Source organism: Massilia sp. Root351 (genome assembly GCF_001425045.1).
Lineage (GTDB): Bacteria > Pseudomonadota > Gammaproteobacteria > Burkholderiales > Burkholderiaceae_D > Rugamonas.
In genome coordinates, this window is the sequence record NZ_LMDJ01000001.1 from 790,584 (window position 1) to 1,021,269 (window position 230,686).

The window sequence follows — 230,686 nt, forward strand, 5'->3', positions numbered from 1 at the left end:
TGGGTGGACGACTACCGCAAGGTGGTGCGCCAGGACCCGGAAGGCATGCGCTCGGCTGAAAAATACTTCTGGCAGTCGCTGGTCGGTATCGGCGCCGCGCTGTACCTGGCGTTCTCGGTGTCTGCGCCCACGCCTGCCAAGGTGTTCGAGCTGTTCTTCGCCTGGGTGCAGTCCGGCTTTTCGATGGACCTGCCGCCCAAGGCCGACCTGATCGTGCCGTTCTTCAAGACCATCAGCTATCCGCTGGGCGTATGGGGCTTCATCGCGCTGACCTACTGCGTCATCGTCGGCACCAGCAACGCCGTCAACTTCACCGACGGCCTGGACGGCCTGGCCATCATGCCGACCGTGATGGTCGGTTCGGCGCTGGGCCTGTTCGCCTACCTGACCGGCAGCACCGTGTACTCGAAATACCTGTTCATTCCCTACATTCCCGGGGCCGGCGAGCTGATCATCTTCTGCGGCGCCATGGCCGGCGCCGGCCTGGCCTTCCTCTGGTATAACACCCATCCAGCGCAAGTGTTCATGGGCGACGTCGGCGCGCTGGCGCTGGGCGGCGCGCTTGGCACCATCGCCGTCATCGTGCGCCAGGAAATCGTGCTGTTCATTATGGGCGGCATCTTCGTGGCCGAAACCGTGTCCGTCATCATCCAGGTGGGCTGGTTCAAGTACACCAAGAAGCGCTACGGCACCGGCCGCCGCGTGTTCCTGATGGCGCCATTGCACCACCACTTCGAACAAAAGGGCTGGAAAGAGACCCAGGTCGTCGTCCGTTTCTGGATCGTGACGATGATGCTGGTATTGGTTGGCCTGTCCACGTTGAAGCTGCGCTGATGAGCTACCAAGGCAAACGGGCACTGGTACTCGGGCTGGGCGAATCCGGCCTGGCGATGGCGCTGTGGCTGGCGCGTGGCGGCGCGCGCGTGCGCGTGGCCGACACGCGCGACGAGCGCGCCGTGGCGGACCGCCTGGCCGCCCTGAAGGCCGCCGCGCCGGACGCCGAGTTCATTGGCGGCCGCCTGGACATCGCGCTGCTGTACGACACCGACTTTGTCGCCATCAGTCCCGGCCTGGCGCCGCAGGGCGATGTGGCCGACCTGATGCGCGCCGCCGCCGCCGTCAGCATTCCCGTGTGGGGCGAGATCGAACTGTTCGCCCAGGCGCTGGCATCGCTGAAGGAAGAACGCGGCTACGCGCCGAAAGTCATCGCCATCACCGGCACCAACGGCAAGACCACGGTCACCAGCCTGACCGGCCAGCTGTGCCAGCGCGCCGGCTTCAGCGTGCGCGTGGCGGGCAATATCAGCCCGGCCGCGCTGGACGTCATGCGCGAGGTGATCGAGGCCGACGCGCTGCCCCAGGTCTGGGTGCTGGAGCTGTCCAGCTTCCAGCTGCACACCACATTCAGCCTGCAGGCCGACGCCGCCACCGTATTGAACATCACCCAGGACCACCTGGACTGGCACGGCTCGATGGAGGCCTACGCCGCCGACAAGGCGCGCATCTTCGGCGCCAGCACCGTGCGCGTGCTGAACCGCGACGACGCCACCGTGATGCGCATGGCGAACCCGGTCGGCGAGAACGTCAGCTTCGGCACCGGCGAACCGCCGGAAGCGGGCAGCTTCGGCCTGCACAACGAGCGCGGCATCCATTGGCTGGCCACTTCCGTGCCGGATGAGGACGCCGAGCCGCCGAAGCGGCGCAAGAAGAACGACCCGGCGCCCGAGCCTGTGGCCACCACCGTCAAGAACCTGATGCCGTCGGACGCGCTGCAGATCCGCGGCCTGCATAACGCCTCCAACGCGCTGGCCGCGCTGGCCCTGTGCCGCGCCATCGGCCTGCCTTTCGCGCCGCTGCTGCACGGCCTGCGCGAATACCGCGGCGAGCCGCACCGCGTGGAACTGGTGGCGTCGATCAACGACGTGGAATACTACGACGACAGCAAGGGCACCAACGTGGGCGCCACCGTGGCTGCGCTGAATGGCCTGGGCAAGAGCTTCACCGGCGCCGGCCAGCGCCTGCTGCTGATCGCCGGCGGCGACGGCAAGGGCCAGCAATTCGATCCGCTGGCCGAGCCGGTGTCGCGCTACGTGCGCGCGGTGATGCTGATCGGCCGCGATGCGCCGGCGCTGCGCGCCGCGCTGGAGCAGGGCGGCGCGGCCGAGGCCGGCGTGGACCTGGCCGACTGCGGCACCGACCTGCCGTCCGCCGTGCGCCTGGCCGCCAAGCTGGCCAGGCCGGGCGACGCGGTGCTGCTGTCGCCGGCCTGCGCCAGCCTGGACATGTTCAAGAACTACGCGCACCGCGCCCAGGTGTTCATCGACACTGTGCGCGAGATCGCGCTCGACGCTGGACAGGAGCTCTGATCCATGGCCTTCCAGCTGCCATTCCGCTTCTCCTCTTCCTCGGGCTCCAAGGCTATCGACAGCCGCGCGCGTCCGTCGAAGATGATGGAATACGACCAGTTGCTGGTGTGGGTGGTGCTCATTCTCATGCTGCTGGGGATGGTGATGGTGTATTCGGCTTCGATCGCGCTGCCCGATTCGCCCAAGTACGCCGCCTACAAGAACAACTATTTCCTGATACGCCAGGCCATTTTCATCACCATCGCCGTGCTGGTGGGCCTGATGACGTTCCGCATTCCCATCGCGGTCTGGCAGCGCAGCGCGCCCTACCTGTTCATCGGCACGCTGGTGCTGCTGATGGCGGTGTTCCTGCCCGGCCTGGGCGTGACGGTAAACGGCGGCAAGCGCTGGATCTCGCTGAAGGTGTTCAACTTCCAGCCGTCCGAACTGATGAAGGTGGTGATCGTGCTGTACGCGGCCGACTACACCGTGCGCAAGCAGGAATACATGCACAAGCTGACCAAGGGTTTCATGCCAATGGCGCTGGCGGTGAGTTTCGTCGGCTTGCTGCTGCTGCTCGAGCCCGACCTGGGCGCTTTCGGCGTGATCGTCTGCATCGCCATGGGCATCCTGTTCCTGGGCGGGATCAACGCCATCTGGTTCGGCGGCATCGGCGCCATGCTGGTGACCATTTTTGTCTCCATTATCGCGCTGTCGAAATTCCGGCGCGACCGCTTCTTCGCTTACCTCAATCCGTGGGAAGAGGACAACGCGCTAAACAAGGCTTACCAGCTGACGCACTCGCTGATCGCTTTCGGGCGCGGCGAGTTTTTCGGCGTTGGTCTGGGCGGCAGCCTGGAGAAGCTGCACTACCTGCCGGAAGCGCATACCGACTTCCTGCTGGCAGTGATCGGCGAGGAACTGGGCCTGGCGGGCGTGCTGTGCGTGATCGCCATGTTCTACTGGCTGATCAAGCGCGCCTTCGACATCGGCCGCCAGGCCATTGCCATCGACCAGACCTTCGCCGGGCTCACCGCCAAGGGCATCGGCATCTGGCTCGGCGTGCAAACCTTCATCAACATGGGCGTAAACCTTGGCCTGCTGCCGACCAAGGGCCTGACCCTGCCGCTGATGAGCTACGGCGGCACTGGCATTGTGATTAACTGCGTCGGACTCGCGATCCTGCTTCGGATCGACTACGAGAACCGGGTCCTGATGCGCGGCGGCAGAATATGAAACGACTGATCATCATGGCGGCCGGTACCGGCGGCCACATCTTCCCCGGCCTGGCGATCGCGCAGACCATGCGCGCGCGCGGCTGGGAAGTAAGCTGGCTGGGCACCAGCCACGGCATGGAGCAGGAGCTGGTGCCCAAGCACGGCATCGCCATGGACACCATCAACTTCTCCGGCATGCGCGGCAAGGGCATCAAGCACAGCCTGGGCGGCGCGCTGAAGATGCTGGCTGCCTTCGCCGACTGCTTCCGCTTCCTCGGCCAGCGCAAGCCGGACGCGGTGCTGGGCATGGGCGGCTACGTCACCGTGCCGGGCGGCCTGATGGCGCGCCTGCGCGGCGTGCCCACCGTGCTGGTGAACGCCGACGCGGCCCTGCTGCTGTCGAACAAGACGCTGGCGCCTTTCGCCGAACGGGTGTGCTTCGGCTTCCCGGCCGATTTCGGCGCGGCGGCGGCCAAGGCTGTCGTCACCGGCAACCCGGTGCGCAAGGAGATCCTGGACCTGGCGGCGCCGGAAGCGCGCTTCGCGGGCCGCAGCGGCGCCTTGCGCGTGCTGGTGGTGGGCGGCAGCCTGGGCGCCAAGGCCCTGAACGACAGCCTGCCCGCCGCGCTGGCCCTGATACCGGACGCGCAGCGACCGGTGGTGACGCACCAGTCGGGCAAGAAGAATATCGACGCGCTGCGCGCCGCCTACGCCGAAGCGGGCGTGCAGGCCAACGTGGTCGACTTCATCGACGACATGGCGCGCGCCTACGCCGAGGCGGACCTTGTGATCTGCCGCGCCGGCGCCATCACCGTGTCCGAACTGACGGCGGCCGGCGTGGCCAGCGTGCTGGTGCCGCTGGTGGCATCGACCACCAGCCACCAGCGCGACAACGCGCAGTGGATGGCCAGGCAGAATGCCTCGATCCACATGCCGCAGACCGAAATGAACCCGCGCAGCCTGGCCACCCTGCTGGAGACGCTCACGCGCGGCGCCTGCCAGACCATGGCCATGGCGGCCCGCAAGGCGGGCAAACGCGACGCGAACGACGCGATCGCGCAAGTACTGGAACAGATAGTGGAACGCAAATCATGAAGCATAAAGTCAAAAACATTCATTTCGTCGGCATCGGCGGCAGCGGCATGAGCGGCATCGCCGAAGTGCTGCTCACGCTGGGCTACAACGTGTCCGGCTCGGACCTGGGCGCCAACGCCGTCACCCAGCGCCTGATCGACATGGGCGCCACGGTGCACCAGGGCCACGCCGAAACCCACATCGGCAACGCCGACGCGGTGGTGACCTCCACCGCCGTCAAGGCCGACAATCCGGAAGTGGTGGCGGCGCGCGCGCGCAAGATCCCCATCGTGCCGCGCGCGGTGATGCTGGGCGAGCTGATGCGCCTGAAGCGCGGCATTGCCATCGCCGGCACGCACGGCAAGACCACCACCACCAGCCTGGTGGCGTCGGTGCTGGCGCAGGGCGGCCTGGACCCGACCTTCGTGATCGGCGGCCGCCTGACCGCTGCCGGCGCGAACGCCAAGCTGGGCTCCGGCGACTACCTGGTGGCCGAGGCCGACGAATCGGACGCGTCCTTCCTGAACCTGACGCCGATGATCGAAGTGATCACCAATATCGACGCCGACCATATGGAAACGTATGAGCACGACTTCGAGAAGCTGAAGCAGGCCTTTGTCCACTTCACGCACCGCCTGCCGTTCTACGGCCGCGTCATGCTGTGCATCGACGACGAGCACGTGCGCAGCATCATTCCGCACGTGACCAAGCCGATCACCACCTACGGCTTCCGCGAGGACGCGGAAGTGCGCGCCGTGAATGCGCGCGCGGTGGGCGTGCAGATGCACTTCACCGTGCTGCAGGAAGGCTACCCGGACCTGGACGTGGTGCTGAACCAGCCCGGCATGCACAACGTGCTCAACGCCTGCTCGGCGGTCGCCATTGCGCGTGAAATCGGCATCGATGACAGCGCGACGCAGGCCGGCCTGGCGGGCTTCGCCGGCGTGGGCCGCCGCTTCACGCGCTACGGCGACGTGGCCGTCGGCGGCGACGCCGCCAAGGGCACCTTCGCGCTGGTGGACGATTTCGGCCACCACCCGGTGGAAACAGAAGTCACGCTGGCCGCCGCGCGCGCCGCCTACCCGGGCCGCCGCCTGGTGCTGGCCTTCCAGCCGCACCGCTACAGCCGCACGCGCGACCTGTTCGAGGACTTCGCCCGCGTGCTCAGCTCCGTGGACGTGCTGGTGCTGGCCGACGTGTACGCCGCCGGCGAGCAAGCGATCGTGGCGGCCGACGGCCGCTCCCTGGCGCACGCGATCCGTGCGCGCGGCAAGGTCGAGCCGGTGTTCGTGGAGAACATTGCGGACATGCCGGAAACCATCATGAACGTGGTGCGCGACGGCGACGTCGTGCTCACCATGGGCGCCGGCTCGATCAGCGGCGTTCCTGCAAAACTGACTACTTACGTTAAGGCTTAAAGAAGTGAACGCGACTCCATTCCTCTCCGCGCAAGAAGCGCAGGCCTTCGGCAAAGTGGGTGTGCTGTTCGGCGGCCGTTCCGCCGAACGCGACGTGTCCATCATGTCCGGCACGGGTGTGCTGGCGGCGCTGCAAAGCCAGGGCATCGACGCCCACGCCTTCGACCCGGGCCAAGGCAGCCTTGCTGAGTTGGCCGCAGAAAAATTCGACCGCGTGTTCATCGCGCTGCACGGCCGCTTCGGCGAGGACGGCAGCCTGCAGGGCGCGCTGGAGCTGCTCGGCATTCCCTACACCGGCAGCGGCGTGATGGCCAGCTCGGTGGGCATGGACAAGATCACCACCAAGATCCTGTGGCTGGCCGAAAACCTGCCGACCCCGAAATACGCGGTGCTGAACGCGCACTCGGACCTGGACCAGGTGGCCGCCGGCCTGGGCCTGCCGCTGATCGTCAAGCCGCCGCACGAGGGCTCGACCATCGGCATCACCAAGGTGGAGCAGGCCGGCGACTTCAAGGCCGCCTACGACATCGCCGCCGCGCTGGACGATTCGGTGCTGGCCGAGGAATTCGTCACCGGGCGGGAGTTCACCGTGGCCGTGCTGGGCACCGGCGCCGGCGCGCGCGCGCTGCCGGTGGTGGAGATCGTGGCGCCGGAAGGCAACTACGACTACCAGAACAAATACTTCACCGACGATACGAAGTATTTCTGCCCGGCGGTGCTGGATGCGGCAATCACTGATGAAATGCAGCGCATCGCGGTGCAGGCTTACCGCTCGCTGGGCTGCGAAGGCTGGGGCCGGGTCGACGTGCTGCTGCGCGTGGCCGACAACAAGTGCTTCCTGCTGGAGGTGAACACTTCGCCGGGCATGACCAGCCACTCGCTGGTGCCGATGGCCGCGCGCGCGGACGGCATCAGCTACGAGCAGCTGTGCGTGGAGATCCTGCGTTCGGCCCGACTGAAGATGAAGGGGTAAGCGATGTGGCAAGACGCGAAAGCCTTGAATGCGACCGCCAGCGGCATTTTTGCCGCGGTGGCGCTGGCTTGCGCGGCTTCCGTGGTGTGGTGGGTGTCGCAGCGGCCGATGTTCAACCTGCGCACCATCCGCGTTGAAACGATGGACCAGTCCGACCTGCGCCATGTGAACCACCTGACGCTGCAAGCCGGAACGGCTGGCCGCATCCGGGGCAACTTCTTCACCACCAACCTGGACGGGGTGCGGCAGGCGTTCGAATCGGTGCCATGGGTGCGGCGCGCCACGGTACGCCGCGAATGGCCGGACCAGCTGGTGGTGGCGCTGGAAGAGCACGAAGCGCTTGGCACCTGGGGCGAGGACGGCCGCCTGCTGTCGACCAAGGGCGACGTGTTTACCGCCAACCTGGCCGAGGCGGAAGAGGACCACGAACTGCCTGCTTTCTCCGGCCCGGAAGGCAGCGAAAAGGAAGTGCTGTCGCGCTTCGGCGAACTGAAAGCGTGGTTCGCGCCGGCGCAGCTGGAGCCGCAGGCGCTGGACCTGTCGGGCCGCTACGCGTGGAAGGTGAAGCTGAACAACGGCATGAGCGTGGAGCTGGGCCGCGAGCAGTCGCGCTCCATGCTGAAGGAGCGGGTGGACCGGCTGGTGGGCATCTGGCCGCAGCTGGCGAGCCGGGTGCAGAACATCGAAACGATAGACATGCGGTACCAGAATGGATTGGCGCTCAGCGCAACGGGCCTGAAGATTCCGCCCGAAGGCAAGAAGCCAAAGTAGGCAAGGTAAGCACCGGCAGTCAAAGAATACTTTAAAAGCATATTACAGCAGGCAAAACAGATGACAAAAGACGCGAAAAACCTGATCGTCGGCCTCGACATCGGCACCTCGAAAGTGGTGGCCGTGGTGGCCGAGGTGATGGGCGATGGACGCCACGAAGTGATCGGGCTGGGCCAGCACGAATCCAGGGGCTTGAAGAAGGGCGTGGTGGTCAACATCGAAGCGACCGTCGAGTCCATCCAGCGCGCGCTGGAGGAAGCCGAGCTGATGGCCGACTGCAAGATCCGCAACGTCTACGCCGGCATCGCGGGCAGCCATATCCGCTCCTTCAATTCGAGCGGCATGGTGGCCATCAAGGACAAGGAAGTGACGGCCACCGACGTGGCGCGCGTCATCGAAACGGCCAAGGCGGTTAACATCCCGACCGACCAGCAATTGCTGCACACGGTGCCGCAGGAATTCATCGTCGACAGCCAGGAAGACGTGCGCGAGCCGATCGGCATGAGCGGCATCCGCCTGGAAGTGAAGGTGCATATCGTTACCGGCGCGGTGAGCGCGGTGCAGAACATCGTCAAGTGCGTGCGCCGCTGCGGGCTGGAAGTGTCGGACCTGATCCTGCAGCCGATGGCCTCGGCCGACGCGGTGCTTACCCCGGACGAGAAGGAACTGGGCGTGGTGCTGATCGACATCGGCGGCGGCACCACCGACGTGGCGGTGTTCTCGGACGGCGCCATCCGCCACACCGCCGTGATTCCGATCGCCGGCGACCAGATCACCAACGACATCGCGATGGCGCTGCGCACGCCGACCTCGGAAGCGGAAGAAATCAAGATCCGCTATGGCGTGGCCAAGCAGGTGCTGGCCGATCCGGGCGAGCATCTGGAAGTGCCGGGCCTGGGCGACCGCGGCCCGCGCAACCTGTCGCGCCAGGCGCTGGCGGCGGTGATCGAACCGCGCGTGGAAGAGCTGTTCGCCATGGTGCACCAGGTGGTGCGCGAATCCGGTTACGAAGGCGTGCTGTCGTCGGGCATCGTGCTCACCGGCGGCACCTCCATCATGCCGGGCATGGTGGAAATGGCGGAAGACATATTCCTGAAGCCGGCGCGCATGGGCACGCCGGACTACCGCGGCCAGCTGGCAGACGTGGTGCGCAGTCCGCGCTACGCCACCGTGCTTGGCCTGTTGTTGGAAGCGAAAAAACAGTACCTGCGCGGCCATATCGTTACGCGCCAGGATGGGTCGGTGAAAGCAGTATGGCAGCGCATGAAGGAATGGTTCCTCGGTAATTTCTGAAGTAGTGGTTTGCGGCGTGAAGTCTGAAAAATATTTTTAATTGAAACCGCAGTTTTCAATCCCCAGCTCTCCTAACGATATGAGGACTGGCGATTGAAAACGGCATTCTGATAGGAGCACATCATGGAGTTTGATATGGTCGATAACGCAGCTTTGGGCACCGTCATCAAGGTCGTCGGCGTCGGCGGAGCAGGTGGCAATGCAGTTCAGCACATGATCAACAAGGGCATGAGCGGCGTGGAATTCATCGCCGCCAATACCGACGCGCAGGCGCTGTCGGCATCGAAGGCCGGCAACATCATCCAGATCGGCGAGACCGGCCTGGGCGCGGGCATGAAACCGGACGTTGGCCGCAAGCTGGCCGAAGAATCGCGCGCGCGCATTGAAGACGCGCTGCGCGGCGCGCACATGGTGTTCATCGCCGCCGGCATGGGCGGCGGCACCGGCACCGGCGCCGCACCGATCGTGGCCGAAGTGGCGAAAGCCATGGGCGCGCTGACCGTGGCCGTGGTGTCCAAGCCGTTCTCGCACGAAGGCCAGAAGTGCATGGATATCGCCGACGAAGGCCTGGAACAGCTGAGCCAGAACGTCGACTCGCTGATCGTGATCCTGAACGAGAAGCTGGAAGAGATCTACGAAGACGAATCGCTGATCGAGTGGCTGCAGCACGCCGACGATGTGCTGAACAACGCGGTGGCCGGCATTGCCGAGATCATCAACGTGCCGGGCCACATCAACGTCGACTTCAACGACGTGAAAACCATCATGGGCGAGCAGGGCAAAGCCATGATGGGCACGGCCACCGCCTCCGGCGTGGACCGCGCCCGCATCGCCGCCGAGCAGGCCGTGGCCTCGCCGCTGCTGGACGGCGTGGACCTGTCCGGCGCGCGCGGCGTGCTGGTCAACGTGACCGCTTCGCGCGGCCTGAAAGGTAAGGAAATCAAGGAAGTCATGGCCGCCGTGCGCGCCTTCGCCGCGCCGGACGCGTCGATCGCACAAGGCATCGCCTACGACGACGAGATGGGCGACGCGATCCGCGTGACCGTGGTGGCCACCGGCCTGGGCAAGAACAAGAAGCATGTGCAACTGGTCCAGCAGCCGATGCTGCGCACCGGCACCCACAACGCGCCGCAGTCGGCGCTGGGCGGCGGCGCGGTGACCTCGTCGGTGACGATGGGCGGCGTGGGCGGCGGCATTTCCGGCGGCGGCGCGCAGGCGTTCGACGGCATGAAAGCGCCAGCCGTATGGCGCCGCGAATCGGCCTCCGAGCAGGTCAACGCGCTGCAGAAGTCGGGCATGGAAACCTACGACATCCCGGCCTTCCTGCGCAAGCAAGCCGACTAAGCCTGCAGCCGACGCTTTCCCCCAACCTCTGGCATACTCCCAAGTTCGTGCCAGAGGCATGCCGCGCCTAGCGCGGCTTTTTTACAACCCTACAATTCCTATAAAGGAGTCCAGACCATGACCATCAAGATTGGCGACAAACTGCCGGAAGGCACCCTGTCCGAATTCATCGAAACCGAAACCGAAGGCTGCTCGCTCGGCCCGAACACCTTCAAAGTCGAAGACCTGGTCAAGGGCAAGAAGATCGCGATCTTCGGCCTGCCAGGCGCCTACACCCCAACCTGCTCGGCGCAGCACGTGCCGGGCTACGTGAAGCACGCGGCCGACCTGAAGGCCAAGGGCGTGGACGAGATCTGGTGCATCAGCGTGAACGACGCCTTCGTCATGGGCGCCTGGGGCCGCGACCAGAAAGCCACCGGCACCGTGCGCATGATGGCTGACGGCAACGCCGCTTACTCCAAGGCCCTGGGCCTGGACGCCGACTTCAGCAAGTTCGGCATGGGCACCCGCTCGCAGCGCTACTCGCTGCTGGTGGAAGATGGCGTGGTCACCCAGCTGAACGTGGAGCAGGGCGGCAAGTTCGAAGTGTCGAACGCCGAAACCCTGCTGGGCCAGCTGTAATCCAGCCTTCCCCGCAGCACAGCAAAACGGCGCCGATGGCGCCGTTTTCCGTTTTCCGTTTTCCGTTTACGCCGCGCTATGCGCGGTGGCGTTTGTGCGCTTGCGGCTGCGCCGCTTGGGGGCCAGCATGACGCCGGTGCACGACGGTGCGCCGCAGTAGCAGGCGAAGGCGCGTTTGACGGCCGGGGTGTGGCGCGCTTCGTAGATCAGCGCGTAGTTGTAGTTCAGCTCGTCGCCCGCTTCGATGAAATGCAGCGAGTAGATGAAGACCTTGCCGTCTTCCTCGTAGGCTTCGCAGTTGGGTTCGCAGGCGTGGTTGATGAAGCGCGCCTCGTTGCCGCCGCTGCCGCCGTCGATCAGCTTGCCGTCCTCCAGGCTGAAGAAGAAGGTGTGGTTGATGGGGCCGCCGCCCGCTTCGGCGCGGCGCGCCGACTCGTCGCTGGTGATGCGCTCGCCGGTGTACTCGATGATGCGCGTGCCCGGCGGAATGTCCACGCGCGCGAACACGCCGCGGCCGTGGATGGGCGATTCTTTGACGATGAACAGCGGGGTGTCGGTGGAGGTCAGCATGGCGGTAATATACCGCGCTTGCGGGCCGCGTGCCATCCCTCCCGCACGCGTGCCGCAAACACGCCCCGGCGCTTAGTCCGCCGCAGGGAAATCCAGCACCGTGTCGTTGACGCGGTTCACCAGGTTGGTGAAGGTGATGCTGGCAATGGCGAGCAGGGTGTCGACGATTTGCGCGTCGCTGTAGCCTGCCGCCTGCACGGCCGCCACCGCCTCGGCCGGCACGGTGCCGCTGCTGCGCGCCAGCGTGTGGGCAAAGGTGGCCAGCGCGTCGGCACGCTGGTCGCCGGATGCCTCGCCTTTGCGCACGGCCAGGATGGCCGGGCGGCTCAGGCCGGCTTTCGAACCCATCAGCGTATGCGCCGCCAGGCAGTAGTCACAGCCGGCGTCCTCGCTGATGGCCAGTTTGATGATCTCGATTTCCTTGGCGCCCAGGCTGGATTTTTTCAGTGCACCGTCCAGGTTGAGGGCGGCCTCCAGCGCCACCGGGCTGTTGCTGCCCACGGTGGCGTAGGCGTTCGGCACCATGCCGATGGCGCCTTTGATGGCGGTGAACAGCTGGGCGGCGTGGCCGGTGGCGTCAGGGAGGGCGATGGTGTGCAGACGGCTCATGATGGTTTCCTTTTCAGTGTGGGACCGACTGGTTTGTGTGTCGGCATGGAAAGAAGTTTAGGCCCGCTGAGTGAAACTTTTAATGCTTGAAATGCGCTAGAATTTGCTCAATCGTCTCAAATGGGGAATGTGATGGGGGCGCTAAGCCGTTTGCTGTCGCTGTATCCGGTCGATACCGCGCTGGATATCCGCTGCCATTTCGGCGCGCCTTGGGTGCTGGACCATCCGGCCGAGCCGGCCGGCGTGGCGCCCTACCACCTGGTGGTCAGCGGCGGCGGCTGGCTGGACGTGGGCGGGCAGCGCGGCATCGCGGTGCAGGCCGGCGACATCCTGCTGTTCCCGCACGGCACGCCGCACAGGCTGCACACGGGCGATGCGTCGGCGCGGCCGCCGATGCAGCGCGTTGCCGAGGGCGAGCAGCTGGTGCGCGTGTTTGAGAACGGCGGGCCGGGCGCCGCCACCGATATCCTGTGCGGGCGGCTGGAGTTCGGCGCCGGGCCGCACCATCCGCTGCTGGCCGCGCTGCCGGAGCTGGTGCATGTGCGCACGGCGGGACGCGACGACTTCGCCGGCTTGCAGGGACTGATGGCGATGCTGCGGGTGGAGACGGCGGCCGTGCGCCCGGGCGGACGCGCGGTGGTGTCGCAGCTGGCGTCGGCCCTGTTCGCGCTGCTGATGCGGGCGTGGCTGGAGCAGGCCTCCGCCATGCCGGGCCTGTTCGCGCTGCTGGCCGAGCCGCGCCTGCAGGCGGCGCTGCAAGCCATGCTGGCCGAGCCGGAGCGGCCCTGGACGCTGGAGGAGCTGGCCGGGCTGTGCCACATGTCGCGCGCCACGTTCGCGCGCGTGTTCGGGAAGGTGGCCGGCGACACGCCCGCCGCGGTGCTGACGCACACCCGCATGGCGAAGGCCGCGAGCCTGCTGGCGCAAGGGCGGCTGCCGGTGGGGCAGATCGCCGAGCAGGTCGGCTACCAGTCCGAGGCCGCGTTCAACCGCGTGTTCAAGCGCAGCTACGGCATCGGCCCCGGCGCCTACCGCCGCGGCGCGGCGCCAGCGCAGCCCTAGCCGGCGCAGCGCTCGTCCGCCGGCGCCGCAGCCGGCTAGTACCAGCCCTCGTCGTCCAGCACCATCTTCTTGAAGTAATCGATATTGGCGCGGGTGGCGAACAGGGCGGAGGGGATGAAGCACACCAGCGCCGACGCCATCAGGCTCTGCAGCCCGAGCGCGCCGAACAGCAGCCGCGCGGCGCACACCAGCAGCGCTGCCAGCAGGCACAGCGACAGCGCCTTGCGGCCCATGCCCTTGGCGGCATAGTAGAACGGGCCGAACAGGAAGGCCCACGGATTGAACAGCACCAGCGCGCGCTCGGCCAGGCTCAGCTCGATCGACTGCGGCAGTTCCACGCCGCCGCCCTTTTGCAGCGCCGCGAAAATGGTTTTCCAGCCGGACGACAGGCCCGGCAACGCGATTGCCGTGGCCGCGACGTCGGCGCCGCAGTTGAAGCAGAAGTGTGCGGTGGACGAAGCCTGGGATCCGCATTGCTGGCAGAACGGCATTTATTTCCTTGGTGGAGGGGATGCCTGCCATGATACCGTCCCGCGCCGCCCGGAAAATCCTCGCTTTGTCACACTGGCCGGGGGCGGGGGCGAAATAAAGTCCGTGCGGCGCGCCGGCGGCGCCGCATGTGCGTAAACACAACAGTTGCTATAATGGCGCGCTCCCCGAACACAACCCGCACACCGCGCACGCCGCGCGCAAGGAGCTCCTCTGACACCGCAAGCCGAAAACCTGCGCAGCATCTACGCCATGCTGATCGCCGTCGCCATGTTCGCCCTGATGGACACGGCGATGAAGCTGCTGGCCGCCCACTATCCCGCGATCCAGGTCACCGCGCTGCGCTCGCTGTCCTCGCTGCCGCTGGTGTGCGCCTACATCGCCTACCGCCGCAAGTTCAGCGGCGTGGCCAGGGTGCGCTGGCCGCTGCACCTGCTGCGCGGCGGGCTCGGCATCGCCATGTTGACGCTGTTCGCCTACGCGCTCAAAAGCCTGCCGCTGGCCGACGCCTATTCGATCTTCTTCATCGCGCCCGCGCTGATTACGGCGCTGTCGGTGTTCGTGCTGAAGGAAAGGGTGGACGCGCTGCAGTGGGGCGCCATCGTGGTCGGGCTGATCGGCGTGCTGGTGGTGCTGCGCCCGGACGGCGCCAGCTTCATCTCGCTGGCCGGCCTGGCGGTGCTGGGCGCGGCGGCGTGCTATGCGGTGTCGGCCATCGCCAGCCGCATCCTGAGCCGCACCGACGCCAGCGAGCACATCATGTTCTGGCTGCTGGTGACGATGGGCAGTGGCTCGGTGGCCATGGCCTGGCAGGGCTGGGTGGCGATCCGTGCCGAGGACTGGCTGATCATCTGCGGCCTGGCGCTGAGCGGCTTTCTCGGCCAGCTGGCCATCACCATCGCCTTCAGCATGGGCAAAGCCTCGGTGGTGGCGCCGTTCGAATATTCGGCGCTGGCCTGGGGCGTGGCGCTCGACTGGCTGCTGTGGAACACGCTGCCCGACGCCTACACCCTGCTGGGCGCGGCCATCATCATCGGCAGCGGCATCTACCTGGTGCGGCGCGAGGCGGTGCATGCCGAAGCCGAACACCCCTAGCAAGCTGAGCCGCATGTGCGCTACTTCGGGGTCTGACCCCGAAGTGGGCGTAATGCGGCTCAGGCTGCTTGGGCGGGAGGCGGGCAAGTCCGATATAATTTGCGGATGTTAAAACAACGTACCATCAAAGAAAAAGTCTGCACCACCGGCGTCGGGCTGCACTCGGGCACCAAGGTGGTGCTGACCTTGCGTCCGGCTGCGCCCGGCGTGGGCGTGGTGTTTCGCCGCGTCGACCAGGTGCCGCCGGTGGAGTTTCCGGCCAGCGCCATGGCGGTCACCGATACCCGCATGGCCACCGTGCTGAGCAAGGGCGACATCCGCATCTCCACCGTCGAGCATTTGATGTCGGCCTGCGCCGGCCTGGGCATCGACAATCTGTACGTGGACGTGAGCGCGGAAGAAATTCCCATCATGGACGGCTCGGCTTCGTCCTTTGTCTATCTGCTGCAGCAGGCCGGCGTGCAGGAGCAGAACGCGGCCAAGAAATTCATCCGCGTGCTGAAACCGGTGGAAGTGCGGGAAGGCAAGCCGGGCAACGAGAAGTGGGCGCGCCTGGTACCGCACGACGGCTTCAAGCTGGACTTTTTCATTGAATTCAACCACCCGGCGGTGGATGGCACGGCGCAGCGCGCCACCATCGATTTCGGCGACGTCACCTATGTGCAGGCAATTGCCCGCGCGCGCACCTTCGGCTTCATGCAGGACGTGGAAATGCTGCGCGGCATAGGCCTGGCGCGCGGGGGCTCGCTGGAAAACGCCATCGTGATGGACGAGTACCGCATCCTCAACGCGGACGGCTTGCGCTACGACGACGAGTTCGTGCGCCACAAGATCCTGGACGCGATCGGCGACTTGTTCCTGGTCGGCCATCCGCTGGTGGCCAGCTACGAGGCGCACAAATCCGGCCACGCGCTGAACAACCAGCTGCTGCGCGCGCTGCTGGCAGACCCGCAAGCGTATGAAATCGTGACCTACGACACGCTGGAATCGGCGCCGGAATCGTATGTGCGCCAGATGACGCACGAGTGGGACCTGAACCAGTAAGCTAGTAATCGGGCCGGTCGCGGCGGCGCTGCACCAGTAGCTGCAGCGCCTGGATCAGGCTGTCGTTCTGCTTGCTTTGCTCGAGCGACTTGCTCAATTCTTCGAAGGCGGTGACAGCGGTGGGCGGCAAGGTCAGCGCCCGCATCTGCTCCTTGATCTCGGCCGCCTTCATCATCTGCACGCGCAGCTTGATGTTGTTGATGTGCCAACCGCGCTTGAGCAGTGCATCCTGCAATTTCGGCAACTGTTGCTTGAGCTTGGCCGCCACGGCCGAGCTGGGCGTAGAGAGCAGCAAATTGCCCTCTTCGAAAGCCAGGATCTCGCACAGGCTGAACATGCTGGGCAGAGTGGCGGCGCAATCCTTCTGCAGCGCGGCCATGCGCTCGACGGCTGGCAGCAGGGCCGCCATCTTGTCATTTCTTTTCAGAAAGTCCGTGGCCACCTTGGGTGTCCGGCCTTGATTGAGGGAATTGAAGAAGCGCATGGCCGCAACATACCACAGCCCGCCTGCCAGCCCAAGCGAACTGAGCCGCATTCGCCCACATTCGGGGTCTGACCCCGATTGGGGGGGAATGCGGCTCAGTTCGCTTGTAGGAATGGGACGGAAGTGGCGGAAAAATCCGGATTAGTTACAATTGTGGCTATTGTTATAAAGGGCAATAACCCAACCTTGGCCGGACGGCATGATAAAATCATCGGTCTTTTGCCCCCGGCAAGCTGAGCACCTTACACCATAGCTTTTTTTAACGGCGTTAACCAATGTCCTTACTGACCCAGATTTTCGGCAGCCGCAACCAGCGTCTGCTCAAGCAATATCAAAAAACGGTACGCGAAATCAATGCGCTCGAGCCGGCCATGGAAAAGCTGTCGGATGCCGAGCTGCAGGCGAAAACCCCCGCTTTCAAAGAACGTATCGCCAACGGCGAGGCGCTCGACGCGCTGCTGCCGGAAGCCTTCGCGGTCTGCCGCGAAGCCTCCAAGCGCGTCTTCAAGATGCGCCACTTCGACGTCCAGCTGATCGGCGGCATGGTGTTGCACTTCGGTAAGATCGCCGAAATGGGTACCGGCGAGGGCAAGACCCTGACCGCGACCCTGCCGGCCTACCTGAATGCGCTGTCCGGCAAGGGCGTGCACATCGTCACCGTCAACGATTACCTGGCCCAGCGCGACGCCGACACCATGGGCAAGCTGTACGGCTGGCTGGGCCTGAGCACCGGCATCAACCTGTCGCAGATGGAGCACGCCGCCAAGCAGGCGGCCTACGCGTCCGACATCACTTACGGCACCAACAACGAATTCGGCTTCGATTACCTGCGCGACAACATGGTCTTCGAAGCGCGCGACCGCGTGCAGCGCGCCCTGAACTTCGGCATCGTCGATGAAGTCGACTCGATCCTGATCGACGAAGCCCGTACCCCGCTGATCATCTCCGGCCAGGCCGAGAACCACACCGATCTGTACTACAAGATCAACGAAGTGCCGAAGATGCTGACCCAGCAGGTCGGCGAGGAAACCTCGGACGGCAAGGGCAAGATCGAAGTGCCGGGCGACTACACCAAGGACGAGAAGGCGCACTCGGTGCTGCTGACCGAAGCCGGCCACGAGAAGGCCGAAGCCATCCTGGTGCAGATGGGCCTGCTGCCGGAAGGCGCCTCGCTGTACGATTCGGCCAACATCACGCTGGTGCACCACCTGTACGCGGCGCTGCGCGCGCACGCGCTGTACTTCAAGGACCAGCACTACGTGGTGCAGAACAATGAAGTGGTGATCGTCGATGAATTCACCGGCCGCCTGATGACGGGCCGGCGCTGGTCCGACGGCCTGCACCAGGCCGTGGAAGCGAAAGAAGGCGTGAAGATCCAGAACGAGAACCAGACCCTGGCCTCGATCACCTTCCAGAACTACTTCCGCATGTATGGCAAGCTGGCCGGCATGACCGGTACCGCCGACACCGAAGCGTATGAATTCCAGGAAATCTACGGCCTGGAAACCGTGGTGATCCCGCCCAACCGCCCTTCGGCGCGCAAGGACAAGCAGGACCAGGTCTACAAGACCAACCAGGAAAAGTACAACGCCATGATGCTGGAGATCCGCGAGTGCTACGACCGCGGCCAGCCGGTGCTGGTGGGTACCACTTCGATCGAGAACTCGGAACTGCTGTCGGCCATCCTGACCAAGGGCGGCCTGCCGCACAACGTGCTGAACGCCAAGCAGCATGCCCGCGAGGCGGAAATCATCGCCCAGGCGGGCAGCCCGAAAGCGATCACCATCGCCACCAACATGGCCGGCCGCGGTACCGACATCGTGCTGGGCGGTAACGTGGAAAACCAGATCAAGTTCATCGACGCCAACCCGGCCCTGAGCGACGCCGACAAGGCCGCCCAGGCCAAGGCGCTGCGCGACGGCTGGCAGGCGCTGCACGAACAGGTGGTGGCCGCCGGCGGCCTGCACATCGTGGGCACCGAGCGCCACGAATCGCGCCGCGTCGACAACCAGCTGCGCGGCCGCGCCGCCCGCCAGGGCGACCCCGGCATGTCGCGCTTCTTCCTGTCGCTGGACGATCCTTTGCTGCGCATCTTCGCCGGCGACCGCGTGCGCGCGGTGATGGACCGCCTGAAGATGCCGGAAGGCGAACCGATCGAGGCGGGCATCGTGTCGCGCTCCATCGAGTCGGCCCAGCGCAAGGTGGAGGCGCGCAACTTCGATATCCGCAAACAGCTGCTGGAGTACGACGACGTCGCCAACGACCAGCGCAAGGTGATCTACCAGCAGCGTAACGAGCTGCTGGAGGCGACCGATATCTCCGAGATGATCGCTTCGCTGCGCCACGGCATGTTCACCGACATCGTGCGCGAGTACGTGCCGGCGGAGTCGGTGGAAGAGCAGTGGAACATCAAGGGCCTGGAAGCGGTGCTGGCCGGCGAGTGGCAGGTGCAGGTGGACCTGCAGGGCGCGCTGGCGGCCGACTCCAGCCTGACCGACGAGGAAGTGCTGGAGAAGGTGCTGGCCGCGGCCGACGCGGTCTACCAGGCCAAGATCGACATCGTCGGCAAGGACGTGTTCGGCGGCTTCGAGCGCAACGTCATGCTGCAAAGCGTGGACAGCCACTGGCGCGAGCACCTGGCCGCGCTGGACCACCTGCGCCAGGGTATCCACCTGCGCGGCTATGCGCAGAAGAATCCGAAGCAGGAGTACAAGCGCGAGGCGTTCGAGCTGTTCGGCCAGATGCTGGACCTGATCAAGAACGAGGTGGTGCGCAACGTGATGACGGTGCGCATCCAGTCGCGCGAGGAAATCGACGCGGCCGAAGCGGCGATGCAGGCCAGCCACGTGGAGAACGTGCATTACCAGCACGCCGACTTCAACCCGAACGCGGCGCCGGAAGAGCTGCTGGCGCCGACCGCCGCGCCGGCCGCGTCCGACGACGGCATGCGCGTGGGCCGCAACGACCCTTGCCCTTGCGGCAGCGGCAAGAAGTACAAGGCTTGCCACGGCAAGCTGGCGTGATTTGCGCCGATTAAAAAGACCGGAGCCCAGCTCCGGTTTTTTTTTCGCCTAGGCCCGGGCCGGGGAACTGCGCGGGATCAGGATGCGCACCGCCGTGCCCTGTCCGGGCTGCGACTCCACCGTCACCCGTCCGCCCAGCACGCCGGTCACGATGTTGTACACGATGTTCATGCCGAGCCCGGTGCCGCCGCGTCCCATCTTGGTGGTGAAGAAGGGGTCGAACACGTGCCGCCTGACGTCGTCGGCCATGCCGGCGCCGTCGTCGCTGAAGACCACCTCGACCATGCCGCCGTCCAGTTCGCGCGCCACGATGGCGATGCTGCCGCCGCTGCGTCCTTCGAAGGCGTGCGCCAGCGCATTGTTGATCAGGTTGGTGAAGATCTGGTACCAGCTGCCCGGATAGGAATCGAGCGCCAGGCCCGGCGGCACCTCGACCGTGGTGCTGCAATGGGCGCGGCGCAGGCGCGGCACATAGGTGGCGGCCGTGTCCTGCACCACCGCCTGCAGCTTGAACACGCGGCGCTGGTCGTTGGTCTGGTCCACCGCGATCTGCTTGAATGAGGCGATCAGGTTGGCCGCCTTGTGCAGCGAGCCGGAAATCAGCGCCGAGGCCAGCTTCACTTCCTCGTTGTAGGTGGTCAGCGCCGAGCGGCGCAGGCTGCCGCCCACCAGCATGGCTTCGAATTCCTGCACCCGGTCGCCCAGCGCGGTCGAGGCCAGCAGGCTGTTGCCGATCGGCGTGTTCAGCTCGTGCGCGATGCCGGCCACCAGCGAGCCGAGCGAGGCCATCTTTTCCGCCGCGAGCAAGTCGTGCTGGGTGCGCTGCAGGGTTTGCAGCGCGTGCGACAGGTCGCCGTTGGCGCGCTCCAGCTCGGCCGAGCGCTGGCGCACCCGGCTCTCCAGCGACACGTTCAATTCTTCCAGTTCCTGCTTGGCCTTCAGCTCGGCCGTCATGTCCAGCAGCGCCCAGATGATGGCGTCCACCCCGTCCAGCGTCAGCGAGGACGACCAGATCGCCACCTGGCCGCTGCCGCCGTCGCGCAAGGCCATGCTGGCCACTTCGCCGTGCACGCTGCCGTTGCGCATGTACAGCTGCCAGATCCGTTCGCGTTCCTCCGGCGCGCCCCAGAAGGTGAACGAGTCCGAGCGCTGGCCGATCAGCTGTTCCGGGCCGTAGCCGAAGGCGCGCGTGAGGGCCTGGTTGGCGCCGATGATGTGGCCGTTGCGGTCGGTTACGCTGAGCGGCAGCGGCGCCATGTCGAACAGGGTCTTGAAGCGCGCTTCCGATTCGGACAGGCGCTGCTGCGACGCTTCCAGCTGCAGCACCCGCTCGCGCAGCGCCACGCTCATCGAATTGAGCGAGCGCGCATAGACTTCGATTTCGTCGCCTTCGCCTTCCGGCGGACGCTGGCCGAAGGCGTCTTTCATCATCTCGCCGGTCTGGCTGGTGAGGGCGCGCAGGCGCCGTCCGATGCCCTGGGTGAAGGCGTAGAACAGCAGCACGCCCAGCGCCAGGCCGAACAGCGAGATCAGGCCGGACTGCAGGAATACTTCTTCGCGTGCCTTGTCCAGTTCGCTGGTCGACAGGCCGAAGTTGAGCGAGCCGACCTGGTTGTCCTTGAGCAGCATCGGCGCGCGCGCGTGCAGCGTGCCCTCGCGCTGCCAGGTGCGCACGCCGTTCATGGCCGGCGCGGTGCCGTTGCGCAGCGCCACCGGCAGCTCGGCCGGACGCTCGCCCGCGCTGGCCACCGGCACGTCGTTGTGGTCCAGCACCACGATGTAGCGCACGAAGCTGTCCTGCGGGTCGGACAGCATCTCGTTCCAGTAGTCGTTCAGCTCGCTGAGCCGGCCGCGGATGGCGTAGGGGCTCAGCGTGAGGTTGAGCGTGACGGCGTATTCGTGCGCGACCCGTTCCGCGTTCTTGCCCACCGCGTTGTCCATCACGCGCTGGCTGTTGCCGATCAGCAGGGCCACCACCAGCGCCTGGACGATGGCACTCAACAACAGAAACTTCGCGCGCAGCGATAAACTCACACCCACTCCTAGCTGTCCAGGACGCCCCTCGTCCCCATCCAGCAATATACCGCATGCAACTAGGCCCAGGAGTGCCAAGATCGCCTGGACCGTGCCGTCCTGCTTGCCGCCGGCGCGCTGGCCGACATGAAAACGCCCGCCGGGTTGCCCGGGCGGGCGTTGGTCGTGCAGGCAGGCGTGTGGCTTACGGCAGGGTCAGGATGACCTTGACCGTGTCGTCCACCGCCGACTTGTCGATGTAGCCGATGGCTTTCGGATCGTCCGCCACGGCCTTCTTGACCTCGGCGTTGCCCTTGTATTCCTTGGGCGGGGTGGCCTTGCCGGTAAATACCAGCTTGGACCAGATCGCCTTGACCTGGGCCGCGTCCTTCTCCGCCACCTTCTGGTAGAAGTCGTTGCGGATGGCCGAGCCTTCAGCCTGGTCCACCGGCGTGAACATGTTCGATTTGCCGAGGAAGAACTGGGACGCCTGTTCCGAGAACATGCGCGTGGCCGGGTTGGCCTTGTTGACGATCACCACCGTTTCGGCGGCGGCCGGCACGCTGGCTGCGGCGAAGCCGGCCAGCATCAGGGAAGTCATTATTTTTTTCATGGGTTCACCTTAGAATACGAAATCCAGACCGGCCGCAACCACGGTCACGCTGTCTTTCTGGCCGGCGGCCGGCGTGAAGATCAGCTGGCCCGACTTGACCTTGGGCTTGACGCGGTCGACCTGCACCTTGAGCGCCATCGACTTGGCGAAGTCCCAGCGTACGCCGATCAGGTCGGTCGATTGCTCGGGCGAGATCAGCAGGTTGTTGACGGCGCCGTTCAGCGTCGGGATCTTGGCCAGCGCGGCCGGCACGGTGATCGAGCTGCCTGCGCCCTTGACGGCGGCGTGCGCGTAGTACGGCAGCACCTTGCCGACGCGGTAGCCGGCCATGGCGTACCAGGAATTGGTTTCCGGGATGTAGACCGGGTCGTGCGCGCGGCGCTGCGCGTACTCGGACTGGATCACGATGTTGTTCCAGTCCACCGTCACGCCCAGCTCGGTGAAGCTCATTTTCTTGCCGTCGACGATGCCCAGGTCGCGGCCCAGCTGGCCGAAGCCGACCTGGGTCAGCGTGGCGGCCAGGCTGTTGATCGGCAGCAGGTTGTCGCTGTGCAGCTCGGCGCGGGCGTGGCCCAGGCGCACGGTCACCGGACCGCGTTCGAGCGACAGGCTGACGCCCTGGGCCGGTGCGCGGTACTTGGCCACGGAGCCGCCGGCGGTCGGCACGAACAGCTTGCCGCGGCTGGAGCCGAAGAAGGCTTGCGCGGTGAAGTTGGTGTCGCCGAAGGCGTGCTGGTAGTTCACATCGACGCCGTCCACGTTTTCAATCGGGTCCTGGCCGTAGACTTCGATCGGCGGACGCATCATGGTGTTGGCGTAGCCCACGTTCTGGTAGTCGGAAATCAGGAAGGCGGGGATCACCACGCGGCCGACGCGCACATTGATTTCATCGTTGACCTTCATTTTCAGGAAGGCCCAGGTCAGGTCGGTGGTGAAGCTGGGGCTGGTGTTCTTGCGGGTCAGCACCTGCGCGGTGCCCGACAGCCAGTCGTTGATCTTGTAGGTGGCTTGCAGGCCGAGGTTGCTGTCCAGGCCCAGGCGCGGGCTGTCGCCGACGCCGGTCGCCTGGTTGTAGCGGGCAAACTTGGCGGTGTCTGTGTTGCTCTTGGCGGCGGCCAGCGTGCCGAAGCCGCTGATGCTCAGATTGCCGTCGTCCAGGGAGCCTGCCTGGGCTTGCATGACGCTGCAGGCCGCCAGCACGGATGCTACTAGAAGTTGCTTTTTCATCGTACGGATTCCAATCACTCTATTTTTCGGAGAAGCGGCAAGCACGGGGCACCGCATGCGTCGCTAACCTTAGTTGAAATTTCTCTGAGGCATGATTATGAAAACGTTGTACTGAACAAAAGCTCTAAAATTCTGTGGCTTTTTAGCGATGTTATGCTGCGTTTTCGGCATCATTGCTGCACGTTTAGCCGAATTTTTAACATTGGCGGGAAAACAGTGATGGTCTGGAAAGTAACCGAAAGTAGTGCGCCGCACCGTCCGGCTGTAGGCATTACAATAACGGCTTCCCTACACTAGCCCGAGAATCCAAATGGCCGTCAATTCCCCCATTCCTGTCGCTGCTGATCTGAAGCCGGTTGCCGGCATCGAGATCGGTTTTGCCGAAGCCGGCATCAAGAAGCCGAACCGCAAGGACTTGCTGGTGCTGCGCCTGGCGCCGGGCGCCACCGTGTCCGGCGTGTTCACCTTGAACCGCTTCTGCGCCGCGCCGGTGCAGATCTCGAAAGCCAACCTGGCTGCCGTAAACGCCGGCGGCCAGCCGATCCGCGCGCTGATGGTCAACACCGGCAACGCCAACGCCGGCACCGGCGAAGAGGGCCTGGCGCGTGCGCAGCAAAGCTGCGCGGCGCTGGCCGAACTGCTGGGTTGCGGCGCTGGCCAGATCCTGCCGTTCTCGACCGGCGTGATCCTGGAGCCGCTGCCGGTGGAGCGCATCGTGGCCGGCCTGCCGGCCGCCGTGGCCAACCTGACCGCCGACAACTGGTTCAACGCGGCCGAAGCCATCATGACCACCGACACCCAGCCGAAAGCCGGCTCGCGCACGGTGGACATCGCCGGCCACAAGGTGACCTTGACCGGCATCTCCAAGGGCGCCGGCATGATCAAGCCTAACATGGCCACCATGCTGGGCTTCCTGGCCTTCGACGCCAAGGTGGCGCAGCCGGTGCTGGACGTGCTGGTCAAGCAGGCGGCCGACCAGTCGTTCAATTGCATCACCATCGACGGCGACACCTCCACCAACGACTCCTTCATGCTGGTGGCCACCGGCGCCGGCACGCTGGAAGTGAACTCGGTCGACTCGCCTGAATTCAAGGCGCTGGCCGCGGCCGTTACGGAGCTGTCGGTATTCCTCGCGCAAGCCATCATCCGCGACGGCGAAGGCGCCACCAAATTCATGACGATCACGGTGGAAGACGGCAAGAACATGGAAGAATGCCGCAAGATCGCGTACTCCATCGCCCACTCGCCGCTGGTGAAAACCGCTTTCTTCGCCTCCGACCCCAACCTGGGCCGCATCCTGGCCGCGATCGGCTACGCCGGCGTGGACGACCTGGACGTGAGCAAGCTCAACCTGTACCTGGACGACGTGTGGGTGGCCAAGAACGGCGGCCGCAATCCCGACTACAAGGAAGAAGACGGCCAGCGCGTGATGAAGCAGAGCGAGATCGGCGTGCGCGTGAAGCTGGCGCGCGGCGAGGCCAAAGCCACGGTCTACACCTGCGACCTGTCGCATGACTACGTCAGCATCAACGCCGACTACCGTTCCTGATATGGCGACGCCCCTCGAGCAATTCCTGGTGCGCGCCGAAGCCCTGCTGCAAAGGGTGGAGGCGATCCTGCCGCACGGTCCGCGCGAGCCGGACTGGAAGCTGGGCTACGCCTACCGCTGGCGGCGCCGCAATGGCGGCGCCAGCCATTTGCAGGCGGTGACGCACGTCTCTAGCATCGCGCTGGACGATCTGCACAACATCGCCCCGCAAAAGGCCGCCATCGAACAGAATACGCGCCAGTTCGTTGCCGGCCGCCCGGCCAACAACGTGCTGCTGACGGGCGCGCGCGGCACCGGAAAATCGTCGCTGATCAAGGCCTGTTTGAACCAGTTCGCCAAGAATGGCTTGCGGCTGATCGAAGTCGACAAGGCCGACCTGGCCGAGCTGCCGGACATCGTCGAGCTGGTGGCGGGCCGCCCCGAGCGCTTCATCATCTTCTGCGACGACCTGTCGTTCGAAGAGGGCGAGAGCGGCTACAAGGCGCTGAAGGTGGCGCTGGACGGCTCGATCGCCGCGCAATCCAACAATGTGCTGATCTACGCCACTTCCAACCGGCGCCACCTGATGCCGGAGCGCATGGCCGACAACCTGAGCTACAAGCACGACGAGGACGGCGACCTGCATCCGGGCGAAACGGTGGAGGAGAAGATCTCGCTGTCGGAGCGCTTCGGCCTGTGGCTGTCGTTCTACGCCTTCAAGCAGGACGATTACCTCGACATCTGCGGCCACTGGCTGGCCAGCTTCGGCTGCACCCCGGCGCAGGTGGAGGCGGCGCGCGGCGAGGCCTTGCGCTGGGCGCTGCAGCGCGGCTCGCGTTCCGGCCGCGTGGCCTGGCAGTTCGCCAAGGACTATGCCGGCAAACTCCCCGATGAAAGCAATGTGAATGACTGATAAGAAAGTGGACGTCGCCGTCGGCATCCTGATCAAGCCGAACGGCGACGTGCTGCTGGGCCAGCGCCCGGCAGGCAAGCCCTATGACGGCTATTGGGAATTCCCCGGCGGCAAAGTCGATCCGGGCGAGACGGTGCTGCAAGCGCTCAAGCGCGAGTTTGTCGAAGAGCTGGGATTGACCGTGAACAGCGCGCAGGAATGGTGCGGCGTGGAGTATGCGTACCCGCACGCCCATGTGCGGCTGCACTTCTACATCAGCCGCGACTGGCACGGCGAGCCGCAAAGCCTGGAAGGCCAGGCTTTCGCATGGCAGGGCACGGTCGGCGTCGAGCCGCTATTGCCGGCCACCATACCGCTGCTCGAATGGCTGGAGCAGATCCGCCACGATCCGGCGGCGCTGCCCTGATTTATTCCTCGTCCAGCGGATCGCGCGGCGGCGCGGCCGGGATGGCGTACTTTTCCTCGGCCCAGGCGCCCAGGTCGATCTGCTTGCAGCGTTCGGAACAGAAGGGGCGGTATTTGTTTTTTTCGCTCCACTCCACTTTGGCGGAGCAGGTCGGGCATGCAACTACGGTCATGGCGATTCTTTAAAAATTACAGAGCGTGAGCTCGAATGGTACATCTTCTTCCAGCGGCTTGGGTTTCAAATCGCCGCCCTGGGTGGTGAAACGCACCCACAGCATGTATTTGTTGGCGGAGATCTCGGGGATGGCGCCCATCGATTCGTCCAGCGTCAGCCGCAGCATCTGGTAGACCTTGCCTTGCAGCATTTGCTGGTAGCTGCCCGCATTGGCGATCATCTTCACCGGGCCGCCCGAGTCGCGCAGCAGGCGCAGCACCAGGGCCAGGGCGTCGAACAGCGGCGCCAGCGGCGCGAACCAGCCGGCGATGTCGTTGAAGCGCTGCTCGGCGCTGCGCTTTTGCCAGGCGTAATAGGAGGGCAGGTCGAATTCGCAGGCGCCGCCGGGGATGATGGTGCGGCCGCGTATGCTCATCAGCCATTCATTGTCGCGCACGTTCTGGCCGGTCTTGCCCTGCGCGCCCACCAGCGCGCTGCTCACGCTGTCCAGTTCGGACAGGATGGCGTCCAGCGTTTCAGCCTGTACATTCGGGTTGGAGCGGTAGCTCAGCAAAGTCTGGCGCTGGCGCTCCAGTTCCTGCAGCAGGTCCGACTTCAGGTCGGCCCGGCCTGCCACTTCGAGCATGTCGAAGATGGTGGACAGCGCGACATGGTGCTGCATGGGGTGTTCTTGATGCACAAAGAACTTGAATTTCTCGTACAGGTCTTCCAGCCGCAACAACGTGCGTATGCGCTCGTTGAAAGGGTATTCGTAGACAATCAAAATGACTTCCCTCTATAGATGGGCCTGCAAAGAATTCCGTGATTCTGAACCAAGCGAAGCAAAATTACAAACGTTGCGATGGTATTGTTATCGTTCCTGCCGAAAATGCCAGGTATAAATCGTGTAATCGCGCGATTTGCGGCTCCAATGCTGCTAAATCCCCCTCATTATTAATGATATCGTCCGCCGCTGCCAACCGCGTTGAACGCGGCGCCTGGGCCGCCATGATGGCTTGCACCTGGGCCGCCGGCATCTTGTTGCGCGCCATCACGCGCGCCACCTGCACCGCCTCCGGGCAGTCCACCACCAGCACGCGCTGCACCCGGCTGCGCCATGTGCCGGACTCGACCAGCAGCGGCACGTCGTAGATCACGTAGGGGCCGGTGGCGGCGGCGCCCGCCGCTTCGGCGGCGCTGCGGATCAGCGGGTGCAGGATGGCTTCCAGCCTGGCCTTGGCGGTGGCGTCGCTGAACACCAGCGCGCGCATGCGGGCGCGGTCCATGGCGCCGCTGGCGTCGGCCAACCCGGGGCCGAACTCGGCCAGCAGGGCCGGCATGGCGGGGCCGCCCGGCACGGTCATGCCGTGGGCGATGCGGTCGGTGTCGACGATGGTGGCGCCCAGTTCGGCGAAGCGCGCCGCCACCACGCTCTTGCCGCTGCCGATGCCGCCGGTCAGGCCGACGCTGAACTTGCCGCTGGCGCCGGTGCCGGTGCGTGGGCCAGTGCTGGTGCCTGTACTCACTTTACTGGCCCAGTACGCTGGAAGTGAACGCCGCCAGCGGACCGCCGAACATCAGCGCGATCAGGCCGGCCGCCGCCAGGTAGGGACCGAAGGGGATGGGGTTGTTGCGGCCGCGCTTGGCGAACACCATCAGGCAGATGCCGACCACCGCGCCCACTACCGACGACAGCAGGATGATGGTGGGCAGCGTGGCCCAGCCCAGCCAGGCGCCCAGCGCCGCCAGCAGCTTGAAGTCGCCGTAGCCCATGCCTTCCTTGCCGGTGGCCAGCTTGAACAGCCAGTAGATCGACCACAGCGCCAGGTAGCCGGCCGCCGCGCCGATCACAGCGTCCTGCAGCGGCACGAAGGTGCCGTTGATGTTGATCAGCAGGCCGGCCCACAGCAGCGGCAAGGTCAGGTCGTCCGGCAGCAGCTGGGTGTCGGCGTCGATGAAGGTCATGGCGATCAGCAGGTAGGCGAACAGCAGCGTGGCCAGGCCCATCCAGCCGCTGCCGAACTGCCACACCAGCGCGGCCGACAGCAGGCCGGTGCACGCTTCGATGATGGGGTAGCGCGGCGAGATCTTCGCCTGGCAGTTGCTGCATTTGCCGCCCAGCACCAGGTAGCTGACCACGGGGATGTTTTCCAGCGCGGTGATCTGGTGCTGGCAGTGCGGGCAGGCCGAGCGCGGCGCCACCAGGCTGTAGCGTGTGGTGTGCGGCAAGTCCTTGCCCAGCTCCGAGGCCACGTAGTTGTCCGACTCGCGCTGCATCATGATGGGCAGGCGGTGGATGACGACGTTGAGGAAACTGCCGATCAGCAGGCCGAAGATGCCGGCCGCGATCGCGGCGATCAGGGTGGCGGGCGGGGCGAACAGCAAGATATCCTGCATCGGTTGGGTTCCGTTGGTTTTCTGTGCAGACAGTATAAGGCAGGGCGCGGCACAACTACAGTTGCAGCTGCGCCATTTTTTCATACAAGGTGGCGCGCGAAATGCCCAGCAGGCGCGCGGCCTCGGTTTTCTTGCCGCCCGCCGCCAGCAGCGCCGCTTCGATGGCGCCGCGCTCGGCCGCCGCCACCACCTGCGCCAGCGGCTGCACGATGGCGGCCGCGCCCGGCCGGGCCGGGCCGCCATGGGGGCGCGGCAGGATGGTGTCGAAGTCGTCCGCCACCAGGCGCCGGTTGTCGCTGTGCAGCACGGCCTTCTCCAGCACGTTGCGCAGTTCGCGCACATTGCCCGGCCAATCGTAGCCGGCCAGCCGCTGCAGCGCGCCGGGCGTCAGTTCGCGCCGGCCCATGCCGGTGCGCTCGACGATCTGCTCCAGCGCGCCTTCGCACAGCGCTTCCAGGTCGGCCAGCCGTTCGCGCAGCGGCGGCAGCGTGATGGACAGCACGTTCAGGCGGTAATACAGGTCGCGCCGCAGGCGGCCCTGCGCCAGTGCCTGCACCAGGTCGATGCTGGTGGCGGCGATGATGCGCACGTCCACCTTGATCACCTTGTTCGAGCCCAGCGGTTCCACTTCCTGCTCCTGCAGCACGCGCAGCAGCTTGGCCTGGATCTGCAGCGGCATGTCGCCCACTTCGTCCAGGAACAGCGTGCCGCCGTGGGCCAGCTTGAACTTGCCGTCGCGGCCGCGCTTGTCGGCGCCGGTGTAGGCGCCGGGCGCCGCGCCGAAGAATTCGGACTCCAGCAGCGCCTCGGGGATGGCGGCGGCGTTGACGGCGATGAAGGGCTGGCTGGCGCGCGCGGAACTGGCGTGGATGGCTTGCGCCAGCAGTTCCTTGCCGGTGCCGGTTTCACCCAGCAGCAGCACGGTGCTGCCCAGCTGCGCCGCGCGCCGCGCCTGGCGTTTCACTTCCAGGCTGGCCGGGCTGTTGCCGACGTAGCTGGCCAGCGTGTAGCGCGGGCGGCGGTCTTCCACCAGCAGGCGGCGGGTTTCCGCCAGTTCGTCCTGCAGCTGGGAGAACTTGCCCAGCAGCGGCTTCAGGTGGTGCAGCTTGTCGTACAGGCAGATGCCGACCGCGCCGATCACCTGGCCGTCCGGCCCGGTCAGCGGCAGGCGCGACACCACGAACGTGTCGCTGCCGAAGGCCATCAGGTCGAGCAGGATGGGCTCTCCCGTTTTGACGACCTGGCGCATCAGGCTGTTGGGAATGATCTCCTCCACGTCGCGCCCCAGCAGCGATTGCGGGTCGGTGTAGCCCAGCATGTGCAGGTATTTGTCGTTGCACCAAACGATGCGCGCGTCGGTGTCGACGGCGATGGTGCCTTCGCACAGCGCGTCCAGCCGTTCCAGCAGCTTGGGGATGGCCAGGTGGCGCAGGCCGCCCGCGCCCGGGTTTTCGGTAAACCAGTGCAGCAAGTCCATCGCGTCCATCCCCGCAAAAGGGCCGATTGTGACGGCTCTTGCCCAGCCTGTCCAGCATTCCCAACACATTGTCTGGATTTCCAGACGGGATTTCTCCGTAATTCTACGCAGGATGTCCGGCTATCCAGACAATATGCGTCGCAGCGGCACCCCCGCATCACCCCGGCTTATATCTAACTGCTTGAATACAAAGGACTTTGTTTTCCGGGCATGGATAGTGCTTTAGACAACGTTCTACCTTATTGGAGCGTGTATGAGCTTTCTGATTGTGTTGCTGGCGCTGGTGTTCCTGATGGTGGTCGCCTACCGCGGCTTCAGCGTCATCCTGTTTGCCCCGGTGGCGGCCATGCTGGCCGTGCTGCTGACCGATCCCGGCCTGGTGCCGCCCATGTTTACCAGCGTCTTCATGGACAAGATGGTGGGCTTCGTGAAGCTCTACTTCCCCGTGTTCCTGCTCGGCGCCGTGTTCGGCAAGGTGATCGAGCTGTCCGGCTTTTCCAAGTCCATCGTGGCGCTGGTGATCCGCCTGGTGCGGCGCGAGCGCGCCATGCTGGCCATTGTCATGGTGTGCGCGGTGCTGACCTACGGCGGCGTGTCGCTGTTCGTGGTGGTATTCGCGGTCTACCCCTTCGCCGCCGAGATGTTCAGGCAGAGCAACATCCCCAAGCGCCTGATTCCCGGCACCATCGCGCTGGGCGCGTTCACCTTCACCATGGACGCGCTGCCCGGCACTCCGCAGATCCAGAACATCATCCCGACCTCCTTCTTCCAGACCGACACCTGGGCCGCGCCCTGGCTGGGCCTGACCGGCTCCGTGTTCATCCTGGCGGTGGGCCTGGCCTATCTGGAGTGGCGCCGCCGCCAGGCGCTGGCCAAGGGCGAGGGCTATGGTAGCGGCCACAGCAACGAGCCGGAGGAATTCACCCAGCAGAGCCTGCCGCATCCGCTGGTGGCGCTGCTGCCGCTGGTGCTGGTGGGCGTGCTGAACAAGGTGTTTACCATGATGATTCCGCTCTACTACGGCAAGAGCCACAGCCTGGAGCTGGCCGGTTCGGCCAAGCCGGTGGTGACCGAAGTGTCGAAGGTGGCGGCCATCTGGGCCGTGGAGGCGGCGCTGCTGGTGGGCATCGCCACGGTGCTGGTGCTGGCCTTCGACACGGTGCGCCGGCGCTTCGCCGAAGGCAGCAAGCTGGCCATTTCAGGCGCGCTGCTGGCGTCCATGAACACGGCCTCCGAGTACGGTTTCGGCGCCGTGATCGCCGGCCTGCCGGGCTTCCTGGTGGTAGCCGACGCGCTGCGCGCCGTGCCCAACCCGCTGATCAACGAGGCGATCGCCGTCACTTCGCTGGCCGGCATCACCGGTTCCGCCTCGGGCGGCATGAGCATCGCGCTGGCCGCCATGTCGGACACCTTCATCCAGGCCGCCAACGCCGCCCACATCCCGATGGAAGTGCTGCACCGCGTCGCCTCCATGGCCAGCGGCGGCATGGACACGCTGCCGCACAACGGCGCCGTGATTACCTTGCTGGCGGTGACCGGACTGACGCACAAAGTGTCCTATGGCGACATCTTTGTCGTCACCTGCATCAAGACCATGGCCGTGTTCGTGGTCATCGGCGCCTACTACGCGTTCGGCATCTACTGAGCGATCTACCAAGGAGTTTTCCCATGTTGAAGAACAAATCCGCCATCGTCACCGGTTCCACCAGCGGCATCGGCCTGGGCATAGCGCGCGCGCTGGCCGCGCAGGGCGCCAATGTCATGCTGAACGGCTACGGCGACGCCGCCGCCATCGAGGCCATCGCCGCCGAGCTGCGCGCGCACGGCGTGCAAGTGCGCCACAGCGCGGCCGACATGGCGCAGCCGGACCAGATCGCCGCCATGGTGGCCGAGGCCACGGCCGCGTTCGGCGCGGTCGACATCCTGGTCAACAACGCCGGCATCCAGCACACCGCGCCGGTGCACGAGTTCCCGCTGGAGCAGTGGGACCGGATCATGGCCATCAACCTGTCGTCCAACTTCCACGCCATCCGCGCCGCGCTGCCGCAGATGCGGCAGCGCGGCTGGGGCCGCATCGTCAACGTGGCCTCGGTGCACGGGCTGGTGGCGTCGGTAAACAAGTCCGCCTACGTGGCGGCCAAGCACGGGGTGGTCGGGCTGACCAAGGCGGTGGCGCTGGAGAATGCGCGCAGCGGCGTCACGTGCAATGCGATCTGCCCGGGCTGGGTGCTGACGCCGCTGGTGCAGAAGCAGATCGACGAGCTGGCCGCGCGCGAGGGCCTGGGCGCGGACCAGGCGCGCGCCAGGCTGCTGGGCGAAAAGCAGCCCTCGCAGGCGTTCGCCACGCCGGAGCAGATCGGCGCGCTGGCTGTGTTCCTGTGCAGCGCCGCGGCCGACCAGATGCGCGGCGCGGCGCTCAATATGGACGGCGGCTGGGCCGCCCAGTAAGCCTTACACCACCGAACCGAGCTTGAAGATCGGCAGGTACATGGCAATCACCAGGCCGCCGATCAGCACGCCCAGGATCACCATGATCAGCGGTTCCATCAGGCTCGACAGCGAGGCCACGGCCTCGTCCACTTCATCTTCGAAGAAGTCGGCCACCTTGCCCAGCATGGCGTCCAGCGAGCCGGATTCTTCGCCGATCGACACCATCTGCGTCACCATGTTGGGGAACACGTCGGCGTTCTGCATGGCCACCGTCAGGCTGGTGCCGGTGCTCACTTCCTTCTGGATGCGGCGCGTCGCTTCCAGGTAGACGATATTGCCGGATGCGCCGCCCACCGAGTCGAGCGACTCCACCAGCGGCACGCCGGCGGCAAACATGGTCGACAGGGTGCGCGTCCAGCGGGCGATGGTGGCCTTGCGGATCACCTCGCCGAAAATGGGCAGCTTGAGCAGCGTCACGTCCATGAAGCGCTGTACTTGCGGCGAGCGCCGCCAGGCCTGGAAGAAGAAGTAGATCGAGCCGAACAGGCCGCCGAAAATGATGTACCAGTAGTTGACGAAGAACTCGGAAATCGCCATCACGGCCAGCGTGGGCGCCGGCAGGTCGGCGCCGAAGCTGGCGAACACCTGCTTGAACGCCGGCACCACCCAGATCATGATGACGGCCGTGACGATGAAGGCCACGCCCAGGATCGATACCGGGTAGGTCAGCGCGGACTTGATCTTGGCCTTCATGGCCAAGGTCTTTTCCTTGTAGATGGCCAGCCGTGTCAGCAGGTCTTCCAGGATGCCGGCCTGTTCGCCGGCGCCCACCAGGTTGCAGAACAGCGGGTCGAAATACAGCGGGAACTTGCGGAACGCCTGGTTCAGGCTGGTGCCGGTTTCGATATCGGCGCGCAAATCCATCACCAGCTTCGACACTGACGGATTGGAGTGGCCCTTGCCGACGATGTCGAACGACTGCAGCAGCGGCACGCCGGCCTTCATCATGGTGGCCAGCTGGCGCGTGAACAGCGAGATGTCCTTGTCGGTGACCTTCTTGCCGCTGCGGTAGACCTTTTTCTTGACCTTGGTGACCATGATGCCTTGCCGCCGCAAGGTCACGTTGACCACCGCTTCGCCGCCGGCGCGCAGCTCGCCGCGCACGGTCTTGCCGGTTTTGTCCTTGCCTTCCCAGGCGAAGACCGATTCCTTGACCGGGCTGCCCGGCGTGCTGGTAGTGGCCATGATGTCTGTCCTATTCATTGGTGCAGCCGAGGACTTCCTCGAGGCTGGTCAGCCCGTTTTTTACTTTGACCAGGCCGGATTGGCGCAGCGACTTCACGCCTTCGCTTTCCGACTGGGCCGCGATCTGCATCGAATTGCCGTGCGCCAGGATGAGGCTCTCGATGGCGGGGGTGATCGGCATGATCTGGTAGATGCCGACCCGGCCCTTGTAGCCGCCGCCGTTGCAGCGTTCGCAGCCGACCGGGCCGTACGGCTTCCAGCTGCCGTCCAGCTGTTCCGGCTTGTAGCCTGCTTTCAGCAGCAGTTCGTTGGAAATGTCCACCGGCTGCTTGCAGGTGCACAGGCGGCGCGCCAGGCGCTGCGCGGTAATCAAGATCACCGAGGAGGCAATGTTGAACGGCGCCACGCCCATGTTCATCAAACGCGTCAGCGTGGATGGCGCGTCGTTGGTGTGCAGCGTGGAGAACACCATGTGGCCGGTCTGCGCCGCCTTGATGGCGATGTCGGCCGTTTCCAGGTCGCGGATCTCGCCCACCATGATGATGTCCGGATCCTGGCGCAGGAAGGATTTCAGCGCCACCGGGAAGGTCAGGCCGGCGCGGTCGTTGACGTTGACCTGGTTCACGCCGGGCAGGTTGATCTCGGCCGGGTCTTCAGCGGTGGAAATGTTGATGCCCGGCTTGTTCAGGATGTTCAGGCAGGTGTACAGCGACACCGTCTTGCCGGAGCCGGTCGGGCCGGTCACCAGCACCATGCCGTAGGGGCGCTGGATGGCGTCCAGCAGCAGGTCTTTCTGGTCCGGGTCGTAGCCCAGCGAGTCGATGCCCATCTGGGCCTGGGTCGCGTCCAGGATACGCATCACGGTCTTTTCGCCGAACAGGGTCGGCAGGGTGGACACGCGCAGGTCGACCGTCTTGGTGGGCGAGACGATCAGGCGCATGCGGCCATCCTGCGGCACGCGTTTTTCCGAGATGTCCAGCTTGGCCAGCACCTTGATGCGCGACACCAGCTTGTCCTTGATCGACACCGGCGGCTGCGCGTGTTCCATCAGCACGCCGTCGACGCGGAAGCGGATGCGGTAGAACTTTTCGAATGGTTCAAAATGCAAGTCCGATGCACCCATGCCAACGGCGTCCATCAGCATCTTGTTCAGGAAGCGCACGATGGGCGCGTCTTCCACTTCGTTGGCGGCCTGCTCGGCGGCGGCCGAGGGCGCTTCGGTTTCGTCGGCGAACTGGATTTCCTGCTCGTCGCCGGCCAGTTCGTTCAGGTTTTGCTCGGCGCTGCGGCCCAGGCTGCCCAGCATGGCCAGCAGCGCATCGTGCGCCACGATCACCGGTTCCACCAGCGATTCGGTCTGGAACTTGATCTGGTCCAGCGCCTGGGTGTTGGTGGGGTCCGAGATCGCCACCGACATCTTGTTGCCGCGCTTGGACAGGGCGATCACGCGCTGGCCCTGCATCAGCTTGGCGTCGATGATCTTGGGCGGCAGCGCGTCGATGCTGAACGCGGCCAGGTCCATCAGCGGGTAGGCGAACGTTTCGGAACAGAAGGAGGCTAGCTCGCGGGCCTGGATGGCGTTGCTGGCCAACAAGGTGTCGATAAACGGCAGCTTGTCGGCCAAGGCCTTCTTTTGCAGCGCGTCCGCCTGCACCGGCGTCAGCCGGCCGGCTTGCATCAAGGCCCGCGCCAGTCCCGCCATGGGGGCGCTGGACGCCGTATTGGGTTGAACTGCTGCCATAGAAGCGCGCTGTCAGGAAAACTACATAAGGAGGCTGGCACCGGGGCCATCCACCGGATGATGCCCGGAGGCATCACTTTTGTAAAGCAAGATCCCTACCGTGCGCCGATCTATGACAACCTTATGCGCCGGCCCGTATCAATTTCACGACTTTGATGGCCTGGTTCTGCACCTGCACCACCTCGATGACGCAACCGCCGAGGCGCACGCTGATGGCCGCCTCCGGAATTTCCTGCAAGTATTCGAGCAGCATCCCGTTCAATGTTTTCGGTCCGTCCAGGGGGAAGTTTAATCCCAGCCGCTTATTGATGTCACGCAAGGCCGTGGCGCCTTCCAGCAGGCAGTCGCCGGACGCGGTCCAGTTGAAGCTGTCGGCGCGCGCGGCGCCCGGGGTTGATGTCGTAAATTCACCGATCATTTCCTCGATGATATCGTCCAGCGTCACCAGGCCCTGCACTTCGCCGTACTCGTCGACGATGATGCCGAGGCGTTCCTTGTTCTCCTGGAAGTACTGCAGCTGGGCAAATACGCCGGTGTCCTGCGGAATGAAGTAGGGCTCGGACAGCAGCGCGCGGAAGTGCTCGGCCGTCAGTTCGTCCTCCTGGGTCAGCAGCGCCATGGCCTTGCGCACGTGCAAGATACCGGCGATCTGGTTGATCTCGCCTTCGTAGACCGGCAGCTTGTTGTGGTAGCAGGTGGTCAGCTGCTGCACGATTTCCTCCACCGGCGCGGCCAGGTTGAGCGCTTCGATCTGGCTGCGCGGCGTCATCACGTCTTCGATGGAAATGGCTTCCAGGTCGAACAGGTTGAGCAGGATGCTCTTGTGCTTTTGCGGGATGAAGTTGCCGCCTTCCAGCACCAGCGAGCGCAGCTCCTCGGGCGACAGGCGGGTGTCGCGCAGCGGCGTGCCCATCTTGATGCGGAACAGCTTCAGCACCACGCCCACGAACAGGTTGGTGAACCAGATCACCGGCTTGGCGGCCGCCATCAGCGGCCGCAGGATGGTGGCGGTGGGCAGGGCGATCTGCTCGGGGTAGGTGGCGCCTATCATCTTCGGCGAGATCTCGGCGAACACCACCAGCAGAAAGGTCATGCAGGCGGTGGAGGCCACAATCAGCCACTCGTCGTAGCCGAAGGTGTGGATCACGATGGCCGTGACCAGCGCGATGGCGGTGGCGTTGATCAGCGTGTTGGCAATCAGCACCAGCGACAGCAGCTTGTCAGTGCGGTCCAGCAGCCACAGGGTGGCCAGCGCACGCCGGCTGCCGCGCTTGGCCTGGTGGCGCAAACGGTAGCGGTTGGCCGCCATCAGGGCGGTTTCGGCCATGGCGAAGAACGCCGAGCACAGGATCAGGAAAGCAAGCGCAAGAAATTGCGCCCATATGGGAACGGTATCCAATGGGTCACCGTGAAGAAACTGGCATGGGGAATAGCTGGTCAGGCGTGGCCGGCCCAGAGCGGGAAGCTGCACAATGCGGCTTCAGAGTGGTGGATTTTAAGTCAAGCCCAGCCGGGGTGCAAGCCGGACACTGTTTCCACGGCTATAATCCGGCCATGGACTGTCCATATCCCCCTGCCGGCGCGGCCCTGCGGCTGGCGTTGCCGCCGCCGCCGGCGCTGTCCGGGCTGCTGCATCATTTCCACATCGAGTACGCCAGCGCGGGCCGGGTGGTGGTGCCGGCGTCGCCGCTGGCCCAGCTGACCTTGTTCATCGAAGGCGGCTCGCTGCTTGCGCCAGAGCAAGGCCGGCAAGGCCAGCCGCGCTTGCTGAACCGGCCCTTCGTCTGCGGGCCCATGTCGCGCGCCATGCCGGCCGAGTGGCAGCCGGGCACCACCTTCGTCAGCGCGCTGATCGAGCCGTCCCGCTTCAGCGGCCTGTTCGGCCTGCCCTTGAACGCTTTGCTCAACCTGCCGGTACCGCTGGACGATGCTGTTCCCGGCCTGCCGTACCGGGAGCTGCAGCAGCGCCTGCTGGCCACGCGCGACGCGGCGCGCTGGGTGGCGCTGATGTCGGACTGGCTGCTGCGGCTGGCCGCGCGCCGCGAGCATGCGCTGCGCGCCGCGTTCCGCCTGCCCGCCGCACTGCTGTTCTGCCCGGCGGAGAGCATCGCCCTGCAGCATGGCATCAGCGTGCGCCAGTTCGAGCGGCGCTTCCTGGCCGCCTACGGCCAGAACCTGCGCGATAGCCGCCGCCTGGCGCGCTATGCGCGTGCGCTGGCGATGATGATGTCGTGCCCGCAGCCCTTGCCGCGCGGGCAGCTGACCCGCATCGCCATGGATGCCGGCTACCACGACCAGGCCCACATGGTGCGCGATTTCGGCGACCTGCTGGGCCAGGCCCCGGGCGCCCTGATGGCGGGACCGGACACCGGCGAGCTGCGCCTGCTGCGCTACGACGCGCATTCCCGGCCGGCGGTGGTGCAGGGCTGGTGACATTGCCCGGCTGTCGTGTCGGTACAATGAAGCGCATGCCGTTCCCGCTATCGTGTGCTGAAACGACAGGGGAGTGCTATGAATGAAACGACTGGCTTGCCGACGCTGGAAGGCGACGGCTTTATCTTGACGTCGGTGGACGGCCTGCTGCACGCGGCCAAGAGCGACAGCTTGTGGTACCTGAGCTTCGGCCTGGCCTGCTGCGCGGTGGAGATGATGCAAGCTGCCGCCGCGCGCTACGACATGGACCGCTTCGGCATGGTGCCGCGCCCGTCGCCGCGCCACGCGGACCTGATGATCATCTCCGGCACGCTGACCAACAAGATGGCGCGCGCCGTGCGCCGCTCCTACGACCAGATGCCGGAGCCGCGCTACGTGGTGTCGATGGGCTCGTGCGCCAACGGCGGCGGCTACTACCACTACAGCTACTCGGTGGTGCGCGGCTGCGACCGCATCGTGCCGGTCGATATCTATGTGCCGGGCTGCCCGCCCACGCCGGAAGCGTTGCTGTACGGTCTGCTCCAGCTGCAAAACAAGATACGCGGACCCAAGGCCGGGCGCTTGCCGAACGAAATCGCGCGCTGACACTTGCCGGACCGGTGTGCAGGCAGCGTAAAATTGCGATTCCGACTATCAGGAGAATTGCATGATGACGTTGCGCGCCCGCAGCCTGGCCCTCGCAGTATCGATGAGTTTCGCACCTTGCGCCGCTTGGGCCGCGACCCTGACCGTGGGACCGGGCATGGCGTATGCGCGGCCCTGCCTGGCGTTTGCCGCCGCCCGCAGCGGCGACACGGTGGAGATCGAGGCCGGCCTCTATCCCGGCGAGGTATGCCGCATCACGCCCAATTTCCTCACCATCCGCGGCATGCGCGGACGCGCGCGCATCGACGCGCAGGGGCGCGGCGCGGAGGGCAAGGGCGCGTGGATCATCGCCGGCAACGACGTGACGGTCGACAACGTGGAGATCTTCAACGCCAAGGTGTCCGACAAGAACGGCGCCGCGCTGCGCATCGAGGGCAACAACTTCACGCTGAAGAACAGCTTCCTGCACGACAACGAGAACGGCGTGCTGACCGGCGCCTCGCCCACCAGCCGCATCGTGATCGAGAACAGCGAGTTCGGGCGCAACGGCGACGGCAGCGGCCAGACCCACAACATCTATGTGGGGGATGTGGCCAGCCTGACGTTCCGCTTCAACTATTCGCACGACGCCAACATCGGCCACAACCTGAAGTCGCGCGCGCGCATCAACACCATCGCCTACAACCGCTTCTCCAGCCTGGCGCCGGGCGAGAAGGGCAGCACCGCCGCCGGCCGGCCCAGCTTCGAGATCGACCTGCCGAACGCGGGCGCGGCCTACGTGCTGGGCAACGTGATCCAGCAGCCGGCCGACAACGACAACAATACCCTGCTGGCCTACGGCAACGAGGCCAGCGGCCCGAACGACATGCTGTACGTGGTGAACAATACCTTCATCAACGACGACAAGCGCAACGGCGTGTTCGTGCGCGTGCATGAGCGCATCAAGACGCCGGCGCATATCCAGAACAATATCTTCGCCGGCAAGGGCATCGTGACCAACCAGGCTGCGGCGGTGCAGCGCCGCAACCACGCCGCCATGGAGGTTGAGTTCGTCGACCGCGCCAACTACGTGCTGGTGCCCACCGAGAACGCCAAGATCATCAACGCCGGCGCCGAGCCGCCCATGCTGCCGTCCGGCGTGGCGCTGCGGCCCACCATGCAGTACAGGCATCCGGCCGGCGGCATGCAGCGGCCGGTGCTGGGCGCGCTGGACATCGGCGCCTACCAGGCGGTGATCGTGGAGAAGAGCAAGAAGAGCTGGTATGAGGGCTTGCTGAAGTAAGCCGCTGCCGGCGCGGCGTCAGCCCAGCATGCGCAGGAAGGCGCTGATCACCGGCGCGTTGGTCAGGTCGATCAGGAAGCCGCCGGTGGGCGGCACGATGGTGGTGGCGCGCGGCGCCGGGCCGCGCTGGCGGGTGATGGCGTCCATCGCGGCGACGGCGGTGGCGGTCGAGCCGATGCCATAGCCCGCCAGCCCCGCCGTGGCCACGCCGGCTTCATGGTTGCGGCCCAGCAGCGGCCACGCGATGGCGGCGCAAAACAGCAAGGTCAGCGCAATATTGACGGCCAGGATGGCCAGCATGGGGCCGGCCACCGAGGCCAGGTCGGCCAGGTTCAGCGCGGCCAGTGTCACGGCCAGGAACAGCGGCAGCAGCACGGCGGCGATGCGGGCGATGGTCTCGCCGCGCAGCCAGGCGCCGCCCAGCGCATCATGGATGGCGCGCACCGCAAAGCCCAGCAGCAGGGCGCCCATGTAGGCGGGCAGGGCGGCGCCGGCGCGGTCCAGCCCGAAGCTCACCCAGGCGCCCGCCTTCACGCACGCGGCCACCACCAGCAGATGCAGCAGCGCGCCGCGCCCCAGCGCTGCAAGCGCGCGCGCGTCCGCGAAAAAATGGGCCACGGCAGGCGCCGCCCTGGCGCCTTGTGCCGTCATGCCGGTTGCCGCCCCGCCGGCGGCCGGGTGGGGCGCCGCGCGGCCCGGCTGATCGCTGGCAGCGTCCGTTGCCGTGCTGCCCTGCGCCGCGATGGGCGACACCTTGCGCAGCAGCCATGCGCCCAGCGGGCCGGACAGCAGCGCGCCCGCGACCAGGCCGAAGGTGGCGGCCGAGGCGCCGATGGCCGCCGCCGAGGCCAGCCCCGCCTGCTCGAAGCGCGACGCGAACCCGAGCGCGGTCCCATGCCCGCCCACCAGCGTCAGCGAGCCGCACGCCACGCCCAGCAAGGCCGGCGCGCCCAGCGCCACGGCCACCGCCGCGCCGGCGGCATTCTGCAGCGCCGCCAATGCCGTGGTTGCCAGCAGCAGCACCAGCAGCATGCGTCCGCCGCCCAGCAGCACGCGCAGCGGCGCGCCCAGCCCCACGCAAGTGAAGAAGGCGATCAGCAGCGGCAGATTGAGATTTTTGGCCGGCCGCGCCAGCCATTCGATATCCGGCGTCACCAGCCAGGTCCACCAGCCTGCGTCGACCTTGGTGCCGAAACCGACCGTGGCCAGCCCGGACAAATTGAGGCACAGGCAGGCCGCGCTGAACAGCAGCCCGCCCGCGACGGGAACAGGAATATTGATGCGCGCCAGCACCGGTATCCGCTTCAGCAGCCATTCGCCCAGCAACAGGATGGGGACGGCGAGCAGCAGCAGATACCAGGGAGAATATGCCGGCGTCATCGGCCGCTTACTTCTTGGCGCTCAGGCATTCCTTCATGAAGGCCTTGCGTTCATCGCCTTTCTTGCCGGCGGCGTCGGCGTTGCAGGTCTTCATTTTGGTCTGTTGGGTCACGGGCGCGGCCGGCTTGGCGCTCAGGCAATCCTTCATGAAAGCCTTGCGCTCATCGCCTTTTTTGCCGGCGGCGTCGGCGTTGCAGGTCGCCATCTTGGACTGCTGCGAATTCTTTGGCGCCGACGCCGCCGGCGCTGCCTCAGGCGCCGCGGATGCGGAAGCGGCGGAAGCGAAAGCGGCGACAGCAGCGATAACAGCAATAATTTTTTTCATGGACGTATTCCTGTAAAGTTGAGTGGCGAAACTGCAAGGCTAACTATACGACAGTATTTCTGAATTCATGTTACTTAAGTGTATTTGAAGCAACACAACGTAAAGGAGCGGGCGATGCAAACTTTGAACAAGCGGAAATTGACGATGGCGGCCACGGCCGCAGTGGTGCTGGCGTTCGCCAGCGGTTGCAGCACCACCCCGGCCGCGCCGCCGAGCGCCGCGCTGACTGGCACGTCGTGGCAGCTGGCCGATCTGGGCGGCCAGCCCGCCGGCAAGCAGTCCTTGCAGTTCGACTCGTCGAAAGGCATGGTGTCCGGCAGCGGCGGCTGCAACAGCTTCACCGGTGCCTATCAGTGGAGCGGCAAGTCCCTGAAGATGGGGCCGCTCGCGTCCACCCGCCGCGCCTGCACGGATGAATCCGCCAGCCGTCAGGAAAATGCCTACTTGCAGGCGCTGGACGCCACCCGCACCTGGCAAGTGGAAGGCAAGACCCTGATCCTCAGCGGCGACAGCGGCCAAGTAGCCCGTTTTACCGCACAGTAGCAGCGATTCCGGCGCAGCCCGGCAATGCGGCCCGTCGCAGGGCCCTATGGGCCTGGGAATGGACATTGTTTTGTGTATGAATTCGTCCAAGACTATGCCCGAACGGGCTGCATCACAAGCACACCACAGGACCGTACGTTATTATTCGCTCACCAATATTTCCTGCGGGAGCAGCGATGAGCAAACGGGCTGGCGGGTTGACGGTGGCGAGGGCAGCGGCGCGGGTCGCGTTGATGGCGCTGGCGGCGGGGGCGGTCGGGCACGCGGCGGCGGCCGCGGCGGGCAAGCCGGACCAGGCGCTGCTGGCCAAGGCTGAGCAGGCCAGGCCGGAGGCGCTCAAGCTGCTGGAGCGCCTCGTCAATATCGACTCGGGCACCTTCAACGGGCCTGGCCTGGACCGGGTCGGCGCCCTCGCGCAGGAGGAGCTCAAGCGGCTGGGCGCGCAAGTGGAAACCTTCGCCGCCACGCCTGCGCTGAGCCGCAACATCCAGGCCACGTTGACCGGCACCGGCAAGGGCCGCATCCTGCTGGTGGCGCACATGGATACGGTGTTCCCGGACGGCGCAGCCGCCGCGCGGCCGTTCCGCATCGAGGGCGCGCGGGCCTATGGTCCCGGCATCATGGACGACAAGGGCGGCATCGTGATCGCGCTGACGGCGCTGAAGATATTGAAGCAGTCCGGCGACACCGGCTACGGCAAGATCACCGTGCTGCTCAACACCAACGAGGAAACCGGTTCGCACGGCACGCGCGCGCTGATGGAGAAGCTGTCCAGGGAACACGACGTGGCGCTGAACCTGGAGCCGGGCCGCCCGGCCGACGGTCTGGTGGTGGTGCGCAAGGGCAGCGGCGAAATCGCGCTGGAAGTGACCGGCAAGGCTGCCCACGCGGGCGTGGCGCCGGATTCCGGCCGCAACGCGGCCATGGAGGCGGCGCACCAGATGCTGCAGCTGGCCAAGCTGGCGGACCCGGCCAAGCAGACCACCGTCAATTTCACCGTCATCAAGTCCGGCGAGCGCAGCAATGTGATCCCGGACCGGGCCACGGCGGAGGCGGACGTGCGGGTGGCGGTGCCGGAGGAATTCGACCGCGTGGAGCAGGACCTGGCGCGCATCTCGGCCCACCGCCTGATCCCGGACACCGAGGTCAGCGCCAGGCTGCGGCGCGGATTCCCGCCGATGCCGACAAGCCCGGTGACGGACGCGGTGGCCGCCAAGGCGCAGGCGGTATATGGGGAACTGGGCCGCAAGCTGACGCTGGAGAGCTCCGGCGGCGCGGCCGACGCCAGCCTCACCTACGCCGCCGGCGTGCCGACCGTCGACGGGCTGGGAATAGTCGGCGGCGCGATCCACACGCCGGAGGAATATGCGGAAGTGGAGTCCATCGCGCCGCGTGTCTACCTGCTGGCGCGGCTGATTCAGGAGTACGGGCGCTAGCGGCGGGCGCCTGGCGGGTTTGGGCGTGCCTGCCGCTAGCCGCCCTACGGCCTGGGCTTAGGGCGTAGGGCGGGCGGGTTCATGCCTTGGCCAGCAGCGCGATGGCGGCGCTGGCGGCGCCGGCGATGATGTCTTCGCGGTAGCCGGCGTCTTCCTTGTTGTGCGCGGTGTAGACCGCGATGACGATGGGTGCCTGGCCGGGCGGCCAGATCACCGCGACGTCGTTGCGCGCGCCGTAGGCGCCGCCGCCGGTCTTGTCGCCCACGGTCCAGCCGGCCGGCGTGCCTGCGCGGATCAGCTTGCCGCCCGTGGTGTTGCCCACCAGCCAGTCCTTCAGCTGTTGGCGCTGCGGCGCGGGCAGGGCGTCGCCCACCACCAGCGCCTGCAGGCTGCGCATCATCGCCAGCGGCGTGGTGGTGTCGCGCGGGTCGCCGGGAATGGCGCTGTTCAGTTCGGTTTCCCAGCGGTCCAGCCGGAACGCGGTGTCGCCGATGCTGCGCGCGAACGCCGTCACCGCTTCCGGGCCGCCCAGCACTTTCATCAGCAGGTTGGCGGCCGGGTTGTCGCTGTACTGCACGGTGGCCGCGCACAGTTCCGCCACCGTCATGCCCTGGGCGAGGTTCTTTTCAGTGATGGGCGCGTGCGGCACCAGGTCTTGCCTGGTGTAGCCAATGCGCCTGTTCAGCAGCGTCGCGTCGCTGGCGCTGCGTTGCAGGATGGCGCCGGCCAGCATGGCCTTGAAGGTGCTGCACACCGGAAAGCGTTCGCCCGTGCGGTGCCCGACTTGCCTGCCGTTGGCCAGGTTGATGGCGCAGACGCCCAGCCGTCCGCCCAGGTCTTTCTCCAGCGCCGCGAATGCGGTCAGGGGCTGGTCGGGCGCGTTGGGCGCATCGAGCGCCCATGCTTGATGGATGATGACAGGGGTAAGGACGGTGGCGCCCAGAAAATGACGACGTTGCATCAGCTGCCTCGGTAAGTGGAATAGGACCACGGCGTGACCACCAGTGGCACGTGATAATTCTGTGCTGGGTCGGCAATGCCGAACGCCAGCGTCACCAGATCGATGAATCGCGGGGATGGCAAGTCTACCCCCTGGCCGGCGAAATAGTCGCCCGCGTTGAACACCAGTTCGTACTGGCCGGCCTTCATGCTGTCGCCTTCCAGCAGCGGCGTGGCGCAGCGGCCGTCGGCATTGGTGATATCCATCTTCAGCAAGACCTTGCCCTCCGGCTTCACTTCAAACAGCGCCACTTTCACCCCTGCGCCGGGCTTGCCGGCGGCGGTGTCGAGCACGTGCGTACTGAGCTTTCCCATGGTGTTTCCTATATCCGTTGAGTGAATCACGCTATCGTACAAAACCTATACTGATGTCGGCAATGCCATATATTATTGGCGGATGAGCACTTACGACAACTACCCCCGCGACATGATCGGCTACGGCCGCACTCCACCCCATGCGCAATGGCCGGGCGGCGCCCGCGTGGCGCTGCAGTTCGTTCTCAACTACGAAGAGGGCGCCGAGAACAACGTGCTGCACGGCGACCCGGCGTCCGAAACGTTCCTGTCCGAGATCATAGGCGCTGCGGCGTTTCCGATGCGCCACCTTAGCATGGAGACGATCTACGAGTACGGCTCGCGCGCCGGCTTGTGGCGCCTGCTGCGCATGTTCGAGGAACGCAAGCTGCCGCTGACCATTTTCGGCGTCTCCATGGCGCTCAAGCGCAATCCGGAGGCGGTGGCCGCCTTCCAGGAACTGAACCACGAAATCGCCTGCCACGGCCTGCGCTGGATCTCCTACCAGAACATGGACGAGGCCACCGAGCGCGCGCATATGAAGGAGGCGGTCGAGATCATCAAGGACCTGACCGGCAGCGCCCCGCAAGGCTGGTACACCGGCCGCGACTCGCCCAACACCCACAAGCTGGTGATGGAGCACGGCGGTTTCCGCTACGACGCCGACCACTACGGCGACGACTTGCCGTTCTGGCTGCCGGTGGCGCACAAGAACGAGGCGGGGCTGGATGTGGTGAGCCCGCAACTGATCGTGCCCTACACGCTGGACACCAACGACATGCGTTTTGCCGCCATGCAGGGATTTAATTCCGGCACCCAGTTCTTCGACTACCTGAAGGATGCCTTTGACACGCTGTACGCCGAGGGCGACCCGGATGGCCTGAACCGGCCGAAAATGCTGTCCATCGGCCTGCATTGCCGCCTGATCGGGCGTCCCGGCCGCGCCGCCGCGCTGGCGCGCTTCCTGGATTACGTGCAGAGCGTGGACAAAGTGTGGATCACGCGCCGCATCGATATCGCCGAGCACTGGCACGCAACCCATCCTTATTTGGTTTGACGAATATCTGACATCATCAGAATAATATAAGTAACGGGGGCCGTGAACTGCTAACCTTGTAATCTGGGACAACGCCGAGGCTACAATGTCAGATCCGATTCGTTTTTACTACCGGGGCGCCGTGCACGAAGTGAGCACGGCCTCGCCGACGCAGACCGTGCTGCAGCATTTGCGCGAAGATCTGCATTGCACGGGCACCAAGGAAGGCTGCGCCGAAGGCGACTGCGGCGCCTGCACGGTGGTGGTCGGCTCGCTGGTCGACGGCCAGGTCGAGCTCAAGTCCGTCAATTCCTGCATCCAGTTCACCCCCACGCTGGACGGCAAGGCCCTGTTTACCGTGGAAGACCTGCAGCAGCCGGACGGCGCGCTGCACCCGGTGCAGCAGGCGCTGGTGGAATGCCACGGCTCCCAATGCGGTTTCTGCACCCCCGGTTTTGTCATGTCCCTGTGGGGCATGTACCTGAAAAACGACGCGCAGCCCTGCGCCCGCAAGGAAGTGGACGACGCGCTGTCCGGCAACCTGTGCCGCTGCACCGGCTACCGTCCCATCCTCGACGCCGCCCACCGCATGACCGAACTGCCCAAGGTGGAGTTCGACCGCGCCGCGCTGGCGCGGCAGCTGGAAGCGCTCAAGCGCGACAAGCTTGCCACCTACAGCGTGGGCGAGCGCCACTTCCACGCGCCGCGCACCCTGGACGAACTGACCGCGCTGCGCGCCGCGCGCCCGTCCGCACTGATCCTGGCCGGCTCCACCGACGTCGGCCTGTGGGTGACCAAGCAGATGCGCGAACTGGACGACATCATCTACCTCGGCCACGTCGACGCGCTGAAGACCATCGAGCGGGACGGCGCCATGCTGGAAATCGGCGCCGGCGTGCCGCTGAACGACGCCTACAACGCGCTGCGCCGGCACTACCCGGAGCAGCTGTCGGAAATGCAGCAGCGCTTTGCCTCGCTGCCGATCCGCAACGCCGGCACCCTGGGCGGCAACGTCGCCAACGGCTCGCCCATCGGCGACTCCATGCCGTGGATGATCGCACTGGGCAGCGAAGTGGTGCTGCGCGGCCCGGCCGGCACGCGCACGCTGGCGCTGGAAGCGTTTTATCTCGACTACCAGAAGAAGGATCTGCGTGCGGACGAATTCGTGCAGGCGGTGCGCGTGCCGCTGCCGCGCGCGGGCCTGCAGTTCCGCACTTACAAGCTGGCCAAGCGCTTCGACCAGGACATTTCCGCCGTGTGCGCCGCCTTCGCCTTCACGCTGGACGCGGGCGTGGTGCGCGACGCCCGCATCGCCTTCGGCGGCATGGCCGCCACGCCCAAGCGCGCCGCGCTGGCCGAAGCGGCGCTGAAGGGCAGGCCGTGGAGCGAGGACAACCTGGCCATCGCCATGGAGGCGCTGGCGCAGGACTACAAGCCGCTGAGCGACATGCGCGCCTCCAGCGAATACCGCATGAAGACTGCGCAGAACCTGCTGCGCCGCTTCTGGTTCGAAACCCGTGTTGACGCGCCGCTCGCGGCGAATGCCGTAAACGCGTTCGCCTGCCGCGCGTAACGGAAACAGAGGAAGAGGAGCCGCCATGAACCATCCCGGCGCAAGCGATATCAAAGCCATGGCGTGGACCGCCGTCGGCCTCGGAAAACCGCACGAATCGGCCGAACTGCACGTGCTCGGCCAGGCCACCTACACCGACGACATTCCCGAACTGCGCGGCACGCTGCACGCGGCGCTCGGCCTGTCGTCCAAGGCGCACGCCAACATCCGCGCGCTGGACCTGGACGCGGTGCGCGCTTCGCCCGGCGTGGCGGCCGTCTACACGGTAAAGGACATCCCCGGCACCAACGACTGCGGCCCCATCATCCACGACGATCCCATCCTCGCCGACGGCAAGGTGGAATACGTGGGCCAGCCCATCTTCATCGTGGTGGCGGACACGCATGACAACGCCCGCCGCGCCGCGCGCCGCGCCAATGTCACCTATGAAGAGCTGCCTGCCGTGCTGACGCCGCAAGCGGCCAAGGCCGCGCAGTCCTATGTGCTGCCGCCGATGCAGCTGAAACGCGGCGACTACCAGGCCGCGTTCGAGAAAGCGCCGCGCACCGTGAAAGGCACGCTGTACGTGGGCGGCCAGGAGCAGTTCTACCTGGAAGGCCAGATCGCGTACGCCATTCCGAAAGAGCAGAACGGCATGCAGATCCTGTGCTCCACCCAGCACCCGAGCGAAATGCAGCACGTGGTGGCGCATGCGCTGGGCCTGCATTCGCATAACGTGCAGGTGGAGTGCCGCCGCATGGGCGGCGGTTTCGGCGGCAAGGAATCGCAGTCCGCCCTGTGGTGCGCTGCTGCCGCCATCGCCGCGAGGAAGTCCGGCCGCCCTGTCAAGCTGCGCGCCGACCGCGACGACGACATGCTCGTTACCGGCAAGCGCCACTGCTTCTATTACGAATACGAAGTGGGCTACGGCGACGACGGCAAGATCATCGCCGCCAAGGTGGACATGGTGTCGCGCGCCGGCTATTCGGCCGACCTGTCCGGCCCGGTCGCCACGCGCGCGGTCTGCCACTTCGACAACACCTACTACCTGAGCGACGTGGACATCCGCGCCGCCTGCGGCAAGACCAACACCCAGTCGAACACCGCCTTCCGCGGTTTCGGCGGGCCGCAGGGCGCCATCGCCATCGAATACATCATCGACGAGATCGCGCGCGAGCTGGGGCAGGACGCCTACGACATCCGCCGCCTGAATTTCTACGGCAAGGACGAGCGCAACGTCACGCCCTACGGACAGGTCATCGTGGACAACGTGATCGCCGAGCTGACGGCGGAGCTGGAGCAGAGCAGCGAGTACCGCGCGCGCCGCGAAGCCGTGGCCGCCTACAACGCCACCAGTCCGCTGCTGAAGAAGGGCCTGGCGCTGACGCCGCTCAAGTTCGGCATCGCCTTCAACGTCACGCACCTGAACCAGGCCGGCGCGCTGGTGCACGTCTATGTGGACGGCTCCGTGCTGGTCAACCACGGCGGCACCGAGATGGGGCAGGGCATCAACACCAAGGTGCTGCAGGTGGTGGCGCATGAACTGGGCCTGGACCTGGAGCACGTGCGCATCACTGCCACCGACACCAGCAAGGTCGCCAACACTTCGGCCACCGCCGCCTCCACCGGCGCGGACCTGAACGGCAAGGCCGCGCAGGATGCCGCGCGCCAGATCCGCGAGCGCCTGTCGGCCTATGCCGTGAAGCTGTACGGCGGCGATGCGGGTGGCGTGCAGTTCTTCGACAACCGCATCCACGTCAACGGCCACGCCGTGCCGTTCGCTGAACTGGTGCAGAAGGCCTACCTGGCGCGGGTGCAGCTGTGGTCGGACGGCTACTACGCGACGCCGCACCTGCACTGGGACCCGAAGACCATGAACGGCCATCCGTTCTCCTACTACGCCTACGGCGCCGCCGTGTCCGAAGTGGTGGTGGACACGCTCACCGGCGAGTGGAAGCTGTTGCGCGCGGATGCGCTGTACGACGCGGGCCAGTCCCTCAATCCGGCGATCGATCTGGGCCAGGTGGAAGGCGCCTTCATCCAGGGCATGGGCTGGCTCACCACCGAGCAGCTGTGGTGGAACGCGGGCGGCAAGCTGATGACGCACGCGCCGTCCACCTACAAGATTCCCGGCGTGTCCGACTGCCCCGAGGACTTCCGTGTGCGCCTGTTCGAGAATCGCAACGTGGAGGACAGCATCCATCGCTCCAAGGCCGTGGGCGAGCCGCCGCTGCTGCTGCCGTTCTCGGTGTTTTTCGCCATCCGCGACGCCGTGTCGGCCGTGGGCGGCCACAAGGTCAATCCGCCGCTGAACGCACCGGCGACTTCCGAAGAAATCCTCAAGGCCATTGCCGCTGTCGAGGTGGCTGTAAAACGCGGCGGTGAAATAAAATGAGCGACTGGCTGACAGATCCTTCGGCACCGGCGGTGCTGATTACCGTGGCGCGGGTGGATGGCTCCGGCCCGCGCGAGGCCGGCACCAAGATGCTGGTGACGGCTGACCGCGAACTCGACACCATCGGCGGCGGCCACCTGGAAATGCGCGCCATCGACATTGCCCGCGAAATGCTGGCCGGGCAGGCCGTGCGCTATGAACGTTTCGCGCTCGGCCCCAGCCTGGGGCAGTGCTGCGGCGGCGTGGTCTACCTGCTGTTCGAGCGCGTCGACACCCGCCTGGGCGCCGTACTGGCAGCGTTGCGCGAGCGCCGCCGCGAAGACTGCTGGCGCCTCACCGCGGTAGACGGCCCGGCGTGCGTGGCCCTGTTCGACATGCGCGGCCAGCCACTGACGGCAGCCCCCGCTGCGCCATCGCTCGCCAGCATTCCGCTGGCCACGCCCGTCAGCGACCCGCTGTCCGTTCCCGTTTTTGCACGCGACCGTGGCGCCCACCTGATGCAAGACGCCGCCGGCCGCCGCTGGATGGTGGACCCCGTCCTGGCCCCGCGCGCGCATCTCACCCTGTTCGGCGCCGGCCACGTGGGCGCCGCCATCGTGCGCGCGCTGGCCGAGCTGCCGTGCACCGTCACCTGGGTGGACGAGCGCGAGGACATGTTCCCCGCCGATATCCCGGCCAACGTCACCGTGGAAGCGAGCGAGCTGCCGGAAGCCTGCGTGGCCCAAGCCCCGCCCAACAGCAGCTACCTGGTGCTGACCCACAACCACGCGCTGGACCAGCGCCTCACCGAAACCATCCTGCAGCGCCAGGACGTGTACTGGTTCGGCCTGATCGGCTCCAAGACCAAGCGCATGCAGTTCGAACACCGCCTGCAGGCCAAAGGCATAGACCAGGCCCGCATCGACGCCATGGTGTGCCCGATCGGCATCGCCGGCATCACCAACAAGGCGCCGGCCGTCATCGCCGCCTCCGTGTGCGCCCAGCTGCTGGGCGTGTGGGAGCAGCAGGACGCCGAACGCATGCCGAAACCCCTCAGCCAGACCGCGACCCTGCTGCGCGCAGCCGGTTCCACGCAATACAAAGTTTAGAAAGACCCTTATGCAAACGACCCAGGTGCAAGCCTACCGAGCAGGCTTGCTGCACTTTCACGCCGATCCGGCCTTCACGCCCGACGCCCACCACTGGCATGAGGACGGCCTGCTGGTGGTCGCCGATGGCAAGGTGCAGGCGGCGGGCGGCTACGCCGCGCTGCACGCCGCGCTGCCGCCCGGCGCGGTGGTGCACGACTATCGCGGCAAGCTGATCACGCCCGGGTTCATCGACACGCACGTGCACTATCCGCAGACCGACATGATCGCCTCGCCGGCGCCCGGCCTGCTGCCCTGGCTGAACACCTACACCTTCCCGACCGAGCGCCAGTTCGAAGACCCGGCGCACGCGGCCGCCACCGCCGAGTTCTTCCTCGACGAGCTGCTGCGCGTGGGCACCACCACGGCCATGGTGTATTGCACCGTGCACCCGCAATCGGTGGACGCATTCTTTGAAGCGAGCGAAAAGCGGAACCTGCGCATGGTGGCCGGCAAGGTGCTGATGGACCGCCATTGCCCGACCTTCCTGCAGGACTGCGCCGAAACCGGCGGCCGCGAAAGCGAGGATCTGATCAAGCGCTGGCACAACCGCGGCCGCGCGCAGTACGCCATCACGCCGCGCTTCGCGCCCACCTCCACCGAAGCGCAGCTGGGCGTGGCCGGCGAACTGGCGCGCGCTTATCCGGACACCTATATCCAGACCCATGTGTCCGAAAACGAGGACGAAGTGAAGTGGGTGCGCGAGCTGTTTCCGCAGGCGCGCAGCTACCTGGACGTGTACGACAGCTATGGCATGCTGCGCCCGCGCGCCATGTACGGCCACTGCATCTGGCTGGACCAGGGCGACCGCCGCCGCATGGCGGAGAGCCAGGCTGCCGCCGCCGTGTGCCCCACCTCCAACCTGTTCCTGGGCAGCGGCCTGTTCGACTTCGAGCGCGCCGACCAGGCGGGCATGCTCCTGTCGCTGGCGACGGACGTGGGCGCGGGCACCGCGTTCTCCATGTTGCAAACCATGAACGAAGCCTATAAAGTAGCGCGCTTGAAGGGCAGTTACCTGCCGGCGCTGCGCATGTTCTACCTGGCCACGCTGGGCGCGGCCCGCAGCATGCAGCTGGAAGGCACGATAGGCAGTTTTGCCGCAGGCGCGGAGGCCGATTTCGTGGTGCTGGACCCGCATGCGACGCCGCTGCTGGCGCGCCGCACGGGCCATACCGAAAGCCTGGAAGAGCTGCTGTTCGCGCTGGCTTTGCTGGGCGACGACCGCACCGTGGCCGCCACGTATTCGGCGGGGCGCATGGTGCACCGGCGTCCGTAGGGCGGGGCAGCGCAGCGCGCGTAACCCGCCGGCGCCGCCAAACTGCCCACATGGCGGGTTACAACCCGCCCTACATTTAACCGAGGGCAGCTGATGAACAAAATTTTCCCGAAACTGATGATGGCGCTGGCTGTGACGGCGGCCTGCAATGCGCAAGCCCAGAAAGCCGCTCCGAGCGCCAACGAGCAGGCAACCAGCCGCCACTTCGCCTCGCTGGTTTCGGGCAGCCAGCCCAAGTCGGCCGAACTGACTTTGTTCTTCACCATGATGCCCAAGGGCGGCGACCTGCACCACCACTATTCGGGCGCCATCTACGCCGAGCAGTTCCTGCAGTGGGTGGACAAGCAAGGCTACTGCGTCTACAAGAACAGCTACCAGATCGAAAGCGACGCCGGCAAGCTGGCGCTGGAACGCGCCGCGTCGCCGGCCACGCGCACCTGCATCAGCGGCGAAGCCGTCATGCTGGACAACACCATGCTGGCCGAGTTGCTGCAGCGCTGGGGCACCAAGGACTTCTACAACCACAGCGGCCAGCAAACCCCGCCCGACCGTACCTTCTTCGACACCTTCGGCTACTTCAACCCGGTCGCCTCGACCAACACCGCCGAAGGCCTGCGCACGCTGAAGCAGCGCGCCATCAACGAGAACGTCAGCTACATCGAAACCGTGTTCGAGCTGGCCCCGTTCACCGCCAACGCCGATTTCGACAAGGCGGTGCTGGCCAGCGGCCTGGACAGCGCCGCGCTGAACGCCAGGCTGGAAGCGCTGCTGCCGGTGCTGGACAAGGACGCCGCCTGGACCGGCTGGCTGGACGCTTATAAAAAGAACGTGGACACCGCCAGCGCCGGCATCGACGACGAGCAGTTCACCATGCGCTACCAGCCCTTTGTGCTGCGTTTCCTGTCGCCTTCGCAAGTGTTCTCGTCCATGGTGTCGGCCTTCAAGCTGGCGCGCGAGAACCCGAAAGTGGTGGGCGTGAACATTGTCGGCCAGGAAAGTACCTATGTTTCCATGCGCGACTACAAGCTGCATATGCAAATGTTCAAGTTCCTCAAATCCAAGTACCCGGACGTGAAGCTGGCGCTGCACGCGGGCGAGCTGGCGCTGGGCATGGTGCCGCCGGAAGGCCTGCAGTCGCACATCGCGGACGCCATCAACGTTGCCGGCGCCAGCCGCATCGGCCACGGCATGGACATCGCCCACGAATCGAACGCGCTGGCCACCATGAAAGCCATGCGCGAGCGCGGCATCGCAGTGGAGGTGAACCTGACCAGCAATGATTTCATTCTTGGCATCAAGGGCGACGCGCATCCTGTCACATTGTTCCGCAAGTATGGCGTACCGTTTGTCATCTCGACCGATGACGCCGGCGTTTCGCGTAACAATCTGGCCAACGAATACGTGCTGTTCGCCAGCCGCTACCCAACTTCCTACGCGGATGTAAAGAAACTGTCATATGACAGCATCCGCTACTCCTTCCTGTCCGCTGCTGAAAAACAACGCTTAAGCGCCCAGTTGGATGGCCGTTTCAAGAAGTTTGAGGCCGATGTGGCCGCCAGCACCGGCGCCGCCGGCGCCGCGCGCCAGCGCTGATGTAAGAAACGGTATCCGGCGGGGAACGCCCAAGTTTGCCGCCGGATATCGTATTTTCCCGACAAGTTTGTGGCCGTTATGCCACAGATAAGCATTCTTTCATGAAAGAAACCCATGAAAGAATTTCATCCGCTTGACGGAACCCTTATAATTCCGCCCATATAGGTCACGCGACCGGCACGTCCACGTCATCCAACTTCTGCTTTTCTCTCGCTTTTTTCCGTATTTATTTGGTTTTCGTATGAATCGCCAAACGAAAACGTATTTGTCATGCATTTTTTACTAATGCATAGTTGGCGATAGCGTTGCCGAAGTTGCAGTCCATTCGTGTCGCTGCATGTCATGAATCTGTCATAGAGATGACATCAGTAAGAAATATTGTCCAGTTAGACTGCTCCGTTTCTTGCAGCGTCTGACTGCAGTTTTGAGAAAAATTCACATAACCCCTGGGGAGTTTTACATGCAATACGTTAATCAGCCCAAGCTGCGTTTGAGTCTGATCGCTGTGGCGTGCCAAATGGCATGCGCTTCGGCCGCCTTCGCGCAAACCGCGTCCGAAGTAGCGCCGCAAGTGACCACCGGCACTGGTACCAACCAGGTCGTCATTACCAGCAAGAAGCTCGGCATGGGCCTGATGGTGACGGAAGACGCGCCAAAAGCACGTTCGACGATCACTGCCGAAGAGCTGGAAAAACAGCGTCCTACCGGCAATGCATATGAAGCGCTGGAAATGCTGCCTGCAGTAAACAGCTACAACTACGACGCAACCGGCCTGTTTGGCGGCGGCATGACCCTGCGCGGCTTCAACAGCGACCAGATCGGCGCCACCATCAACGGCGTGCCGGTCAACGACTCGGGTTCCTTCTCGGTCTACCCGCAAGAATACGTGGACCAGGAAAACACCTGCTCGCAGTTCGTCACCCAGGGCTCGACCGACGTCGACTCCCCGCAAGTGGGCGCAACCGGCGGTAACTTCGGCATTAACACCTGCAACCCCGAGAACAAGCAGCGCCTGCGCTTCATGCAGACCTTCGGTCAGCTGAACATGATGAAGACCTTCCTGCGCTACGACAGCGGTCTGTTCCCCGACGGCCGTTCCAAGCTGTTCATCTCCGCCTCGCACGCCGAGACCGACAAATGGAAAGGCAAGGGTACCGCCAAGCGCGACCACATCGACGCCGGCTTCAACTACGACTGGGATCGTTTCAACTACATCCACGCCACCGTGCTGTGGAATGATGCCGTCAACAACAACATCAACAACCTGACCCTGACCGAACTGCAAACCCAGGGCTACTATGGCGACTTCGCCGACACCTTCAAGGGCCACCTGACCCCGGTCAAGGGCACCCCGCAGACCGAAACCACCCAGTCGCCGGCGTACTACAAGCTGGGCATCAACCCGTTCAAGAACGCGATCGTGTCGGCCACCGCCAAGTTCCGCCTGAATGAAAACCTGGACATCAAAGTGCTGCCATACCTGTGGTACGGCTTCGGCAACGGCGGCATCCAGCAGCGCGCCCAGCGTGAGAACCAGTTCTACAACACCGCCAGCGGCACCCGCACCGGCGCCAAGGACCTGAACGGCGACGGCGACACCCTGGACACCATCCTGGTGGCCAACGCGTCCGTGACCAAGACCTACCGTCCTGGCGTGACCGCGTCCGCCATCTACACCCTGGGCAACCATGAAATCCTGGGCGGCTTCTGGTGGGAGCGCGCACGCCACGAGCAGACCGGCCCGATGCTGGCACTGAGCAACAGCGGCGAACGTGAAGACATCTACCTGCAAGACGGCAAGATCACCCGTCCTGACGGCACCTTCGCCAACAGCCGCGACCAGCTGACCATTTCGACCGCGCGCCAGATGTTCATCCAGGACACCATCAGCCTGATGGACGACAAGCTGAAGGTGAACCTGGGCGTGCGTACGCCGGACATCAAGCGCGACTTCACCAACTGGGGCGACGAAAACAACACCGTGCGCCAGTACAAGATGGTGCGCAAGTATGACGACGTGCTGCCGCAGCTGGGCGCCCGTTACCGCATCACCAACGACGACCAGGTCTTCATGTCGGTCGCCAAGAACATGAAAGCGCCGCCTAACTTCGTGTTCGGCAACGTTGGCACCAACGTGATCGTCACCAACGGCGTGGGCAACTTCGTCGGCGAAGTCAAGCCTGAAGTGTCGTGGAACACCGACGTCGGCTACCGCCACCAGGACTCGAAGTACATCGCGACCGTGACCTTCTTCGCAGTGGACTTCAAGGACCGCCAGGCAACCGCCTTCGATCCAGTGACCCAGGTCAGCAGCTACACCAACGTGGGCCGCGTGAAGAGCCATGGCGTGGAAGTGGAGCTGGGCAACATGCCGATCAACGGCTGGGCGTTCTACGGTTCGATCGGCTACAACAAGTCCGAGATCCAGGACAATATGCGCGTTGGCGCCAACGCCTTCCTGCCAACCGCAGGCAAGGAAATGATCAACGCGCCTAAGCTGAAGACCAGCATTTCGGCCGAGTACCAGGATGGTCCGTTCTGGGCCCGCCTGAAAGCGCGCCAGACCGGCAAGCAGCAGGCATCGTTCGTCAACGACGAAACTGCGCCAGGCTACACCACCTTCGGCCTGGACGGCGGCTACACCTTCGCCAACTTCGGTATCTTCAAGCGTCCTAAGCTGACCTTCAACGTGAGCAACATCACCAACAAGGAATACCGCAACCCATCGTCGGTATCGATCACCAACGTGAAGCCGGTGCCGGGCGTGACCACCACCACCGGTACCCAGCGTTACTACCTGGGCGCGCCGCGCTTCATCTCGGCCACCCTGTCGATCGACATCTAAGCTGATGCGCCGCGCCGCTGCAGTCGTAGCAGCGCGGAACAGCGGTAAAGCGGACCTGCGGGTCCGCTTTTTTTTTAGCCGGTTTTTTTGTATCAGCCTTGTTTCGGCGGCGCAGAGGCGGCGTCGTTTCAGGTATGCTGCAACTCTTTTCCGTAGCGTTTTTTCCCCCTCGCAATGATCAACATTTACAAGCTCCAGGCCTGTGCGCTGGCCATGGCCGCCGCGCTGCTGGCCGGCTGCGCCAGCCAGCGTCCTGCCACCGTGGTGGACATCAACATCGCCACCCTGAACGACTTCCACGGTTACATCGAAGCGAGCAAATTCTCCTACACCGACGCGCGCGGCAATGCGCGCAGTGAACTGGCCGGCGGCATCGACACCATCGCCGCCGCGCTGCAGGCCTGGCGCAAGGAAGACCCGCAGCTGCTGCTGGTGGGCGCCGGCGACCTGATCGGCGCCAGCCCGGCCATCTCCTCGATGTGGGCCGACGAGACCACGCTGGGCGCGCTCAACCTGCTGGGCATGAACGCCACCTCGGTAGGCAACCATGAATTCGACGCCGGCCGCGCCGAGCTGCTGCGCCAGCAGAAGGGCGGCTGCGTGTCGCCGCGTCCGGACAAGGCCTGCAAGTTCGAGCCGATTTACCCCGGCGCCAAGTTCCAGTACCTGGCCGCCAACGTGGTGGACATGGCGACCAGCAAGCCTTTCCTGCCAGCCTACCATGTGGAGGAAGTGCGCGGCGTGAAGGTCGGCTTCATCGGCGCGGTGCTGAAAGACACCGCGCAGGTGGTGCTGGCGTCCGGCATCGCGGGCCTGCAATTCGTCGACGAGGCGCAGGCCATCAACCGCGTGCTGCCGGAACTGCGCGCGCAGGGCGTGAACGTGTTCGTGGTACTGATCCACCAGGGCGGCCGCACCAAGGACGCATTGGACCGGCAGGACTGCCCCGATCTGCAGGGCGAAATCGTGGACGTGGTGAAGCGTCTCGACCCGGCCGTGCGCGTGGTCATCAGCGGCCATTCGCACAAGGGCTATCTGTGCCGCGTGGACGGGCGCCTGGTGACGCAGGCTGAAACGGCGGGCCACGTGATGTCCCGTATCAAGCTGAGCGTGGACACGGCCACCGGCACGGTGGTGGGCGAGAGCGCCCGCAACGTGGTAATGGAGCAGGACCGCTACCCGGCCGATCCGGCCATGGTGGCGTACATGGACAGCGTGCGCAAGCGCAGCGCCGAGGTGCTGGGCAGACCGGTGGCGCGCCTGGCCGTGGCCAGGGTGGCGCGCGCCAGCGGCGACGACACCAGCGAATCGGCCATCGGCAACCTGGTGGCGGACTCCATGCTGGCCGCCGCCAAGCCATACGGCGCGCAGATCGCCTTCATGAACCGCGGCGGCCTGCGCAACGACCTGCTGTCGGGCAGCGGCAACGTGGCCACGCTGGGGCACCTGCACGCCGTGCTGCCGTTCGGGAACACGCTGGACGTGATGAACCTGACCGGCGCGCAGCTGCGCGCGCTGCTGGAAGAGCAGTGGACCGATGGGCGCAATATCGTGCGCGGCCTGCTGCAGGTGTCCAACGGTTTCACCTACCAGTGGGATCACAAGCAGCCGGCAGGACAGCGCGTCGTGCCGGGCAGCGTGCTGCTGCACGGCGTGCCGGTGGAAGACGGCGCCAGCTACCGCGTGGTGACCAACCACTTCCTGGCCGAAGGCGGCGACTACTTCCCGACCTTCGCGCGCGGCAGCAACCGCGCTCCCACCACCATACGCGACATCGACGCCCTGGCCGCCTACCTGGCCCAGCGCGACCGCGACGGCAAGCCTGCCGGCTCCGCGCAGCACGCGGGCCGTGTCCAGCGCCTGCAATCACCATGACAACCAAGGAGCCCATCATGCGCAAACTCTTACTACCCGTACTGCTGGCAGCGAGCTTTGGCAGCGCCCATGCCGACTTCAGCATCCCCGGCTATGAACTGGTGCTGACCACGCCGGTGGAAACCGCGCTGGCCAATCCGGACCTGCGCGAGGCGGCCGCCGTGTGGACGGAGCTGTTCGACAATGCGAAGAAGGATATCGCCATCGGCCAGTTCTACGCCGTGGTGCGCGAAGGCAGCGCTTTCGAGAAAGTGTTCGAACGCCTGGAGGCGGCCGGCCGGCGCGGCGTGAAGATCCGCTTCCTGCTCGACAAGAAGGGTATCAACCTGTCCGAAGCGCCGACCATCGAGCGCCTGAAGGCCATCCCCAACCTGGAATTGCGCATCCTCGATTACAACCAGCTCACCGGCAACGGCATCATCCACGCCAAGTACCTGGTGGTGGACCACGCCGTGGCCTACGTGGGCAGCCAGAACTTCGACTGGCGCTCGTTCAGCCACATCCAGGAAACCGGCTTGCGCATCACGGACGGCAAGGTGGTGAAACAGGTCCAGGCGATTTTCGACCAGGACTGGAACGCCCAGGCGCGCCTGGCGCGCGGCCAGCGCGTGGCGGAAATCGGCACGGCGGTGGCCAGCGCGAACTACGCGCCGAGCGCCTTCCTGATGGCCAGCCCCTACGCCTACAACCCGGCCGGCGTGGCCGACTCCGAGCGCGGCCTGCCGGCGCTGCTGGAAGAGGCGCAAAGCGAAGTGCGGGTGCAGCTGCTGGATTACGCGCCGCTCAGCTACGGCCCGAAAGGCACGCGCCCTTACTACCCGGTGGTCGACAACGCGGTGCGCGCAGCCGCCCAGCGCGGCGTGAAGATCAAGCTGATGGTGTCCAACTGGAACACCGAAGCGCCGGCCATCGCCTACCTGAAAAGCCTGGCGCTGCTGCCCAACGTCGAAGTGCGCGTGGTGACCCTGCCGAAAGCGGCGGCAGGCTTCATTCCGTTCGCGCGCGTCATCCACAGCAAGACCATGAGCGTGGACGGCAAGGTGGCGTGGGTCGGCACCAGCAACTGGGCCGGCGGCTATTTCGACCTGTCGCGCAACCTGGAAGTGGTGATGCGCAACGAGCAGATGGCGCAGCGCATCGGCGCGCTGCACCAGCAGCTGTGGGACTCTCCGTATGCCGCGCCGCTGGACGTGAACAAGAATTATCCGAAACCAAGCAAAGGGAAAGAAGAGTAAATGAAGAAGCTCGCATGTGTGCTGGCGCTGGGCGCCGCCTTCGTATCGACCAACGTCATGGCATGGGGCAACGACGGCCACCGCATCGTCGGCTCCATCGCCGACCAGCTGATCAAGGGCAGCTACGCCGAGAAACAGGTACGCGCGCTGCTGCTGCCGGGCGAGAGCCTGGAAAAGGTCGCCACCTGGATGGACTGCGTGAAGGGCACCTACTGCGGCCCGCAGACGCCGGAAATGACCGACTACACGGCGGCCAATCCCAAGCATTCCGAGTACCACTACACCGACGTGCCGTTCCAGCTGGACGAGTACCACGACCACGGCGTGGGCACCGACGAGCACGATATCGTGCAATCGCTGCGCCAGGCCATCTGGGTCCTGCAGGGCAAGGACGGAGCGGCCGTCAACCCGCACAAGTTCACCAGGCGCCAGGCCTTGCTGCTGCTGGCCCACCTGGCGGGCGACGTGCACCAGCCGCTGCACGTGGGCTCGGCCTTCATCAGCAAGGACGGCGTGTTCGTGGTGCCGCTCAAGCAGGAGCAGATCGACGGCGTCAACATCTTCAACCCGCAGGGCGGCAACAACATGCTGCTGGACGACGCGCGCATCGCAGCGCTGGGCGGCGCGCTGATTCCGGCGCCGTTGCCGAAAGAGGGCGAAGCCGCCAAGGCTGCAGCCACCGCGCCTGCCGCCGCCGACGCCAAGCCTGCGCCGAAGACCAAGCCCTTCCACTCCTATTGGGACACCACCGTGGTGGACTACGCCATGCGCCGCGTGAGCGCGCGCACGCCGGAGCAGTTCGCGCAGATCGCCATTGCCGGCAAGCCCGCCGTGGCGGTCAACACGGGCGAGCCGGCCAGCTGGCCTTACCAGTGGGCCAACGACGCGCTGGCGGTCGCCAAGCTGGCGCATGCGGACGTGACCGTGGGCCCGGCCGGCAAGCAGACCAGCCGCAACGGCGCCGTCTACACCGTGTGGCAGCTGAACGTGCCGGACAACTACCCGGTGCCGTCGTCGGCCATCGCCAAGGAACAGCTGATCAAGGGCGGCTACCACCTGGCATCGCTGCTGCAGGCCATCTGGCCCGAGCCGGCGGCCAAATAACTACTTCGCGGCGGGCGGCCGGTACCACAGTTCGGGCCGGTTCAGCGGCGTTTCCGGCGAGATGCCGGGATGGCGCAGCGACAGCACGCGGCGCTTGTCCAGGCCGCAGCGCTCGATCACCGGGCCCTTGTGCTTGCGGAACAGGGCGTTCAGCGTGCCGTCCTGCACCATGTTTTCCAGGCCTGCCGTGATGCGCTTGGCCAGCCGCTCGCCCTCGGCGTCGCGCCGCACGAAGATGTAGCGCGGCAGCGGGTATTCCAGCAGCAGGCTCGGCTCCAGCGCCATGCCGGGATACTGGGTGCGCGCTTCCTGCAGCTCGCGCGGCGCTTCATCCACGCCGCGCGAATAGAAGTCGAAGCGGCCCGCCATCAGCATCGAGTACAGGCGCTCATAGGTGCCTTCGATCACCTCGATGCCGGCCGCGCGCAGGATGGCGACGTCAGCCCAGTCTTTGCCCTGGCCGGCGCGCATGGCGCGCAGGTCCGGCACGCTGCGCACGGCCGCGAAACGGGGCAGGTCGGTCGCGCGCACCAGGAACACGCGCAAGCCCAGCAGGCCTTTGTCGATGGGGATGCGGATCGGCAGGAACTGCTGCTCCACCGCCGGCGAGGTGGCGCGCGCCAGCACGTTGATGCGGCCCTGCGGCAGCGTCAGCTCCTGCGCCACGCGCGGCGGCGACATGGCTTCGCCCAGCTGCCGCATCTCGAACGGCCCGAATGCGGCGCTGGACTTCTCCAGCGCGGTGCGCAGGATCAGCCAGTCGTAGTCGTAGCGGTTGTCCAGCGTGTCGATATGGCGCGGATAGACGATCTGCTGCGGGGACGTCCGCGCGTCCGTGCTGCCGAGCACCGGCAGCAGGCAGCCGGACGCGGTGGCCTGGAGAAAACGCCTGCGGGTGGGGGAGGAGCTCGCCATGCGTCCAGTGTGCCACGTCCAGCGGCGCGGCAGCAAGCGGCGCACCGCGAAGCGTTGCTAACGGGACGAGACAGCCGGCGTTGCCACTATTTGGCGGCGGGATGCAGGAACAGCTGCTGGATATCGCCGTAGGCCATGGCCTTCTGCGCCAGCGGGCCTGCGTTGCCGGTCTGGAGGAAGCCCTGCGCCATTTCGCGCGCGGCGCCCCACAGCGCCTGTGCAATGCCGGAGCCAGCGCTGAAACGGCGCGCGCCCAGCGCGCTCAGCTCGGCCGCTGCCGGAATGCCCGGCCAGTCCATCACGTTGAGCGGCAGTTTGGCCGCGCCGGCCACCTGGCCGATCTCGTCGGGCAGGCAGATGCCCGGCACGAACAGCCCGTCCGCACCGGCCGCGCGGTAGGTCTCGGCGCGCGCCAGCACTTCCTGCGCACGCGCGCCCGCGGGCGCCAGGCCGCGCAGGTAGACGTCGGTGCGCACGTTGACGAAGATGTCGCCGCCGGCCTTGGCCACCGCTTCCTTGATGGCCTCCACCTTGCGTGCCAGCAGGGAGGGCGCGTCGCCGCCGTCCTCGATGTTGATGCCGGCCACGCCGCTGTCGACCAGCAGCATGATGTAGGCCGCCACCGTGGACGGCTTGTCCGAATAGCCGTTCTCCATGTCCACCGTGAGCGGTACGGACAGCACGCGCACGATGTTCTGCGCGGCGGCGATGGCGGCGCTGGCCGGCATGTTGTGGCCATCGGCATAGCCCAGTGACCAGGCCAGGCCGGCGCTGGTGGTGGCCACGGCGGGCGCGCCCAGGCTTTCTATCAGGCGGGCGCTGCCGGCGTCCCAGGCGTTGGCCAGGCGCAGCAGCTCGGGGCCCTGGTGTAGTTGGCGGAAGGCGTTCGCGGATCGGGTCATGTCGGGCTCCAGGTGGGCGGTGGAAGATGGCCTATTTTACATTGTTATCCAATTAAGTTGCCAATGTGATAGCGATTCCCATGCCGCGGTAGGGCGCCAGCAGCGCCTCGTCCACGCCGGCGTTGACGACGATGGCGCTGACCTGCGCCAGCGGCACGGTCTGGAACGGCGCGGCGGTGTCCAGCTTCTCGGGCGAGGCCAGCACCACGGTGCGCAGCGAGGCGGCACTGATGGCGCGCTTGACGCAGCCCTCCTCGTAGTCGCCGGTGGTGATGCCCGCTTGCGGGTGCAAGCTGCACACGCCCATGAAGAAGATGTCGGCGCGGATCTGGGCAATCGCTTCCATGGTGGCCGCGCCCACGCCGACGATGGAATGCTTGAACAGGCGCCCGCCTATCATGATCACCTCGACCGTCGGGTGCTCGGCCAGTTCGACCGCGACGGACGGACTGTGCGTGACCACCACGGCGCGCAGGTCGCGCGGCAGGTGGCGCGCCACCTGCACCGCCGTGGTGCCGCCGTCGATGAACACCACCTGGCCCGGGCGCACCATGGCGGCGGCGGCGCGGCCGATGGCCGGCTTGCAGTCAGCCGAGATCTGCTGGCGCTGGGCGAAATTGCCCATGGCCGGCGAGGCGGGCAGGGCGCCGCCGTGCACCCGCTCCAGCAGGCCTTCCTTGGCCAGCTCGCGCAAGTCGCGCCGGATGGTGTCCTCCGACAGGCCCAGTTTTTCGCTCAGCGTTTTGGCCACGATCTGGCCGTCCTCGCGCAGGATTTTGAGCAGCAGCTCTTTGCGTTGGCGTGTCAGCATTGCACGAATTTTCTTGATGTTGCATGAATTTGCATACTATCATGTAAACCCGCTTACACAACAAGGAGAGCAGCATGCCGGAAGACCGCGTCAGGATACGCGCCGTGGAGACCCTGTCGGACGACTGGTATCTGCTGCGCAAGACCACCTTCGACTACCGCCGCAGCGACGGCAGCTGGCAGGCCATGTCGCGCGAGACCTACGACCGGGGGCACGGCGCCGTCATCCTGCTGTACCACCGCGCGCAGCGCAGCGTGATCCTGGTGCGCCAGTTCCGCTTTCCCGCCTACGGGCAGGACGGGCACGACGGTTTCCTGATCGAAGCGCCGGCCGGGCTGCTGGACCAGGCCAGCCCGGAGGAACGCATCAAGGCGGAAGTGGAGGAGGAGACCGGCTACCGCGTGGCCGAGGTGCAGAAGATCTTCTCAGCCTTCATGAGCCCGGGTTCGGTCACCGAGCGCCTGCACTTTTTCGTGGCCGAGTACGACCCCGCCTCGCGCCCGGGCGGCGGGGGCGGCCTGGCTGCGGAAGGGGAAGACATCGAAGTGCTGGAATTGCCGCTGGAGCGCGCAGCCGACATGATGGCCAGCGGCGACATCTGCGACGCCAAGACCATCATGCTGCTGCAATACGCGCAGCTGCACCTGTTTCACAACGCCGTATAGACCACCGATTCGGCCGAGCGCTTGAACGGTCCATGGAATACCGCCTCGACGTTGTTGCCGTCCGGGTCGAAGGCGAAGGCGGCGTAGTAGCCGGGATGGTAGTCGCGCTCGCCGGGAGGACCGTTGTCGCGCCCGCCGGCCGCCAGCACGGCCTGGTGGAAGGCCTTGACCGTTTCCTGGTCCTTGGCAATGAAGGCGATATGCACATGGGACACGGGGCCGTCCGCCTTGTCCACATACAAGTCGTCGAGATAGAAGTTGCCTTCGCCCTCGACCACTTCCTGGTCCAGGCCCAGCGCGCCGAACGCCGCCCGGTAAAAACGCTTGCTCGCGTCCACATCGGCCACGCGCAGGTGCACGTGGTCAAACAGCCTGCCTCGATGGAATTCCATGGCTCGCTCCTTGAATATGGGTCGGGCCAGTATAGGTGTGCTAGCGCGGCAGGCGCGCCACTTTGACGGCAGTCAATTACCGAAGCCGTAGCGCAGCACCATGCCCACGATCACGCAGCCGGCGGCGGTAAACAGCAGCTTGTTGCGCAAGCCGTCGGAGCCGATAGCGGCCTGGCGTTGCTGCAGTGCCATGTCGGCCTTCTTCTTGCCAATGATGAGCGGGCTCAGGAACCACAGGATGCCCAGCAGCAGCCAGCCGATGCCGGTGACGGTCATGCCGGTGGAACTTTGCTTGATGCCGTCGACAATGCGGGTGGCCGCCATCACGCCGCCGAAGGTCAGCCAGCAGATGCGGGCCAGGAGGTGGGTTTTCAGTTTATCCATGGGCGCCATTATACGGGGCGGCCGGACTCAGTCGCCACCGCCGCCGCAGCCACCGCCGCCGCAGCCGCTGTCGCCGCCGCCGCTGTCGCCGCCGCCGCTGTCGCCGCCGCCCCCGTCACTGTCGCTGCTGGCGTCCGAGCCTGAACCGCTGCCGCCGTCGCCGCAGCCCAGGTCGGCGCCGCAGTAGACCGCGCCCGCGCCGCTGTCGTCCTGCCGCTTGAAGCCGCTGCAGTCGGCCGCGTACACAAAGCCGTTCGGAATGTTCAGTTTGCTGTCCAGCGCGAACAGCAGCGGCAGGCGGGTTGGCCTGGCCGGGTTGATGTTTTCCTCGTGGCAGGCGAAATGCCAGCAGCGACGGATGCCGGCGTTGCCCTGCTGGCCTTTGCCCAGCACCACCGCCGGCGTGTGGTGCAGAAAGCGGCCGAAGGCGTGCTGGCAGAACTGCTGGTAATTCTTGGTGTAGAGGATAAATTCATGCCACAGGTCGTCCGCCACCTGGGACGGCATCGACACATACTGGCGGCCGCTCTTCAAATGGGCCAGGAAGAACTGCCGCAAGCCTTGCGCCACCAGCTGGCAGTCCTTGGTGCTGAGTTGCGGATGCTTTTGCATCAGCTTCTCGAACAAGCCTTTGGGCAGCACGAAAGTGCGGATATAGGCTTCGCGCTTGAGCTTGACCTGGCGCCGCCACAGCATGGCCGACAGCCCGGCCAGCGAGGCGCAGGCGATGGAGATGAGGAGCGACATGGCTCAGGCCTTGACGCGGAAGGCGGACAGATGGTTGGCCAGGTGCATGGCGTGCGCCAGCTCGTAGTCCTGTTTGCCAAGCGCGCCGTAGGCAAAGTGCGGGCGCAGCGGGCCGGTCCAGGCACGGAACGCCGCGATGGCGGCGCCCAGGCGCTGCAGGGCCTGGGCGGGATCTGCCGCCGCATCCAGGGCCGGGGCGCCGGGGATGGGCTCGGACAGGTCGTGGCTCATGCGGCCGCGCCAGGCGAACACGCCCAGTGCGGCCGAGCCCACGGTGCGCTGGAACAGCGCGGACTTCGATTGTGGAAAACCGGACATGGAAAATTCAATGCTTTGCGCGCAGTGCGCCAGCGTCTGGGCCCAGCTCCACGCGGCGCTGGAGGCCAGTTCCCCGGCCTGCGCCAGCCGCGCCAGCTCTTGCCCGGCCGCCGCCAGGCTGGCGAACTGCAGCTGGCGGTCCTCCGTGGACGCGCCCCGGCAACCGGCCAGGCCCGCAGCGGCGGCGCCGGTGGCCGCGATCAGTATCGAGCGCCGCTTTGTATCGAGCTTGTTTTGCATACAGGACCCGGGGCTGTGATGGAATGCAGTCGATGATTGCATATGCGAAATATCGAGTCAATGATATGGACGGTCCTGCGCGCTGCGCCCAACTGTCGCATCCGCCTGCGTCGCCACCGCTGCCGCCCGGTGCGCCGGCGTTGCCCAGGCCGGGAATCTGGGCTTTGCAATCGCAAGTAATGGCCAAAGGCCTTGCGGCAGAGCGCGTGGTACTGGCGGCTGTGGAGGCGCACCAGTGAGTGCAGGACCTTATGGAGCAGGGGGTGTGGACTGCGAAGGACCTGCGGCCGGTTGTAGACAAGATCGAATTGTCGGGCCTGCTGGACGGCAGTCGGGCGTTTACCTAAAACGTGGCGGTTCGCCCTGGAAAGTTCTTCAATCTGAACCCGGCCCTGCGGATGGCGCGCGCGGCGCCATCCGCAGGAGGGCGCGTTAGCGCGATTTGACGAACGGTACGCCGATGGCTTTCGGGGCCACCGATTTGGCCATCAGGCCGGCCAGCACAATCACGGTGACCACGTACGGCACCATCTGGATCAGCGAGCCGGGGATGCGGCCCACCAGCGGCAGGTCCACGCCTTCGATCTGGATCTGCACCGCGCCGAAGAAGCCGAACATCAGGCAGCCGAAGAAGGTGTACAGCGGACGCCAGTTGCCGAACACCATGGCCGTCAGCGCCAGGTAGCCGGCGCCGGCCGACATGTCGCGCAGGAAGAAGCCGCTCTGCACGATGGCCAGGTAGGCGCCCGAGAACGAGCACAGCACGCCGGCGATGATCATCGCCTTGTAGCGCGTCCATTCCACCGACACGCCGGCCGCATCCGCAGCATGCGGATTTTCCCCGCAGGCGCGCAGGCGCAGGCCGAAGCGGGTGTGGTACAGCACCCAGTGCACCAGCGGCACCAGCGCAAACGCCAGGTAGACCAGCACCGAATGGCCGCCGATCAGCTTGGTGTACAGCCAGCCCAGGAAGGGCACGTCCGCCACCGCCGCGCTGCCCGGCAGCACCACGTCGAACAGGCGCGCCTGGCCCAGGTCCGGCGTGCGGCCGCCCTGCTGGAAGAAGAACTGGGCCACCACGAAGGTCAGCCCGCTCATGGCGATGTTGATGGCGATGCCGGCCACCAGCTGGTTGCCCTTTTGCGTGATGCTGACGTAGCCTTGCAGGGTGGCCAGCGCCACCGACACGGCCACGCCGGCGGCCACGCCATACCACGGGTTCTGGGTGGCGAAGGCCACCGCCGCCGAGACGAAGGCCGAGGCCAGGATCTTGCCTTCCAGGCCGATGTCGATCACGCCGGAGCGCTCCGCGAACAGGCCGGCCATGGCGGCGAAAATCAGCACCGGCGCGTTGCGCACGGTCGATACCAGGATGCTGCCGATATGCAGGTCTTCAAAAGTCATGTCATTACCCCTTGGCCTTGATCAGCTTGGCGATGGCCGGTGCGTAGAAGTTCTCCATGGCGCCGCAGAACAGGATGATCAGGCCCTGGATGAAGATAAACGTTTCGGTCGGGATGTTCGGCTTTTCCAGCGACAGGTCGAAGCCGCCCTGGATCAGCGCGCCGAACAGCACGGCCGACAGGAAGATGCCGACCGGGTGCTGGCGGCCCATCAGCGCAATGGCGATGCCGACAAAGCCCGCGCCGCCGACGAAGTTGAGCGACAGGTAGTGGGTCGAGCCCATGATGGAGTTGACCGAGCCGAGGCCGGCCAGCGCGCCCGAGATCAGCATGACCACGATGATCATCTTGCTGATGCGGATGCCCGCGTAGTGCGCGGCGTGCTTGTTCAAGCCGGTGGCGCGCAGCTTGTAGCCCCAGGCCGAGCGCGACACCACCACGCCGTACACGGCCAGCGCGAAGATGGCCAGCAGGAAGCTCACGTTGAGCGGCGTGTCGCCCAGGATGGGGAACCAGCTGTTCAGGCGCGGCATTTCGGCGGCGGCCGAGAACACGCGGCTGGCGGTGTTCTGCTCGCCCGGCGGGATCAGGTATTTGACGATGAAGAAATTCATCAGCGAGGCCGCGATGAAGTTGAACATGATGGTGGTGACCACAATGTGGCTGCCGCGCTTGGCCTGCAGGTAGCCCGGCAGGAAGCCCCACAGCGCGCCGAAGACGGCCGCGCCCAGAATGCCGCACGGGATCAGCAGCCACCACGGCAGCGTGGCGTCGAAGGCCAGCATGGCCAGCGTCAGGCCCAGGCCGCCGATATACATCTGGCCTTCCGAGCCGATGTTGAACAGGCCCGCCTGCATGGCAATCGACACCGACAGGCCGGTGAAGATGAAGGTGGAGGCGTAGAACAGCGTGTAGCTCAGGCCCTCCGGATTGACGATGGCGCTGTTGATCAGGATGCGCATGGAGTCGACCGGGTCTTCACCGAGCAGGTGGATCACCAGGGCCGCCACCAGCAGCGCCGAGAGCAGGTTCAGTACGGGCAGGACAAAGGCTGTCGCCCAGCGTGGCATATCGTTAGTGTTCATGATTTGTGCATCCCGCCCATCAGCAAGCCGATGCGGGTGGTGTCGAATTCGTCGATTTTCAGTTCGCCGGTGATGCTGCCGCCGCACATGACCAGGATGCGGTCGGCCAGCGCGCGCACCTCCTCCAGCTCCACGGACACGAGCAGGATGGCCACGCCCGCGTCGCGCAGCGCGAGCAGCTGGGTGTGGATGGACTCGATGGTGCCGATGTCCACGCCGCGCGTGGGCTGGCCCACCAGCATCAGCTTGGGCTTGGCCAGCACCTCGCGCGCGATCACCACCTTCTGCTGGTTGCCGCCCGAGAGCAGGCCGATGCGCAGGTCCGGGTTGGCCGGGCGCACGTCGAACGCCTTCAGCAGGCCGGCGCAGCGCTCGGCCACGCCCTTGAAGTCGATCAGGCCCCAGGCGTTCTTCACGCGGTCCTGGTAGCCGAAGAAGGTGTTGTGCATGACCGAGAAGTTCTTGATCACGCCGTCGCGCAGGCGGTCTTCCGGCACGTGGCCGATGCCCAGGTGGCGGAATTCCAGCGGCAGGCCGTCGGCGTCGCCGCGCCCGGCGTAGGGCAGGGCCTTGCCTTCGAAGTCCACCTGGCCGGCGCTCGGCAGGCCCATGCCCGACAGGATTTCCATCAGCTCGCTCTGGCCGTTGCCCGACACGCCGGCAATGGCGACGATCTCGCCCGCGCGCAGCGTGAAGTTCAGCTTGTTCAGCAGCGTCACGCCCTGGTCGTCGGTCAGCTGCAGGTCGCGCACTTCCAGCACCGGCGCGCCGGGGTTGTAGGCGCCGCGCGGCAGGTTGTTCTCGATCGGGCGGCCCACCATCATGTTGGCCAGGTCCTCTTTCGAGGTCTGCGCGGTGTCCACCGCACCGACCACGCGGCCGCCGCGCATCACCGTCACGGTGTCGGTGATGTCGAGGATTTCCTGCAGCTTGTGGGTGATCAGGATGATGGTCTTGCCCTGTTCCTTGAACAGGCGCAGGATCTCGAACAGCGACGCGGTTTCCTGCGCGGTCAGCACGGCGGTCGGCTCGTCCAGGATCAGGATGTTGGCGCTGCGGTAGATCTGCTTGAGGATCTCGACGCGCTGCTGCGCGCCCACCGACAGGTCGTGGATGGTGGCCAGCGGATCGACGTCCAGCCGGTAGCGCGCGCAGATCTCGCGCAGCTGCGCTTCCACGGCGGCGCGCTTGCCGGCCAGCTTGAAGCCGCCCTCGGCGCCCAGCATCACGTTGTCGAGCACGGTCATGTTCTCGACCAGCATGAAGTGCTGGTGCACCATGCCGATGCCCAGGCGGATCGCCTCGTGGCTGCTGTGGATGTTGCGGGCCTGGCCGTCCAGCAGGATGCTGCCGCTGTCGGCGCGGTAGTATCCGTACAGGATGCTCATCAGGGTCGATTTGCCGGCGCCATTCTCGCCCACCAGGCCATGGATGGCGCCCTTGGCGATGCTGAAGCTGACGTCCGTGTTCGCCTTGACCGCCCCGAAGTGCTTGGAGATGCCGCGAAATTCTACTGCTGGGTGCATAGGATCACTGGATGATGGTTGCTATGACTAAAAAACGCGCCGGACGGGATCACCCGCCGGCGCGTTCTCTTTATTGAATCACGTGATTAGACCGGGCAGCTGTTGCCAGTGCGGTAGTCGATCACTTTGATCTTGCCGTCGATGATGTCTTTGCGGACGCCCAGGACTTTCTTTTCGATCTCCGGGGTGATCAGCTTGCGGTTATGCTCGTCCAGCGCCCAGTCCACGCCGCCTTCCTTCAAGCCCTTGGCCTGCACGCCGGCCTTCCAGGTGCCGTCCTTCATCTGCGTGAAGGAATCGTAGACGGCGTTGTCGATGCGCTTGACCATGGAGGTCAGCACGCTGCCCGGATACAGGCTGTTCTGGTTGGAATCGACGCCGATCGACAGCTTGCCTTTTTCCTTGGCGGTCTGCAGCGTGCCCATGCCCGAGCCGCCGGCCACGGCGAACACCACGTCCACGCCGCGCTCGAACTGCGAGCGCGCCAGTTCGCCGCCCTTGGCCGGGTCGTTCCATGCGGCCGAGGTGGTGCCCACCATGTTCTGGAACACTTCCGATTTCTTGTCGGCCGCCTTCGCGCCTTGCGCATAGCCGCAGGCGAAGGTGCGGATCAGCGGAATGTCGATGCCGCCGATGAAGCCCAGCTTCTTGGTCTTCGACGCCATGGCGCCGGCTACGCCCACCAGGTAGGAGCCTTCTTCTTCCTTGAAGGTGATCGAGTTCACATTGGCGCCTTGCGCCACGCCGTCGATCAGCACGAAGCGCACTTTCGGGAATTCCTTGGCCACCTTCTGCACCGCCTGGGTCTGGGCGAAGCCGATCGAGGCGATCAGGTCCATGTTCTTGCGCGCCAGGCCGCGCAGCACCTGCTCGGCCTGCGTGTCGCTGCTGGCCTGCACTTCGATGAAGTTGATGCCGGTGTCTTTCTTGAAGCGCGAGGCGCCTTCGAAAGCGGACTGGTTGAACGACTTGTCGAACTTACCGCCCGCGTCGTAGACGACGGCCAGTTTCGGGGCAGCGGCGGAGGCGCCGGCGGCCACGCACATGGCGGCTATCGTCATACTGAGTTGTTTGATTTTCATGAGTAGGCTCCTGGAAGTTCGATATTGTATATTTTTTGCGGCTGAAACATGTAATTTGGGCTCATTTTAGAGGCCCGCGTCTTGAATGGCCTGATTCCCGGCGGCGGTCCGGCCTGCTTCATTGTTACTATGGCATGCCATCAAAAACGTGAAACTTGGTCATATTGTGTCCGGGTCATGTCGTGCTGATGCAACATTGTCGAAACACCGAAATTTATTTTGCCTTGTTGCTTTTTCATGCTGTTGTCGATTGGTATTGCCAAATCGGCACCGCGCCCCATTCCCTCCACCGCACTCTGCCGCACTATGGCAGGAGCGCACTATATAAATGGCCTGCATCGCGGTTGGATAGTCGCTTACTATGCATGAGCCTGTATATGTATGGCAAATACGTTTTTTATTGCTTATTTATATGTCAAACATATAAATAGAAACTAATGTGTCGTAATTTCCAGTCAAAACTTTTCATGCTAGGATTCGCGCTTGTAACGTTTTTTCTTTGTTTTTTGTAAAGCTTGAACGAATGTTTTACGCCCATTTCGCACCCCGGTGCAATCCCAGCAAGGAGTTGGTTCATGATGACAAAAAGTAAGTACGCGTCCCGTACGCTGATCGCCCTGGCAATCGCCGCTGCCTTCCCGCTGCAAGGCGCGATGGCCCAGGAGGCCGCTCAAGCCGAAGCCAAGCCGCAAGCCGGCCAGCTCGAGACGGTGATCGTGACGGCAGCGCGCCGCTCGGAAAACATCAAGGATGTGCCGATGGCCATCTCCACCATGAAAGGCGAAAAGCTGGACGTGCTGACCGCCGGCGGCGACGACATCCGCTTCATGTCCGGCCGCACGCCGTCGCTGAACGTGGAATCGGACTTCGGCCGTTCCTTCCCGCGCTTCTACATCCGCGGCCTGGGCAACACCGACTTCGACCTGAACGCATCCCAGCCAGTGGGCCTGGTGTACGACGGCGTGGTGCAGGAGTCGCCGATGCTGAAAGGCTTCCCGGTCTTCGACGTGGAACAGATCGAAGTGCTGCGCGGCCCGCAAGGCACACTGTTCGGCCGCAACTCGCCAGCCGGCGTGATCAAGTTCGATTCGGTCAAGCCGTCGAACAAACAGGAAGGCTATGTGTCGGCCGGCTTCGGCAAGGACGGCGTGTTCAACGCCGAAGGCGCGTTCAACCTGCCGGTCAACGAAATGATCAACGCCCGCGTGTCGCTGCAGTCGCAGTCGCGCGACGACCGCGTGCACAATCCGCGCATCACCGGTACCCAGGACTTCGAAGGCTACAAGGACAACGCGGCCCGCGTGCAGGTGGCGTTCAAGCCTAACAAGGACTTCAGCGCGCTGTTCAACGTGCACCATCGCGACATGGACGGCAGCGCCACCCTGTTCCGCGCCGGCATCATCAAGAAGGGCACCAACGACATCGTCGACGGCTTCGACTACGGCAGCTATCCGACCGACGGCTTCAACACCCAGAAGCTGAAGGTCACCGGCTCCAGCCTGACCCTGCGCTACGACCTGCCGGCGATGACGCTGCACTCCATCACGGGCTACGAGAAGGCCAAGTTCTATAGCCGCGCCGATGTGGACGGCGGCTACGGTTCCGGCGCCACCTCCGGTCCGGCGCCGGCCTTCATCCCGTTCACTTCCGAAACCGCCGACGGGCTGCCGGACCACAAACAGATCTCGCAAGAGTTCCGCGTCGAGTCCAACACCAAGGACCGCCTGCAGTGGATCGCCGGCGTGTACTACTTCAAGGAAGACATCGTCGTCGACAGCTTCAACTTCGACACCCTGGGCGGCGGCGTGGTCAATGGCTATGCGCAGCAGACCCAGAACTCGCGTTCGTGGGCCGCCTTCGGCTCGGTGAACTACGCGCTGAGCGATGTATGGAAAGTGCGCGCCGGTATCCGCTACACCGACGACAAGAAGGACTTCGTGGCAGCCCGCACCCTGACGCCGTTCGGCGGCAAGAACGTCGGTCCGCTGTTTGCGCATCCGCAAGACACCAATGTCAGCTGGGACCTGAGCACCAACTACGAAATCGACAAGAACACCAACGTCTACGGCCGCATCGCGACCGGCTACCGCGCACCGTCGATCCAGGGCCGCGTGCTGTTCGGTGACACCATCTCGGTGGGCGACTCGGAAAAGAACCTGTCGGTGGAGGCCGGCATCAAGCAGGACTTCCTGAACAAGCGCGCGCGCCTGTCGGCATCGGTCTTCAAGTACCGCGTGAAAGACCTGCAGCTGACCGCAGGTTCGGGCGCAGTCAACCAGAATCGCCTGGTCAACGCGGACAAGGCTGAAGGCCAGGGCTTCGAGCTCGACCTGCAAGCGATCATCTCGGACGAATGGCGCGCCACCATCGGCGGCAGCTACAACGACACCGAGATCAAGGATGCAGGCCTGTTCGTGTCCCCATGCGGCAACGGCTGCACCGTGACCAACCCGACCCAGACCGTGGGCGGCAGCCGCGTCGCGCTGATCAACGGCAATCCGCTGCCGCGCGCGCCCAAGTGGGTAGGCAACTTCACGCTGCGCTACAGCACGCCTGTGGGCAACGGCGAGTTCTACGCCTACACCGACTGGGCCTACCGCGACAAATACAACATGTTCCTGTATGAAGCGAAGGAATACAAAGCCAAGTCCATGCTGGAAGGCGGCCTGCGCGCCGGCTACAAGTGGGCCGATGGCAAGTATGAAGTGGCCGCCTACGGCCGCAACATCACCGGCCGCGAGCAAGTCATCGCCGCGATCGACTTCAACAACCTGACCGGCATCGTCAACGAGCCGCGCACCTATGGTGTGCAGTTCAAAGCGAACTTCTGATAAGTTGCTTTATTAGCGAAGCCCGCGCATCGTAAGATGTGCGGGCTTTTTTACTTTCAGGGGAGACGCATGCAGACAGCGGTGAGTTTATGGCCCTTGCTGGGCGTAGGGGTGATCGTGGCGGGCTTCCTGCTGCGCGCGCACCCGGTACTGGTGGTGGTGGCGGCGTGCTTCACCACCGGGTTCGCGGCCATGATGCCGGTGGAGGCCTTGCTGGCGTCGCTGGGCAGGGCTTTCGTCAAGACGCGCAACCTGCCGCTGATCTATTTGCTGCCGCTGGCCGCCATCGGCCTGCTGGAGCGCTACGGCTTGCGCGAGCATGCGCAGGCGGCCATCGCGCGCGTGAAGTCGGCCACGGCGGGGCGTATCCTGATCGTCTACCTGACGGTGCGCGAACTGTCCGCCGCCGGCGGGCTGACCAGCCTGGGCGGGCATCCCAACATGGTGCGCCCGCTGGTGGCGCCGATGGCCGAAGCGGCGGCCGAGCTGCGCCACCCGGGCCTGAGCGAGCGTCTGCGCCAGCGCGTGCGCGCCATGGCCGCCGCCACCGACAACGTCGGCCTGTTCTTTGGCGAGGACATCTTCGTGGCCTTTGGCGCCATTGTGCTGATGCAGACCATCCTGCACGGCGAAGGCATCGACGTGAACCCGCTGCACATGGCAATGTGGGGCATTCCCACCGCCGTCACCGCCTACGTGATCCACGCCTGGCGCTTGCGCCGCCTGGACCGCGAGATCGAGCGCGAGCTGGCCGCCGCAGCTGCCAGGGCGGCAGCGGCCCCGGGAGCGCAGCCATGATCTTCAAGCTCGACTATTTCTACCTGCTGCTGGGCGCTGTATTGGGCCTGATCGCGCTGCTCACGCTGGCGGACCGCAGCAATCCCCGCCGCTACAGCACCGCGCTGTTCTGGGCGCTGTATGCCATCATCTACCTGGCCGGCGCAGCGCTGCCGGACGCCACGGCCGGCGCCATCATGATCGCCATGGCCCTGCTGGCCGGATTCGGCGGCGTGCGCATGGGGGCGCCGAAGAACCTGCCCGAAGCGGAGCGCCGCAGCAGCGCCCAGCGCCTCGGCAACAAGCTGTTCGTGCCCGCGCTCGTGATCCCGGCCGTCACCATGGCCTGCGCCACGCTGCTCAAGGACGTGCAGCTGGGCGGCCTGTTCCTGTTCGACCAGAAGCACATCACTTTGGCCGCGCTGGGCTGCGCCTCTGTCATCGCCGTGGCGGTGGCCTGCGTGATGCTGCGCGCCTCGCCGCTGCAAGCGGCGCGCGAGCAGCGCCGCCTGGTGGACGCCATGGGCTGGGCCATCGTGCTGCCGCACATGCTGGCCGTGCTGGGCCTGCTGTTCACCGAGGCGGGCGTGGGCAAGGCCGTGGCGCATGTCAGCACGTCCTACATCAATATGGACTGGAAGCTGGTGGCAGTGGCCGTGTATTGCGGCGGCATGGCACTGTTTACCATCGTCATGGGCAACGGCTTCGCGGCTTTCCCGGTGATGGCGGGCGGCGTCGGCGTGCCGGTGCTGGTCAACGTGTATGGCGCCAATCCGGCGGTCATGGCCGCCATCGGCATGTTCAGCGGCTATTGCGGCACCCTGATGACGCCGATGGCGGCCAACTTCAACATCGTGCCGGCCGCGCTGCTCGACCTGCACGACAAGCACGCCGTCATCAAGGCCCAGATTCCCACCGCGCTGCCGCTGCTGGGCGCGAATATGCTGCTGTTGTACTTCCTGATGGATTTTTAAGATGAGAACCGTACTGCTGACCGGCTTCGAGCCGTTTAACCAAGAGACCATCAACCCCGCCTGGGAAACCGTGCGCGCGCTGGACGGCTGGAGCGAGGACGGCTTCCGGGTCGTGGCGCGCCAGCTGCCCTGCGTGTTCGGCGCGGCCAACCAGGCGATGGCGCAGGCGCTGGCCGAACTTGAGCCCGCGGTGGTGATTGCGGTGGGGCAGGCCGGCGGGCGCTGCGACCTGTCGGTCGAGCGCATCGCCATCAACATCGACGATGCGCCCATCATGGACAACCGCCAGCAGCAGCTGGTGGACCAGGCCATCGTGGCGGACGGCCCGGCGGCCTATTTCGCCACGCTGCCGATCAAGGCCATCGTGCAGGCCCTGCGCGCCGCCGGTCTGCCGGCTTCGGTGTCGCAGACCGCCGGCACCTTCGTCTGCAACCATGTGTTCTATGGCCTGATGCACGCCGCCGCCTCGCGCACGGACGCCATGAGGGGCGGGTTCATCCACATTCCCTACCTGCCGCAGCAGGCGGCCGCCCATCCGGGTGCGGCCAGCATGTCGCTGGCGGACATGGTCGAGGGACTGCGCATCGCGGTGCGCACCACGCTTGCCACCGGGGCCGACCTGCGCATGCAGGGCGGGGCGACGCAGTAACCGCGTGCCGCCCGGGGAGCGTCAGGTGGCCGGTTTCAGTATGTTGAGGAAGGCGCGCACCACCGGCGCGTCATCCAGCGTGGTGTAAGTGATGTAGAGGTTGGCCGACGGCGGATTGGTGCGGATCGGCACGAACACCACGCCGGGCCAGCCGATGCGGCTGGTGGTCTCCGGCAGCAGCGCCACGCCCAACCCCGCGCCCACCATGGCCAGCAGGGTTTGCGGCTCGGAGGCCTCCTGGAAGATGGTGGGCTGGAAGCCGGCCTTGACGCAGCACTGGATCAGGTAGCGCGGGAAGGCGGACTTGTCGAGCGCCAGCGTCAGCATCGGTTCGCTGGCGATGTCGGTCAGCTCGATCGCGTCCTGCTTGGCCAGCGGGTGGTGCTCGTTGAGCGCCACGCACACGTTCTCCCGGAAGCACAGTTCCTGGCGCAGGTTGTCGTTCTTCAGGTCGTCATCGTTGAGCCGGGGTTCGCGCCAGAAGCCCACGTCGATCTGCTTGGCGCGCAGCGCCTCGTACTGCACCGTGGGGCCGAACTCGTGGATGGTCCAGGTCACGCGCGGATATTTGCTCTGGAATTCCTCCAGCAGCGAGGGAATCGGCCCCCACATCGCCGAACCGACGATGCCCACCCGCAGCCGGCCCACTTCGCCCCGGTCGATCTGGCGGATGGTGTCGATGGTCATGCGCATCTTGGCCAGCAGGTCGGACGCCTCGGACATCAGGGCTTTGCCCGCCACCGTCAGCTCGAAGGTGCGCGTGGTGCGCGCGAACAGGCGCACGCCCAACTCGCTTTCCAGCTTCATGATCTGCTGGCTCAGGGGCGGCTGCGATATGTGCAGGCGTTCGGCGGCGCGGCTGAAACTCTTTTCTTCTGCGACGGCGAGAAAGTACTTTAGCTGTTTCAGGTCGATGGACATGGCATGTCTCCAGGCGTCGCCGCGTTCAAGCGACAGGATGCTCCAGCAGGGCGCGGGCCAGTTCGGCGCCTACCCGCGCGTTGTTCTTGACCAGCGCGATATTGGTGGCCAGGCTGCGGCCCTCGGTCAGCTGCTTGATGCGCGCCAGCAGGAAGGGCGTGACCTTCTTGCCGGTGACGCCGCCGGCTGCCGCCTCGCCCAGCGCCTGCGCGGTGATGGCGTCGATTTCCGCCTTCGGCATGGCGTCGGCCTGCGGCACCGGCGCGCTCACCACCACGCCGCCCTTCAGGCCCAGCTTCCACTTGGTGTTGATGAAGGAGGCCTGTTCGGCCGGCGTGTCGAGCTGGAATTCGGCATTGAAGCCGCTCTCGCGCGTGAAGAAGGCCGGGAAGCCGGCCTGGCCCACGCTCACCACCGGCACGCCGTGCGTTTCGAGGTATTCCAGGGTCAAGCCGATGTCGAGGATGGACTTCACGCCCGCACACACCACGGCCACCGAGGTTTGCGCCAGTTCCTGCAGGTCGGCCGAGATGTCGAAGCTGGTTTCCGCGCCGCGGTGCACGCCGCCGATGCCGCCGGTGACGAACACATGGATGCCGGCCAATTCGGCGCAGATCATGGTGGCGGCCACGGTGGTGGCGCCCAGTTTGCCCTGCGAGAGCACGTACGGAAGGTCGCGCCGGCTCACCTTCATGGCATCCGGCGAATTGCCCAGCAATTCCAGCTGCTCGGGCGACAGGCCGATGCAGATCTTGCCGCCGATGATGGCGATGGTGGCCGGCACGGCGCCCGCGTCGCGGATGATCTGCTCGACTTCCCGGGCCGTCTGCACGTTCTGCGGGTAGGGCATGCCGTGCGAAATAATGGTCGATTCCAGCGCCACGACAGGTTTGCCCGCAGCGCGCGCGTTGGCCACTTCGGCCGAGTAGGAGAGGAATTGGTGCATGGTGGGGTTCCTTAAGGGGCCTGGTGTTGGAATTCGCTGATCTCGTCGAGGATGTCGGCGGCCAGCAGCGGGGAGACGGTATCGGGGCTTTCCAGCGTCATGGCGGCCACTTTCAGGCCGCGCCGGCAGGCCAGCGTGAGGTCGCTGCTGCCCTGGTAGATGGACCAGCACACGCCGGCGGCGAAGGCGTCGCCGGCGCCGGTCACATCGACCACGTCCACTTGCGGCGCGGGCAGCCAGTTCAGGCCACCGCCGGCGCCTGCGGTGTGGAACACGCCCGCGCCGCCGCAAGTGATGATGATGTCGCGCGCGCCTTGCTCCTGCACTTCGCGGCAGGCCGCCGCCAGCGCGGCTTCGTCGGGCAGGGCGCGGCCGACCCGGGTTTCCAGTTCGCCGCGGTTGAGCACCAGCAGGCGCAGGCCGTGCAGCTCGCGCGGCAGGCGCGCCATCTTGGGCTGCGATACCGCCACGATGATCAGCGCCACCGCGTCGCGGCGCGCGTCCTGCAGCAGCGTGGCCACGCTGTCCAGCGGCAGGTTCAGGTCGGCCACCACCATAGCCGCGCCGGCGCGCTGCGGCGCGCGGCTGGCCAGGAACTCCGGCGTCATCTGGTCGTACAGGGCCATGTCGGCCAAGGCCAGCACCATCTCGCCGCGCTCGTCCAGCACCGCCGTGTAGGTGCCGCTGTAGGTGTCGTTCAGGCGCAGGCTGCCGCGCGTGTCGATGCCGGCGCTTTCGGCGCGCGACTGCAGCGAGTTGCCGGCCGCGTCGTCGCCCACTGCCGTCAGCAGCGCGGACGGCAGGCCGAGGCGGGCCAGGTTTTCTGCGATGTTGCGCGCCACGCCGCCGTGCACTTCCTCGGCGTAGGCCGGATTGGAGGTGCCCATCTGCAGCGCGGACAGCGTGCGCAGCTTGCGGTCCAGGTTGGCAGCGCCTATACAGAGAACGGGACGCTTGTCCGGTAGCACGTAGGCACGGCCGAGCAGGCGGCGTTCGCGTATCAGGCTGGCGACATGGCCAGCCACGGCGGAGCGCGACAGGCGCAGCTCGACCGCGAGGTCTTGCTGCGAGACGAAGGGGTTGGCGCGGATCAGCTGGTACAGCTGTTCCTTTTTGGAGGTGTCCGTCACGGGCGGTAGCCTTGTAAACATTTGTCCTTAATCGTAAACATTTGTTTGCACAGTGTCAATCGGGCGCAAAACCGGGTGCCTTCCCTAATTTATATGAATTTGCTATAAATGAACAAGAAAAATGGTATTTGCCATACATATAGCCGCTCAGGCATAGTGTCGCCTGTATATTCATACGTCACATATCCGCCACACGCAGCAGCTCAATCTCATAGTTAAAAACATCTTAAAAACGAGGATAACCATGTCTAACAATTCTCCATTCCAGGCCGCCGCCATTGTCCGTTCGCGCATGCCTGCGAGCTTCCAGCCGCGCCTGGCGATGATCCTCGGCTCCGGCCTGGGCGTGCTGGCGGAACAGATGACGGACGCGGTGACCATCGGCTTCGACGAGCTGCCGGGCTTTCCCATCTCCACCGTGCACGGCCACGCCGGCGCCATGGTGCTGGGCACGCTGAACGGCGTGCAGGTGGTGATGCTGAAGGGGCGCGGCCACTTCTACGAAGGCTACGGCCTGGGCGTGATGACGTCCGCCGTGCGCACCCTGAAACTGCTGGGCGTGGACTTCCTGTTCGTCACCAACGCGGCCGGCTCGCTGCGTCCCGAAGTGGACGCCGGCTCGCTGGTGGCGCTGACCGACCATATCAATTTCCTGCCGGGCACGCCGATGATCGGCCCGAACGACGAACGCTTCGGCCCGCGCTTCTTCAGCATGGCCAACGCCTACGACGCCGACCTGCGCAGCCTGCTGAAGAGCACTGCCGCCGAGCAGTCCATCACGCTGCACGACGGCGTCTACATCGCCTACGCCGGCCCCAACTTCGAAACGCCGGCTGAAATCCGCGCCTTCAAGACGCTGGGCGCGGACGTGGTGGGCATGTCGGTGGTGCCGGAAGTGGTGCCTGCGCGGCATTGCGGCCTGAAGGTGGTGGGCGTGTCCGTTGTCACCAACCTGGCCGAAGGCCTGTCGCCGTTCCCGCTGTCGCACGAGCAGACCCTGAAGTACGCCGCCATCGGCGCCGAAAGCCTGATCAAACTGATCCTGGGCTTCGTGGAAAACGTGGCAAAAACGCCTAAGGCGTAATGTAAAAAGGGGCGGCTGGACCGCCCCTGTGCTTTATTCGGCATAAACTGACCTTTTGAGCGAGCCTATCATGTCACGCGCATTCATCCTCCTACTGGATTCCTTCGGCCTGGGTGCAACCCCGGACGCCGACAAATACGGCGACAGCGCCACCAACACCTTCGGCCATATCGCCGCCTGGGCCGCCAGGGAAGGCAAGCCGATGTCGCTGCCGAACATGGAAAAGCTGGGCCTGGCCGCGGCCGCCCACGCAGCCTGCGGCCAGTGGGCCGACGGTTTTGCCCTGCGCGACGGTTTCACCGCCGCCTACGGCGCGGCGCGCGAACAGTCCACCGGCAAGGACACGCAGAGCGGCCACTGGGAAATCGCCGGCGTGCCGGTGCTGTTCGACTGGGGCTACTTCCCCAAGACCGTGCCGTCCTTCCCCCAAGAGCTGACCGACAAGCTGCAGGAACTGACCGGCGTGCCCGGCTTCCTGGGCAACTGCCACGCGTCCGGCACCACCATCATCAACGAGCTGGGCGACGAACACGTCGCCAGCGGCAAGCCTATTCTCTATACCTCGGCCGATTCGGTGCTGCAGATCGCCTGCCACGAAGAGCACTTCGGCCTGGAACGCCTGTACGACATGTGCGAGAAGGCGTATGAGCTGGTCAAGCCGTACAACATCGGCCGCATCATCGCGCGCCCGTTTACGGGCGCCAACGGCAACTACAAGCGCACCTCGAACCGCCACGACTACGCCATTCCGCCGCACGCGCCGACGCTGCTGGACCACGTGCACGACGAAGGCGGCGAAGTGATCGCCCTGGGCAAGATCAGCGACATCTACGCCGCCAAGGGCGTGAGCCGCGTGGTCAAGGGCGTGGACAACATGGCCTTGTTCGATGCGCTGCTGAAGGTGCAGGACGAGGCGGGCGAGAAGTCGCTCACCTTCGTGAACTTCGTCGACTTCGACCAGGCCTTCGGCCACCGCCGCGACGTGGCCGGCTACGCCAACGCGCTGCACGAAATGGACGCCCGCCTGCCCGAGTTCTTCTCCAGGATGAAGGACGGCGACCTGTGCGTGATCACGGCCGACCATGGCTGCGATCCGACCTCGCCGGGCTCGGACCACACCCGCGAACACATCCCGATGATCTTCTTCGGTCCAGGCGTGCAAGGCCGCCCGCTTGGCATCTCGGAGACCTTCTCCGACATCGGCCAGACGCTGGCGCACCACCTGGGCGTGAAACCACTTTCCAACGGAACCAACCTCCTATGACCATCCCGCACGACTTCAAGCGCACCGAGGCCATGGCCCTCGACCTGAGCTGGCTGAACCATATCCACGTGAACAAGGCAGCGGCCGACCGCCGCGCCGCCTCGCTGGCAAACCGCCGCTCGGTGAAGAAAGAGTACCAGGCCGCCTGGCTGGTGAAGGCCATCGGCCTGATCGACCTGACCACGCTGTCGGGCGACGACACCCCGGGCCGTGTCGAGCGCCTGTGCATGAAGGCCATGCGTCCGCTGCGTTCGGATTTGGTGGAAGCGCTGGGCATCTCGAATGTGACCACCGGCGCGGTGTGCGTGTACCACGAGATGATCAAGCCGGCGGTGCAGGTGCTGCAGGGCCGCCTGCCGATCGCCGCCGTGTCGACCGGCTTCCCGGCCGGCCTGACCAGCATGGAAACCAAGGTGCGCGAGATTGAACTGAGCGTGGCCGCAGGCGCCACCGAGATCGACATCGTGATCACCCGCCAGCACGTCCTGACCGGCAACTGGCAGGCGCTGTACGACGAAATGCTGGCTTACCGCAAAGCCTGCGGCGAAGCGCACGTGAAGGCCATCCTGGCCACCGGCGACCTGGTGACGCTGGAAAACGTGGCCAAGGCATCGTGGGTGTGCATGATGGCCGGCGCGGACTTCATCAAGACCTCCACCGGCAAGGAAGGCGTGAACGCCACCATTCCGGTGTCGCTGGTGATGGTGCGCGCGATCCGCGAGTTCTACGAACAGACCGGCTTCAAGATCGGCTACAAGCCCGCCGGCGGCGTGGGCACGGCCAAGGGTGCCCTGCAGTACATGACCGTGATGAAAGAGGAACTGGGCAACGAGTGGCTGGAGCCGCACCTGTTCCGCATCGGCGCATCGAGCCTGCTGACCGACATCGAGCGCCAGCTCGAGCACTACGTCACCGGCAACTACTCCGCTGCCCACCGTCACGCGCAACCTTAAGAAGACACCGATATGCCAACTATCAACGAGATCCTCAACACCATGGAATACGGCCCGGCACCAGAAAGCCAGAAAGAAGCGCAAGCGTGGCTGGACCAGAAGGGCCGCCAGTTTGGCCTGTTCATCGACAACGCCTGGAGCGACGCCGGTGAACTGTTCGCATCGACCAACCCGGCCGACGGCAAAGAGCTGGCCAGGCTGACGCAGGCCACCGGCGACGACGTCGACCGTGCCGTGGCAGCCGCGCGCCGCGCGCAGCCGGCCTGGCAAGGCCTGGGCGGCCATGGCCGCGCCAGGATCCTGTATTCGGTCGCGCGCCTGATGCAAAAGCATTCGCGCCTGTTCGCCGTGCTGGAAACGCTGGACAACGGCAAGACCATCCGCGAAACCCGCGACGCCGACCTGCCGCTGGTGGCGCGCCACTTCTACTACCACGCAGGCTGGGCCCAGCTGCAGGACGAAGAATTCGCCAACCACCGTCCGGTGGGCGTGGTCGGCCAGATCGTCCCCTGGAATTTCCCGCTGCTGATGCTGGCGTGGAAAATCGCCCCGGCGCTGGCCGCCGGCAACACCGTGGTCTTCAAGCCGGCTGAATTCACCTCGCTGACCGCGATGCTGTTTGCCGACATCTGCGTGCAGGCAGGCGTGCCTGCCGGCGTGGTCAACATCGTCACCGGCGACGGCCGCGTGGGCGAAGCCATCGTCAACCATGCAGGCATCGACAAGCTGGCCTTCACCGGCTCCACCGAAGTGGGCCGCCTGATCCGCCAGGCCACCGCAGGCAGCGGCAAGAAGCTGTCGCTGGAACTGGGCGGCAAGTCGCCCTTCATCGTCTTCGAAGACGCCGACCTGGACGCCGCGGTCGAAGGCCTGGTCGACTCCATCTGGTTCAACCAGGGCCAGGTCTGCTGCGCCGGTTCGCGCCTGTTGGTGCAGGAATCGGTGGAAGCGCGCTTCCTGGACAAGCTGCGCGCGCGCATGGACAACCTGCGCCTTGGCTCGCCGCTCGACAAGTCGATGGATATCGGCGCCCTGGTCGATCCGGTGCAGCAGCAGCGCATCGCCGGCCTGGTCGAATCGGCGCGCAGCGAAGGCTGCACCGTGTACCAGCCTGCCGGCTGCGCAATCCCGGCCGACGGCTCGTGGTTCCCGCCGACGCTGATCACCGGCGCGTCGACCTCCGCCGCCGTGGCGCAGGCTGAAATCTTCGGCCCTGTGCTGGTGGCGATGAGCTTCCGCACCCCGCCTGAAGCGGTACAGCTGGCCAACAACACCGTGTACGGCCTGGCCTCCTGCGTGTGGACCGAGAACATCTCGCTGGCGCTGGACGTGGCGCCGCAGATCAAGGCCGGCGTGGTGTGGATCAACACCGCCAACCAGTTCGACGCCGCTTGCGGCTTCGGCGGCTACCGCGAATCCGGCTACGGCCGTGAAGGCGGCCGCGAAGGCATGTACGAATACCTGGTGCCGGTGTCGGAAGACGCGCGCCCTGCGGCGCCGCTGCTGGCCGCGCCGGCGAAAGCCAAGGCAGCACCGCTTGCCGCCGACGCATTCGCCATCGACCGCACCGCCAAGCTGTACATCGGCGGCAAGCAGGCCCGTCCGGACGGCGCCTACAGCCGCGCCATCCACGGCGCGGACGGCAAGTTCATCGGCGAAGTGGGCGAAGGCAACCGCAAGGACATCCGCAACGCCGTGGAAGCGGCGCACAAGGCCACCGGCTGGACCAAGGCCACCGCGCACAACCGCGCGCAGGTGCTGTTCTACATCGCCGAGAACCTGGCCGCGCGCGGCGAGGAATTCGCCGCCCGCATCGGCGCCATGACCGGCGCCAGGAATCCAGAGAAGGAAGTGCAAGCGGCCATCGAGCGCCTGTTCTACTGGGCGGCGTGGGCGGACAAGTACGACGGCCTGGCGCACCAGCCGCCGATGCACGGCATCACCGTGGCGCTGAACGAAGCGGTCGGCGTGATCGGCATCGTGGCGCCGAACGAGTCGCCGCTGCTGGGCTTCATTTCGCTGGTGGCGCCGGCCATCGCCGTGGGCAACCGCGTGGTGGTGGTGCCGTCCGAAGCGCATCCGCTGTCGGCCACCGACCTGTACCAGGTGTTCGACACTTCCGACCTGCCGGCCGGCGTGGTCAACATCGTCACCGGCTCGGCCGACGAACTGGCGCGCACGCTGGCCTCGCACGCCGACATCGACGCCGTGTGGCGCCATGACGGGTCGGCCGAAGGCTGCGCCGAAGTGGAGCGCCTGTCGGCGGCGTCGCTGAAGCGCACTTGGACCGGCGGCGCCAAAGGCCGCGACTGGTACAGCACCGCGCAGGCGGGCGGCCGCGCCGTGCTGGCGCACGCGTCGCAGGTGAAAAACATCTGGATTCCCTACGGCGTCTAAGCCGCCAGTGAATCGTGGGGCCGCCGCGCCATCGCAACAGCGATGGCGCTTGCGGCCCCAACTACCTTACAAAGAAGGAAAAGACCATGTTCCTCACTCAAGAGATCATCCGTAAAAAACGCGACAAGGGCGTGCTGAGCGCCGAAGAGATCCAGTTCTTCGTGCGCGGCATTACCGACGGCAGCGTCAGCGAAGGGCAGATCGCCGCGCTGGCCATGGCCGTGTTCTTCAACGACATGAACATGGACGAACGCGTGGCCTTCACCTTGGCCATGCGCGATTCCGGCCAGGTGCTGGAATGGCAATCGCTGAACCTGCCGGGACCGGTGATGGACAAGCATTCCACCGGCGGCGTGGGCGACGTGGTCTCGCTGATGCTGGGACCGATGATCGCCGCCTGCGGCGGTTTCGTGCCGATGATTTCCGGCCGCGGCCTGGGCCACACCGGCGGCACGCTGGACAAGTTCGACTCCATCCCCGGCTACTCCACCGTGCCGGACAACGACAAGTTTCGCCAGGTGGTGTGCGAAGCGGGCGTGGCCATCATCGGCCAGACCGCCTCGCTGGCGCCGTCCGACAAGCGCTTCTACTCGATCCGCGACGTCACCGCGACGGTGGAATCGGTGGCCATGATCACCGGCTCCATCCTGTCGAAGAAGCTGTCGGCCGGCCTGGACGTGCTGGCCATGGACGTCAAAGTGGGCTCGGGCGCCTTCATGCCGAGCTATGAAAAATCGGTGGAGCTGGCCGAGAGCATCGTCACCGTCGGCAACGGTGCCGGCACCCTGACTTCGGCGCTGCTGACCGACATGAACGAATCGCTGTCGCCGTGGGCCGGCAACGCGCTGGAAGTGCGCGGCGCGATTGACTACCTGAGCGGAAAGTGCCGTCCGGCGCGCCTGCACGAAGTGACCATGGCGCTGTGCGCAGAGATGCTGGTACTGGGCAAGCTGGCCGCCACCGAAACCGAAGCGCGCGCCAAGCTGCAGCACGCACTCGATTCCGGCGAAGCCGCCGAGCGTTTTGCGCGCATGGTGACCGCGCTGGGCGGTCCGTCCGACCTGATGTCGAACCTGGACAAGCACCTGGAGAAAGCGCCGGTGGTGGTGGACGTGCCGGCGCTGTCGTCCGGATTCGCCTCGAAGACCGTGTGCCGCGACATCGGCCTGGCCGTGGTGGCCCTGGGCGGCGGCCGCCGCCTGCCGACCGACAAGATCGACTTCGCCGTCGGCCTGACCGACCTGGTCGAGCTGGGCCAGCCGGTGCAAGCCGGCCAGCCGCTGGCCAGGGTGCACGCCCGCACCGCAGCGGCGGCGCAAGCCGCGGTGGCGCAGATCCAGGCCGCCTACACCATCACCGACGCCGCGCCCGCCGCCAACCCCGTCATCTACCGCACCATCCGCCCGTAACAAGCGGGCTGAGCCGCATTCGCGCCGAATCGGGGTCTGACCCCGAAGTGGTGAAAATGCGGCTCAGGTCGCTTCTGGAGAGAAATATGAACAACGAACAATTGATCGCCGAGGCCGCGCTGGCGCGCTTGAAGGCGTATACGCCGTACTCGAACTTCAAGGTTGGCGCGGCGCTGCTGACCAATGACGGCAAGGTGTTCCACGGCTGTAACGTGGAGAACGCATCCTACGGCCTGTGCAACTGCGCCGAGCGCACCGCTTTCTTCAGCGCCGTCGCGCACGGCTACCGGCCGGGCGACTTCGACAAGCTGGCCGTCATCGGCGAGACCGACGGCCCGATCGCGCCGTGCGGCGCGTGCCGGCAGGTGACCCTGGAACTGGGCGGCAACGAACTGCCGGTGGTGCTGGCCAACCTGAAGGGCGACGTCTTCGAGACCACCGCGGCGGCCCAGCTGCCGAACGCCTTCGGCGGCGCGGACCTGAAGAAGTAAGCATCTTGAAGAAGGTTATCGACGTTCAGGCCGCGGTCGCCGTTGCGGCGGCCGAGGCCATCGTGGCGAAAACGCAGGGCACTTTCGGTGTCGGCGGCGCCATGCTGGATCAGACCGGCAAGGTGCTCAAGTCGCTGCACAACAACGTCATCCGCCAGGGCATGGTGTACGACCCGACGGCGCACGGCGAGCGCCAGCTGATCGACTGGTATTACGCCGAGCGCGCCAAGGGCGTGCCGCTGCCCGAGCCGAAGGACATCACCATCGTCACCTCGCTCGACCCGTGCTGCATGTGCACCGGCGCCATCCTGGCCGGCGGCTTCAACGTGCTGGTGGCGGCCACCGACGCCAACGCCGGCATCAACTACGACAGCACCGCGCACTTCGACGCGCTGCCCGAGGGCCTGCGCGCGCAAGCGCAGGCCACCTTCGGCTATCCGGCCGTGCTGGGCGACTCGCAGTACGCGCGGCCGGCGCACGGCATGGCGCCCAAGTCCTTTTTCATCGGCAAGACCATCGCCGAGCCGACCCAGGCGCTGTGCTCGCTGGTGTTCGAAGCCACGGCCAAGGGCGCCATGGCGCTGTTCAACGTCGATCCGGCGCGCGCGCAGCTGAAGGACCCGGCCACGCTGTCGCCCAAGCACGCCATCGTGTGCGCGCTGAAGAAGGTGTTTCCGGAAGCGCTGTCGGTGCGCTGCGAAGCGCAGCGGCCGGACGCCCGGCTTGCGCCGGCCATGCGCAAGGCCATCGCGCGCGACAGGGTGATGGGCGGGAAGGGCGATGCGGTGGCTTTGCTGGATTCCTTCGGCAACCTGCTGCTGTGCATGCCGGGCCGGCGCAACCAGTCCGGCATCCGCACCGCGTTCATGGAATGCACCCGCGCCTACGCGCAGCTGCGCTACAAGCTGCTGGACGGTGCCGCCCCGGCGCAGCGCGAGGAAATCCGCCAGTACCTGGGCCATCCCAAGGACGGTACGTTTGTCTTTGCGAACGGGCCGGACGACGGCGCGCTCAGTTTCATGGAACTGGGCGCCTACGGGTCGACCATGGAGGGGGAACTGCCGGAGTCGAATCCGGCGCAGTTCCAGTACGTGCGTCCGGCCTTGCCGCAGCAGGCCCTTGAGCTGATCTGCCGTTCGATGCCGCCGCTGTACCGCCACCTGATCCGCATCCGCCCGGTGCAGGTGGCGGACGCGGACCTGGTGGCCGCGCTTAGCGCAGGTTGATCGCCACCACGCCGTTGACCGGGTGGGTGATGTAGAGGATGCCGTTTTCCGAGATGGCGATGCTGCCGCCCGCCGGGTACTCCCACACCACTTTGTGCGTCGCCAGGTCCACCGCCACGACCCGCGATTGCGAGGCGGCGAAGGCCAGGTTGTCGGTGGCCAGCACCTCGGTGTAAGGCTCGTCCTGGACCGCGCCAAGCGCCAGGCTGGTCCACAGCGGATCGCCGTTGGCGCTGTTGCGGGCCTCCAGCTTGCCGCCATTGACCGCGTACAGCGTGCTGCCCACCAGCGCCGGATAGCTGGTGAAGCTGGCTTGCACCTGCCAGTTCAGCTTGCCCGTTGCGGCGCTGAATGCGGCCAGCGCGCCGCCCCTGCTGTCGGACTCGGTCACGAACACCTGGGTGCCGTTCAGCACCGGCGCCATGGTGGCGGGGGCGCCGGAGTAGGGCAGCAGGCTGGGCGAGGCGTAGGCCAGCTTGCCGGTGGCCGCTTCGATGCCCAGCATGATGCCCTGGGTGAAGTTATAGATCAGCGTGCCGTCGGTGGAGACGGCCCAGCCGCCGCGCGTGGACTCGGTGAACTGCCACAGCGGCGTGGTGCTGGCGGAATCGAACTTGCTCAGCGCGCCGGCCGGCCCGTACTGCCCGTACACGGTGGTGCCCGACACCAGCGGCGGCGCATAGTCGGTGGTCTGCACGACGGTGCTGGGCAGGTGCGACATTTGCTGGCCGGTGCCCAGGTTGTAGGTACGGTAGGTGTTGCCGGTGGCGCCGGAGCTGAACAGGTGCAAGCGGTTGTCGCCCAGCACGGGCAGGCTGGTTTGCGCGCGCTTGCCCATGTCGGTGCGCCAGCGGTCCAGGCCGGTCAATTCTTCGACTGCCTGCAGGGTCCAGTCCGGCTCGGCGCCGTTGCCAGCCGGCATGCTGGAGACCAGGTAGACTTTTTTGTCGGCCACGACGACCGGCTTGAAGCGGCGCAGCTTGGCGCTGTCGGGGTCGACCGTCCAGCGGAAGCTGAAGGCCGACGGCGTGAACGTGGCCGGGATGTAGCTGGTGCGCGCGGCGTCGTACTGCGCTTGGTTCCAGGCGTGCAGGCCGGCCACCGGCGCCAGCGCGCTCAGGTTGCCCACCTTCTTGACCGTCAGCGTGACCGGCAGCAGCCAGGGGGAACCGGCCAGCGGCGTGCGGCAGGTGCTGGCCGCATCGGTGCACAGCTTCACTTCGATGGTGCTGTTGTAGGTGCCGGCCGCCAGCGTGGCGTTGGTCGTGATGCGCGCTTCGTACTCCTGCGCCGACACGGTGCTCAGGCTGGTGTTGCTGAACAGGTCGGCCTTGGCCGCCACGGCGGCGTTGACGCCGGCCGGGATCGCCGAACTGGCCTTGATGCTGACGGTGAAGGTGGTGCCGGTGCCGGCGTTCTGCGTGACGAGGGCCGGCGAGGGCGACAGCGTCAGCACCACGTTTTCAACCGGCGCCGGCGGCGTCACGGTGCCGGGGTTGGTAGCGCCGCCGCCGCCCCCGCCGCCGCCGCCGCACGCGGCCAGTGCCAGCAGCGCGGTAGTCGCTAGCATGTTGGAATAGGTCAAGCGCATGTCTTCCCTCTGGTGTTTCCCAAAAGCACAAGTATAGCGCAGCCCGGGTGGCGCGGCGTCAAGCGCGCATCAAAAGCCGCGTCAATTCTGCACAGGAACCAACAGATTCGCGTCGCGCGCCAACTGCCAGGCGCCGCCGCTGTTTTTGCGGAAGACGGACAGGGTGTGGCCGGCGCGCCGCACGGTGCGGCCGCCGTCGGCCAGCGGCACCACCCGCACCTCCAGCGTGGTGCGGCACCAGGCCAGGTCGCCGCACACCTCCACTTCGTCCACGGTGCTGTCCGATTCAATGCGGTGCGCGGCCAGCAGGGCGCGCAGGCCGGCGGCGAAGCCGTCGCGCCCGTGCATCGGCGGCTGGCCGGCCACCAGGAACACCACGTCCGGCGTCATCATGGCCAGCACTTTTTCCACCTGGCCCAGGCGCGTCGCCTCCACCCAGGCGGCGACCAGTTGCCGGATGGCCGATTCGTCATTCATCAATGGGCCCAGGGATCGTAAGTGCCCACGCTCCACAGCTGGCCCTCGGGGTCGCGGCAGGTGAAGCCGCGTCCGCCGTATTCCTCGTCCTTGAGCGGCATGATGATGGGGGCGCCGGCAGCGACCGCGCGCTGGTGCACCAGGTCGGCATCGTTCACCACCAGGTAGCAGCACTGGGTGACCTTCATATTGGTGTCGGACGGTTGCGCCATCAGCTCGCCGAATTCGGTGTTGAAGATGGAGCTGAGCATCACCATGCCGTTGCCGTAGGTGAGCTGGGCGTGCGCAATGGTGCCGTCGTCGTTGGGCACCACCAGCGCCCGCTCGAACCCCAGGGTGTGGCACAGCCAGTTGATGGCGGCCGGCGCGTCGCGGTAGCGCAGGCACGGGGTAACGGTGGCGCGTGTGTTCTTCGGTATGCTGGACATGTGCTCCCCCTGTAGTGTGAGTGTAGTCCAATCAATATAGACCAGCGCGCGGGGGGCAGCAAATAGTTGCAGTGCGCGAGTCGCGCGCTGCCTACATTGCCTACATTTGCTGGAACAGGTGCGTGTTGCCCCGGCTAACCTCGAGTTCTTCCGCGGAGTTGCGCACCCGCACCATCTGGCGCCCGCGCAGGTCGCGCTTGACTTCGGCGATCGCATCCACGCGCACCAGGGTGGAGCGGTGGATGCGCCAGAATTCTTTCGGGTCCAGCTCGTCTTCCAGCTCCTTCAGGGTCTTGCGGATCAGCACTTCGCCTTCCATGGTCTGGACCCGCGTGTACTTTTCGTCGGCGCGGAAAAACAGCACTTCGCGCGTGCTGATCATGCGCAGGCTGCTGCCCACCTGGGCCTGGATCCACTTCAGGAATTCCTGCGGTTTCTTGCGCTGCGCGGTGTGCGCCAGCAGCTGGGTCAGCTGGCGTTCAATGTTGTCGGGCGTCTTGCCCAGGCGCGCCTGCAGCCGCTCGCAGGTGGTCTTCAGGCGCTCGCCGCCGGCCGGCTTCAGCAGGTAGTCCAGCGCGCCCTGCTCGAACGCCTCGATGGCGTACTGGTCGTAGGCGGTGACGAACACGATGTGGCAGCGGTTGAACAGCATGCGCGCCGCTTCGATGCCCGACAGGCCGGGCATGCGGATGTCGAGGAACACGATGTCCGGCTGGTGCAGGCCGGTCAGCGCGATGGCTTCCACGCCGTTGGCGGCCTCGGCCACAATTTCCAGCTGCGGCCACGCTTCGTGCAGGCGCGCGCGCAGCAGCTGGCGCATCGGTTCTTCGTCGTCGGCGATGATGGCGGTCGGTGTCTTCATTACAGCTTGCTGCCAGCAAAAATATCGGGGGCGAAGGGCATGCGGATGATGGCGCGCGCGCCGCCGTCCAGCGGCGCTTCAATGATGAGCTGGGCGCGGCTGCCGTACAGCAGGCGCAGCCGCTCGCGGATATTGGTCAGGCCCAGGCCGTCGCCGGCGTGCACGTCGAAGCCCACGCCGTCGTCCTGCACTTCCAGCTGCAGCACGTTGCCGGCGGCGGTGCTGCTGGCGCTGGCGCGGATGTCGATGCGCCCGCCTTCCACCTTGGGCTCCAGGCCGTGCTTGATGGAATTTTCGATCAGGGTTTGCAGCATCATGGGCGGGAAGGACGCGCTCAGCAGGTCCGGCGCCACGTCGATCGACACCGCCAGGCGCTCGCGCATGCGGGCCTGCATGATGGCCAGGTAGGCGCGCGACATCTCGATCTGGCGGCCCAGCGTGCCGTTGCCCTTGGCGCGCATCTGCGGCAGCGTGGCGCGCAGGTAGTCGATCAGGTGGGCGTGGATTTTCGCCGCCTGCGGCGGATCGGTCTCGATCAGCTGGCCGATCAGGGCCAGCGTGTTGAACAGGAAATGCGGCTCGACCTGCGCCTGCAGCGCGGCCATCTGCGCTTCGACCAGGCGGCGTTCCAGCGTTTCGGTGCCGGCGTGCTGCTCGGCCTCGCGCGCCTGTCCCTCGGCGCGGCGCTTGCCGCCCGCCAGTACTTTCAGGCCGACTGAAAAGACGATGAACACCGAGACCGCTTCGCCGAGATTGAAGGGCGCGGCCACGATCAGCGCCACCAGGGCGATCACGGCCAGCTTGCGCCATTCGACCTGGGCCAGCCAGTCGAAGAAGTTCCACCACAGGGTGCGGGCGGTGTCGCCCACCTCGCCGATAAACGCGACCAGGCTGCGGGTGCCTTTTTTGGTGCGGCTGAATGCCATTTCCATATTCCTTGCTTAGTGTTCTTGGTTGTCGTGGATGTGCTTGCTGGCGTTGTGGCCGGCAATCAGCGCGATGGCGATCTTCAGCAGCAGGAAGACGGCGAACAGCGTGAGCGCCAGCGGCAGGATGGTCAGCAGCAGCGCCATCATGATGCAGCTGGCCAGCAGGGCCGGCCAGGACATGCGCGACAGGGCGCGGGTGAAGGCGCGGCCGATCTGCTGGGCTGCCTGGCCCACTTCGCGGAATACGCCGCCGACCGTGCGGTTGATGGTTTTCATAGGGACCTCCGTGGTTGATATGGTCTCAATGTATCAATCGGCGCGGCGCCCGGCAGCCGGTTTCCGACGAATTGGCATTTCTGCGGGATAAGCGGTGTCCAGGGGGCGGCGAACTGCGCCGCCACGCCGGCCATTATTTACCCTGGGCAGCTTCCCAGTCCGCGCGCAGCAGGCCGAAAAAGTCGGTGTCGCAGATCTCGCCGTCGACGATCCAGCGCTGGCGCAGATGTCCTTCGTGCACGAAATGCAAGCGCTTGAGCAGGGTGGCCGAAGCCGTGTTGCGCGGGTCGACGTCGGCCTCGATGCGGTGCAGGTCGAAGGCCTGGAAGCCGTGGCTGAGGGTGGCCGCGATGGCTTCCCGCATATAGCCCTTGCCCCAGTGCGCGCGCGACAGGATGTAGCCCATTTCGCAGCGGCGGTTCTGCCGGTTGAACTGGTGCAGGCGGCAGGCGCCGATCAGCGCGTCCGCGCCGCGCACCGTGATGCCCAGGGTGAAGATGGACCCGTCCTCGAAGCCGGCGCGCGTCATGGCCACGTGGGCCTGCGCCTGGGCCAGCTGGTCCCATGGCGGGCAGCTCCAGTAACGCATGGTTTCCGGATCGGAATAGATGTTGTACAGCGACACTGCGTCATTTTCTTCAATCGGACGCAACAGCAACCGCTCGGTATGGAGATTTATCATGCTAAAATTATACACACTGTTGCTTAAATGAAAAATTGTTAAAGTTGCGAAAGAGCCCACATATGCCGTTTCGTCCCGTTTTTACCACGCTCCTGCTCGCCATTGCCGGCATGGCGTCCACTTCCGCCCACGCGGTCTCGCTGTCGTCGTCGGACATCCTGAAGCAGTTTAATACTGTTGTGCTCGGCAGCGCCACGTCCAGCTCGCATACCGACGGCCGCACTTACATCGGCGGCGCGCTGTCGGGCGGCGACTACGTGCAGCACATCAACGACACGCCGGCTTCCAGCTACGCCGGCCTGACCGTGGCGGGCTCGGCCAGCAACGTCAAGGTCAACGGCCTGGGCGCGGTGATCGGCGGCGGCCTGAGCAACTCCACCGTCAACAAGGGCGGCAGCGTGGTGCTGGGCGGCGTCAGCAACAGCAACCTGAACGGCGCGGCCTACATCGAGGGCGCCAGCAGCGGCAATTTCAACGGCGGCAAGCTGGCCACGCCGGACGAAGCAATGGTGGCCAACCTGGTCGCCTCCACCTCCACCAACTTCGGCAGCGTGCTGGGCGGGCTGTCCAGCAGCCTGAAGACCCTGGGCAGCACCGGCAGCAGCGTCACCTTCGACGGCAACCTGGCCATTTTCAACGCCGTGGCCAACGCCAGCGGCGTGGCCGTGTTCGACCTGACCGCGATCGACACCGTGCTGTTCTCCAAGGGCGAGTTCCGCTTCAACCTGAACGGCGCCAGCAGCGTGGTCCTGAACACCGACGTCAAGAGCGCCAACATCAGCGCCAATTTCCTGGGCGGCGCGGCGCAGCAGTACGGCAGCAAGCTGCTGTGGAACTTCTACAACGCCACCGACCTGACCATCAACAACCAGTGGGGCGGTTCGCTGCTGGCCACCAGCGCCTATCTGACCAACAACCAGAACATCGAAGGCGGCGTGTTCGTCAACGGCCTGGACCAGCGCGGCGAAATCCACCTGCAAAGCTTCACCGGCAAGCTGGGCGGCGGTGACGGCGCAACGGGCAGCCCTGCGGCCAGCGTGCCGGAACCGGGCGGCATGGCGCTGTTCGCGGCCGGCCTGGGCATCATGGGCCTGCTGTCGCGCCGCGTGCGCCGCCAGCCGCTGGCAGGCTGATCGCCGCCAGCACCATGCGCACGATGGTGTCCTCGCCATCGTCGTAATCCTTGCGGGTGAGCTGCTTCTTGTCCAGCGCCAGCGCCATCTGCGCCGAGAAGTCGGCGTAAGACTGCGTCATTGCCCAGATCATGAAGATCAGGTGGGTGGCGTTCAGCGGCGCGATGCGTCCCGCCGCGATCCATTTTTCAAACACCGCGATATCCTTGCGCAGCAGCGGCACCACGCGGTTCTTGATCTGCTCCCCGTACAGCTGCGCGCCGCCGATGATCTCCATCGCATAGACCCGGGACGCCCATGGCTGCTCGCGCGAAAAGCGCAGCTTGGCCTGGATGTAGGCGCGCAGCACGTCGCGCGGGTCGTGCTGCTCGTCGGCCAGGCTCTCCATGCGTTGCAGCCAGTCGTCCAGCACATCGTCCAGCACGCGCTGGTAGAGCGCCTGCTTGGTGGGGTAGTAGTACATCAGGTTCTGCTTGGACATCTGCGCCGCATCGGCAATCGCGGCGATGGAAGTGCCCTCGTAGCCGCATTCCGCGAACATGCGCACCGCCACGGCGGCGATGTCCGCTTCCAGCCTGTCGCGGTTGATCACGCGGCGCTTGCTCTTGGGAGCGGCCGCGAGGCCGGGAAGCACATTCAGTTTGGCTGCTGGCATGGCTTTTTCTTTCAACTTGGTCGAACCGATTGCAGGAACTGGCGCAGCTGCGGGCTGTCGCTGTAGGCGGCGTTGAAACGGAACCAGATGCTGGTGCACGGGCGCAGCATGAAAAACTCGCCCGGCGAGAGCAGGATGCCGGACTTCAGCGCCAGGTCGGCAATGGTCCTGCCGTTCATGTCCGCCGTCGCTTCCCGCTCCCAGCCGGCGCTGACGAACATGCCGCCGCGCGGCTGCGCCAGCGGCCGCATGCCGGCCGCAGCCAGGTTCTCGACGCTGCGCCGGCGGCCTTCGTCCAGCTCGCCGGCCAGCTTCTCCACCATGCGCCGGTAGGGCCGCGCGGTGATCGCGTGGAACACGGCGCGTTCATTGATCTCGGAGGTGGTCAGCCCGGCCAGCATCTTCACGCGCAGCAGTTCCGGCAGCAGCGAGTTGGAGGCCGAGATGGAACCGACCCGCAGCACCGGCGACAATGTCTTGGAAAAGCTGCCCACGCGGATCACCCGGCGCAGCCCGTCCATGGCCGCCAGCGAAGCCTCGCCGCGCTGGGTCAGCTCGCGGTAGATGTCGTCCTCCACCAGCCAGAAGTCGAACTGCTCGGCCAGTGCCAGCAGGCGGTGCGCCTGCGCGTGCGTGAGCGAGGTGCCGAGCGGGTTTTGCAGCACCGTGTTGACGAACATCAGCTTGGGGCTGTGGGCCCTGGCCTGCTCGGCCAGCGCCGCCATGTCCAGGCCGTTGGCGTCGCGCGGAATGCCGACGGGGATGCAGCCGTGGTGGCGTATCAGCGACAGCAGGTTGCTGTAGCCGGGGTCTTCCACCAGCACCGTGTCGCCCGGCTTGGTCAGGCTGCGCAGCACCAGGTCGAAGGCGTGGGTGGCGCCGTGCGTGAGCAGGATCTGTTCCGGCTCCACCGGGTACAGCTCGTCGCTCAGCACCGCCGCCATGTGCTGGCGCAGCGTGGGGAAGCCGAGCGGGTGGCCATAGCCGCGCAGGCGGTTGGCGGGAATGCGCATGGCCTGGCGCACCGCGTCCAGGATGGTGTCCTCGCCGTACCACTCGGGCGGCAGCCAGCCGGCGCCCACCGGCAGCGCTTCGGACACGCCGGAATACAGTTCGGGCGTGAGCGCGTCGATGTGCACCGGGGCGGGGTGGTGGGGCTGCGGCAGCAAGGTGGCGGGCACGTCCTGGCGGGCCACGAAATAGCCGGAGCCGCGCCGCGAGGAGAGCAGGCCGAGCGTGACCAGGCGGTCGTAGGACTCGACAACTGTAAAGGTGGACACGCCATTACACTTTGCGAATTGTCTAACCGACGGCATTTTGGTGCCGATGCGCAACTCCCGCCGCGCTACCATGGCCGTGATGGCGGAAACGATCTGGTCCACCAGGCTGCCTTTGCGCGTCCGCTCTATGGACAGCACGGGCCAGCCGCCGCCCTCGCCGGGGCCGCAGCCTTGCGCCTTTGCCGATGCCGTGCTTGCCGCCTCATCCATTCATTGGTTTCCAAATAAAGTTATTACAAAACTGTATCGTTTTTGTGACCTGTACGGTTGGCTGGTTTTGCTGATTGTGTATCTGTGCCATAGTGAAGCTGCTGACTATTATTGCACCATGATTTTGCCAACTGGTAAAGATTTTTACGGTTTGTAAAAAATAAGGAGAAATGCATGAACGAGTCCCGCCCGGCATCCATGTCGTCTTTCTGGATGCCCTTTACGAACAACCGCGATTACAAGGCCAATCCGCGCCTGCTGGTGTCGGCCGAAGGCGTCTACTACAAGGACGTGGACGGCAACGCCATCCTGGACGGCACGGCCGGCCTGTGGTGCGTTCCCTGCGGCCACGCGCAGCCCAAGATCGTGGCGGCGGTGCGCGAGATGATAGGGCAGCTCGATTTCGCGCCCACCTTCCAGATGGGCCATCCCGCCGCCTTCGACCTGGCCGAGCAGCTGATGGAATACACCAGCCACAAGTTCGGCCACGTGTTCTACACCAACTCCGGTTCCGAGGCGGTGGACACGGCGCTCAAGATCGCGCTGGCGTACCACAAGGCGCGCGGCGAGGCGAGCCGCACCCGTTTGATCGGCCGCGAGCGCGGCTACCATGGCGTGGGCTTCGGCGGCATCTCGGTGGGCGGCATCGCCGGCAACCGCAAGCCTTACGGCGTGATGCTGCCCGGCGTGGACCACCTGCCGCACACGCACAACCTGGAGAAGAACGCCTACACGCGCGGCGAGCCGGAGCACGGCGCCAACCTGGCCGACGAACTGGAGCGCATCGTGGCGCTGCACGACGCGTCCACCATCGCGGCGGTGATCGTGGAGCCGGTGGCCGGTTCCACCGGCGTGCTGATACCGCCCAAGGGCTACCTGAAGCGCCTGCGCGAGCTGTGCACCAAGCACGGCATCCTGCTGATCTTCGATGAAGTGATCACCGGCTTCGGCCGCCTCACCACGCCGTTCGCGGCCGACTACTTCGGCGTCGAACCGGACATGATGACCACCGCCAAGGGCCTGACCAACGGCGTGATTCCGATGGGCGCGGTGTTCTCCAAGAAGTTCATCCACGACGCGTTCATGGAAGCGCCGGCCGGCATCGAGCTGTTCCACGGCTACACCTATTCGGGCCACCCGGTGGCCTGCGCCGCCTCGCTGGCGACGCTGCAGGTGTTCAAGGAACAGAACATCCTGGAGCACGCCAAGGGCATCCAGCAATACTGGGCCGACGCGGTGCATTCGCTGAAAGGCCTGCCGCACGTGATCGACATCCGCAGCATCGGCCTGATCGCCGGCATCGAGCTGGCGCCGATCGAAGGCAAGCCGGGCACGCGCGCCTTCAACGCGTTCAAGAAGGCTTTCGCGGACGGCATCCTGATCCGCACCACCGGCGACATCATCGCGCTGTCGCCACCGCTGGTGTTCGAGAAAAAACATATCGACGAGCTGTTCGAGAAGCTGGCGAAGGTGCTGAAAAACCTGGACTAAAACTGTACGGCTAAACCCACAAGGAGACAGTCATGCTAGTAGGCGTACCGAAAGAGATCAAAAATCAGGAATCCCGCGTTGGCCTTACCCCGGCCAGCGTCAAGGAGCTGGTCCTGCGCGGACACCAGGTGCTGGTGCAGAAGAACGCAGGCGCGGCCATCGGTCTGACCGACGCGATGTACGAGGGCTCGGGCGCTTCCATTCTCGATACGGCGGCGGAGATCTTCGCGCGCGCGGAGATGATCGTCAAGGTGAAGGAGCCGCAGCCGCAGGAATGCGCCATGCTGCGCGAAGGCCAGATCCTGTACACCTACCTGCACCTGGCTCCCGACCCGGAGCAGACCCGCGCGCTGGTGAAATCCGGCGCGGTCTGCCTGGCGTATGAAACCATCACCGGCCCCAACGGCGGCTTGCCGCTGCTGGCGCCGATGAGCGAAGTGGCGGGCCGCATGGCTATCCAGGCCGGCGCCGCGCACCTGGAGAAATCCAAGGGCGGCATGGGCCTGCTGCTGGGCGGCGTGCCGGGCGTGGCGCCGGGCCACGTGGCCATCATCGGCGCCGGCGTGGTGGGCACCAATGCGCTGCAGATCGCGGTAGGCATGGGGGCGCGCGTGACGGTGCTCGACAAAAGCGTGGACCGCCTGCGCCAGCTCGACCTGGTGTTCGGCAACCGCGTTTCCACCATGTACTCGAACGCGCACACCATCGAAGAAGCGGTGCTGGACGCGGACCTGGTGATCGGCGGCGTGCTGGTGCCCGGCGCGGCAGCACCCAAGCTGGTGACCAAGGACATGATTTCGCGCATGAAGAAGGGCGCGGTGGTGGTGGACGTGGCCATCGACCAGGGAGGCTGCTTCGAAACCTCGCACGCCACCACGCACGAGCAGCCCACCTTCATCGTGGACGGCGTGGTGCACTACTGCGTGGCGAACATGCCGGGCGCGGTGGCGCGCACCTCCACCTTCGCGCTGAACAACGCCACCATCGGGCATGCCGTGGCGCTGGCCGACAAGGGCTGGAAGCGCGCGCTGCAGGCGAACCCGCATTTGAAGAACGGATTGAACGTTTGCCAGGGCCATGTCACCTATGAAGCGGTGGCGCACGGCCTGGGCTATCCCTATATTTCGGCCGACTCGCTGTTGGCCTGACCGGAGCAAGCAGCATGAGTAATCTCGACACCATCACCCATTACATCAACGGCGCCAAGGCCGACACGCAAAGCGGCCGTTACGCGGACGTGTTCAATCCCGCGCTGGGCGAACCGGTTGCGCGCGTGGCGCTGGGTACGGCGGAGGAAGTGGACGCGGCGGTGCAAGCCGCAGCAGCAGCCTTCCCCTCCTGGTCCGCTACGCCGCCGCTGACGCGCGCGCGGGTGCTGTTCAAGTACCTGCAGCTGTGCCAGCAGCACACCGACGAATTCGCCGCCATGCTCACCCGCGAGCACGGCAAGACCTTCAGCGACGCGCAGGGCGAAGTGGCGCGCGGTATCGAGATGGTGGAGTTCGCAGTCGGCATCCCGCAACTGCTGAAGGGCGAATTCACCGACCAGATCTCGCGCGGCATCGACGCCTGGTCCATGCGCCAGCCGCTGGGCGTGGTGGCCGGCATCACGCCGTTCAACTTCCCCGTGATGGTGCCGATGTGGATGTTCCCGGTGGCCATCGCCTGCGGCAACACCTTCGTGCTCAAGCCGTCCGAGCGCGACCCGTCGCCGTCGCTGCTGCACGCCAGGCTGCTGAAGGAAGCCGGCCTGCCGGACGGCGTGTTCAACGTGGTCCAGGGCGACAAGGTGACGGTCGATGCGATCCTGGACCATCCGGTGGTGCAGGCGGTGAGCTTCGTCGGCTCCACGCCGATCGCCGAATACATCTACGCGCGCGGCAGCGCAAGCGGCAAGCGCGTGCAGGCCCTGGGCGGCGCCAAGAACCACATGGTGGTGATGCCGGACGCGGACATGGACATGGCGGTCGATGCGCTGATGGGCGCGGCCTACGGCTCGGCCGGAGAGCGCTGCATGGCGATCTCGGTGGTGGTGGCCGTTGGCGACGCGGGCGACAAGCTGGTGGGCGCACTGAAACAGCGCACCGCCGCACTGAAAGTACGCGACGGCATGGAGGCAGGCGCTGAAATGGGGCCCGTGGTCACCAGCGCGGCCAAGCAGCGCATCGAGCGCCTGATCGGCGAAGGCGTGGAGCAGGGCGCCACGCTGGTGGTGGACGGCCGCGACTTCAAGGTGCCGGGACGCGAGAACGGCTTCTTCGTCGGCGGCACCCTGTTCGATCACGTCACCTCCGACATGACCATCTACAAGGAAGAAATCTTCGGCCCCGTGCTGTGCGTGATGCGCTGTCCGGACGTGGTGCACGCGGTTGAACTCATCAACGCCAACGAGTATGGCAACGGCGTGGCCATCTTCACCCGCGACGGCGGCGTGGCGCGCGAATTCGTGCGCCAGATCCAGGTCGGCATGGTGGGCGTGAACGTCCCGCTGCCGGTGCCGATGGCCTTCAACAGTTTCGGCGGATGGAAGCGCAGCCTGTTCGGCGACCATCACGCCTACGGTCCGGAAGGCGTGCGTTTCTACACGCGCCACAAGGCCGTGATGCAGCGCTGGCCCAACACCGCCAGTGCTGGCGCGGAATTTGCATTTCCGCAGATGAAGTGACTTTTTCGGAGTCTGGATAAAAACACGGGATAACAACATGATCGCCACACTGACTCATTTACCGCAGCCGAAAGCCACGAACGCCGAGTTGGGCGAGCACTTCACCGACCTGGCGCCGCCGCTCAACGCGCGCCAGGCGGCGATTGAAAGCGCACGCTGCCTGTATTGCTACGACGCGCCGTGCACGCGCATCTGCCCGTCCGAGATCGACGTGGCCAGCTTCATCCGCAACATCCACGACCACAACGTGAATGGCGCGGCGGTCGGCATCCTGAAGCAGAACATCCTCGGCGGCAGCTGCTCGCGCGTCTGCCCCACCGAGATCCTGTGCGAGGACGCCTGCGTGCGCAACCACGACGCGGAAGGACAGCCGGTGAAGATCGGCCTGCTGCAGCGCTACGCGCTCGACAACATGACCATCACCGGCCATCCCTTCCAGCGCGCGCCGTCCACCGGCAAGACGATCGCCGTGGTGGGCGCCGGCCCCGCAGGCCTGTCCTGCGCGCACCGCCTGGCCATGCTGGGCAACGACGTGGTGATCTACGAGGCGCAGGAGAAGTCCGGCGGCCTGAATGAATACGGCATCGCCAAGTACAAGCTGACCAACGACTTCGCGCAGAAGGAAGTGGAGTTCCTGCTCGGCATAGGCGGCATCGAAGTGCGCCACGGCCAGACCCTGGGCGGCAACCTGCAACTGAAAGACCTGCACGCGCAGTACGACGCGGTGTTCCTGGGCCTGGGCCTGGGCGCGTCGCGCCGGCTGGGCCTGACCGGAGAGGATGCGCCTGGCCTGCTGGCGGCCGTGGACTATATCTCCGGGCTGCGCCAGGCCGCCGACCTGAGCAAGCTGCCGGTGCCCAAGCGCGCCATCGTGATCGGTGCGGGCAATACTGCCATCGACATGGCGGTGCAGATCCAGCGCCTGGGCGCGGAGGAAGTCACGCTGGTGTACCGGCGCGGCTTCGAGGACATGAGCGCCACGCCCCACGAGCAGGAAATCGCCAAGGCCAACCAGGTGCGCATGCGCACCTGGGCCGCGCCGCAGCAGGTGCTGCTGGACGGCGACGGCAAGGTGTGCGGCATGCGCTTCGAAAACACCGTGCTGGAGAACGGCCGCCTGATCGGTACCGGCGTCACCTTCGAGCTGCCGGCCGACGCGGTGTTCAAGGCCATCGGACAGAGCATGGACGACGCCAGCCTGGCCGACGCCATGGCCTCCACCATTGCCCGCGACGGCGACAAGATCCACGTGGACGGTCATTACCGCACCGTGGTGCCCGGCGTGTACGCCGGCGGCGACTGCGTGGCGCCGGGGCAGGACCTGACGGTGCAGGCGGTGCAGCACGGCAAGCTGGCCGCGCAAGCGATTCATCACGACATCCTTAACAAAGTGGAGGCTGCATAATGGCCGATCTGAGCGTCAACTTCTGCGGCATCAAATCGCCCAACCCGTTCTGGCTGGCCTCCGCGCCGCCGACCGACAAGGCGTACAACGTGGTGCGCGCATTCGAGGCAGGCTGGGGCGGCGTGGTGTGGAAAACACTGGGCGAGGATCCCGCCGCCGTCAACGTGTCGTCGCGCTACTCGGCCCACTACGGCAAGAACCGCGAGGTCCTGGGCTTCAACAACATCGAGCTGATCACCGACCGCTCGCTGGAGATCAACCTGCGCGAGATCACCGAGGTGAAGAAGGCCTGGCCGGACCGCGCCATCGTGGTCTCGCTGATGCTGCCGTGCGAGGAAAAGCTGTGGGCCGACATCCTGCCGCTGGTGGAAGCGACCGGCGCGGATGGCATCGAGCTGAACTTCGGCTGCCCGCACGGCATGCCCGAGCGCGGCATGGGCGCGGCCGTGGGCCAGGTGCCCGAATACGTGGAGATGGTGACGCGCTGGTGCAAGACGCACAGCAGGCTGCCGGTGATCGTCAAGCTCACGCCCAACATCACCGACGTGCGGGCGCCGGCGCGCGCCGCCAAGGCCGGCGGGGCGGACGCGGTGTCGCTGATTAACACCATCAACTCCATCACGCACCTGGACCTGGACCGCATGGTGGCTTTCCCGGCGGTGGGCAACGCCAGCACGCACGGCGGCTACTGCGGCTCGGCGGTCAAGCCGATTGCGCTGAACATGGTGGCCGAGATCGCGCGCGATCCGCAGACCCGGGGCTTGCCGATCTCGGGCATCGGCGGCATCGGCAACTGGCAGGACGCGGCCGAGTTCATCGCGCTGGGCGCAGGCTGCGTGCAGGTGTGCACGGCGGCCATGCTGCACGGCTTCCGCATCGTCGAGGAAATGAAGGACGGGCTGTCGCGCTGGATGGACGAGAAGGGCTACAAGAATGTCGGCGAATTCATGGGCAAGGCGGTGCCCAACACCACCGACTGGAAATACCTGGACATGAACTATCAGGTGATCGCGCAGATCAACCAGGACGAATGCATCAAGTGCGGGCGCTGCTACGTGGCCTGCGAGGACACCTCGCACCAGTCCATCGCGCAGCTGATCGACGCGGCGGGCGTGCGCACCTACGAGGTTATCAAGGAGGAATGCGTGGGCTGCAACCTGTGCGAGATCACCTGCCCGGTGCAAGGCTGTATTACCATGGTGCCGCAGGATACCGGCAAGCCGTACATGAACTGGACGCAGGATCCCCGCAACCCGCGCCGCGAAGTCAAAGCTGCGTAACCCGCCTTACAAATCCGCCAAAGAGCGCAACTTCCCGGGAGAGATGCAGTGAACAATGATTTGTCCGGCAGCACCCAACTCTGGAACGAAGACCTGGCCCCCACCAGCGCCGCCCAGCGCACCTGGCGCTGGTACCACTTCGCCGCGCTGTGGGTCGGCATGGTGATGTGCATCCCGGCCTACACGCTGTCGGCCAGCCTGATCGAAGGCGGCATGTCGGCTTACCAGGCCGTGTTTACCGTGTTCATCGCCAACGCCATCGTGCTGTTGCCGATGCTGGCCATCGGCCACGCCGGCACCAAGTACGGCATACCGTACGCGGTGCTGGCGCGCGCTTCCTTCGGCACCTCCGGAGCGCGGCTGCCGGCGCTGATGCGCGCCATCGTCGCCTGCGGCTGGTACGGCATCCAGACCTGGTTCGGCGGCCAGATGATCTACACGCTGATCGGCGTCATGCTGGGCGGCGAGATCGGCGGCCAGAAGATCGCCGGCCTGGGCATCAACGGCATGCAGCTGCTGTGCTTCCTGGCCTTCTGGGCCATCCAGTTCTGGTACATCGTGCACGGCATGGACGCCATCCGCAAGCTGGAAACCTACACCGCCCCGCTGAAGATCCTGATCTGCTTCGTGCTGCTCGGCTGGGTGTACCAGAAGGCCGGCGGCTTCGGCCCGCTGCTGGACCAGCCATCGCAGTTCGTCGAAGGCGGCAAGAAGGCCGGCCAGTTCTGGTCCACCTTCTGGCCCTCGCTGACGGCCATGGTGGGCTTCTGGGCCACGCTGGCGCTGAACATTCCCGACTTCACCCGTTTTGCCAAGACCCAGCGCGACCAGCTGTTGGGCCAGAGCGTGGGCCTGCCGGTGCCCATGGGATTGCTGGCCGCGCTGGCGGTGATCGTCACGTCGGCCACGGTGGTCCTGTACGGCAAGGCGATCTGGGATCCGGTGGACCTGGCCAGCCGCATGACCGGCGTGGCGGTGCTGGTGGCGCTGATCATCCTGCTGATCGATACCGTGAGCGTGAACCTGGCGGCCAACCTGGTTGGCCCGGCGTATGACTTCTCCGCGCTGGCGCCCAGGCAGATCAGCTACCGCGCCGGCGGCTACATTACCGCCTCCATCGCCATCGTCATGATGCCGTGGAAGCTGCTGGAGTCCACCCAGGGCTACATCTTCACCTGGCTGATCGGCTACTCGGCGCTGCTGGGGCCTATCGCGGGCATCCTCATCATCGACTACTACCTGATCCGCAAGACGGAGCTCAAGGTGGCGGACCTGTACCGCGAGGACGGCCAGTATTCCTATGGCACGGGGTGGAACACGGCCGCTATCGTCGCCTTCATCCTGGGCGTGGCGCCGAACATTCCCGGCTTCCTGAACGCGGCCTTCCCGGCCTCCTTCCCTGGCGTCGGCGAGGCGTTCAAGACCATCTACACCTATGCATGGTTCGTCGGCATCGCCATCTCGGCGCTGGTGTACGGCGTCCTGATGAAGGGCCGCGCGGCGGCCACGCTGCGGCCGGCCGCACAGCCTTAGACTTTTGGAGAACCACAACATGACCACCATCATTCGCGGCGGCACCGTCGTCAATGCCGACCGGGCGTTCAAGGCCGATGTGCTGTGCTACGGCGACAAAATCGTCGCCGTCGGCGAGAACCTGGATGCGCCGGCGTCGGCCACCGTCATCGACGCCAGCGGCCAGTACGTGATGCCGGGCGGGATAGACCCGCACACGCACATGAACCTGCCCTTCATGGGCACGGTGACGGCCGACGACTTTTTCACCGGCACGGCGGCCGGCCTGGCGGGCGGCACCACCACCATTATCGACTTCGTCATACCCAATCCCCAGCAATCGCTGATGGAGGCCTACCACCAGTGGCGCGGCTGGGCGCAGAAGGCGGCCGGCGACTACACCTTCCACGTCGCCATTACCTGGTGGGACGAGAGCGTGCACCGCGACATGGGAACGCTGGTGCGCGGCCACGGCGTGAACAGCTTCAAGCACTTCATGGCCTACAAGAACGCCATCATGGCGGACGATGAAACGCTGGTGAAGAGCTTCCGCCGCTGCCTGGAACTGGGCGCGATACCGACCGTGCACGCGGAAAACGGGGAACTGGTGTACCAGCTGCAGCAGGACCTGATCCGGCAGGGGCTGACGGGACCCAGTTCGCATCCCCTGTCGCGCCCGCCCGCCGTGGAAGCGGAGGCGGCCAACCGCGCCATCGCCATTGCGGACGTGCTGCACACGCCGGTGTACATCGTGCACGTGTCGTGCCAGGAATCGCTGGAGGCCATCACGCGGGCGCGCGCCAACGGGCAGCGCGTGTACGGCGAGGCGCTGGCTGGCCACCTGATCATCGACGACAGTGTCTACCAGAGCGAGGATTTCGCGTTCGCGGCGGCGCACGTGATGAGCCCTCCGTTCCGCAGCAAGCAGCACCAGGCCGCGCTGTGGCACGGCCTGCAAGGAGGCAACCTGCACACCACCGCTACCGACCACTGCACCTTCTGCGCCGGGCAGAAAGCCGCCGGCAAGGACGACTTCAGCAAGATCCCGAACGGTTGCGGCGGCGTGGAAGACCGCATGGCGGTGATCTGGGACGCGGGCGTGAACACCGGCCGCCTGACGCCGTCCGAGTTCGTCAAGGTGACCTCGGCCAATGCGGCGCAGATCTTCAACATCTACCCGCGCAAGGGCCTGGTCGCGGTCGGTTCGGACGCGGACATCGTGGTGTGGGACCCGCAGGCCACGCGCACCATCTCGGCCAAGACCCAGCACGCCAAGGGCGATTTCAACGTGTTCGAAGGGCGCACCGTGAAGGGCGTACCGACCACCACGCTGGCGGCCGGCAATATCGTCTGGCACCAGGGCGAGCTGCGCGCGAAAGAGGGTGCCGGCCGCCACATCGACCGCCCGGCGTTCAAGCCAGTTACCGCCGCATAAATGCCGGGGTCAGACCCAAGGGGCTGACCCCAGGTTTCTTCAGGAGATCGATATGAGTGAATTACGCGTAAACGGCGAGCGCCTGTGGGCCTCGCTGATGGAACTGGCCAAGATCGGCGCCACCGAAAAAGGCGGCGTCAAGCGCCTGACCCTGACGGACCTGGACAAGCAGGGCCGCGACCTGGTGGTCGGCTGGGCGAAAGAGGCCGGCATGAGCGTCACCATCGACCAGATCGGCAACGTCTTCATGCGCCGCGACGGCCGCAACAACGCGCTGCCGCCCATCATGACCGGCAGCCATATCGACACCCAGCCTACCGGCGGCAAGTTCGACGGCAACTACGGCGTGCTGGCCGGCATCGAAGTGGTGCGCACCCTGAACGACCACGGCGTACAGACCGAAGCGCCGGTCGAAGTGGCCTTCTGGACCAATGAGGAAGGTTCGCGCTTCGTGCCGGTGATGATGGGGTCCGGGGTGTTCTGCGGCGCCTTCACGCTGGAGCATGCCTACGCCGCCAGGGACACCGAGGGCAAGACCGTCGGCGAAGAGCTGGAACGCATCGGCTACAAGGGCGACCAGGTTCCCGGCCAGCACCCCATCGGCGCCTACTTCGAGACCCATATCGAGCAGGGCCCGGTGCTGGAGGACGAGGACAAGGTGATCGGCGTGGTGCCCGCCGTGATGGGGCTGTCGTGGTACGACTGCACCGTCACCGGCATGGAGGCGCACGCCGGGCCCACGCCGATGCACCTGCGCAAGGACGCGATGCAGGTGTCCACCCGCATCATCCAGGAAGTGGTGGCCATTGCAAACCGCTATCCGCCGTACGGACGCGGCACGGTCGGCATGTTGCAGGTTTTTCCCAACAGCCGCAATGTTATCCCCGGCGAGGTCAAATTCAGCATAGACTTGCGTAACGTGAACGACGAACTGCTGAATACCATGCACGAGGAAATGTTGGCCTTCATCGACAAAACCCGCAGCGAAACAGGCCTCGGCATCCAGATCGAGCGGGTTTCCTACTATCCGCCTTGTCCCTTCCACCCGGAATGCGTGGACGCGGTGCGCAGTGCGACGGCCAAGCTGGGCTACTCCACCATGGACGTGGTGTCGGGCGCGGGCCACGACGCCATTTATGCGGCGCGCGTGGCGCCGGCCGGCATGATCTTCGTGCCTTGCAAGGATGGCATCAGCCACAATGAAATCGAGGACGCGAAAGCCGAACACCTCGAAGCCGGCTGCAACGTGCTGCTGCACGCCATGCTGGAGCGGGCAAGAGCCATGCAATGACCAGCGATCCGCGCCCGCCGCCCAGGGATACCGAAGCTCAGCGGCTGGGCGCGCGTCTCGCATCCACGCTCGACAACATCTCGGACGCCTTCCTGATGCTGGACCGGGACTGGCGCCTCACTTTCATCAACCGCGAAGCCGAGCGCCTGCTGCAATGCAAGCGGCAGGAGGTGATCGGCATGAATATCTGGGAAAAATTCCCGGAGGCGGTGGGCGGGCCGTACTACCAGGCCTACCACCAGGCCATCGCCACCCGCAGTTCGGTGCTGTTTGAAGAGTATTACGAACCGCTGGACCTGTGGACCGAGGTGCGTGCCTACCCTTCCGACGAGGGCCTTGCGATCTACTTCCTCGACATCAGCACGCGCAAGGCGCAGGAAGCCGAATTCCACAAACTGGCCTTTTTCGACCGCCTGACCGGCCTGCCCAACCGCCAGCTGCTGGTCGACCGCATCGGCCGTGCGCTGGAACGCTTCAAGCGCAGCCACCAGTGCGGCGCGGTGCTGTTCATCGACCTGGACAACTTCAAGTCCGTCAACGACGCGCGCGGTCACGACAAGGGTGACATGCTGCTGCAGCAGGTGGGCGAACGGCTCAAGCAGTCGGTGCGCGCCAGCGACACCGTGGCGCGCTTCGGCGGCGACGAATTCGTGGTGCTGCTTGAAGAAGTGGGCCAGGGCGGCGAGGCTGCGGCGCAGCACGCGCGCGAGGTGGCCGACAAGATATTGCGCGCCTTCGATACGCCATTTGAGATTGACGGCGTGCAGCACTACAGCACGCCCAGCGTGGGCGTCACCATCATCGACCGCACCAGCGGCAGCACGGACGAGGTGCTGAAGCGGGCCGACCTGGCCATGTACCAGTCCAAGGCTGCGGGGCGCAATACCAGCACCTGGTTCGAGGCCGGCATGGAGCAGCGCGTGGCGGCGCGCGCGGCGCTGGAAGCGGACTTGCGCCAGGCGCTGGGCCAGGGCCAGTTCGAGCTGCACTACCAGCCGCAGTGCGACCTGCGCCTGCAAATGACGGGCGCCGAGGCGCTGCTGCGCTGGCGCCATCCGCAGCGCGGCATGGTGCCGCCGGGCGAATTCATCGCGCTGACCGAGGAAACCGGCATCATCATCCCGCTCGGCAGCTGGGTGCTGCGCACGGCCTGCGCGCAACTGGCGCGCTGGGCGGCCGAGCCGCGTACGGCGGGGCTGCGCATGGCGGTCAACGTCAGCGCGCAGCAGTTCCACCGGCCCGACTTCGTCGAGCAGGTGCTGGCCGCGCTGGCCGAGACCGGCGCTCCGGCGGACCGGCTCAAGCTGGAGTTGACCGAGAGCCTGCTGCTGAAGGACGTCGAGACCACCATCGCGCGCATGGAGCGCCTGCGCGCGGTGGGCGTGGGTTTTTCGCTGGACGATTTCGGCACCGGCTACTCGTCGCTGTCCTATCTGCACCGGCTGCCGCTCGAGCAGCTGAAAATAGACCGCTCCTTCATCTGGGACGCGGGCACCGGGCGCCACGGCAAGGCCATCGTGCACACCATCGCCGGGCTGGGCAAGGCGCTGCGCATCGAGGTGATGGCCGAAGGCGTGGAGACTGCGGCGCAGCTGGCGCTGGTCGAAGAGGGCGGCTGCCACCTGTTCCAGGGCTATTTGTACAGCAAGCCGCTGGCGCCGGAGGCGCTGCAAGCGTTCATCGCACAGGCGGCGCTGGGTGGTTTTCACGTATGATGCAGGCTGGCCCACGCGAGTAAGAATCTGTGCATGCACCGAAATGATCTGATCAGCTGCCATGACTGCGGCTTGCTGCATCGCAGGCATCCGCTCGGACGGCGCGAGAAGGCGCGCTGCGTGCGCTGCGGCTCGGTGCTGTACCGCGGTTCTCCGCCCAATCTGGACCGGATCGCCGCCATCACGCTGGGCGCCGTCATTGTGTTTCTGATCGCCCAGTTCTTCCCCATCGTGCAACTGGATGTCAACGGCTACACCACCAGCGCCACGCTGCTGGGCGCCATCCGCGTGCTGTGGCAGGAGCAGATGCAAGTGGTGGCGGTGAATGTGCTGCTGTTTACCATCGTCTTCCCCGCCATTGAACTGGGCGCGCTGCTGTACGTCACGCTGGCGCTGCGCGCCGGCTATCGGCCGCCGGGCTTCCACCGCCTGCTGCGCGCGGTGCGCAAGGCGCGCCAGTGGGGCATGACCGAGGTGCTGATGATAGGCATCCTGATCACCATCATCAAGATGACCAGCCTGGCGCAGGTAATTGCGCAGCCCGGCCTGTTCGCTTTCGGCGCGCTGACACTGCTGCTGACGGTGGTGGTGTCGTTCGATCCGCGCGCGCTGTGGATTATCGGCGACCGGGTCGATGCGCCCGCTGCGGAGGCGACGGCGCTGCCGGCGGATTCGCCGATGCGCTGCGCGGCCCTGGCCGGCGGCGCCCATCCGCTGGCATGCCACGCCTGCGGCCTGGTGGCCGCCGACAAGGGCGCGCATGGACCGGGCCAGCGGCAGCACTGCGCGCGCTGCGGCAGCACCTTGCACCGCCGGCTGCCGGACAGCATAGGCCGCACCTGGGCGCTGTTGCTGGGCGCGGCCATTCTCTATATTCCCGCCAACCTGCTGCCGGTGATGCACACGCGGTCCCTGTTCGGCAAGGAGGACGACACCATCATCAGCGGCGTGGTCTATTTCTGGAACAGCGGCTCGCCGGCGCTGGCGGCCATTATCTTCATCGCCAGCATCGTGGTGCCGGTGGCCAAGCTGGGCGCTCTGGCGCTGCTGGCGTACACTTCGCAGCGCGGCTCGCGCTGGCGGCCGCGCCAGCGTACTGTGCTGTACCGGATGGTGGAATTCGTCGGCCGCTGGTCGATGCTCGATATTTTCGTCATCACGCTCACGGTGGCGCTGGTGCGTTTCAGTTCGCTGGCCGTCATCACCGCCGGTCCGGGCGCGCTGGCGTTCTGCGCGGTGGTGGTGCTGACCATGCTGGCGTCCATGCAATTCGATCCCCGCCTGATCTGGGATCCTGTACAGAAATCTGGAGAGAACCATGCCTGAACACGAAGGCGAACTTCCCGTTCTACACGAGCCGCAGGTGGAGAAGGCCAGCCGCTGGCTGCCTTCCCTGGTATGGCTGGTGCCGCTGCTGGCGGCGTTGATCGGCCTGGGCCTGGTGGCCAAGTCGGTGCTGGACCAGGGACCGGTGGTGGAGGTGAGCTTCCGCAGCGGCGACGGCCTGGAGGCGGGCAAGACCAAGGTGAAATACAAGGATGTGGACATCGGCATTGTGCGCACCATCGCGCTGCAGGAGGACCTGTCCAAGGTGCTGGTGACGATAGAGATGAGCAAGGAAGCCAAGCGCTTCACGGCGGCCGACACCCGCTTCTGGGTGGTGCGTCCGCGGGTGGGCGCGTCCGGCGTGTCGGGCCTGGGCACCTTGCTGTCGGGCGCCTACATAGGCGTCGATGCCGGCAAGGGCGCGCTGGGCACCGGGAAATTCACGGGGCTGGAGCGCGCCCCGCCGGTGACGGTGGACCAGAAGGGCAGCCAGTTTACGCTGCACGCGGACAGCCTGGGCTCGATCGATATCGGTTCGCCGGTGTTCTACCGCCGCATCCAGGTGGGGCAGGTGATCGATTTCGCGCTGGAGCCCAAGGGCACCGGCGTGAGTATGCGGGTGTTCGTCAACGCGCCGTACGACCAGCACGTGGGCAAGAACACGCGCTGGTGGCACGCCAGCGGGGTGGACCTGCGGCTGGATTCGAGCGGCTTCAAGCTCAATACGCAATCGCTGGCGGCGCTGCTGGTGGGCGGCATCGCGTTCGAGTCGCTGAGCGGGCAGAAGCCGGATGCGGTGGCGCCGGCCGGTTCGGAGTTCCTGCTGGCCGACGACCAGGCCGGCGCCATGCGCGAGCCGGACGGGCAGCCGATATCGAGCGTGTTCTATTTCGACCAGTCGCTGCGCGGCCTGTCGCCTGGCGCCACGGTGGACTTCCGGGGCATCGTGCTGGGCGAGGTGCGCTCGGTGGGCGTGGAGTTCGATCCGAAGAAGAAGAGTTTCCGCATGCCGGTGACGGTGGACCTGTATCCGGCGCGGCTGGGCAAGCGCTTCCAGCAGGCGCTGGCGGCGGACCCCGAGGGCAAGGCCGGTTCAGAGGTGCTGGAGCGCATGGTGAGCCGCGGCTTGCGCGCGCAACTGCGCACCGGGAACCTGCTGACCGGCCAGCTGTATATCGCGCTCGATTTCTTCCCCAATTCGGCGCAGGTAAAGCTGGACGTGGACCAGTATCCGCTGGAGATACCGACGGTGCCGAACAGCCTGGAAGAACTGCAGACGCAAATTGCCAGTATCGCGCGCAAGCTGGACCAGGTGCCGTTCGCGGACATCGGCAACAACCTGAACGCCACGCTGAAGAACGCCAACGCGCTGTTCAGGCAGCTCGACGCGCAAGTGGTGCCGGAAATGAAGGAGACGCTGGGCGCTGCCCGGCAGACCTTCGGTACCGCCGAGCTGCTGCTGCAAAAGGATTCGCCGGTGCAGTCCGACCTGCGCGAAGCGCTGCAGCAGCTGACGCAGACCATGCAGTCGCTGAACGCGCTGTCCGATTACCTGGAACGCCATCCCGAGTCGCTGATCCGGGGCAAGCAAGGAGACAAGAAATGATGCAGTCCTTCCGCAATGCCGCCTGGGTGGCTGGCGCCGCGCTGCTGGCGGGGTGCGCCGGATCGCTGCCGGCCGAGCGTTTCTACAGCCTCTCCGCTGGCGCGGCGCAGGGCGCAGCGCCGGCCGCCGGGCCGGCGTCGGCTGCACCGTTGTACGTCGAACTGCAGGCGGTCACCGTGCCGCAGCAGGTCAGCCGCAACCAGCTGGTGGTGACCAGCGGCGCGGGCAGGGTGGCGTTGCTGGAGCAGGAGCGCTGGGCTGCACCGCTGGCGTCCGAAATCGGGCAGGCGCTGTCGCTGGGCGTGACCGCCGAACTGGGCGCCATCGACGTGTACCGCACGCCGACGCCGGAACAGGCCACGGTCTACCGCGTCAGCACCAATGTGCAGCGGTTTGAATCCGCGCCCGGCCAGTACGCGCTGGTGGATGCCGTATGGAGCGTGCGCAGAATCGGCAGCGGCAGCGGCAAGCTGCTGACTTGCCGCAGCGCCGCCGAGGAAAAGGTCGCGCCGGGCTACGACGCGCTGGTGGCGGGCCACCGCCGCGCGGTCGCGCGCATCGCGGCCGATATCTCGCAGGCTATCCGCGCGATGAACACCGGTGCCGCGCCGGGGTGCCCGGCGGCGGCGCCGGCCTCGCCTTAGGCGGCAGGGCTGGCGGCCGCCGGCCCAATAGGCGCTATTCGGCCAGGTCCGGCTCGGTGATGAAGCGCGATTCGGCCGCCCACACCGCGCAAGCCCGCGCCAGCAGCTTGGCTTCGCCGTCGGCCAGCACGCCGTCGGCATCGGCGATATTCCACATGCCGCGCAGCAGTTCGCGGCGCAGCTCCGAGTCCGTGATATCGGCCAGCAGCATGTCGATGTTGGCCGGGTCCAGTTCGACATAGTCCTGCTTCACACTGCTGCTCAGCAGGTCGTAGCACAGTTCCTGCACCAGGTCATGGAAGGTATCCAGGTCGATGTCGATATGTTCCAGCAGGCGCGAACGTTCCAGCGCGCGCAGCTCGGACGGTGCCATCTGGCCGTCGACCACCATGGCCAGCGCCAGGATACGGCCCGCCGCGCTGGCGCTGTTTGGCATGTAGTGTCGCATTGTGTTGCTCCTTCTTCGAGTGTATCGGGTGAAATCAGTTGTGCTTGCTATGCCGTGTCGCGTACAGGCTGGCTATCACGCTGCCTGCGATCAGCGTTGCCACCACGGCCAGGGAGATATGCACCGGCATGTGGAACCACGGCATGATCAGCATCTTCGCGCCGATGAACACCAGCACCATGGCCAGGCCATACTTCAGCAGGTGGAAGCGGCCCGCTATGTCGGCCAGCAGGAAGTACAGCGCCCGCAGGCCCAGGATGGCGAACATGTTCGACGTGAATACGATGAACGGGTCCGACGTGATGGCGAAGATGGCCGGGATCGAATCGACCGCGAACACCAGGTCCGTCGCCTCGATCAGGATCAGCACCAGGAACAGCGGCGTCACGTAGCGCAGGCCATCCTTGAAGACGAAGAACTTCTCGCCATGGTCGCCCTCGGCCACCCGCAGGTGGCGCCGCGCCAGGCGCAGCACGGGATTCTTTTGCAGGTCCGGCTCATGGTCGGCCGCCACCATCATGCGGATACCGGTAATCGCCAGGAATGCGCCGAATACGTACAGCATCCAGCTGAATTCACTCACCACCCAGGCGCCGGCCATGATCATCACGGCGCGCATCACAATGGCGCCCAGCACGCCGTAAATCAGCACGCGGCGCTGGTACTCGGGCTTCACGTGGAAGGACGAGAAGATCAGCAGGAAGATGAAGATGTTGTCGACCGACAGGGCCTTCTCGATCAGGTAGCCCGACAGGAATTCGAGCGCCTTGCGCTCGGCGATTTCCGGTCCGACGGCGCCCTGCAGATACCACCACAGGCCGGCATTGAACAGCAGTGCCAGCGAAAACCAGATCAGCGACCAGGTGCCCGCCTCGCGCACCGTGACCTTGTGCGCCTTGTCGCCGCCAAAGACGTACAAGTCCAGTGCCAGCATCGCCAGCACGAAGACGACGAAGCCGGCCCACATGGGCGCTGTCGCAAATTGCTCCAAACCGTTCATAGCCAACCTCCTTTGTCGAAAGACCATGGTAAGCACTCGGCTGGAATCGAACAATTCGAATATACTTGGTCGATACATCGAGAAAACTGAGGTATAGGAGCAGCCGATGACGACACTGAACTTCAAGCACCTGCGATATTTCTGGATGGTGGCGCGCACCGGCAGCATTGCCAAGGCGGCCGAGCAGCTGCACCTGACGCCGCAATCCATCTCCGGCCAACTGAGCGAGTTCGCCGACACGCTGGGCGTGGAACTGTTCCGCCGCGTGGGCCGCAGGCTGGAATTGACCGATACCGGCCAGCGCATGCTGCACCACGCGGAAGAGATATTCCGCTCCGGCGACGAGCTGCTGGAAGTGGTGCGCGACCAGGCCGCCACCGCCACTGCCAGCTTCCGCGTCGGCGTGTCCGACTCCGTCTCCAAGGCGATTGCCTGCGAGCTGGTGGCCCCGGCGCTGTCGCTGCCGTCCCCCACCCGGCTGATTTGCCGCGAAGGCCGCATGGAGGCCCTGCTGGCCGACCTGGCGGTGCACAAGCTGGACCTGATCATCGCGGACCGCGCCATGCCCGGCCACCTGCATGTGCGCGGCTACAGCCACCTGCTGGGCGAGAGCCAGTTGCAGGTGCTGGCCGCACCGGGACTGGCGGCGGGCTTGCGGGGACCATTCCCGGCGTGCCTGAACCACGCGCCGCTGCTGCTGCCGGGTGAGGACTTTGCCGTGCGCCCCAAGCTGATGCAATGGCTGCAGGAGCACGTGGCGCATTCCCGCGTGGTCGGCGAATTCGACGACAGCGCCATGATCAAGGCCTTCGGCCAGTCCGGCGCGGGGCTGTTCTTCGTGCCGGCCGCCATTGCGGGCCGCGTGTGCCAGCAGTACGGCGTGGTGGTGGTGGGCAGCGTTCCTGCGCTGCGTGAACGGGTCTATGCGATCACCACCGAGCGCCGCATCAGCCATCCGATTACGCAAGCCATCAGCCAGGCCGCCCAGCGGACGCTGTCGGTTTGAGCGCATCCACCAGTTCGCGCGCGTAGCCCGGCAGGTCGGCGTAGTGGCGCACGCAGATCAGCAGCTTGCGCACCGCCCACGGGTCGGTGAGGTGGACGTGGCGGATGTCCATCGCACCGCGCGAACGCAGCACCGCCGATTCCGGCAGCACCGCCAGGCCGGCGCCGCTGGCGGCCATGCGGCATACCGCATCCAGGCTGCGCAGGCGCACGCGGTAGATCAGCCGCTTGCCCAGCCGCGCGGCGTGGCCGGCGATGTATTTGTGCAGCGCGCTGTCGCCGGCCAGGCCGATGAAGTCGTAACCGAGCGCATCGGTGAAGGCCATGCTGCGCTTGCGCTTGAGCTGCGCCGCCAGCGGGTGCTGCGGCGACATGGCCAGCACCAGCCGGTCGTCGCGGAAGGGATAGATTTCCAGGCCGGTGCTGTCGACCGAGTCCGCGATCACGCCGATGTCGGCCAGTCCGCCTTTCATGGCCTGCACAATGTCGTAGCTGAGGCGCTCCTCCAGGTCGATGTTGACGTGTGGGTGGGCGGCCATGAAGCCGGCCAGCGCCTCGGGCAGGAATTCGGCCAGCGCCGAGGTATTGCACAGCACTCGCACATGGCCCTTCAGGCCGGAGGCGTACTCGCCCAGGTCGGCGCGCATCTTTTCCATCTGCTGGGTGATCATGCGCGCGTGGTGCAGCAGCGTGCGGCCCGCCTCGGTGGTTTCCACGCCGCGCCTGCCGCGCTCCAGCAGCGGCACGCCCAGCATGTCCTCCATGCCGCGTATGCGCGCGCTGGCCGACGCCAGCGCCAGGTGCGACTGTTCGGCGCCGCTTGTGATGCTGCCGCTCTCGGCCACGTGCAGGAACAGGCGCAGGTCGGTCAGGTCGAATCGCATGGTGTCTTCGGATTTTACGTAGGCAGGGTGAGTATATTCCACATTTTCCTTGCCGGCGCGGCGTGCCAGACTGCGGGCTATGGAAAATATCATCTACATTACCGTGGTGTTCCTGCTCGCAGGAATAGTGAAGGGCGTGACCGGCATGGGGCTGCCGACGGTGGCGCTGGCGCTGCTCAGCCTTGTCATGACGCCGGTGGAGGCGGCGGCGCTGCTGATCGTGCCTTCGCTTTTGACGAATGTATGGCAGTTGCTGTCGGGCGCGCCGGTGTATCCGCTGTGGCAGCGCCTGTGGCCGATGATGGCGGGGATCTGCGTCGGTACCGGCCTGGGCACGGTGGCGGGGACGCTGATGGGCGGCATGATGGGCGGTGCGGTGGCGGCCGATGCGAAGATGGCCAGCGGCGCGCTGGGCGTGGCGCTGGTGGCGTATGCGGCGATGGGGCTGCTGTCGCTGCGCTGGCGCCTGCGCGCCAGCGAGGCGATGATGTCGCCGGCGGTGGGAGCGGTGACCGGCGCCATCACGGTGGCCACCGGCGTGTTCGTGATCCCGGCCGTGCCCTACCTGCAGGCGCTGGAGCTGGAGAAGGACGATCTTGTACAGGCCATGGGGCTGGCGTTTACGGTGTCCACGGTGGCGCTGGCGGTGTCGCTGGCGGCGCGCGGCGCCTGGCAGCCGGCGGCGGCGGGGATGTCCTTCGTGGCGCAGCTGCCGGCGGTGGCGGGCATGCTGCTGGGGCAGCGGCTGCGCAGCCTGATGGCGCCCGCGCTATTCCGCAAGTGCTTCCTGTTCGCGCTCCTGTTGCTGGGCATGCACCTGGCGCTGGACGCGGCCTGGCACTAAGCGCCGCGCAATGCGCGGGTCACGGCAGCGTGCTGAGCACTTCGGCGATCTGCTCGCGCAGCCAGCGGTTGGCGGGATCGCTGTCGACGTTGGCGTGCCAGTACAGCTGGTTGTCGATATGGGCCAGCTCCAGCGGCAGCGCCAGCATCTGGTGGCCGAACTGCTGGTTCAGCACCTGGCCGTAGCGCTCGGGCATGGTCAGCAGCAAGTCGGTCTGGCTCACCACCGTGCAGGCGGTATAGTAGTGCTGGCAGCGCATGCGGATGCGGCGCTGCAGGCCGCGCCGGCTCAGCTCCACATCCTCCAGGCTGGGCCCGCTGCGCCGCGAGCTGACCTGGATATGCTCCTGGCGCAGATACATCTCCAGGTCCAGCGCATGCTGCACCTGCGGATGGGCTGCGCGCGCCAGCACCACGGTCTGGTCGGACGGCAGCCGCATCTGGCGGATGTCCTTGGACAGCGGCAGCAGCAGGTCGATCGCCGCGTCGATGCTGCCGGCGGCCAGCTCGCCTTCCAGTTCGCCGCGCGCCACCCGCAGCGCGTTCACGCCGACCGACGGCGCGGCCGATGCGATGCGCGCCATCAGCGGCGGCAGGATGGTGGGCTCGACCACGTCGCGCATGGCGAGCGTGAAGGTGCGTTCGCTGGTGGCCGGGTCGAAGCGCTCGGCGCCGCTCAGGGTGACTTCGAATCCGCGCAGCGCCTGCCGGACCGGCTCGATGATACTGCGCGCCAGCGGCGTCGGCACCATCACGTGGCCCTGGCGCTCGAACAGCGCGTCGTTCAGCAACTGCCGCAGGCGCGCCAGCGCGTGGCTGACGGCCGGCTGCGTCAGGTTCATCTTCAGGCTGGCGCGTGTCAGGCTGCCCTCCGTGTAGATGGCGTCGAACACGACAAACAGATTCAGGTCGACCTTGGATATATGCATGATGTTTATTGGGATGCATTAAAACTATTCATTTGATGAATTCTACATCGGGCGCTAAGCTGTGTTTTATTCTTTTTGTTACACGGAGGACGCGCGATGGGACAAATTTACCTGGTTCGCCACGGCCAAGCCTCGTTCGGATCCGCCAACTACGACCAGCTTTCCCCGCTGGGCTTCGAGCAGGCGCGCCTGCTGGGGCAATGGTTCGCCAACAGCCGCCAGGTTTTCCAGCGCGTGGTGTGCGGCGGCATGGTGCGCCACCGGCAGACGGCGGACAGCTGCCTGTCCGAACTGGCCCGCACGCTGCTGGCCGATACCGAATGGCTTACCGATCCGGGTTTCGCGGAGTTCAACCACGTCGAAGTACTGGTGAGGCACTGCCCGGAGTTTGCCTCGCCGGAAGCGTTCAGGGCGTACGCGGCGCGCCAGGCCGATCCCAAGCACGCCTTCGAGCATATCTTCGTGGCGGCCATGCAGCGCTGGATGGGTGGCAAACACGATGGCGACTACACCGAGACCTGGCAGGCCTTCCAGGCGCGCTGCGTGGCGGCGTTGGAGCGCCTGACCTCGCAGCGGGCGGAGTCGGAAACCACGGTGGTGTTCACCTCGGGCGGTACGATTTCGGCAATCTGCCAGCATTTGCTGGACCTGCCCGACCACAAGACGCTGGAGCTGAACTGGTCCATCGCCAACTGCTCGCTGACCAAGCTGCAGCACCGTCCGGGCAAGACCAGTGTGAATTACCTGAACAATTACGCGCACCTGGAGTGGCTGGGCGAGGCGAATAGCGTTACTTACCGGTAATTCTGATAAATTCAACAACAATGCAGACGGCGTTTCGCCGTCTTTTTTTGTGCTTGCCTGTCAGACGTCTGACGGGTGTGGGCGAAAAAAAGCCCGAGCGCGTGGCATCGGGCGTGCTCTCAGGGCTGCCTGCTTGCTTCGTATTGTTCGTGCGCGCGCCGCAGGCGCTCGCGGCTGTTGCTGAGGTGGGTGCGCATGGCCGCGCGGGCCGATTCGGGGTCCTGGCGGGCGATGGCGCTGTAGATATCCTCATGTTCGCGCCGCACCCGTTCCAGGTAGATCTCGGGCGCGTCGCGCGGGATGTGGGCGGAGGTCTGCCGCGCGCGCGGCAGCAGTTCCAGGTTGATGTGGCTGAGCACATCGCGCAGATAGGGGTTGTTGGCGGCCTGCGCTATGGACAGGTGGTACTGCGTGTCCGCCGTGGCCGTCTCGCCGCCGCTGTCGCAGCGTGCCAGGAAGGCGTCCAGCGCGGCGCGGATCCTTGCCAGCTGCGGCTCGCTGCGGCGGCTGGCGGCCAGGCCCGCAGCCTCGGTCTCCAGGCTGATGCGCAGTTCCAGGATGGACAGCACGTCCTCCTTGGTCATCGCGCTCTTGGCCGCCAGGCCCATATGCTGCGGCGTGCGGTCCAGTACGAAGGTGCCCACGCCCTGGCGGGTCTCGACCATGCCGGCCGCCTGCATATGCGAAATCGCTTCCCGCACCACCGAGCGGCTCACGCCCAGCGCGCGGATGATCTCCGCCTCGGATGGCACCTTCTCGCCGGGTGCGATGCGGCCGTCCTTGATCAGGTCTGCGACGTAACTGACAACGCCGTGCGCCAGCGAGCGCGGTTTGGGCGGGGCGGGGGTGGGGCGGCTTGATTCCATGGATGGGCTGGGTCTCAAAACACAAGTTGCGTTTTCTAAAAGTGATGATTATACTTGCTTCCAAGTTGTCAGACGACCGATGACTTGGGGCCGGCATTAGCAGCGTTACGGCGAGACAAAAAGGACAGCGCGGCAACGCATGATCCTCCGCCGACGTGAAGAAGAAAATTCTTACACCATGGAGGAGACCACCATGCACTACCGCACCCGCAGCACCCCCTACCGGCTAAGCCGCACAGCCATCGCCCTCGCCGTCCTGGCTTTGGCAGCCCAGGCCGCCGCGCAGCAGGCCGACGCCGCTTCCGCCGCGACACCGGCGGCAGCCCCCATGCAGAAAGTCGAAGTCACCGGCTCCACCATCAAGCGCGTGGCCAGCGAAATGGCATTGCCGGTCACCACGGTCAAGGCCGACGAATTCGCCAACGCCGCGCTGACCACGGTGGCCGACGTGGTGACGTCCATGCCGGTGGCCTCGACCAACGTGCCGTCCGCCGCCGGCGCCGGCACCAACATGAATATGCGCGGCATCGGCATCAACCGCACGCTGGTGTTGCTGAACGGCCGGCGCATGGTGAACGAGCCGCTCAGCAACGGCTTTGTCAACGTCGACATGATACCGATGAGCGCCCTGAACCGCGTGGAAGTGCTGCGCGACGGCGCCTCCTCCACCTACGGCACCGACGCCATCGGCGGCGTGGTCAACTTCATCACCAAGCGCAGCTACAAGGGCTTGAACGTGACGGGACAGGCGGTGGTGCCGCAGGCATCCGGCGGCGGCCGCGAACACCGGCTCAGCATCCTGGGCGGCATCGGCGACCTGGAAGCGGACGGCTGGAATATTTACGCCACGGTCGATACGCACAAGCGCAGCGCGCTCGACGCCTCCGACCGCCCTGAGCTGAGCAGCCCCGAACGGCTGGCTGAACTGGGCATCGCGCCGCGCGCCGCCACCGGCAATTACGCGCAGCCGGCCAATGTGTTCTCGCCCAGCACCGGTATCACCGGCAATCCCTACTACGCCAGCGGCTGCACGGCGCCGTATTCCACGCCGGCGCTGCGCAACACCTGCATCCAGAACGCCAATTATTATGTGCTGGCGCTGCCGGCCAACGCGCAAACCACCTTCTTCACCAAGGGCAGCCTGAAGCTGTCCGAGGACCACCTGGTAACGGCCGAACTGCTGTACGCCAAGGAGCACATCACCACGCAGCGCGCGCCCAGCACCACGGTGGGCTTCAACGGCGCGGTGGCGCAGATTACGCCGAGCAGCCCGTACTATCCGGGCGGCTCCGCCGGCGTGCCGGCCATGGCGGGCCTGAACGGCTCCACCCTGAACGTGTCCTGGAGCGTGGCCGAGCTGGGGCCGGCCATTGCGCGCGACCAGCAGCAGGCCACCCGCCTGGTGCTGGCCGACGAAGGCCGCGTCGGCAAGTGGGACTATCGGCTGGGCTTCATCTACGGCGCCGGCGAGCGCGATTCCTGGTTCCGCCAGGGTTATGTGAACGGACTCAAGCTGCAAGCCGGCGTACGCAACGGCATCCTCAATCCCTTCGGCACGCAGAGCGCGGCAGGCCTGGCCTACCTGAAGGAGATTTCGGCCGACGGCGGCCAGATCCGGCACACCACCAATCTGTACACCGGGATCGACCTGACCGTCACGCGCGAGCTGATGCAACTGGGCGGCGGCGCGCTGACGCTGGCCGCCGGCGCCGAGTTCCATCACGACGCCAACAAGGACCGGGCGCTGGACGGCGTGATCGACGTGCCTTACCAGAACCGCCTGCCCAGCTACGCTTCGGGCAGCCGCAACATCAGCGCCCTGTTCATCGAGACCGACCTGCCGGTGACCAAGGAGCTGGACTTCAACATCGCCGCGCGCGCCGACAGCTATTCCGACTTCGGCAACACCGTCAATCCCAAAGCCAGCTTCCGCTACCAGCCGGCCAGGAACCTGATGCTGCGCGGTTCGGCCAGCACCGGCTTCCGCGCGCCGACGCTGTTCGACCGCTACGGCTACCGCCTGCCCGGCGCCACCGCGCTCACCACCAGCCGCTGGGACGATCCGGTGCTGTGCCCCGGCACCCCCGGCCTGGCAGGCACCGGCAAGCCGGTGGCGGGCGCCAATCCGCTCATCGTCTGCAACGCACAGCTGCCGGTGCAGCAGGGCAGCAATCCGGACGTGCTGCCCGAGAAATCGCGCAGCCTGACCTTCGGCGTCGTGCTGGAGCCGATGCGCAACATGATGCTGTCGCTGGACTACTACAACATCCACTTCCGCAACAGCATCGGCCAGCTGCCGCAGAACGCCATCTTCACCAACCCCGCCAAGTACGCCGACCTGTTCGTGCGCAATGCGAACGGCTCGCTGGCCTACGTGAAGAACACCGTGATGAACCTGGGCGACCTGCGCACCAGCGGCGTGGACGTCGGCTTCAGCTATGGCTTCCCGAGGCAGCCTGTGGGCGACTTCAAGATCGCCATGGACGGCACTTATGTGCACCAGTTCGAAAACCAGAACGAGAAGGACGGCGCCTGGATTTCCAACCTGGGGCGCTTCGGTTCGGTCGGATCGGGCAACGTCAGCGCCAGTCCCACCTACACCTTCCGCTGGAAGCATTCGCTGCGCCTGTCGTGGGCCAAGGGCGACTGGTTCTCGCAGCTGACGCAGAACTTCAACACCGGCTACCACGATTTGAACAACGTGGCGCCTGAGTACTTCCGCGACATCAAGCCGTATTCGGTGTGGAACCTGACCGCCTCCTACAAGGGCTTCAAGCACATCAACCTGACGGCGGGCGTGAGCAATCTGTTCGACACCGAACCGCCCGTCACCAACTCGAATTCGACTGCGTACGCCAACAACATCGCCAGCCCGATCGGGCGGGCGTTCAATGCGCGCGTGAGCTATGAATTCTGAGCGCGACAAGTTTTAAGGCCGGCCCCGGCCCGTTTTGGCGGGCGCCCGTGCCAAAAGCGCGGCGCCCACCCTTTTTTACCCAAATCCGAGACAGCACATGAAAATCGAACGAGTACAAGGAACCGTGTTCCACTATCTGACCAGCCGCAGCGTGGACAGCGCGGGGCACTCGCATCCCGGCCCGGAGAAGCGCGCCAACATGGCCATGATCACCATCACTGCCGACGACGGCAGCAAGGGCTACGCCTTCGGGCCGCCGGAAGTGGTGCGGCCGCACATCCTGGAAGCGTTCGCGCGCAAGGTGCTGATCGGGCAGGACCCGTTCGACCGCGAACGCCTGTGGCAGGACCTGGTGCACTGGCAGCGCGGCAGCGCCGGCCAGCTGACCGACCGCGCGCTGGCCGTCATCGAACAGGCGCTGTGGGACCTGGCGGGCCGCGCGCTGAACACCCCCGTGTACAAGCTGCTGGGCGCCTTCCGCGACAAGGTGCCGGCCTACGGCAGCACCATGTGCGGCGACGAGCTGAAAGGCGGCTTGTCCACGCCGGACGAGTACGCGGCGTTCGCCGTCAAGCTGGTCGAGCGCGGCTACAAGGCCATCAAGCTGCACACCTGGATGCCGCCGGTGTCGTTCGCGCCCAGCGTGGCGATGGACATCAAGGCTTGCGCGGCAGTGCGCGAGGCGGTCGGCCCGGACGTGGCGCTGATGCTGGACGGGTATCATTGGTACAGCCGCAGCGACGCGCTCACCATCGGCCGCGCGCTGGAACGGCTCAACTTCGCGTGGTTCGAGGAAATGATGAACGAGCAGAGCATCGCGTCCTACGCCTGGCTGGCCAACCAGCTCGACATCCCCATCGTCGGGCCGGAGTCGATCTCGGGCAAGCACCACAGCCGCGCCGACTGGGTGCAGGCGGGCGCCTGCGACATCCTGCGCGCCGGCGTGCCGGGCGTGGGCGGCATCACGCCGACCATGAAGGTCGCCGCGCTGGCGGACGCCTTTGGCATGAACTGCGAAGTACATGGCAACGGTGCGGCCAACCTGGCCGTCACCGCCGCCATCAAGAACTGCGAATGGTACGAGCGCGGCCTGCTGCATCCCTTCCTGGATTACGACGTGCCGCCGGCCTACCTGCGCAGCCTGCCGGACGCGATGGACGCCGACGGCTTCGTGCACCTGTCGCAGCAGCCAGGGCTGGGCGAGGACATCGACTTCGACTACATCGCGGCCAGCACCGTGGAATCCTACTAAGGCGCGGACATGAAACGTGCAATCAAACGGGCTTGCGGCGGTGCGGCTGGTGCTGCGCTGGCCGCGGCGCTTGCCGCCGCACTGGCACTGCCTGCGCCGGCGCTGGCGGCCACGCCGCGCGACCAGCTGGTGATAGGCATGAACATGAACAACCTGCTGTCGCTGGACCCGGCCGGCGCCACCGGCAACGACGTGCTGGGCGTGGTGGCCAACCTGTACGACTACCTGGTGGAGCTCGACCCGCACGACTTGAGCCAGGTGCGGCCGGCACTGGCCGAGCGCTGGGAGATCGCTCCGGACGGCATGAGCATCACTCTGTCGCTGCGCGGCGACGCGCGCTTCCAGAGCGGCCGCGCGCTGACCGCCGCCGACGCGGCCTGGTCGCTGCAGCGCGTGCTCAAGCTGAACCTGGCCATGGCGTCGCCGTGGAAAAGCTACGGCTTCAGCGCCGGCAACGCCGAGCGGCTGATCCAGGCGGTGGACGCGCGCACCCTGCGCATCACGCTGCCGGAACCGACCGATCCGAAGATGGTGCTGTACACGCTGGGCACCTCGGTCAGCGCGGCCATCCTGGACCGCGACACCGTGCTGGCGCACCAGAAGAACGGCGACCTGGGGGCGGCCTGGCTGCTGACGCACGCCGCCGGGTCCGGCCCATACGCGCTGACCGAATGGCGCGCCAAGGACGCCATGCTGCTGGACCGCTACGACGGCTACTGGCGCGGCCTGGCCAAGCTGCGCCGGGTGGTGATGCGGCACGTGCCGGAATCGCTGTCGCTGCGCTTCATGATTTCGCGCGGCGACGTCGACCTGGCGGCCGGCATGGCCGGTCCGGACATCGAAGCGCTCAAGCATGACGCCAGCGCGGTGGTGCAGCCGGTGCTGCGCGGCACCTCCTACTACGTGGCTGTGAGCATGAAGGATGCCAAGTTCGCGGACAAGCGGGTGCGGCTGGCGCTGCGCAAGCTGATCGACTACGACGGCATCAACAAGGCCATCATGCCGCACTACGGCGTGGCGCACCAGCGCCCGGTGATGATAGGGCTGACCGCCACGCTGCCCGATCCCGGCTACAAGCTGGACGTGGCGGCCGCCAAGCAGCTGCTGGCCGAAGCCGGTTATCCTAACGGCTTCCGCACTACCATCAAGGTGCTGTCCGATCCGCCCATGATCAACATCGCCACCGCGCTGCAAGGTACGCTGGCGCAGGCCGGCATCCAGGCCAGCATCCAGTCCGGCACCGGCAACCAGGTGTACGGCGCCATGCGCGACCGCAAGTTCGAGATCGTGGTGGGGCGCGGCGGCGGCGGCGTGGAGCCGCACCCTCATGCCAACCTGCGCGCGCTGGTCTACAACCCGGACAACCGCGACGCCGCCAAGCTGACCAACTTCCAGGGCTGGCGCACGTCCTTCCACAGCCCGGAGATCAACCGCCTGATCGAGCAGGCGGTGCGCGAGCGCGATCCGGATGCGCAAAACGCCATGTACCGCGAAGTGCAGCGGCTGTACGACAGCGAGGTGGGGGCGATCCAGCCTATCTCGCAGATGCTGGAGACGGTGGTGCTGAGCAAGCGGGTGCACGGCTACGTGGGTCATCCGTCCGCCACCACCCACTTGCGGGACGTCTACAAAGATTAGGCGCCCGCCCAAAAATGCTGGTCCATAAAAATAACGGAGACAAGACATGAAAGCTTTTCTGGCACGCGCCGGCGCCATGCGGGCGCGCTTGCTGAGCACCTTGGCCACGCTTTTTGGCCTGCTGGTGCTGACCTTCTTCATCGGCCGCGTGATGCCGATCGATCCGGTGCTGTCCATTGTGGGCCCGGATGCCGACGCCTCGACCTACCGTGAAGCGGCGGCGCGCCTGGGCCTGGACCAGCCGCTGTGGGTGCAGTTCGGCCGCTACCTGGGCGAACTGGCGCACGGCAACCTGGGCACCTCGCTGCTGACCGGGAACGCCGTCAGTGCCGACATTGCGCGGGTGTTCCCGGCCACCGTGGAACTGGCCACGCTCGCGATCGTGCTGGGCGTGCTGGCCGGCGTGCCGCTGGGCGTATGGGCCGCCAGCCGGCGCGGCCGCCTGGTGGACCATGTGGTGCGCGTCATCAGCCTGGCCGGGCATTCCACGCCGGTGTTCTGGTTCGCGATGATGGGACTGCTGGTGTTCTATGCCTGGCTGGGCTGGGCCGGCGGCTCGGGCCGCATCGCGCTGGCTTACGACGGCGCCATTCCTTCCGTCACCGGGCTGCTGCTGATCGACACGCTGCTGGCCGGGCACTGGGATGCGTTTGCCAACAGCGTCAGGCATATCCTGCTGCCGGCCTGCATTCTCGGCCTGCATTCAATGGCCTACATCAGCCGCATGACGCGCAGCTTCATGCTGGCGCAGCTGTCGCAGGAGTACATCCTGACGGCGCGCGTGAAAGGGCTGTCGGAGGCGGCCGTGATCTGGCGCCACGCCTTTCGCAACATCCTGGTGCAGCTGCTCACCATCGTCGCGCTGGCCTACGGCGGCCTGCTGGAAGGCGCGGTGCTGATCGAGACCGTGTTCGCCTGGCCGGGCTTCGGCCAGTACCTGACCAATAGCCTGCTGCTGGGCGATATGAACTCGGTGATGGGATGTGTGCTGCTGGTCGGCGTCATCTTCGTCACGCTCAACCTCGTCTCGGACGCCCTGTACCAAGTCTTCGATCCACGGATGCACTGATGCTGACCAATACCATGCCTGCTATTCCCGACCCAAGCGCCCCCGATGCCGCGCCGCCGCCCGCCAGGGCTGTGGCAGCCCCGGCCTCCGCTGGCTCCGCGCTGCGCGAATCGCTGCGGCGCGCGCTGCACCACCTGCTGCGCAATCCCATGACGCTGGCGGGCCTGATCGTGATCCTGCTGCTGATCGCGGTTGCCTGCTGCGCGCCCTGGATCGCCACCCACGACCCGCTGCGCCAGGACCTGGCCGCCACCTTGCAGGCGCCCGGCGCCGCGCACTGGTTCGGCACCGACGAATACGGCCGCGACACCTTCAGCCGCCTGGTGTACGGCGCCCGCACCACGCTCTACATTGTCGGTCTGGTCACCATCGTGGTCGGCCCGGTCGGGCTGGCGGTGGGCGCCGCGTCCGGCTACTTCGGCGGCTGGGTGGACGCGCTGTTCATGCGCATTACCGACATCTTCATCTCCTTTCCCAGCCTGGTGCTGGCGCTGGCCTTCGTGGCCGCGCTCGGGCCGGGCCTGGAGCATGCAGTGATCGCCATCGCGCTCACCGCCTGGCCGCCCATCGCGCGCCTGGCGCGGGCCGAGACGCGCACCCTGCGCAAGGCCGACTTCGTGGCGGCCGTGCAGCTGCAGGGCGCCTCGCCGCTGCGCATCCTGGTGCGGCACATCGCGCCGCTGTGCCTGTCCTCGGTGCTGGTGCGGCTGACCATGAACATGGCCGGCATCATCCTCACCGCCGCTGGCCTCGGCTTCCTCGGCCTGGGCGCGCAGCCGCCGTCGGCCGAGTGGGGCGCCATGATCTCGGCCGGGCGCCGCTACATGATGGAGTGCTGGTGGCTGGTGGCCATGCCCGGCGCCGCCATCATGGTGGTCAGCCTGGCCTTCAACCTGCTGGGCGACGGCCTGCGCGACGTGTTCGATCCACGCAGCTGACAAGGAACGATGATGACGAAAACGGAAACCAAAACTGAAACCAAGCTGGAAGTGGAAGACCTGAGCGTGCGTTTTGCCACCCGCGACGGTCTGGTTGACGCGGTGCGCGGCGTGTCCTTCAAGCTGGGGCGCGAGAAGCTGGCAATCGTCGGCGAATCCGGTTCCGGCAAGTCGACCGTGGGCCGCACGCTGCTCAAGCTGCATCCGGCCAGCGCCCGCATCGACGCGCGCGTGCTGCGCTTCGGCGGCACCGACCTGCTGCAGGCCGGCGAGAAGCAGATGCGCGCCATACGCGGCCAGCGCATGTCCATGATCATGCAGGACCCGAAGTACTCGCTGAACCCGGTAATGAAGGTGGGCGACCAGATCGCCGAAGCCGTGCTGGCGCATGAGAAAGGGCGGCGGCTACCGCGCGCCCAGGTGCGCGAGCGCGTCATCGCCATGCTGGAACAGGTGCGCATCCGGGATCCGCACAAGGTCTACGAGCGCTACCCGCACGAGGTCTCCGGCGGCATGGGACAGCGCATCATGATCGCCATGATGCTGATCCCGAATCCCGAGGTGGTGATCGCCGACGAACCGACTTCGGCGCTGGACGTGTCGGTGCGCGCCCAGGTGCTGTCGGTGCTGGACGACCTGGTCGGACAGCGCGACCTGGGCCTGATCTTTATCAGCCACGACCTGAACCTGGTGCGCCATTTCTGCGACCGCGTGCTGGTGATGTACGCCGGCCGCGTGGTCGAATCCATCGCTGCGGCGGACCTGGACCATGCGCAGCATCCCTACACCCGTGGCCTGCTGGCCGCGCTGCCCAGCATCGACATGCGGCGCCCGGTGCTGCCGGTGCTGCAGCGCGATCCCGCCTGGCTGGCCAATTAGGAGTCCGATCCATGATTACGGTAAACGACCTGGCGCTGACTTTCGGCAGCGGCGCCCAGGGCAACAAGGTATTGAACGAAGTGGGCTTCTCGGTGCGTGAAGGGGAAGTGTTTGGCCTGGTGGGCGAGTCGGGATCCGGCAAGAGCACGGTGCTGCGCTGCCTGGCCGGGCTGTACTCGCACTGGCAAGGCGACATGCGCATCGCCGGCCAGCCGCTGGGCCGCACGATAGACCGCGAGCGCTGCCGGCTGATGCAGATGGTGTTCCAGGACCCTTACGGCTCGCTGCACCCGCGCCACACGGTAGACACGGCGCTGTCGGAGCCGCTGAAGATCCACAAGATGGACAACATCGGCGGGCGCGTGCGGCAGATGCTGCTGAAAGTGGGGCTGAACGATTCGTTCCGCTACCGCTATCCGCACCAGATGTCCGGCGGCCAGCGGCAGCGCGTGGCGATTGCCCGCGCGCTGATCCTGGAGCCGCGCATCCTGCTGCTGGACGAGCCCACCTCCGCGCTGGACGTGTCGGTGCAGGCCGAGATCCTGAACCTGCTGGCCGAGCTGCGCGCGCGCGACGGACTGACCTACATCCTCGTGACGCACGACCTGGGCGTGGTGGTGCACCTGTGCGACCGCGTGGCGGTGATGCAGCAGGGCCGCATCGTCGATACGCTCGACAGCGCCCTGCTCAGCAACGGCGGCGCCAGCCACCCCTACACCCGCAGCCTGGTTGAAGCGACGCGCAGCTACAGCAGGGAAATGGCGACTGCGTGAGGTGTCTCGTCCAACACGACGCGGCGCAGGGCGGGTTAGCCGGAACGGCGCCACCCGCCACGCTTAGCGCGCCTTTGGCTCAAAGCGGCGCAGGAAGTCCAGCAGCGCCTGGGCGGCGATCTCGGCGTCGTCGGCCGTCATGGTTTCCAGCGGGTTGTGGCTGATGCCGCCGTTGCCGCAGCGCGTGAACAGCATGGCCACGTCGGCGGTGGCGGCCATGGCCATGGCGTCGTGTCCTGCTCCCGACAGCAGGTCGAAGCGCTGCAAGCCGGTGCGCTCGACCGCCGCGCCCAGCTGGTCCATCAGCCACGGCGCGCACGGCGCGGCGGCCGCCTCCACCACTTTCTCCAGCTTGAACTCGATGTGGCGCCGCTCGCAGATCGCCGCGATGCCGTCCAGGACGTCCTTCACGGCCGCCTGGCGCACCGCGTCGTCCGCAGCGCGGATGTCGAGCGACAGCTTGCACGCGCCCGGAATCACGTTTACCGAACCGTTCGGCACTTGCAGCTGTCCCACGGTGCCCACCAGCGCCTCCGCCGTGCCGCAGCGCTGTTCCACCAGCAGCACGATCTCGGCGGCGGCGGCGGCGGCGTCCTTGCGCATGGTCATCGGCGTGGTGCCGGCATGGCTGGCCAGCCCGCGCAGTTCGACCAGGTAGCGCGAGCTGCCGGCAATTGCGGTGACCACGCCCAGCGGCAGGCCGCGCTGCAGCAGCACCGGCCCTTGCTCGATGTGCACTTCCACGAAAGCCAGCAGCCTGGCTGGATCGCGCGCGATCGCCGGAATGGCGGACACGTTGTGGCCGGCGCCGGCCAGTGCGGTGCGCATGCTCACGCCGTCCGCATCCAGCTGCTCCAGCAGGTTCATGTCGAAGCGGCCGGTGATGGCGTTACTGCCCAGGAAAGTGGAGCGGAAACGCACGCCTTCTTCCTCGGCAAAGCCGACGATCTCGAAATCGAAGGGCAGCTTTTCGCCGGTGGCGTGCAGGTGCTTGACGATGGCGATCGGCAGCAGGATGCCGAGGCGGCCGTCGTACTTGCCGCCGTTGCGCACGGTGTCGTAGTGCGAGCCGGTCATCAGCGTCTTGGCGTTGGCGGCGCCGGACAGGTAGCGGCCCACCACGTTGCCCACCTCGTCGATGTGCACTTCCATGCCGGCTTCGCGCATCCAGTTTGCCAGCTGCGCGGCCGATTTCAGGTGCGCTTCGGTCATGTAGGCGCAGGTCAGCCCGTCGGCGTCGTCGCTCCATTGCGCCAGCTCTTCGGACCACTGCATGATGGCCGGACCGAAGTCCATCTGCACGCCCAGCAGGTCGTTGATGCGCATTTCGGCGATGCGGTGGATCTGGCGCAGGCATTCCTGCTGTTCATCGCTGACCTGATTGCGGAAGCGGCGGGTGAAGGTGGCGATGATCTGCTGGCGCGTCAGGCCGTTGCCGGTCGGGCCTTTCACGGCCAGGATGAAGGGGAAGCCGAACTTGGCGTTGTAGTCGGCGTTCAGCGTGTGCAGCATCGCGAACTCTTCGGCGCTGCACAGGTTCAGGCCGGACTTGGCCTGCTCGCTGGTCGATTCGGCCGTCAGCTCGCCGGCGATGGCGGCCTTGCCAGCCAACTCCGGGTGGGCGCGGATCAGGCCCAGTTGTTCTTCCTGCGTGGCCTTGCCGACCTCCGCCTGCAAGGCCTGCTTCAGCGCCGTCACGCTGGCGAAAGGACGCAGCGCGGCGGCGCGCTGCGGAATCCATGGCGAGTGCTCGTAGATGCCGTGCAGGCGCTCGGCGAAAGTGGGGACGTCGCAGCTATTCAGTTCGGAGAGTGTAGTCATCGTTATATCCATCCTTGGAACGTCGATGATATATCTGCCTGTATAGGCGGGCTATACGCCGTCGCCTATGACCCTTATCATTTCAGCAGACCTTTCGCTGCCTCGCTCACCTGGTCGCGCAGCCATTTGTGCTCGGGCGCGGCGTGCACGCGCTCGTGCCACAGCTGGTAGAAGCGCATCGGCGGGAACTTGATCGGCACCGTATAGGTCTTCAGCGGCAGCGTCTTCTCGTGGAAGCGGATGAACTGGCGGCCGGTGGTCAGCACCAGGTCGGTCTGCGTCAGCATGTAGGGGATCAGGCCAAAGTAGGCCGATTCCACCATCACGTTGCGGCGCATGTTCTGGCGCTCGAGGAAGGAGTCGATCACGCCGTGGTAGCCGGGCAACAGTTGCGACGGCGCCACGTGCGGCAGCGACAGGTAGTCCTCGGCCGTCATGGCGTCGCTGGGGGTGCGCTTGGCGTACGGTGCGCCGGCGTGCATGGCGCAGATGATGGGGTCCTCGAACAGCTTGGACATGTGCAGGTGCTCGGGCGGCTCGTCCCAGTTGGCGATGACCAGATCGAGGTCGCCGTCGGACAGCAGGCGCACGTAGTCCACCCCCGGCCCCAGGCCGTGGATGATGATGCGGCTGAGCGGCGAGCCGCGCCGCAGCAGCGACACCACGTTGGGCAGGAACTGCGTGTCCAGGTAGTCCGGCGCGGCGATGTGGAAGGTGCGCGCTTCTTCCTGCGGCACGAAGGGCGTCTTCTTGATGAACAGGTTTTCCGTTTCATCGAGGATGCGCTTGGCCGGCTTGAGCAGGCTTTCGCCGTGCTGGGTCGGCACCATGCCGCGCGCGCCGCGCACCAGCAGCGGGTCGCCGGTCAGCTCGCGCAGCTTGCGCAGGGAGGCGGAGATCGATGGCTGCGGCTGATTCAACTTCAGCGCCACGCGCGACACGTTCTTCTCCACCAGCAGCAGGTAGAGGATGCGGATCAGGTGCAGATCGAGATTTTTGGGCAGGCTGGACATAGGCTGGCTTTATATCAGATCGAATATGTCGAATATACGATATATTTCATGGCGCTGGGCCGAAAACCGTTTATCTTCTGTAAATTGCCGCCACTTCATTCTTGAGGAATCCATGGAAGTTTTCGCCTATCTGATCCCGTATGGCCTCGAATGGCTGAACCTGATCGTGCGCTGGCTGCACATCATCACCGGCATCGCCTGGATAGGCGCCTCGTTCTACTTCGTCTGGCTGGACAATTCCATCCGCCCGCCCGCACCGGGCTCCGAACTGGCGCGCAAGGGCGTGTCGGGCGAACTGTGGGCGGTGCACGGCGGCGGTTTCTACCACCCGCAGAAGTACCTGGTGGCGCCGGCCGAACTGCCCAAGGAACTGCACTGGTTCAAATGGGAAGCTTACACCACTTGGCTGTCGGGCTTCGCGCTGCTGACCATCGCCTACTATTTCAATGCGCAGGCCATGATGATCGACCAGTCGGTGGCGGACCTGAGCAGCCTGCAGGCCATCGGTATCGGCCTCGCCTCGCTGGTGGTCGGCTGGACCGTGTACGACCTGCTGTGCCGCTCCGCGCTGGGCAAGTACGACTTCTGGTTCGGCGTGGTGGTGTTCGCGCTGCTGGTGGCGGCGTCCTGGGTGCTGACGCATTTCCTCAGCGGCCGCGCGGCCTATATCCACGTGGGCGCCATGATAGGCACCATCATGGTGGCCAATGTGCTGATGCTGATCATCCCCGGCCAGCGCAAGATGGTGGCGGCCATGGCGGCCGGCGGCCTGCCGGACCCGGTGCACGGCCAGCGCGCCAAGCAGCGCAGCGTGCATAACAACTACTTCACCTTGCCGGTGCTGTTCATCATGATCAGCAACCACTACGCAATGACCTACCGCCACGAGCACGCGTGGCTGGTGCTGGCCGTGATCATGGCGGCGGGCGTGTTCATCCGCCACTTCTTCAACCTGCGCCACAAAGGCCGCACGGAGTGGCGCTATCCGGCCATCGGCGTGGCGCTGCTGCTGGCGGTGGCGGTGGCGATAGCGCCCAAGCCTCCAGCGGCCCGTGCCGCCGCCGCCGCGGCAGCACAGGCGGCCGCGCCGGTATCGCAATTTGGCAAGGTGCAGGCCGTCATGGCGCAGCGTTGCGTGGCCTGCCACGCTGCGGCGCCCACACAGCCCGGCTTTGCGGCGGCGCCGGCCGGCGTCATGCTGGAGAACGAAGCGGAGATTCGCCAGAATGCGGAGAAGATTTACAAACAGACGGTGCAGCTGAAAGCCATGCCGCTCGCGAACCTGACCAATATGACCGACGACGAACGCGCCCTGGTGGCGGCCTGGTTCGAATCCGGCGCAAAATAAAGGAGCAACATGAGCAAGCAAGAACAACTGATCCAGTGGATCGACGCCCATTTCGACGAGCAGGTGGCCTTCCTGCAGCAAGTGCTGCGCGTGCCCACCGACACCCCGCCCGGCAACAACGCGCCGCACGCGGACATGATCGCCGAGGCGGTCAAGGCCTACGGCTGGGAAGCCGAGCAGCACGCCGTGCCGGAGCAGGTGGTGCGCGACTATGGCATGGAAACCATCACCAACCTGATCGTGCGACGCCCGTACGCGGACGGCGGCCCCACCGTGGCCCTGAATGCGCACGGCGACGTGGTGCCGCCCGGCGAAGGCTGGACCTATCCGCCCTACGGCGGCGTGGTCGACAACGGCTACATCTACGGCCGCGCCGCCGCCGTCTCGAAATGCGACTTCGCCACCTACATCTTCGCCGCGCGCGCGCTGGAAGCGCTGGGCGTTCCGCTGAAAGGCAAGCTGGAACTGCACTTCACCTACGACGAGGAGTTCGGCGGACTGCTGGGACCCGGCTGGCTGCTGGAGCAAAAGCTCACCAGGCCGGACTATGTCATCGCGGCGGGCTTCAGCTACAACATCGTCACCGCGCACAACGCTTGCCTGCAGTTCGAGATCACCGTGCACGGCAAGTCCGGCCACGGCGCCATGCCGGAAACCGGCCATGATGCGCTGCAGGCTGCAACGAAAATCCTGAACGCGCTCTACAGCCAGGTGGCGGAACTGAAGAAGGTCAAGTCCAAGGTGCCCGGCATCGACAGCCCCACCATGCTGGTGGGCCGCATCGATGGCGGCACCAACACCAACGTGGTGCCCGGCAAGGTGGTGATGAAGATGGACCGCCGCATGATCCCGGAAGAGGACCCGGTGGCGGTGGAGGCGCAGGTGCGCGCGCTGATCGAAGAGGCGGTGCACGGCGAACCCGGTATCCGCATCGAGATCAAGCGCCTGCTGCTGTCGCACGCGCTGCGCCCGCAGCCGGGTTCCGAACAGCTGGTGGCCAACATCCAGAAGAACGCCAAGGCCATCCTGGGTGAGGACATCCCGGCCGTCGGCACCCCGCTGTACGCCGACGCGCGCCTGTACGGCGAGCAGGGCATTCCGGCCGTGCTGTACGGCGCCGGCCCGCGCACCGTGCCCGAATCGAACGCCAAGAAGGCCGATGAGCGCCTGGCATTGGACGATTTGCGCAACGCGACTAAAATCGTGGCACTGACGTTGGCCGACTTCCTGGCCTGAACAAGGAGCTGCGATGTTTGAAAAGAAGATGATGGCAGGCTGGGGCGACATGGACTTCAACAGCCATATGCGCAACACGGCCTTCCTGGACAAGGCCGGCGACGTGCGCATGCTGTTCCTGTCGGAGCACGGTTTCAGCATGGGCGAGTTCAAGCGCCACAACATCGGCCCGGTGGTGATGAAGGACGACATCGCGTACTTCAAGGAAGTGATGCTGCTGGAGTCCATCACCGTGACGCTCGGCCTGGCCGGCATGTCGGAAGACGGTAGCCGCTGGCTGTTGCGCAGCGACGTGTATCGCGGCGACGGCAGGCTGGCTGCGCGCATCACCAGCGCCGGCGGCTGGCTGGACCTGGTGGCGCGCAAGCTGATCGTGCCGCCGCCGGCATTGCTGGCCACCTGGCAGATACTGGAGAAGACCGAGGACTTCACCGAGCTGCCCAGCAGCGTGGCGCGCTGAACGTTAGCGGAACACCGGGCGGAAGAACGAGCGCTCGTAGCTGATGAAGCACTTGGTCTTCTTATAGTAATTGACCGCCGCGATGCATTCTTCATCGGTGGCGGCGGCGATGCGGTACTGCTCGTAGGCCGCCAGCGATTCGAATGAGAACGAAGCCAGCGCCACGTCGCTGGCGCCTTCGCTGGGCATCAGGTAGCCGTGGTGTGTGCCGCCCAGTTTTTCGACCAGCGGTATCCACAAGCGGGCGTAGTGTTCAAATTCCGGCAGCTTGTCCGCATCGATGATGTAGCGCAGATGGCAGGTGATCATTGGGTGTCCTTGAAAATTCGAGAACCAGCAATGTATATCAATTACGCGCGGGGCGCTCCTCAACGTCTCGCGCTTTTGGCCATCCGCGCCTATCAGCGCTATCTTTCCCCACGCAAGGGCTTTGTCTGCGCGTTCCGCGTCCACACGGGACGCGACGGCTGCTCGGCCTACGGCTTGCGCGTGATCGGGCGCTACGGACTGCGGCGCGGGCTGGTGCTGCTGGACCGCCGCCTGAGCGATTGCGGCCACCAGCACCGCCTGCACGCGCCGCCATGCCCTGCCAGGCATCCGGCGCTGCAGCGCCAGGCCGGCTTCTGCGATCTGCCGTCCTGCGACGTCCCTGCCGGTGGTGGGGCAGCTTGCCGGGTGCTCGGTCCTGCGCTGGAAACCCTGGACGCGGCGTGCACCTGCGCCGATGTCTGCAGCGCTTGCGACTGGCGGCGCGATTCCTACCGGGTGAGCAAATCGGTCAAGGACAAATACAAGCGCAATCGCGTGGTTCCGCCGGCCGGCTAGGCGCAATCAGCAGACCACTTGCATTTCGTCAATGCAGCCAGGCAGGGCATGGCCGTAGACTGGCTGGATGCCGAACTCCGCGCCGCCTGCACGTTTCGATTTGCCCTGGAAACTGGCACTGACACACGCCTTCCGGGCCTTCATGGCCTTCTTTTTTGCCGATCTCTGCGCTCAAATAGACTGGTCCGGGCGGCCGCGCTTCCGCGACAAGGAACTGGCCGGCATCGGCTTCGGCGATGCGCCGGACGGCATGGTGGCCGGTTGGCGACCGCATGCGTTCCGAAACCAGATACTGGGCACGGTGATGGGCATCTCTTTCGCCACCGCAAAGCTGGTGGACTATGCTGACCGAAGCGATGCATTGCTGGCTTCGCACAAGCAGGCATTCATGGATAAGGGATGGAAGAAGGGGCTTGAAAAAGGGGCTTGAAAAGGGGCTGGAAAAGGCATGGAGAAGGGACTGGAAAAAGGCCTTCAGCAGGGGCGCAAAGAAGGTGCGGCAGCGCTGCTGGAACGGCAGCTTAGTCGGCGATTCGGACCGCTGCTGCCAACCGTCCGGACCAGGCTGGCCGAGGCCAGCGCAGAGCAGGTGGCAGCCTGGAGCGATGCACTGCCGGAGTCGCAATCGCTGCAGCAAGTGTTTGGATAAAAGAAAAAGGCCGGGAACTTGTCCCGGCCTTGTTGCTTACTTCTTCAGCGTGCGTTCGAACAGCTGGTAGATGCGGCGGTACTGGTCGTACCAGCTTTCCGGCTGCAGGTAGGCGTGGCGCTCCAGCGGATAGCTGGCCAGTTCCCAGTTGTCCTTCTTCAGTTCGATGAAGCGCTGCGCCATGCGCACCGAGTCCTGGTAGAACACGTTGTCGTCCACCATGCCGTGCGCGATCAGCAGGTTGCCTTTCAGCTTGTCCGCGTATTCGATCGGCGACGACACCTTATACGCTTCCGGGTCCAGCTCCGGCGTGTTCAGGATGTTGGCGGTGTATTCGTGGTTATAGGTGGTCCAGTCGGTGACGGGACGCAGCGCCGCGCCGGACTTGAATTTCTCCGGCTCGCGCAGCAGCGCCATGAAGGTCATGAAGCCGCCATAGCTGCCGCCGTAGATGCCCACGTTGTCCGCGTCGCCCTGGTGCTTGGCCACCATCCAGTTCAGGCCGTCCACGTAGTCGTCCAGCTCCGGGTGGCCCATCTGGCGGTAGATGGCAGTGCGCCAGTCGCGGCCGTAGCCCTTGGAGGCGCGGTAGTCCATGTCCAGCACGATGTAGCCCTTTTCAACCAGCAGGTTATGGAACATCTGCTCGCGGAAGTAGACCGGGAAGCGCTTGGTGGTGTTCTGCAGGTAGCCGGCGCCATGCACGAACAGCACCACCGGATACTTCTTGCCCGCTTCCAGCTTGGCCGGGCGGTACAGCTTGGACCAGATCGGGCCGGCGCCGTGCGTGGAGGGCACCGCCACCAGTTCCGGCTGCACCCAGCTGCGCGCCTTGTAGTCCGGCGTGCGGGTGTCGGTCAGCTTGACGGCGGCGCCGATGGCGCCGGAACCCACGGTCACGGTGGCAATCTGCGCCGGCATGTAGGCCGACGAGTGGTGCACCAGCAGCTTGCGCTGGTCGGGCGACACGGCGTACTGTTCCACGCCGCCTTCCAGCGCGGTCACTTCGCGTACCGACGCCTCTTTCGCGTTGACGGCGCATACTTCGTACGCGCCCGGCATGGCGCGGTTGCACAGCACGAAGGCGGTGCCGCCGTCGGCCGACCAGGTCACGCGCGTGGCTTCCCACTTGCCCTGCGTGAGCGCGCGCTGCTTGCCGTCGGCGCCCAGCGTGTACAGGTGCGAGTAGCCGCTTTCCTCGGACAGGAACCACAGCGTGGCGTTGTCCGGTAGCCAGCCGAACTCGTTGTAGCTGCCGTTCACCCAGGCTGTGTCGCTGACGCGGTGCAGCGGCCTGAGAGCCGCGCCGGGCAGGTCGATGGCGGCGATCCAGCGGTCCTTGTTGTCCACCGCGCGTAGCATCACGGCCACCTTGGCGCCATTGTCGGTCCAGGAAATGCCGCCATCGGTCTCGTCGTCCAGGCGCACCGCGCGGTTGCCTTTCTGCGCCGGCAGCTTCTGCGCCTCGCGCATGGCTGCCAGCGGGTCGGTGGCGATGCCGGGCAGGGCGTCGAATTTGATGTCCTGCACTTCGCGCGTTTTCAGGTCCACCAGTTTTAGCGACTGCGCCTTGGGCATGTCGCGGCCGACGCGGGTGCGCTGGTCGTCGGCTTCCTCGTATCCCGATTCGGTCACGTAGCGCGGCATTTTGCCGATGCGGCCCTTGTCGCCCTTGGGCGAGGTGGCGATCACCAGGTAGCGGCCGTCCGGCGACAGCGAGGTAGCGTCGATCACGACCTTCTCGCCCAGGTAGATTTGCTGCGGCGCGCGGGTGGCGTCGGCCGCGCGCTCGGCATCGGCGCGTTCGCGCAACGCGTCCTTGTCGTCCTTCTGGCGCTGCAGCGTGGTAATCAGGCGCAGCTGCAGGTCACGCAGCGAATCGGCGTCCGGCGCTGCGGCCGGGTCCTTTGCGGTGCGCGGCAGCGCCACCGGGGACACCAGGCGCTCGGCGCGGTTCCAGCTGTACCAGTCGTGGCCCACGCGGTACTGCACGCTGCGCCCGTCGGCCGAGTACTGCGCCGCCACCGGGGCCGGCGTGGCGCCCTTGCTGATCTGGGTCAGCGCGCCGGTCTTCAGGTCGCGCTCGAACAGGTCGCCGTTGCGCAGCATCAGCGCGCGGCTGCGCTCTCGGTTGTACTGCACGCTGGCGCTGTCCAGGCTGGCCAGTTCGCTGTCGGCCACCTTGCGCGGCGGCAGGCCGGCGCGCGCGGCGGCCTGGGAGCTGGTCTGGAAGGTGTCGCGCAGCGGCGACGCGCTGCGCTTCTGCTTGAAATACACCTGCTTGCCGTCCCAGCTCCACCACGCGGTTTCCACCGGGGTGCCCAGCCAGTCCGGGTGGGACATGGCCTGGTCGAGGCTGATCGGGGTGGGAGTCTGGCTTTGGGCTGCGGCCGGGATCGCCAGCGCGGCGCACAGTGCCGCGGCGAGCGCGGAAGGGGCAAAAATTCGCATCGTTTCTTGTGGGAATGGGCAAAGTTGAGCGGGCATTCTAGCGCAAGTGGCAGGCCTCTTATGTATAAGCATGTATCAGCATGCAAGCCGGGGGAGGCCTTATCTAAAGGCTAATGAGGAAAATGTTACATCCCGGCGGCAATTGTGTAAGCTGGTCCGGTCAGCTTCGTTTCCACGGAGATACACGATGACCAAGCAAACGGCGCAGCGCGCCGCCGCCCTGGTGCTGCTCGCGGGACTGGGCGCGGCTGCCTGGTGGTGGCACAGCCATGGCGGCGCCTTTGGCAGGGCTGCGCCGCTGGAACCGCTGATCCTGGCCACCAACACCAGCTATGTCGCCATGTGCCCCATCCTGGCGGCACAGCAGCAGGGCTATTTCAAGCGCTACGGCATTGCCGCCCAGATCCAGCCGCACACCAGCGGCAAGGCCTCGCTGCAAGCGGCGCTGGACGGCCATGCCGATCTTGGCACCGTGGCCGACATCCCCATCATGTTCGCGGTCATGGAGCAGGTACCGGTGGCGGTGGTGGCAACCTATTTCCGCGCCGAGCGCGATCACGGCATCGTCGGCCGCAAGGACCGCGGCGTGACCGCGCCGCCCAGCCTGAAAGGCAAGCGGGTCGGCGTCACCCTGGGCACCTCCAACCACTTCGTGCTGAACGCCTTCCTCAACCGCCAGCACCTGGCGGCCAGCGAAGTGACCATGGTCAATATGAAGCCGGAAGAATTCGGCGCGGCGCTGCTGCGCGGCGACGTGGACGCGGTGTCCGGCTGGGAGCCTTACCTGGACACGGTGCTCAAGCAGCTCGGCCCGAACGGCGTGATGTTCGACGCCGAAGACCTGTACGAGATCCCCTACAACATCGCCGGCACGCGCGACTATGTGCGCAGCCATCCGGAGACCATCAAAAAGCTGTTGCGCGCGCTGATCGACGGCAACCGCTATTGCGCCGAACAGCCGCAGGCGGCGCAAGCCATGACCGGGGCCCTGCTCAAGGGCGACAGCGACAAGTGGCGCGAACTGTGGCCGACCTACCACTTCGCCGTTAGCCTGGACCAGGCATTGCTGGTGGCGTTGGAGGACCAGACCCGCTGGGCCATGGCGAACCGCCTGGCGGCCCAGGGCACGGTCCCCAATTTCCTCACCGCCCTCGACTACCAGCCGCTGAAGACAGTGGCACCGGCGGCCGTGACGGTTATCCATTAGCGGCACATAAAGGGGGGCGGAGTGAAACTGGCAACGCGTTTTCAGCTGATGGGCTGGTTCTCGGCGGCCATCGTCGCCACCATCGTGGTGGTGCTGCTGGCCACCGCGCAGCGCGTGCAGCAGGAGCTGGACAAGAACGAGGCCGCCGGCGAAATGCTGCATGCGGTGACGGCGTTGCGCTACCTGACGCTGGAGTTCGTGCTGCGCCACGAGCAGCGCGCCGAGGCGCAGTGGCAGTTGCGCAGCGATTCGCTGGCCAAGCTGATGGCGCAGGCCGACGAGTTCGACGGGCGCGAGGAAACGGCGCTGCTGGCTGGCCTGCAGCGCACGCACGCCAGCCTGGAGCGCCTGTTCGGCACCCTGTCGACGCAGCCGAACAAGCCGCCGCTCGGCACCCCGGCGCGCGCCGTGGCCGACGAGTTCGAGTCGCGCCTGGCGGGACAGATCGGCAACAAGATGCAGACCATGATCGCCGACGTGCTGCGCCTGTCGGCGCTGAGCCGGCAAGCGCTGCTGGACGCTCAGCAGCGCGCCAATATCGCGGTGGCCGTGTTCGGCGGGCTGGCGCTGCTGGCGGTGGCGGGCACCACCTTCGTCGGCTACCGCAGCGTGGCGCGGCCGCTGGCGCGCCTGCGCGAGGGCACGGCCCAGGTGGGTGCGGGCGACTTGAATTTCAAGCTCAACGTGGCTACCCGCGACGAGATCGGCGACCTGGCGCGCGCCTTCGACGGCATGACCGAGCGGCTGCAGCAGACCACCGTGTCGCGCGATTCGCTGGCCGGGCTGAACGGCGCGCTGCAGGCGGAAATCGGCGTGCGCCAGCAGGCCGAGGCGCGCACCACGGCGCAGCTGCAGCGCCTGAACCTGCTGCACCAGATCACGCGCTCGATCGGCGAGCGCCAGGATTTGCGCAGCATCTTCCAGGTGGTGGTGCGTTCGCTGGAAGACCAGCTGCCGATCGATTTCGGCTGCATCTGCCTGGTGGACCACGGCAGCGACCGGCTGCTGGTGAGCTGTGTCGGCCTGCAGGGCGCGGCGCTGGCCATGGCCATGCCGGTGACGGAGCGCAGCCACATCGACATCGACGAGAACGGCCTGTCGCGCTGCGTGCGCGGCGCGCTGGTGTACGAGGCCGACATCGCCGACGTCGATTTCCCTTTCCCGCAGCGCCTGGCCGGCGGCGGCCTGCGCGCGCTGGTGCTGGCGCCGCTGCTGGTGGAGAGCCACGTGTTCGGCGTGCTGGTGGCGGCGCGCCGCACGCCGCACAGCTTTTCCAGCGGCGAGTGCGAATTCCTGCGCCAGCTCAGCGAGCACGTGGCGCTGGCGTCCAAGCAGAGCGAGCTGTACGCGGCGCTGCAGGCCGCCTACGATGAAATGCGCCTGACCCAGCAGGCCTCGCTGCAGCAGGAGCGCCTGCGCGCGCTGGGCCAGATGGCCAGCGGCATCGCGCACGACATCAACAACGCGATCTCGCCGGTGGTGCTGTACACCGAGTCGCTGCTGGAAACCGAGGCCGGGCTGAGCACGCACGCGCGCTCCTGCCTGGAAGTGATCAAGCGCGCCATCGACGACGTGGCGGCCACGGTGGCGCGCATGCGCGAGTTCTACCGGCTGCGCGAGCCGCAGGCCAGCCTGGCGCCGCTGGACCCGAACGTGCTGCTCAAGCAGGTGGCCGACCTGACGCGTGCGCGCTGGAACGACATGCCGCAGCAGCGCGGCATCACGATCCGGCTGGCGCTGGAGGCGGCGCCGGGGCTGCCGTCCATCATGGGCGTGGAGGGCGAGATCCGCGAAGCGCTGACCAACCTGGTGTTCAACGCGGTCGACGCGATGCCTGACGGCGGCCAGCTGACACTGCGCACCCGGCTGGACCAGACGGGTCCGGAGCCGCGCGTCTGCATCGAAGTGGGCGACAGCGGCGTGGGCATGGACGAGGACACGCGGCGGCGCTGCCTGGAACCCTTCTTTACCACCAAGGGCGAGCGCGGCACCGGCCTCGGGCTGGCCATGGTGTACGGCATGGTGGAGCGCCACGGTGCGCAGATCGAGATTCTGACCGCGCCGGGCCAGGGCAGCGTCATGCAGCTCAGCTTCCCGTTGCCGGAGGCGGCATCCAGGGCGGCGCCGGCGCAGCCGGCCGCGCCGCTGCGGCACAGCGTGCGCATCCTGGCGGTGGACGACGATCCGCTGGTGCTCAAGTCGATGCGCGACATCCTTGCGCGCGACGGCCACGTGGTGACGGCGGCCGACGGCGGCCAGGCCGGCATCGATTCGTTCCGTGCGGCGCAGGCGCGCGGCGAACCGTACGCGCTGGTGGTCACCGACCTGGGTATGCCCTATGTGGACGGGCGCAAGGTGGCGCAGGCAATCAAGGAGATGTCGCCCTCCACCCCGGTGATCCTGCTGACCGGCTGGGGCCAGCGCATCGTGGCCGAGGGCGACCTGCCGGTGCACGTGGACCGCGTGCTGGGCAAGCCGCCCAAGCTGAGCGAGTTGCGCGAGGCGCTGGTGGCTTGCTGCGGTGCGGAGGCTTGAGATGATGCAATCCAACATACGCATTCTGGTGGTTGACGACGAGCTGGCGCAGATGCGCGCGCTGTGCGATACGCTGGGCCAGCGCGGCTACCAGACCGTGGGCTGCGGCTCGGGCGAGGAGGCGCTGCGGCTGATGCAGGCGGCTGAACTGGAGGCGGCCGCACGCGGCGCGGCCGGCCAGCGCGGGCGCGCGGACGAGGAGGGGGATGGGGACGACAGCGGGCTACGCTTCCAGGTGCTGCTGTCGGACCTGATGATGCCGGGCCTGGACGGCATCGCGCTGGTGCAGGCGGCGCGCGCCATCGATCCCGACCTGGCTTGCATCATCATGACCGGCGAGGGCAGCATAGGCTCGGCGGTGCAAGCGATGCAGGTGGGCGCGCTGGACTACATCCTGAAACCGTTCCGGGTGTCGGCGGTGCTGCCGGTGATCGCGCGCGCGCTGGAAACGCGCAAGCTGCGCATCATGAACGCCGTCCTTGAGCGGCGCCTGCGCGAGCATGCGGTGCAGCTGGTGCGCATCAACGAAGAACTGCAGGTGGCGCGCCAGCAGGCCGACCGCGCCAACCAGGCCAAGTCGGCCTTCCTGTCGAATATGAGCCACGAGCTGCGCACGCCGCTCAACGCCATCCTGGGCTTCTCGCAGATACTCGCGTCCGACCAGCTGCCCTCGTCGGCGGCGCAAAAGAAGCAGTTCGCCGGCAACATCCTGCAGGCCTCGCGCCATCTGCTGCGGCTGATCAACGACATCCTCGACCTTGCCAAGGTGGAATCGGGCGCGTTGACGCTGGAGTCCGAGCCGGTGGCGCTGTCGCAGGTGCTGCAGGAGTGCCGTACGCTGGTCGATCCACTGGCGCGCCTGCGCGGCGTGGAACTGCGCCTGTCGGTGAGCGACAGCGCCAGCGTCACGGCCGACCGCGTGCGCCTCAAGCAGGTGCTGATCAACCTGCTGTCCAACGCCATCAAGTACAACCGCGACCATGGCACCGTCAGCGTGCACTGCACAGAGGTGGACCGGGAACGGCTGCGCGTGTCGGTGCAGGACACGGGCGCAGGCCTGAACGAGGCGCAGCTGGCGGCGATGTTCCAGCCGTTCAACCGCCTGGGCCAGGAGGCCGGCACGCAGGAAGGCACCGGACTGGGCCTGGTGATGACGCGCCACCTGGTCGAGAAGATGGGCGGCGAGCTGGGTGTGGTGAGCACGCCCGGCATGGGCAGCACCTTCTGGGTGGCGCTACCCGGCTGCCTGGTCTAGCGCAGTACGGTCGCCGCTGTCCAGGCCCAGCCACAGCGCAATCTCCTTGTTGCGGCGGTTGACCAGGCCCGCCACCACGCGGTTGTTGTCGCGGTTCCAGCGCGCCAGCTCGAACGGCACGTCCTCAAACCGGCCCGCGTTGACGCGCTTGAGCAGCGTGCTGTGCAGGAAGGCGCTGTTGCCGACGTTGAAGGCGAACGACACCAGCGCATCGAACTGGTTCTGCGTCAGCGGCACCGTCACGGCCTCGTTGACGCAGCGCTGTACCGGTTCCAGGTCCTGCTCCAGCAGCGCCTCGCACTCGGTGGCGCTGATGCCGTCGCGGTAGTGGAGCGGCTGGCCGCGCAGCCACAGCTTGCCGGAACTGCGCTCGGACGGCGTGAGCAGGTGGCCGATGCCGATGGTGGGCGCGCCGCCCGAGTCGAGATAGACATGGGGTACCACGCCTTCCCATTCCCTGAACAGGGCCTTGCCCTGGTCTCCGATTTGCATGATGGCCTCCTTTCTTTCTTGGACAAGGAATAGCCGCGTTGGTTCAATGGCATCGAGCTGGGTTTATATACAGTATAATTCCGGCATCGCATTGAGATACCGAACCGTGGCTCCGACTTCCCAGCAAGGCTTCATCCTGACCCGCCATTGGCGCGACACCCGCGACGGCACCGAGATCGAGTTCTGGCTGGCCACGGACGACGGGCCGCGCAAGGTGCGGCTGGACGCGCAAACCTCGGTCGCCTTCGCCGAGGCGGGCCAGCGTTCCGCCATCGAGGCGCAGCTGGCGCTGGAGGGCGGCGGCCGGGCCGGGCAGCAGCAGGCGGACGTGCGCGAGCTGTCCCTCAAGACCTTCGGCGGGCAGCCGGTGGTGGGCATCTACACCAGCCACTACAAGCAGCTCACCGCACTGGAGCGCACGCTGCGCGAGCGCGGCGTCAAGCTGTACGAAGCCGACATCCGCCCGCCCGAGCGCTACCTGATGGAGCGCTTCATCACCGCCACGGTGCAAATCGAGGGCGGCGAGCAGCACGGCCACACCATCACCGGCTGCAAGCTCAAGCCCGCGCCCGACTACCGGCCGGCGCTCAAGGTGGTGTCGCTCGACATTGAAACCAGCGCTTACGAGGATCTGTATTCGATTGCCCTGGAAGGCTGCGGCCAGCGCCAGGTCTACATGCTGGGCGACGCGCCCGAACACAGCCCGGCGCTCGACTTTGCGCTCGAATACTGCGCCACCCCGCGCCAGCTGATCGACAAGCTGAACGCCTGGTTCAAGCAGCACGACCCGGATGTGATCATCGGCTGGAGCGTAGTGCAGTTCGACCTGCGCGTGCTGCAAAAAAACGCCGACAAGCACAAGGTGCCGCTGCTGCTGGGCCGCGAAGGCAGGCAGATCGACTGGCGCAAGCACCAGGCCAAGCAGGAATACATGTTCGCCTCGCTGCCCGGCCGCATTGCGCTGGACGGCATCGAGGCGCTGCGCGCCGCCTCCTGGACCTTCCCGTCCTTCAGCCTGGAGAACGTGGCGCAGACCATGCTGGGCGAAGGCAAGGAGATCGGCGACGCCTACGACAAGATGGCCGAGATCGAGCGCCGCTTCCGGGACGACAAGCCGGCCCTGGCGCTGTACAACCTGAAGGACTGCGAACTGGTGACGCGCATCTTCGAGAAGGCGCGGCTGATGGCCTTCATCCTCGAGCGCTCGCACGTCACCGGGCTGCAGGCAGACCACTTCGGCGGCTCCATCGCCGCCTTCAGCCACCACTACCTGCCGCGCATGCACCGCGAAGGCTATGTGGCGCCCAGCGTGGGCGATATCGAAGCAGGACCGTCTCCTGGCGGCTTCGTGATGGACTCCAAGCCCGGCCTGTACGACTCGGTGGTGGTGCTCGACTACAAAAGCCTGTACCCATCCATCATCCGCACTTTCATGGTGGACCCGGTGGGCCTGATCGAAGGCGCGGCGGCGGGCGCGGAGCAAGGCATTCCCGGCTTTCGCGGCGCCGTCTTCTCGCGCGATAAGCACTGCCTGCCGGCCATCGTCAACACCTTGTCGGCCGGGCGCGACGAAGCCAAACGGCAGAAGAACGAGCCGCTGTCGCAGGCGCTCAAGCTGCTGATGAACTCCTTTTGCGGCGTGCTCGGTTCGCCGGACTGCCGCTTCTTCAATCCCAAGCTGGTATCCTCGGTTACGCTGCGCGGCCACGAGATGATGAAGCTCACGCGCGAACTGGTGGAGCAGGCCGGCTACGACGTGATCTACGGCGACACCGATTCCATCTTCATCTGGCTGAAACGGGAATATGCGAACGCTGAAGCGATCGCCATCGGCCAGGGGCTGGTGGACAGCATCAACGCGTGGTGGAAGGAAAAGCTCAAGCGCGAGCTGGGGCTGGACAGCCAGCTCGAGATCGAGTTCGACACGCACTACCGCAAGTTCTTCATGCCCACCATACGCGGCACCGAAATGGGCAGCAAGAAGCGCTACGCCGGACTGAGCGCGAACGGCAAGGGCGAGGAGGAAATGATCTACCGCGGCCTGGAAGTGGCGCGCAGCGACTGGACGCCGCTGGCGCACGAATTCCAGAAAGGCCTGTTCAACCGCATTTTCCGCAACCAGCCGTACCAGGAATACGTGCGCGAATACGCGCGCAAAACCGTCTCCGGCGAGTTCGATGAACTGCTGGTGTACCGCAAGCGGCTGCGGCACCGGCTGGACGAGTACCAGGTGAATGTGCCGCCGCAGGTGCGTGCGGCGCGCCTGGCGGACGACTACAACAAGTCGCTGCAGCGCCCGCTGCGCTACCAGAACGGCGGCTGGATCAGCTACCTGATGACCACCAGCGGCGCCGAACCGCTGGAGGTGATCAAGTCCCCCGTCGACTACGAGCACTACCTGAGCAAGCAGCTGCAGCCCATCGCCGACGCTATACTGGTGCCGATGAATGACAGCTTCACCGGCCTCACCACGTCGCAGGGCAATCTGTTCTAGCGGCCAACTCAAGGAGCTTTATGATCACGTTGTACCACTGCATGAGCGCGCGTTCCTTCCGGCCCCTGTGGATGCTGGAGGAGCTGGGGCTGCCGTACGAGCTGAAGATGCTGCCATTTCCGCCGCGCGTGTTCGACAAGGGCTACCTGGACATCAATCCCCTCGGCACCGTGCCGGCGCTGCTGGACGCCGGCGTGCGCATGACCGAATCGGCCGCCATCTGCCAGTACCTTGCCACGCTGCCCGGCGCAAAGGCAATCGATGGAACGCTGGACGTGGCGCCGGGCGACGCGGCCTACGCCGCCTACCTGAACTACCTGCACTTTGGGGAGGCCACGCTGACCTTCCCGCAGACGCTGCTGCTGCGCTATGCACATTTCGAGCCGCCCGAGCGGCGCAGCCCGCAAGTGGTGGAGGACTACACCAAATGGTTCCTGGCCCGCCTGCGCACGCTGGAGCCGCTGCTGGAGCAGCAGCACTACTTGGCTGCGCAGCGCTTCACGGCGGCCGACGTGTCGGTGGGCTACGCCTTGTTACTGGCGCAGCACCTCGGCCTGGCGCCACGTTTCACGCCGGCCGTGCAGGCCTACTGGGAGCGCTTGCAGGCGCGCGCTGGCTTTCGGCGCGCCATGGCGGCGCAGGAAGGGGCGGCGATCGCGCAGGGCGTATCGACGGTGGCCGCGCCGGACTTGCGCACCTGAGCCTTTCCCCGGCAGGCCGTCACTGTTCCTCGACGATGGCCACGCCCCATGGTTCCAGCTTGAGCGTGTCGCCCTGGCGCACTGCCGCCGGTGCCTGGCCAGCAGCCGGCGCCAGCAGCGATGCGCCGTCCTTCCGCGTGTAGATGACGTCGGCTGTGCTGGCCGAGTAGTTCAGGTAGTAGTGCACCCGCTTGCCCAGCCGGTTGACACCGCTCTTGCTGATCAGGGGGAACTTCAGCGCGCTGTCGTACGCCACGCCGGCTTTGCCGAGCCGGTCGGCCAGGATGGCTGAAATCATCGGGCCGGACGGCATGAAGCCGACATAGCTGACCATGCCCCTGCCGTAGTCGTTCTCGGTCAGGGCGGCGTACTTGCCCCAGGCCGCATGGTCGTAGCGCGCCAGCACGCGCGCGCTGGCCGGCGTCACCAGCTCCATCCAGCTGTGCGCTTCGTTGTCCTTGCCGCTCACCGCGTAGCCGTGCCCGGCCAGCGGCACGCCGTGCGGAATGGTGAACTGGTCGTAGCTGATGCCGGCCGCCTCGGCGATCCTTCCCGGCTGGCGGCCGTGGCGCACCTTCACGTTCTGGTCGGAGAAGCCGCTGCGGAAGGTGTACAGCACGTGGCCGCCGTTGCGGGCGTAGGCATTCAGCTTGTCGAGCAGGCTGTCGGCGGCCGCGTACAGCGCCGGCACGATGATCAACTTGTACTGATCGAAAGAGCCGCTGCCCGGGTCCAGCAAGTCCACGCCCACGTTCATGTGGTACAAGCCGTCGTAGAACGGGCGCAGGATGTCGTTGTATTTCAGGCCGTGCGGGAAGTGGTTCAGCGCGGTTTGCGCCTCGTTGCTGAACAGGATGGCGACCTGGTTTTCCTTGCGCAGGTTGACCAGGTGCTTGCCGACGCGCGCGAACTCGGCGCCGATCACCTTCGCTTCCAGGTAGGGCGCGTTGGGTGCGAAGTCGTGGCTCAGCAAGCCTTTCCAGTAAGTCTCGAAGGCGTTGTGGATCGAGTGCCAGTGCCAGTAGGAGACCATATTGGCGCCCGACGCCAGATGGCTATAGGCCTGCAGCCGCAGCTGGCCGGGGTAGGGCGTCCAGTCCGGGAAGCCCTGGGCCTGGGTCTCCATCACGTAGTAGTTCTTGCCGGCCTTCATGGAGCGCGCCAGGTCGCCGCCGAAGGATATTTCCAGGCCGGTCAGCTTGTCCTGGCTGGGGTGGTAGATGTCCACGCCGGCCACGTCCAGCGCGGCGGCCGCGGCGAAGTGGTCGACCTCGGTCTGGATGCCGTAGCTGTGGCCTTTCCAGTCCAGGTCGAAGTTGTGGGTGATGAACTGGCCCGGCCGCTTGTATTCGCGCACGATACGCGCCTGCCAGGCCAGGTAGCCGGTGACCAGCTGGCGCTGGAACTTCGCAAACTCGGCCGACAGGCTGGCGTTGATGCTGGCGTCGGTGGACGGGAAATCCTGCCAGCGGTTGATGCGGTTGCTCCAGTAGTTGAGCCCGAACGCGTCGTTCAGCGCCGCCAGTGTGCCGAATTTCGCCTTGCAGTATGCAACGAACAGCTTCTGCACATTGGGGCCGGACGTGTTGTAGTGCTTGGTCTCGTTGTCGACCTGGTAGCCGATCACGGCCGGGTGCTCCCTCACGTGCGCCAGCATCTTGCGGATCACGCGTTCGGCGGCTTGCTTGAAGTGGACGTTGGTGATGTCCATGTTCTGGCGCGGCCCGTACTTGGCGCGGCCGGCGGGCGTGGCGACCAGGATGTCCGGGTGCTGCCGGGCCAGCCAGGTCGGGATGGCGTAGGTGGGCGTGCCGATGATGACGCCGATGCCGGCCTCGTGCATCGCTGCCAGCACGCGGTCCAGGTGCGAAAAATCGAACACGCCCGGGCTGGTTTCCATGGTGCCCCAGGTGGACTCGCCGATGCGCACCACATTGATGCCGGCCGCCTTCATCATGGCCACGTCCTTGGCGAGGCGCTCGGCCGGCATGTATTCGTCGTAGTAGGCCACGCCGTAGAGCAGCTTCGGGTCCGGCGCGGTCTGCGCCTGCGCAGGCAAGATGGCGGCCAGGGTGAGCAGCAACGTAGTCAGCAAGGGCAGCTTCATGGTCTCTTCATTTTTTATAGTAGTGAAGACATTATCCAGAGCTTGCGCCGATCCGGCCAATAGCCTTTTACGCTGAAGTGATATCGATAACGGTATGGCGTTCCGGGGCGGGAAGGTCCGGCACTTTGGCGCCGTCGGTGCGCCGGCGCACCAATATGTTGCGCGGGAATGAAGTACTATGGGACATTCTTTCCGAGAGTACTGAGTCGAGGCCTGCCATGAACCCAGAGTATGACCGACGTGAGAAGTCCCAGGGCACTTCCGAAACTGCCGGATGGCATTCGCTGGAGTACGTGGTGCGGCAGGCGCTGGAAGTCCAGCGCGACATCGGCACCCCTGCGGCGGAAGATTTTTTGAAGAGCATAGGCATCAACCACAGCGTCATCGCCCGCGTGCTGGGACCGGACGGCAAGGTCCGCGCCTCCGACCAGCTGGGACTGGCGCCCACGCTGGACGTGGCCGACCTGCCGGTGTCCAAGCCCCGCTCTTATTTCCGCCGCGGGCTGATCTGAACTACAATCGGCGTGATGGTCAGCGCAGACCCAGTTCAGACGCCACGAGTTCCTATTGATCGAGCAAGCCGCCGCGAGAAAATCCAGCAAAGCACCCACTGCCGGCGCGCTGCTGGATGCCGCCTGCCGCATCGTACTTGGCGAAGGCCTGGCCGGCCTGACGCTGCGCCCGCTGGCTGAAATACTGGGCGTCTCGGTGACCGTGCTCACCACGCACTACGGCGCGCGCGCCGACATCATCGCCGCCATCTGCAGCGCCGCTAGTACGCAGGACGCGCTGCTGCTGGAGCGCTGGCGCGGCATGCTGGCGGCTCTGCCTCCGCTGCCGCCGGCCATGGCCGCCGACCTGGCTGAGGCCATCCTGGAAGAGCAGGCCATTGAGCAGCGCGCACTGTCCATGCTGTACCTGGAACTGTTGCACGGCTGCACCTGGGACCGGTCCCTGCAGCCTGCGTTCGCCGCCTGGCGCGCGCAGCGGCGTGCGTTCTGGGACGAATTCGGGCGCCGTGCCGGGCTATTTCCCGCCTTGCTGAGCTGTGGCTGGTGGCATGGCTACGCTGTCGCGGAACTGGCTTACAGCATGGTGTTGAACACGCTCCCGCCGTATCGCATGCTGCGCCGACTGTGCCTGCAACGCCTGTTTGACGGCGCAGCCGCGTCCGCCCCGGATGCCGCGGACGGCGCCCTGTTCGCCTTGCTGTTCGAGCAAATGCAATCCGGCGCTGCGGCAGCCGGACCGTCCGCAGGCCGCGCGCCCGGGTGGTGCGCGCTGGCTGCGCGCGCTTGCGGCATGCGGCTTGCAGCGCAGGGCGTCAGCGGGTTGACGCACCGCGCCATCGCGGCGGAGATCGGCGTGCCGCACACGACGCTGAGCTACCGCTTTCCCACCCAGCACGAGCTGGTGAGGGCGGGGCTGGAATTCATCGCCGCCCATATCCTGACGGCGGTGACAGCGGACAGCCTGACGGATCTGCAGCGCCTGCGCACCGAGGGCGACGGCCGGAAGCTCGACCTGGCGCGCGCGAATTTTGCCATGGCCATCGCGGCGGCGCGCATGCCCGGCTTGGCGGCGTACACGGCGGGCATGCGCAGCCGGCGCGGCAACAACCTGGTGAAGGTCTTAGAAAAATACATGCCTGCGGTGCGCGGGGTCGATGCGCTGTGCGCACAGGTGATTTCCATGGGACTGACCGGCTTGACCAACACCGAGCCGCCCGGCCAGGCGTCCGAGTCATCGGTCGCCTCGGCCTTCTCGGCAGCCGCGGACTGGCTGCGCGGGACGGGCTAGCCTTACTCCGGATAGGCCCACAGGTCGACCGGCGCGGTAGCGCCGGAAGCGAGCAGGCGGAATCCCGCTGGCGCGTAGTCGCTGTCGACCACCAGGAAGCCCTCCGACTGGGCGGGCAGGTCGCCGCAGCCAGACGCTGCCAACGACAGCGTCAGCGTATGCGGCAGCGTGCTTGCCGCCACCTTGCCGGATAGCTTGCAGCTGGTGCCGCCCGCGACGATATCGCCGCCGGCGTTCACCGAAAACGCCGCCACGCCGCCGCCGGCCAGGCGCACCGCGTAGTTCCTGGCGATGGCCGCCGCATTGATCGTGGTCGACGGGATGGGACTGCTGCCCAGCAGTTCCAGCGACACGTCCCTGGTGGCGGCCGGCATGGCCTGCCACGCGCCGCTGCCTTCGCGGCGGTACACGGCCGTGGCCTGCTGCGCGCTATTGTTGAGCACCAGCAGGCGGCTGCCGTCCGCCGCCGCGTAATACTTGCCGGCGCTCGGGTTGGCGGCGTCGCCGGTGCTGACCGCATAGGCGCCTGCTGCCAGCTCGGCCACCTTCACGCTTGGCGCCGGCAGCGCTTCGGGGGTATCGCTGCTGCAGCCGCTCAGCAGCATCGCCGGCAGCGGGGACAGCATCACCAGTGCCGCGCGGGCCTGGACTGGAATGAATGGCTTCATGGCGCGGCTCACTGGGCAAACAGGTCGCGCAGACGCAGGCGCAGCCACTGCTGGGCGGCGGGACGCTGTTCGTAGCCCACTTGCATGGCGGTCACGGCCACCTTGGTCTTGTACAGCAGCGCTTCATCCTCCGCCTGTTCGGCCGTCGCCGCGCCGGGCGCGGAGCCCGACAGCCCCCACGGCGCACCGCTGTTGAACTTCAGGTTGTAGGTGTCGTACGTGCCCTGGCGCGCAAAGGCCCAGCTGGCGTTGGCGGCGGGCGTATCGGGGAAATTGACATTCAGCGCCACGCCTGCGGGCAGCAGCGGCCCGGCGCCGGCTTTCGCCTGCAGCGTGGCGAGCAGCCTGGCGGTCAGCTGCGCGACGGTGCGCGACACCGGGCTGGCCAGCGTATTGTTGTCGGTGCTGTTGGCGCCGGCGCTCAGCGCGATGGCCGGCAGGCCGCGCCCGGCTGCGAACTGGGCATTGCCGATGGTGCCCGAGTTGATCACCAGCTTGCCCACGTTCTGGCCTTCGTTGGGGCCGGACAGCACCAGGTCCGGCGCCTTGCCCCAGCGCGCGGGCGCCAGCACGTCCAGGCCATACATCAGCGACATCACCGGTGTGCCGTGCACATAGTTGAAATCGCCGCCGGTGTAGCCGGTCTTGGTAAATGGGCCTACAGCGGGCGCGCCCACCGGCGCGGCGCCGTTGTGGCAGCCCTTCTCGGCGTCGATCTGGGTCTTGTCATTGTCGGGCACGATGATGGTGGTGCTGTACATGACGATGGCGGAACTGCGTCCGCTTTGCGGCGAGCAGGGCACCGACACGATGACCGAATGACCGGCGGCCTTCAGTTCGTCGTACAAGGCTTTCAGGTTGCTGGTGAGGCCGTCATCGTTGCTCAGCACGATGTTCAGCGCGAAGGCGGGACTGGCGCACAGGGCCAGTCCGGCGCTCATGATCAGGCGGTGGTTCATGGAGTTGTCTCAGCCGGGGAGTGATTGGAGGCTGTGATCTTATCGAGGCTTTGTGACGACAATATGACGTTGGTACGGAATATTTTTCCGATATTATCCATTAATACCGTTATTAAAATACGGCTGTACGAATCGAGCGCCGCCGGCCCTGGCCTGGGCTCGGCCGGGAAGGCCGTTCCCGCTACAGCGGGAAATGAACAGCTAGTTGCCGCGATAGGTGGAATAGCCGAACGGGCTGAGCAAAAGCGGAATATGGTAGTGCTGGGCGGCCGCGTCCATCTTGAACTCGACGGGTATGCGCGGGAAGAACGTGGGTTTGCCCTGGCGCGCAAAATGCTCGCCGGTCTCGAACACGATGCGGTAGTGGCCCGCCGCGACCGGCTGGCCTTCCGGATACAGCGCGGCAATGCGTCCCTGCGCATTGGTCACGCCGCCAGCCAGCGCGCGCCACTGTTCGCCGCTGCGCTGCTCCAGCGTGACGCGGATGCCCTCGGTTGCCAGCCCGCTTTGCAGGTCGAGCACATGCACGCTGAGCGGATTTGGCGCGGCGGCCGCCAGGGCGTGCGCCGCTGCCAGCGCAAGCGCCAGCGCGATGTGTTTGGCGTGCTTGCAGCGATTGATCTGATTGAACTGATGCATGGAAGGCTCCCAGTTGGTGGAAGAATCGGATGGGCCGCCTTGGCCTGGCCGGCCTGGTCCAGCGCGGGGATTGCGGCCTGCGCCGCCAGCGCGCAGGCATGGTCGTTGACGGCGCCGCCGCCGCCGGCCACGCCGATGGCCGGTTTCAGCATGATGTCCTCGTCAAATGGTCGGCAGCGGCAGTCTGGCATGCGGCCCCGGACGGCAAGCTGATCGCCAGATGACAATTTCGTCATGTTGCGGCGCTGCACGCAGGGGTAGAATGGCTTTTTTACCGCTGTTTCCCATGGCCATCCTGATCATCGAAGACGAGCCGAAAACCGGCGCCTACCTGTTGCGCGGCCTGGCCGAGTCCGGGTTCGCCGTGCGGCTGGCGCGCACCGGCCGCGACGGCCTGGCGCAGGCGCGCGAGGAGGAAACCGCGCTGATCGTGCTGGACGTGATGTTGCCCGGCATGGATGGGTGGCAAGTGCTGGCGGCCTTGCGGGCCGGCCGCGAGACCGCGCACATTCCCGTGCTGTTCCTGACCGCGCGCGACGAAGTGCAGGACCGCGTGCGCGGCCTGGAACTGGGCGCGGACGACTACCTGGTGAAACCGTTCGCCTTCGTGGAACTGGTGGCGCGCATCCGCACGCTGCTGCGGCGCGGCCCGGTCCGCGAGCAGGAGCTGCTGCGCATCGGCGACATGGAGATCGACGTGCTCAAGCGCCGTGTGCGCCGCAGCGGCAGCGTCGTCACGCTGACGGGCCAGGAGTTCGCGCTGCTGCACCTGCTGGCGCGGCGCGAGGGCCAGGTCTTGTCGCGCGCGCTCATCGCCTCTCAGGTGTGGGACATGAATTTCGACAGCGACACCAATGTGATCGACGCGGCCGTACGCCGGCTGCGGCGCAAGATCGACGACCCGTTCCCGCACAAGCTGATCCACACGCGGCGCGGCATGGGCTATGTGTGCGAGGCGGGCGATGGGGGCGAGCATGGCGGCGTGGCGGCGCCCGCTGCATGAAGGCGCTGCGCAATTCGCTGGCGCTGCGCGTCACTGCCGCCTTCGTGCTGATCGTGGGGCTGGCGGCGGCCGGTCTGGGCACGTATCTGTACCGCGCCTTTGTGGATGAGATCGAGCGGCGCGACGATATCCAGCTGCTGGGCAAGCTGCGCCAGGTGCAGATACTGCTTGGCCGTCCCGGTGCTGCGGAGTTGATACGCGCCCAGCCGGATTTTTTCCGCGACACCATGAGCGGCCAGGAAAATTCGCTGGTGCGCTTCGTGGGGCCGGACGGCGCGGTGCTGGCCGACATCAATGCCGGCGGCGAGCGCTATCCGGTGCCGCCGGCCGCCGGCGCCACGGCGGACCGCGCCGCGATTGCGCACTGGCGCAGCAGCCGGGGCGACCCTGGGCGGGTGGTCGCCGGCACGGCGCGGCTGGGCGCCGGCGAGGTGACGGTGATCGTGGCCCGGGTGTACGCCGAACGCGCGGCGCTGTTTGCGCGCTACCGGGGCCACATCGCCGCCGCCTCCGCCGTCAGCGCGCTGGCTGCCGCCCTGTGCGCCGCGCTGATGCTGCACCGGGGGCTGCGGCCCTTGCGCGTGGTGGCCAGCCACGCGGCGCTGGTGCGCCCCGGCACGCTGGCGCAGCGGCTGGAGGCCGGCCAGGCGCCGTCCGAGCTGCAGCCGCTGATCGATGCGCTGAACGCCATGCTGGAGCGGCTGCAGCAGGGCTACGCGCGCCTGTCGGGATTTTCCGCCGACCTGGCCCATGAGTTCCGCACGCCGGTGGCCAACCTGCTCGGGCAAAGCCAGGTCATGCTGGCGCAGCCGCGCAGCACGGCCGAGTACGAGCAGCTGATCGTCTCCAACATCGAGGAGCTGGAGCGGCTGGCGCGGATGATAGAAAGCATGCTGTTCCTGGCGCGCGCGGAGCAGGAAGCGCTGCTGCCGGCCCGCCAGGCATTGCAGGCGCAGGACGAGATGCGCAAAGTGGCCGGGCTGTTCGAAGGCATGGCCGAAGAGCATGGCTTGCGCATCGCATGCGTGGGACGGGCCGAGGTGCTGGCCGACGCGCCCTTGCTGCGGCGCGCGCTGGCCAACCTGGTGTCGAACGCAGTGCGCCACGCCGGCGAGGGCAGCACCATCGTCCTGCGGGCGGCGCAAGCCGGTGCGTCGGCCTGCATCAGCGTCGAGAACACCGGCTCGCCGATTGCGCCGGAGCACCTGCCGCACCTGTTCGAGCGCTTTTACCGTGCCGACCCGGCGCGCGGCAACGTGGACGGATCGACCGGCCTGGGGCTGGCCATCGTGCGCGCCGTCATGGACCTGCATGGCGGCGCCGCTGCCGTCCATGCGGACGGCGCCGGGACGCGCTTCACGCTGACGTTCCGGGCGGACAGGTAGGCCCGGCGCGTCGGCGCATGCCGCCTCATCCATGCGGCGCAGCTTGCGCGCCAATGGTATGCTCGGCTTGCACGACAGAGCCCGCGCCACGCGCGCAACCCAGCTGACACAGGCGCCATGGAGCCGCATTTGCACTTCTCTACCGTTGCCGTTCCCGACTATCGAGCGCTGTTCGAGGCGACGCCGTCGCCATACCTCATCCTGGCGACGGATTTCAAAATTGTTTCTGCGAATAACGCTTATCTGCGGGCGACCAGGACCACACATGACGAGATAGTCGGCCGCGACATTTTCGACGTGTTTCCGGACAATCCCGACGACCCGGCCGCCAGCGGCGTGACGGCCTTGCGCGCGTCGCTGCTGCGGGTGCTGCGCTCCGGGCGTCCCGACGCGATGGCGATCCAGAAATACGACATTCCCGTCGCCGGCCAGGCCGGCGTGCGGTTCGAAGAGCGCCACTGGAGTCCCATCAATACGCCCGTGTTCGACGCGGACGGTGAACTGAGCCACATCATCCATTGCGTGGAGGATGTGACTGATTTCGTCAAGACCAGGGAGCGCAGCGCCCGCATGGCGTCGGAAATCGACGAGCAGGCGCTGGAGATCGAAATCGCCAACCGGCGTTTGCGGCTGGCGAATGAAAAGCTGGAGGAGCGGATGGCTGTGCGGATCGAGGAGCGGCGCCGGACTGAACAGAAACTGCGCGCCAGCGAGCAGCGCTACCGATCGCTGTTCGAATCGATCGACGAGGGGTTTTGCGTTATCGAGATGCTGTACGATGGGAACGGCCATCCCAGCGACTACCGCTTTTGCGATCTCAACCCCAGTTTCCAGAACCAGACCGGCCTGGTCGACGCCGTCGGCAAGACCATGCGCGAACTGGCGCCGGACCACGAATCGCACTGGTTCGACATCTACGGGCAGGTTGCCGCCACCGGCGTGCCGGTGCGCTTCGAGAACGAGGCCAGGGCGCTGCACCGCTGGTACGACGTGTTCGCGTTCCGCCTCGAGGAGGAGGACGGCGCCAGGGTGGCGGTCCTGTTCAAGGACATCAGCGAGCAAAAGCGGATGACGGCAAGCCTGCGCCGTAGTGAGCAGTGCGCCAACGAAGCCGCTGCCCTGGCCGCTTCCGAGCGCAACAAGCTGAGCGCGCTGTTGCAGGCTGCCCCGGTGAGCATCGTCGTCAGCGATGCGGAGGGCCGGATGCTGCTGGCCAATGCCGCGCATCGGCAACTGTGGGGCGAGCCGCAGGGGGACGCCTGCGTTGTCGACACCGCAGGCGCGCGGAAAGGCTGGTGGGCCGATCACTCGCAGCGCCACGGCAGGCCGCTGTTGCCGGACGAATGGCCCACCGCGCGCATCCTGGCGGGCGAAGAGCATCCGCGCGACATCGTCACCATCGAGTCGTGCGATGTGCCGCCGGTGCAGCGCACCGTCCTGATCACCGGCGCGCCCGTCAAGGACAGCCAGGGCAAGATCGTGGGCGCGGTGGTGGCGCAGATGGACATCAGCGACCGCATCCGCGCGGAAGACGCGCTACGCCAGGCGGACCGCAGGAAGGACGAGTTCCTTGCCATGCTGGCGCACGAGCTGCGCAACCCGCTGGCGCCGATTTCGGCCGCCGCCGACCTGCTGGCGCTGGGACAAGCCGAGGAAGAGCGTATCCGCCAGACCAGCGGCATCATCGCGCGCCAGGTCAAGCACATGAGCGGGCTGGTGGACGACCTGCTGGACGTGTCGCGCGTGACGCGCGGCCTGGTCACGCTTGACAAGACGCGGCTTGACGCGCGGCGCATCCTGGCCGACGCTGTCGAGCAAGTTCGTCCGCTGATCGAGTCGCGCGGCCACCGCCTGGCCGTGCACACGCCGCCCGAGACGGCCTTTCTCGACGGTGATGCCAAGCGGCTGGTGCAAGTGGTCGCCAACCTGCTCAACAATGCGGCCAAGTACACGCCCGAAGGCGGCGACATCGTGCTGAACATGGCAGTGGAAGGCGGCCGGATCAGCATCAGCGTGGCCGACAACGGCATTGGCATGGCGCCGGAACTGCAGCCGACGGTGTTCGACCTGTTCACCCAGGCCACGCGCACGTCCGACCGGGCGCAGGGCGGGCTGGGCATCGGGCTGGCGCTGGTGAAACGGCTGGTGGAGCTGCATGGCGGCGGCGTCGCCGCGCACAGCGACGGCATCGGCAAGGGCAGCCGCTTTGCAGCCTGGCTGCCCCGGCTGGACGGCCAGGACGCGCCGGCGCCCACCCGGGCGCATGCGGTGGTGGCGGGCGCCGCCGGCAAGATGCTCAAAGTGCTGGTGGTGGACGACAACGCCGACGCGGCCAACATGCTGGGCATCCTGGTCGAGGAACTGGGGCACAGAGCCTTCATCGAACTGCACCCGCGCGCAGCCATCGAGCGCGCCCGCAGCGAGGCGCCGGACTTTTGCCTGCTCGACATCGGCCTGCCGGACATGGACGGCTTCGCGCTGGCGCGGCTGTTGAGAAGCCGGCCTGAAACGGCGAACGCGGTGCTGATCGCCGTGAGCGGCTACGGCCAGCCGGAGGACCGCGAGGCCGCCTTCAGCGCGGGCTTTGACCACTATTTCGCCAAGCCGATTGAATGCGCCAGGCTGGCCGGCCTGCTGCATCACTGAGGGCGGGCAGGCTTGATGCCCCGTTTCTCGAATACTTCGCGGGCGGCACTGATGCCGTTCAGCGCGCTCGGAAAGCCGGCATAGACCGCCATCTGGGTGATGATCTCGATGATCTCCTCCGGCTTGCAGCCCACGTTCAGGGCGCCCTCGATGTGGACCTTGAGTTGCGGCTGCGCGTTGCCCATGGCGGTGAGGGCGGAAATGGTGGCCAGTTCCCTGGTGCACAGCGCAACGCCGGGCCGGGAGAACACGTCGCCGTAGGCAAAATCCACGATCCAGTTGCCCAGTTCGGGGGCCATGTCGCGCAGGGATTCGACCACCTGCTTGCCTTCGCTGCCGGTGATCTTGGCCAGGGTCGCGTTGCCCTTGGCACGCCGGTCGGCGTTCTCGGACGGCGCGGCGGAGGCCGCTGAAATCATCCCGGCAGACAGCCATGCCGTCGAGAACAGTATGCGTTTAAGTGTCATCGTTTCACTCCTTTAGCGTTGTCGTTGGTGCGATGAAGCAGTCATCGCAAGGACAGGCTAAAACTTCGAGTGCGCTCTAAGTCAAGCGGAAACCGTGGAGGGAAGGGGATGGTCGGGGTGAGAGGATTCGAACCTCCGGCCTCTACGTCCCGAACGTAGCGCTCTACCGGGCTAAGCTACACCCCGACGGTGCAGGACTAAATTACATCAGAAAATGACGGAATTGGCAACTATGGCGCTTTCGCCACAGCACCATGCCGGGCAGCCACTTGCGTTCTGCAAGCGTGGTTTTTTCGTCCTGGCGCATCGTTATTGCAAATCACAAATATGTTTTTGATAGAATGATCCGGCAGTGTGCATGACATGGCTTGAGGTTCCGCAACCCTGAGAAGATACCCATTGAACTCACTCCTGGACAATACCGGCGGCCGTAACTATCCGGCCGCCATCGCTCTGGCCGGCGCCTTGCTGGCGCTGTTCTGGCCCAACGGCGGCTGGTACGGCATCCTCGGCGCGCTGGCCTTCCTCGCCGCCGGCGGCTACGCCTGGTTAAAGCTCAGCGGCGGCAGCGGCGGCGCCGATGCGCGCGGCGGCGTGCAGGACTACCTGGACGGCCGCCAGCAGTTCGCCGAAGAAGTCACCCCCGTGTGGTGCCGCCATATCGAATCGTCGCGCAGCCAGATGGAAGAGGCCGTGGCCGAACTGGCGACGCGCTTTTCCACCATCGTCGACAAGCTGGACGACACGCTGCGCCTGTCCAACGCCACGGCCGACAGCCAGGATGGCGCCTCGCTGGGCCAGGTGTTCGCGCACAGCGAGCGCCAGCTGGGCGAGGTGGTGGCCACGATGAAGTCGGCGCTGGCCTCCAAGCACGCGATGCTGACCCGCATCCGCGAGCTGGAACAGTTCACGCGCGAGCTGCGCGACATGGCCGAGGGCGTGGCCAGCATCGCCGCGCAAACCAATCTGCTGGCGCTGAACGCGGCCATCGAGGCGGCGCGCGCCGGGCCGGCCGGGCGCGGCTTCGCCGTGGTGGCGCAGGAAGTGCGCAACCTGTCGAACCGCTCGGCTGAAACGGGACGCAGCATCAGCGACCGCGTCGGCAAGATTTCCGCCGCCATCGTCACCGCCTGCAAGGCCGCCACCGAATCGAGCGCGGCCGAGGACCAGGCCATGCAGTCGTCGGAAGGCACCATCGACGCCGTGCTGCGCGAGTTCCGCAACCTGACCGACGCCATGGCGCAGTCGTCCGAACTGCTCAAGCAGGAGAGCGTCACTATCAAGGACGAAGTGGGCGAGGCGCTGGTGCAACTGCAGTTCCAGGACCGCGTCAGCCAGGTGCTGGGGCATGTGAGCCACAACATCGGCCTGTTGCCGGGCCTGCTGGACGAAAACCGCCAGCACTACCAGCAAGGGGCTACACTGGAAGCGCCGCACGCTTCCGCGCTGCTGGGCGAGCTGGAGAAAACCTATGCGATGGCGGAGGAGCACGCCGTGCACCGGGGCGAACAGAAGGTGATCGCCGCGCCATCCGACGAAGTGACATTTTTCTAGGAAAGCACTATGGCAAAAACCATCATGGTCATCGACGATTCGGCCTCTTTGCGGCAAGTGGTCGGCATCGCGCTCAAGAGCGCAGGCTACGACGTGATCGAGGCGCGCGACGGACTGGACGCGCTGTCCAAACTGACCGGGCAAAAGGTCAACCTCGTGGTGTGCGACGTCAACATGCCCAATATGGACGGCATCACCTTCGTCAAGGAAATCAAGCAGCTGCCCAACTACAAGTTCACCCCCGTCATCATGCTGACCACCGAGTCGCAGGAAGCCAAGAAGCGCGAAGGCCAGGCGGCCGGCGCCAAGGCCTGGGTAGTGAAGCCCTTCAAGCCGGAAGTGCTGCTGGGCGCGGTGCAGAAACTGGTGCTGCCGTGAGCGCGGGCCGGGTCGCCATCGACGGCGAACTGAACATCTACCGCGCGGCGGACCTGAAGACCCTGCTGCTGGGCGAGCTGCAGCGCAGCGCCAGCCTGGAAGTGGACCTGGCCGGCGTGACGGAAATGGACAGCGCCGGCCTGCAGGTGCTGATGCTGGCCAAGCAGGTGGCGCGCGCCGAGCAGCGCGAACTGCGCCTCACCGGCCACAGCCCGGCGGTGCTGGACGTGTTCGAACTGCTGGACCTGGGCGCCTGGTTCGGCGACGCCCTGCTGATCGCCCCGCGCAAAGACCACTAAGCGCACCCCCCGCATCTGCACTGGAGGCACGACGATGGATCTGGACCTGGCGCTACAAACCTTCATCCTGGAAAGCCGCGAACTGCTGGAAGACATGGAGAACGCGCTGCTGAACGCCGGCAACGGCAGCCAGTCCGGCGGCGACGAGGCGGTGCACGCGATCTTCCGCGCCGCGCACACCATCAAGGGCTCGGCCGGCCTGTTCAGCCTGGACCACATCGTGGCCTTCACCCATGTGGTGGAAAGCCTGCTCGACGAAGTACGCGATGGCAAGCTGTCGCTGACGGACGAGCTGATCGTGCTGCTGCTGGCGTGCTGCGACCACTTGTCCGGCATGATTACCGCGCTGGAAGCGGGCCAGACCGAGGCGGACGCGGCCATGCTGGCCGAAGGCAAGCCGCTGATCGCGCAACTGCGCGTGCAGATGGGCCAGCCCGCCGAAGGCGACGGCCACGGCAGCGCGGGCGGCGAGCTGGTGACCGACGAGCATCCCGGCGTGGAACGCATGGGCGAGCCGGGCGGCGCCAGCGACGCCTGGCACTTGTCGCTGCGCTTCGGCCCCGACGTGCTGCGCGACGGCATGGACCCGCTGTCCTTCATCCGCTACCTGGGGCAGATCGGCCGCATCGTCGGCATCGTCACCCTGGCCGACGGCATTCCCGCCGCCGAGCAGATGGACCCGGAAACCTGCTACCTCGGCTTTGAAATCGCGCTGGAGACGGAAGCCGACAAGACCGCCATCGAAGGCGTGTTCGAGTTCGTGCAGGACTCCTGCACGCTGCACATCCTGCCGCCGCGCAGCCGGGTGGAGGAGTATGTGCGGCTGATCCGCGAGCTGCCGGAGCAGAAGGCGCTGCTGGGCGAGATCCTGGTGCGCTGCGGCTGCATCACCCAGCGCGAGCTGGACGCGGCGCTGCAGGTGCAGGCCGCCGCCGGCCATTCGCCGGCCGCCGCGCCGCCGCTGGGCGCCATCCTGGTGGGACAGGGCACGGCCGAGCCGGCCATGGTGGAGGCGGCGCTGAGCAAGCAGAAGCAGTCCGCCGATCCCAAGCCGACGGAAAGCCGCTCGATCCGCGTCGATGCCGACAAGCTGGACCTGCTGATCAACCTGGTGGGCGAGCTCATCATCGTGGGCGCGTCGGCCAACCTGATCGCGCGCCAGGTGCGCAACAGCGAGCTGCTCGAATGCACCTCCATGCTGAGCGACCTGGTGGAACAGGTGCGCGACTCGGCGCTGCAGCTGCGCATGGTGAAGATCGGCGCCACCTTCAACCGCTTCCAGCGCGTGGTGCACGACGTGGCGCGCGAGATCGGCAAGGACATCGGCCTGGCCGTCAGCGGCGAGGACACCGAACTGGACAAGACGGTGGTGGAGAAAATCGGCGACCCGCTGACGCACCTGGTGCGCAACGCCATCGACCACGGCATCGAGCCGGCCGAGGTGCGCGCCGAGCGCGGCAAGCCGCTGCGCGGCACCGTGCGGCTGAACGCCTTCCACGACTCGGGCAGCATCGTCATTGAAGTGTCGGACGATGGCGGCGGGCTGGACCGCGAACGCATCCTGGCCAAGGCCATCGAACGGGGCTTGATCGAGCCGGACCGCAAAATGTCGGACCAGGAAATCTACGGCCTGATCTTCGAACCCGGCTTCTCCACGGCGGCGGCCATCACCAACCTGTCCGGGCGCGGCGTCGGCATGGACGTGGTCAAGAAGAACATCACCGCGCTGCGCGGCACGGTGACCGTGGACAGCGCGCCCGGCCTGGGCACCACGGTGACGGTGCGCCTGCCGCTGACGCTGGCCATCATCGACGGCTTCCTGGTCGGCCTCGGCACGGCCACCTTCGTGGTGCCGCTGGACATGATCGACGAGTGCATCGAATTTGCCGCCGAGCCGGGGCACGACTACACCAATCTGCGCGGCCAGGTGCTGCCGTTTATCCGGCTGCGTTCGCTGTTCGGCGTCAGCACGCCGCCGCCGCGGCGCGAGAGCATCGTGGTGGTCAAGCACGCCGGCCAGCGCATCGGCCTGGTGGTGGACGCGCTGCACGGCGAGTTCCAGACGGTGATCAAGCCGCTGGGCCGCATGTTCAGCCAGCTGCGCTGCATCAGCGGCTCGACCATCCTGGGCAGCGGCGAAGTGGCGCTGATCCTGGACGTGCCGGCCATTGTCGGCCGCAGCAGCGGTGGCGGCGGCAATGGCGCGGCCGAGACGCCGCAACTGGCGGCCTAGCGGCCGCCTGAACAATTGAAAAGGAGTCCCTCATGACAGCAATGGTGCAAGCCGGCCGCAGCGCGCCGCCGGCGGTGGTGCAAGAATCGGCCCAGTTCCTCACCTTCATGCTGGGCGGCGAAGTGTTCGCCATCGGCATCCTGGCGATCAAGGAAATCATCGAATACGACGGCCTGACCACGGTGCCGCTGATGCCCGAATGCGTGCGCGGCGTGATCAACCTGCGCGGCGCGGTGGTGCCGGTGATGGACCTGGCCGCGCGCTTCGGGCGGCCCGCCACGCAGATCGGCAAGCGCACCGCCATCGTCATCGTCGAGATCGACGCCGACGGCGAGCAGCAGGTGGTGGGGGTGATGGTGGACGCGGTCAACGCCGTGATCGACATCCCGCCGTCCGACATCGAACCGGCGCCACAGTTCGGCGCCCGCATCCGCCCCGAGTTCATTGCCGGCATGGGCAAGGTCAACGGCAAGTTCGTGATCCTGCTCAACACCGACCAGGTGCTGTCGGTCACGGAGCTGGAAGCGATGGCGCAGATCGGCGGCGCCACCGCGTAGGCCGCGCCGCAGCACCCCCACCGCACTACCGAGGACAGACCATGCTCAACAATATGACAGTGCGGGCCAAGCTGATCACCCTGATCAGCGTGAGCCTGCTGGCGCTGCTCATCGTGATGCTGATCGGCATACGCGGCATGCAGCATGGCGGCGAAATGCTGGACGACGTGGGCCGCAACAAGCTGCCCTCGGTGCTGAACCTGCAGGTGGTGAATGAAGGCCAGACTGCGCTGCGCTCGGCCAGCCGCGCGATCGACGCGCTGGCCGCCTATCCTGAGCAGTTCGCCGAAATCGAGCGCAACCTGCGCAGCAAGCATGAATTCTGGAGCCGCATCGACAAGGCCTGGAAGATCTACGAGCGGCTGCCGCAGGACAGCGACGAGGCGGCGCTGTGGCAGCAGTTCAGCAAGGAGTGGGAGCTGTGGAAGGCGGCCGACCAGCGCTTCGACCAGGTGGCCGGCGACCTGCTGCGCGCCAGCGGCGCCGAGCAGCGCAAGGCCGGCTTCGTGACGCTGCACCAGGACCTGATCGCGCTGCGGCCGCTGTACAGCAACGCGGAAAACGCGCTGACCAAGCTGATCGAGCTGAACGAACGTCGCGCCACGGAGGCGGTGGCGGCGGCCGAGGCCCAGTCCAGGAACGCGCTGCTGCTCATGTACGGCACCGCCGCCGTGGCGCTGCTGGCGCTGTCGGCCATGGGCTGGCTGGTCTTGCGCGGCATCCTGCGCCAGCTGGGGGGCGAACCGGCGTACGCGGCCAGCGTCGTGCACGAAGTGGCGCAAGGCAATTTCGCGGTGGACGTGCGGCTGGCGGCGGGCGACAACAGCAGCCTGCTGCATTCGATGAAACAGATGGTGGACAAGCTGTTGGCGCAGATCGGCGGCGAACCGGCCTACGCGGCGCGCATCGTCAGCGAGGTCGCGCGCGGCGACCTGACGGTGCAGGTCAAGCTGCGTCCCGGCGACCAGGCCAGCCTGCTGTACGCGATGAAAACCATGGTCGACAAACTGGCCGCGGTGCTGACCGAGGTGAGCAGCGGCGCGCAGGCGCTGGCCAGCGCATCGGAAGAAATCAGCGCCACCGCCCAGTCGCTGTCGCAGGCCGCCAGCGAGCAGGCCGCCGGGGTCGAGGAAACCAGCGCCTCGGTCGAGCAAATGACGGCCTCGATCGCGCAAAACACCGAGAACGCCAAAGTGACCGACAGCATGGCCGGCCAGGCCTCGCTGCAGGCGGCCGAGGGCGGCTCGGCCGTCAAGTCCACGGTGGAAGCGATGACGCAGATCGCCAAGAAGATCAGCATCATCGACGACATCGCCTACCAGACCAATTTGCTGGCGCTGAACGCGGCCATCGAAGCGGCGCGCGCGGGCGAGCACGGCAAGGGGTTCGCCGTGGTGGCGGCCGAAGTGCGCAAGCTGGCCGAGCGCTCGCAGGTGGCGGCGCAGGAAATCGGCGAAGTGGCCGGCAGCAGCGTGGAACTGGCGCAGAAGGCTGGCCGGCTGCTCGACGAGATGGTGCCCAGCATCAAGAAAACCTCCGACCTGGTGCAGGAAATCACGGCGGCTTCCGAAGAGCAGTCGAGCGGCGTGGCGCAGATCAACTCCGCGATCGGCCAGCTTAGCCAGACCACCCAGCAGAACGCGTCCAGTTCCGAGGAGCTGGCCGCCACCGCCGAAGAGATGAGCGGGCAGGCCGAGCAGCTGCAGCAGGCAGTGTCCTTCTTCCGGGTCGACGGCAGCGAGCGGCAGGCGGCGCGGCGCGCCCCGGCGGCGGCGCCGCGCGGCCGCGTCTTCGCCCCCGCCAAGCGGGCGCCGGCCATGGAGGCCGCGCCCGACGACAGCAATTTCGTCCGTTTCTAGCGGGGCAGGGCGGGCCGCCCTCCGCGCGCCGGCCCGCACTTGCGCGCCAGGGCGGTATCGCCTAGCATGGCCGCCTCACCGAACCGGAGGAAGCGGCCATGGCCATCACCATTTACCACAACAACGCCTGCAGCAATTCGCGCGGCGCGCTGGCGCTGATACGCGAAAGCGGCGTCGAACCCGAAATCATCGACTACCTGAGCGCGCCACCCACGCGCGCGCGCCTGCAGGAATTGATCGCGCAGGCCGGCCTGACGGTGCGCGGCGCCATGCGCGACAAAGGCGAGCTGTACGAACAGCTCAAGCTGGCCGACCCGGGCCTGAGCGACGACGTCCTGCTGGACGCCATGGCGGCCCATCCCAGCCTGATCAACCGCCCCTTCGTCGTCACTCCCCGAGGCGTGCGCCTGTGCCGTCCCCCGGCCCTGGTCCACGAAATTCTTTAATAGCAAAATGCTGTAAAGCAAAATGGGGTCAGGGTTAATTATTCAGGAAATATTTCCTGAATAATTAACCCTGACCCCATTTTGGGGTAGGGCAATATTTCTTGAGGTTTCTTAGTGGGTGCGGTCGACAGCGAAGCGCGCCAGTTGCAGCAGGGCGTCCTTGTAGACGCTCTCGGGCAGGCCGGACACCGCGTCGGCGGCGCGCTCGGCGGCGACTTCGGCGGCGCGGCGGGTGTAGTCCAGCGCGCCGCTGCCGGTGATGGCGGCCAGGATGGTGTCGAAGTGCTGCTCGTCGCCGTTCTCGATGCAGGAACGCACCAGCTGGCGCTGCTCGTCGCTGCCGTGGCTCATCAGCCAGATCAGCGGCAAGGTCGGCTTGCCTTCGCGCAGGTCGTCGCCGACGTTCTTGCCGATCTCGGCGGCGTCGCCGGCGTAGTCGAGCACGTCGTCGATCAGCTGGAAGGCAGTGCCCAGCGAACGGCCGTATTCGCCGGCGGCGGCGATCTGCTCGTCATTGGCGCCGGAAATCAAGGCGCCCAGCTCGGCCGCCGCTTCGAACAGCTTGGCGGTCTTGGAGCGGATCACTTGCAGGTAGCGCTCTTCGCTCACGTCCGGGTCGTGCATGTTGAGCAGCTGCAGCACTTCGCCTTCGGCGATCACGTTGGTGGCGTCCGACAGGATTTGCATCACGCGCATGCTGTTAAGCGACACCATCATCTGGAAGGCGCGCGAGTACAGGAAGTCGCCCACCAGTACCGAGGCGGCGTTGCCGAACAGGGCATTGGCGGTGGCGCGCCCGCGCCGCAGCGACGATTCGTCCACCACGTCGTCGTGCAGCAGGGTGGCGGTGTGGATGAATTCCACCACCGCCGCCAGTTCGTGGTGCGCCTCGCCCTTGTAGGAATAGGCGTTGGCCACCAGCAAGACGAGCACGGGACGGATGCGCTTGCCGCCGGCGCTGATGATATATTCCGCAATCTGGTTAACCAGCGGCACCTCGGAGTGCAGGCGCTGGCGGATCACCGTGTTCACCGCGTCCATGTCGGCGGCGATGGTTTGGGTGATGGAATTGGAGTTGGCGTGTTGGGTAGCGGCAGACAAGGCAAACCTGCAAGGGTGAGAGAAGTGCCGCGATTATACGACATGCCCCGGCTGTGGTGTCGATTGCCACAGGGGATGTCGCCTTGGCAATGCCGCTGGCGGCCTGCCCGCGCGTCCGCGCAGGCAATATTGCCGACATACCATGCTCGCCAAGAATTTGGAATAGTCTTTGACGCAAATTTTCGGTTTGTGTATAATCGCAGGTTCTCCCCGTTCCACACTGTTGTTCTGCGGTACGCAGCGGAGGATTCTTTTAACATTTGATGAGGTTTCAAATCATGTACGCGGTCATAAAAACCGGTGGCAAACAGTATAAAGTTGTCGCTGGCGAAAAACTCAAAGTAGAACAGATACCTGCTGACATTGGTTCCGAACTCACCATCGATCAAGTACTCGCGGTAGGCGAAGGCGAAGCCATCAAGTTCGGCACGCCACTCGTCGCGGGTGCAACGGTTCAGGTGAAAGTAGTTTCCCAAGGTCGTCACGACAAGGTCAAGATCTTCAAGATGCGTCGTCGTAAGCACTACCAGAAGCATCAGGGCCATCGCCAGAACTACACCGAAATCCAGATCGTCTCGATCAACGGCTAATCGTCGTCTTAATTTACAGCTAATTTAGGAGCTAATAAATGGCACACAAAAAAGGCGGCGGTACTACCCGCAACGGCCGTGACTCAGAATCAAAACGCCTGGGCGTTAAAGTGTACGGCGGCCAGTCGATCAATGCCGGCGGCATCATCATTCGTCAGCGCGGCACCCCAGTGCGCGCCGGCGAAGGCGTAGGCACCGGCAAGGACCACACCCTGTTCGCCCTGGTGGACGGCAAGGTGAAGTTCGTTGTCAAAGGCCCGAACTCGCACCAGTTCGTGACCGTAGTAGCAGCGTAATCTCGCGCTACCACGCAAAGTAAGGCGCAAGCCTTCAATCGAAAGGCTCTGCCAACGGTAGAGCCTTTTTAGTTTTATGGCGGCACATTATGAAGTTTATCGACGAAGCACGAATTGAAGTCATCGCCGGCAACGGCGGCAACGGCTGCGCCTCTTTCTGCCGGGAGAAGTTCCGCCCATTCGGCGGCCCTGACGGCGGCGACGGCGGCAAAGGCGGTTCCATCTGGGCCGTGGCCGACCGCAACGTCAACACCCTGGTCGACTACCGCTATTCGAAGATGCACCGCGCCAAGGACGGCGAATCGGGCCGCGGCTCGGACTGCTACGGCAAGGGCGCCGATGACATCTACCTGCGCATGCCGGTGGGCACCCTGATCATCGACGAAGTCAACGGCGACATCATCGCCGACATGACCGAACACGGCCAGACCGAATTGCTGGCGCTGGGCGGCGAGGGCGGCTGGGGCAATATCCACTTCAAGACGTCGACCAACCGTGCGCCGCGTCAAAAAACCGAAGGCAAGGAAGGTGCGCGCCGCGAGCTGCGCCTGGAATTGAAAGTGCTGGCCGACGTCGGCCTGCTGGGCATGCCGAACGCGGGCAAGTCCACCTTCATCACGGCCGTGTCCAACGCCAAGCCGAAAATCGCCGATTACCCGTTCACGACGCTGCACCCGAACCTGGGCGTGGTGCGCGTGTCGCATGAAAAATCCTTCGTCATCGCCGACATTCCCGGCCTGATCGAAGGCGCCGCCGAAGGCGCCGGCCTGGGCCACCAGTTCCTGCGCCACCTGTCGCGCACCGGCCTGCTGCTGCACATCGTCGACCTGGCCCCGTTCGAGGACACGGTCGATCCGGTCAAGGAAGCCAAGGCCCTGGTCAAGGAGCTCAAGAAGTACGACGAGGCGCTGGTGGACAAGCCGCGCTGGCTGGTGCTGAACAAGCTGGACGTGATCCCGGAAGCCGAGCGCGCCAAGAAGGTCAAGGACTTCATCAAGAAGTTCGGCTTCAAGGGGCCGGTGTTCGAGATCTCCGCGCTGAGCCACGAGGGCACGCAGGAACTGGTCAACGCCATCTACAAGCACCTGGAGCAAGTAAAGCACAGCGAGCAGCGTGCCGAAGAAACCCAGATGACGGAAGAGGCGCGCGGCATTTCCTCGATCGATCCGGACGATCCGCGCTTCAAGATCCTGGACTGAGATCCGGGGCTCAATTTCGCAACCGAAATTCAGTAACTCGCAATAACTCTGCAACAACGGCATAATCAGCTATTCGCTGATTTGCATTCCCATCAACAGTGCCAGCCCCTTACCATGGGCTGGCGCTGTCTGCGGCAAGGCAGGGCAACCCGCCCTTCGAAAATCAAGCACGCAAGGCACGGCTTGGCAGCGCAACGCGCGCCGGGACTATCGAGTTGATTGAAATGAGAACCGCCGCACCCATGAATTCCGTCATACAGAAATCCACCCGCATCATCATCAAGGTCGGCTCGTCGCTGGTCACCAACGACGGCCGTGGGCTGGACCACGCCGCCATTGCGCGCTGGGCCGCGCAAATCGCCGCCTTGCGCGCGCTGGGCAAAGAGGTGGTGCTGGTCAGCTCGGGCGCCATTGCCGAGGGCATGCTGCGCCTGGGCTTCGAGGGCCGCCCGACCGACATCCACGAACTGCAGGCTTGCGCCGCCGTGGGCCAGATGGGCCTGGCGCAGATCTACGAAACCAGTTTCCGCGCCCACCAGCTGGGCACGGCGCAGGTGCTGCTGACGCACGCCGACCTGGCCGACCGTGAACGCTACCTGAACGCGCGCTCCACCCTGACCACTCTGCTGCGCCTGGGCGTGGTGCCCATCATCAACGAGAACGACACCGTGGTCACCGACGAGATCAAGTTCGGCGACAACGACACCTTGGGCGCGCTGGTGGCCAACCTGATCGAGGCCGACGCGCTGATCATCCTGACCGACCAGCGCGGCCTGTTCAGCGCGGACCCGCGCAAGGACCCGGGGGCCTACCTGATCGAGCAGGGCCGCGCCGGCGACCCGGCGCTGGAGGCGATGGCGGGCGGCGCCGGCTCGTCGCTGGGACGCGGCGGCATGCTGACCAAGATCCTGGCGGCCAAGCGCGCGGCCAAGTCGGGTGCGCACACGGTGATCGCGTTCGGGCGCGAAGAGAACGTGCTGACGCGCCTGGCCGGCGGCGAATCCATCGGCACCGAGCTGGCGGCGCAGACCGGCCACCTGACGGCGCGCAAGCAGTGGATGGCCGACCACCTGCACACGGCGGGCCAGGTGGTGCTGGACGCGGGCGCGGTGCAGAAGCTGAGCAAGGAAGGCAAGTCGCTGCTGCCGATCGGCGTGATCGACGTCAAGGGCGAATTCGGGCGCGGCGCGGTGATCACCTGCGTGGCGGAAGACGGCAGCGCGGTGGCGCGCGGCCTATCGAACTACAGCAGCGCGGAAGCGCGCAAGATCAAGCGCAAACCCTCGGCCGAGATCGAATCGGTGCTCGGCTACCTGGAAGGCCACGAGCTGATCCACCGCGACAACATGGTTCTCCTATAAGCAGCCTGAGCCGCATTTGCCACAACTTCGGGGTCAGACCCCGGCGTGTAGAAATGCGGCTCAGTTCGCTCTTTCAGAGTGAGGGCGCCGCGCCGCGCCGGATGCGGCAAGTCGGACTGTTGGTATGGTGCATGATTTTTGCCAGGCAGCCTGAGCCGCATTTCCACCACTTCGGGGTCTGACCCCGGTGGTGGGGGAATGCGGCTCAGCTCGCTAGACGCCGGCGGGGATGGCGGTCTTGGCTTTGTATTCGCACAGGTCGGCGATGATGCAGTTCCAGCACTGGGGCTTGCGGGCGATGCAGGTGTAGCGCCCGTGCAGGATCAGCCAGTGGTGGGCGTCCAGCAGGAATTCCTTCGGCACGAACTTCATCAGCTTTTCTTCGACGACGTCGACGTTCTTGCCCGGCGCGATGCCGGTGCGGTTGGAGACGCGGAAGATGTGCGTGTCCACCGCCATGGCGATCTCGCCGAATGCGGTGTTGAGCACCACGTTGGCGGTCTTGCGCCCCACGCCCGGCAGCTCGACCAGCTCTTCGCGCGTGCGCGGCACTTCGCCGCCGTGCCTGTCCATCAGGATCCGGCAGGTGGCCAGCACATTCTTGGCCTTGGTCTTGTACAGGCCGATGGTCTTGATGTAGTCGGTCAGCTCGTCCAGGCCCAGGTCCAGCATGGCTTGCGGCGTGTTCGCCACCGGGTACAGCCGCCGCGTGGCCTTGTTCACGCCCACGTCGGTAGCCTGCGCCGACAACAGCACGGCAATCAGCAGCTCGAACGGCGTAGTGTATTCCAGCTCGGTCTTGGGGGAGGGATTTGCCGCCCGCAGGCGGCTGAAGATTGCGTGGCGCTTGGCTGCGTTCATTGGTGGTTGTTTATTCGGGTTTCTTTTTCAGGCGCTCCATGGCGGCGGCGATGATGGCGCGCTTGCGCTCCTTCTCCGCCTCGCCGGCCGCCGTGGCCGGGTCGAGCGCTTCGACCGCCTTCATTTTTTCCACCGCCTTGGCCGCCAGCCGCGCGTCGTTCTCCTGGATCTCGCGCCGCAGGCGCAGGGCGCGGAAGTCGTGCCGCTCGCGCGCGGCGTCGGCGTCGGCCTGCGACCAGGCTTGCCAGCCGGTGCTTTCCGTCACTGGGTACATCACGATGCAGTCCACCGGGCACGGGTGCACGCACAGGTCGCAGCCGGTGCACAGCTCGGGGACCACGGTGTGCATCTGCTTGGCCGCGCCGACAATGGCGTCCACCGGGCAGGCCTGGATGCACAGCGTGCAGCCGATGCACAGCGATTCGTCGATGTAGGCCACCGCGCGCGGCCGCTCCAGGCCGTTGACCGGGTTGAGCGGAATCACCGGGTAGCCGGTCACCGCCGACAGCCGGGCGATGCCTTCGGCGCCGCCCGGCGGGCACTGGTTGATGCCCGCGCCGCCGGCGGCGATCGCTTCGGCGTAGGGGCGGCAGCCGTTATAGCCGCATTTGGTGCACTGCGTTTGCGGCAGGACGTCTTCGATGCGGTCGGCAAGTGAGGGTGGGGCAGCGTTGGGCACGGCGTGTTCGGTGGCGATGAATACGCCATTATCCGATATCTGCGCGCGGCGGGCGTAAAAAAACCCCGGACCGGCCGGGGTTTTGCGAATTGCCTGCTGCTTAGCCGTGCTTGCGGATGAACTCGCTGATCTTGGGGCACACCACCTCGCGCCAGCGGCGGCCGGAGAAGATGCCGTAGTGGCCGGCGCCCGGCGCCACGAAATCCTGCTGCATGTCGGCCGGAATGTTGGAGCACAGGTCGTGCGCGGCCTGGGTCTGGCCGGCGCCGGAGATGTCGTCCAGCTCGCCTTCCACGGTAAACAGCGCCACATTGGTGATGTCCTGCGGACGCACCAGCTGGCCGCCCACTTTCCACGTGCCCTGCGGCAGCGAGAATTCCTGGAACACGGTCTTGATGGTGTCCAGGTAGTACTCGGCGGGCATGTCGAGCACGGCGTTGTACTCGTCGTAGAACTTGCGGTGGCTGTCCGCCGGTTCGTCGTCGCCCTTCACCAGGTGCATGTAGAACTCGCGGTGGCTCTGCGCGTGGCGCCCGGGGTTCATGGCGATGAAGCCGGCATGCTGCAGGAAGCCGGGGTAGACCTTGCGGCCGAAGCCGGGGTAGTTTGGCGGCACCGGGTAGATCACGGTGTTTTCAAACCACGAGAACTTCTTCTCGGTGGCCAGGTTGTTTACCGCCGTGGGCGACTTGCGCGGGTCGATCGGGCCGCCCATCATGGTCATGGTCTTCGGCAGTTTCGGGTCCTTGGCGGTGGCCATCAGCGAGATGGCGGCCAGCACCGGCACGGTCGGCTGGCAGACGGAAATCACGTGCAGATCCGGGCCCAGGTGGCGGATAAAGTCCTGCACGTAGAAGATGTAGTCGTCCAGGTGGAACGGGCCGGCCGACAGCGGCACCATGCGCGCGTCGGTCCAGTCGGTGATGTAGACATCCTGTTCCTGCAGCAGCGCCGAGACGGTATCGCGCAGCAGCGTCGAGTGGTGGCCGGACAGCGGCGCCACCAGCAGCACGGTGGGCTGCTTGAGGGCGCGGATGTCCTTGTCGCTCAGGTCTTTCTTGAAGTGGATCAGGCGGCAGAAGGGCTTGTTGATCACCACGTGCTCGACAATGCGGGTGTCTTTGCCGTTGACGGTAACGCTATCAATGCCGAACGCCGGTTTTTCGTATTCTTTGCCCAAGCGGTACATCAGCTCGTAACCTGCTGCGATCCTCTGTGAAAACGGCGTATGCGCCAGAGGAGAGACCGGGTTGCTGAACAGTTTTGAGGACGCATCGGCCCATTGCATCAAGGGCGTCAGGAACGTGCGTTGCATTTCGTGCAGTTGGTAAAGCATAAATATTCCTGTTAACGATGGGAAATCATGAACCCATTATAGGATATTTGACCATGACGTAAAGCATTTCGCCGTAACTGCAGGCAAGGCCATCATCGAACCAAGGTGACCATGGCATAACGATAGTACTTCAACGAAAACAAAAAAAGCAGCGTTTCCGCTGCTTTTGTGTAGGACGATTCTGAGGATCAGTGCATCCGCTCAGCGCACCAGCAGGTGCAATTTGTCCTGAACATCCTTGAACTGCTCCGCCTCCGGCAAGGCCGCCTTGGTCTTGGTGATGGAAGGCCAGTGCGTCAGTTCGGCGTTGATCTTGATGAACTGGACCTGGTTGGCCGGCACGTCTTCCTCGGCGAAGATGGCGTTCACTGGGCATTCGGCAACGCAGACTGCGCAATCGATGCACTCGTCCGGATCGATAACCAGGAAGTTCGGGCCTTCGCGGAAGCAATCTACCGGGCAAACATCGACGCAGTCGGTGTAACGGCAGCTGATGCAAGATTCGGTAACTACGTGGGTCATGACAGTCCTATCTATGTTGGTCGGCTACAGCAAAGCACTGTATTTTAAGGTAATTTGCGCGCCGCCACAATTCAAGGCAGGTTTTAAGCTTAGATACTATGCGCATAAGCAAATGCGTTCTTGTCATTGCGGCCCGCGCCGCAATGACAAAGCCGCCAGGCCTGCCGCCAGGCGTGCAGCTTGGCATGCAGCTAAGCGTGCAGCTGGCCGCCGTTGCGCGCGGCGTAGCCCTGGCACCAGCGCGCCAGTTCGGCGCGCTCCTGCTCCAGCGCGTCTTCCAATTCGAAATACTGGGCGTTGTTCATGGTGCCGCAGCAGGCGCGGCGGTCCTGCGGCACGCCGGGCAGGTCTTCCACGTCCGGCGCCAGTTCGGCTTCCGCAGCTTGCCCGGCCTCGGCCGCATGCCCGTTGCCGGCCTGGGCTTCGGGCGCGGTGCCGGCGGACACCCCCGGCGCGACGACCACCTCGCGCAGGCTGAAGCGGTTGCGGATGAAGTCGCGGTACTCGGCCGGTTTGCCGTCCTGCGCGGCCAGGCGCAGCATGTGGTTGACCACGTGGGCGTAGGTGGCGCCGTGGTCGGGCGCGGCCATCAGCGCGCGCAGCACCAGGCCGCACAGGTAGTCGCCCACGCGGTGCAGCACGGCGGCGTCGTCCTGCAGGCCGGGATGGCGCTCGTGGCTGAACATGTCGGCCAGGATGTCGTAGACGGCGCCGGTGAACACTTGCGAAATGGCGTGCACCTGGTTGCCGGTCTCGGACAGCTTCAGGTCGTTGTCGGCGTTGCGCAGGCCATTCGGGCGGCCCAGCGCCATGCCGAACTGCTCTGCCATGTCGGCCAGGAAGGTCTTGTCGTGCAGGTCGGCCTTGGTTTGCGCGATGACGGCCTCGGTCTGGTCCATTTGCGACAGGGTCAGGAAGATGGCGGTCAGGTCGCCGAACGATTCATGCAGGCCGCCGGTCTGCGGCGGGTTGTTGTTGAGCAGCCAGCGCGGCTTCAGGCCGTCCAGCACCGCGTGGCCGGTTTCGTGCGCCACGATGTCGAAGGAGCGGCAGGTGTACATGCGTTCGTCGGCGCCGCTGGGCACGAAGTCGCCGAACTTGAGCGCGCGCTCGTCGCGGCTGTAGTAGGCGTTCATCACGTCCGGCAGGCCGTGCGGGAAGATCTGCAGCGGGGCGGTGTCGTTGGCGCTGTTCCATTGCCAGGGCAGCGGCGCCGACTCGCCGCCGGTGGCCAGGGCGCGCTGGTACATGGTCAGTGTCTGGCGCACCACGGCAAAGGTGTGCACGGCGTCGAACTGGTCGGTGTTGGGCTGCATGATGAAGTCGCCGAACGCGTTCGGGCTGACCGGCTGGATGCCGGGCGCGCCGCTGGCGATGCGCGCGTCGCGCGGGCCTTCCAGGATCACGCCGGGCAGAAAGGCCTTGCGGGTGCCCATCTCGGTCACGGACGGGTCCTGCTTCCAGATCAGCACGCGCGAGCCGGCCGGGAAGGCCGCTGCGGCCTGGCCGTTGAGGACGCGGCAAGGGCGGCCCGGCTGCATGGTGGCCTGCACCGCCTTGCGGTGCACGCGGTAGGGTGCGGACGGGGTGGGTACGTAGCTGACCGGCAGCTTGTTGGGCGGGGTCAGCAGGGTTTCGATCACTTCGGATTCCATATCGCCTCCAGTTCGAAGCGGCGGCGGCTGGATGCCGCGCCGAATTCAGAGTGTGGCTCCGCGCGCGCCGCCGGCGTTTGCGTTTGCGCAAAGCCGCTGCGGGCAGGCGCCACCACCGCCGGGCTGTCGTACAATGCCCGCAGGCATCGGCATAGAGGAGGCAGCGTGGCACCCGGCATCATTGAAATCATCGGCGCGGTTTTGTTCGCGGTCGCCATCGTGCATACCTTTTCCACCAAGCTGTTCGAGCGGCTGGCGCACGCGCGCCCGGCCCACGCCGGCTTGTGGCACTTGCTGGGCGAGGTGGAAGTGGTGTTCGGTTTCTGGGCCCTGGTGCTGATGCTGTGCATGGCAGCGCTGCTGGGCAAGGACGGCGCCACCGCCTACCTGGACGGGCGCAACTTCACCGAGCCGCTGTTCGTGTTCGTCATCATGGTGATCGCGGCCACCCGCCCCATCCTGCAAAGCACGGCCGCCGCCGTGCGCCTGCTGGCGCGCGCGCTGCCGCTGCCCGGCAGCATGGGCCCCTATATCGTGATCCTGGCGGTGGTGCCGCTGCTGGGCTCCTTCATTACCGAACCGGCTGCCATGACCCTGGCCGCGCTGATACTGGCGCGCCGTATTTTCGCCGGCGGCATTTCGCCGCGCCTGCAGTACGCCACGCTGGGCGTGCTGTTCGTGAACGTCTCCATCGGCGGCACCCTGACCCCGTTCGCCGCGCCGCCGGTGCTGATGGTGGCGGCCAAGTGGCACTGGGACATGGCCTTCATGCTCAGCAACATAGGCTGGAAGGCCGCCGTGGCGGTGCTGTTCAACGCGGTGGCCGCGGCCACGCTGTTCGCGCGCGAGCTGGGCCGGCTGGACGATCCGAGCGACGGCATCGGTCCCGGCGAAGTCAAGGACACCCCGGTGCCGTTGCCGCTGGTGCTGGTCCATGTGCTGTTCCTGGCCGGCGTGGTGGTGTTTTCGCACCACAGCGCCGTGTTCATGGGCCTGTTCCTGTTCTTCCTCGGCGTGGTGCACGCTTACGAACGCCACCAGGACCGGCTGATGCTGCGCGAGGGCTTGATGGTGGCCTTCTTCCTGGCCGGGCTGGTGGTGCTGGGCGGGCAGCAGCAGTGGTGGCTGCAGCCGGCGCTGATGAGCATGAGCAGCGAGGCCGTGTACTACGGCGCCACGGCGCTGACGGCCATCACCGACAATGCCGCGCTGACCTACCTGGGCTCGCTGGTGGAGGGCTTGAGCGACCAGTTCAAATACGCGCTGGTGACCGGCGCCGTGACCGGCGGCGGCCTGACCGTGATTGCCAACGCGCCCAATCCGGCCGGCATGGCGCTGCTCAAGCGCTACTTCGGCGACGGCTCGGTCAGCCCGCTGGGCCTGTTCCTGGCCGCGATCCCGCCCACCATCAGCGCCATCCTGGCCTTCCGCCTGCTGTAAAATGGCGCCCGCCCCAGATCAAGGAGAGGACATTCGTGGCAGACATCAATATCGTTCAGGAACACAGCCTGACGCCAAAAAAGGCCCGCGACGCGGCGCAAAAGGTCGCTGAGAAGCTGGCCGAGGAATTCGACCTGGCATACGAGTGGGACGGCGACGTGCTGCGCTTCGAGCGCAGCGGCGTGAACGGCACGCTGACGCTGACCAAGCACAAGGCCGAAATGTTCATCAAGCTGGGCTTCCTGTTCGGCGCCTTCGCGCCGGTAATCCAGGCCAAGGCGACCGAGAAGATGGCCAAGATCTTCGGCAGCGCGAAGCCGGTGTGAACCGCCCGGCGTAAAAAAGCCCGCTTGCAAGCGGGCTTTTTATTTTGCGGAACGCCTTATGCGTCCTTCAGTTCTTCGATCAGGTCGATGTACTGCTGCTTGGCCTCGTCCTGCGAGGTGCCTTTCAGCGCGGCCCAGGCGTCGTACTTGGCGCGGCCCACCATGTCGGTGAAGCCCGGACGCGATCCTTCCACGTCGCCGGCCGAACCCTGCTTGAACAGCGCGTAGATCTTCAGCAGGGTCATGTTGTCCGGACGCTCCGGAAGGTTTTTGGAATCGGCCATCGCTTGGTCGAATTGTTCTTGCAGACTCATAAACTCTCCTAGAGTAATATCACTAAAGTAACTTTGCGCACGTCCGTGCCGAAGCCACATAATACAAAGATTATGCTGCGCCGGTGCGGTTTGCCCAAAACTATAGAGGAGAAACTCAAATATGCTGTCTCAAGCCTTGTCGGCGCTCGGCCGCAGAAAAATGTCCACGGTGGATACCGCCTGGCTGCGCATGGATTCCGAGGGAAACCAGATGATGATCGTCGGCGTGGCCATGATGGCCGAGCCGATCGCCGTGGCCGGCCTGAAGGAGGCGCTGCGGACGCGCTTCCTGGCCTACCGCCGCTTCCGCAGCCGCGTGGTGACCGACCTGGCCGGCGCCTGGTGGGAGGAGGACGAGGTGGACCTGGACGACCACGTGGTGCACACCCGCCTGGACGACGAGCAGGGGGCCTGCAACAAGGCCGCGCTGCAGCGCATGGTGGGGCTGCTGTCGCAGCAGCCGCTGGACCCGGCGCGCCCGCTGTGGCAGATGCACCTGGTGGAGAACTGCATCGGCGAGGACGGCAAAGTGCGGCAGGCGCTGATCGTGCGCATCCACCACTGCATCGCCGACGGCATCGCGCTGGTGGGCGTGTTCATGTCCATGTTCGGCCAGCTCCCGGACGAGCAGCCGGTGCAGCCGGCCGCCGCCGCCGTGGCCGAAGCCGAGGCCAATCCATGGGAGCAGATCCTCAACCCCATCACCGCTGCCGGCGTGAAGACCATCGACCTGTCCTCGTCGGTGCTGCTGAAGTCGATGAGCATGTGGGCTGACCTGGACAAGATCGCCGGCAAGATGGCAGCGGTCGGGCAGACCGCGGCCCAGCTGACCAACGACGCGGTCAAGCTGACCACGATGGCCGACGACAGCGCCACCCGCCTGAAGGGCAAGCCGAACGGCAAGAAGCACGTGTCCTGGAGCGAACCGCTGCCGCTGGGCGAGATCAAGGCGGTCAGCAAGGCCTACGGCTGCTCGGTAAACGACGTGCTGATGGCCAGCGTGGCCGGCGCCATCCGCGCCTACTTGAAGGACTGCGGCGACGCGGTGGCGGGCGATTGCGAAGTGCGCGTGATGGTGCCGGTCAACCTGCGCAAGGCCAGCCGCCAGCAGCGCCTGGGCAACGCCTTCGGCCTGGTGCCGCTGGTGCTGCCGGTGGGGCTGGCCGATCCGGTGGCGCGCCTGGAAGAGGTGCAGCGCCGCATGACAGAGCTCAAGGGCAGCTACACGGCGCTGGTGGCCATGTCGGTGCTGGGCGTGCTGGGGGCCTCGCCCAGGCAGGTGCAGAACGAGATCCAGAACTTCTTCGCCCGCAAGGCCACCGCCGTGATGAGCAATGTGCCGGGGCCGCAAACGCCGCTGTACCTGGCCGGCAGCCGGCTCGACCAGATCATGTTCTGGGTGCCGCAGTCGGGCGACATCGGGGTGGGGGTGTCGATTCTGTCCTACAACGGCGGGGTGCAGTTCGGCATCGTGACCGACGACGCGCTGGTGAAGGACCCGGACAACATCATCCGCCGCTTCGCGCCCGAGTTCGAAAAACTGGTGCTGCTGGCGCTGATGGACGGCTGCGCCTGAGCGCTCGGGGCAAAAAAATGGCCGGGCTGAACCCGGCCGGTACCCAATCACCGAAGTGATTACCGAAGCGCTTACTTCTTCTTGGTTGGGTTCACTGCCGCTTTCAGGGTGGCGCCAGCGGAGAATTTCGGGGTCTTGGACGCGGCGATCTTGATCGCTTCGCCGGTGGCAGGATTGCGGCCTTTGCGTGCTGCGCGCTTGGCGACGGAGAAGGTGCCGAAGCCGGTGATGCCGACCGTGTCGCCCTTTTTCAGACGCTCGGTAACGATGGCAATCAGAGTGTTCACTGCATCGTTGGCTGCTGCGCCCGACATTTCGGTACGCTTAGCAAATTCTGCAATCAGTTCGCCTTTTTTCATTACTACCTCCTTGGTTAATAGAGCGCGCAGATTAGCACATAATTATTGCCTGGGGTAAGAATCTGCCTATAGAATTTTTAAAGTAAGCCATACGGGCGTTGGCTTGCGTCGATTTTGCGCCACGCCAGCTACCCCTGCCGCGTCTCTGGGGGTATGATCGGAACTAACGAGGAACCGTATCATGAGCTTTTCCGACGACATCCTGATGGCGTACGCCGACGGCGAACTGGACCTGGCAACCCGGCGCGCCGTGGAGGCGGCCGTGCTGCGCGACGCTGTGCTGGCGCAGCGCCTGGCGCACTTCCAGGCGGCCCGGCAGCGCCTGGCCGGGCCGCACCGGGGCGCCACCGTGGTGCAGCTGGCGGCCGTGCGCGCCACCCGCGCCGCCACCCAGCAGGCCGCGCGCAAGGCGCGCAAGGGCTGGCGCTGGTCGTGGCTGGAATGGGGCGCGCTGGCCGGCGTGCTGGCGCTGGGCGTGGTGATCGGCAAATTCGGCCTGGCCGGCTGGCAGCCGGACCCGCAGGCGCCGCCCAGCGTGGCCTGGCGCGACGGCGCGCTGGTGGCGCAGGGCAGGCTGGCGCTGGCGCTGGACCAGGCGCCGTCCGGCGCCGGCGGCGTGTATGGCGGCAGCGTGCGCATCGCGGCCAGCTTCGTGGCGGCCGACGGCGCTTACTGCCGCAGCTTCACGGCCCAGGGCGGCGGGCAGGCGGCGCAGGAATTGGCAGGGCTGGCCTGCAAAGGCGGGGGAGGGTGGCGGCTGCCGGTGCTGGTGCAGACCCCGGCGGCGGGCACGCGGCAGGTGCGCGCCGAGCTGCCTGCGGCAGTGCAGGCGGTGGTGGAGCAGCGCAGCAGCGGCGCCCTGCTCGACGCGGCGGCCGAGCAGGAAGCCATGCAGCGCGCATGGCTGCGCTGATGCGGCAATGCGCGCCGGCTTAGACGCCCAGCAGTTCCACTTCGAAGATCAAGGTGGCGTTGGGCGGGATCACGCCGCCGGCGCCGCGCGAGCCGTAGCCCAGCTCGGACGGGATGGTCAGCACGCGGGTGCCGCCGATCTTCATGCCTTGCACGCCTTCGTCCCAGCCGCGGATCACCATGCCGGCGCCCAGCGCGAATTCGAATGGATCGTTGCGGTCCTTGCTCGAATCGAACTTGGAACCCTTGCTGCCGTCGTCGTTGCGCAGCCAGCCGGTGTAATGCACGGTCACGTTCTGGCCGGCTTTCGCTTCAGCGCCTTCGCCGACGACCACGTCGTCGTATTGCAGGCCGGATGGAGTGGTAATGGTGGACATAATCTTCCTTTTGTTTGTTAGGTTAGCCATTTATTGTAGTCTGTGCCGCGCATCGGCGCTATTCCCCAGCATTATTGTCGCCATTTGCCTTGCTACGGTCCGGTTTGCACTTAGAATAGTGTTTTGCTCTTCAGAAGCGATTCCACGTCATGTTCCGCAGTCTCCGCCGTATCGTCCTTTCCAGCGTCTGCCTGGTCGCCGCCCTCAGTTCGGCGCAAGCGAACGTGGTGGTCGTGCTCAATTCGCGCGACGCCACCGTCCAGCTGCTGGACCAGTCCAGCTACAAGACCCTGTCCACTTTCCCGGTCGGCAAAGAGCCGCACCACCTGATGGCCACGCCGGACAACAAGTCCCTGATCGTGGCCAGCTCGGTAGGCAACGAGCTGGTGTTCCTGGACCCGAAGACGGGCCAGGTGCAGCGCCACATCAAGGACATCCTCGATCCCTACCAGATCGGCTTCTCGCCGGACCAGAAGTGGTTCGTGGTGACTTCGCTGCGGCTCGACCGGATCGACATCTACAAGTTCGACGGCAAGAATTTCACGCTCTCCAAGCGCTTGCCGCTGGCCAAGCTGCCCAGCCACATCGCCTTCGACGCGGCCAGCAGCATGGCTTTCATCACCCAGCAGGGCAGCGACCAGATCAGCTGTATCGACCTGAAGACGCAGCAGATCAAGTGGACCATCCCGGTCGGCAAGCTGCCGGCGGGGATCGCCATGACGCCGGACGACAAGCACCTGCTGGTGGGCATCATGGGCAGCGACTACGTGGAAGTGATCGACTGGAAGACCCAGAAGACGGTCAAGAAGATCAAGGCCGGCAACGGCACCCACAACTTCCGCGCGCTGGGCGACGGCCGCTACACCTATGTGTCGAACCGGGTGTCGAACTCGATCAACATCATCGACCAGAAGACGCTGGAAAACGTCGGCATGATCAACGTGCCGGGCGGCCCGGACTGCATGGAGATCACCGAGGACAAGAAAACCATGTGGGTCACGCTGCGCTGGATCAAGAAAGTGGCGGTGGTGGACCTGGCCACGCGCAAGGTGGTCAAGATGATCCCGGTCGGCCGTTCGCCGCACGGCGTGTTCTTCGCCAACTCATCGCCGCGCGTTTGACGGCGCCATGAGCAGCCCGCTGCTATCGGGCGGCGCTGCCGCCGTCCTCGCCATCCTCGCCGCCGGCCCGGCTGCGGCTGCCCCGGCCTGCAGCGGCACCATCTACCTCACCTTCGACACCGGCAGCCAGTCGCAGGCCGAGCTGATCGCGCAGACCCTGAGCAAGCACCAGGTCAAGGCCACCTTCTTCCTGGCCAACGAGAAGACGGTGCGCGGCGATTATTCGCTGGACCCGTCCTGGGCGCCGTTCTGGAAAGCGCGCCTGGCCGAGGGCCACGCCTTCGGCTCGCACACCTTCGACCATGTGTACTGGCAAAAGGACGGCCCGGACGGGCGCCTGCAGGTCAAGCCGCAGTTCGGCGCGGCTGCCGGCAAGGTGCAGAGCTGGACCCCGGCCCAGTACTGCGAGGAGATCCGGCGCGTCGACAGCCGCTTCCACGAACTCACCGGCGCACGCCTGGACCCGATCTGGCGCGCTCCGGGCGGCAAGACGTCCCCGCGCTCGCTGGCCGCCGCCAAGGCCTGCGGCTACGCGCACGCGGGCTGGGCCAAGGCCGGCTTCTCGGGCGACGAGCTGTCCAGCAGCGCATGGCCGAATGCGGTATTGTTGGAGAAATCGCTGCGCGAGCTGCGCCCGGGCGACATCTTCATGGCCCACATGGGCATCTGGTCGCGCCGGGATCCGTGGGCGCCGGCCAACCTGGAACCGCTGATCGCGGGCCTGAAGCAGAAGGGCTTTTGCTTCGCCACGCTGCGCGAGCACCCGGACTATTCTTCCCACAGCAACAGACAAAAATAAGCATAGCGCATGATTCAACTGTTAAGCGACTGGCTCGGCGCCGCCCAGGGCTGGCTGTTCGAAACCGTGATCCAGCCCATCCTGTTCTACGGCGGCCTGGGCGACATCACCGAGGAAGCCTTCGAGGGCACTGAATGGCTGCTGATCGGCCTGGCCGAAATGGTGCTGCTGTTCCTGGTGCTGCGGCCGCTGGAAGCGATGATCCCGGTGCACAAGTTCACCGACCCGCGCGCGCGCTGGAACGATTTCATCTACACCGTGCTGCACCGCCTCGGCCTGTTTACGGTGCTGATCTTCTTCACGCTCGACCCGCTGCTGGACCACCTGAATGCCTTGCTGCGGCTGGAGGACGTGCGCCCCTTCAACCTGGAGAACCTGTTCCCGGACATGGGGCCGCTGTGCAGCTTCGTGCTGTACCTGCTGGTGCTGGACTTCGTCGATTACTGGTACCACCGCGCCTCGCACCAGGTCAACTGGTGGTGGGGCCTGCACAGCCTGCACCATAGCCAGATGAATATGAACTTGTGGAGCGACGACCGCAACCACGTGCTGGACGACCTGCTGCGCGACGTCGTCATGGGCCTGGTGGCGCTGGCCATCGGCGTGCCGCCGGCGCAATACGTGCTGCTGGTGTCGCTGTCGCGCATCGTGCAAAGCCTGCAGCACGCCAATGTGCGGCTGCACTTTGGCGCCATCGGCGAGCGCCTGCTGGTGTCGCCGCGTTACCACCGCATGCACCATGCCATCGGCGTCGGCCACGAATCGAAGGGCAGGGGCACGCTGGGCGGCTGCAACTTCGCGGTGCTGTTCCCGGTCTGGGACATGCTGTTTCGCACCGCCAACTTCACGCCGCAGTTCGTCCAGACCGGCATCCGCGACCAGCTGCCGCACACCGCGCCGGACGGCAGCGTGACCCCGGGCCGTGACTACGGGCGCGGCTTCTGGCAGCAGCAGTGGCTGGGCCTGAAGCGCATGGTGCACAATTTTGGCAAGGAACCGACGCAATGAAGAGTGTGCTGAACGCATACGGCCGCGCGCTGCTGTCGCAGCTGCACGGCAAGATGCTGGTGCTGAGCATCGTGCCCTTCCTGCTGTCGGTGGCGCTGTGGGCGGTGCTGCTGTATTTCTGCCTGCAGCCCATGGTGGACTACCTGCACCTGCAGTTCGTCGCGCACGACCTGTTCGGCAGCAGCACCAGCTGGCTCAACGCCCTCGGCCTGGGCGTGCTGAAGACCGTGGTGCCGCCGCTGATCGCCATGCTGACGCTGCTGCCGCTGATGATACTGACCGCGCTGATCTTCATCGGCGTGGCCGCCATGCCCTTCGTGGTGCGCCACGTGGGCGGGCGCCACTATCCGCAACTGGAAAAAAAGCGCGGCGGCAGCATCGCCGGCAGCGTGGCGGCTGCGCTGGGCGGCTTCGCCATTTTCGTGCTGGCGTGGTTCCTGGCGTTGCCGCTGTACCTGTTCCCGCCGGCCGCGCTGGTGGTGCAAGTGCTGCTGTGGGGCTGGCTGACGCAGCGCGTGATGACCTACGACGCGCTGGCCGACTACGCCAGCGAGGAAGAGCGCGCCGAGCTGCGGCGCGCGCACCGCTGGCAGCTGATGGCGATCGGCGTGGTGTCCGGCGTGGCCGGCGCCATTCCCGGCGTGGTGTGGGTGGGCGGCGCCACCATCGCGGTGGTGTTCTTCCCCTTCCTTGCGGCCGCGTCGATCTGGCTGTACGTGCTGATATTTATCTTCACCGGTTTGTGGTTTGAGTATTATTGTCTGGAGGCGCTGCAGCAGCTGCGGCGGCGGCATGAACACAGCACGCAGCGTGCGGTGGAATCCCAATCTGAATAGGGCAGGACTATGGCTATTGGACTGATCATCATCGGCGACGAAATCCTGTCGGGCAAACGCGTCGACCAGCATTTCCCCAAAGTGGTGCAGCTGCTGAGCGCGCGCGGCCTGCAGCTGGGCTGGGCCGAATACCTGGGCGACGACCCGGCCCGCATCACCGCCGCGCTCCGGCGCAGCTTTGCCAGCGGCGACATCGTGTTTTCCTGCGGCGGCATCGGCGCCACGCCGGACGACCACACGCGCCAGGCGGCGGCCGACGCGCTGGGCCTGCCGCTGGTGCTGCACGAGCAGGGCAAGCAGAATATCCAGCAGCGCATCCTGCAAATGGGGCGCGAAGCGGGCCAGCAGGTCGACTTGAACTCGGCGGAAAACCTGCACCGCCTGAAGATGGCCGAATTCCCGGACGGCGCCGCGCTGGTGCCCAACCCCTACAACAACGTGGCCGGCTTCGCCATCGGCAACCACTACTTCGTGCCGGGTTTCCCGGTGATGGCCTGGCCGATGATCGAATGGGTGCTCGACACCCATTACGCCGACCTGTTCAACCGCGAGCCGCGCGCCGAGCACGGCACCCTGGTGTACGAGGCGGCCGAGTCGGCGCTGACGCCGCTGATGGTGGCGCTGGAGGCGCAGTACCCGCGCATCAAGGTGTTCAGCCTGCCCAGCGTGGGCGACGCCAACACCCGCCGCCACATCGAGCTGGGCGTGAAGGGCGAGCCGGGTCAGGCGGCCGAGGCGTACGCGCAAATGTGCGCGGAGCTCGATCGCCTGCAGGTGGAATACGTGCGCTTGTAAGACGTGGGATGACAGCTGTGTGACCGGCGCATTACAGCTCAGCCGTATACGTTGTTTTTTTGCGAAAATGCCCGGCCGCAGATCAAATAATCAGCGTACCGGCCTGTGCGTCCGTTGCCGATGTGGTGCAATGGATAGCAAGAGCAGGTACCACTGAATCACCACGGCAAAGCAATATTAAGCAAGATCATGGCAAGCAACCCAGGCAATCGTCGTTTCCGCAGGCCCCTCATTGTTGCGCGCGCAGTGCGCAAGTTGCGCGCAGGCGCAACCGTATTCGGATTGAGCCGCCGCAGCCGCCTGCGCGTGGTGCCGCCGCCGCAGACCGCCGTGCTGCTGCACGCGCAGGCCGCCGGCCCCGATCCGGCCGAACCGGCCAAGCCGAAGGGCAAGCGCACCCGCAACGCCCTGGTCCTGTTGCTGCTGGTGCTGCTGTCGCTGGCGGTGTGGTGGCTGCTGCAGGAAATGCGCACCTCGTCGATGCAGGCCCGGTTCTTCTCGGACCTGGCGGGCAAGGTCAACTACAAGGTCGAACCCGGCCCCAGCAAGGCGATCCGCTTCCCGCACGACAGCCCGTATGACGAGCGCCTCGGCTACGCCAACCTGCCGGACTACCTGGGCAAGCTGAAAACGCGCGACTACGAAGTGGCCGCGCAGGCGCGCTTCTCGCCCAAGATGATCGAGCTGTCCGACATGGGCATCTTCGCCACCTACCGCGAGAAAACCCGCACCGGCCTGAATATCGTCGACTGCCGCGCCGAACCCCTGTTTAGCGCCAGCTACCCGGAGCGCATCTATCCCGGCTTCAAGGAAACCCCCACCGCGCTGGTGCAAAGCCTGCTGTTCATCGAGAACCGCGAGCTGCTGGACAATACCTATCCGAAGCGCAACCCGGCCGTCGAGTGGGACCGCCTGAGCAAGGCGGTGCTGGAGAAATCCGTCAGCGCCGTGGCCGGCGGCCAGCGCGCCGCCGGCGGCAGCACGCTGGCCACCCAGATCGAGAAGTACCGCCACTCGCCGGAAGGGCGTACCGGCTCGATGAAGGACAAGCTGCAGCAGATGATCTCGGCCACCCTGCGCGCCTACCAGTACGGCCCGGACACCACCGAGGTGCGGCGCCAGATCGTGGTGGACTACCTGAACACGGTGCCGCTGTCGGCCAAGCCGGGCTACGGCGAAGTGAACGGCATCGGCGACGGCATGTGGGTCTGGTACGGCCGCGACTTCAACGAGATCAACCGCCTGTTGGGCGGCAAGATGGACCAGCCGGGCAGCGCGCTGGCCTTCAAGGAAGCGCTCAGCCTGCTGATCGCGCAGCGCCGCCCCAGCTACTACCTGGGCGCCGGCGACGCCGACCTGGAAACGCTGGCCAACAGCCATCTGCGGGTGCTGGCGCAGGCCGGCATCATCACCCCCGCGCTGCGCGACGCGGCGCTGAAAGTGCGCCTGCATCCGGCTGCCGGCAACGGCCTGGCCGACACGCCCGACATGTCCTTCGTCGAACGCAAGGCCTCGAACTCGGTGCGCAACCACCTGGCCAACTTGCTGGGCGATAACCGCATGTACAACCTGGACCGGCTGGACCTGAACGTGGTCAGCACGCTGGACGCGCGCGCCCAGCGCGCCGTCACGCAAGTGCTGCGCGACCTGCGCGACCCCGAGATGGCCAAGGCCGCCGGCCTGACCGGCAAGGGCATGCTGGGCAACGGCGATCCGGCCAATGTGGTGTACAGCTTCACCCTGCTGGAAAAAGGCGAGGGCACCAACTACCTGCGCCTGCAGACCGACAATTTCGACCAGCCGCTGGACATCAACGAAGGCGCCAAGCTGGACCTGGGCTCGACCGCCAAGCTGCGCACCCTGGTGACCTACCTGGACATCATCGACCAGCTGCACAAGCGCTACAAGGACATGAGCCCCGAGCAGCTGGGCAAGCAGGTGCTGGCGCCGCAGGACCGCCTGAGCCAGTGGGCGGTAGCCTATTTCCAGGAGCACCCGTCCGACAAGCGCGGCCTGTCCGACATGCTGGCCGAAGCCATGGAACGCAAATACTCGGGCAACCCCGGCGAAGGCTTCTTCACCGGCGGCGGCGTGCACACCTTCGGCAACTTCTCGAAAGAGGACGACAGCCGCATCCTGACCGTGCGCGAAGCGCTGCGCCGCTCCACCAACCTGGTGTTCGTGCGCCTGATGCGCGACGTGGTGAAGTACTACATGTTCCAGGCGCCCGGCTCCTCGGCCTCGCTGCTGGCCGACGCCGACGATCCGCGCCGCGCCGAATACCTGGCGCGCTTCGCCGACAAGGAAGGCAAGGAATTCCTGTACCGCTTCTATTCCAAGTACCGCGGCAAGCCGAAGGCGGAACTGGACAAGATCCTGGTGGCCAGCATCCGACCGACCCCGGTGCGGCTGGCCAATATCCACCGCACCCTGTTCCCCAACGCCACGGTGGAGGAATTTGCCGCCTACCTGAACGCCAACCTGCCGTCGCAGAACGAAATCCAGGACGACCGTGCGGCCAAGATGTACGAGCAGTACGCGATGGACAAGTGGTCGCTGGCCGACCGCGGCTACCTGGCCAATGTGCACCCGCTGGAGCTGTGGCTGGTGGCCTACCTGCGCAACAACGACGGCGCCACCATGGCGCAGGCGGTGGCGGCCAGCGAGAAGGAACGCCAGGAGGTGTACCAGTGGCTGTTCAAGACCCACCGCAAGCACGCCCAGGACAAGCGCATCGCCGGCCTGGTGGAGATGGAGAGCTTCATGGCCATCCACCGCCAGTGGAAGAAAATGGGCTACCCCTTCGAATCGCTGGTGCCGTCCTACGCCACCACGCTGGGCGCCTCGGCCGACCGGCCGTCTTCGCTGGCCGAGATGATGGGCATTATCATCAACGGCGGCGTGCGCCAGAGCAGCCAGCGCATCACCTCGCTGCACTTCGCCTCCGGCACGCCGTATGAAACCCTGGTCAAGCGCGGCAAGCCGACCAGCAACGAGCAAGTGCTGTCGCCCGAAGTGGCGCGCGCGGCTGCGGACGCGATCCGCGAAGTGGTGTCGGACGGCACCGCCAAGCGCGTCAAGGCCGCCTTCGTCGGCGCCGACGGCGCCATCATTCCCGTCGGCGGCAAGACCGGCACCGGCGACCAGCGTTTCGAAGTGTATGGCGGCGGCGGGCGGCTGATCGAATCGCGCTTCGTGAACCGCTCGGCCACCTTCGTGTTCAACATCGGCGAGCGCTTCTTCGGCAGCATGACCGCTTATGTGCACGGGCCCGAATCGAAGAACTACGACTTCACCAGCGCGCTGCCGGTGCAGCTGCTGGTGGTGCTGGCGCCCAGCCTGATGCCGCTGATCGAACCGAACGCCGCGCCGAAAGCCGGCGTGGTGGCGGCGGTGCACAATCCGGCGGCGGCCGGCGGCGCCAAGCCCGTGCTGGCGCCTGCGGCGGGCGGCGCCACGCCGCCGCTGCGCGCCTGCGGCGGCTGATGCCCGTCCGGCGGGTTGCGGTGCTGCGCACCTGACCCGCCGCCGCCAAACCGCGCAGCGCTTGCATGTTCGGCCATTTGTTGGCATGGTGTCATCCCATGAAACCCATGCGCCACCACATGACCAAAGTGACCAAGATCCTCAAGTTCTCGCGCTTTTCCGTGCGCGACCTGATCGTCACCGCCGCCCCCACCATCCTCATCATTGCCGCCGCCTGCGCGCTGGCCTATGTGCTGGTCGATCCCGCGCCGCCGCGCGTGGTCACCCTGTCCACCGGCCAGGAGAACGGCGCCTACGAAGCCTTCGGCAAAAAGTACGCCGACCTGCTCGGCAAGCACGGCATCAAGGTGGTGCTGAAGCCGTCCATGGGCTCCTACGAAAACCTGCAGCGCCTGGGCGCCGGCGAAGCCGACATCGCCTTCCTGCAAAGCGGCACCACCAGCCAGGACGAGGCGGAGCGGCGCGGCCTGGTCTCGCTGGGCAGCCTGTTTACCGAACCGCTCTGGCTGTTCCTGCGCGAAGACGTCAAGATCAAGGACCTGACGCAGCTGAAAGGCCTGCGCATCAACCTGGGGCCGGAAGGCAGCGGCGCGCCGCGCCTGTTCAAGCAGGTGCTGGAGGCGAACGGCCTGGAGCCGTCCGAGCTCAAGGTGAGCTCGCTGGCCAACACCCCCGCCACCGTGGAGCTGCTGGAAAAGCGCATCGACGGCCTGGTGTTCAGTTCCGCGCCGGACGCGCCGCTGATCCAGATGCTGCTCATCACGCCCGGCATCAAGCTGTTCGACTTCACGCAAGCCGAAGCCTACACGCGCCGCCTGCCGTTCCTGACCCACGTGGTGCTCCCGCGCGGCATCGTCGACCTGGGGCGCGACCTGCCGTCCAAGGATTACCACCTGATCGCCCCCACCGCCACGCTGGTGGCGCGCGAGGACCTGCACCCGGCGCTGGTGGACCTGCTGGTGCAGGCGGCCAGCACCATCCACGGCGGCGCCGGCTGGTTCCAGCAGCAGGGCCAGTTCCCGTCGCCGAAATACAGCGAGATCCCGGTGGCGGAGGAAGCGGCCAAGTTCTACAAGGATGGCCCGCCCTTCCTGCAGCGCTACATGAGCTTCTGGCTGGCCACCTTCTTCGACCGCATGTGGGTGGTGGTGGTGGCGCTGGGCGCGCTGATCCTGCCGCTGTCGAAGGTGGTGCCGCCGCTGTATGTGTGGCGCATCCGCTCGCGCGTGTTCCGCTGGTACGGACAGCTGCGCACGGTGGAGCAGGCGCTGGCCGCCGCGCCGGAAGGCCGGCGCACCCAGGTCTACGCCGAGCAGCTCGAGCACCTGAACGACATCGAGGAAAAGGTCAACCAGATCTCGATCCCGCTGTCCTTCGCGGACGACCTGTACGGCCTGCGCAGCCACATCAACCTGGTGCGGCAGCGGATACTGGGCGCGCATGCGGAGTAGGGGCATGTATCTGATGCTCGCTAAGTAATATTACTTAATTGTTACAGCCGCGCGACACCCGGCTTGCAATTGCTTTGACTTTCCAATTTTGACGCGGTGATACTAAGGAGGCATAAGAAAAATTCAACCACACCAGGAGTAGCAATGCAGAGAAATCACGTCCTTGCTGTAGCCATCGCCTCGCTGTTCGCCTCCGGCCACGCCGCCGCGCAATCCACCCCAGCTCCTTCCGATAACGCCGCCACCGTGGTCGTCACCGGCACCCGCGTCGCCAACCGCACCGCGCTCGACACCGCCTCGCCGGTCGACATTATCGGCGCCGACGCCATCAAGAACACCGGCGTGCCCGAGATCGCGCAAGCGCTGTCGGTGGCGCTGCCGTCGCTGAACTTCCCGCGTCCCGGCCTGGCCGACGGCACCGACACCGTGCGCCCTGCCACGCTGCGCGGCCTGGCGCCGGACCAGACCCTGGTGCTGGTGAATTCCAAGCGCCGCCACACCTCCTCGCTGGTGAACCTGAACGGCACCATCGGCCGCGGCTCGTCCTCGGTGGACATGAACACCATCCCGGTGGCGATGCTGAAAAATATCGAAGTGCTGCGCGACGGCGCCTCGGCCCAATACGGCTCGGACGCCATCGCCGGCGTGGTCAACCTGCGCCTGCGCACCGACAAGACCGGCGGCGAATTTACTGCCACCTACGGCCAGCGCCGCACCGAATACGATTTCATCGCCGGCGCGCCGCCGGCCGGCGCCACCTGGGGCACCGAGACCTCGCGCAAGCGCAACGACGGCGGCACGGCCACCGTCAGCGGCTGGAAAGGCCTGACGCTGGGCGAGAGCGGCTACCTGACCATCGCCGCCGAATACAAGGACCAGGAGCACACCGAGCGCAGCGGCTACGACGTGCGCCAGCAGTACCCGCTGGTAAACGGCGCCTTCGACCCGCGCGAGAAGACCATCAACCGCTACAACGCCTGGTACGGCGAGCCGGAGCTGAAGCAGGCCACCCTCTTCGCCAACGCCGGCTACGCGCTGGAAGGCGGCGCCAAGCTGTATGGCTGGACCAGCTACCAGAAACGCGAAGCGCGTTCGGCCGGCTTCTTCCGCCGCGCGCTGCAGGACCAGAACATCATCGCGGTCTACCCGGACGGCTTCCTGCCCATCATCGCGCCGGACGTGGACGACTACAGCGCCACCGGCGGCGTGACCTGGCAAGCCGGCGCCTGGGACATGGACGCCTCCATCGGCTACGGCAAGAACAAGATGCAGTACACCATCGAGAACACGCTGAACCGCTCCATCGGCGCGTCCAGCAAGACCCAGTTCGACGCGGGCGGCTTCTGGTACGACCAGCTGACCCTGAACCTGTCGGGCGTGCGCCAGATCGAAGTCGGCCTGGCCTCGCCGCTGAACGTGGCGGTGGGCGCCGAAGCGCGCCGCGAAGGCTACAAGCTGTTTGCCGGCGAAGCCGATTCCTGGCGCTACGGCGGCCAGGTGCTGGCCAACGGCACCCCGGCCGCGCCCGGCGCGCAAGTGTTCCCCGGTTTCCGTCCCGCCGACGAATCGGACAACTCGCGCAAGGCCTACAGCGCCTACGTCGACCTGGAAGCCAATTTGACCAAGCAGTTCCTCGGTTCGGTGGCCATCCGCGGCGAGCACTTCTCCGACTTCGGCAACAGCGTGTCGGGCAAGCTGGCCGGCCGCTACGACTTCGTGCCCGAGTTCGCGCTGCGCGGCTCGGTGCAGAACGGCTTCCGCGCGCCGTCGCCGCAGCAGCAGTTCTTCACGTCGACCTCCACCAACTTCATCAACGGCGTGCCGTTCGAGATCACCACCTTCAAGCCCAGCCACCCGGCCGCCATCGCGCTGGGCGCCAAGCCGCTGGATGCCGAGAAATCGGTCAACTTCTCGCTCGGTTCGGTGATGCGCTTCGGCGCGGTGAGCGTGACGGCGGACGCCTTCCACATCAAGATCAAAGACCGCATCGTGCTGTCCGAGAACCTGACGGCGGCCAACGTGCGCGACTTCCTGACCAAGCAAGGCTTCATCGGCGTGGGCGGCGGGCGCTTCTTCATCAACGGCGTGGACACCACCACCAAGGGCATCGACATCGTCACCAGCTGGCCGGTGCAGACCAACGGCTACGGCAAGCTCGACTTCACGGTGGCCGGCAACTACACCAAGACCGACGTGACCAAGGTGCCGGTGACGGCGCAGCTGGCCGCGCTGTCGCCGGCGCCGGTGCTGTTCGACCGCGTCAACGTGCTGACCTTTACCGACGGCACGCCGAAGACCAAGTTCATCGGCAGCAGCACCTGGTCCTACGGCCCGTTCGGCGTCACGGCGCGCGCCACGCGCTACGGCAAGATCCTGGCGCCGGGCACCACGGCCAACCTGGACTTCTGGATGAGCGCCAAGACGCTGGTCGACCTCGAAGGCCGCTACGCCATCACCAGCAAGCTGTCGCTGGCGGTAGGCGCGGACAACCTGTTCGACCAATACCCTGACGCCTACCCGGCCGCCCTGAACACGACCGGCAACGCCCCGTACTCGAACTACTCCCCGTTCGGCCGCTCCGGCCGCTACGTGTACGCCCGCCTGAACTACTCCTTGTAATACGGCAAAATGGGGTCAGGGTTAATTAATTTGTCTTGGACAAATTAATTAACCCTGACCCCATTTTTCGTTAGGGAAAGTCCTTGCGGCAGGGCGGTGTCAGGCGCCGAGCCAGGGCAGGCCGGCCTGGCACCAGCCGCCGACCAGCTTGCGGTGGCCTGCGGCGTCTTTGTCGCCTTCGAAGCCTTCCAGGATGTCGTAGCATTGGGTGTAGCCGTGCTCGGTCGCCAGTTTGGCGGCGTGGCGCGAGCGCACGCCGGAGCGGCACAGGAACAGCAGCACCTGGTCTTTTTTCGCCACCGCTTCCAGCTGTTGCACGAATTGCGGGTTGGGCACGCCGCCGGGATAGGTGCTCCACTGCACTGCACCATGCTGGGCCTCGGCGATGGCTACCCGGCCCACCCAGTCGCGCTCGGCATTGGTGCGTACATCGATCAGTTTGACCCCGCTGTCCGCGCTCAGCAGCGCGTACGCTTCGGCCGGCGTCACGGCGCCGGCGTAGGGCAGGGCGGCATCGCGGCCGCGCGCCCGGGCAAGGATCTCGGTAATAGTGCTCATGGCGATTTTTCCCACTTCCGCTGTCAATATTGCGTTTATTATAGTGCCCGATCGTCCATGAAAACTTTTTTGCACCAAGTCGATGCATTTTTTTGAAATGCCAATATTTCGCACCGAATTTGTGCAAAATTTGGCAAATGCACCATCGCGGTGCGCGTTTGATTATGCGCAAAAGTAGTGCAAGAGGGGAAAACTTCTGGCACGCTTCCTGCTTAATGGATTGACGAGTTTCAAGCTGCACGCAACAGCGTGGGCTGCCCCACTTTTTCACTAGGAGAGACGCATGGCACTGACCGCCGCAGAAGTATTGAAAATGGTACAAGATAACGAAGTGAAATTCGTTGATTTCCGCTTTGCCGACACCCGCGGCAAAGAACAGCACGTCACTGTGCCTGTATCGCACTTCGATATCGACAAGTTCGAATCCGGTCACGCCTTCGATGGCTCCTCGATCGCCGGCTGGAAGGGCATCGAAGCATCCGATATGATCCTGCTGCCTGACCCAGCAACCGCGAACATTGACCCGTTCATGGAAGAGACCACCCTGTTCATGCAGTGCGACGTGATCGAACCGTCGGACGGCAAGGGCTACGACCGCGACCCGCGCTCCATCGCCAAGCGCGCTGAAGCCTATCTGAAATCGTCCGGCCTGGGCGACACGGCCTACTTCGGTCCCGAGCCAGAGTTCTTCATCTTCGATTCCGTCAAATGGAAAATCGACATGTCGGGCGCCAAGGTGCAGATCGACTCCGACGAAGCTTCCTGGTCGACCGACAAGGACATCGAAGGCGGCAACAGCGGCCACCGTCCTACCGTCAAGGGCGGCTACTTCCCAGTGCCGCCAGTCGATTCCTTCCAGGACATGCGCTCGGAAATGTGCCTGATCCTGGAATCGCTGGGCATCCCGGTTGAAGTGCACCACCACGAAGTGGCCGGCGCCGGCCAGAACGAAATCGGCACCAAGTTCTCGACCCTGGTCGAGCGCGCCGACTGGACCCAGAACCTGAAATACGTGGTCTGGAACGTGGCCCACAGCTATGGCAAAACCGCCACCTTCATGCCGAAACCTATCGTTGGCGACAACGGTTCGGGCATGCACGTGCACCAGTCGATCTGGAAAGACGGCAAAAACCTGTTCGCCGGCGACGGCTATGCCGGCCTGTCCGACTTCGCGCTGTACTACATCGGCGGCATCATCAAGCACGCCAAGGCGCTGAACGCGATCACCAATCCGGGCACCAACTCGTACAAGCGCCTGGTGCCAGGCTACGAGGCGCCAGTGAAGCTGGCGTACTCGGCCCGCAACCGTTCGGCTTCGATCCGTATTCCGCACGTGGCCAATCCTAAGGGCCGCCGCATCGAAACCCGCTTCCCGGATCCACTGGCAAACCCATACCTGTGCTTCGCAGCACTGATGATGGCCGGCCTGGACGGCGTGCAGAACAAGATCCATCCGGGCGAAGCCGCTTCGAAAGATCTGTACCATCTGCCACCGGAAGAAGACGCACTGATCCCGACCGTGTGCGCTTCGCTGGAAGAAGCCCTGGATCACCTGAACAAGGACCGCGAGTTCCTGACCCGCGGCGGCGTGTTCACCGATTCGATGATCGATGCCTACATCGAACTGAAGATGACCGAAGTGACCCGTATGCGCATGACCACGCACCCGGTCGAATTCGACATGTACTACTCGCTGTAATGAGCGACGCAGGGCCGGCCTGGTGCCGGCCTGCAACCAGACGCGAGGACAGCAGCTGCTCTCCTCGCGTTTTTTTTACCGGATGTTGTATAGTCGGGGCATGACTACCTGGAATTTCGCACCTTTCGTTTTGTTGTTCGCCGCCGGCCTGGCTGCCGGCGCCGCGTCGGCCCAGGGACAGATTTTCCTGTGCGTGGACGCCAGCGGCCACAAGGAGCTGACTGACACCCGCAAGCACGCCTCCTGCAAGGCGCTGGACATCCCGGGCGCGATCCCGGCGCCGGCGCGGCGCGCGGAGAGCGCCAGGCCGAAGGCGCCGTCGCCCAGTCCGGCCGCCACGCCGAGCGACTTCCCGCGCGTCGACACCAGCGAGCAGAAGGCGCGCGACGCCGACCGCCGCGCGATCCTGATGGAGGAGCTGAACGGCGAGCAGGCCAAGCTGAATGAACTGCGCAAGGAGTTCAACAACGGCGAGCCGGAGCGGCGCGGGGACGAGCGCAATTATGCGAAATACCAGGAGCGGGTGGCCAGCCTGAAGGACAGCATCAGCCGGTCCGAAAAGAACGTGGAAGCGCTCAAGCGCGAGATCCAGAATATCCGCTGATGCGGTCGGGATACGCGGCAGGGATACGCCGGCAGCCGCTTCCGCACCCACCCCAAGGGGAGGCACCATGAGCATTGTCACCAATATCGCCCGCGCGGCGGCCGCCATGGCGCGCCCGCAATCGCTGGCCGGGCTGGAGCTGCTGGCCTCGGCCGTGATCCTGCTGGACGCCGACGGCCTGATCACCTACGTCAACGCGGCCGCCGAGAACCTGCTGGAGAGTTCGGTGAAGGCGCTGTCGCATCAGCGCTTCTCGGCGCTGTTTACCAATCCCGACGAGCTGGTCAACATCATCGCGCAGGCGCGCGAGCACAAGTTTTCCGACCTGCGCCAGGACCTGACGCTGGAGCGCGCCGGCAAGGAACCGCTGCAGGTGCACAGCATCGTGTCGGCGCTGGACGATCCGCACGGCGCCATCCTGATCGAACTGCGCGAGAACGTGCAGCAGCTCAAGCTGGACCGCGAGGAGCGCATCCTGGACCAGAGCCAGGTCAACAAGGAGCTGATCCGCAACCTGGCGCACGAGATCAAGAATCCGCTGGGCGGCATCCGCGGCGCGGCGCAGCTGCTGGAAATGGAGCTGCCGCCGCTGCACCTGGCCGAACTGCGCGAATACACCCAGGTCATCATCAAGGAGGCGGACCGCCTGCAGACCCTGGTGGACCGCCTGCTGGCGCCGCACCGCCGTCCGCACATCGTGGGCGACGTCAACATCCACGAGGTGTGCGAGCGGGTGCGCAGCCTGATCCTGGCCGAGTTCCCGTCCGGGCTGGCGATCCGGCGCGACTACGACGCCTCCATCCCCGAGTTCCGGGGCGACAAGGAGCAGCTGATCCAGACCGTGCTCAACATCGCGCACAACGCCGCGCAGGCGCTGTCGCAGCGCATCGAGCAGGGCGACGCGGAGCTGGTGCTGAAGACGCGGGTGGCGCGCCAGGTGACCCTGGCCAAGGTGCGCTACAACCTGGCATTAGACTTGCATATCATTGACAATGGACCGGGTATCGCACCCCAGATCCGCGACCGCATTTTCTATCCGCTGGTGTCGGGCAGGGAAGGCGGCAGCGGTTTGGGGCTGACCTTGGCGCAGACTTTTGTGCAGCAGCACATGGGTGTGATCGAGTGCGAGAGCCGGCCTGGATATACGGACTTCAGGATCCTGCTGCCCCTGCCATAAGCGGGCGCGGCGCGATGCCGGGTCCGGGTCCCTTGATAGATCCATCCGCGGGATACAGAGAACACATGAAGCCAATCTGGATAGTTGACGACGACGAATCGATCCGCTGGGTACTGGAAAAAGCCTTGGCCAGGGAAAGCCTGGCCACCAAGAGTTTTGCCAACGCGCGCGACGCAATCGCCGCGCTGGAGCATGAAACGCCGCAGGTGCTGGTGTCCGACATCCGCATGCCGGGCGATTCCGGCCTGGACCTGCTGCAGCTGGTCAAATCGCGCCATCCCGGCCTGCCGGTCATCATCATCACCGCCTTCTCCGACCTGGACTCGGCCGTGGCGGCGTTCCAGGGCGGGGCTTTCGAGTACCTGGCCAAGCCCTTCGACATCGACAAGGCCGTCGAGCTGATCCGGCGCGCGCTGGACGAGAGCCTGCGCGAGACCAGCGTGGAGTCCGGCCCGGCCGAGACGCCCGAGATCCTGGGCCAGGCGCCGGCCATGCAGGAGGTGTTCCGCGCCATCGGCCGCCTGTCGCAGTCCAATGTGACCGTGCTCATCACCGGCGAGTCGGGTACCGGCAAGGAACTGGTGGCGCGCGCGCTGCACAAGCACAGTCCGCGCGCGGCGCAGCCCTTTATCGCGCTCAACACGGCCGCGATCCCCAAAGACCTGCTGGAATCGGAACTGTTCGGCCATGAGCGGGGCGCCTTCACCGGCGCGCAGACCACGCGCCGCGGACGCTTCGAGCAGGCCGAGAACGGCACGCTGTTCCTCGACGAGATCGGGGACATGCCCTTCGACTTGCAGACGCGCCTGCTGCGCGTGCTGTCGGACGGACACTTCTACCGCGTCGGCGGGCACCAGCCGATGAAGGCCAATGTGCGCGTCATTACTGCAACGCACCAGAACCTGGAACAGCGCGTGCGCGACGGCCTGTTCCGCGAAGACTTGTACCATCGCCTGAACGTGATCCGCCTGCGCCTGCCCAGTTTGAGGGAGCGGCGCGAGGATATCCCCATTTTGGTGCGGCACTTCCTGGTGCAGAGCGCCAAGCAGCTGGGCGTGGAAGCCAAGCGCATGAGCGATTCGGCACTGGTGTTCCTGTGCAGCCTGGACTTGCCGGGCAACGTGCGCCAGCTGGAAAACCTGTGCAACTGGATTACCGTGATGGCGCCGGGCCAGACGGTGGAAGTGAAGGACTTGCCGCTGGAGCTGACCCAGGAGCAGGGCGGGCGGCCGGCCGAAGGCGGCATGTCGGCGCCGTCCGGTCCGGCGCCGGCCAGCGCAGCGCACGAACACGGCGGCCTGCACCACCACGGCACGGTGCTGGCGGTGCCGGCCGAGGCGGGCGCAGGCTCGGGCGTGGGGACTGTGCCGGGCATGGCGGGTGCGCTGAACGGCGCCGGCCACGGCGCGGCCAGTGCTGATAGCTGGCTCAGCCTGCTGGAACTGCAGGCGGCCGGCATGCTGGCCAGCGGCCAGCAGGAGGTGATGGACGTGCTGGGCCGCCAGTTCGAATCGGCACTGATACGCACCGCGCTCAAGTACACGCACGGCCGCAAGAACGACGCGGCGGTGCGCCTGGGCATAGGCCGCAACACCATCACGCGCAAGATCGCCGAGCTTGGTATTGATGGTGCCAAGGACGATTAGCGGACCATACGCGCACGATTAGCGGCCCCACCTTTGCCATGCTAAGCTTCCGGCTTTATCGCGGAAGCTGACCTTATGCTGATCAATTGTGTTGCCTACCAGGACGGCCGCAAGCTGGCCGACGTCCCCGTGCCGGACATCAGCGACTACGTCGCGCGCGGCGACTGCTTCGTGTGGGTGGCGCTGCGCGACGGCGATGCGGCCGAGCTGGCGGTGATGCAGGAAGAGTTCGGCCTGCACGAGCTGGCCGTGGAAGACGCCAGCCGGGGCCACCAGCGCCCCAAGATCGAGGAGTACGGCGATTCCTTGTTCGTCGTGGTCAAGACCATCGAAGCCCGCCCGAACAGCGACGAGCTGCTGGTCGGCGAGGTGGACGTGTTCGTCGGCCCCAACTACGTGCTGTCGAACCGCCAGAACAGCAGCCAGGACTTGCTGGGCGTGCGCGCCCGCGCCGAGCGTGAGCCGCACTTGCTGCGGCAGGGGCCGGCCTTCGTGCTGTACGCCATCATGGACGCGGTGGTAGACCGGTATTTCCCCATTGCCGACGCGATGGAGACCGAACTTGAGCACATCGAGGAGCGCATCTTCGTGCAAAGCGCGCAACGCGCCAACATCGAGCGGCTGTATGCGCTGAAGCGCAAGGCTCTGGTGCTGCGCCACGCCATGGTGCCGCTGCTGGACGCGGTGGGCAAGCTGCACGGCGGCCGCGTGCCGGCCGTGTGCGCCGACACCCAGGAATATTTCCGCGACGTGCACGACCACTTGCTGCGCATCAGCGGCACCCTCGATTCCATCCGCGACACCATCAGCACGGCGATCCAGGTGCACCTGTCCATGGTGGCCATCGACGAGGGTGAAGTGAACAAGAAGCTGGCCGCCTATGCCGCCATCTTCGCCGTGATGACCGCCTTCGCCGGCATCTGGGGCATGAACTTCAAATACATGCCGGAACTCGATTCACCCTACGGCTACCCGGCCGCGCTGGTGCTGATGATCACTGTCTGTTGTTATTTGTACAGAAGATTCCGCAAAGCGGGCTGGTTGTAGCGAAACCATTTGTCATCCCGCAAGTTTGTCATTAGTATCTTTTCGATAGTAAACAAGCAGTCACAAAGTTCCCTGTGGAAATATGTGGCGAGACTGCCCACGCCCTGAAAAAGGGCGCGGCAGATAATGTTGCCCTACCTGATAGTTAATCTGAATATCCTTATTCGATCAATTGCGGTTCGCCGTACAAAATGCGGTTTTGCTCAAATTGAAGAAGTGACGGCGGATTTAAGTTTTAGCGGAATGATATTCGAATAAGCTCATTCGCCAAATGTTGCTTGTTGCATCGCAGCGCCTCTTTCCCGGTTTCACATTCCCCTCCAGCGCTTGCTCTCTTTTTACCGTCCTCCCTATGAGAAATGCGCCTTGCGGGTGCGGCGGCGCACCATACGGGTGCATTCTTCCGTGCAAGCGATTTGTATCGTTTAATAACAATGTCGTAAAAATACATCGATACAAAACGCAGGTTGACACTCCAAATCGCGCCGTGTTTTGATTGCTGCTTGCTAAAAACATCAAAACTGAATTTGGCATATTTTCGCATCAGCGAAAGATTGAGTGGTACCGAAGTAAACAGCCGACCGGGAATCGGCTGCAAATAATCGTACAGCCGTCCACCAGATGGCTTTTAATTGGGAAAAACCACATGTTAAGAAAAACCGTACTAGTCCGCTCCCTCATGGTAGCGTTCGGAGCCGCTGCATTCATCCAGCCGGCGATGGCGCAACAAGCGGCCGCAGAAGCAGCGCCGCAGCGCGTGGTCGTGACCGGCTCGTTGATCAGCCGCGCCGACAAGGAAACCGCAAGCCCTATACAAGTGCTGTCGGCCGACGACCTGATCAAGACCGGCTCGACCTCGATCGCAGAGGTGCTGAGTAACCTGACCTCGAACGGCCAAGGCGCCCTTGGCACCGGCTTCTCTGGTGCGTTCGCCAATGGTGCTGCCGGCGTGTCGCTGCGCGGCCTGTCCGTCGGCTTGACCCTGGTGCTGATCGACGGCCACCGCATGGCCCCGTATCCCTTGTCGGACGATGCCCAGCGCCAGTTCGTCGATGTGTCCTCGATCCCGTTCGACGCCGTCGAGCGGATTGAAGTGCTGAAGGACGGTGCTTCGTCGGTGTACGGTTCGGACGCGGTTTCCGGCGTGGTTAACATCATCCTGAAGAAGACTTTCAACGGCACAAATATCAAGCTGGACGCGGGTAACTCTCAGCACGGCGGCGGCAAAAACTACAAAGTGGCGCTGACCACGGGGTTCGGCAACCTGGATACCGACGGCTACAACGCCTTCATCTCGGGTGAATTCCGCCACGCCGACCCGATCATGCTGTCGCAGCGCGACAACCAGATCTGGGCCAATGGCGACTGGACTTCCCGTGGCGGCATGGACCTGCGTCGCGGCGTGCCAAATGCACAGAATGCCGGCCTGGTTGCCGCCAGCAGTCCGTTCTTCTACAAGCCGAACACCGTGCCCAACCCGGTCACGGGCAAAGTCGGCGCGCTGGACGAAGCCAACTTCCAGTTCCTGGATCCGAACTGCAATTTCCTCAAATACCGCGCTGGCGGTTGCTATGTGCGCGACACGGTTTCCTATCTGCAACCTGAATCGCAGAACGTGAACGTGCTGGCGGGCTTCACCAAGCAACTGAGCGAAGACTGGACCCTGGCGCTGAAAGCATCCATGTTCAAGCGTAATAGCGTGAACAACCGCGGCGTGCCAGCGACCTTCTCGCCAACCAGCTTCGCCGGCAACACTGCGCTGGTGCCGGGCCAGAATCCTGCCATCGTCAACGTATTCGGTGTCACCACCTTCCCGGCATCGCATCCGCTGAACAAGACCGGCGGAACCGCCCGTCTGTACGGCTACATCCCGGGCCTGGATCCAGCCAGCACCCAGGACAACACGGCGACTTCGACCCGCTTCGCCGCCGACTTGAAAGGCACGTTCAAGGGCTGGGACATCGCAGCATCCGTGGGCGCGTCGCAAGTCAAGACCGAGATCGACTACAGCGGTTACGTGAACCGTATCGAGCTGTACAAGGCACTGAACAACCTGGCCAACCCGTTCAATCCGCTGGGCGGCAATTCGACGGGGGTGATGGAACTGATCCAGCCGCATTTCTCGAACGAAGCCACCAACAAGCTGAGCTACTTCGACCTGACCGGTTCGCGCGAACTGGCGCAATTGCCGGGCGGCCCGTTGGTGCTGGCAACCGGCGTAAGCTGGAAGAAGAAAAAGCTGAACGCGCCTTCGCCTAGTCTGCTGCAGCAGGGTGTGGTTGGCAACGGTGCGGCCTACGCCTTCGGCGACGAGACCAACACGGCCGCCTTCGCCGAACTGGTGGCGCTGCCCGTCCGCAACGTGGAAGTGAGCGCTTCGGCCCGTTACGACCACTTCGACACCTACGGCAACTCGTTCACGCCAGGCGCCAAGGTCAAGTGGAAAGCCAGCCCGATGGCCACTGTGCGCGGCACCTTCGCCAAAGGCTTCCGCGCGCCGAACGCTGCTGAAAACGGCACCGCATCGTCGTTCTTCTCGTTCCACGCGATCAACGATCCGATTCTGTGCAAAGACGGCAATCCTAAGACCCCGGGCAATGTGCCGTCGGCATGTAACTTCGCGCCTGCCTTCGTCCAGGTCACCACCAAGGACCTGGCGCCGGAAAAATCGAAGTCCTATACCCTGGGCCTGGTACTGGATCCGATCAAGAACGTCAGCGCCACCTTCGACTACTACAACATCGAAGCGAAGAACCAGATCACCACCGCTTCGGGCCTGCCTGGCTTCGTGCCGACCTATGTACGCAACGCGGTGTTCCCGGTTGAGATTACCAACGCATCGGGCGGCACCTCGCAAGGCATTCCGTCGGTCGGCACCATCGCCTACGCTGCATCGGGCTACGTGAACGCCGGTTCGACCACGACCAGTGGCGTGGAAATGAACCTGAACGTGCGCCACAACCTGGGCGAGATCGGCATCGTCAAGGCAGGCCTGAACGTCAACCACATGATCAGCTACACGATCGAGTCGAACGGCGTCGAATACGAGCTGGCCGGCACCCACGGTCCATCGGCAGTGTCGGGCAACACTGGCAATCCGAAGAACCGCGCGCAGCTGACCCTGGGCTGGGAAAAAGGCCCGACCACTGTGACCACCACCTTCAACTGGGTGGGTTCGTACTCGGCACTTGACCCGTCGGTTGAAGTGACCGATTGCGCCGACGCGGCTGCCGTTTCCGGCCGTGCTTACTTCTTCGGCACCAGCACGCCAGCGAACTACTGCAAGATTCCGTCGTTCCTGACGACCGATCTGACCCTGCAGTACCGCATGAGCAAAAACCTGACGCTGCGCGCTTCGATCACGAATCTGTTCGACAAGGCTCCGCCGATCGACGTCGCCACCTACGGCAACTCGGGCAACCTGACGTCCTACAACGCCAGCCTGCACCAGGCAGGCGCAGTGGGCCGGTTCTTCAGCATCGGCGCGAACTACCAGTTCTAAGCTGAATCCGCTGCGGCGCAGCGTTGCGCCGTTGCTTCCAAAGGACGCTTCCGGGCGTCCTTTTTTTATGTCCTGGCGTGAAGAGCAGATGTACAATCAATAATATAATCAGAGCCCCTGCGAGGCCGCCATGACCGACGACGAGATGCTGTTTGACGACGATGCGCCCGCCGCCCGGGCCGCTGCCGCGCCGTGGCAGGTGCTGATTGTCGACGACGACGAATCGGTGCACCAGGTAACGCAGCTGGTCATGGGCGACTTCGAATTCGACGGCCGCGCACTGCAGTTTACCCACTGCTATTCGGCAGCCGAGGCGCGCGCGGTGCTGGCCGGCGACAGCCGGGGCGCCCCGCAGTTCGCCCTCATTCTGCTGGACGTGGTGATGGAAACCGACCACGCCGGGCTGGAGCTGGTGCACTACATCCGCGAAGAGCTGGGCAACAGCACGGTGCGCATCGTGCTGCGCACCGGGCAGCCGGGCCAGGCGCCGCAAGCCTATGTGCTGAAAACCTACGACATCAACGACTACCGCGAGAAAACCGACCTCACGCACGGCAAACTGAGCACGGTGTTCTATTCTGCCCTGCGCGGCTACCGCGACCTGATGCGTCTGGAGCGTGCGCGCAGCGGCCTGCGGCGCTCGATCGACGCCATCACCCACGTGGGCGATTCGGACAATCTGCGCACCTTCTGTTCTGCCGTGCTGGAGCAGGCCAGCGCGCTGCTGGGCCACGATGGCGAAGGCGTGTGCGCCAGCCGCCGCCACGACGGCGCCGGTGTGGGCGCGGCGCCGGACATCGCCGCCTATGCCGCCGCGCCGCAGGCGGACCGGCTGCGCGTGCTGGCCGTGACCCCGGCCTACGCCGGCCTGCTGGCAGAGGAAACGCTGGACCAGCTGCCGGCGCCGGTGGCAGAAGCCTTCGCACGCTGCATGCGCGAGCGGCGCGACCACCACGGCGACACCTATTACGCCTGCTACCACCTCACCGGGGAAGGCAACGAGAGCCTGCTGTACATGGCGTTTTCCGATCCGGTGGGCGAGGCCGAGCGCGAGCTGCTGGCGCTGTTCTCGGCCAACGTGGCCATCACTTATGAAAAGCTGCTGCAGCGCGAGGAAAGCGCCGCCACCCAGCACGCCACAGTGGCCATCCTGGGCGGCGCGCTGGAGCGGCGTGCGCCGGACAGCGGCGGCCACGTCGAGCGCGTGGGCGCCATCGCGGCCATGCTGGCCGAGGCGGCGCAGCTGGCGCCGGCGGCCGTGCGCCAGCTGCGCCAGGCCGCCCCGCTGCACGACGTGGGTCACAGCGGGGTGCCGGATGCGGTGCTGAACCAGCCCGGCCCGCTGGACGGCGAGCAGTGGCGGCTGATGCGCCGGCACAGCGAGGTGGGCCGCGCCATGCTGCAGCGTTCGCCTCAGCCGGTGCTGCAGCTGGCCGCCGCCATCGCCCATGAACACCACGAGCGCTGGGACGGCAGCGGCTACCCGCGCGGGCTGGCCGGCGAGCAGATCAGCCTGGCCGGCCGCATCACGGCGCTGGCCGATTTCGTCGACGCCATGGTCAGCCCGCGCTGCTACCGGCCGGCCTGGCCGCTGGCGCACGCGCTGGAGCAGGTGCGCGCCGAGAGCGGCAAGCGCTTCGATCCCGCGCTGGCGGCGCTGTTGCTGCAGCGCACGCCCGAACTGCAGCAGCTGTACCACCGTAGTCCGCCGCTGTAGCTGCCGCTGCCGCCAGCCCAAGCCTATCCCGCCAAGCCAACCCAATGAAGCCCTGCCCGGAGCCGCGCCATGACCGCCCAACCTCCCGCCCTGTTTGACGAGCACGACGGCCGCCTGCTGGCCGAGGCGGCACTGCGTTCGATCACCGCGTCCACGTCGCGCCTGCGCGGCGACGAGTTCCTGCGCACGCTGGTGCGCGACCTGGCCCAGGCGCTCGACGTTACCTACGTGATCGCCGGCCGGGTGATCCGCATGGCGGACGGCGAGGGCATCCGCACGCTGGCCGTATGGGGCGGCGCGGACTTTCTGCCGAATATGGAATACAGCCTGCTGCACACGCCCTGCCAGGACGTGACCGACCAGACCATGTGCTTCCACGCCTGCGGCATCCAGGCCGACTACCCGAAGGACACGCTGCTGGTGGACATGAAGGCCGAGAGCTACATCGGCATGCCGATGATAGACACCGAGGGCAAGACGCTGGGCATCCTGTCGGCCATCGACACCAAGGCCATCGACGAGAACAAGCGCTTGCTGGCGCTGTCGCTGCTGTCGATTTTCGCGGCGCGCTGCGCCGCCGAGCTGCAGCACCAGGACCGCGAGGAATTGCTCGAACACAAGGTGCAGCAACGCACCGAGGCGCTGCGCGCGGCCCAGGCCAGCATGGTGGAACAGGAAAAGATGGCGGCGCTGGGCGCGCTGGTGGCGGGCGTGGCGCACGAGGTGAACACGCCGATCGGCGTGGCGGTGACGGCGGCGTCCGGCATGGGCGCCTATGCGGCGCAGATGGTCGAGACCCTGGGCGCGCCCAAGGTGAGCCGCTCGGAACTGGTGGCGCTGGCCGAGCGGCTGAAGGGGGCGGCCACGCTGATCGAGCAGAACCTGGCCCGGGCGGCCGAGCTGATCGGCAATTTCAAGCAGCTGGCGGTGGACCAGGGCACCGAGCACGTGACCGAGCTGGTGCTGCGCGAGCATGTGCAGGGGCTGGTGTCGGCGCACAGCCCGGAGCTGCGCAAGGGGGCCATCCGCGCCAAGCTGCAGATCGATCCGGCGCTGCGCGCGCGCCTGCCGGCCGGCAAGCTGTCGCAGGTGCTGTCGAACCTGCTGATGAATTCAGCCAAGCATGGCTATCCGGACGGCGGCCCGGGCGAGGTGACCGTCGCCGCGCGCGTGGAGCCGGCCGAGGGGCGGGACTGGCTGCTGATCGATTTTTCCGACGACGGCGTCGGCATGCCGCCAGCCGTGCGCGAGCGGGTGTTCGAGCCCTTCTTCACCACCAAGCGCGGGCAGGGCGGTTCCGGGCTGGGCATGCACATCGTCTACACCATCGTGCACCAGATGGGCGGCCAGGTCAGCGTGGACGCCACGGTGGAGCGGGGCTGCCGCTTCCACCTGCGCCTGCCGCTGCCGGCGCCGCAGCCATAGCGCCTCAGTCCTTGGCGGCCATCGACAGCGCCACCGCTTCGGCCACCTTGATGCCGTCCACCCCGGCCGACAGGATGCCGCCGGCGTAGCCCGCGCCTTCGCCGGCGGGGAACAGGCCGCGCGTGTTCAGGCTTTGCAGGTCGTCGTCGCGGCGCTTGATGCGGATCGGCGAGGAGGTGCGCGTTTCCAGCCCGGTCAGCACCGCGTCGTGCTTGAAGTAACCCTTGACCTGCTTGTCGAATGCCGGGAAGGCTTCGCGCAGCGCGGTCACCGCGTATTCCGGCAGGATGGTGGCCAGGTCGGTCAGGTGCACCTGCGGCTTGTACGACGGCACCACGGCGCCGAACTCGGTGGACGGGCGGCCCGCCACGAAGTCGCCCATCAGCTGGCCCGGCGCGCTGTAGTTGCTGCCGCCCAGTTCATAGGCCTTTTCCTCCAGCTGGCGCTGGAACTCGATGCCGGCCAGCGGATGGCCCGGATAGTCTTCCGGCGAAATGCTGACCACGATGGCGCTGTTGGCGTTGCGCTCGGCGCGCGAGTACTGGCTCATGCCGTTGGTGACCACGCGGCCCGGCTCGGACGCCGCCGCCACCACGGTGCCGCCCGGGCACATGCAGAAGCTGTACACCGCGCGGCCGTTGGAGGCGTGGTGCACCAGTTTGTAGTCGGCCGCGCCCAGGATGGGGTGGCCGGCGTTGGGGCCGAAGCGGCAGGCGTCGATCATGGACTGCGGGTGCTCGACGCGGAAGCCGATCGAGAATGGCTTGGCTTCAATGAACACGCCGCGTTCATACAGCATCTCGAAGGTGTCGCGCGCGCTATGGCCGATGGCCAGCACCACGTGCTCGGTTGCCAGGCGCTCGCCCGTGCTCAGGGTCAGGCTGCGCACCTGGCGCTCGCCGTTGGCCTCGTCGATCTCGATGTCGGTCACCTTGGCCTCGAAGCGGATCTCGCCGCCCAGCGCCACGATCTCCTGGCGCATCGCTTCGACCATCTTGACCAGGCGGAAGGTGCCGATGTGCGGCTTGCTGACGTAAATGATTTCCTCCGGCGCGCCGGCCTTGACGAACTCGGTCAGCACCTTGCGGCCGTAGTGCTTGGGGTCCTTGATCTGGCTGTACAGCTTGCCGTCCGAGAAGGTGCCCGCGCCGCCTTCGCCGAACTGCACGTTCGATTCCGGGTTCAGCTCGCGCTTGCGCCAGAAGCCGAAGGTGTCCTTGGTGCGCTCGCGCACGGTCTTGCCGCGTTCCAGGATGATGGGTTTCAAGCCCATCTGGGCCAGGATCAGCGCGGCGAACAGGCCGCACGGGCCCATGCCGATGACCACCGGGCGCGGCTGCGCCCCGCTGGCGTTGACGTTGTGCGCCACGTATTTGTAGCGCGTGTCGGGCGAGGGCATCAGATGGCTGTCGCGCGCGTTGGCTGCCAGGATGGCGGCGTCGTCGGTGGTTTCCACGTCCAGCGAGTAGATCAGCACGATGGCGGACTTCTTGCGCGCGTCGTAGCTGCGCTTGTAGACGGTGTAGCCGGCCAGTTGGGCCGGGGCGATGCCCAGGCGGGCCAGGACGGCGGCGGTCAGTTGTTCAGGGGTATGGTCGAGCGGGAGCTTTACTTCGTTCAGTCTGAGCATGGCGGTTCCTGTGCTTGTAGTTATCAAGCAGGTTGAAAGAGGGAAAACACGCGCGCGCAGCGCGCGTAACCGGCGATGGTAACACGCCGCCGCCCTGGTAGTCCAGAAAGGCCTGCTGCACCACTTTGGTGCTGTTGTAAATTGACAATATTATTTGGTAACCATCGGAAAGTAACAATCTTTACGAATTGCTATGGCTATACTCGGAGACGGACCCTGCTGTCGTGGTGCAGCCGGGCCGATTGATGGCTGGCAGGGCGCCTCATGAGGGCGCCGCCGGTCTTTCCTCGACTGGAGAAAAAGTGAAGAAAAAGTTGATAGTGCAGGCAATAGCACTGCTGGGAACCGTAGGCTGGAGCGAGCTGGCGCTGGCGCAATTGCAAGCAGGCGCAGCGGCCGATGCGCCGATCGAGCGCGTGATCGTGACGGGCTCCAACCTGAAGCGCACCTCGACGGAGAACCCGTCCGTGGTGCAGGTGATTTCCAAGAAAGAAATCGAGCAGTCCGGCGCGGTTAGCGTGGCCGACCTGATGGCCAAAGTGCCAGCCCTGGGTTCGTCCAACCAGGTCGACTCGCGCGACGGCGGCTTCTCCAAGGGCCTGGCCACCGCCTCGCTGCGCAACCTGGGTTCGGCTTCCACGCTGGTGCTGATCAACGGCCGCCGCATGTCGCCTGCCGCCTACGCCGACCCGAACGCCGGCCAGTCCACCCAGTACGACCTGAATTCCATTCCGCTGTCGGCGCTGGAGCGCGTCGAGATCCTGAAGGACGGCGGCTCGGCCGTGTACGGTTCCGACGCGATCGCCGGCGTGATCAACTTCATCACCAAGAGCAACTTCAAGGGCGGCGACATCACCGCCCAGCGCAGCCAGGACGGCCACGGCAACTTCGGCCGCAGCGGCATCAGCGGCGCCTACGGTTTCGGCGACCTGGAAGAGGACCGCTTCAACGCCTTCGTCGCCTTCGACTTCTCCAAGCGCGACCGTACCCCGATCGCCGAAGCGCGCGCCGTGCACGCCGACCAGTCGATGGCCATGGACGGCCGCCTGAGCAATTACTACAGCAGCGTGAGCCAATATCCGGTGTTCTTCAAGGAATCGCGCCTGGGCAGCGGCTCGTTCAACCGCTACGTGTCGGCCGACCTGAGCTGCAACCCGGCCGACATCCGCACCGGTTCCACCGCGCTGGTGCCGATGCTGGCGTCGGACGTGATGATCGGCAACAAATTCTGCAACTACGACGGCTGGCAGTATGAAGACGCGCAGGGCAAGAGCGAAAGTTCCAACGTGCTGGCGCGCGCCGAATTCAAGATCAACGACAGCACCCGCGCGTTTGCCGAAGCGTCGTACAGCAAGTCGGAACTGGAATACGCCGGCGTGTCGCGCACCCTGTCGCGCAACAAGACCACCGTGTTCCCGAAAGACGGTCCCGGCATCAGCTTCCAGCCTGTGCTGGGCGTGAACCACCCGGATAACCCGACCCGCGGCACGGCCGGCGCGGTGCCGGTGGCGGTCAACTACCGCTTCACCGACGCCAAGGGCGGCAGCTCGAACGAAAACACGTCGACCCGCCTGCTGGCCGGCCTGAAGGGCAGCCACTTCAACTGGGACTGGGATACCGGCCTGCTGTACAACGAGTCCAAGCGCCACCAGGTGTCGAACGGTTTCCTGTACCTGCCTATCGTGCAGCGCCTGGTGACCGAGAACGTGCCGCTGAAAACCATCGCCAGCACCCCTGGCGTGACGGTGGACTCGCCGCTGGACGGCAAGGCCAGCATCACGCAGTGGGACATCAAGGGCAGCACCGAGCTCGGCCAGCTGGCCGGCGGCGCCATCGGCCTGGCTGTGGGCGCCGAGGTCAAGCAGGAAAAGATGAGCATCGTGCCCGATGCGCGCACCGTCAATGGCCAGATCGTCGGCCTGGCGAACCAGTACTCGCAAGCCAAGCGCGACGTGCGTTCGGTGTTCTCCGAGGTGCGCCTGCCGGTGCTGAAGTCGGTGGACGTGGAACTGGCCGGCCGCTATGACAAATATGACGGCTTCTCCGGCAGCTTCACGCCGAAGGCGGGCGTCAAGTGGACCGTGAGCCCGACCCTGGCCGTGCGCGGCACCTATTCGGAAGGCTTCCGCGCGCCGTCGCTGACCCAGATGGTGGACGGCGGCACCCAGTACTTCCTGAACAACTTCGAAGACAAGCTGCGCTGCGGCAAGCCGGGCGCCGACGCGACCGACTGCCTGAAGAGCCTGTCGGGCGTGGCTGCATCGAACAAGAACCTGGTGCCGGAAGAATCGAAGAGTTTCACGGCTGGCCTGATCTTCTCGCCAGTGAGCAACTTCGACATCCTGTTCGACTACTACAACATCCGCAAGGAAAAGGAAACCGACCTGATGTCGGCGGTGGCCGTGATCCAGGATCCTAGCCTGGCCAACCGGGTCAAGCGCGACCAGAACCAAGGTACCTGGCTGCGCGACGCCAACAATGTCCTGATCCCGAACTCCGGCCCGCTGATCAGCATTGAAACGCCGTACATCAATGCCGGCGGCACCCGCACCAGCGGTATCGACCTGGAACTGGCGCTGCGCAACAACCTGGGCGCCTACGGCAAGCTGGCCAGCCGTCTGAACGCCACCTACACGCTGAGCTACAAGAAGGCCCAGGCTGACGGCGACCCGATGATTGATCTGGTGGGCACCAACGGCGCGATCTATAACGACACCACCAGCGTGGGCGAAATCCCGCGCCTGCGTGCGTCGCTGTCGTCGACCTGGAGCATCCAGCAGCACAGCCTGACGGCTACCGCCAACTACATTTCGTCGATTTCGATGATGGCGGTCTATAGCGTGCAGGAAGACGGCAAGGTGGGACGTTACGAAGAGCCATACTGCGAGTACGGCCGCGCCAACCGCAACCCGGACTATGCCAAGTTCTATCCGGAGTGCAAAGTGAAGTCGATGGCGACGCTGGACCTGGCCTATGCCTACACCGGCTTCCGCAACACCGTGCTGACCTTCAACGTCGCCAACCTGTTCGATAAGAAGGCGCCGTACGATCCGTCGTACTCGATCGCAGGCTACAACTCGTCGCTGCACAGCGCGCGCGGCCGCTTCTTCACGGTTAAAGCGAACTATAAGTTCTGATCCCCCGGGAGGCGGCAGTATCGCCTCTCAGGTCCCGATGCCGCCCGGTCCCGACCGGGCGGCATTTTTTTGCCGTTCCGCTGCCGGGATGGCTTACATGCCGCCCCAGCAGGCATTCAGTGCCGCCAGCGCGGCCAGGGCGGCCGTTTCGGTGCGCAGGATGCGCGGGCCCATGGACAGGGGCAGGGCGCCTTGCGCCACCGCCAGGTTTTCTTCTTCGTCGGAGAAGCCGCCCTCGGGACCGATCATGATGGTCAGCGCCTGCGGCGGCTGGTGGCGGGCCCAGTCGGCCAGCGACTGGCTGGCGCGCGGCGTCAGGATCACGCGGCGGTGCATGTCCTGCTGCGCGATCCAGTCCTTGAAGTCGTCCACCGGCGCCAGGTGGGGCAGGCGGTTGCGCCCGCTTTGTTCGCAGGCCGAGACGACCACGCCTTGCCAATGAACTAACTTTTTTTCCGCCCGTTCACCCGACAGCTTGACCACGCAGCGCCGCGCCGCCAGCGGCTGGATGGCAGCGGCGCCCAGTTCCACGGCTTTTTCGATGATCCAGTCCATCTTGGACGCTTCCGGCAGCGCCTGCGCCACCGTCACCGCGTAGGGCAGCTCGGCGTCGCGCGCGGTGTGGGCCTTGATTTCCGCGCTGGCGCGGCGTTTTTCCACGCGCTGCAGCACTGCCGTGTACTCGCCGCCGTCGCCGTTGAACAGCGTGATGCTCTCGCCCGGCGCCAGGCGCACCACGTGCACATGGTGGGCCACCGCTTCCGGCAGGTCGATGGTCAGGCCGATGGCAAGCGGCTGCGGGCAGTGGAAACGGGGCATGCGTGGGCCTTGATGAGTGCAGTTGGATGCGTAATTTTAATGGGCGGCCCCCCGCTCTGGTAAAATACTTGGTTCAAGCAAGCACGCTTTGCCATATTTCAAACCTTCCGCAATCACCACGATGACTACTACGCTCCCAACCACTCAAATGGCCAACGCGATCCGCGCGCTGGCAATGGACGCTGTACAGAAGGCCAATTCCGGCCACCCGGGCATGCCCATGGGCATGGCTGAAATCGCTGTCGCGCTGTGGAGCGGTCATCACCGCCACAATCCCGCCAACCCGAAATGGCTGAACCGCGACCGCTTCCTGCTGTCGAATGGCCACGGCTCGATGCTGCACTACGCGCTGCTGCACCTGGCCGGCTATGCCGTGACCATGGACGACATCCGCGCCTTCCGCCAGATGCACTCGAAAACCCCGGGCCACCCGGAAGTGGACATCACGCCGGGCGTGGAAACCACCACCGGCCCGCTGGGCCAGGGCATCGCCAACGCGGTCGGCATGGCGCTGGCCGAGTACCTGCTGGCGGCTGAATTCAACAAGCCGGGCCTGGACGTGGTGGACCACTATACCTACGCGTTCGTGGGCGATGGCTGCCTGATGGAAGGCATTTCGCACGAAGTGTGCTCGCTGGCCGGCACCCTGGGCTTGAAAAAACTGATCGCCCTGTACGACGACAACGGCATCTCCATCGACGGCAAGGTCGAAGGCTGGTTCACCGACGACACCCCGAAACGCTTCGAAGCCTATGGCTGGAACGTGATCCGCGACGTGGACGGCCATAGCGTGGCCGCCGTGGACGCCGCCATCGCCGCCGCCAAGCAAGCCGACAAGCCGACCCTGATCTGCTGCAAGACCATCATCGGCAAGGGTTCGCCCAACCTGCAGGGCGGCGACAAGGTGCACGGCGCCGCGCTGGGCGACAAGGAAATCGCCGCGGTGCGCGAGTACATCGGCTGGACCCCGGCCCCGTTCGAGATCCCTGCCGAGGTGTACGCCGCATGGGACGCGAAAGCCGCCGGCGCGCAGCACGAAGCCGAATGGACCGCGAAGTTCACCGAATATAGCGCCAAGTTCCCTGCCGAAGCGGCCGAGCTGGCGCGCCGCATGGCCGGCGACCTGCCTGCTAACTTCGACGCCACGCTGGCTGCCGCCATCGCCGCCTGCGTCGAGAAGAAAGAAACCATCGCCACCCGCAAGGCCAGCCAGAACGCGATCCAGGCGCTGGCTCCCGTGCTGCCTGAATTCCTGGGCGGCTCGGCCGACCTGACCGGCTCCAACCTGACCAACTGGAAAGAGTCCGTCAACCTGCGTTCCGGCAAGACCGGCAACCACATCAACTACGGCGTGCGCGAGTTCGGCATGAGCGCCATCATGAACGGCGTGGCCCTGCACGGCGGCTACATCCCGTTCGGCGCCACCTTCCTGACCTTCTCCGACTACAGCCGCAACGCGCTGCGCATGGCCGCGCTGATGAAGCAGCGTTCGCTGTTCGTGTTTACGCACGATTCCATCGGCCTGGGCGAAGACGGCCCGACCCACCAGTCGGTGGAACACGTGTCCTCGCTGCGCCTGATCCCTGGCCTGGACAACTGGCGTCCGGCCGACACCGTCGAATCGATGGTGGCGTGGGGCGAGGCGGTCAAGCGCAAGAACGGCCCGTCGACCCTGATCTTCTCGCGCCAGAACCTGCCGTACCTGGAGCGCAGCGAAGCCGTGGTGGCCAATATCGCCAAGGGCGGCTACGTGCTGAACGACGTGGCCGACGCCAAGGTCATCCTGATCGCCACCGGTTCGGAAGTGGAACTGGCCGTCAACGCCGCCAGCGCGCTGGCTGCCGAAGGCATCGCCGCGCGCGTGGTGTCGATGCCGTCGACCGACGTGTTCGACCGCCAGGACGCCGCCTACAAGGCCAGCGTGCTGACCAAGGGCGTGCCGCGCGTGGCCATCGAAGCCGGCGTGACCGATTTCTGGTACAAATATGTGGGCCTGGAAGGCGCCGTGGTCGGTATCGACACCTTCGGCGAATCGGCCCCTGCGCCTGTGCTGTTCAAGCATTTCGGCTTCACGGTTGAAAACGTCGTGGCCAAGGTTAAATCTGTTCTGGTTGCATAATCCCCTTTTTTTTACATCAGGAGCTTAGTATGACGATCAAAGTAGCAATCAATGGCTACGGCCGCATCGGCCGTAATGTACTGCGTGCTTTCTACGAAGGCGGCAAAAAGCAAGACATCCAGATCGTTGCCATTAACGACCTGGGCGACGCCAAGTCGAACGCGCACCTGACCCGCTACGACACCGCGCACGGCAAGTTTCCCGGCACCGTGACGGTGGACGGCGACAACATGATCGTCAACGGCGACGTGATCCGCGTGTTCGCGCAGCGCAATCCGGCTGAAATCCCATGGGGCGACCTGGGCGTGGACGTGGTGCTGGAGTGCACCGGCTTCTTCACCACCAAGGAAAAGGCTTCGGCCCACCTGAAGGGCGGCGCCAAGAAAGTCATCATCTCCGCGCCAGGCGGCAAGGACGTGGACGCGACCATCGTGTACGGCGTGAACCAGCACGTGCTGAAGTCCACCGACACCGTGATCTCGAACGCTTCCTGCACCACCAACTGCCTGGCCCCGCTGGTCAAGCCGCTGAACGACGCCATCGGCGTTGAAAACGGCCTGATGACCACCGTGCACGCCTACACCAACGACCAGGTGCTGTCCGACGTGATGCACGAAGACCTGCGCCGCGCCCGTTCGGCCACCATGTCCATGATCCCGACCAAGACCGGCGCCGCCGCCGCAGTTGGCCTGGTGCTGCCCGAGCTGAACGGCAAGCTGGACGGTTTCGCGATCCGCGTGCCGACCATCAACGTGTCGCTGGTCGACCTGTCCTTCATCGCTTCGCGCGACACCACCGTGGACGAAGTGAACGCCCTGATGAAGGCCGCTTCCGAAGGCGCGCTGAAAGAAGTGCTGACCTACCAGACCGAACCGCTGGTGTCGATCGACTTCAACCACAACCCGGCTTCGTCGAACTTCGATTCGACCCTGACCAAGGTGTCGGGCCGCCTGGTGAAGGTCTCGTCGTGGTACGACAACGAGTGGGGCTTCAGCAACCGCATGCTGGACACCACCGTGGCGCTGATGAACGCGAAGTAATTTAGTCGGACGCAAAAAAAACCCCCATCAGCCTGAACGCGCTCAAGATCGCGCTCAGTGCTGATGGGGGTTTTTTGCTTCTAAGGGATTAGAAGTTGTAGGTGGCGCGCAGGTAGTAGGTGCGGCCTTTTGGATCGGTGAAGCGCGGGTCGTAGCCAGCCTGGAAGGTCTCGGTCTGGTAGGACAGCGGCGGGGTGCGGTCGAACAGGTTGCGCACGCCGAAAGTCACCGACAGGTTCTTCAGGATGGCAGCCGTGGCGTAGCCGTCCCAGGTGGTGTACGAAGCGACGCGGAACTCGGGATCCTGGTCGATGTAGCCGGTCTTGGAGTGCGCGGCAATGCCGGCGCCCCAGATGCCCTTGGTCCAGTTCACACTGGCGTTGTTCTGCCAGCGGAAGATCGGGGCGGTGCCGGAGAACACGCCCACGTTCTGGTGCCACTCGCCGCCATCGCTGTTCTGGTACTCATACTTGTGCACGTAGGTGCTGTTCAGCGTGAAGGTGGTGTTGCCGTACTCGGCATGGCGCCAGCGGTAGTTGACGCTGATGTCCAGGCCGTCGGTATTCACGCCGCCCAGGTTCTGGGTGCGCAGGTCGATGTAGCCGCAGGTCAGCGGGTTGGGGCACTGCGAACCGTCGGTGGCCAGGTTGCCGGACGGGGTGCGGTGGTACAGCGACGCGTACTTGGCCGGGTCGCCGAACACGTCGTCCTGGTTCAGCTGGCCGATCTGGTGTTCCAGTTGCAGCTTCCAGAAGTCCAGGCCAAGCGACAGGTTGTTGATCGGCTCAAGCACGATGCCCAGGGCGTAGTTCTTCGACTCTTCCGGCGCCAGGTTCTTGTTGCCGCCGGTCAGGGTCTGGAACTGCTGCTGGCAGTTGGCCGCGGCAGGCTTGCCCGGGATCGGGGTGCCGCCCGGGCAGTTGACCGGGTCGTCATACTGGTTCGAGTTGGTGTAGGTCTGGGCCGAGTTGATCTCGTACAGCGACGGCGCGCGGAAACCGGTCGAGTAGGAGCCGCGCAGCAGCACGGTCTTGGTCGGCTGGTAGCGGAAACCGAACTTCGGATTGGTGGTGCTGCCGAAGTCGTTGTATTTGTCATAACGCACGGCGGCGGTCACATCCAGGTCCTTCAGCAGGGCCAGGTTCAGCTCGGCGTAGGCCGCGCTGACTTTACGCGAACCTTCGTTCAGCGTGTTCGGGTCGATACCGGTGGAAGCGACCACCTTCTCGGCGTACTCGGTGTTGGCCGCGCTGTGGAATTCCTGCTTGTCGAACTGGCCGCCGATGGCCAGCGCGTTCGGACGGCCGGCGCCGAACCAGTCGCCCAGCTCGCGGCTGGCGCGCACGTCGAAGCCCTTCATGGTGCCCTTGGCGTTCTGGATGTTGCCGTTCAGCGCTGCGCTGTCGATCAGCGCCATGCCGGCGGCGCTTTGCTCGCCGTACGGGTTGATCACGCCTTCCAGCACGCCCTTGGTGATGATGCCGCCGTCGCTATAGCCGATCAGGTTGCTGGCCACCTTGTTCTGGTTGTAGGTGAAGGCTGCGCCGTAGTCCCAGCCTGCCACCGAGCCTTGCAGCGAAGCGACGAAGCGCTGCTGCGTGTTGACGTCGTCGCCGGCGCGCGAGCCGTTCGGCAGGTCGCGCCATTTCACGTGCACGAAGCCTGGCAGGACGCCGGCCGGGGTGTTTTCTTCGGTGTAGGTCGGGCTCAGCGGCACGTTCGGGGTGATCGAGCCAGGGTTGCCTGGGTAGAACGGGTTCAGCGAACCGTCCGGACGCACGCGGTTCTGGAACAGGCCGCCGTATGGCACCGGTGCGATTTCGCTGCCGATGCGGCTCTTGGTGATCAGGTATTCCAGGCCCAGTTCATGGTTCTCGGCCAGCTTCACGGTGCCCTTGATCAGGCCGGTGTTGCGCTCGCTCTTCGGAATGTAATCGACGAAGGAGGAGGTGGTCATCTGGCAGCCGCTGCCGGTGGCGTCCGGGATCAGGTTAGGCGCGCTGGTGCAGTTCGGCGCGGCAGGGTTGCCGCTGTTGCCGTCCTGGTAGTAGTTGGCCGGGCTGGTGGTAGGCGACAGGCCGCCCGGGTAGCGCTTGTTGAAGTCGCGCTCGGTGCCCATGATGCGGCGCTGCACCTGGTGGTCGCCCATGGCGAAGATATTAAAGCCGTCGGTGTCCAGGTTACCGTAGCCGACGCCGATATTCGCGCTATTCGAACCGCCGCCTTTCTTTTGCGGGGAATCGATGCCGCCGGTGACGGTCACGCCGGTGAAATCTTTACGCGTAATAAAGTTAATGACGCCGCCCACCGCGTCGGAACCGTACAGCGAGGATGCGCCGTCGCGCAATACTTCGACGCGCTCCAGCGCGGCGAATGGAATCATATTCAAATCTGGCGCCGAGCTGTCCAGCGCATTATTGGCCAGGCGGCGGCCATTGAGCAGCACCAGGGTTTTATTCGCGCCAATACCGCGCAAGTCCGCAAAGGAGGCGCCGCCGGTGCTCAGGCCGACAACTTGGCTGGTGCCCTGGTTGGTTTGCACCGAGCTCAGATTCGCCATGACCTGTTCAATGGTGGTAATACCCTGTTTCTTCAGGTCGTCCATTTTCACCACGGTTACCGGCACGGCGGTTTCCGCGTCGATGCGCTTAATGGCGGAGCCGGTAATTTCAACGCGCTGGATAGGCGCGGCTGCGGGGGCGGTTGCGTTTTGCGCGAATGCCGGCTGGGCCAGCATTCCCAGGCCGGCTATTGCCACGCCGCCGGAAAATACGACGCGCAGCGAGCGAGCCAGGGCTTTTTCAATCAACATAGTCATGTTCCTTATTAGAGTGTCTGTTGCATTAGCAATCCTCCCGAGGATTGCTAATCGGACTATCAGACACTGGGCGGAAATGCGTGTCAAACGTGTGTATGTAACGCGATTGAAACAAAGCGCCCCTTGACAGCGGCAGTTTCACGCGCGCAATGCCAATAAGTGTTTCCCTTAGCAAGGGCTAGCCCCGCATTTTGCCGTTTTGAGGCCATATTGCGCTTTGTATCAAGCGCGCGTGGACGTGCATACAACGTTGCATGTTTGCCACAGTGATGCTGCCCCCGCCTTATGCCATCTTCTGGCGCGATCAAGCCAGAAACCGGCGCACATGGCGAAAAAAAACGCCGCGGATGCGGCGTTGTGCGGCGAGCGCGGGGGCCTTATTTGTAGACGCCGGAGCCGACCAGCAAGTCGCCTGCGCGTTCCACATAGCCGGATTTTGCCTCCACGGCCTTGGTAACCGGGTTCGGCCATTTAAAATCCACCCAGCCGCTGCCTTTCTCCTTGGCCACTTTCACCATTTCCTGGATCATGGCTTTGCCTTCATTATCTTTCATGTCCAGCAGGTTTTTTCCGACCAGCTTGGGATTGACGCCGTGCGCCACGGCGACACCGTTCATATCATAGACATAGATATACAGGTCGCGGTCGTGAAAATCCTTGTTGGCTGGATCGGATATGGCGGCGAAGGCTTTTTCCTTGCCGTCCGATTTTATTAGCGCCACGGCTTTTTTCACCATGGCCACCGCTTCATTGGCCGAGCCTTTTTCTGCCGAGTATGCGGGAACGGCGAGTAAACCCAGACTGATTGCGATGCCACTTAAGAACATTTTCATTTCGTCTCTCCTTTGGAATGGGACTGCGCTTATTCTAATATTTCCTTCCACAACTGTATTACATGCGCGGCATGGACGGCGACCCGCGCCGGATCGACGCGGGCATTTTCCTGCCCCTGCAAACGCATCTGGTGCTGCAATTTACGGAAAGCGCGGTAAGCATCGGCCACGCTGGCGGCCAGCTCCGGATTAATCAATCCCAGTTCGCCGCACATTTTCAGTAAGGCAATATTACCCACATTACCCGTCAGTTGGGAGTAGGTGGCGGCGTGCTGCAGAACGAGGTACTGGACGATGAATTCGATATCGATCATGCCGCCCGCGTCCTGCTTTAAATCGAACAAGTCGGAGCGGTTGGGACGGGCGTCGGCCATTTTCTTGCGCATGGCCTGCACCTCGCGTTTCAATTCGCCGTCCAGCGGCCGCACGCGGCGCAATACCTGGCAGCGGATTTGCTCGAAGCGCTGGCCGATGGCGGCGTCGCCGGCGCAGAAGCGGGCGCGGGTGAGCGCCTGGTGCTCCCAGATCCAGGCCGAATTGTCCTGGTAGCGTTCAAACGCTTGCACGCTGGACACCAGCATGCCGCTGGCGCCGTCCGGCCGCAGCGCGATATCGACGTCGAACAGCTGGCCGGCCGAGGTGTGCGAGGTCATCCAGGTGATGAAGCGCTGCGCCAGTTTGGCGTACTGGGCCGGCGCATCCTGGTCCTCGTCGTCGAACAGGAAAATCACGTCCAGGTCGGAGATATAGCCCAGCTCCTTGCCGCCCAGCTTGCCGTACGCGATGACGGCAAACAGCGGCACCTCGCGGTGGCGGGTGGCCACCGTCTGCCATACCGCCTGCACGGTGGCGGCCACGATCACATCGGCCAGCGCGGACAGGTGGTCGGCCAGCTTTTCCACTGTCAGGTCGCCGGCCAGGTCCTGCGCCAGCAGGTGGAACAGCTGGGCGTGGTGCACTTCGCGCAGGATATCCATCTGGCGCTCGGTGTCGCCGGCGGCGGCCTCCAGCTGGCCGTCCAGCTCGGCTGCCAGCGCCACCGGGTCGAACACGGCGTTGCGGATGCGGTCGTCCAGCAGCTCGTCCAGCAGGATGGGGTGCTTGGTGAGGAATTTGGCGGCCCAGCCGCTGGCGTGCATCATGCGGATCACGCGCTCCAGCGTGTGCGGGTACTCGGTCAGCAGCGACAGATAGGCCGAGCGGCGTGCAATGGCTTCCAGGAAATCGAGCAGGCTGCCCAGCGTGACCAGCTGGCTGCCGATGCTGGACTGCTCGGCGGTGCGGGCAATCAGCGGCAGCGCCGCGTTCACCAGCGACACCAGGCGGTTGCGGCTCGCTTCCGGCAGCGACTGCAGGCGCGGCGCTTGCCAGGTCGCCACCAGGCGCTGGGCGGCGCCTGCCGGGTCGTCGTAGCCAAGGGCGGCAAAGCGCGACCGGATCGCCTCGAGGTTGTCCGGGTCCGCGCATTCGTTGCTGGTGGCGGGATCGATGTCGGCGTCTTGAGAGCCGTTCTGGGCTTTTTCGGCGAACATGGCGTCAAACTGCTCGGCCACGAACTTGCGGTGGGCTTCGATCCGCGCCAGCAGCGTGGCCACGTCCGGCAGGCCCATCATCTGCGCCACCACCAGCTGGTCGGCCTCGTTGGGCGGCAGGGTGTGGGTCTGGGCGTCGTCCAGGTATTGCAGGCGGTGCTCCAGATTGCGCAGGAAGGTGTAGGACGCCAGCAGCTGCAGCACGATGTCGTTGGTCAGCAAGCCTTTTTCAGGCAGGATGCGCAAGGTGGCGCGGGTCGAGCGGTCGCGCAGGGTGGCGTCGCGCCCGCCCCGTATCAGCTGGAACACCTGGGCCAGGAATTCGATTTCGCGGATGCCGCCGCGCCCCAGCTTGACGTTGTTGCTGCGGTCCGGGTGCAGCCGCTCCTGGCGGTTGACCTCGGCGCGGATCTGGGCGTGCATATTGCGGATGGCGTCGATGACGCCGAAGTCCAGGTAGCGGCGGAACACGAAGGGGCGCACGATGGCGTCCAGCGCGGCGATGTCGGCCGGCTTGCCGGTGACGGCGCGCGCCTTGACCCAGGCGTAGCGTTCCCATTCGCGCCCCTGCACGATCAAATACTGTTCCACCATGCTCAGGCTGGCCGCCAGCGGCCCGGAGCCGCCGTTCGGGCGCAACGCCATGTCGACCCGGAAGGTGTAGCCGTCTTCGGTGATCTCGGCCATGGCGGCGATCAGCTTCTTGCCGAGGCGGACGAAGAACTCATGGTTGGACAGCGAGCGCTGGCCGGGGCCGGCCACCGTGTCGCCGTCTTCCGGGTAGACGAAGATGAGGTCGATGTCGGACGACACGTTCAGCTCGCCGCCGCCCTGTTTGCCCATGGCCAGCACCATCAGTTCCTGTTCCTCGCCGCTGTCGTGGCCCACCGGCTGGCCGTGCAGGGCCACCATTTCCGCGTGCAGCGCCGCCACGTGCTGCTGGATGGCGAAGTCGGCGAAGCGCGTCATAGCGGTCACCACCTCGTGCAGGTCGGCCCGGCCTTCCAGGTCGCGCCGGATCAGGCCGCACACCAGCAGGTTGCGCAGGCGCCGCATGGCGCGCGGCAACGGCAGCGGCTGGTCTTGCGCCACGTCAGCTTCCCTTGCTAAATAGTCAGCGAAATCCAGCTCGGCAAGCGATAATTGCGCCAGTGCATCAACCTTGGCCGCGCGGCCCGGATCGGCGCTGAGCCAGCGCTGGTAGTAACGGGAGGCGGAGGTCAGTGCGGGTGCGGTCATATGGTGAACAGTAAAGGAAAAGTAACTTAGTGTTGCAACGTAATAAACAGAGCGAGGCAGCGCCAGCCTATGCGGTAAAATGAAGGTGCAGGCTCCTTTAGGGCTGGAAACGATTTTAGCGATTTATTTTGACGCCGGGCCTGAATTATTAGCTTATTGATGCAAAAACCGCCGGAGGAGACCGTGACAGGCAGCGTGCCTTTGGCCGTGCGCTGGCAGCGGCTGCGTTCCGCCTATCGCGTCTGCAACCTCGCCACCCACCATGTGCTGGGCTTCGCGCTCAAGCTGGTGCTGCTGCTGTATTTTGCCTTCGCCATCCTGCTGCTGGCGCTGCGCTACCTGGTGCTGCCCAATATCGACCACTACAAGGGCGACATCGAGCGCCTGGCCAGCCGCGCGGTCGGCAACCCGGTCACCATCGCCCGCATCTATGCTTCCTGGTCCGGCCTCAGTCCCAGCCTGTTCCTGGGCGACGTGGTGCTGCGCGACCAGCAGGGCCGCGCAGTGCTGGCCCTGCCCAGCGTCTCGGCCACGCTGTCGTGGTGGAGCGTGGCGGCGGCCGACGTGCGTTTCGAATCGCTGGAGCTGATCCGCCCCAAGCTGGACATGCGGCGCGAGCCGGACGGCAAGCTGTACGCGGCCGGCGTGTATATCGACCTGAACCAGAAGGGCGACGGCAAGGGTGCCGACTGGCTGCTGGCGCAGCGCGAAATCGTCATCCGCGAAGGCCAGCTGGACTGGACCGACAAACTGCGCGGCACGCCGCAGGTGAGCCTGGCCGACATGCGCCTGGTGCTGCGCAACAAGTGGCGCCGCCACCAGTTCGGCATGACGGCCACCCCTCCCGCCGAGCTGGGCGGTCCGCTGGACGTGCGCGCCGACTTCGTCCACCCGGCCTTTGCCGGCCGCAAGTCGGACGTGCGCCTGTGGCAGGGCGAGCTGTACGCGGACGTGCGCCAGGCCGACCTGGCCGCCTGGAAGCAACATCTCGACTATCCCTTCGACCTGCGTTCCGGCATGGGCTCGGTGCGCGCGTGGATCAAGCTGGACCACGCCAAGCTGGCCGGCTTCACGGCCGACGTCAGCCTGGCCGACGTGACGGCCCAGCTGGGCAAGGACCTGGAGCCGCTGGACCTGGTGGAAGTGCGCGGCCGGGTTTCGGCGCGCGAGGAAATCCCGGCCAGCCTGCAAAGCGGCCAGCCCGCATTCGGCGTGCTGGGCCACAGCGTGACCCTGAACAACTTTTCGCTGCGCACCCGCGACGGCCTGGACATGCCGCCCACCGACTTGTCCGAGCGCTACGTGGCGGCCACCGCCAAGGCGCCGGCGCGCATGGAGCTGAACGCCAGCGTGCTGGACCTGGAAACGCTGGCCGCGCTGGCCGGGCGCCTGCCGCTCACCGAAGGCCAGCGCGCCAAGCTGGAGGACATCGCGCCCAGCGGCCGCCTGCGCGGCGTGGCGGCCTCCTGGTACGGCAGCTATCCGGCGCTGCTGTCCTACCATGTCAAGGCGCAGCTGGACGGCCTGGGCTTGCGCCCGCGCCCGGCGCGCCTGCCGCAGCCCAAGAACGGCAAGGTCCCGGCCGTGCGCGGCATGCCGGCGCTGCCGGGCTTCGAGCACCTGAGCGGCACGCTGGAGGCCAGCGAGAAGGGCGGCAATTTCACCCTGGACGCGGACCGGCTGGTGCTGCAGATGCCGGACCACTTCGCCGAGGCGGCCATGCCGTTCGACAAGCTGCGCGGCCGGATGAGCTGGTCGTTCGAAGGCGATGAACAGTTGAAAATCGACCTGCACAGCCTGGAATTCTCGCAGGACGGCCTGAGCGGCTCGCTGTCCGGCAGCCACGTGCTGCCGCTGGACGGCAAGAGCCCCGGCGTGGCCGACTTCACCGGCAAGCTGAACGGCTTCGACGTGAAGAAGATCGGCCGCTACCTGCCGCTGCAAACCCCGGCGCACCTGCACCACTGGCTGACCGGCGCGCTGGAGGACGGCATGGCCGACGATGTCACGCTGCGCCTGCGCGGCGACCTGGCGCACTTCCCGTTCAAGAGCGCCGGTCCGGTGGCCACCGCCGCCGAGCGCGCCAAGGGCGAGTTCCGCGTGGCCGGCCGCCTGACAAACGGCAAGCTCAACTACGACCCCGGCGTGTACGCCAAGGACGGCAAGTCGCCGCTGTGGCCGCAGGCCGAGAAGATCAAGGGCGGCTTCGTGTTCGACCGCACGCGCATGGAAATCCGGGGCGACACGGCCACCACTGGCGGCGTGGCGCTGAGCGGCGTGAAAGCCGTGATCGCCGACCTGTCCTCGCACGACGGGCTGCTGGAGATCGACGGCAACGCGGCCGGGCCGATGCAGGAATTCCTGCGCTATGTGGCGGCCAGCCCGGTACTGGAATGGATCGGCCATTTCACCGACGAGACGCAAGCGAGCGGCGGCGCCCGGCTGGCGCTCAAGCTGCAGCTGCCGCTGAACCATATGCACGACTCGAAAGTGCAGGGCTCGCTGCAACTGGCCAATAACGACATCGTGCTGTGGCACGACATGCCGGTGGTCACCGGCTCGACCGGCAAGATCGAGTTCAACGAAAAAGGCGTGAACCTGAACAACCTGGCGGGCAGCTTCATCGGCGGCCCGGTGTCCATCACCGGCGGCAGCCAGCGCGACGGCAGCATCCAGGTGCGCCTGGCGGGCACCGTCACGGCCGACGGCCTGCGCAAGACCTGGCCGTCGCCGCAGATGCAGCGCGTGGCCAGCCACTTCAGCGGCGGCACCCGCTACAGCGGCCTGGTGGTGGCGCGCGACCACCATTATTCGGTCACGGTCGACTCCAGCCTGGCCGGCCTGGGCCTGGATTTCCCGGCCCCGCTGGCCAAGGGCGCCGCCGACACGCTGCCGCTGCATTTTGTGCTCAACGGCAGCGGCGCCAACGAGGCCGGGCTGATGCGCGACGAGATCCGCGTGGCCCTTGGCGCCGGCATGTCCGCCGCCTACCAGCGCCAGCGCCAGGGCAAGGACGCGTGGCAACTGGTGCGCGGGGGCATAGGCGTAAACGTGCCGGCGCCGGAACCGGACAGCGGCATGATGTTGCAGGCGCATGTGAAATCGCTGAATGTGGACCAGTGGCTGGCGCTGGGCGAAGCCATCGCCGGCAAGGATGGCGCGCCCCCGGCCGCCTCGGCCACCGGCGGCGCCGACGTGGCGCAGTATGTGGTGGCCGACACCCTGGCCGCGCGGGCGGGCGAACTCATCATTGGTGAACGCAAGCTGGACAATGTGGTGGTGGGCGTCAGCCACCAGAAGAATGTGTGGCAGGCCAATATCGATTCGCGCCACGTGAACGGCTACCTTACCTGGAACGAGTCGCCCACCGGGCAGGGCGTGGGCAAGGTAACGGCGCGCCTGTCCTCGCTCATCATTCCCGAGTCGCAGGCCAACGAGGTCAAGGACTTGCTGGAGAATAAGGCGACCCATCCGACCATCCCCGCGCTGGACGTGGTGGCCGAGCGCTTCGAGCTGTTCAACAAGCCGCTGGGCCGGCTCGAGCTGCAGGCGCACAACGCGCTGATTACCGCCACGCGCGAGTGGCGCGTGTCGAAGCTGTCGCTGGCCAACGCGGACGGCGAGCTGAACGGCACCGGGCGCTGGGTGGTCAAGGATGGCCAGCCGCAAACCAGCCTGAACTTCGAACTGGAGATCGCCAACGCCGGCAAGCTGCTGGACCGTTTCGGTTTCGCCGACACCTTGCGCAACGGCAAGGGCAAGCTCAGCGGCGACATTTCCTGGAAGGGCTTGCCGTATTCGCTGGACATCCCCAGCCTGTCGGGCCAGATCAGCATGAATGTGGAAAAGGGCCAGTTCCTCAAGCAGGATCCGGGCGCGGCCAAGCTGCTGGGCGTGCTCAGCCTGCAGGCGCTGCCGCGCATGCTCAAGCTGGACTTCCACGACGTGTTCTCCGAAGGCCTGGCGTTCGACGGCATCAGCGCCAACGCCGCCATCACGCGCGGCATCGTCAAGACCGACAACTTGAAAATGCACGGCGTGGCCGCTACTGTACTGATGGACGGCACGGTCGATATCGCCAACGAATCGACCAATCTGCGCGTGGTGGTGATGCCGGAGGTCAATCTCGGCACGGCGCCGCTGGTGTACGCGCTGGCGGTCAACCCGGTGATCGGCCTGGGCAGCTATCTGGCGCAGCTGTTCCTGGCGCAGCCGATGATGCGCGCGCTGACCTACGAGATGCAAGTGACGGGCCCGTGGAAAGCGCCCGTGATCACCAAGCTGGATACCGGCAGGCTGGAAGCGGCCCGGCTGGAAGCGGCAAGGCAAGAGTCGGCCAAGCAAGCGGCCAAGGACGCCACCAAGGCCAAACCATAAGGACATCGATAAGGACATGCCCATGAACACCGTCGCAGCGATACAGATGATCTCCTCGCCTTCCGTGGGCGAAAACCTGGCCACCGCGCGGCGCCTGATCGCGCAGGCGGCCGACACCGGCGCCAAGCTGGTGCTGCTGCCCGAGTACTGGGCCATCATGGGCTTGAGCGACAGCGACAAGGTGGCCGTGGCCGAGCCGCTGGGCCAGGGGCCGATCCAGGAGTTCATGAGCGAAATGGCGCGCCAGCACAGCATCTGGCTGCTGGGCGGCACCCTGCCGCTGGCCTCGGACGATCCGTCGCGGGTGGTCAACACCACGCTGGTGTACGACGACCAGGGCCGCCACGTGGCGCGCTATGACAAGATCCACCTGTTCGGCTTTACCAAGGGCACCGAATCCTACGACGAGGCGCGCACCATCGTGCCGGGCCGCAACGTCGGCACGGTGGACACGCCGGTGGGCAAGGTCGGCATGTCGGTCTGCTACGACCTGCGCTTTCCGGAACTGTTCCGCGCCATGGGGCCGGTGTCGCTGATCGTGGTGCCGGCGGCGTTCACCTACACCACCGGCCAGGCGCACTGGGAAATCCTGCTGCGCGCGCGCGCGATCGAAAACCAGTGCTACGTGCTGGCGGCCGCGCAGGGCGGCACCCACCAGAACGGCCGCCGCACCTGGGGCCACAGCATGCTGATCGACCCCTGGGGCGCCGTCAAGGCGGTGCAGGCCGAAGGCGAGGGCGTGGTGCACGGCGAGGTCGATCCGCTGTTCATGGACAGCGTGCGCGAGAGCTTGCCGGCGCTGAAGCACCGCACCATGTAAGCCACGGGTCTGTCCCGGCGGGACAGAGCCCAGCATGCGCCTGCGGTTCAAAGTACAATGCAGCATCACATACAAGGCACCATCATGACTCCATTCGAACCCAATCTGTCCACCCTGGCCGTCGCGCGCGATCTGCTGCTGACGCCGTTCGGCCTGGACGAAGGCAAGCTGCTGAAAACCCTGGGCAGCATGTTCACCCACAAGGTCGATTACGCCGACCTGTATTTTCAGTTCACCAAGAACGAAGGCTGGAGCCTGGAAGAAGGCATCGTCAAGACCGGCAGTTTCTCGATCGACCAGGGCGTGGGCGTGCGCGCCATCTCCGGCGACAAGACCGCTTTTGCCTACTCGGACGACATTTCCGAGCGCGCGCTGATGGAAGCGGCGGCGGCAACCCGCACCATCGGCCGCTCCGGCGCCGGCAAGATCAAGGTGGCCGGCGGCATGACCCAGGTGGGCGGCCGTTCGCTGTATCTGCCGCACGACCCGCTGGCGTCGCTGGACGCGACCGCCAAGGTCAAGCTGCTCGAGCGCCTGGAGAAAATGGCGCGCGCCAAGGACCCGCGCGTGGTGCAGGTGATGGCCGGCCTGGCCGGTGAATACGACGTGGTGCTGGTGGCGCGCAGCGACGGCGTGCTGGCGGCCGACATCCGCCCGCTGGTGCGCGTGTCGCTGACCGTGATCGCCGAGCAGGACGGGCGCCGCGAGATGGGCTCGTCCGGCGGCGGCGGCCGCTACGACTACGGCTACTTCAGCGACGAACTGCTCGAGCAGTACGCGGAGGAGGCGGTGAAATCGGCCATCGTCAACCTGGACGCGCGTCCCGCGCCGGCCGGGCCGATGACCGTGGTGCTGGGGCCGGGCTGGCCCGGCATCCTGCTGCACGAAGCCATCGGCCATGGCCTGGAAGGCGATTTCAACCGCAAGGGTTCGTCCACTTTCTCCGGCCGCATCGGCGAACGGGTGGCGGCCAAGGGCGTCACGGTGGTCGACGACGGCACCTTGCAGGACCGCCGCGGCTCGCTCAATATCGACGACGAGGGCAATCCGACCCAGTGCACCACGCTGATCGAGGACGGCATCCTGAAAGGCTACATCCAGGACACCATGAACGCGCGCCTGATGAAAATGCCGGTGACCGGCAACGCGCGCCGCGAATCGTTCGCCCACCTGCCGATGCCGCGCATGACCAACACCTATATGCTGGGCGGCGACAAGGACCCGGGCGAGATCCTGGCGTCGGTGAAGAACGGCCTGTACGCTGTCAATTTCGGCGGCGGCCAGGTCGACATCACCAACGGCAAGTTCGTGTTCTCGGCCAGCGAGGCCTACATGATCGAGGACGGCAAGATCACCTACCCGGTCAAGGGCGCCACCCTGATCGGCAACGGCCCGGACGTGCTGAACCGGGTGTCCATGATAGGCAATGACATGAAACTCGATTCGGGCGTGGGCGTGTGCGGCAAGGAAGGCCAGAGCGTGCCGGTCGGCGTCGGCCAGCCGACCTTGCGCCTGGACGGCGTGACCGTCGGCGGCACCGCATAAAACCAAAAACCGGGCCTGGCCCGGTTTTTTTTCTTAGAACTGGTAGCGCATGCCGACGTTGAAGTAGCGCCCCAGCGCGCCGCTGTAGTCCAGCGGGTTGTACGACACCGCGCCATAGGTCAGCGGATCGAGCGGCGGGATCTTGTCGAACAGGTTCTGGATCGACGCCGTCACCTCCATCTTCGGACTCACCTTCCAGCGCGCCGTCAGGTCCACCGTGGTAAACGAAGCGAGCTTGCAGCCGTTCGGCGCGTCGTTGCCATTGGCAAAGTGGGTGGCGCAGCCGTCCGGATCGTCCTTGAACAGCGTGTTGTCCATCTTGCCCCGGTGGTTGGCCGTGGCGGTCACGCGCCAGGCTTCGCGTTCCCAGGTGGCGCTCAGGTTGACCCGGTCGTCCGGCGTGCCGATGCAGTTGGTCACGTCGCAATTGCCGTGCGTGCCGGCGAAGTCGCGCTGCGAGCCGTCGGTTTCGGTGCGCAGCCATTTGAACAGGTGGGTCCACTTGGCGTCGGCCGCCAGCGTGCCCCAGTTGCCCAGGCTGAAGCTCTTGCGCAGATCCAGGTCGGCGCCGCGCACCTTGGTGTTGCTGGAGTTGACGTAGCGCGCCAGCACCGCCGTGATGGCGCCGGGGTCGCCCGGCACGGTGGCGGTGGACGGGTCGCGCGCGATGTGGCCGGCCGCGATGGCCGCGTCGGTCTGCTCCTGGTTGATCTCGTTCTTGCGCTTGATCTGCCAGAAGTCCAGCGACACGCTGGTGCGCGGCAGCGGGTCCCACACCACGCCGGCGCTGTAGCTCTTCGAGCGTTCCGGCGACAGCGCCGGATTGGGCGAGGTGATGACGGCGATGGAGGCCGGGTTGCACGCCACCTGCACGCCCAGCGCGCAGCGCGCCGGATCTTCGGCAGTGGAGAATGCGGCCAGGCCGCCCACGCCGTTCTCGGCCGCGCTGGGAGCGCGGAAGCCGCGCGCAAAGGTGCCGCGCAGCGCGAAGGCACGGGTCGGCGTCCACTTCAGGCCGGCTTTTGGCGTGTAGGAATTGCCGACGTCGGAGAAGTGGTCGTAGCGCAGCGCGGCCGATGCCTCCAGCGTCTTGTGCAGCGGCGCCAGCAGTTCGGTGTAGATGGCGCTGGCGGTGCGCTTGCCGCGGTAGGCCGAGTAGCCCAGGCCGATAATGTTGCCGAGCTCGGTGCCCTGGGTCGGTTCCAGCTCGGTCGACTCGCGCCGGTATTCCGCGCCCAGCGCCACGCCCATGGCGCCGCCCGGCAACTGGCCGAATTCACGGCTGGCCTTGACGTCGACCTGGTTGATGCGGGTCTCGGCGTCGTTGGCGATGGTGGGCGAGAGCG

At 65.7% G+C, this 230,686-nt stretch carries 197 protein-coding genes and 1 tRNA gene (2 of these 198 only partly in view); 124 read left to right on the top strand and 74 right to left on the bottom strand.

Going from position 1 to position 230,686, the window contains the following annotated elements; all coding sequences use genetic code 11:
* The 10 genes from mraY to ASD15_RS03615 all read left to right on the top strand — a co-directional run.
* Window positions 1-834 carry the 3' portion of a phospho-N-acetylmuramoyl-pentapeptide-transferase gene (mraY, locus tag ASD15_RS03570; protein ID WP_057153340.1) on the top strand. 336 nt of this gene lie to the left of the window's left edge, so only the last 834 of its 1,170 coding nucleotides appear in the window; its start codon lies beyond the left edge, outside the window; it ends in the stop codon at window positions 832-834.
* Complete coding sequence (gene murD / locus ASD15_RS03575) at window positions 834-2,366, top strand: UDP-N-acetylmuramoyl-L-alanine--D-glutamate ligase (protein WP_057153341.1); 1,533 nt, start codon at window positions 834-836, stop codon at window positions 2,364-2,366. The genes mraY and murD overlap by 1 nt, the downstream gene beginning before the upstream one ends.
* Before the next feature lie 3 nt (window positions 2,367-2,369).
* Window positions 2,370-3,581 (top strand): putative lipid II flippase FtsW, encoded by a 1,212-nt coding sequence (gene ftsW / locus ASD15_RS03580; protein ID WP_057153342.1) that lies wholly within the window; start codon window positions 2,370-2,372, stop codon window positions 3,579-3,581.
* Window positions 3,578-4,657 carry an undecaprenyldiphospho-muramoylpentapeptide beta-N-acetylglucosaminyltransferase gene (gene murG / locus ASD15_RS03585; RefSeq protein ID WP_057153343.1) on the top strand — a complete coding sequence of 360 codons (1,080 nt, stop codon included), beginning with the start codon at window positions 3,578-3,580 and terminating at the stop codon, window positions 4,655-4,657. The genes ftsW and murG overlap by 4 nt, the downstream gene beginning before the upstream one ends.
* Window positions 4,654-6,054 carry a UDP-N-acetylmuramate--L-alanine ligase gene (gene murC, locus ASD15_RS03590; protein ID WP_057153344.1) on the top strand — a complete coding sequence of 467 codons (1,401 nt, stop codon included), beginning with the start codon at window positions 4,654-4,656 and terminating at the stop codon, window positions 6,052-6,054. Before murG ends, murC begins: the two co-directional genes overlap by 4 nt.
* A gap of 4 nt (window positions 6,055-6,058) precedes the next feature.
* A complete protein-coding gene (locus ASD15_RS03595; protein ID WP_057153345.1) occupies window positions 6,059-7,027 on the top strand; it encodes a D-alanine--D-alanine ligase in 969 nt (322 codons plus the stop codon).
* Window positions 7,028-7,030: 3 nt separating this feature from the next.
* Window positions 7,031-7,798, top strand: a complete 768-nt coding sequence (locus tag ASD15_RS03600) for a cell division protein FtsQ/DivIB (protein ID WP_057153346.1) — start codon at window positions 7,031-7,033, stop codon at window positions 7,796-7,798.
* 60 nt (window positions 7,799-7,858) lie between these two features.
* Entirely contained in the window at window positions 7,859-9,091 is a 1,233-nt protein-coding gene (gene ftsA / locus ASD15_RS03605) for a cell division protein FtsA (protein WP_057153347.1), read from the top strand.
* Between the two features lie 123 nt (window positions 9,092-9,214).
* A complete protein-coding gene (gene ftsZ, locus ASD15_RS03610) occupies window positions 9,215-10,435 on the top strand; it encodes a cell division protein FtsZ (protein WP_057153348.1) in 1,221 nt (406 codons plus the stop codon).
* 117 nt (window positions 10,436-10,552) lie between these two features.
* Window positions 10,553-11,056: a peroxiredoxin gene (locus tag ASD15_RS03615; protein ID WP_057153349.1), complete on the top strand. Its 504-nt coding sequence runs from the start codon at window positions 10,553-10,555 to the stop codon at window positions 11,054-11,056.
* A 66-nt stretch (window positions 11,057-11,122) separates the two neighbouring features.
* Here ASD15_RS03615 and ASD15_RS03620 read toward each other — a convergent pair whose 3' ends face one another.
* Both ASD15_RS03620 and ASD15_RS03625 read right to left on the bottom strand, forming a co-directional pair.
* Complete coding sequence (locus ASD15_RS03620) at window positions 11,123-11,626, bottom strand: SET domain-containing protein (protein WP_057153689.1); 504 nt, start codon at window positions 11,624-11,626, stop codon at window positions 11,123-11,125.
* A gap of 72 nt (window positions 11,627-11,698) precedes the next feature.
* Window positions 11,699-12,235 carry a carboxymuconolactone decarboxylase family protein gene (locus ASD15_RS03625; RefSeq protein WP_057153350.1) on the bottom strand — a complete coding sequence of 179 codons (537 nt, stop codon included), beginning with the start codon at window positions 12,233-12,235 and terminating at the stop codon, window positions 11,699-11,701.
* A gap of 132 nt (window positions 12,236-12,367) precedes the next feature.
* On the opposite strand from ASD15_RS03625, the gene ASD15_RS03630 reads away from it, so the two are divergent.
* A complete protein-coding gene (locus ASD15_RS03630; protein ID WP_057153691.1) occupies window positions 12,368-13,297 on the top strand; it encodes an AraC family transcriptional regulator in 930 nt (309 codons plus the stop codon).
* 35 nt (window positions 13,298-13,332) lie between these two features.
* On the opposite strand, the gene ASD15_RS03635 is transcribed toward ASD15_RS03630, so the two are convergent.
* Window positions 13,333-13,788: a DUF2628 domain-containing protein gene (locus tag ASD15_RS03635; protein ID WP_057153351.1), complete on the bottom strand. Its 456-nt coding sequence runs from the start codon at window positions 13,786-13,788 to the stop codon at window positions 13,333-13,335.
* A gap of 250 nt (window positions 13,789-14,038) precedes the next feature.
* On the opposite strand from ASD15_RS03635, the gene ASD15_RS03640 reads away from it, so the two are divergent.
* Both ASD15_RS03640 and lpxC read left to right on the top strand, forming a co-directional pair.
* The gene (locus ASD15_RS03640) at window positions 14,039-14,881 is read left to right on the top strand and encodes a DMT family transporter (RefSeq protein WP_057153352.1); all 843 of its coding nucleotides are present in this window, start codon (window positions 14,039-14,041) and stop codon (window positions 14,879-14,881) included.
* A gap of 105 nt (window positions 14,882-14,986) precedes the next feature.
* A complete protein-coding gene (gene lpxC / locus ASD15_RS03645; protein WP_057153353.1) occupies window positions 14,987-15,925 on the top strand; it encodes a UDP-3-O-acyl-N-acetylglucosamine deacetylase in 939 nt (312 codons plus the stop codon).
* Between the two features lies 1 nt (window position 15,926).
* Here the strand turns inward: lpxC and ASD15_RS03650 are convergent, their stop codons facing one another.
* Window positions 15,927-16,334: a DciA family protein gene (locus tag ASD15_RS03650; protein WP_229418045.1), complete on the bottom strand. Its 408-nt coding sequence runs from the start codon at window positions 16,332-16,334 to the stop codon at window positions 15,927-15,929.
* 350 nt (window positions 16,335-16,684) lie between these two features.
* On the opposite strand from ASD15_RS03650, the gene secA reads away from it, so the two are divergent.
* Window positions 16,685-19,432 (top strand): preprotein translocase subunit SecA, encoded by a 2,748-nt coding sequence (gene secA, locus ASD15_RS03655; RefSeq protein ID WP_057153355.1) that lies wholly within the window; start codon window positions 16,685-16,687, stop codon window positions 19,430-19,432.
* A 48-nt stretch (window positions 19,433-19,480) separates the two neighbouring features.
* Here the strand turns inward: secA and ASD15_RS03660 are convergent, their stop codons facing one another.
* From ASD15_RS03660 to ASD15_RS03670, 3 genes are all read right to left on the bottom strand, one after another.
* Window positions 19,481-21,433 carry an ATP-binding protein gene (locus tag ASD15_RS03660; RefSeq protein ID WP_229418046.1) on the bottom strand — a complete coding sequence of 651 codons (1,953 nt, stop codon included), beginning with the start codon at window positions 21,431-21,433 and terminating at the stop codon, window positions 19,481-19,483.
* A 217-nt stretch (window positions 21,434-21,650) separates the two neighbouring features.
* Complete coding sequence (locus ASD15_RS03665; RefSeq protein WP_057153357.1) at window positions 21,651-22,058, bottom strand: hypothetical protein; 408 nt, start codon at window positions 22,056-22,058, stop codon at window positions 21,651-21,653.
* A 9-nt stretch (window positions 22,059-22,067) separates the two neighbouring features.
* Window positions 22,068-23,285, bottom strand: coding sequence for a porin (locus ASD15_RS03670; protein WP_057153358.1), 1,218 nt, complete (start codon window positions 23,283-23,285; stop codon window positions 22,068-22,070).
* Between the two features lie 310 nt (window positions 23,286-23,595).
* Between ASD15_RS03670 and argJ the strand changes: the two genes are divergently transcribed.
* Genes argJ through mutT form a run of 3 tightly spaced genes read left to right on the top strand, consistent with a single transcriptional unit; the run spans window position 23,596 to window position 26,132 of the window.
* Window positions 23,596-24,834, top strand: a complete 1,239-nt coding sequence (gene argJ, locus ASD15_RS03675; RefSeq protein ID WP_057153359.1) for a bifunctional glutamate N-acetyltransferase/amino-acid acetyltransferase ArgJ — start codon at window positions 23,596-23,598, stop codon at window positions 24,832-24,834.
* A 1-nt stretch (window position 24,835) separates the two neighbouring features.
* Window positions 24,836-25,726, top strand: a complete 891-nt coding sequence (locus ASD15_RS03680; RefSeq protein WP_057153360.1) for an ATP-binding protein — start codon at window positions 24,836-24,838, stop codon at window positions 25,724-25,726.
* A complete protein-coding gene (gene mutT / locus ASD15_RS03685) occupies window positions 25,719-26,132 on the top strand; it encodes an 8-oxo-dGTP diphosphatase MutT (RefSeq protein WP_057153361.1) in 414 nt (137 codons plus the stop codon). Before ASD15_RS03680 ends, mutT begins: the two co-directional genes overlap by 8 nt.
* 1 nt (window position 26,133) lies before the next feature.
* On the opposite strand, the gene yacG is transcribed toward mutT, so the two are convergent.
* The 5 genes from yacG to ASD15_RS03710 all read right to left on the bottom strand — a co-directional run bounded on the left by yacG (window position 26,134) and on the right by ASD15_RS03710 (window position 30,159).
* The gene (gene yacG / locus ASD15_RS03690) at window positions 26,134-26,304 is read right to left on the bottom strand and encodes a DNA gyrase inhibitor YacG (protein ID WP_057153362.1); all 171 of its coding nucleotides are present in this window, start codon (window positions 26,302-26,304) and stop codon (window positions 26,134-26,136) included.
* Between the two features lie 9 nt (window positions 26,305-26,313).
* Complete coding sequence (gene zapD, locus ASD15_RS03695; RefSeq protein WP_057153363.1) at window positions 26,314-27,069, bottom strand: cell division protein ZapD; 756 nt, start codon at window positions 27,067-27,069, stop codon at window positions 26,314-26,316.
* 64 nt (window positions 27,070-27,133) lie between these two features.
* Window positions 27,134-27,811, bottom strand: a complete 678-nt coding sequence (gene coaE / locus ASD15_RS03700; RefSeq protein WP_057153364.1) for a dephospho-CoA kinase — start codon at window positions 27,809-27,811, stop codon at window positions 27,134-27,136.
* Window position 27,812: 1 nt separating this feature from the next.
* Entirely contained in the window at window positions 27,813-28,682 is an 870-nt protein-coding gene (locus ASD15_RS03705; RefSeq protein WP_057153365.1) for an A24 family peptidase, read from the bottom strand.
* Between the two features lie 55 nt (window positions 28,683-28,737).
* The gene (locus ASD15_RS03710) at window positions 28,738-30,159 is read right to left on the bottom strand and encodes a sigma-54-dependent Fis family transcriptional regulator (RefSeq protein WP_057153693.1); all 1,422 of its coding nucleotides are present in this window, start codon (window positions 30,157-30,159) and stop codon (window positions 28,738-28,740) included.
* Between the two features lie 253 nt (window positions 30,160-30,412).
* On the opposite strand from ASD15_RS03710, the gene ASD15_RS03715 reads away from it, so the two are divergent.
* Together ASD15_RS03715 and ASD15_RS03720 are read left to right on the top strand one after the other, a co-directional pair.
* Complete coding sequence (locus tag ASD15_RS03715; protein ID WP_057153366.1) at window positions 30,413-31,804, top strand: GntP family permease; 1,392 nt, start codon at window positions 30,413-30,415, stop codon at window positions 31,802-31,804.
* A gap of 23 nt (window positions 31,805-31,827) precedes the next feature.
* Complete coding sequence (locus ASD15_RS03720) at window positions 31,828-32,607, top strand: 3-hydroxybutyrate dehydrogenase (protein WP_057153367.1); 780 nt, start codon at window positions 31,828-31,830, stop codon at window positions 32,605-32,607.
* 3 nt (window positions 32,608-32,610) lie between these two features.
* Here the strand turns inward: ASD15_RS03720 and ASD15_RS03725 are convergent, their stop codons facing one another.
* From ASD15_RS03725 to ASD15_RS03735, 3 genes are all read right to left on the bottom strand, one after another.
* A complete protein-coding gene (locus tag ASD15_RS03725) occupies window positions 32,611-33,834 on the bottom strand; it encodes a type II secretion system F family protein (RefSeq protein WP_057153368.1) in 1,224 nt (407 codons plus the stop codon).
* A gap of 10 nt (window positions 33,835-33,844) precedes the next feature.
* Window positions 33,845-35,575: a type IV-A pilus assembly ATPase PilB gene (gene pilB / locus ASD15_RS03730; RefSeq protein WP_057153369.1), complete on the bottom strand. Its 1,731-nt coding sequence runs from the start codon at window positions 35,573-35,575 to the stop codon at window positions 33,845-33,847.
* Between the two features lie 121 nt (window positions 35,576-35,696).
* Window positions 35,697-36,974, bottom strand: a complete 1,278-nt coding sequence (locus ASD15_RS03735) for an HlyC/CorC family transporter (protein WP_057153370.1) — start codon at window positions 36,972-36,974, stop codon at window positions 35,697-35,699.
* Between the two features lie 155 nt (window positions 36,975-37,129).
* On the opposite strand from ASD15_RS03735, the gene ASD15_RS03740 reads away from it, so the two are divergent.
* From ASD15_RS03740 to ASD15_RS03750, 3 genes are all read left to right on the top strand, one after another.
* Window positions 37,130-38,008 carry an AraC family transcriptional regulator gene (locus tag ASD15_RS03740; protein WP_057153371.1) on the top strand — a complete coding sequence of 293 codons (879 nt, stop codon included), beginning with the start codon at window positions 37,130-37,132 and terminating at the stop codon, window positions 38,006-38,008.
* Between the two features lie 78 nt (window positions 38,009-38,086).
* The gene (locus ASD15_RS03745) at window positions 38,087-38,593 is read left to right on the top strand and encodes an NADH-quinone oxidoreductase subunit B family protein (protein ID WP_057153372.1); all 507 of its coding nucleotides are present in this window, start codon (window positions 38,087-38,089) and stop codon (window positions 38,591-38,593) included.
* A 61-nt stretch (window positions 38,594-38,654) separates the two neighbouring features.
* On the top strand, window positions 38,655-39,875 hold the full coding sequence (locus ASD15_RS03750; RefSeq protein ID WP_229418047.1) for a hypothetical protein: 1,221 nt from the start codon (window positions 38,655-38,657) through the stop codon (window positions 39,873-39,875).
* 18 nt (window positions 39,876-39,893) lie between these two features.
* Here ASD15_RS03750 and ASD15_RS03755 read toward each other — a convergent pair whose 3' ends face one another.
* Complete coding sequence (locus ASD15_RS03755) at window positions 39,894-41,255, bottom strand: sodium/glutamate symporter (RefSeq protein ID WP_057153373.1); 1,362 nt, start codon at window positions 41,253-41,255, stop codon at window positions 39,894-39,896.
* Between the two features lie 7 nt (window positions 41,256-41,262).
* Entirely contained in the window at window positions 41,263-41,580 is a 318-nt protein-coding gene (locus ASD15_RS03760; protein ID WP_057153374.1) for a PsiF family protein, read from the bottom strand.
* A gap of 114 nt (window positions 41,581-41,694) precedes the next feature.
* Between ASD15_RS03760 and ASD15_RS03765 the strand changes: the two genes are divergently transcribed.
* Both ASD15_RS03765 and ASD15_RS03770 read left to right on the top strand, forming a co-directional pair.
* The gene (locus tag ASD15_RS03765; RefSeq protein ID WP_082551517.1) at window positions 41,695-42,123 is read left to right on the top strand and encodes an META domain-containing protein; all 429 of its coding nucleotides are present in this window, start codon (window positions 41,695-41,697) and stop codon (window positions 42,121-42,123) included.
* 176 nt (window positions 42,124-42,299) lie between these two features.
* Window positions 42,300-43,559 (top strand): glutamate carboxypeptidase, encoded by a 1,260-nt coding sequence (locus ASD15_RS03770; protein ID WP_082551518.1) that lies wholly within the window; start codon window positions 42,300-42,302, stop codon window positions 43,557-43,559.
* 79 nt (window positions 43,560-43,638) lie between these two features.
* On the opposite strand, the gene bla is transcribed toward ASD15_RS03770, so the two are convergent.
* Window positions 43,639-44,520 carry a class A beta-lactamase gene (bla, locus tag ASD15_RS03775; protein ID WP_082551519.1) on the bottom strand — a complete coding sequence of 294 codons (882 nt, stop codon included), beginning with the start codon at window positions 44,518-44,520 and terminating at the stop codon, window positions 43,639-43,641.
* Window positions 44,520-44,873, bottom strand: a complete 354-nt coding sequence (gene uraH / locus ASD15_RS03780) for a hydroxyisourate hydrolase (RefSeq protein WP_057153377.1) — start codon at window positions 44,871-44,873, stop codon at window positions 44,520-44,522. Before uraH (ASD15_RS03780) ends, bla begins: the two co-directional genes overlap by 1 nt.
* An 82-nt stretch (window positions 44,874-44,955) precedes the next feature.
* On the opposite strand from uraH (ASD15_RS03780), the gene puuE reads away from it, so the two are divergent.
* The 10 genes from puuE to ASD15_RS03830 all read left to right on the top strand — a co-directional run bounded on the left by puuE (window position 44,956) and on the right by ASD15_RS03830 (window position 60,890).
* The gene (gene puuE, locus ASD15_RS03785; protein WP_057153378.1) at window positions 44,956-45,909 is read left to right on the top strand and encodes an allantoinase PuuE; all 954 of its coding nucleotides are present in this window, start codon (window positions 44,956-44,958) and stop codon (window positions 45,907-45,909) included.
* 85 nt (window positions 45,910-45,994) lie between these two features.
* Window positions 45,995-47,461 (top strand): xanthine dehydrogenase small subunit, encoded by a 1,467-nt coding sequence (gene xdhA, locus ASD15_RS03790; RefSeq protein ID WP_057153379.1) that lies wholly within the window; start codon window positions 45,995-45,997, stop codon window positions 47,459-47,461.
* Window positions 47,462-47,486: 25 nt separating this feature from the next.
* Entirely contained in the window at window positions 47,487-49,835 is a 2,349-nt protein-coding gene (gene xdhB, locus ASD15_RS03795) for a xanthine dehydrogenase molybdopterin binding subunit (protein WP_057153380.1), read from the top strand.
* A complete protein-coding gene (gene xdhC, locus ASD15_RS03800; RefSeq protein WP_057153381.1) occupies window positions 49,832-50,923 on the top strand; it encodes a xanthine dehydrogenase accessory protein XdhC in 1,092 nt (363 codons plus the stop codon). Before xdhB ends, xdhC begins: the two co-directional genes overlap by 4 nt.
* A gap of 10 nt (window positions 50,924-50,933) precedes the next feature.
* Window positions 50,934-52,238 (top strand): guanine deaminase, encoded by a 1,305-nt coding sequence (gene guaD, locus ASD15_RS03805; protein WP_057153382.1) that lies wholly within the window; start codon window positions 50,934-50,936, stop codon window positions 52,236-52,238.
* A 93-nt stretch (window positions 52,239-52,331) separates the two neighbouring features.
* Window positions 52,332-53,831 carry an adenosine deaminase gene (locus ASD15_RS03810; protein ID WP_057153383.1) on the top strand — a complete coding sequence of 500 codons (1,500 nt, stop codon included), beginning with the start codon at window positions 52,332-52,334 and terminating at the stop codon, window positions 53,829-53,831.
* A 517-nt stretch (window positions 53,832-54,348) separates the two neighbouring features.
* On the top strand, window positions 54,349-56,676 hold the full coding sequence (locus ASD15_RS03815) for a TonB-dependent receptor (protein ID WP_229418048.1): 2,328 nt from the start codon (window positions 54,349-54,351) through the stop codon (window positions 56,674-56,676).
* A 174-nt stretch (window positions 56,677-56,850) separates the two neighbouring features.
* The gene (locus ASD15_RS03820; RefSeq protein ID WP_057153385.1) at window positions 56,851-58,551 is read left to right on the top strand and encodes a bifunctional UDP-sugar hydrolase/5'-nucleotidase; all 1,701 of its coding nucleotides are present in this window, start codon (window positions 56,851-56,853) and stop codon (window positions 58,549-58,551) included.
* Window positions 58,552-58,568: 17 nt separating this feature from the next.
* Window positions 58,569-59,786 carry a phospholipase D-like domain-containing protein gene (locus tag ASD15_RS03825; protein WP_057153699.1) on the top strand — a complete coding sequence of 406 codons (1,218 nt, stop codon included), beginning with the start codon at window positions 58,569-58,571 and terminating at the stop codon, window positions 59,784-59,786.
* Window positions 59,787-60,890, top strand: coding sequence for a S1/P1 nuclease (locus ASD15_RS03830; protein WP_057153386.1), 1,104 nt, complete (start codon window positions 59,787-59,789; stop codon window positions 60,888-60,890).
* Here the strand turns inward: ASD15_RS03830 and ASD15_RS03835 are convergent, their stop codons facing one another.
* From ASD15_RS03835 to ASD15_RS03845, 3 genes are all read right to left on the bottom strand, one after another.
* Window positions 60,891-61,805, bottom strand: a complete 915-nt coding sequence (locus ASD15_RS03835; RefSeq protein WP_229418049.1) for a hypothetical protein — start codon at window positions 61,803-61,805, stop codon at window positions 60,891-60,893.
* Window positions 61,806-61,891: 86 nt separating this feature from the next.
* Window positions 61,892-62,707 (bottom strand): isocitrate lyase/phosphoenolpyruvate mutase family protein, encoded by an 816-nt coding sequence (locus tag ASD15_RS03840; RefSeq protein ID WP_057153387.1) that lies wholly within the window; start codon window positions 62,705-62,707, stop codon window positions 61,892-61,894.
* Window positions 62,708-62,759: 52 nt separating this feature from the next.
* The gene (locus ASD15_RS03845; RefSeq protein ID WP_057153388.1) at window positions 62,760-63,518 is read right to left on the bottom strand and encodes a DeoR/GlpR family DNA-binding transcription regulator; all 759 of its coding nucleotides are present in this window, start codon (window positions 63,516-63,518) and stop codon (window positions 62,760-62,762) included.
* A gap of 74 nt (window positions 63,519-63,592) precedes the next feature.
* Between ASD15_RS03845 and ASD15_RS03850 the strand changes: the two genes are divergently transcribed.
* Entirely contained in the window at window positions 63,593-64,183 is a 591-nt protein-coding gene (locus tag ASD15_RS03850) for an NUDIX domain-containing protein (protein ID WP_057153389.1), read from the top strand.
* On the opposite strand, the gene ASD15_RS03855 is transcribed toward ASD15_RS03850, so the two are convergent.
* The 8 genes from ASD15_RS03855 to ASD15_RS03890 all read right to left on the bottom strand — a co-directional run bounded on the left by ASD15_RS03855 (window position 64,168) and on the right by ASD15_RS03890 (window position 71,360).
* Window positions 64,168-64,575 carry a VOC family protein gene (locus ASD15_RS03855; RefSeq protein ID WP_057153390.1) on the bottom strand — a complete coding sequence of 136 codons (408 nt, stop codon included), beginning with the start codon at window positions 64,573-64,575 and terminating at the stop codon, window positions 64,168-64,170. The two genes, ASD15_RS03850 and ASD15_RS03855, sit on opposite strands and share 16 nt — an antisense overlap.
* Window positions 64,576-64,647: 72 nt before the next feature.
* Complete coding sequence (locus tag ASD15_RS03860) at window positions 64,648-64,959, bottom strand: hypothetical protein (protein WP_157200797.1); 312 nt, start codon at window positions 64,957-64,959, stop codon at window positions 64,648-64,650.
* Window positions 64,960-64,986: 27 nt separating this feature from the next.
* Complete coding sequence (locus ASD15_RS32745) at window positions 64,987-65,706, bottom strand: hypothetical protein (protein WP_057153392.1); 720 nt, start codon at window positions 65,704-65,706, stop codon at window positions 64,987-64,989.
* A gap of 3 nt (window positions 65,707-65,709) precedes the next feature.
* A complete protein-coding gene (locus ASD15_RS03870) occupies window positions 65,710-66,264 on the bottom strand; it encodes a DUF1569 domain-containing protein (protein WP_200953906.1) in 555 nt (184 codons plus the stop codon).
* Window positions 66,265-66,696: 432 nt separating this feature from the next.
* Window positions 66,697-67,668 carry an ABC transporter permease gene (locus tag ASD15_RS03875; protein WP_057153393.1) on the bottom strand — a complete coding sequence of 324 codons (972 nt, stop codon included), beginning with the start codon at window positions 67,666-67,668 and terminating at the stop codon, window positions 66,697-66,699.
* A 4-nt stretch (window positions 67,669-67,672) separates the two neighbouring features.
* A complete protein-coding gene (locus tag ASD15_RS03880) occupies window positions 67,673-68,752 on the bottom strand; it encodes an ABC transporter permease (protein ID WP_057153394.1) in 1,080 nt (359 codons plus the stop codon).
* A complete protein-coding gene (locus tag ASD15_RS03885) occupies window positions 68,749-70,278 on the bottom strand; it encodes an ABC transporter ATP-binding protein (protein ID WP_057153395.1) in 1,530 nt (509 codons plus the stop codon). Before ASD15_RS03885 ends, ASD15_RS03880 begins: the two co-directional genes overlap by 4 nt.
* Window positions 70,279-70,364: 86 nt before the next feature.
* Window positions 70,365-71,360 (bottom strand): BMP family protein, encoded by a 996-nt coding sequence (locus tag ASD15_RS03890; protein WP_057153396.1) that lies wholly within the window; start codon window positions 71,358-71,360, stop codon window positions 70,365-70,367.
* A 578-nt stretch (window positions 71,361-71,938) separates the two neighbouring features.
* Between ASD15_RS03890 and ASD15_RS03895 the strand changes: the two genes are divergently transcribed.
* From ASD15_RS03895 to pcp, 4 genes are all read left to right on the top strand, one after another.
* On the top strand, window positions 71,939-74,191 hold the full coding sequence (locus ASD15_RS03895) for a TonB-dependent receptor (RefSeq protein ID WP_057153704.1): 2,253 nt from the start codon (window positions 71,939-71,941) through the stop codon (window positions 74,189-74,191).
* Between the two features lie 69 nt (window positions 74,192-74,260).
* A complete protein-coding gene (locus tag ASD15_RS03900) occupies window positions 74,261-74,989 on the top strand; it encodes a DUF969 domain-containing protein (RefSeq protein ID WP_057153397.1) in 729 nt (242 codons plus the stop codon).
* Complete coding sequence (locus ASD15_RS03905; RefSeq protein ID WP_057153398.1) at window positions 74,986-75,942, top strand: DUF979 domain-containing protein; 957 nt, start codon at window positions 74,986-74,988, stop codon at window positions 75,940-75,942. Before ASD15_RS03900 ends, ASD15_RS03905 begins: the two co-directional genes overlap by 4 nt.
* Window position 75,943: 1 nt before the next feature.
* A complete protein-coding gene (gene pcp / locus ASD15_RS03910) occupies window positions 75,944-76,591 on the top strand; it encodes a pyroglutamyl-peptidase I (RefSeq protein ID WP_057153399.1) in 648 nt (215 codons plus the stop codon).
* Between the two features lie 21 nt (window positions 76,592-76,612).
* Here pcp and ASD15_RS03915 read toward each other — a convergent pair whose 3' ends face one another.
* From ASD15_RS03915 to ASD15_RS03925, 3 genes are read right to left on the bottom strand one after another with little or no spacing between them, the layout of a single operon-like run.
* Window positions 76,613-77,512 (bottom strand): LysR family transcriptional regulator, encoded by a 900-nt coding sequence (locus ASD15_RS03915; protein ID WP_057153400.1) that lies wholly within the window; start codon window positions 77,510-77,512, stop codon window positions 76,613-76,615.
* A 25-nt stretch (window positions 77,513-77,537) separates the two neighbouring features.
* A complete protein-coding gene (locus ASD15_RS03920; RefSeq protein ID WP_057153401.1) occupies window positions 77,538-78,458 on the bottom strand; it encodes a pseudouridine-5'-phosphate glycosidase in 921 nt (306 codons plus the stop codon).
* 11 nt (window positions 78,459-78,469) lie between these two features.
* The gene (locus ASD15_RS03925) at window positions 78,470-79,588 is read right to left on the bottom strand and encodes a carbohydrate kinase (protein ID WP_057153402.1); all 1,119 of its coding nucleotides are present in this window, start codon (window positions 79,586-79,588) and stop codon (window positions 78,470-78,472) included.
* A 244-nt stretch (window positions 79,589-79,832) separates the two neighbouring features.
* On the opposite strand from ASD15_RS03925, the gene xapA reads away from it, so the two are divergent.
* From xapA to ASD15_RS03960, 7 genes are all read left to right on the top strand, one after another.
* Entirely contained in the window at window positions 79,833-80,672 is an 840-nt protein-coding gene (gene xapA, locus ASD15_RS03930; protein ID WP_057153403.1) for a xanthosine phosphorylase, read from the top strand.
* 70 nt (window positions 80,673-80,742) lie between these two features.
* On the top strand, window positions 80,743-81,936 hold the full coding sequence (locus tag ASD15_RS03935; protein WP_057153404.1) for a phosphopentomutase: 1,194 nt from the start codon (window positions 80,743-80,745) through the stop codon (window positions 81,934-81,936).
* A complete protein-coding gene (gene deoC, locus ASD15_RS03940) occupies window positions 81,933-82,889 on the top strand; it encodes a deoxyribose-phosphate aldolase (RefSeq protein ID WP_057153405.1) in 957 nt (318 codons plus the stop codon). The genes ASD15_RS03935 and deoC overlap by 4 nt, the downstream gene beginning before the upstream one ends.
* A gap of 12 nt (window positions 82,890-82,901) precedes the next feature.
* A complete protein-coding gene (locus tag ASD15_RS03945; protein ID WP_373888155.1) occupies window positions 82,902-85,286 on the top strand; it encodes an aldehyde dehydrogenase family protein in 2,385 nt (794 codons plus the stop codon).
* Window positions 85,287-85,372: 86 nt separating this feature from the next.
* Entirely contained in the window at window positions 85,373-86,695 is a 1,323-nt protein-coding gene (gene deoA / locus ASD15_RS03950) for a thymidine phosphorylase (RefSeq protein ID WP_057153406.1), read from the top strand.
* Between the two features lie 86 nt (window positions 86,696-86,781).
* On the top strand, window positions 86,782-87,186 hold the full coding sequence (locus ASD15_RS03955) for a cytidine deaminase (protein WP_057153407.1): 405 nt from the start codon (window positions 86,782-86,784) through the stop codon (window positions 87,184-87,186).
* Between the two features lie 5 nt (window positions 87,187-87,191).
* Window positions 87,192-88,412 (top strand): nucleoside deaminase, encoded by a 1,221-nt coding sequence (locus tag ASD15_RS03960; RefSeq protein ID WP_057153408.1) that lies wholly within the window; start codon window positions 87,192-87,194, stop codon window positions 88,410-88,412.
* On the opposite strand, the gene ASD15_RS03965 is transcribed toward ASD15_RS03960, so the two are convergent.
* From ASD15_RS03965 to ASD15_RS03995, 7 genes are all read right to left on the bottom strand, one after another.
* The gene (locus ASD15_RS03965) at window positions 88,399-89,982 is read right to left on the bottom strand and encodes a PQQ-binding-like beta-propeller repeat protein (RefSeq protein WP_157200798.1); all 1,584 of its coding nucleotides are present in this window, start codon (window positions 89,980-89,982) and stop codon (window positions 88,399-88,401) included. The genes ASD15_RS03960 and ASD15_RS03965 overlap by 14 nt on opposite strands.
* Window positions 89,983-90,084: 102 nt before the next feature.
* The gene (locus ASD15_RS03970) at window positions 90,085-90,480 is read right to left on the bottom strand and encodes an SgcJ/EcaC family oxidoreductase (RefSeq protein WP_057153410.1); all 396 of its coding nucleotides are present in this window, start codon (window positions 90,478-90,480) and stop codon (window positions 90,085-90,087) included.
* Window positions 90,480-90,908, bottom strand: a complete 429-nt coding sequence (locus ASD15_RS03975) for a VOC family protein (RefSeq protein ID WP_057153411.1) — start codon at window positions 90,906-90,908, stop codon at window positions 90,480-90,482. The genes ASD15_RS03970 and ASD15_RS03975 overlap by 1 nt, the downstream gene beginning before the upstream one ends.
* A gap of 100 nt (window positions 90,909-91,008) precedes the next feature.
* Window positions 91,009-91,770, bottom strand: a complete 762-nt coding sequence (locus tag ASD15_RS03980; RefSeq protein ID WP_057153412.1) for a LytTR family DNA-binding domain-containing protein — start codon at window positions 91,768-91,770, stop codon at window positions 91,009-91,011.
* The gene (locus tag ASD15_RS03985) at window positions 91,770-92,696 is read right to left on the bottom strand and encodes a sensor histidine kinase (RefSeq protein WP_057153708.1); all 927 of its coding nucleotides are present in this window, start codon (window positions 92,694-92,696) and stop codon (window positions 91,770-91,772) included. Before ASD15_RS03985 ends, ASD15_RS03980 begins: the two co-directional genes overlap by 1 nt.
* A 15-nt stretch (window positions 92,697-92,711) precedes the next feature.
* Window positions 92,712-92,975, bottom strand: a complete 264-nt coding sequence (locus tag ASD15_RS03990; protein WP_057153413.1) for a hypothetical protein — start codon at window positions 92,973-92,975, stop codon at window positions 92,712-92,714.
* A 133-nt stretch (window positions 92,976-93,108) separates the two neighbouring features.
* Window positions 93,109-93,657 carry a GNAT family N-acetyltransferase gene (locus ASD15_RS03995; RefSeq protein WP_229418050.1) on the bottom strand — a complete coding sequence of 183 codons (549 nt, stop codon included), beginning with the start codon at window positions 93,655-93,657 and terminating at the stop codon, window positions 93,109-93,111.
* Window positions 93,658-93,719: 62 nt separating this feature from the next.
* Between ASD15_RS03995 and ASD15_RS04000 the strand changes: the two genes are divergently transcribed.
* Window positions 93,720-94,790, top strand: a complete 1,071-nt coding sequence (locus ASD15_RS04000) for a collagen-binding domain-containing protein (RefSeq protein ID WP_057153415.1) — start codon at window positions 93,720-93,722, stop codon at window positions 94,788-94,790.
* On the opposite strand, the gene ASD15_RS04005 is transcribed toward ASD15_RS04000, so the two are convergent.
* Together ASD15_RS04005 and ASD15_RS04010 are read right to left on the bottom strand one after the other, a co-directional pair.
* Complete coding sequence (locus ASD15_RS04005) at window positions 94,741-95,445, bottom strand: TetR/AcrR family transcriptional regulator (protein WP_057153416.1); 705 nt, start codon at window positions 95,443-95,445, stop codon at window positions 94,741-94,743. The two genes, ASD15_RS04000 and ASD15_RS04005, sit on opposite strands and share 50 nt — an antisense overlap.
* An 11-nt stretch (window positions 95,446-95,456) precedes the next feature.
* Window positions 95,457-96,830 (bottom strand): PLP-dependent aminotransferase family protein, encoded by a 1,374-nt coding sequence (locus tag ASD15_RS04010; RefSeq protein WP_373888161.1) that lies wholly within the window; start codon window positions 96,828-96,830, stop codon window positions 95,457-95,459.
* Between ASD15_RS04010 and ASD15_RS33055 the strand changes: the two genes are divergently transcribed.
* From ASD15_RS33055 to ASD15_RS04070, 13 genes are read left to right on the top strand one after another with little or no spacing between them, the layout of a single operon-like run.
* The gene (locus tag ASD15_RS33055; protein ID WP_229418070.1) at window positions 96,718-97,092 is read left to right on the top strand and encodes a hypothetical protein; all 375 of its coding nucleotides are present in this window, start codon (window positions 96,718-96,720) and stop codon (window positions 97,090-97,092) included. The two genes, ASD15_RS04010 and ASD15_RS33055, sit on opposite strands and share 113 nt — an antisense overlap.
* A gap of 17 nt (window positions 97,093-97,109) precedes the next feature.
* A complete protein-coding gene (locus ASD15_RS04015; RefSeq protein WP_057153418.1) occupies window positions 97,110-98,426 on the top strand; it encodes an aspartate aminotransferase family protein in 1,317 nt (438 codons plus the stop codon).
* A 32-nt stretch (window positions 98,427-98,458) separates the two neighbouring features.
* Window positions 98,459-99,574 (top strand): alanine dehydrogenase, encoded by a 1,116-nt coding sequence (gene ald / locus ASD15_RS04020; RefSeq protein WP_057153419.1) that lies wholly within the window; start codon window positions 98,459-98,461, stop codon window positions 99,572-99,574.
* 14 nt (window positions 99,575-99,588) lie between these two features.
* The gene (locus ASD15_RS04025) at window positions 99,589-101,091 is read left to right on the top strand and encodes a CoA-acylating methylmalonate-semialdehyde dehydrogenase (protein ID WP_057153420.1); all 1,503 of its coding nucleotides are present in this window, start codon (window positions 99,589-99,591) and stop codon (window positions 101,089-101,091) included.
* Window positions 101,092-101,128: 37 nt separating this feature from the next.
* Window positions 101,129-102,496: an NAD(P)-dependent oxidoreductase gene (locus ASD15_RS04030; RefSeq protein ID WP_057153421.1), complete on the top strand. Its 1,368-nt coding sequence runs from the start codon at window positions 101,129-101,131 to the stop codon at window positions 102,494-102,496.
* Window positions 102,496-103,776, top strand: a complete 1,281-nt coding sequence (gene preA, locus ASD15_RS04035; protein WP_057153422.1) for an NAD-dependent dihydropyrimidine dehydrogenase subunit PreA — start codon at window positions 102,496-102,498, stop codon at window positions 103,774-103,776. Before ASD15_RS04030 ends, preA begins: the two co-directional genes overlap by 1 nt.
* Window positions 103,777-103,824: 48 nt before the next feature.
* Entirely contained in the window at window positions 103,825-105,309 is a 1,485-nt protein-coding gene (locus ASD15_RS04040) for an NCS1 family nucleobase:cation symporter-1 (RefSeq protein ID WP_057153423.1), read from the top strand.
* A 19-nt stretch (window positions 105,310-105,328) separates the two neighbouring features.
* Window positions 105,329-106,723, top strand: coding sequence for a dihydropyrimidinase (gene hydA, locus ASD15_RS04045; RefSeq protein ID WP_057153424.1), 1,395 nt, complete (start codon window positions 105,329-105,331; stop codon window positions 106,721-106,723).
* A gap of 52 nt (window positions 106,724-106,775) precedes the next feature.
* Window positions 106,776-108,014 (top strand): Zn-dependent hydrolase, encoded by a 1,239-nt coding sequence (locus ASD15_RS04050; protein WP_057153425.1) that lies wholly within the window; start codon window positions 106,776-106,778, stop codon window positions 108,012-108,014.
* Window positions 108,011-109,729, top strand: a complete 1,719-nt coding sequence (locus ASD15_RS04055; RefSeq protein ID WP_082551522.1) for a bifunctional diguanylate cyclase/phosphodiesterase — start codon at window positions 108,011-108,013, stop codon at window positions 109,727-109,729. Before ASD15_RS04050 ends, ASD15_RS04055 begins: the two co-directional genes overlap by 4 nt.
* Before the next feature lie 33 nt (window positions 109,730-109,762).
* Entirely contained in the window at window positions 109,763-111,055 is a 1,293-nt protein-coding gene (locus ASD15_RS04060) for a paraquat-inducible protein A (RefSeq protein WP_057153426.1), read from the top strand.
* A complete protein-coding gene (locus tag ASD15_RS04065) occupies window positions 111,048-112,661 on the top strand; it encodes an intermembrane transport protein PqiB (RefSeq protein WP_057153427.1) in 1,614 nt (537 codons plus the stop codon). Before ASD15_RS04060 ends, ASD15_RS04065 begins: the two co-directional genes overlap by 8 nt.
* Complete coding sequence (locus ASD15_RS04070) at window positions 112,658-113,305, top strand: membrane integrity-associated transporter subunit PqiC (RefSeq protein ID WP_057153428.1); 648 nt, start codon at window positions 112,658-112,660, stop codon at window positions 113,303-113,305. Before ASD15_RS04065 ends, ASD15_RS04070 begins: the two co-directional genes overlap by 4 nt.
* Window positions 113,306-113,339: 34 nt before the next feature.
* On the opposite strand, the gene ASD15_RS04075 is transcribed toward ASD15_RS04070, so the two are convergent.
* Both ASD15_RS04075 and ASD15_RS04080 read right to left on the bottom strand, forming a co-directional pair.
* Window positions 113,340-113,753, bottom strand: coding sequence for a TerB family tellurite resistance protein (locus ASD15_RS04075; RefSeq protein ID WP_057153429.1), 414 nt, complete (start codon window positions 113,751-113,753; stop codon window positions 113,340-113,342).
* 34 nt (window positions 113,754-113,787) lie between these two features.
* The gene (locus tag ASD15_RS04080; protein WP_057153430.1) at window positions 113,788-114,753 is read right to left on the bottom strand and encodes a TerC family protein; all 966 of its coding nucleotides are present in this window, start codon (window positions 114,751-114,753) and stop codon (window positions 113,788-113,790) included.
* A gap of 106 nt (window positions 114,754-114,859) precedes the next feature.
* Between ASD15_RS04080 and nhaR the strand changes: the two genes are divergently transcribed.
* Window positions 114,860-115,759 (top strand): transcriptional activator NhaR, encoded by a 900-nt coding sequence (gene nhaR, locus ASD15_RS04085; RefSeq protein ID WP_057153431.1) that lies wholly within the window; start codon window positions 114,860-114,862, stop codon window positions 115,757-115,759.
* On the opposite strand, the gene ASD15_RS04090 is transcribed toward nhaR, so the two are convergent.
* Window positions 115,725-116,642 (bottom strand): LysR family transcriptional regulator, encoded by a 918-nt coding sequence (locus ASD15_RS04090; RefSeq protein ID WP_057153712.1) that lies wholly within the window; start codon window positions 116,640-116,642, stop codon window positions 115,725-115,727. The two genes, nhaR and ASD15_RS04090, sit on opposite strands and share 35 nt — an antisense overlap.
* A 79-nt stretch (window positions 116,643-116,721) precedes the next feature.
* On the opposite strand from ASD15_RS04090, the gene ASD15_RS04095 reads away from it, so the two are divergent.
* Window positions 116,722-117,486 carry a sulfite exporter TauE/SafE family protein gene (locus ASD15_RS04095; RefSeq protein ID WP_057153432.1) on the top strand — a complete coding sequence of 255 codons (765 nt, stop codon included), beginning with the start codon at window positions 116,722-116,724 and terminating at the stop codon, window positions 117,484-117,486.
* Window positions 117,487-117,505: 19 nt separating this feature from the next.
* Here ASD15_RS04095 and ASD15_RS04100 read toward each other — a convergent pair whose 3' ends face one another.
* Window positions 117,506-118,414, bottom strand: a complete 909-nt coding sequence (locus ASD15_RS04100; protein WP_057153433.1) for a LysR family transcriptional regulator — start codon at window positions 118,412-118,414, stop codon at window positions 117,506-117,508.
* A gap of 96 nt (window positions 118,415-118,510) precedes the next feature.
* Between ASD15_RS04100 and ASD15_RS04105 the strand changes: the two genes are divergently transcribed.
* Window positions 118,511-119,218 carry a histidine phosphatase family protein gene (locus ASD15_RS04105; RefSeq protein WP_057153434.1) on the top strand — a complete coding sequence of 236 codons (708 nt, stop codon included), beginning with the start codon at window positions 118,511-118,513 and terminating at the stop codon, window positions 119,216-119,218.
* Window positions 119,219-119,337: 119 nt separating this feature from the next.
* Here ASD15_RS04105 and ASD15_RS04110 read toward each other — a convergent pair whose 3' ends face one another.
* The gene (locus tag ASD15_RS04110; protein WP_057153435.1) at window positions 119,338-120,084 is read right to left on the bottom strand and encodes a FadR/GntR family transcriptional regulator; all 747 of its coding nucleotides are present in this window, start codon (window positions 120,082-120,084) and stop codon (window positions 119,338-119,340) included.
* 193 nt (window positions 120,085-120,277) lie between these two features.
* On the opposite strand from ASD15_RS04110, the gene ASD15_RS04115 reads away from it, so the two are divergent.
* The 7 genes from ASD15_RS04115 (at window position 120,278) to ASD15_RS04145 (ending at window position 129,550) form a co-directional block, all read left to right on the top strand.
* Window positions 120,278-123,001, top strand: coding sequence for a TonB-dependent siderophore receptor (locus tag ASD15_RS04115; protein ID WP_229418051.1), 2,724 nt, complete (start codon window positions 120,278-120,280; stop codon window positions 122,999-123,001).
* 97 nt (window positions 123,002-123,098) lie between these two features.
* Complete coding sequence (locus tag ASD15_RS04120) at window positions 123,099-124,253, top strand: mandelate racemase family protein (protein WP_057153436.1); 1,155 nt, start codon at window positions 123,099-123,101, stop codon at window positions 124,251-124,253.
* 9 nt (window positions 124,254-124,262) lie between these two features.
* The gene (locus tag ASD15_RS04125) at window positions 124,263-125,891 is read left to right on the top strand and encodes an ABC transporter substrate-binding protein (RefSeq protein WP_082551523.1); all 1,629 of its coding nucleotides are present in this window, start codon (window positions 124,263-124,265) and stop codon (window positions 125,889-125,891) included.
* Between the two features lie 46 nt (window positions 125,892-125,937).
* Entirely contained in the window at window positions 125,938-126,960 is a 1,023-nt protein-coding gene (locus ASD15_RS04130) for an ABC transporter permease (RefSeq protein ID WP_057153437.1), read from the top strand.
* Window positions 126,961-126,974: 14 nt separating this feature from the next.
* Entirely contained in the window at window positions 126,975-127,898 is a 924-nt protein-coding gene (locus tag ASD15_RS04135; protein WP_057153717.1) for an ABC transporter permease, read from the top strand.
* 12 nt (window positions 127,899-127,910) lie between these two features.
* Window positions 127,911-128,777, top strand: coding sequence for an ABC transporter ATP-binding protein (locus ASD15_RS04140; protein WP_057153438.1), 867 nt, complete (start codon window positions 127,911-127,913; stop codon window positions 128,775-128,777).
* 11 nt (window positions 128,778-128,788) lie between these two features.
* Window positions 128,789-129,550, top strand: coding sequence for an ABC transporter ATP-binding protein (locus tag ASD15_RS04145; RefSeq protein ID WP_057153439.1), 762 nt, complete (start codon window positions 128,789-128,791; stop codon window positions 129,548-129,550).
* Between the two features lie 63 nt (window positions 129,551-129,613).
* Here ASD15_RS04145 and ASD15_RS04150 read toward each other — a convergent pair whose 3' ends face one another.
* Window positions 129,614-131,371 (bottom strand): allantoate amidohydrolase, encoded by a 1,758-nt coding sequence (locus ASD15_RS04150; protein ID WP_057153440.1) that lies wholly within the window; start codon window positions 131,369-131,371, stop codon window positions 129,614-129,616.
* Window positions 131,372-131,448: 77 nt separating this feature from the next.
* Window positions 131,449-132,384, bottom strand: coding sequence for a LysR substrate-binding domain-containing protein (locus tag ASD15_RS04155; RefSeq protein WP_057153441.1), 936 nt, complete (start codon window positions 132,382-132,384; stop codon window positions 131,449-131,451).
* Between the two features lie 112 nt (window positions 132,385-132,496).
* Between ASD15_RS04155 and ASD15_RS04160 the strand changes: the two genes are divergently transcribed.
* Genes ASD15_RS04160 through ASD15_RS04170 form a run of 3 tightly spaced genes read left to right on the top strand, consistent with a single transcriptional unit; the run spans window position 132,497 to window position 135,428 of the window.
* On the top strand, window positions 132,497-133,732 hold the full coding sequence (locus tag ASD15_RS04160; RefSeq protein ID WP_057153442.1) for a urate hydroxylase PuuD: 1,236 nt from the start codon (window positions 132,497-132,499) through the stop codon (window positions 133,730-133,732).
* A gap of 9 nt (window positions 133,733-133,741) precedes the next feature.
* A complete protein-coding gene (locus ASD15_RS04165; protein ID WP_057153443.1) occupies window positions 133,742-134,968 on the top strand; it encodes a M20/M25/M40 family metallo-hydrolase in 1,227 nt (408 codons plus the stop codon).
* Window positions 134,969-134,981: 13 nt separating this feature from the next.
* Window positions 134,982-135,428: a thioesterase family protein gene (locus ASD15_RS04170; protein WP_057153444.1), complete on the top strand. Its 447-nt coding sequence runs from the start codon at window positions 134,982-134,984 to the stop codon at window positions 135,426-135,428.
* Window positions 135,429-135,431: 3 nt separating this feature from the next.
* On the opposite strand, the gene ASD15_RS04175 is transcribed toward ASD15_RS04170, so the two are convergent.
* Window positions 135,432-135,737, bottom strand: a complete 306-nt coding sequence (locus ASD15_RS04175; protein ID WP_057153445.1) for an NIPSNAP family protein — start codon at window positions 135,735-135,737, stop codon at window positions 135,432-135,434.
* Window positions 135,738-135,767: 30 nt separating this feature from the next.
* On the opposite strand from ASD15_RS04175, the gene yidD reads away from it, so the two are divergent.
* From yidD to ASD15_RS04190, 3 genes are all read left to right on the top strand, one after another.
* Window positions 135,768-136,253 (top strand): membrane protein insertion efficiency factor YidD, encoded by a 486-nt coding sequence (yidD, locus tag ASD15_RS04180; RefSeq protein ID WP_082551524.1) that lies wholly within the window; start codon window positions 135,768-135,770, stop codon window positions 136,251-136,253.
* 67 nt (window positions 136,254-136,320) lie between these two features.
* Window positions 136,321-136,683 carry a hypothetical protein gene (locus ASD15_RS04185; RefSeq protein WP_157200800.1) on the top strand — a complete coding sequence of 121 codons (363 nt, stop codon included), beginning with the start codon at window positions 136,321-136,323 and terminating at the stop codon, window positions 136,681-136,683.
* Between the two features lie 18 nt (window positions 136,684-136,701).
* Complete coding sequence (locus ASD15_RS04190; protein ID WP_057153448.1) at window positions 136,702-136,902, top strand: DUF4351 domain-containing protein; 201 nt, start codon at window positions 136,702-136,704, stop codon at window positions 136,900-136,902.
* Between the two features lie 36 nt (window positions 136,903-136,938).
* Here the strand turns inward: ASD15_RS04190 and ASD15_RS04195 are convergent, their stop codons facing one another.
* Window positions 136,939-139,353, bottom strand: coding sequence for a prolyl oligopeptidase family serine peptidase (locus ASD15_RS04195; RefSeq protein ID WP_057153449.1), 2,415 nt, complete (start codon window positions 139,351-139,353; stop codon window positions 136,939-136,941).
* A gap of 187 nt (window positions 139,354-139,540) precedes the next feature.
* On the opposite strand from ASD15_RS04195, the gene ASD15_RS04200 reads away from it, so the two are divergent.
* The 3 genes from ASD15_RS04200 to ASD15_RS04210 are packed head-to-tail and all read left to right on the top strand — an operon-like array spanning window position 139,541 to window position 144,350.
* On the top strand, window positions 139,541-140,560 hold the full coding sequence (locus tag ASD15_RS04200; protein ID WP_057153450.1) for an ABC transporter substrate-binding protein: 1,020 nt from the start codon (window positions 139,541-139,543) through the stop codon (window positions 140,558-140,560).
* Window positions 140,561-140,581: 21 nt separating this feature from the next.
* On the top strand, window positions 140,582-143,095 hold the full coding sequence (locus tag ASD15_RS04205) for an ATP-binding protein (RefSeq protein ID WP_057153451.1): 2,514 nt from the start codon (window positions 140,582-140,584) through the stop codon (window positions 143,093-143,095).
* Between the two features lies 1 nt (window position 143,096).
* The gene (locus ASD15_RS04210; RefSeq protein WP_057153452.1) at window positions 143,097-144,350 is read left to right on the top strand and encodes an ATP-binding protein; all 1,254 of its coding nucleotides are present in this window, start codon (window positions 143,097-143,099) and stop codon (window positions 144,348-144,350) included.
* On the opposite strand, the gene ASD15_RS04215 is transcribed toward ASD15_RS04210, so the two are convergent.
* A complete protein-coding gene (locus ASD15_RS04215; protein ID WP_057153453.1) occupies window positions 144,330-144,842 on the bottom strand; it encodes a lysozyme in 513 nt (170 codons plus the stop codon). The two genes, ASD15_RS04210 and ASD15_RS04215, sit on opposite strands and share 21 nt — an antisense overlap.
* A gap of 106 nt (window positions 144,843-144,948) precedes the next feature.
* On the opposite strand from ASD15_RS04215, the gene ASD15_RS04220 reads away from it, so the two are divergent.
* Window positions 144,949-147,336 (top strand): DNA polymerase II, encoded by a 2,388-nt coding sequence (locus ASD15_RS04220; RefSeq protein WP_057153454.1) that lies wholly within the window; start codon window positions 144,949-144,951, stop codon window positions 147,334-147,336.
* A 20-nt stretch (window positions 147,337-147,356) separates the two neighbouring features.
* Window positions 147,357-148,037, top strand: coding sequence for a glutathione S-transferase family protein (locus ASD15_RS04225; protein WP_057153455.1), 681 nt, complete (start codon window positions 147,357-147,359; stop codon window positions 148,035-148,037).
* A gap of 19 nt (window positions 148,038-148,056) precedes the next feature.
* On the opposite strand, the gene ASD15_RS04230 is transcribed toward ASD15_RS04225, so the two are convergent.
* Entirely contained in the window at window positions 148,057-150,144 is a 2,088-nt protein-coding gene (locus tag ASD15_RS04230) for a beta-galactosidase (RefSeq protein WP_082551527.1), read from the bottom strand.
* A gap of 218 nt (window positions 150,145-150,362) precedes the next feature.
* Between ASD15_RS04230 and ASD15_RS04235 the strand changes: the two genes are divergently transcribed.
* Window positions 150,363-150,656 carry a hypothetical protein gene (locus ASD15_RS04235; protein WP_057153456.1) on the top strand — a complete coding sequence of 98 codons (294 nt, stop codon included), beginning with the start codon at window positions 150,363-150,365 and terminating at the stop codon, window positions 150,654-150,656.
* A gap of 55 nt (window positions 150,657-150,711) precedes the next feature.
* Window positions 150,712-151,944 (top strand): TetR/AcrR family transcriptional regulator, encoded by a 1,233-nt coding sequence (locus tag ASD15_RS04240; RefSeq protein ID WP_057153457.1) that lies wholly within the window; start codon window positions 150,712-150,714, stop codon window positions 151,942-151,944.
* Between the two features lie 2 nt (window positions 151,945-151,946).
* Here ASD15_RS04240 and ASD15_RS04245 read toward each other — a convergent pair whose 3' ends face one another.
* The 3 genes from ASD15_RS04245 to uraH (ASD15_RS04255) all read right to left on the bottom strand — a co-directional run bounded on the left by ASD15_RS04245 (window position 151,947) and on the right by uraH (ASD15_RS04255) (window position 154,210).
* Complete coding sequence (locus ASD15_RS04245; protein WP_057153458.1) at window positions 151,947-152,612, bottom strand: hypothetical protein; 666 nt, start codon at window positions 152,610-152,612, stop codon at window positions 151,947-151,949.
* Window positions 152,613-152,620: 8 nt separating this feature from the next.
* A complete protein-coding gene (gene surE, locus ASD15_RS04250) occupies window positions 152,621-153,571 on the bottom strand; it encodes a 5'/3'-nucleotidase SurE (RefSeq protein WP_057153459.1) in 951 nt (316 codons plus the stop codon).
* 201 nt (window positions 153,572-153,772) lie between these two features.
* Window positions 153,773-154,210, bottom strand: coding sequence for a hydroxyisourate hydrolase (gene uraH, locus ASD15_RS04255; RefSeq protein ID WP_057153460.1), 438 nt, complete (start codon window positions 154,208-154,210; stop codon window positions 153,773-153,775).
* 29 nt (window positions 154,211-154,239) lie between these two features.
* Here uraH (ASD15_RS04255) and ASD15_RS04260 point away from each other — a divergent pair, with 29 nt between their 5' ends.
* The 4 genes from ASD15_RS04260 to ASD15_RS04275 all read left to right on the top strand — a co-directional run bounded on the left by ASD15_RS04260 (window position 154,240) and on the right by ASD15_RS04275 (window position 159,244).
* A complete protein-coding gene (locus ASD15_RS04260) occupies window positions 154,240-154,434 on the top strand; it encodes a hypothetical protein (RefSeq protein ID WP_057153461.1) in 195 nt (64 codons plus the stop codon).
* Between the two features lie 62 nt (window positions 154,435-154,496).
* Entirely contained in the window at window positions 154,497-155,213 is a 717-nt protein-coding gene (locus tag ASD15_RS04265) for a heavy metal response regulator transcription factor (RefSeq protein ID WP_057153721.1), read from the top strand.
* Window positions 155,210-156,598 carry a heavy metal sensor histidine kinase gene (locus ASD15_RS04270; RefSeq protein ID WP_057153462.1) on the top strand — a complete coding sequence of 463 codons (1,389 nt, stop codon included), beginning with the start codon at window positions 155,210-155,212 and terminating at the stop codon, window positions 156,596-156,598. Before ASD15_RS04265 ends, ASD15_RS04270 begins: the two co-directional genes overlap by 4 nt.
* Window positions 156,599-156,727: 129 nt before the next feature.
* On the top strand, window positions 156,728-159,244 hold the full coding sequence (locus tag ASD15_RS04275; protein WP_162249874.1) for an ATP-binding protein: 2,517 nt from the start codon (window positions 156,728-156,730) through the stop codon (window positions 159,242-159,244).
* On the opposite strand, the gene ASD15_RS04280 is transcribed toward ASD15_RS04275, so the two are convergent.
* Both ASD15_RS04280 and ASD15_RS04285 read right to left on the bottom strand, forming a co-directional pair.
* A complete protein-coding gene (locus tag ASD15_RS04280; RefSeq protein WP_082551528.1) occupies window positions 159,238-159,711 on the bottom strand; it encodes a carboxymuconolactone decarboxylase family protein in 474 nt (157 codons plus the stop codon). The two genes, ASD15_RS04275 and ASD15_RS04280, sit on opposite strands and share 7 nt — an antisense overlap.
* Window positions 159,712-159,820: 109 nt before the next feature.
* A tRNA-Pro gene (locus ASD15_RS04285) sits at window positions 159,821-159,897 on the bottom strand.
* Window positions 159,898-160,110: 213 nt separating this feature from the next.
* Between ASD15_RS04285 and ASD15_RS04290 the strand changes: the two genes are divergently transcribed.
* The 7 genes from ASD15_RS04290 to arsC all read left to right on the top strand — a co-directional run bounded on the left by ASD15_RS04290 (window position 160,111) and on the right by arsC (window position 167,037).
* Window positions 160,111-161,265 carry a methyl-accepting chemotaxis protein gene (locus ASD15_RS04290; RefSeq protein ID WP_057153465.1) on the top strand — a complete coding sequence of 385 codons (1,155 nt, stop codon included), beginning with the start codon at window positions 160,111-160,113 and terminating at the stop codon, window positions 161,263-161,265.
* Between the two features lie 9 nt (window positions 161,266-161,274).
* On the top strand, window positions 161,275-161,643 hold the full coding sequence (locus tag ASD15_RS04295; RefSeq protein ID WP_057153466.1) for a response regulator: 369 nt from the start codon (window positions 161,275-161,277) through the stop codon (window positions 161,641-161,643).
* Window positions 161,640-161,942 (top strand): lipid asymmetry maintenance protein MlaB, encoded by a 303-nt coding sequence (locus tag ASD15_RS04300; RefSeq protein WP_057153467.1) that lies wholly within the window; start codon window positions 161,640-161,642, stop codon window positions 161,940-161,942. The genes ASD15_RS04295 and ASD15_RS04300 overlap by 4 nt, the downstream gene beginning before the upstream one ends.
* A 34-nt stretch (window positions 161,943-161,976) precedes the next feature.
* Complete coding sequence (locus ASD15_RS04305; RefSeq protein WP_057153468.1) at window positions 161,977-164,175, top strand: chemotaxis protein CheA; 2,199 nt, start codon at window positions 161,977-161,979, stop codon at window positions 164,173-164,175.
* 32 nt (window positions 164,176-164,207) lie between these two features.
* Window positions 164,208-164,732: a chemotaxis protein CheW gene (locus ASD15_RS04310; protein ID WP_057153469.1), complete on the top strand. Its 525-nt coding sequence runs from the start codon at window positions 164,208-164,210 to the stop codon at window positions 164,730-164,732.
* 41 nt (window positions 164,733-164,773) lie between these two features.
* Window positions 164,774-166,591, top strand: a complete 1,818-nt coding sequence (locus ASD15_RS04315) for a methyl-accepting chemotaxis protein (protein WP_057153470.1) — start codon at window positions 164,774-164,776, stop codon at window positions 166,589-166,591.
* 98 nt (window positions 166,592-166,689) lie between these two features.
* A complete protein-coding gene (arsC, locus tag ASD15_RS04320; RefSeq protein WP_057153471.1) occupies window positions 166,690-167,037 on the top strand; it encodes an arsenate reductase (glutaredoxin) in 348 nt (115 codons plus the stop codon).
* Window positions 167,038-167,148: 111 nt separating this feature from the next.
* Here arsC and ispB read toward each other — a convergent pair whose 3' ends face one another.
* A complete protein-coding gene (ispB, locus tag ASD15_RS04325) occupies window positions 167,149-168,138 on the bottom strand; it encodes an octaprenyl diphosphate synthase (protein ID WP_057153472.1) in 990 nt (329 codons plus the stop codon).
* Between the two features lie 278 nt (window positions 168,139-168,416).
* On the opposite strand from ispB, the gene rplU reads away from it, so the two are divergent.
* From rplU to proB, 4 genes are all read left to right on the top strand, one after another.
* On the top strand, window positions 168,417-168,728 hold the full coding sequence (gene rplU, locus ASD15_RS04330; RefSeq protein ID WP_057153473.1) for a 50S ribosomal protein L21: 312 nt from the start codon (window positions 168,417-168,419) through the stop codon (window positions 168,726-168,728).
* 38 nt (window positions 168,729-168,766) lie between these two features.
* Complete coding sequence (rpmA, locus tag ASD15_RS04335; protein ID WP_056399363.1) at window positions 168,767-169,024, top strand: 50S ribosomal protein L27; 258 nt, start codon at window positions 168,767-168,769, stop codon at window positions 169,022-169,024.
* Between the two features lie 89 nt (window positions 169,025-169,113).
* A complete protein-coding gene (gene obgE / locus ASD15_RS04340) occupies window positions 169,114-170,223 on the top strand; it encodes a GTPase ObgE (protein ID WP_057153474.1) in 1,110 nt (369 codons plus the stop codon).
* Between the two features lie 242 nt (window positions 170,224-170,465).
* Window positions 170,466-171,584 carry a glutamate 5-kinase gene (proB, locus tag ASD15_RS04345; protein ID WP_057153475.1) on the top strand — a complete coding sequence of 373 codons (1,119 nt, stop codon included), beginning with the start codon at window positions 170,466-170,468 and terminating at the stop codon, window positions 171,582-171,584.
* A gap of 213 nt (window positions 171,585-171,797) precedes the next feature.
* On the opposite strand, the gene nth is transcribed toward proB, so the two are convergent.
* The 5 genes from nth to ASD15_RS04370 form a co-directional block, all read right to left on the bottom strand.
* Window positions 171,798-172,445 (bottom strand): endonuclease III, encoded by a 648-nt coding sequence (nth, locus tag ASD15_RS04350; protein ID WP_057153476.1) that lies wholly within the window; start codon window positions 172,443-172,445, stop codon window positions 171,798-171,800.
* A gap of 10 nt (window positions 172,446-172,455) precedes the next feature.
* The gene (gene rsxB, locus ASD15_RS04355) at window positions 172,456-173,124 is read right to left on the bottom strand and encodes an electron transport complex subunit RsxB (RefSeq protein ID WP_057153477.1); all 669 of its coding nucleotides are present in this window, start codon (window positions 173,122-173,124) and stop codon (window positions 172,456-172,458) included.
* A 100-nt stretch (window positions 173,125-173,224) separates the two neighbouring features.
* A complete protein-coding gene (locus ASD15_RS04360) occupies window positions 173,225-174,460 on the bottom strand; it encodes a polyhydroxyalkanoate depolymerase (RefSeq protein WP_057153478.1) in 1,236 nt (411 codons plus the stop codon).
* Between the two features lie 201 nt (window positions 174,461-174,661).
* Window positions 174,662-174,982, bottom strand: a complete 321-nt coding sequence (gene fdxA / locus ASD15_RS04365; protein ID WP_057153479.1) for a ferredoxin FdxA — start codon at window positions 174,980-174,982, stop codon at window positions 174,662-174,664.
* 191 nt (window positions 174,983-175,173) lie between these two features.
* Window positions 175,174-176,637, bottom strand: coding sequence for a hypothetical protein (locus ASD15_RS04370; protein ID WP_057153480.1), 1,464 nt, complete (start codon window positions 176,635-176,637; stop codon window positions 175,174-175,176).
* A gap of 165 nt (window positions 176,638-176,802) precedes the next feature.
* Between ASD15_RS04370 and ASD15_RS04375 the strand changes: the two genes are divergently transcribed.
* Together ASD15_RS04375 and ASD15_RS04380 are read left to right on the top strand one after the other, a co-directional pair.
* Window positions 176,803-178,077, top strand: coding sequence for a putative Na+/H+ antiporter (locus tag ASD15_RS04375; RefSeq protein WP_057153481.1), 1,275 nt, complete (start codon window positions 176,803-176,805; stop codon window positions 178,075-178,077).
* Between the two features lie 35 nt (window positions 178,078-178,112).
* A complete protein-coding gene (locus ASD15_RS04380) occupies window positions 178,113-178,403 on the top strand; it encodes a polyhydroxyalkanoic acid system family protein (RefSeq protein ID WP_057153482.1) in 291 nt (96 codons plus the stop codon).
* 56 nt (window positions 178,404-178,459) lie between these two features.
* Here the strand turns inward: ASD15_RS04380 and ASD15_RS04385 are convergent, their stop codons facing one another.
* Window positions 178,460-178,717 carry an acyl-CoA-binding protein gene (locus ASD15_RS04385; protein WP_057153483.1) on the bottom strand — a complete coding sequence of 86 codons (258 nt, stop codon included), beginning with the start codon at window positions 178,715-178,717 and terminating at the stop codon, window positions 178,460-178,462.
* Between the two features lie 121 nt (window positions 178,718-178,838).
* Here ASD15_RS04385 and ASD15_RS04390 point away from each other — a divergent pair, with 121 nt between their 5' ends.
* Entirely contained in the window at window positions 178,839-180,293 is a 1,455-nt protein-coding gene (locus tag ASD15_RS04390) for a wax ester/triacylglycerol synthase family O-acyltransferase (RefSeq protein ID WP_307188268.1), read from the top strand.
* A 71-nt stretch (window positions 180,294-180,364) separates the two neighbouring features.
* Here ASD15_RS04390 and ASD15_RS04395 read toward each other — a convergent pair whose 3' ends face one another.
* The gene (locus ASD15_RS04395; RefSeq protein WP_050409188.1) at window positions 180,365-180,652 is read right to left on the bottom strand and encodes an HU family DNA-binding protein; all 288 of its coding nucleotides are present in this window, start codon (window positions 180,650-180,652) and stop codon (window positions 180,365-180,367) included.
* 181 nt (window positions 180,653-180,833) lie between these two features.
* Here ASD15_RS04395 and ASD15_RS04400 point away from each other — a divergent pair, with 181 nt between their 5' ends.
* Complete coding sequence (locus ASD15_RS04400) at window positions 180,834-181,565, top strand: hypothetical protein (protein WP_057153484.1); 732 nt, start codon at window positions 180,834-180,836, stop codon at window positions 181,563-181,565.
* A 19-nt stretch (window positions 181,566-181,584) separates the two neighbouring features.
* Here the strand turns inward: ASD15_RS04400 and ASD15_RS04405 are convergent, their stop codons facing one another.
* The gene (locus ASD15_RS04405; RefSeq protein WP_057153485.1) at window positions 181,585-181,941 is read right to left on the bottom strand and encodes an FKBP-type peptidyl-prolyl cis-trans isomerase; all 357 of its coding nucleotides are present in this window, start codon (window positions 181,939-181,941) and stop codon (window positions 181,585-181,587) included.
* A 149-nt stretch (window positions 181,942-182,090) separates the two neighbouring features.
* Between ASD15_RS04405 and ASD15_RS04410 the strand changes: the two genes are divergently transcribed.
* The 8 genes from ASD15_RS04410 to ASD15_RS04445 all read left to right on the top strand — a co-directional run bounded on the left by ASD15_RS04410 (window position 182,091) and on the right by ASD15_RS04445 (window position 194,056).
* A complete protein-coding gene (locus ASD15_RS04410) occupies window positions 182,091-183,062 on the top strand; it encodes a cytochrome D1 domain-containing protein (RefSeq protein WP_057153486.1) in 972 nt (323 codons plus the stop codon).
* A gap of 7 nt (window positions 183,063-183,069) precedes the next feature.
* Window positions 183,070-183,861, top strand: coding sequence for a polysaccharide deacetylase family protein (locus tag ASD15_RS04415; RefSeq protein WP_057153487.1), 792 nt, complete (start codon window positions 183,070-183,072; stop codon window positions 183,859-183,861).
* Window positions 183,862-183,870: 9 nt separating this feature from the next.
* On the top strand, window positions 183,871-184,869 hold the full coding sequence (locus ASD15_RS04420) for a sterol desaturase family protein (RefSeq protein WP_057153488.1): 999 nt from the start codon (window positions 183,871-183,873) through the stop codon (window positions 184,867-184,869).
* Window positions 184,866-185,705, top strand: a complete 840-nt coding sequence (locus tag ASD15_RS04425) for an EI24 domain-containing protein (protein ID WP_057153489.1) — start codon at window positions 184,866-184,868, stop codon at window positions 185,703-185,705. Before ASD15_RS04420 ends, ASD15_RS04425 begins: the two co-directional genes overlap by 4 nt.
* Before the next feature lie 9 nt (window positions 185,706-185,714).
* On the top strand, window positions 185,715-186,500 hold the full coding sequence (locus ASD15_RS04430) for a molybdopterin-binding protein (RefSeq protein WP_057153490.1): 786 nt from the start codon (window positions 185,715-185,717) through the stop codon (window positions 186,498-186,500).
* Window positions 186,501-186,830: 330 nt separating this feature from the next.
* Entirely contained in the window at window positions 186,831-189,986 is a 3,156-nt protein-coding gene (locus ASD15_RS04435; protein ID WP_229418068.1) for a transglycosylase domain-containing protein, read from the top strand.
* 98 nt (window positions 189,987-190,084) lie between these two features.
* Complete coding sequence (locus tag ASD15_RS04440; RefSeq protein WP_373888156.1) at window positions 190,085-191,437, top strand: TAXI family TRAP transporter solute-binding subunit; 1,353 nt, start codon at window positions 190,085-190,087, stop codon at window positions 191,435-191,437.
* Between the two features lie 144 nt (window positions 191,438-191,581).
* Entirely contained in the window at window positions 191,582-194,056 is a 2,475-nt protein-coding gene (locus ASD15_RS04445) for a TonB-dependent siderophore receptor (RefSeq protein WP_057153491.1), read from the top strand.
* 99 nt (window positions 194,057-194,155) lie between these two features.
* Here ASD15_RS04445 and ASD15_RS04450 read toward each other — a convergent pair whose 3' ends face one another.
* On the bottom strand, window positions 194,156-194,614 hold the full coding sequence (locus tag ASD15_RS04450; RefSeq protein WP_057153492.1) for a rhodanese-like domain-containing protein: 459 nt from the start codon (window positions 194,612-194,614) through the stop codon (window positions 194,156-194,158).
* A gap of 283 nt (window positions 194,615-194,897) precedes the next feature.
* Between ASD15_RS04450 and glnA the strand changes: the two genes are divergently transcribed.
* The 8 genes from glnA (at window position 194,898) to ASD15_RS04490 (ending at window position 207,431) form a co-directional block, all read left to right on the top strand.
* Window positions 194,898-196,313 (top strand): type I glutamate--ammonia ligase, encoded by a 1,416-nt coding sequence (gene glnA / locus ASD15_RS04455; protein WP_028833743.1) that lies wholly within the window; start codon window positions 194,898-194,900, stop codon window positions 196,311-196,313.
* Between the two features lie 100 nt (window positions 196,314-196,413).
* Window positions 196,414-196,917, top strand: a complete 504-nt coding sequence (locus ASD15_RS04460; protein WP_057153493.1) for a DUF4124 domain-containing protein — start codon at window positions 196,414-196,416, stop codon at window positions 196,915-196,917.
* A 67-nt stretch (window positions 196,918-196,984) separates the two neighbouring features.
* Window positions 196,985-198,094, top strand: a complete 1,110-nt coding sequence (glnL, locus tag ASD15_RS04465; protein ID WP_057153494.1) for a nitrogen regulation protein NR(II) — start codon at window positions 196,985-196,987, stop codon at window positions 198,092-198,094.
* Window positions 198,095-198,159: 65 nt separating this feature from the next.
* The gene (gene ntrC / locus ASD15_RS04470; protein ID WP_057153495.1) at window positions 198,160-199,740 is read left to right on the top strand and encodes a nitrogen regulation protein NR(I); all 1,581 of its coding nucleotides are present in this window, start codon (window positions 198,160-198,162) and stop codon (window positions 199,738-199,740) included.
* Window positions 199,741-199,815: 75 nt separating this feature from the next.
* Window positions 199,816-200,787, top strand: coding sequence for a magnesium/cobalt transporter CorA (corA, locus tag ASD15_RS04475; RefSeq protein ID WP_057153496.1), 972 nt, complete (start codon window positions 199,816-199,818; stop codon window positions 200,785-200,787).
* 718 nt (window positions 200,788-201,505) lie between these two features.
* The gene (locus tag ASD15_RS04480; protein WP_229418053.1) at window positions 201,506-204,289 is read left to right on the top strand and encodes a TonB-dependent receptor; all 2,784 of its coding nucleotides are present in this window, start codon (window positions 201,506-201,508) and stop codon (window positions 204,287-204,289) included.
* 130 nt (window positions 204,290-204,419) lie between these two features.
* Complete coding sequence (locus ASD15_RS04485; protein WP_057153498.1) at window positions 204,420-206,006, top strand: response regulator; 1,587 nt, start codon at window positions 204,420-204,422, stop codon at window positions 206,004-206,006.
* Window positions 206,007-206,075: 69 nt separating this feature from the next.
* Window positions 206,076-207,431: a sensor histidine kinase gene (locus ASD15_RS04490; RefSeq protein ID WP_057153499.1), complete on the top strand. Its 1,356-nt coding sequence runs from the start codon at window positions 206,076-206,078 to the stop codon at window positions 207,429-207,431.
* Window positions 207,432-207,435: 4 nt separating this feature from the next.
* Here ASD15_RS04490 and ASD15_RS04495 read toward each other — a convergent pair whose 3' ends face one another.
* Window positions 207,436-209,061 (bottom strand): NAD(P)/FAD-dependent oxidoreductase, encoded by a 1,626-nt coding sequence (locus ASD15_RS04495; RefSeq protein ID WP_057153500.1) that lies wholly within the window; start codon window positions 209,059-209,061, stop codon window positions 207,436-207,438.
* 302 nt (window positions 209,062-209,363) lie between these two features.
* Between ASD15_RS04495 and ASD15_RS04500 the strand changes: the two genes are divergently transcribed.
* Entirely contained in the window at window positions 209,364-212,198 is a 2,835-nt protein-coding gene (locus tag ASD15_RS04500; RefSeq protein ID WP_057153501.1) for a TonB-dependent receptor, read from the top strand.
* Window positions 212,199-212,291: 93 nt separating this feature from the next.
* Here ASD15_RS04500 and ASD15_RS04505 read toward each other — a convergent pair whose 3' ends face one another.
* The gene (locus tag ASD15_RS04505) at window positions 212,292-213,017 is read right to left on the bottom strand and encodes a 16S rRNA (uracil(1498)-N(3))-methyltransferase (RefSeq protein WP_057153502.1); all 726 of its coding nucleotides are present in this window, start codon (window positions 213,015-213,017) and stop codon (window positions 212,292-212,294) included.
* Window positions 213,018-213,138: 121 nt separating this feature from the next.
* Here ASD15_RS04505 and tkt point away from each other — a divergent pair, with 121 nt between their 5' ends.
* Complete coding sequence (gene tkt / locus ASD15_RS04510) at window positions 213,139-215,136, top strand: transketolase (protein ID WP_057153503.1); 1,998 nt, start codon at window positions 213,139-213,141, stop codon at window positions 215,134-215,136.
* A 29-nt stretch (window positions 215,137-215,165) separates the two neighbouring features.
* Complete coding sequence (gene gap / locus ASD15_RS04515; RefSeq protein ID WP_028833731.1) at window positions 215,166-216,176, top strand: type I glyceraldehyde-3-phosphate dehydrogenase; 1,011 nt, start codon at window positions 215,166-215,168, stop codon at window positions 216,174-216,176.
* Between the two features lie 88 nt (window positions 216,177-216,264).
* On the opposite strand, the gene ASD15_RS04520 is transcribed toward gap, so the two are convergent.
* From ASD15_RS04520 to glnE, 3 genes are all read right to left on the bottom strand, one after another.
* Complete coding sequence (locus ASD15_RS04520) at window positions 216,265-218,988, bottom strand: TonB-dependent receptor (RefSeq protein WP_057153504.1); 2,724 nt, start codon at window positions 218,986-218,988, stop codon at window positions 216,265-216,267.
* 383 nt (window positions 218,989-219,371) lie between these two features.
* Window positions 219,372-219,821 (bottom strand): cache domain-containing protein, encoded by a 450-nt coding sequence (locus tag ASD15_RS04525; protein WP_200953920.1) that lies wholly within the window; start codon window positions 219,819-219,821, stop codon window positions 219,372-219,374.
* Window positions 219,822-219,856: 35 nt separating this feature from the next.
* The gene (gene glnE, locus ASD15_RS04530) at window positions 219,857-222,598 is read right to left on the bottom strand and encodes a bifunctional [glutamate--ammonia ligase]-adenylyl-L-tyrosine phosphorylase/[glutamate--ammonia-ligase] adenylyltransferase (RefSeq protein ID WP_057153506.1); all 2,742 of its coding nucleotides are present in this window, start codon (window positions 222,596-222,598) and stop codon (window positions 219,857-219,859) included.
* Window positions 222,599-222,757: 159 nt separating this feature from the next.
* Between glnE and ASD15_RS04535 the strand changes: the two genes are divergently transcribed.
* The 3 genes from ASD15_RS04535 (at window position 222,758) to tldD (ending at window position 229,340) form a co-directional block, all read left to right on the top strand.
* A complete protein-coding gene (locus ASD15_RS04535) occupies window positions 222,758-226,975 on the top strand; it encodes a YhdP family protein (RefSeq protein ID WP_057153507.1) in 4,218 nt (1,405 codons plus the stop codon).
* 22 nt (window positions 226,976-226,997) lie between these two features.
* Window positions 226,998-227,795 (top strand): carbon-nitrogen hydrolase family protein, encoded by a 798-nt coding sequence (locus tag ASD15_RS04540; protein ID WP_200953907.1) that lies wholly within the window; start codon window positions 226,998-227,000, stop codon window positions 227,793-227,795.
* 84 nt (window positions 227,796-227,879) lie between these two features.
* The gene (tldD, locus tag ASD15_RS04545) at window positions 227,880-229,340 is read left to right on the top strand and encodes a metalloprotease TldD (protein ID WP_057153725.1); all 1,461 of its coding nucleotides are present in this window, start codon (window positions 227,880-227,882) and stop codon (window positions 229,338-229,340) included.
* Window positions 229,341-229,373: 33 nt separating this feature from the next.
* Here the strand turns inward: tldD and ASD15_RS04550 are convergent, their stop codons facing one another.
* On the bottom strand, window positions 229,374-230,686 hold the 3' end of the coding sequence (locus ASD15_RS04550; protein WP_057153509.1) for a TonB-dependent receptor. Its footprint extends 1,498 nt past the window's final position; only the last 1,313 of its 2,811 coding nucleotides appear in the window; its start codon lies beyond the right edge, outside the window — the gene reads right to left on this strand; its stop codon occupies window positions 229,374-229,376.

Coding starts and splice junctions, on each gene's coding strand:
- corA (WP_057153496.1), top strand. CDS start 199,816: ATGCTGATCAATTGTGTTGCCTACCAGGACGGCCGCAAGCTGGCCGAC.
- xapA (WP_057153403.1), top strand. CDS start 79,833: ATGTCTAACAATTCTCCATTCCAGGCCGCCGCCATTGTCCGTTCGCGC.
- ald (WP_057153419.1), top strand. CDS start 98,459: ATGCTAGTAGGCGTACCGAAAGAGATCAAAAATCAGGAATCCCGCGTT.
- ASD15_RS04230 (WP_082551527.1), bottom strand. CDS start 150,144: ATGAAGCTGCCCTTGCTGACTACGTTGCTGCTCACCCTGGCCGCCATC.
- glnE (WP_057153506.1), bottom strand. CDS start 222,598: ATGACCGCACCCGCACTGACCTCCGCCTCCCGTTACTACCAGCGCTGG.
- ASD15_RS03855 (WP_057153390.1), bottom strand. CDS start 64,575: ATGGAATTCCATCGAGGCAGGCTGTTTGACCACGTGCACCTGCGCGTG.
- ASD15_RS03835 (WP_229418049.1), bottom strand. CDS start 61,805: ATGGCGAGCTCCTCCCCCACCCGCAGGCGTTTTCTCCAGGCCACCGCG.
- yacG (WP_057153362.1), bottom strand. CDS start 26,304: ATGACCGTAGTTGCATGCCCGACCTGCTCCGCCAAAGTGGAGTGGAGC.
- ASD15_RS04450 (WP_057153492.1), bottom strand. CDS start 194,614: ATGAGCACTATTACCGAGATCCTTGCCCGGGCGCGCGGCCGCGATGCC.
- ASD15_RS03840 (WP_057153387.1), bottom strand. CDS start 62,707: ATGACCCGATCCGCGAACGCCTTCCGCCAACTACACCAGGGCCCCGAG.
- ASD15_RS04395 (WP_050409188.1), bottom strand. CDS start 180,652: ATGAAAAAAGGCGAACTGATTGCAGAATTTGCTAAGCGTACCGAAATG.
- ASD15_RS04135 (WP_057153717.1), top strand. CDS start 126,975: ATGCCTGCTATTCCCGACCCAAGCGCCCCCGATGCCGCGCCGCCGCCC.
- ASD15_RS03600 (WP_057153346.1), top strand. CDS start 7,031: ATGTGGCAAGACGCGAAAGCCTTGAATGCGACCGCCAGCGGCATTTTT.
- murC (WP_057153344.1), top strand. CDS start 4,654: ATGAAGCATAAAGTCAAAAACATTCATTTCGTCGGCATCGGCGGCAGC.
- ASD15_RS03915 (WP_057153400.1), bottom strand. CDS start 77,512: ATGTCCATCGACCTGAAACAGCTAAAGTACTTTCTCGCCGTCGCAGAA.
- bla (WP_082551519.1), bottom strand. CDS start 44,520: ATGCAACGTCGTCATTTTCTGGGCGCCACCGTCCTTACCCCTGTCATC.
- ASD15_RS04155 (WP_057153441.1), bottom strand. CDS start 132,384: ATGTCCAGCCTGCCCAAAAATCTCGATCTGCACCTGATCCGCATCCTC.
- ASD15_RS04075 (WP_057153429.1), bottom strand. CDS start 113,753: ATGCGACACTACATGCCAAACAGCGCCAGCGCGGCGGGCCGTATCCTG.
- ASD15_RS03615 (WP_057153349.1), top strand. CDS start 10,553: ATGACCATCAAGATTGGCGACAAACTGCCGGAAGGCACCCTGTCCGAA.
- ASD15_RS03985 (WP_057153708.1), bottom strand. CDS start 92,696: ATGGCATTCAGCCGCACCAAAAAAGGCACCCGCAGCCTGGTCGCGTTT.
- ASD15_RS03650 (WP_229418045.1), bottom strand. CDS start 16,334: ATGGCGGCCCTGCTGCCAGCCGTCGAGCGCATGGCCGCGCTGCAGAAG.
- ASD15_RS03710 (WP_057153693.1), bottom strand. CDS start 30,159: ATGGACTTGCTGCACTGGTTTACCGAAAACCCGGGCGCGGGCGGCCTG.
- ASD15_RS03825 (WP_057153699.1), top strand. CDS start 58,569: ATGCGCAAACTCTTACTACCCGTACTGCTGGCAGCGAGCTTTGGCAGC.
- ASD15_RS04480 (WP_229418053.1), top strand. CDS start 201,506: ATGGCGCAACAAGCGGCCGCAGAAGCAGCGCCGCAGCGCGTGGTCGTG.
- ASD15_RS04130 (WP_057153437.1), top strand. CDS start 125,938: ATGAAAGCTTTTCTGGCACGCGCCGGCGCCATGCGGGCGCGCTTGCTG.
- ASD15_RS04165 (WP_057153443.1), top strand. CDS start 133,742: ATGAGCAAGCAAGAACAACTGATCCAGTGGATCGACGCCCATTTCGAC.
- yidD (WP_082551524.1), top strand. CDS start 135,768: ATGTATATCAATTACGCGCGGGGCGCTCCTCAACGTCTCGCGCTTTTG.
- ASD15_RS03760 (WP_057153374.1), bottom strand. CDS start 41,580: ATGAAAAAAATTATTGCTGTTATCGCTGCTGTCGCCGCTTTCGCTTCC.
- ASD15_RS03970 (WP_057153410.1), bottom strand. CDS start 90,480: ATGAATGACGAATCGGCCATCCGGCAACTGGTCGCCGCCTGGGTGGAG.
- ASD15_RS04235 (WP_057153456.1), top strand. CDS start 150,363: ATGAACCCAGAGTATGACCGACGTGAGAAGTCCCAGGGCACTTCCGAA.
- ASD15_RS03630 (WP_057153691.1), top strand. CDS start 12,368: ATGGGGGCGCTAAGCCGTTTGCTGTCGCTGTATCCGGTCGATACCGCG.
- ASD15_RS03955 (WP_057153407.1), top strand. CDS start 86,782: ATGAACAACGAACAATTGATCGCCGAGGCCGCGCTGGCGCGCTTGAAG.
- ASD15_RS03670 (WP_057153358.1), bottom strand. CDS start 23,285: ATGAAAAAGCAACTTCTAGTAGCATCCGTGCTGGCGGCCTGCAGCGTC.
- proB (WP_057153475.1), top strand. CDS start 170,466: ATGAATTCCGTCATACAGAAATCCACCCGCATCATCATCAAGGTCGGC.
- tldD (WP_057153725.1), top strand. CDS start 227,880: ATGACTCCATTCGAACCCAATCTGTCCACCCTGGCCGTCGCGCGCGAT.
- ASD15_RS04190 (WP_057153448.1), top strand. CDS start 136,702: ATGGAGAAGGGACTGGAAAAAGGCCTTCAGCAGGGGCGCAAAGAAGGT.
- ASD15_RS04055 (WP_082551522.1), top strand. CDS start 108,011: ATGACCAGCGATCCGCGCCCGCCGCCCAGGGATACCGAAGCTCAGCGG.
- nth (WP_057153476.1), bottom strand. CDS start 172,445: ATGAACGCAGCCAAGCGCCACGCAATCTTCAGCCGCCTGCGGGCGGCA.
- ASD15_RS03665 (WP_057153357.1), bottom strand. CDS start 22,058: ATGAAAAAAATAATGACTTCCCTGATGCTGGCCGGCTTCGCCGCAGCC.
- ASD15_RS04050 (WP_057153425.1), top strand. CDS start 106,776: ATGAGTGAATTACGCGTAAACGGCGAGCGCCTGTGGGCCTCGCTGATG.
- ASD15_RS03725 (WP_057153368.1), bottom strand. CDS start 33,834: ATGGCCACTACCAGCACGCCGGGCAGCCCGGTCAAGGAATCGGTCTTC.
- ASD15_RS03820 (WP_057153385.1), top strand. CDS start 56,851: ATGATCAACATTTACAAGCTCCAGGCCTGTGCGCTGGCCATGGCCGCC.
- ASD15_RS04445 (WP_057153491.1), top strand. CDS start 191,582: ATGCAGAGAAATCACGTCCTTGCTGTAGCCATCGCCTCGCTGTTCGCC.
- ASD15_RS04245 (WP_057153458.1), bottom strand. CDS start 152,612: ATGAAGCCATTCATTCCAGTCCAGGCCCGCGCGGCACTGGTGATGCTG.
- ASD15_RS04425 (WP_057153489.1), top strand. CDS start 184,866: ATGAAGAGTGTGCTGAACGCATACGGCCGCGCGCTGCTGTCGCAGCTG.
- ASD15_RS04160 (WP_057153442.1), top strand. CDS start 132,497: ATGGAAGTTTTCGCCTATCTGATCCCGTATGGCCTCGAATGGCTGAAC.
- puuE (WP_057153378.1), top strand. CDS start 44,956: ATGAGCACTTACGACAACTACCCCCGCGACATGATCGGCTACGGCCGC.
- ASD15_RS03815 (WP_229418048.1), top strand. CDS start 54,349: ATGGCATGCGCTTCGGCCGCCTTCGCGCAAACCGCGTCCGAAGTAGCG.
- ASD15_RS04065 (WP_057153427.1), top strand. CDS start 111,048: ATGCCTGAACACGAAGGCGAACTTCCCGTTCTACACGAGCCGCAGGTG.
- ASD15_RS04310 (WP_057153469.1), top strand. CDS start 164,208: ATGACAGCAATGGTGCAAGCCGGCCGCAGCGCGCCGCCGGCGGTGGTG.
- ASD15_RS04295 (WP_057153466.1), top strand. CDS start 161,275: ATGGCAAAAACCATCATGGTCATCGACGATTCGGCCTCTTTGCGGCAA.
- uraH (WP_057153460.1), bottom strand. CDS start 154,210: ATGCATCAGTTCAATCAGATCAATCGCTGCAAGCACGCCAAACACATC.
- ASD15_RS04490 (WP_057153499.1), top strand. CDS start 206,076: ATGACCGCCCAACCTCCCGCCCTGTTTGACGAGCACGACGGCCGCCTG.
- ASD15_RS04495 (WP_057153500.1), bottom strand. CDS start 209,061: ATGCTCAGACTGAACGAAGTAAAGCTCCCGCTCGACCATACCCCTGAA.
- lpxC (WP_057153353.1), top strand. CDS start 14,987: ATGTTAAAACAACGTACCATCAAAGAAAAAGTCTGCACCACCGGCGTC.
- ASD15_RS03995 (WP_229418050.1), bottom strand. CDS start 93,657: ATGATAAATCTCCATACCGAGCGGTTGCTGTTGCGTCCGATTGAAGAA.
- ASD15_RS04485 (WP_057153498.1), top strand. CDS start 204,420: ATGACCGACGACGAGATGCTGTTTGACGACGATGCGCCCGCCGCCCGG.
- ASD15_RS04525 (WP_200953920.1), bottom strand. CDS start 219,821: ATGTTCTTAAGTGGCATCGCAATCAGTCTGGGTTTACTCGCCGTTCCC.
- ASD15_RS03845 (WP_057153388.1), bottom strand. CDS start 63,518: ATGCTGACACGCCAACGCAAAGAGCTGCTGCTCAAAATCCTGCGCGAG.
- ASD15_RS03880 (WP_057153394.1), bottom strand. CDS start 68,752: ATGAACACTAACGATATGCCACGCTGGGCGACAGCCTTTGTCCTGCCC.
- ASD15_RS04025 (WP_057153420.1), top strand. CDS start 99,589: ATGAGTAATCTCGACACCATCACCCATTACATCAACGGCGCCAAGGCC.
- ASD15_RS04225 (WP_057153455.1), top strand. CDS start 147,357: ATGATCACGTTGTACCACTGCATGAGCGCGCGTTCCTTCCGGCCCCTG.
- secA (WP_057153355.1), top strand. CDS start 16,685: ATGTCCTTACTGACCCAGATTTTCGGCAGCCGCAACCAGCGTCTGCTC.
- ASD15_RS03620 (WP_057153689.1), bottom strand. CDS start 11,626: ATGCTGACCTCCACCGACACCCCGCTGTTCATCGTCAAAGAATCGCCC.
- ASD15_RS03890 (WP_057153396.1), bottom strand. CDS start 71,360: ATGAAAATCAAACAACTCAGTATGACGATAGCCGCCATGTGCGTGGCC.
- ASD15_RS04270 (WP_057153462.1), top strand. CDS start 155,210: ATGAAGGCGCTGCGCAATTCGCTGGCGCTGCGCGTCACTGCCGCCTTC.
- fdxA (WP_057153479.1), bottom strand. CDS start 174,982: ATGACCCACGTAGTTACCGAATCTTGCATCAGCTGCCGTTACACCGAC.
- ASD15_RS04400 (WP_057153484.1), top strand. CDS start 180,834: ATGAGCTTTTCCGACGACATCCTGATGGCGTACGCCGACGGCGAACTG.
- deoC (WP_057153405.1), top strand. CDS start 81,933: ATGACCATCCCGCACGACTTCAAGCGCACCGAGGCCATGGCCCTCGAC.
- ASD15_RS04460 (WP_057153493.1), top strand. CDS start 196,414: ATGACTACCTGGAATTTCGCACCTTTCGTTTTGTTGTTCGCCGCCGGC.
- murG (WP_057153343.1), top strand. CDS start 3,578: ATGAAACGACTGATCATCATGGCGGCCGGTACCGGCGGCCACATCTTC.
- glnA (WP_028833743.1), top strand. CDS start 194,898: ATGGCACTGACCGCCGCAGAAGTATTGAAAATGGTACAAGATAACGAA.
- ASD15_RS03705 (WP_057153365.1), bottom strand. CDS start 28,682: ATGCAGGATATCTTGCTGTTCGCCCCGCCCGCCACCCTGATCGCCGCG.
- ASD15_RS04110 (WP_057153435.1), bottom strand. CDS start 120,084: ATGGAATCAAGCCGCCCCACCCCCGCCCCGCCCAAACCGCGCTCGCTG.
- ASD15_RS03625 (WP_057153350.1), bottom strand. CDS start 12,235: ATGAGCCGTCTGCACACCATCGCCCTCCCTGACGCCACCGGCCACGCC.
- ASD15_RS04200 (WP_057153450.1), top strand. CDS start 139,541: ATGACCAAGCAAACGGCGCAGCGCGCCGCCGCCCTGGTGCTGCTCGCG.
- ftsW (WP_057153342.1), top strand. CDS start 2,370: ATGGCCTTCCAGCTGCCATTCCGCTTCTCCTCTTCCTCGGGCTCCAAG.
- pilB (WP_057153369.1), bottom strand. CDS start 35,575: ATGGCAGCAGTTCAACCCAATACGGCGTCCAGCGCCCCCATGGCGGGA.
- ASD15_RS03895 (WP_057153704.1), top strand. CDS start 71,939: ATGACAAAAAGTAAGTACGCGTCCCGTACGCTGATCGCCCTGGCAATC.
- ASD15_RS03965 (WP_157200798.1), bottom strand. CDS start 89,982: ATGCTAGCGACTACCGCGCTGCTGGCACTGGCCGCGTGCGGCGGCGGC.
- ASD15_RS03765 (WP_082551517.1), top strand. CDS start 41,695: ATGCAAACTTTGAACAAGCGGAAATTGACGATGGCGGCCACGGCCGCA.
- ASD15_RS04105 (WP_057153434.1), top strand. CDS start 118,511: ATGGGACAAATTTACCTGGTTCGCCACGGCCAAGCCTCGTTCGGATCC.
- uraH (WP_057153377.1), bottom strand. CDS start 44,873: ATGGGAAAGCTCAGTACGCACGTGCTCGACACCGCCGCCGGCAAGCCC.
- xdhA (WP_057153379.1), top strand. CDS start 45,995: ATGTCAGATCCGATTCGTTTTTACTACCGGGGCGCCGTGCACGAAGTG.
- ASD15_RS04170 (WP_057153444.1), top strand. CDS start 134,982: ATGTTTGAAAAGAAGATGATGGCAGGCTGGGGCGACATGGACTTCAAC.
- ASD15_RS04390 (WP_307188268.1), top strand. CDS start 178,839: ATGCTGTCTCAAGCCTTGTCGGCGCTCGGCCGCAGAAAAATGTCCACG.
- ASD15_RS03905 (WP_057153398.1), top strand. CDS start 74,986: ATGATCTTCAAGCTCGACTATTTCTACCTGCTGCTGGGCGCTGTATTG.
- ASD15_RS04005 (WP_057153416.1), bottom strand. CDS start 95,445: ATGCCAGCAGCCAAACTGAATGTGCTTCCCGGCCTCGCGGCCGCTCCC.
- ASD15_RS04360 (WP_057153478.1), bottom strand. CDS start 174,460: ATGCTTTACCAACTGCACGAAATGCAACGCACGTTCCTGACGCCCTTG.
- rplU (WP_057153473.1), top strand. CDS start 168,417: ATGTACGCGGTCATAAAAACCGGTGGCAAACAGTATAAAGTTGTCGCT.
- ASD15_RS03740 (WP_057153371.1), top strand. CDS start 37,130: ATGGACTGTCCATATCCCCCTGCCGGCGCGGCCCTGCGGCTGGCGTTG.
- ASD15_RS03920 (WP_057153401.1), bottom strand. CDS start 78,458: ATGCACCAATTCCTCTCCTACTCGGCCGAAGTGGCCAACGCGCGCGCT.
- obgE (WP_057153474.1), top strand. CDS start 169,114: ATGAAGTTTATCGACGAAGCACGAATTGAAGTCATCGCCGGCAACGGC.
- ASD15_RS04145 (WP_057153439.1), top strand. CDS start 128,789: ATGATTACGGTAAACGACCTGGCGCTGACTTTCGGCAGCGGCGCCCAG.
- ASD15_RS03635 (WP_057153351.1), bottom strand. CDS start 13,788: ATGCCGTTCTGCCAGCAATGCGGATCCCAGGCTTCGTCCACCGCACAC.
- ASD15_RS03875 (WP_057153393.1), bottom strand. CDS start 67,668: ATGACTTTTGAAGACCTGCATATCGGCAGCATCCTGGTATCGACCGTG.
- surE (WP_057153459.1), bottom strand. CDS start 153,571: ATGAACCACCGCCTGATCATGAGCGCCGGACTGGCCCTGTGCGCCAGT.
- ASD15_RS04505 (WP_057153502.1), bottom strand. CDS start 213,017: ATGCCCCGTTTCCACTGCCCGCAGCCGCTTGCCATCGGCCTGACCATC.
- ASD15_RS04080 (WP_057153430.1), bottom strand. CDS start 114,753: ATGAACGGTTTGGAGCAATTTGCGACAGCGCCCATGTGGGCCGGCTTC.
- ASD15_RS04210 (WP_057153452.1), top strand. CDS start 143,097: ATGATGCAATCCAACATACGCATTCTGGTGGTTGACGACGAGCTGGCG.
- ASD15_RS03975 (WP_057153411.1), bottom strand. CDS start 90,908: ATGTCCAGCATACCGAAGAACACACGCGCCACCGTTACCCCGTGCCTG.
- ASD15_RS04540 (WP_200953907.1), top strand. CDS start 226,998: ATGAACACCGTCGCAGCGATACAGATGATCTCCTCGCCTTCCGTGGGC.
- ASD15_RS04000 (WP_057153415.1), top strand. CDS start 93,720: ATGCCGTTTCGTCCCGTTTTTACCACGCTCCTGCTCGCCATTGCCGGC.
- xdhB (WP_057153380.1), top strand. CDS start 47,487: ATGAACCATCCCGGCGCAAGCGATATCAAAGCCATGGCGTGGACCGCC.
- ASD15_RS03860 (WP_157200797.1), bottom strand. CDS start 64,959: ATGGATAAACTGAAAACCCACCTCCTGGCCCGCATCTGCTGGCTGACC.
- nhaR (WP_057153431.1), top strand. CDS start 114,860: ATGACGACACTGAACTTCAAGCACCTGCGATATTTCTGGATGGTGGCG.
- ASD15_RS04125 (WP_082551523.1), top strand. CDS start 124,263: ATGAAACGTGCAATCAAACGGGCTTGCGGCGGTGCGGCTGGTGCTGCG.
- ASD15_RS04385 (WP_057153483.1), bottom strand. CDS start 178,717: ATGAGTCTGCAAGAACAATTCGACCAAGCGATGGCCGATTCCAAAAAC.
- ASD15_RS04015 (WP_057153418.1), top strand. CDS start 97,110: ATGAACGAGTCCCGCCCGGCATCCATGTCGTCTTTCTGGATGCCCTTT.
- xdhC (WP_057153381.1), top strand. CDS start 49,832: ATGAGCGACTGGCTGACAGATCCTTCGGCACCGGCGGTGCTGATTACC.
- ASD15_RS04260 (WP_057153461.1), top strand. CDS start 154,240: ATGGGCCGCCTTGGCCTGGCCGGCCTGGTCCAGCGCGGGGATTGCGGC.
- ASD15_RS04120 (WP_057153436.1), top strand. CDS start 123,099: ATGAAAATCGAACGAGTACAAGGAACCGTGTTCCACTATCTGACCAGC.
- ASD15_RS04415 (WP_057153487.1), top strand. CDS start 183,070: ATGAGCAGCCCGCTGCTATCGGGCGGCGCTGCCGCCGTCCTCGCCATC.
- ASD15_RS04535 (WP_057153507.1), top strand. CDS start 222,758: ATGCAAAAACCGCCGGAGGAGACCGTGACAGGCAGCGTGCCTTTGGCC.
- gap (WP_028833731.1), top strand. CDS start 215,166: ATGACGATCAAAGTAGCAATCAATGGCTACGGCCGCATCGGCCGTAAT.
- ASD15_RS03810 (WP_057153383.1), top strand. CDS start 52,332: ATGAACAAAATTTTCCCGAAACTGATGATGGCGCTGGCTGTGACGGCG.
- ASD15_RS04315 (WP_057153470.1), top strand. CDS start 164,774: ATGCTCAACAATATGACAGTGCGGGCCAAGCTGATCACCCTGATCAGC.
- ASD15_RS04265 (WP_057153721.1), top strand. CDS start 154,497: ATGGCCATCCTGATCATCGAAGACGAGCCGAAAACCGGCGCCTACCTG.
- preA (WP_057153422.1), top strand. CDS start 102,496: ATGGCCGATCTGAGCGTCAACTTCTGCGGCATCAAATCGCCCAACCCG.
- ASD15_RS04090 (WP_057153712.1), bottom strand. CDS start 116,642: ATGCGATTCGACCTGACCGACCTGCGCCTGTTCCTGCACGTGGCCGAG.
- ASD15_RS03750 (WP_229418047.1), top strand. CDS start 38,655: ATGATGACGTTGCGCGCCCGCAGCCTGGCCCTCGCAGTATCGATGAGT.
- tkt (WP_057153503.1), top strand. CDS start 213,139: ATGACTACTACGCTCCCAACCACTCAAATGGCCAACGCGATCCGCGCG.
- ASD15_RS04195 (WP_057153449.1), bottom strand. CDS start 139,353: ATGCGAATTTTTGCCCCTTCCGCGCTCGCCGCGGCACTGTGCGCCGCG.
- ASD15_RS04215 (WP_057153453.1), bottom strand. CDS start 144,842: ATGCAAATCGGAGACCAGGGCAAGGCCCTGTTCAGGGAATGGGAAGGC.
- ASD15_RS04060 (WP_057153426.1), top strand. CDS start 109,763: ATGCACCGAAATGATCTGATCAGCTGCCATGACTGCGGCTTGCTGCAT.
- ASD15_RS04440 (WP_373888156.1), top strand. CDS start 190,085: ATGAAACCCATGCGCCACCACATGACCAAAGTGACCAAGATCCTCAAG.
- hydA (WP_057153424.1), top strand. CDS start 105,329: ATGACCACCATCATTCGCGGCGGCACCGTCGTCAATGCCGACCGGGCG.
- ASD15_RS03830 (WP_057153386.1), top strand. CDS start 59,787: ATGAAGAAGCTCGCATGTGTGCTGGCGCTGGGCGCCGCCTTCGTATCG.
- mutT (WP_057153361.1), top strand. CDS start 25,719: ATGACTGATAAGAAAGTGGACGTCGCCGTCGGCATCCTGATCAAGCCG.
- ASD15_RS04280 (WP_082551528.1), bottom strand. CDS start 159,711: ATGACACTTAAACGCATACTGTTCTCGACGGCATGGCTGTCTGCCGGG.
- ftsA (WP_057153347.1), top strand. CDS start 7,859: ATGACAAAAGACGCGAAAAACCTGATCGTCGGCCTCGACATCGGCACC.
- ASD15_RS03720 (WP_057153367.1), top strand. CDS start 31,828: ATGTTGAAGAACAAATCCGCCATCGTCACCGGTTCCACCAGCGGCATC.
- ftsZ (WP_057153348.1), top strand. CDS start 9,215: ATGGAGTTTGATATGGTCGATAACGCAGCTTTGGGCACCGTCATCAAG.
- ASD15_RS04095 (WP_057153432.1), top strand. CDS start 116,722: ATGGAAAATATCATCTACATTACCGTGGTGTTCCTGCTCGCAGGAATA.
- ASD15_RS04150 (WP_057153440.1), bottom strand. CDS start 131,371: ATGACTACACTCTCCGAACTGAATAGCTGCGACGTCCCCACTTTCGCC.
- ASD15_RS03745 (WP_057153372.1), top strand. CDS start 38,087: ATGAATGAAACGACTGGCTTGCCGACGCTGGAAGGCGACGGCTTTATC.
- ASD15_RS03990 (WP_057153413.1), bottom strand. CDS start 92,975: ATGAAAACCATCAACCGCACGGTCGGCGGCGTATTCCGCGAAGTGGGC.
- ASD15_RS04405 (WP_057153485.1), bottom strand. CDS start 181,941: ATGTCCACCATTACCACTCCATCCGGCCTGCAATACGACGACGTGGTC.
- ASD15_RS03770 (WP_082551518.1), top strand. CDS start 42,300: ATGAGCAAACGGGCTGGCGGGTTGACGGTGGCGAGGGCAGCGGCGCGG.
- ASD15_RS04520 (WP_057153504.1), bottom strand. CDS start 218,988: ATGTTGATTGAAAAAGCCCTGGCTCGCTCGCTGCGCGTCGTATTTTCC.
- ASD15_RS04140 (WP_057153438.1), top strand. CDS start 127,911: ATGACGAAAACGGAAACCAAAACTGAAACCAAGCTGGAAGTGGAAGAC.
- ASD15_RS03870 (WP_200953906.1), bottom strand. CDS start 66,264: ATGCAAAACAAGCTCGATACAAAGCGGCGCTCGATACTGATCGCGGCC.
- pcp (WP_057153399.1), top strand. CDS start 75,944: ATGAGAACCGTACTGCTGACCGGCTTCGAGCCGTTTAACCAAGAGACC.
- ASD15_RS04410 (WP_057153486.1), top strand. CDS start 182,091: ATGTTCCGCAGTCTCCGCCGTATCGTCCTTTCCAGCGTCTGCCTGGTC.
- ASD15_RS04370 (WP_057153480.1), bottom strand. CDS start 176,637: ATGGAATCCGAAGTGATCGAAACCCTGCTGACCCCGCCCAACAAGCTG.
- guaD (WP_057153382.1), top strand. CDS start 50,934: ATGCAAACGACCCAGGTGCAAGCCTACCGAGCAGGCTTGCTGCACTTT.
- ASD15_RS03755 (WP_057153373.1), bottom strand. CDS start 41,255: ATGACGCCGGCATATTCTCCCTGGTATCTGCTGCTGCTCGCCGTCCCC.
- ASD15_RS04070 (WP_057153428.1), top strand. CDS start 112,658: ATGATGCAGTCCTTCCGCAATGCCGCCTGGGTGGCTGGCGCCGCGCTG.
- glnL (WP_057153494.1), top strand. CDS start 196,985: ATGAGCATTGTCACCAATATCGCCCGCGCGGCGGCCGCCATGGCGCGC.
- ASD15_RS03885 (WP_057153395.1), bottom strand. CDS start 70,278: ATGCACCCAGCAGTAGAATTTCGCGGCATCTCCAAGCACTTCGGGGCG.
- arsC (WP_057153471.1), top strand. CDS start 166,690: ATGGCCATCACCATTTACCACAACAACGCCTGCAGCAATTCGCGCGGC.
- ASD15_RS03945 (WP_373888155.1), top strand. CDS start 82,902: ATGCCAACTATCAACGAGATCCTCAACACCATGGAATACGGCCCGGCA.
- murD (WP_057153341.1), top strand. CDS start 834: ATGAGCTACCAAGGCAAACGGGCACTGGTACTCGGGCTGGGCGAATCC.
- ntrC (WP_057153495.1), top strand. CDS start 198,160: ATGAAGCCAATCTGGATAGTTGACGACGACGAATCGATCCGCTGGGTA.
- ASD15_RS03900 (WP_057153397.1), top strand. CDS start 74,261: ATGCAGACAGCGGTGAGTTTATGGCCCTTGCTGGGCGTAGGGGTGATC.
- ASD15_RS04185 (WP_157200800.1), top strand. CDS start 136,321: ATGCCGAACTCCGCGCCGCCTGCACGTTTCGATTTGCCCTGGAAACTG.
- rpmA (WP_056399363.1), top strand. CDS start 168,767: ATGGCACACAAAAAAGGCGGCGGTACTACCCGCAACGGCCGTGACTCA.
- argJ (WP_057153359.1), top strand. CDS start 23,596: ATGGCCGTCAATTCCCCCATTCCTGTCGCTGCTGATCTGAAGCCGGTT.
- ASD15_RS04430 (WP_057153490.1), top strand. CDS start 185,715: ATGGCTATTGGACTGATCATCATCGGCGACGAAATCCTGTCGGGCAAA.
- ASD15_RS03980 (WP_057153412.1), bottom strand. CDS start 91,770: ATGAAGACACCGACCGCCATCATCGCCGACGACGAAGAACCGATGCGC.
- ASD15_RS03850 (WP_057153389.1), top strand. CDS start 63,593: ATGCCGGAAGACCGCGTCAGGATACGCGCCGTGGAGACCCTGTCGGAC.
- ASD15_RS04115 (WP_229418051.1), top strand. CDS start 120,278: ATGCACTACCGCACCCGCAGCACCCCCTACCGGCTAAGCCGCACAGCC.
- ASD15_RS32745 (WP_057153392.1), bottom strand. CDS start 65,706: ATGTCGCTCCTCATCTCCATCGCCTGCGCCTCGCTGGCCGGGCTGTCG.
- ASD15_RS04305 (WP_057153468.1), top strand. CDS start 161,977: ATGGATCTGGACCTGGCGCTACAAACCTTCATCCTGGAAAGCCGCGAA.
- ASD15_RS04100 (WP_057153433.1), bottom strand. CDS start 118,414: ATGCATATATCCAAGGTCGACCTGAATCTGTTTGTCGTGTTCGACGCC.
- ASD15_RS03935 (WP_057153404.1), top strand. CDS start 80,743: ATGTCACGCGCATTCATCCTCCTACTGGATTCCTTCGGCCTGGGTGCA.
- deoA (WP_057153406.1), top strand. CDS start 85,373: ATGTTCCTCACTCAAGAGATCATCCGTAAAAAACGCGACAAGGGCGTG.
- ASD15_RS04175 (WP_057153445.1), bottom strand. CDS start 135,737: ATGATCACCTGCCATCTGCGCTACATCATCGATGCGGACAAGCTGCCG.
- ASD15_RS03640 (WP_057153352.1), top strand. CDS start 14,039: ATGCTGATCGCCGTCGCCATGTTCGCCCTGATGGACACGGCGATGAAG.
- ASD15_RS04420 (WP_057153488.1), top strand. CDS start 183,871: ATGATTCAACTGTTAAGCGACTGGCTCGGCGCCGCCCAGGGCTGGCTG.
- ASD15_RS03715 (WP_057153366.1), top strand. CDS start 30,413: ATGAGCTTTCTGATTGTGTTGCTGGCGCTGGTGTTCCTGATGGTGGTC.
- ASD15_RS04030 (WP_057153421.1), top strand. CDS start 101,129: ATGATCGCCACACTGACTCATTTACCGCAGCCGAAAGCCACGAACGCC.
- ASD15_RS03680 (WP_057153360.1), top strand. CDS start 24,836: ATGGCGACGCCCCTCGAGCAATTCCTGGTGCGCGCCGAAGCCCTGCTG.